At 52.5% G+C, this 230,686-nt stretch carries 241 protein-coding genes (2 of these 241 running past the window's edge); 80 read left to right on the top strand and 161 right to left on the bottom strand.

Going from position 1 to position 230,686, the window contains the following annotated elements; all coding sequences use genetic code 11:
* Both HOJ95_11025 and HOJ95_11020 read left to right on the top strand, forming a co-directional pair.
* Positions 1-1,067, top strand: partial view of an MFS transporter gene (locus HOJ95_11025; protein MBT6395231.1) — the 3' portion only. 223 nt of this gene lie to the left of the window's left edge; only the last 1,067 of its 1,290 coding nucleotides appear in the window; its start codon lies off the left edge, out of view; its stop codon occupies positions 1,065-1,067.
* 331 nt (positions 1,068-1,398) lie between these two features.
* The gene (locus tag HOJ95_11020) at positions 1,399-4,866 is read left to right on the top strand and encodes an HYR domain-containing protein (GenBank protein MBT6395230.1); all 3,468 of its coding nucleotides are present in this window, start codon (positions 1,399-1,401) and stop codon (positions 4,864-4,866) included.
* A 471-nt stretch (positions 4,867-5,337) separates the two neighbouring features.
* Here HOJ95_11020 and HOJ95_11015 read toward each other — a convergent pair whose 3' ends face one another.
* Both HOJ95_11015 and HOJ95_11010 read right to left on the bottom strand, forming a co-directional pair.
* The gene (locus tag HOJ95_11015; protein MBT6395229.1) at positions 5,338-5,721 is read right to left on the bottom strand and encodes a cytochrome c; all 384 of its coding nucleotides are present in this window, start codon (positions 5,719-5,721) and stop codon (positions 5,338-5,340) included.
* Between the two features lie 193 nt (positions 5,722-5,914).
* Positions 5,915-6,748: a hypothetical protein gene (locus tag HOJ95_11010; protein MBT6395228.1), complete on the bottom strand. Its 834-nt coding sequence runs from the start codon at positions 6,746-6,748 to the stop codon at positions 5,915-5,917.
* 274 nt (positions 6,749-7,022) lie between these two features.
* Between HOJ95_11010 and HOJ95_11005 the strand changes: the two genes are divergently transcribed.
* Complete coding sequence (locus HOJ95_11005) at positions 7,023-7,481, top strand: hypothetical protein (GenBank protein MBT6395227.1); 459 nt, start codon at positions 7,023-7,025, stop codon at positions 7,479-7,481.
* A gap of 84 nt (positions 7,482-7,565) precedes the next feature.
* On the opposite strand, the gene HOJ95_11000 is transcribed toward HOJ95_11005, so the two are convergent.
* The 4 genes from HOJ95_11000 to HOJ95_10985 form a co-directional block, all read right to left on the bottom strand.
* Positions 7,566-8,291, bottom strand: a complete 726-nt coding sequence (locus HOJ95_11000; protein MBT6395226.1) for a nitrile hydratase subunit alpha — start codon at positions 8,289-8,291, stop codon at positions 7,566-7,568.
* A 45-nt stretch (positions 8,292-8,336) separates the two neighbouring features.
* A complete protein-coding gene (locus tag HOJ95_10995) occupies positions 8,337-8,621 on the bottom strand; it encodes a nitrile hydratase subunit beta (protein MBT6395225.1) in 285 nt (94 codons plus the stop codon).
* 111 nt (positions 8,622-8,732) lie between these two features.
* Complete coding sequence (locus tag HOJ95_10990; GenBank protein ID MBT6395224.1) at positions 8,733-9,740, bottom strand: amidohydrolase family protein; 1,008 nt, start codon at positions 9,738-9,740, stop codon at positions 8,733-8,735.
* A gap of 37 nt (positions 9,741-9,777) precedes the next feature.
* Positions 9,778-10,791, bottom strand: a complete 1,014-nt coding sequence (locus HOJ95_10985; GenBank protein ID MBT6395223.1) for an amidohydrolase family protein — start codon at positions 10,789-10,791, stop codon at positions 9,778-9,780.
* Positions 10,792-11,044: 253 nt separating this feature from the next.
* Here HOJ95_10985 and HOJ95_10980 point away from each other — a divergent pair, with 253 nt between their 5' ends.
* From HOJ95_10980 to HOJ95_10965, 4 genes are all read left to right on the top strand, one after another.
* Complete coding sequence (locus HOJ95_10980) at positions 11,045-11,923, top strand: DMT family transporter (GenBank protein ID MBT6395222.1); 879 nt, start codon at positions 11,045-11,047, stop codon at positions 11,921-11,923.
* 99 nt (positions 11,924-12,022) lie between these two features.
* On the top strand, positions 12,023-12,901 hold the full coding sequence (locus HOJ95_10975) for a DMT family transporter (GenBank protein MBT6395221.1): 879 nt from the start codon (positions 12,023-12,025) through the stop codon (positions 12,899-12,901).
* A 98-nt stretch (positions 12,902-12,999) separates the two neighbouring features.
* The gene (locus tag HOJ95_10970; GenBank protein MBT6395220.1) at positions 13,000-13,878 is read left to right on the top strand and encodes a DMT family transporter; all 879 of its coding nucleotides are present in this window, start codon (positions 13,000-13,002) and stop codon (positions 13,876-13,878) included.
* A 99-nt stretch (positions 13,879-13,977) separates the two neighbouring features.
* Positions 13,978-14,796 (top strand): alpha/beta hydrolase, encoded by an 819-nt coding sequence (locus tag HOJ95_10965; protein ID MBT6395219.1) that lies wholly within the window; start codon positions 13,978-13,980, stop codon positions 14,794-14,796.
* Positions 14,797-14,958: 162 nt separating this feature from the next.
* Here HOJ95_10965 and HOJ95_10960 read toward each other — a convergent pair whose 3' ends face one another.
* From HOJ95_10960 to HOJ95_10925, 8 genes are all read right to left on the bottom strand, one after another.
* Entirely contained in the window at positions 14,959-15,759 is an 801-nt protein-coding gene (locus HOJ95_10960) for an endonuclease (GenBank protein ID MBT6395218.1), read from the bottom strand.
* On the bottom strand, positions 15,752-16,999 hold the full coding sequence (locus HOJ95_10955; protein MBT6395217.1) for a DNA cytosine methyltransferase: 1,248 nt from the start codon (positions 16,997-16,999) through the stop codon (positions 15,752-15,754). Before HOJ95_10955 ends, HOJ95_10960 begins: the two co-directional genes overlap by 8 nt.
* A 191-nt stretch (positions 17,000-17,190) precedes the next feature.
* Positions 17,191-17,670: a hypothetical protein gene (locus HOJ95_10950; GenBank protein ID MBT6395216.1), complete on the bottom strand. Its 480-nt coding sequence runs from the start codon at positions 17,668-17,670 to the stop codon at positions 17,191-17,193.
* 230 nt (positions 17,671-17,900) lie between these two features.
* Entirely contained in the window at positions 17,901-18,425 is a 525-nt protein-coding gene (locus HOJ95_10945) for a winged helix-turn-helix transcriptional regulator (protein ID MBT6395215.1), read from the bottom strand.
* Between the two features lie 340 nt (positions 18,426-18,765).
* The gene (locus HOJ95_10940) at positions 18,766-19,656 is read right to left on the bottom strand and encodes a hypothetical protein (protein MBT6395214.1); all 891 of its coding nucleotides are present in this window, start codon (positions 19,654-19,656) and stop codon (positions 18,766-18,768) included.
* Positions 19,656-20,588, bottom strand: coding sequence for a ribokinase (locus HOJ95_10935; GenBank protein MBT6395213.1), 933 nt, complete (start codon positions 20,586-20,588; stop codon positions 19,656-19,658). Before HOJ95_10935 ends, HOJ95_10940 begins: the two co-directional genes overlap by 1 nt.
* Before the next feature lie 23 nt (positions 20,589-20,611).
* Complete coding sequence (locus HOJ95_10930) at positions 20,612-20,854, bottom strand: hypothetical protein (protein MBT6395212.1); 243 nt, start codon at positions 20,852-20,854, stop codon at positions 20,612-20,614.
* Between the two features lie 16 nt (positions 20,855-20,870).
* Positions 20,871-21,233: a hypothetical protein gene (locus HOJ95_10925; protein ID MBT6395211.1), complete on the bottom strand. Its 363-nt coding sequence runs from the start codon at positions 21,231-21,233 to the stop codon at positions 20,871-20,873.
* A gap of 244 nt (positions 21,234-21,477) precedes the next feature.
* Between HOJ95_10925 and HOJ95_10920 the strand changes: the two genes are divergently transcribed.
* The 4 genes from HOJ95_10920 to HOJ95_10905 all read left to right on the top strand — a co-directional run bounded on the left by HOJ95_10920 (position 21,478) and on the right by HOJ95_10905 (position 25,089).
* Entirely contained in the window at positions 21,478-22,476 is a 999-nt protein-coding gene (locus HOJ95_10920; GenBank protein ID MBT6395210.1) for a segregation/condensation protein A, read from the top strand.
* Positions 22,469-23,581 (top strand): SMC-Scp complex subunit ScpB, encoded by a 1,113-nt coding sequence (gene scpB, locus HOJ95_10915; GenBank protein MBT6395209.1) that lies wholly within the window; start codon positions 22,469-22,471, stop codon positions 23,579-23,581. The genes HOJ95_10920 and scpB overlap by 8 nt, the downstream gene beginning before the upstream one ends.
* A gap of 75 nt (positions 23,582-23,656) precedes the next feature.
* On the top strand, positions 23,657-24,601 hold the full coding sequence (locus tag HOJ95_10910; protein MBT6395208.1) for a 2-dehydropantoate 2-reductase: 945 nt from the start codon (positions 23,657-23,659) through the stop codon (positions 24,599-24,601).
* An 11-nt stretch (positions 24,602-24,612) separates the two neighbouring features.
* The gene (locus HOJ95_10905) at positions 24,613-25,089 is read left to right on the top strand and encodes an EVE domain-containing protein (protein ID MBT6395207.1); all 477 of its coding nucleotides are present in this window, start codon (positions 24,613-24,615) and stop codon (positions 25,087-25,089) included.
* A 267-nt stretch (positions 25,090-25,356) separates the two neighbouring features.
* Here the strand turns inward: HOJ95_10905 and HOJ95_10900 are convergent, their stop codons facing one another.
* The 4 genes from HOJ95_10900 to HOJ95_10885 all read right to left on the bottom strand — a co-directional run bounded on the left by HOJ95_10900 (position 25,357) and on the right by HOJ95_10885 (position 29,113).
* Positions 25,357-25,893, bottom strand: a complete 537-nt coding sequence (locus HOJ95_10900; GenBank protein ID MBT6395206.1) for a ferrous iron transport protein A — start codon at positions 25,891-25,893, stop codon at positions 25,357-25,359.
* Complete coding sequence (gene feoB / locus HOJ95_10895; GenBank protein MBT6395205.1) at positions 25,890-27,857, bottom strand: ferrous iron transport protein B; 1,968 nt, start codon at positions 27,855-27,857, stop codon at positions 25,890-25,892. Before feoB ends, HOJ95_10900 begins: the two co-directional genes overlap by 4 nt.
* 57 nt (positions 27,858-27,914) lie before the next feature.
* Positions 27,915-28,487: a metal-dependent transcriptional regulator gene (locus tag HOJ95_10890; protein ID MBT6395204.1), complete on the bottom strand. Its 573-nt coding sequence runs from the start codon at positions 28,485-28,487 to the stop codon at positions 27,915-27,917.
* A gap of 203 nt (positions 28,488-28,690) precedes the next feature.
* Positions 28,691-29,113: a cupin domain-containing protein gene (locus tag HOJ95_10885; protein MBT6395203.1), complete on the bottom strand. Its 423-nt coding sequence runs from the start codon at positions 29,111-29,113 to the stop codon at positions 28,691-28,693.
* Positions 29,114-29,393: 280 nt separating this feature from the next.
* Between HOJ95_10885 and HOJ95_10880 the strand changes: the two genes are divergently transcribed.
* Positions 29,394-29,804, top strand: a complete 411-nt coding sequence (locus HOJ95_10880) for a hypothetical protein (protein MBT6395202.1) — start codon at positions 29,394-29,396, stop codon at positions 29,802-29,804.
* Here HOJ95_10880 and HOJ95_10875 read toward each other — a convergent pair.
* From HOJ95_10875 to HOJ95_10850, 6 genes are all read right to left on the bottom strand, one after another.
* The gene (locus HOJ95_10875) at positions 29,801-30,910 is read right to left on the bottom strand and encodes a mandelate racemase/muconate lactonizing enzyme family protein (GenBank protein ID MBT6395201.1); all 1,110 of its coding nucleotides are present in this window, start codon (positions 30,908-30,910) and stop codon (positions 29,801-29,803) included. The two genes, HOJ95_10880 and HOJ95_10875, sit on opposite strands and share 4 nt — an antisense overlap.
* A 139-nt stretch (positions 30,911-31,049) precedes the next feature.
* Positions 31,050-31,808 (bottom strand): SDR family oxidoreductase, encoded by a 759-nt coding sequence (locus HOJ95_10870; protein ID MBT6395200.1) that lies wholly within the window; start codon positions 31,806-31,808, stop codon positions 31,050-31,052.
* A 251-nt stretch (positions 31,809-32,059) separates the two neighbouring features.
* Positions 32,060-32,365 carry a hypothetical protein gene (locus HOJ95_10865; protein ID MBT6395199.1) on the bottom strand — a complete coding sequence of 102 codons (306 nt, stop codon included), beginning with the start codon at positions 32,363-32,365 and terminating at the stop codon, positions 32,060-32,062.
* 176 nt (positions 32,366-32,541) lie between these two features.
* Positions 32,542-33,768, bottom strand: a complete 1,227-nt coding sequence (locus HOJ95_10860; GenBank protein MBT6395198.1) for an MFS transporter — start codon at positions 33,766-33,768, stop codon at positions 32,542-32,544.
* Positions 33,769-33,841: 73 nt separating this feature from the next.
* Positions 33,842-34,327 (bottom strand): VOC family protein, encoded by a 486-nt coding sequence (locus HOJ95_10855; protein ID MBT6395197.1) that lies wholly within the window; start codon positions 34,325-34,327, stop codon positions 33,842-33,844.
* 58 nt (positions 34,328-34,385) lie between these two features.
* Complete coding sequence (locus HOJ95_10850) at positions 34,386-34,991, bottom strand: hypothetical protein (protein ID MBT6395196.1); 606 nt, start codon at positions 34,989-34,991, stop codon at positions 34,386-34,388.
* A gap of 338 nt (positions 34,992-35,329) precedes the next feature.
* On the opposite strand from HOJ95_10850, the gene HOJ95_10845 reads away from it, so the two are divergent.
* From HOJ95_10845 to HOJ95_10830, 4 genes are all read left to right on the top strand, one after another.
* Positions 35,330-36,313 carry an rRNA pseudouridine synthase gene (locus tag HOJ95_10845; protein ID MBT6395195.1) on the top strand — a complete coding sequence of 328 codons (984 nt, stop codon included), beginning with the start codon at positions 35,330-35,332 and terminating at the stop codon, positions 36,311-36,313.
* Positions 36,313-37,266 carry a hypothetical protein gene (locus tag HOJ95_10840; GenBank protein MBT6395194.1) on the top strand — a complete coding sequence of 318 codons (954 nt, stop codon included), beginning with the start codon at positions 36,313-36,315 and terminating at the stop codon, positions 37,264-37,266. The genes HOJ95_10845 and HOJ95_10840 overlap by 1 nt, the downstream gene beginning before the upstream one ends.
* A gap of 62 nt (positions 37,267-37,328) precedes the next feature.
* Entirely contained in the window at positions 37,329-37,934 is a 606-nt protein-coding gene (locus HOJ95_10835) for a CDP-alcohol phosphatidyltransferase family protein (protein MBT6395193.1), read from the top strand.
* 18 nt (positions 37,935-37,952) lie between these two features.
* Positions 37,953-39,017 (top strand): AI-2E family transporter, encoded by a 1,065-nt coding sequence (locus tag HOJ95_10830; GenBank protein ID MBT6395192.1) that lies wholly within the window; start codon positions 37,953-37,955, stop codon positions 39,015-39,017.
* A 6-nt stretch (positions 39,018-39,023) separates the two neighbouring features.
* Here the strand turns inward: HOJ95_10830 and HOJ95_10825 are convergent, their stop codons facing one another.
* The 3 genes from HOJ95_10825 to HOJ95_10815 all read right to left on the bottom strand — a co-directional run bounded on the left by HOJ95_10825 (position 39,024) and on the right by HOJ95_10815 (position 42,266).
* A complete protein-coding gene (locus tag HOJ95_10825; GenBank protein ID MBT6395191.1) occupies positions 39,024-39,548 on the bottom strand; it encodes a cob(I)yrinic acid a,c-diamide adenosyltransferase in 525 nt (174 codons plus the stop codon).
* A 9-nt stretch (positions 39,549-39,557) separates the two neighbouring features.
* Complete coding sequence (locus HOJ95_10820) at positions 39,558-40,619, bottom strand: tartrate dehydrogenase (protein MBT6395190.1); 1,062 nt, start codon at positions 40,617-40,619, stop codon at positions 39,558-39,560.
* Positions 40,620-40,694: 75 nt separating this feature from the next.
* Positions 40,695-42,266, bottom strand: coding sequence for a fused MFS/spermidine synthase (locus HOJ95_10815; GenBank protein MBT6395189.1), 1,572 nt, complete (start codon positions 42,264-42,266; stop codon positions 40,695-40,697).
* A 172-nt stretch (positions 42,267-42,438) separates the two neighbouring features.
* Here HOJ95_10815 and HOJ95_10810 point away from each other — a divergent pair, with 172 nt between their 5' ends.
* From HOJ95_10810 to HOJ95_10800, 3 genes are all read left to right on the top strand, one after another.
* Complete coding sequence (locus tag HOJ95_10810) at positions 42,439-43,125, top strand: 3-oxoacid CoA-transferase subunit A (protein MBT6395188.1); 687 nt, start codon at positions 42,439-42,441, stop codon at positions 43,123-43,125.
* Complete coding sequence (locus HOJ95_10805) at positions 43,073-43,789, top strand: 3-oxoacid CoA-transferase subunit B (protein ID MBT6395187.1); 717 nt, start codon at positions 43,073-43,075, stop codon at positions 43,787-43,789. Before HOJ95_10810 ends, HOJ95_10805 begins: the two co-directional genes overlap by 53 nt.
* Before the next feature lie 96 nt (positions 43,790-43,885).
* Positions 43,886-44,314: a hypothetical protein gene (locus HOJ95_10800; GenBank protein ID MBT6395186.1), complete on the top strand. Its 429-nt coding sequence runs from the start codon at positions 43,886-43,888 to the stop codon at positions 44,312-44,314.
* Positions 44,315-44,579: 265 nt separating this feature from the next.
* Here HOJ95_10800 and HOJ95_10795 read toward each other — a convergent pair whose 3' ends face one another.
* The 4 genes from HOJ95_10795 to HOJ95_10780 all read right to left on the bottom strand — a co-directional run bounded on the left by HOJ95_10795 (position 44,580) and on the right by HOJ95_10780 (position 47,061).
* The gene (locus HOJ95_10795) at positions 44,580-45,188 is read right to left on the bottom strand and encodes a DUF3105 domain-containing protein (protein MBT6395185.1); all 609 of its coding nucleotides are present in this window, start codon (positions 45,186-45,188) and stop codon (positions 44,580-44,582) included.
* Complete coding sequence (locus tag HOJ95_10790) at positions 45,118-45,438, bottom strand: hypothetical protein (protein MBT6395184.1); 321 nt, start codon at positions 45,436-45,438, stop codon at positions 45,118-45,120. Before HOJ95_10790 ends, HOJ95_10795 begins: the two co-directional genes overlap by 71 nt.
* Positions 45,439-45,476: 38 nt before the next feature.
* A complete protein-coding gene (bioF, locus tag HOJ95_10785; GenBank protein MBT6395183.1) occupies positions 45,477-46,688 on the bottom strand; it encodes an 8-amino-7-oxononanoate synthase in 1,212 nt (403 codons plus the stop codon).
* Between the two features lie 109 nt (positions 46,689-46,797).
* Positions 46,798-47,061, bottom strand: coding sequence for a hypothetical protein (locus HOJ95_10780; GenBank protein ID MBT6395182.1), 264 nt, complete (start codon positions 47,059-47,061; stop codon positions 46,798-46,800).
* A 720-nt stretch (positions 47,062-47,781) separates the two neighbouring features.
* Here HOJ95_10780 and crcB point away from each other — a divergent pair.
* On the top strand, positions 47,782-48,156 hold the full coding sequence (gene crcB / locus HOJ95_10775) for a fluoride efflux transporter CrcB (GenBank protein MBT6395181.1): 375 nt from the start codon (positions 47,782-47,784) through the stop codon (positions 48,154-48,156).
* On the opposite strand, the gene HOJ95_10770 is transcribed toward crcB, so the two are convergent.
* Entirely contained in the window at positions 48,136-49,053 is a 918-nt protein-coding gene (locus HOJ95_10770; GenBank protein MBT6395180.1) for a DMT family transporter, read from the bottom strand. The genes crcB and HOJ95_10770 overlap by 21 nt on opposite strands.
* Before the next feature lie 241 nt (positions 49,054-49,294).
* On the opposite strand from HOJ95_10770, the gene HOJ95_10765 reads away from it, so the two are divergent.
* A complete protein-coding gene (locus HOJ95_10765) occupies positions 49,295-49,432 on the top strand; it encodes a hypothetical protein (protein MBT6395179.1) in 138 nt (45 codons plus the stop codon).
* A gap of 22 nt (positions 49,433-49,454) precedes the next feature.
* Here HOJ95_10765 and HOJ95_10760 read toward each other — a convergent pair whose 3' ends face one another.
* The 5 genes from HOJ95_10760 to mqnC all read right to left on the bottom strand — a co-directional run bounded on the left by HOJ95_10760 (position 49,455) and on the right by mqnC (position 53,468).
* Positions 49,455-50,123, bottom strand: a complete 669-nt coding sequence (locus HOJ95_10760) for an MgtC/SapB family protein (GenBank protein MBT6395178.1) — start codon at positions 50,121-50,123, stop codon at positions 49,455-49,457.
* Positions 50,124-50,741 (bottom strand): DNA-binding protein, encoded by a 618-nt coding sequence (locus HOJ95_10755; protein MBT6395177.1) that lies wholly within the window; start codon positions 50,739-50,741, stop codon positions 50,124-50,126.
* Positions 50,742-50,865: 124 nt separating this feature from the next.
* Positions 50,866-52,155, bottom strand: a complete 1,290-nt coding sequence (locus tag HOJ95_10750; protein MBT6395176.1) for an amidohydrolase family protein — start codon at positions 52,153-52,155, stop codon at positions 50,866-50,868.
* Positions 52,142-52,387, bottom strand: a complete 246-nt coding sequence (locus HOJ95_10745) for a hypothetical protein (protein MBT6395175.1) — start codon at positions 52,385-52,387, stop codon at positions 52,142-52,144. The genes HOJ95_10750 and HOJ95_10745 overlap by 14 nt, the downstream gene beginning before the upstream one ends.
* 1 nt (position 52,388) lies before the next feature.
* Positions 52,389-53,468 carry a dehypoxanthine futalosine cyclase gene (mqnC, locus tag HOJ95_10740; GenBank protein ID MBT6395174.1) on the bottom strand — a complete coding sequence of 360 codons (1,080 nt, stop codon included), beginning with the start codon at positions 53,466-53,468 and terminating at the stop codon, positions 52,389-52,391.
* Positions 53,469-53,712: 244 nt separating this feature from the next.
* Here mqnC and HOJ95_10735 point away from each other — a divergent pair, with 244 nt between their 5' ends.
* The gene (locus HOJ95_10735) at positions 53,713-56,124 is read left to right on the top strand and encodes a molybdopterin-dependent oxidoreductase (protein MBT6395173.1); all 2,412 of its coding nucleotides are present in this window, start codon (positions 53,713-53,715) and stop codon (positions 56,122-56,124) included.
* Positions 56,125-56,198: 74 nt separating this feature from the next.
* Here the strand turns inward: HOJ95_10735 and HOJ95_10730 are convergent, their stop codons facing one another.
* The 7 genes from HOJ95_10730 to mqnE form a co-directional block, all read right to left on the bottom strand.
* Positions 56,199-57,581 (bottom strand): pentapeptide repeat-containing protein, encoded by a 1,383-nt coding sequence (locus HOJ95_10730; GenBank protein MBT6395172.1) that lies wholly within the window; start codon positions 57,579-57,581, stop codon positions 56,199-56,201.
* Between the two features lie 154 nt (positions 57,582-57,735).
* The gene (locus tag HOJ95_10725; GenBank protein MBT6395171.1) at positions 57,736-57,996 is read right to left on the bottom strand and encodes a hypothetical protein; all 261 of its coding nucleotides are present in this window, start codon (positions 57,994-57,996) and stop codon (positions 57,736-57,738) included.
* 30 nt (positions 57,997-58,026) lie between these two features.
* Positions 58,027-58,281, bottom strand: coding sequence for a hypothetical protein (locus HOJ95_10720; GenBank protein ID MBT6395170.1), 255 nt, complete (start codon positions 58,279-58,281; stop codon positions 58,027-58,029).
* A 30-nt stretch (positions 58,282-58,311) separates the two neighbouring features.
* Entirely contained in the window at positions 58,312-59,730 is a 1,419-nt protein-coding gene (locus tag HOJ95_10715; GenBank protein MBT6395169.1) for an amidase, read from the bottom strand.
* A gap of 64 nt (positions 59,731-59,794) precedes the next feature.
* Positions 59,795-60,535 (bottom strand): hypothetical protein, encoded by a 741-nt coding sequence (locus tag HOJ95_10710; GenBank protein ID MBT6395168.1) that lies wholly within the window; start codon positions 60,533-60,535, stop codon positions 59,795-59,797.
* 8 nt (positions 60,536-60,543) lie between these two features.
* Complete coding sequence (locus tag HOJ95_10705; protein ID MBT6395167.1) at positions 60,544-61,350, bottom strand: menaquinone biosynthesis protein; 807 nt, start codon at positions 61,348-61,350, stop codon at positions 60,544-60,546.
* On the bottom strand, positions 61,332-62,483 hold the full coding sequence (mqnE, locus tag HOJ95_10700; protein MBT6395166.1) for an aminofutalosine synthase MqnE: 1,152 nt from the start codon (positions 62,481-62,483) through the stop codon (positions 61,332-61,334). Before mqnE ends, HOJ95_10705 begins: the two co-directional genes overlap by 19 nt.
* A 193-nt stretch (positions 62,484-62,676) precedes the next feature.
* Between mqnE and tcmP the strand changes: the two genes are divergently transcribed.
* Both tcmP and HOJ95_10690 read left to right on the top strand, forming a co-directional pair.
* Positions 62,677-63,822 carry a three-Cys-motif partner protein TcmP gene (gene tcmP, locus HOJ95_10695; GenBank protein MBT6395165.1) on the top strand — a complete coding sequence of 382 codons (1,146 nt, stop codon included), beginning with the start codon at positions 62,677-62,679 and terminating at the stop codon, positions 63,820-63,822.
* 1 nt (position 63,823) lies between these two features.
* Positions 63,824-64,564: a phage Gp37/Gp68 family protein gene (locus tag HOJ95_10690; protein ID MBT6395164.1), complete on the top strand. Its 741-nt coding sequence runs from the start codon at positions 63,824-63,826 to the stop codon at positions 64,562-64,564.
* A 5-nt stretch (positions 64,565-64,569) separates the two neighbouring features.
* Here the strand turns inward: HOJ95_10690 and HOJ95_10685 are convergent, their stop codons facing one another.
* From HOJ95_10685 to HOJ95_10650, 8 genes are all read right to left on the bottom strand, one after another.
* Entirely contained in the window at positions 64,570-64,875 is a 306-nt protein-coding gene (locus HOJ95_10685; GenBank protein ID MBT6395163.1) for a hypothetical protein, read from the bottom strand.
* Between the two features lie 3 nt (positions 64,876-64,878).
* Positions 64,879-65,688 (bottom strand): alpha/beta fold hydrolase, encoded by an 810-nt coding sequence (locus HOJ95_10680; GenBank protein MBT6395162.1) that lies wholly within the window; start codon positions 65,686-65,688, stop codon positions 64,879-64,881.
* Between the two features lie 89 nt (positions 65,689-65,777).
* A complete protein-coding gene (locus tag HOJ95_10675) occupies positions 65,778-67,196 on the bottom strand; it encodes a response regulator (protein MBT6395161.1) in 1,419 nt (472 codons plus the stop codon).
* A 194-nt stretch (positions 67,197-67,390) separates the two neighbouring features.
* Positions 67,391-68,497: a hypothetical protein gene (locus HOJ95_10670; protein ID MBT6395160.1), complete on the bottom strand. Its 1,107-nt coding sequence runs from the start codon at positions 68,495-68,497 to the stop codon at positions 67,391-67,393.
* Between the two features lie 32 nt (positions 68,498-68,529).
* Complete coding sequence (locus HOJ95_10665) at positions 68,530-68,808, bottom strand: hypothetical protein (GenBank protein MBT6395159.1); 279 nt, start codon at positions 68,806-68,808, stop codon at positions 68,530-68,532.
* 87 nt (positions 68,809-68,895) lie between these two features.
* Positions 68,896-69,396, bottom strand: a complete 501-nt coding sequence (locus HOJ95_10660; GenBank protein ID MBT6395158.1) for a hypothetical protein — start codon at positions 69,394-69,396, stop codon at positions 68,896-68,898.
* Between the two features lie 156 nt (positions 69,397-69,552).
* Positions 69,553-70,599 (bottom strand): zinc-binding dehydrogenase, encoded by a 1,047-nt coding sequence (locus HOJ95_10655; protein ID MBT6395157.1) that lies wholly within the window; start codon positions 70,597-70,599, stop codon positions 69,553-69,555.
* Positions 70,596-70,898 (bottom strand): hypothetical protein, encoded by a 303-nt coding sequence (locus HOJ95_10650; GenBank protein ID MBT6395156.1) that lies wholly within the window; start codon positions 70,896-70,898, stop codon positions 70,596-70,598. Before HOJ95_10650 ends, HOJ95_10655 begins: the two co-directional genes overlap by 4 nt.
* Before the next feature lie 19 nt (positions 70,899-70,917).
* Between HOJ95_10650 and HOJ95_10645 the strand changes: the two genes are divergently transcribed.
* A complete protein-coding gene (locus HOJ95_10645; protein ID MBT6395155.1) occupies positions 70,918-71,352 on the top strand; it encodes a VOC family protein in 435 nt (144 codons plus the stop codon).
* A gap of 63 nt (positions 71,353-71,415) precedes the next feature.
* Positions 71,416-72,033, top strand: a complete 618-nt coding sequence (locus tag HOJ95_10640) for a DedA family protein (GenBank protein ID MBT6395154.1) — start codon at positions 71,416-71,418, stop codon at positions 72,031-72,033.
* 60 nt (positions 72,034-72,093) lie between these two features.
* On the opposite strand, the gene HOJ95_10635 is transcribed toward HOJ95_10640, so the two are convergent.
* The 4 genes from HOJ95_10635 to HOJ95_10620 are packed head-to-tail and all read right to left on the bottom strand — an operon-like array spanning position 72,094 to position 74,927.
* Positions 72,094-73,029 (bottom strand): homoserine kinase, encoded by a 936-nt coding sequence (locus HOJ95_10635; protein ID MBT6395153.1) that lies wholly within the window; start codon positions 73,027-73,029, stop codon positions 72,094-72,096.
* Positions 73,030-73,041: 12 nt separating this feature from the next.
* On the bottom strand, positions 73,042-73,620 hold the full coding sequence (locus HOJ95_10630) for a nicotinamidase (protein MBT6395152.1): 579 nt from the start codon (positions 73,618-73,620) through the stop codon (positions 73,042-73,044).
* 12 nt (positions 73,621-73,632) lie between these two features.
* Positions 73,633-74,106: a low molecular weight protein arginine phosphatase gene (locus tag HOJ95_10625; GenBank protein ID MBT6395151.1), complete on the bottom strand. Its 474-nt coding sequence runs from the start codon at positions 74,104-74,106 to the stop codon at positions 73,633-73,635.
* A complete protein-coding gene (locus HOJ95_10620) occupies positions 74,103-74,927 on the bottom strand; it encodes a PDZ domain-containing protein (GenBank protein ID MBT6395150.1) in 825 nt (274 codons plus the stop codon). Before HOJ95_10620 ends, HOJ95_10625 begins: the two co-directional genes overlap by 4 nt.
* A gap of 357 nt (positions 74,928-75,284) precedes the next feature.
* Here HOJ95_10620 and HOJ95_10615 point away from each other — a divergent pair, with 357 nt between their 5' ends.
* The 3 genes from HOJ95_10615 (at position 75,285) to HOJ95_10605 (ending at position 77,404) form a co-directional block, all read left to right on the top strand.
* Positions 75,285-75,659 (top strand): hypothetical protein, encoded by a 375-nt coding sequence (locus HOJ95_10615; GenBank protein MBT6395149.1) that lies wholly within the window; start codon positions 75,285-75,287, stop codon positions 75,657-75,659.
* Between the two features lie 35 nt (positions 75,660-75,694).
* On the top strand, positions 75,695-76,543 hold the full coding sequence (locus HOJ95_10610) for an HDOD domain-containing protein (protein MBT6395148.1): 849 nt from the start codon (positions 75,695-75,697) through the stop codon (positions 76,541-76,543).
* Between the two features lie 81 nt (positions 76,544-76,624).
* Positions 76,625-77,404 carry an MBL fold metallo-hydrolase gene (locus HOJ95_10605; protein MBT6395147.1) on the top strand — a complete coding sequence of 260 codons (780 nt, stop codon included), beginning with the start codon at positions 76,625-76,627 and terminating at the stop codon, positions 77,402-77,404.
* Here the strand turns inward: HOJ95_10605 and HOJ95_10600 are convergent.
* A complete protein-coding gene (locus tag HOJ95_10600; GenBank protein MBT6395146.1) occupies positions 77,401-77,712 on the bottom strand; it encodes an antibiotic biosynthesis monooxygenase in 312 nt (103 codons plus the stop codon). The genes HOJ95_10605 and HOJ95_10600 overlap by 4 nt on opposite strands.
* Before the next feature lie 230 nt (positions 77,713-77,942).
* Between HOJ95_10600 and HOJ95_10595 the strand changes: the two genes are divergently transcribed.
* Positions 77,943-78,299, top strand: coding sequence for a cupin domain-containing protein (locus HOJ95_10595; protein ID MBT6395145.1), 357 nt, complete (start codon positions 77,943-77,945; stop codon positions 78,297-78,299).
* Between the two features lie 4 nt (positions 78,300-78,303).
* Here HOJ95_10595 and HOJ95_10590 read toward each other — a convergent pair whose 3' ends face one another.
* Positions 78,304-78,477 carry a hypothetical protein gene (locus HOJ95_10590; GenBank protein ID MBT6395144.1) on the bottom strand — a complete coding sequence of 58 codons (174 nt, stop codon included), beginning with the start codon at positions 78,475-78,477 and terminating at the stop codon, positions 78,304-78,306.
* Between the two features lie 10 nt (positions 78,478-78,487).
* A complete protein-coding gene (locus tag HOJ95_10585; protein MBT6395143.1) occupies positions 78,488-79,381 on the bottom strand; it encodes a c-type cytochrome in 894 nt (297 codons plus the stop codon).
* A 280-nt stretch (positions 79,382-79,661) separates the two neighbouring features.
* Between HOJ95_10585 and HOJ95_10580 the strand changes: the two genes are divergently transcribed.
* The 3 genes from HOJ95_10580 to dinB are packed head-to-tail and all read left to right on the top strand — an operon-like array spanning position 79,662 to position 82,916.
* A complete protein-coding gene (locus HOJ95_10580) occupies positions 79,662-81,029 on the top strand; it encodes a class I SAM-dependent RNA methyltransferase (GenBank protein ID MBT6395142.1) in 1,368 nt (455 codons plus the stop codon).
* A gap of 27 nt (positions 81,030-81,056) precedes the next feature.
* A complete protein-coding gene (gene lexA / locus HOJ95_10575) occupies positions 81,057-81,671 on the top strand; it encodes a transcriptional repressor LexA (protein MBT6395141.1) in 615 nt (204 codons plus the stop codon).
* Positions 81,672-81,698: 27 nt separating this feature from the next.
* A complete protein-coding gene (dinB, locus tag HOJ95_10570; GenBank protein ID MBT6395140.1) occupies positions 81,699-82,916 on the top strand; it encodes a DNA polymerase IV in 1,218 nt (405 codons plus the stop codon).
* Between the two features lie 122 nt (positions 82,917-83,038).
* Here the strand turns inward: dinB and HOJ95_10565 are convergent, their stop codons facing one another.
* The 3 genes from HOJ95_10565 to uvrA form a co-directional block, all read right to left on the bottom strand.
* Entirely contained in the window at positions 83,039-83,911 is an 873-nt protein-coding gene (locus HOJ95_10565) for a DMT family transporter (GenBank protein ID MBT6395139.1), read from the bottom strand.
* A gap of 78 nt (positions 83,912-83,989) precedes the next feature.
* A complete protein-coding gene (locus HOJ95_10560) occupies positions 83,990-84,445 on the bottom strand; it encodes an OsmC family protein (protein MBT6395138.1) in 456 nt (151 codons plus the stop codon).
* Between the two features lie 106 nt (positions 84,446-84,551).
* Positions 84,552-87,455 carry an excinuclease ABC subunit UvrA gene (gene uvrA / locus HOJ95_10555; GenBank protein MBT6395137.1) on the bottom strand — a complete coding sequence of 968 codons (2,904 nt, stop codon included), beginning with the start codon at positions 87,453-87,455 and terminating at the stop codon, positions 84,552-84,554.
* Between the two features lie 137 nt (positions 87,456-87,592).
* On the opposite strand from uvrA, the gene HOJ95_10550 reads away from it, so the two are divergent.
* Positions 87,593-88,144 (top strand): hypothetical protein, encoded by a 552-nt coding sequence (locus HOJ95_10550; GenBank protein MBT6395136.1) that lies wholly within the window; start codon positions 87,593-87,595, stop codon positions 88,142-88,144.
* A 28-nt stretch (positions 88,145-88,172) separates the two neighbouring features.
* Here the strand turns inward: HOJ95_10550 and HOJ95_10545 are convergent, their stop codons facing one another.
* The 6 genes from HOJ95_10545 to HOJ95_10520 form a co-directional block, all read right to left on the bottom strand.
* Complete coding sequence (locus HOJ95_10545; GenBank protein ID MBT6395135.1) at positions 88,173-88,958, bottom strand: SDR family oxidoreductase; 786 nt, start codon at positions 88,956-88,958, stop codon at positions 88,173-88,175.
* A 15-nt stretch (positions 88,959-88,973) separates the two neighbouring features.
* On the bottom strand, positions 88,974-89,402 hold the full coding sequence (locus HOJ95_10540) for a CBS domain-containing protein (GenBank protein MBT6395134.1): 429 nt from the start codon (positions 89,400-89,402) through the stop codon (positions 88,974-88,976).
* 38 nt (positions 89,403-89,440) lie between these two features.
* Positions 89,441-90,304 carry a phosphodiester glycosidase family protein gene (locus tag HOJ95_10535; GenBank protein MBT6395133.1) on the bottom strand — a complete coding sequence of 288 codons (864 nt, stop codon included), beginning with the start codon at positions 90,302-90,304 and terminating at the stop codon, positions 89,441-89,443.
* A 70-nt stretch (positions 90,305-90,374) separates the two neighbouring features.
* Positions 90,375-91,988, bottom strand: coding sequence for a gamma-glutamyltransferase (gene ggt / locus HOJ95_10530; GenBank protein ID MBT6395132.1), 1,614 nt, complete (start codon positions 91,986-91,988; stop codon positions 90,375-90,377).
* Positions 91,989-92,045: 57 nt separating this feature from the next.
* Positions 92,046-93,116, bottom strand: coding sequence for an NDP-sugar synthase (locus HOJ95_10525; protein MBT6395131.1), 1,071 nt, complete (start codon positions 93,114-93,116; stop codon positions 92,046-92,048).
* Between the two features lie 149 nt (positions 93,117-93,265).
* The gene (locus HOJ95_10520; GenBank protein ID MBT6395130.1) at positions 93,266-94,171 is read right to left on the bottom strand and encodes a PAC2 family protein; all 906 of its coding nucleotides are present in this window, start codon (positions 94,169-94,171) and stop codon (positions 93,266-93,268) included.
* A 415-nt stretch (positions 94,172-94,586) separates the two neighbouring features.
* Here HOJ95_10520 and HOJ95_10515 point away from each other — a divergent pair, with 415 nt between their 5' ends.
* Positions 94,587-95,375 (top strand): DsbA family protein, encoded by a 789-nt coding sequence (locus HOJ95_10515; GenBank protein MBT6395129.1) that lies wholly within the window; start codon positions 94,587-94,589, stop codon positions 95,373-95,375.
* Positions 95,376-95,485: 110 nt separating this feature from the next.
* On the opposite strand, the gene HOJ95_10510 is transcribed toward HOJ95_10515, so the two are convergent.
* Together HOJ95_10510 and HOJ95_10505 are read right to left on the bottom strand one after the other, a co-directional pair.
* Positions 95,486-95,761 (bottom strand): hypothetical protein, encoded by a 276-nt coding sequence (locus HOJ95_10510; protein ID MBT6395128.1) that lies wholly within the window; start codon positions 95,759-95,761, stop codon positions 95,486-95,488.
* A gap of 30 nt (positions 95,762-95,791) precedes the next feature.
* Positions 95,792-96,043 (bottom strand): hypothetical protein, encoded by a 252-nt coding sequence (locus HOJ95_10505; protein ID MBT6395127.1) that lies wholly within the window; start codon positions 96,041-96,043, stop codon positions 95,792-95,794.
* 244 nt (positions 96,044-96,287) lie between these two features.
* Here HOJ95_10505 and typA point away from each other — a divergent pair, with 244 nt between their 5' ends.
* Positions 96,288-98,093, top strand: a complete 1,806-nt coding sequence (typA, locus tag HOJ95_10500) for a translational GTPase TypA (protein MBT6395126.1) — start codon at positions 96,288-96,290, stop codon at positions 98,091-98,093.
* On the opposite strand, the gene HOJ95_10495 is transcribed toward typA, so the two are convergent.
* Positions 98,090-99,103, bottom strand: coding sequence for an LLM class flavin-dependent oxidoreductase (locus HOJ95_10495; protein MBT6395125.1), 1,014 nt, complete (start codon positions 99,101-99,103; stop codon positions 98,090-98,092). The two genes, typA and HOJ95_10495, sit on opposite strands and share 4 nt — an antisense overlap.
* 58 nt (positions 99,104-99,161) lie before the next feature.
* Positions 99,162-99,812 carry a BON domain-containing protein gene (locus HOJ95_10490; GenBank protein ID MBT6395124.1) on the bottom strand — a complete coding sequence of 217 codons (651 nt, stop codon included), beginning with the start codon at positions 99,810-99,812 and terminating at the stop codon, positions 99,162-99,164.
* A gap of 215 nt (positions 99,813-100,027) precedes the next feature.
* On the opposite strand from HOJ95_10490, the gene HOJ95_10485 reads away from it, so the two are divergent.
* Both HOJ95_10485 and HOJ95_10480 read left to right on the top strand, forming a co-directional pair.
* On the top strand, positions 100,028-100,171 hold the full coding sequence (locus HOJ95_10485) for a hypothetical protein (GenBank protein ID MBT6395123.1): 144 nt from the start codon (positions 100,028-100,030) through the stop codon (positions 100,169-100,171).
* The gene (locus HOJ95_10480) at positions 100,161-101,579 is read left to right on the top strand and encodes an amidase (GenBank protein ID MBT6395122.1); all 1,419 of its coding nucleotides are present in this window, start codon (positions 100,161-100,163) and stop codon (positions 101,577-101,579) included. The genes HOJ95_10485 and HOJ95_10480 overlap by 11 nt, the downstream gene beginning before the upstream one ends.
* A 100-nt stretch (positions 101,580-101,679) precedes the next feature.
* Here HOJ95_10480 and HOJ95_10475 read toward each other — a convergent pair whose 3' ends face one another.
* A complete protein-coding gene (locus HOJ95_10475) occupies positions 101,680-102,936 on the bottom strand; it encodes a serine hydroxymethyltransferase (protein MBT6395121.1) in 1,257 nt (418 codons plus the stop codon).
* Between the two features lie 344 nt (positions 102,937-103,280).
* Between HOJ95_10475 and HOJ95_10470 the strand changes: the two genes are divergently transcribed.
* On the top strand, positions 103,281-104,117 hold the full coding sequence (locus tag HOJ95_10470) for a hypothetical protein (protein ID MBT6395120.1): 837 nt from the start codon (positions 103,281-103,283) through the stop codon (positions 104,115-104,117).
* 46 nt (positions 104,118-104,163) lie between these two features.
* Positions 104,164-109,284 carry a transporter substrate-binding domain-containing protein gene (locus HOJ95_10465; protein MBT6395119.1) on the top strand — a complete coding sequence of 1,707 codons (5,121 nt, stop codon included), beginning with the start codon at positions 104,164-104,166 and terminating at the stop codon, positions 109,282-109,284.
* A gap of 146 nt (positions 109,285-109,430) precedes the next feature.
* Here HOJ95_10465 and HOJ95_10460 read toward each other — a convergent pair whose 3' ends face one another.
* The 12 genes from HOJ95_10460 to HOJ95_10405 form a co-directional block, all read right to left on the bottom strand.
* Positions 109,431-110,684 carry a Tm-1-like ATP-binding domain-containing protein gene (locus HOJ95_10460; GenBank protein MBT6395118.1) on the bottom strand — a complete coding sequence of 418 codons (1,254 nt, stop codon included), beginning with the start codon at positions 110,682-110,684 and terminating at the stop codon, positions 109,431-109,433.
* A gap of 12 nt (positions 110,685-110,696) precedes the next feature.
* Entirely contained in the window at positions 110,697-111,530 is an 834-nt protein-coding gene (locus tag HOJ95_10455) for a phosphoenolpyruvate hydrolase family protein (GenBank protein ID MBT6395117.1), read from the bottom strand.
* A gap of 64 nt (positions 111,531-111,594) precedes the next feature.
* A complete protein-coding gene (locus HOJ95_10450) occupies positions 111,595-112,584 on the bottom strand; it encodes an alpha/beta fold hydrolase (GenBank protein MBT6395116.1) in 990 nt (329 codons plus the stop codon).
* Between the two features lie 48 nt (positions 112,585-112,632).
* Positions 112,633-113,241, bottom strand: coding sequence for a transmembrane anchor protein (locus HOJ95_10445; protein ID MBT6395115.1), 609 nt, complete (start codon positions 113,239-113,241; stop codon positions 112,633-112,635).
* A 20-nt stretch (positions 113,242-113,261) separates the two neighbouring features.
* Entirely contained in the window at positions 113,262-113,987 is a 726-nt protein-coding gene (locus HOJ95_10440) for a HupE/UreJ family protein (protein MBT6395114.1), read from the bottom strand.
* 197 nt (positions 113,988-114,184) lie between these two features.
* The gene (locus tag HOJ95_10435; protein MBT6395113.1) at positions 114,185-114,454 is read right to left on the bottom strand and encodes a hypothetical protein; all 270 of its coding nucleotides are present in this window, start codon (positions 114,452-114,454) and stop codon (positions 114,185-114,187) included.
* 60 nt (positions 114,455-114,514) lie between these two features.
* Positions 114,515-114,850, bottom strand: coding sequence for a hypothetical protein (locus HOJ95_10430; GenBank protein ID MBT6395112.1), 336 nt, complete (start codon positions 114,848-114,850; stop codon positions 114,515-114,517).
* A 325-nt stretch (positions 114,851-115,175) separates the two neighbouring features.
* On the bottom strand, positions 115,176-115,490 hold the full coding sequence (locus tag HOJ95_10425) for a MoaD/ThiS family protein (GenBank protein MBT6395111.1): 315 nt from the start codon (positions 115,488-115,490) through the stop codon (positions 115,176-115,178).
* A gap of 32 nt (positions 115,491-115,522) precedes the next feature.
* Positions 115,523-117,412 (bottom strand): hypothetical protein, encoded by a 1,890-nt coding sequence (locus tag HOJ95_10420; GenBank protein MBT6395110.1) that lies wholly within the window; start codon positions 117,410-117,412, stop codon positions 115,523-115,525.
* Between the two features lie 45 nt (positions 117,413-117,457).
* Complete coding sequence (locus HOJ95_10415) at positions 117,458-118,759, bottom strand: NAD(P)/FAD-dependent oxidoreductase (protein ID MBT6395109.1); 1,302 nt, start codon at positions 118,757-118,759, stop codon at positions 117,458-117,460.
* Positions 118,759-119,241 carry a 4Fe-4S dicluster domain-containing protein gene (locus HOJ95_10410; GenBank protein ID MBT6395108.1) on the bottom strand — a complete coding sequence of 161 codons (483 nt, stop codon included), beginning with the start codon at positions 119,239-119,241 and terminating at the stop codon, positions 118,759-118,761. Before HOJ95_10410 ends, HOJ95_10415 begins: the two co-directional genes overlap by 1 nt.
* A gap of 164 nt (positions 119,242-119,405) precedes the next feature.
* Entirely contained in the window at positions 119,406-120,287 is an 882-nt protein-coding gene (locus tag HOJ95_10405; protein ID MBT6395107.1) for an EamA family transporter, read from the bottom strand.
* Positions 120,288-120,445: 158 nt separating this feature from the next.
* Between HOJ95_10405 and HOJ95_10400 the strand changes: the two genes are divergently transcribed.
* Together HOJ95_10400 and HOJ95_10395 are read left to right on the top strand one after the other, a co-directional pair.
* Positions 120,446-121,117, top strand: a complete 672-nt coding sequence (locus HOJ95_10400; protein MBT6395106.1) for a hypothetical protein — start codon at positions 120,446-120,448, stop codon at positions 121,115-121,117.
* Positions 121,118-121,188: 71 nt separating this feature from the next.
* Positions 121,189-122,367 carry a CoA transferase gene (locus HOJ95_10395; GenBank protein MBT6395105.1) on the top strand — a complete coding sequence of 393 codons (1,179 nt, stop codon included), beginning with the start codon at positions 121,189-121,191 and terminating at the stop codon, positions 122,365-122,367.
* 7 nt (positions 122,368-122,374) lie between these two features.
* Here HOJ95_10395 and HOJ95_10390 read toward each other — a convergent pair whose 3' ends face one another.
* Positions 122,375-123,217, bottom strand: coding sequence for a DMT family transporter (locus HOJ95_10390; protein ID MBT6395104.1), 843 nt, complete (start codon positions 123,215-123,217; stop codon positions 122,375-122,377).
* Between the two features lie 113 nt (positions 123,218-123,330).
* Between HOJ95_10390 and HOJ95_10385 the strand changes: the two genes are divergently transcribed.
* From HOJ95_10385 to HOJ95_10375, 3 genes are all read left to right on the top strand, one after another.
* Complete coding sequence (locus tag HOJ95_10385) at positions 123,331-123,780, top strand: NUDIX hydrolase (protein MBT6395103.1); 450 nt, start codon at positions 123,331-123,333, stop codon at positions 123,778-123,780.
* Positions 123,781-123,870: 90 nt separating this feature from the next.
* Complete coding sequence (locus HOJ95_10380; GenBank protein MBT6395102.1) at positions 123,871-124,587, top strand: HAMP domain-containing histidine kinase; 717 nt, start codon at positions 123,871-123,873, stop codon at positions 124,585-124,587.
* 14 nt (positions 124,588-124,601) lie between these two features.
* Positions 124,602-125,672: a hypothetical protein gene (locus tag HOJ95_10375; protein ID MBT6395101.1), complete on the top strand. Its 1,071-nt coding sequence runs from the start codon at positions 124,602-124,604 to the stop codon at positions 125,670-125,672.
* Positions 125,673-125,686: 14 nt separating this feature from the next.
* On the opposite strand, the gene HOJ95_10370 is transcribed toward HOJ95_10375, so the two are convergent.
* The 10 genes from HOJ95_10370 to tolQ all read right to left on the bottom strand — a co-directional run bounded on the left by HOJ95_10370 (position 125,687) and on the right by tolQ (position 136,937).
* Positions 125,687-126,985: an HlyC/CorC family transporter gene (locus HOJ95_10370; GenBank protein ID MBT6395100.1), complete on the bottom strand. Its 1,299-nt coding sequence runs from the start codon at positions 126,983-126,985 to the stop codon at positions 125,687-125,689.
* Positions 126,985-128,259: an HlyC/CorC family transporter gene (locus HOJ95_10365; protein ID MBT6395099.1), complete on the bottom strand. Its 1,275-nt coding sequence runs from the start codon at positions 128,257-128,259 to the stop codon at positions 126,985-126,987. The genes HOJ95_10370 and HOJ95_10365 overlap by 1 nt, the downstream gene beginning before the upstream one ends.
* A 119-nt stretch (positions 128,260-128,378) precedes the next feature.
* Positions 128,379-129,254 carry a UTP--glucose-1-phosphate uridylyltransferase GalU gene (galU, locus tag HOJ95_10360; protein ID MBT6395098.1) on the bottom strand — a complete coding sequence of 292 codons (876 nt, stop codon included), beginning with the start codon at positions 129,252-129,254 and terminating at the stop codon, positions 128,379-128,381.
* A gap of 96 nt (positions 129,255-129,350) precedes the next feature.
* On the bottom strand, positions 129,351-131,426 hold the full coding sequence (gene ligA / locus HOJ95_10355) for an NAD-dependent DNA ligase LigA (protein MBT6395097.1): 2,076 nt from the start codon (positions 131,424-131,426) through the stop codon (positions 129,351-129,353).
* 61 nt (positions 131,427-131,487) lie between these two features.
* Entirely contained in the window at positions 131,488-132,498 is a 1,011-nt protein-coding gene (ybgF, locus tag HOJ95_10350; GenBank protein MBT6395096.1) for a tol-pal system protein YbgF, read from the bottom strand.
* Between the two features lie 63 nt (positions 132,499-132,561).
* A complete protein-coding gene (gene pal / locus HOJ95_10345; GenBank protein MBT6395095.1) occupies positions 132,562-133,140 on the bottom strand; it encodes a peptidoglycan-associated lipoprotein Pal in 579 nt (192 codons plus the stop codon).
* 197 nt (positions 133,141-133,337) lie between these two features.
* Positions 133,338-134,741 (bottom strand): Tol-Pal system beta propeller repeat protein TolB, encoded by a 1,404-nt coding sequence (tolB, locus tag HOJ95_10340; protein ID MBT6395094.1) that lies wholly within the window; start codon positions 134,739-134,741, stop codon positions 133,338-133,340.
* A complete protein-coding gene (locus HOJ95_10335; GenBank protein MBT6395093.1) occupies positions 134,717-135,601 on the bottom strand; it encodes a TonB C-terminal domain-containing protein in 885 nt (294 codons plus the stop codon). Before HOJ95_10335 ends, tolB begins: the two co-directional genes overlap by 25 nt.
* A gap of 166 nt (positions 135,602-135,767) precedes the next feature.
* The gene (locus HOJ95_10330) at positions 135,768-136,145 is read right to left on the bottom strand and encodes a protein TolR (protein MBT6395092.1); all 378 of its coding nucleotides are present in this window, start codon (positions 136,143-136,145) and stop codon (positions 135,768-135,770) included.
* A gap of 87 nt (positions 136,146-136,232) precedes the next feature.
* Entirely contained in the window at positions 136,233-136,937 is a 705-nt protein-coding gene (tolQ, locus tag HOJ95_10325) for a protein TolQ (protein ID MBT6395091.1), read from the bottom strand.
* 185 nt (positions 136,938-137,122) lie between these two features.
* Here tolQ and HOJ95_10320 point away from each other — a divergent pair, with 185 nt between their 5' ends.
* The 6 genes from HOJ95_10320 to HOJ95_10295 all read left to right on the top strand — a co-directional run bounded on the left by HOJ95_10320 (position 137,123) and on the right by HOJ95_10295 (position 144,463).
* Complete coding sequence (locus tag HOJ95_10320) at positions 137,123-138,337, top strand: M20 family metallopeptidase (protein MBT6395090.1); 1,215 nt, start codon at positions 137,123-137,125, stop codon at positions 138,335-138,337.
* Entirely contained in the window at positions 138,337-140,604 is a 2,268-nt protein-coding gene (locus tag HOJ95_10315; GenBank protein MBT6395089.1) for a transglycosylase SLT domain-containing protein, read from the top strand. The genes HOJ95_10320 and HOJ95_10315 overlap by 1 nt, the downstream gene beginning before the upstream one ends.
* Positions 140,601-141,803, top strand: coding sequence for an anhydro-N-acetylmuramic acid kinase (locus tag HOJ95_10310; protein ID MBT6395088.1), 1,203 nt, complete (start codon positions 140,601-140,603; stop codon positions 141,801-141,803). The genes HOJ95_10315 and HOJ95_10310 overlap by 4 nt, the downstream gene beginning before the upstream one ends.
* Before the next feature lie 52 nt (positions 141,804-141,855).
* A complete protein-coding gene (locus tag HOJ95_10305; protein MBT6395087.1) occupies positions 141,856-143,034 on the top strand; it encodes a M20 family metallopeptidase in 1,179 nt (392 codons plus the stop codon).
* A gap of 374 nt (positions 143,035-143,408) precedes the next feature.
* Positions 143,409-143,816, top strand: coding sequence for a cyclic nucleotide-binding domain-containing protein (locus tag HOJ95_10300; GenBank protein ID MBT6395086.1), 408 nt, complete (start codon positions 143,409-143,411; stop codon positions 143,814-143,816).
* A gap of 122 nt (positions 143,817-143,938) precedes the next feature.
* Positions 143,939-144,463, top strand: a complete 525-nt coding sequence (locus tag HOJ95_10295; GenBank protein MBT6395085.1) for a cyclic nucleotide-binding domain-containing protein — start codon at positions 143,939-143,941, stop codon at positions 144,461-144,463.
* 19 nt (positions 144,464-144,482) lie between these two features.
* Here the strand turns inward: HOJ95_10295 and HOJ95_10290 are convergent, their stop codons facing one another.
* From HOJ95_10290 to HOJ95_10280, 3 genes are all read right to left on the bottom strand, one after another.
* On the bottom strand, positions 144,483-147,998 hold the full coding sequence (locus HOJ95_10290) for a tetratricopeptide repeat protein (GenBank protein ID MBT6395084.1): 3,516 nt from the start codon (positions 147,996-147,998) through the stop codon (positions 144,483-144,485).
* Positions 147,999-148,002: 4 nt separating this feature from the next.
* Positions 148,003-149,589, bottom strand: coding sequence for a D-aminoacylase (locus HOJ95_10285; protein MBT6395083.1), 1,587 nt, complete (start codon positions 149,587-149,589; stop codon positions 148,003-148,005).
* Between the two features lie 244 nt (positions 149,590-149,833).
* Positions 149,834-150,454, bottom strand: a complete 621-nt coding sequence (locus HOJ95_10280; protein MBT6395082.1) for a hypothetical protein — start codon at positions 150,452-150,454, stop codon at positions 149,834-149,836.
* Positions 150,455-150,676: 222 nt separating this feature from the next.
* Between HOJ95_10280 and HOJ95_10275 the strand changes: the two genes are divergently transcribed.
* Together HOJ95_10275 and HOJ95_10270 are read left to right on the top strand one after the other, a co-directional pair.
* Entirely contained in the window at positions 150,677-151,597 is a 921-nt protein-coding gene (locus HOJ95_10275; protein MBT6395081.1) for a TRAP transporter substrate-binding protein, read from the top strand.
* Between the two features lie 124 nt (positions 151,598-151,721).
* Positions 151,722-152,729 (top strand): potassium channel protein, encoded by a 1,008-nt coding sequence (locus tag HOJ95_10270; GenBank protein MBT6395080.1) that lies wholly within the window; start codon positions 151,722-151,724, stop codon positions 152,727-152,729.
* A 7-nt stretch (positions 152,730-152,736) separates the two neighbouring features.
* On the opposite strand, the gene bioD is transcribed toward HOJ95_10270, so the two are convergent.
* The gene (gene bioD, locus HOJ95_10265) at positions 152,737-153,468 is read right to left on the bottom strand and encodes a dethiobiotin synthase (protein ID MBT6395079.1); all 732 of its coding nucleotides are present in this window, start codon (positions 153,466-153,468) and stop codon (positions 152,737-152,739) included.
* 5 nt (positions 153,469-153,473) lie between these two features.
* Between bioD and HOJ95_10260 the strand changes: the two genes are divergently transcribed.
* The gene (locus tag HOJ95_10260) at positions 153,474-153,740 is read left to right on the top strand and encodes a sulfurtransferase TusA family protein (protein ID MBT6395078.1); all 267 of its coding nucleotides are present in this window, start codon (positions 153,474-153,476) and stop codon (positions 153,738-153,740) included.
* Between the two features lie 11 nt (positions 153,741-153,751).
* On the opposite strand, the gene HOJ95_10255 is transcribed toward HOJ95_10260, so the two are convergent.
* Complete coding sequence (locus HOJ95_10255) at positions 153,752-154,933, bottom strand: MFS transporter (GenBank protein MBT6395077.1); 1,182 nt, start codon at positions 154,931-154,933, stop codon at positions 153,752-153,754.
* A gap of 274 nt (positions 154,934-155,207) precedes the next feature.
* Here HOJ95_10255 and HOJ95_10250 point away from each other — a divergent pair, with 274 nt between their 5' ends.
* The 8 genes from HOJ95_10250 (at position 155,208) to HOJ95_10215 (ending at position 162,838) form a co-directional block, all read left to right on the top strand.
* Positions 155,208-156,236 carry a fructose-bisphosphate aldolase class I gene (locus HOJ95_10250; protein ID MBT6395076.1) on the top strand — a complete coding sequence of 343 codons (1,029 nt, stop codon included), beginning with the start codon at positions 155,208-155,210 and terminating at the stop codon, positions 156,234-156,236.
* On the top strand, positions 156,175-157,329 hold the full coding sequence (fbp, locus tag HOJ95_10245) for a class 1 fructose-bisphosphatase (protein MBT6395075.1): 1,155 nt from the start codon (positions 156,175-156,177) through the stop codon (positions 157,327-157,329). The genes HOJ95_10250 and fbp overlap by 62 nt, the downstream gene beginning before the upstream one ends.
* Complete coding sequence (locus tag HOJ95_10240; GenBank protein ID MBT6395074.1) at positions 157,326-158,240, top strand: OmpA family protein; 915 nt, start codon at positions 157,326-157,328, stop codon at positions 158,238-158,240. The genes fbp and HOJ95_10240 overlap by 4 nt, the downstream gene beginning before the upstream one ends.
* A 42-nt stretch (positions 158,241-158,282) precedes the next feature.
* A complete protein-coding gene (locus tag HOJ95_10235; protein ID MBT6395073.1) occupies positions 158,283-158,942 on the top strand; it encodes an MBL fold metallo-hydrolase in 660 nt (219 codons plus the stop codon).
* Positions 158,939-159,505 (top strand): NUDIX domain-containing protein, encoded by a 567-nt coding sequence (locus HOJ95_10230; GenBank protein ID MBT6395072.1) that lies wholly within the window; start codon positions 158,939-158,941, stop codon positions 159,503-159,505. The genes HOJ95_10235 and HOJ95_10230 overlap by 4 nt, the downstream gene beginning before the upstream one ends.
* Positions 159,506-159,900: 395 nt before the next feature.
* A complete protein-coding gene (locus HOJ95_10225) occupies positions 159,901-161,364 on the top strand; it encodes a GAF domain-containing protein (protein ID MBT6395071.1) in 1,464 nt (487 codons plus the stop codon).
* Positions 161,351-162,382 (top strand): rod shape-determining protein, encoded by a 1,032-nt coding sequence (locus HOJ95_10220; GenBank protein ID MBT6395070.1) that lies wholly within the window; start codon positions 161,351-161,353, stop codon positions 162,380-162,382. The genes HOJ95_10225 and HOJ95_10220 overlap by 14 nt, the downstream gene beginning before the upstream one ends.
* 189 nt (positions 162,383-162,571) lie before the next feature.
* Complete coding sequence (locus tag HOJ95_10215; protein MBT6395069.1) at positions 162,572-162,838, top strand: hypothetical protein; 267 nt, start codon at positions 162,572-162,574, stop codon at positions 162,836-162,838.
* A 15-nt stretch (positions 162,839-162,853) separates the two neighbouring features.
* Here HOJ95_10215 and HOJ95_10210 read toward each other — a convergent pair whose 3' ends face one another.
* The 10 genes from HOJ95_10210 to HOJ95_10165 all read right to left on the bottom strand — a co-directional run bounded on the left by HOJ95_10210 (position 162,854) and on the right by HOJ95_10165 (position 170,922).
* A complete protein-coding gene (locus tag HOJ95_10210) occupies positions 162,854-163,780 on the bottom strand; it encodes a hypothetical protein (protein MBT6395068.1) in 927 nt (308 codons plus the stop codon).
* Between the two features lie 60 nt (positions 163,781-163,840).
* A complete protein-coding gene (locus HOJ95_10205; protein ID MBT6395067.1) occupies positions 163,841-164,503 on the bottom strand; it encodes a CoA transferase subunit B in 663 nt (220 codons plus the stop codon).
* Positions 164,504-164,514: 11 nt separating this feature from the next.
* On the bottom strand, positions 164,515-165,225 hold the full coding sequence (locus HOJ95_10200; GenBank protein ID MBT6395066.1) for a CoA transferase subunit A: 711 nt from the start codon (positions 165,223-165,225) through the stop codon (positions 164,515-164,517).
* Between the two features lie 55 nt (positions 165,226-165,280).
* Positions 165,281-167,002: an APC family permease gene (locus HOJ95_10195; protein MBT6395065.1), complete on the bottom strand. Its 1,722-nt coding sequence runs from the start codon at positions 167,000-167,002 to the stop codon at positions 165,281-165,283.
* A gap of 164 nt (positions 167,003-167,166) precedes the next feature.
* The gene (locus HOJ95_10190; protein ID MBT6395064.1) at positions 167,167-168,030 is read right to left on the bottom strand and encodes an alpha/beta hydrolase; all 864 of its coding nucleotides are present in this window, start codon (positions 168,028-168,030) and stop codon (positions 167,167-167,169) included.
* A gap of 116 nt (positions 168,031-168,146) precedes the next feature.
* Positions 168,147-168,758 carry a cysteine dioxygenase family protein gene (locus tag HOJ95_10185; protein MBT6395063.1) on the bottom strand — a complete coding sequence of 204 codons (612 nt, stop codon included), beginning with the start codon at positions 168,756-168,758 and terminating at the stop codon, positions 168,147-168,149.
* A gap of 342 nt (positions 168,759-169,100) precedes the next feature.
* Positions 169,101-169,286 (bottom strand): hypothetical protein, encoded by a 186-nt coding sequence (locus tag HOJ95_10180; protein MBT6395062.1) that lies wholly within the window; start codon positions 169,284-169,286, stop codon positions 169,101-169,103.
* 99 nt (positions 169,287-169,385) lie between these two features.
* Positions 169,386-169,907 (bottom strand): hypothetical protein, encoded by a 522-nt coding sequence (locus HOJ95_10175; protein MBT6395061.1) that lies wholly within the window; start codon positions 169,905-169,907, stop codon positions 169,386-169,388.
* A gap of 30 nt (positions 169,908-169,937) precedes the next feature.
* Positions 169,938-170,291: a cupin domain-containing protein gene (locus tag HOJ95_10170; protein MBT6395060.1), complete on the bottom strand. Its 354-nt coding sequence runs from the start codon at positions 170,289-170,291 to the stop codon at positions 169,938-169,940.
* Between the two features lie 97 nt (positions 170,292-170,388).
* A complete protein-coding gene (locus HOJ95_10165) occupies positions 170,389-170,922 on the bottom strand; it encodes a L,D-transpeptidase family protein (protein MBT6395059.1) in 534 nt (177 codons plus the stop codon).
* A 105-nt stretch (positions 170,923-171,027) separates the two neighbouring features.
* Between HOJ95_10165 and HOJ95_10160 the strand changes: the two genes are divergently transcribed.
* Positions 171,028-171,537 carry an N-acetyltransferase gene (locus HOJ95_10160; protein ID MBT6395058.1) on the top strand — a complete coding sequence of 170 codons (510 nt, stop codon included), beginning with the start codon at positions 171,028-171,030 and terminating at the stop codon, positions 171,535-171,537.
* A gap of 62 nt (positions 171,538-171,599) precedes the next feature.
* On the opposite strand, the gene HOJ95_10155 is transcribed toward HOJ95_10160, so the two are convergent.
* From HOJ95_10155 to HOJ95_10115, 9 genes are all read right to left on the bottom strand, one after another.
* Positions 171,600-172,043 carry a VOC family protein gene (locus HOJ95_10155; GenBank protein ID MBT6395057.1) on the bottom strand — a complete coding sequence of 148 codons (444 nt, stop codon included), beginning with the start codon at positions 172,041-172,043 and terminating at the stop codon, positions 171,600-171,602.
* Positions 172,044-172,106: 63 nt separating this feature from the next.
* Positions 172,107-172,556 carry a tetratricopeptide repeat protein gene (locus tag HOJ95_10150; GenBank protein MBT6395056.1) on the bottom strand — a complete coding sequence of 150 codons (450 nt, stop codon included), beginning with the start codon at positions 172,554-172,556 and terminating at the stop codon, positions 172,107-172,109.
* Between the two features lie 147 nt (positions 172,557-172,703).
* The gene (locus HOJ95_10145) at positions 172,704-173,126 is read right to left on the bottom strand and encodes a F0F1 ATP synthase subunit epsilon (protein ID MBT6395055.1); all 423 of its coding nucleotides are present in this window, start codon (positions 173,124-173,126) and stop codon (positions 172,704-172,706) included.
* A gap of 2 nt (positions 173,127-173,128) precedes the next feature.
* A complete protein-coding gene (atpD, locus tag HOJ95_10140) occupies positions 173,129-174,550 on the bottom strand; it encodes a F0F1 ATP synthase subunit beta (GenBank protein MBT6395054.1) in 1,422 nt (473 codons plus the stop codon).
* A 10-nt stretch (positions 174,551-174,560) separates the two neighbouring features.
* Positions 174,561-175,445 (bottom strand): ATP synthase F1 subunit gamma, encoded by an 885-nt coding sequence (gene atpG, locus HOJ95_10135; GenBank protein ID MBT6395053.1) that lies wholly within the window; start codon positions 175,443-175,445, stop codon positions 174,561-174,563.
* A 23-nt stretch (positions 175,446-175,468) separates the two neighbouring features.
* Positions 175,469-177,004, bottom strand: a complete 1,536-nt coding sequence (locus tag HOJ95_10130; GenBank protein MBT6395052.1) for a F0F1 ATP synthase subunit alpha — start codon at positions 177,002-177,004, stop codon at positions 175,469-175,471.
* A gap of 33 nt (positions 177,005-177,037) precedes the next feature.
* A complete protein-coding gene (atpH, locus tag HOJ95_10125; GenBank protein ID MBT6395051.1) occupies positions 177,038-177,577 on the bottom strand; it encodes an ATP synthase F1 subunit delta in 540 nt (179 codons plus the stop codon).
* A complete protein-coding gene (gene atpF, locus HOJ95_10120; GenBank protein MBT6395050.1) occupies positions 177,574-178,191 on the bottom strand; it encodes a F0F1 ATP synthase subunit B in 618 nt (205 codons plus the stop codon). Before atpF ends, atpH begins: the two co-directional genes overlap by 4 nt.
* A 10-nt stretch (positions 178,192-178,201) precedes the next feature.
* Positions 178,202-178,801 (bottom strand): ATP synthase F0 subunit B, encoded by a 600-nt coding sequence (locus tag HOJ95_10115; GenBank protein MBT6395049.1) that lies wholly within the window; start codon positions 178,799-178,801, stop codon positions 178,202-178,204.
* Positions 178,802-179,203: 402 nt separating this feature from the next.
* On the opposite strand from HOJ95_10115, the gene HOJ95_10110 reads away from it, so the two are divergent.
* Both HOJ95_10110 and HOJ95_10105 read left to right on the top strand, forming a co-directional pair.
* Positions 179,204-180,193: a fumarylacetoacetate hydrolase family protein gene (locus HOJ95_10110; protein MBT6395048.1), complete on the top strand. Its 990-nt coding sequence runs from the start codon at positions 179,204-179,206 to the stop codon at positions 180,191-180,193.
* 33 nt (positions 180,194-180,226) lie between these two features.
* On the top strand, positions 180,227-180,706 hold the full coding sequence (locus HOJ95_10105; GenBank protein MBT6395047.1) for a hypothetical protein: 480 nt from the start codon (positions 180,227-180,229) through the stop codon (positions 180,704-180,706).
* Here HOJ95_10105 and HOJ95_10100 read toward each other — a convergent pair.
* Positions 180,695-180,874, bottom strand: coding sequence for a hypothetical protein (locus tag HOJ95_10100; GenBank protein ID MBT6395046.1), 180 nt, complete (start codon positions 180,872-180,874; stop codon positions 180,695-180,697). The genes HOJ95_10105 and HOJ95_10100 overlap by 12 nt on opposite strands.
* A gap of 129 nt (positions 180,875-181,003) precedes the next feature.
* Between HOJ95_10100 and HOJ95_10095 the strand changes: the two genes are divergently transcribed.
* From HOJ95_10095 to HOJ95_10085, 3 genes are read left to right on the top strand one after another with little or no spacing between them, the layout of a single operon-like run.
* Positions 181,004-181,729, top strand: a complete 726-nt coding sequence (locus HOJ95_10095; protein ID MBT6395045.1) for a TerC family protein — start codon at positions 181,004-181,006, stop codon at positions 181,727-181,729.
* Positions 181,730-181,758: 29 nt separating this feature from the next.
* Positions 181,759-182,535 (top strand): enoyl-CoA hydratase/isomerase family protein, encoded by a 777-nt coding sequence (locus HOJ95_10090; protein MBT6395044.1) that lies wholly within the window; start codon positions 181,759-181,761, stop codon positions 182,533-182,535.
* 57 nt (positions 182,536-182,592) lie between these two features.
* Positions 182,593-182,895 (top strand): hypothetical protein, encoded by a 303-nt coding sequence (locus tag HOJ95_10085; GenBank protein ID MBT6395043.1) that lies wholly within the window; start codon positions 182,593-182,595, stop codon positions 182,893-182,895.
* On the opposite strand, the gene HOJ95_10080 is transcribed toward HOJ95_10085, so the two are convergent.
* Together HOJ95_10080 and HOJ95_10075 are read right to left on the bottom strand one after the other, a co-directional pair.
* Positions 182,892-183,737, bottom strand: a complete 846-nt coding sequence (locus tag HOJ95_10080; protein ID MBT6395042.1) for an SUMF1/EgtB/PvdO family nonheme iron enzyme — start codon at positions 183,735-183,737, stop codon at positions 182,892-182,894. The genes HOJ95_10085 and HOJ95_10080 overlap by 4 nt on opposite strands.
* Positions 183,734-184,852, bottom strand: a complete 1,119-nt coding sequence (locus HOJ95_10075) for a hypothetical protein (protein MBT6395041.1) — start codon at positions 184,850-184,852, stop codon at positions 183,734-183,736. Before HOJ95_10075 ends, HOJ95_10080 begins: the two co-directional genes overlap by 4 nt.
* Before the next feature lie 171 nt (positions 184,853-185,023).
* Here HOJ95_10075 and HOJ95_10070 point away from each other — a divergent pair, with 171 nt between their 5' ends.
* Positions 185,024-185,467, top strand: a complete 444-nt coding sequence (locus HOJ95_10070; GenBank protein MBT6395040.1) for a hypothetical protein — start codon at positions 185,024-185,026, stop codon at positions 185,465-185,467.
* A gap of 18 nt (positions 185,468-185,485) precedes the next feature.
* Here HOJ95_10070 and HOJ95_10065 read toward each other — a convergent pair whose 3' ends face one another.
* Both HOJ95_10065 and HOJ95_10060 read right to left on the bottom strand, forming a co-directional pair.
* Positions 185,486-188,284, bottom strand: coding sequence for an SUMF1/EgtB/PvdO family nonheme iron enzyme (locus tag HOJ95_10065; protein MBT6395039.1), 2,799 nt, complete (start codon positions 188,282-188,284; stop codon positions 185,486-185,488).
* A gap of 10 nt (positions 188,285-188,294) precedes the next feature.
* The gene (locus HOJ95_10060; protein ID MBT6395038.1) at positions 188,295-188,549 is read right to left on the bottom strand and encodes a hypothetical protein; all 255 of its coding nucleotides are present in this window, start codon (positions 188,547-188,549) and stop codon (positions 188,295-188,297) included.
* Between the two features lie 129 nt (positions 188,550-188,678).
* On the opposite strand from HOJ95_10060, the gene HOJ95_10055 reads away from it, so the two are divergent.
* The gene (locus tag HOJ95_10055) at positions 188,679-189,056 is read left to right on the top strand and encodes a carboxymuconolactone decarboxylase family protein (GenBank protein MBT6395037.1); all 378 of its coding nucleotides are present in this window, start codon (positions 188,679-188,681) and stop codon (positions 189,054-189,056) included.
* On the opposite strand, the gene HOJ95_10050 is transcribed toward HOJ95_10055, so the two are convergent.
* From HOJ95_10050 to HOJ95_09985, 14 genes are all read right to left on the bottom strand, one after another.
* Positions 189,053-190,081, bottom strand: a complete 1,029-nt coding sequence (locus tag HOJ95_10050) for a hypothetical protein (GenBank protein MBT6395036.1) — start codon at positions 190,079-190,081, stop codon at positions 189,053-189,055. The two genes, HOJ95_10055 and HOJ95_10050, sit on opposite strands and share 4 nt — an antisense overlap.
* A complete protein-coding gene (locus tag HOJ95_10045; GenBank protein MBT6395035.1) occupies positions 190,081-191,253 on the bottom strand; it encodes a nicotinate phosphoribosyltransferase in 1,173 nt (390 codons plus the stop codon). Before HOJ95_10045 ends, HOJ95_10050 begins: the two co-directional genes overlap by 1 nt.
* Positions 191,254-191,277: 24 nt before the next feature.
* Positions 191,278-191,832, bottom strand: coding sequence for an NADH-quinone oxidoreductase subunit I (locus HOJ95_10040; GenBank protein ID MBT6395034.1), 555 nt, complete (start codon positions 191,830-191,832; stop codon positions 191,278-191,280).
* 45 nt (positions 191,833-191,877) lie between these two features.
* The gene (trxB, locus tag HOJ95_10035; GenBank protein ID MBT6395033.1) at positions 191,878-192,837 is read right to left on the bottom strand and encodes a thioredoxin-disulfide reductase; all 960 of its coding nucleotides are present in this window, start codon (positions 192,835-192,837) and stop codon (positions 191,878-191,880) included.
* 187 nt (positions 192,838-193,024) lie between these two features.
* A complete protein-coding gene (locus HOJ95_10030; protein MBT6395032.1) occupies positions 193,025-193,309 on the bottom strand; it encodes a hypothetical protein in 285 nt (94 codons plus the stop codon).
* A gap of 18 nt (positions 193,310-193,327) precedes the next feature.
* Complete coding sequence (locus HOJ95_10025) at positions 193,328-193,513, bottom strand: hypothetical protein (GenBank protein ID MBT6395031.1); 186 nt, start codon at positions 193,511-193,513, stop codon at positions 193,328-193,330.
* 125 nt (positions 193,514-193,638) lie between these two features.
* Positions 193,639-193,821, bottom strand: coding sequence for a glutaredoxin family protein (locus HOJ95_10020; GenBank protein MBT6395030.1), 183 nt, complete (start codon positions 193,819-193,821; stop codon positions 193,639-193,641).
* A gap of 820 nt (positions 193,822-194,641) precedes the next feature.
* Positions 194,642-195,766: a TIM barrel protein gene (locus HOJ95_10015; GenBank protein ID MBT6395029.1), complete on the bottom strand. Its 1,125-nt coding sequence runs from the start codon at positions 195,764-195,766 to the stop codon at positions 194,642-194,644.
* An 81-nt stretch (positions 195,767-195,847) separates the two neighbouring features.
* On the bottom strand, positions 195,848-196,852 hold the full coding sequence (locus HOJ95_10010; GenBank protein MBT6395028.1) for a class I SAM-dependent methyltransferase: 1,005 nt from the start codon (positions 196,850-196,852) through the stop codon (positions 195,848-195,850).
* A gap of 21 nt (positions 196,853-196,873) precedes the next feature.
* Positions 196,874-197,902: a hypothetical protein gene (locus tag HOJ95_10005; protein MBT6395027.1), complete on the bottom strand. Its 1,029-nt coding sequence runs from the start codon at positions 197,900-197,902 to the stop codon at positions 196,874-196,876.
* Positions 197,903-197,949: 47 nt separating this feature from the next.
* The gene (locus tag HOJ95_10000; GenBank protein ID MBT6395026.1) at positions 197,950-198,237 is read right to left on the bottom strand and encodes a DUF1330 domain-containing protein; all 288 of its coding nucleotides are present in this window, start codon (positions 198,235-198,237) and stop codon (positions 197,950-197,952) included.
* Positions 198,238-198,303: 66 nt separating this feature from the next.
* Positions 198,304-199,326 (bottom strand): hypothetical protein, encoded by a 1,023-nt coding sequence (locus tag HOJ95_09995; protein MBT6395025.1) that lies wholly within the window; start codon positions 199,324-199,326, stop codon positions 198,304-198,306.
* A complete protein-coding gene (locus HOJ95_09990; GenBank protein MBT6395024.1) occupies positions 199,323-200,351 on the bottom strand; it encodes a hypothetical protein in 1,029 nt (342 codons plus the stop codon). The genes HOJ95_09995 and HOJ95_09990 overlap by 4 nt, the downstream gene beginning before the upstream one ends.
* 44 nt (positions 200,352-200,395) lie before the next feature.
* Complete coding sequence (locus HOJ95_09985; GenBank protein MBT6395023.1) at positions 200,396-200,632, bottom strand: tetratricopeptide repeat protein; 237 nt, start codon at positions 200,630-200,632, stop codon at positions 200,396-200,398.
* 44 nt (positions 200,633-200,676) lie between these two features.
* On the opposite strand from HOJ95_09985, the gene HOJ95_09980 reads away from it, so the two are divergent.
* Both HOJ95_09980 and HOJ95_09975 read left to right on the top strand, forming a co-directional pair.
* Positions 200,677-200,817, top strand: coding sequence for a hypothetical protein (locus HOJ95_09980; protein MBT6395022.1), 141 nt, complete (start codon positions 200,677-200,679; stop codon positions 200,815-200,817).
* A 215-nt stretch (positions 200,818-201,032) separates the two neighbouring features.
* Positions 201,033-201,413, top strand: a complete 381-nt coding sequence (locus tag HOJ95_09975) for a cupin domain-containing protein (GenBank protein ID MBT6395021.1) — start codon at positions 201,033-201,035, stop codon at positions 201,411-201,413.
* A gap of 58 nt (positions 201,414-201,471) precedes the next feature.
* On the opposite strand, the gene HOJ95_09970 is transcribed toward HOJ95_09975, so the two are convergent.
* The 3 genes from HOJ95_09970 to HOJ95_09960 all read right to left on the bottom strand — a co-directional run bounded on the left by HOJ95_09970 (position 201,472) and on the right by HOJ95_09960 (position 206,345).
* Positions 201,472-201,942 carry an OsmC family protein gene (locus HOJ95_09970; protein MBT6395020.1) on the bottom strand — a complete coding sequence of 157 codons (471 nt, stop codon included), beginning with the start codon at positions 201,940-201,942 and terminating at the stop codon, positions 201,472-201,474.
* Between the two features lie 76 nt (positions 201,943-202,018).
* Positions 202,019-205,723: a methionine synthase gene (metH, locus tag HOJ95_09965; protein ID MBT6395019.1), complete on the bottom strand. Its 3,705-nt coding sequence runs from the start codon at positions 205,721-205,723 to the stop codon at positions 202,019-202,021.
* Positions 205,724-205,883: 160 nt separating this feature from the next.
* Positions 205,884-206,345, bottom strand: a complete 462-nt coding sequence (locus HOJ95_09960; GenBank protein ID MBT6395018.1) for a peroxiredoxin — start codon at positions 206,343-206,345, stop codon at positions 205,884-205,886.
* Here HOJ95_09960 and HOJ95_09955 point away from each other — a divergent pair.
* Entirely contained in the window at positions 206,338-206,616 is a 279-nt protein-coding gene (locus HOJ95_09955) for a hypothetical protein (GenBank protein ID MBT6395017.1), read from the top strand. The genes HOJ95_09960 and HOJ95_09955 overlap by 8 nt on opposite strands.
* An 82-nt stretch (positions 206,617-206,698) precedes the next feature.
* Here HOJ95_09955 and HOJ95_09950 read toward each other — a convergent pair whose 3' ends face one another.
* Positions 206,699-207,520: an NAD+ synthase gene (locus HOJ95_09950; GenBank protein MBT6395016.1), complete on the bottom strand. Its 822-nt coding sequence runs from the start codon at positions 207,518-207,520 to the stop codon at positions 206,699-206,701.
* A gap of 210 nt (positions 207,521-207,730) precedes the next feature.
* On the opposite strand from HOJ95_09950, the gene HOJ95_09945 reads away from it, so the two are divergent.
* The 3 genes from HOJ95_09945 to HOJ95_09935 all read left to right on the top strand — a co-directional run bounded on the left by HOJ95_09945 (position 207,731) and on the right by HOJ95_09935 (position 209,325).
* A complete protein-coding gene (locus HOJ95_09945; protein MBT6395015.1) occupies positions 207,731-208,498 on the top strand; it encodes a cupin domain-containing protein in 768 nt (255 codons plus the stop codon).
* A 26-nt stretch (positions 208,499-208,524) separates the two neighbouring features.
* On the top strand, positions 208,525-208,914 hold the full coding sequence (locus tag HOJ95_09940) for a hypothetical protein (GenBank protein ID MBT6395014.1): 390 nt from the start codon (positions 208,525-208,527) through the stop codon (positions 208,912-208,914).
* A gap of 159 nt (positions 208,915-209,073) precedes the next feature.
* Positions 209,074-209,325 carry a hypothetical protein gene (locus HOJ95_09935; GenBank protein MBT6395013.1) on the top strand — a complete coding sequence of 84 codons (252 nt, stop codon included), beginning with the start codon at positions 209,074-209,076 and terminating at the stop codon, positions 209,323-209,325.
* A gap of 201 nt (positions 209,326-209,526) precedes the next feature.
* Here HOJ95_09935 and HOJ95_09930 read toward each other — a convergent pair whose 3' ends face one another.
* A complete protein-coding gene (locus HOJ95_09930; protein MBT6395012.1) occupies positions 209,527-210,999 on the bottom strand; it encodes a hypothetical protein in 1,473 nt (490 codons plus the stop codon).
* Positions 211,000-211,751: 752 nt separating this feature from the next.
* On the opposite strand from HOJ95_09930, the gene HOJ95_09925 reads away from it, so the two are divergent.
* The gene (locus HOJ95_09925) at positions 211,752-212,324 is read left to right on the top strand and encodes a VOC family protein (protein MBT6395011.1); all 573 of its coding nucleotides are present in this window, start codon (positions 211,752-211,754) and stop codon (positions 212,322-212,324) included.
* Between the two features lie 25 nt (positions 212,325-212,349).
* Here the strand turns inward: HOJ95_09925 and HOJ95_09920 are convergent, their stop codons facing one another.
* From HOJ95_09920 to rpmH, 17 genes are all read right to left on the bottom strand, one after another.
* Positions 212,350-213,537, bottom strand: coding sequence for a Fic family protein (locus tag HOJ95_09920; protein ID MBT6395010.1), 1,188 nt, complete (start codon positions 213,535-213,537; stop codon positions 212,350-212,352).
* A 187-nt stretch (positions 213,538-213,724) separates the two neighbouring features.
* Entirely contained in the window at positions 213,725-214,567 is an 843-nt protein-coding gene (locus HOJ95_09915; protein ID MBT6395009.1) for a DNA adenine methylase, read from the bottom strand.
* Positions 214,568-214,799: 232 nt separating this feature from the next.
* Positions 214,800-215,000 (bottom strand): hypothetical protein, encoded by a 201-nt coding sequence (locus tag HOJ95_09910; GenBank protein MBT6395008.1) that lies wholly within the window; start codon positions 214,998-215,000, stop codon positions 214,800-214,802.
* Positions 215,001-215,088: 88 nt separating this feature from the next.
* Positions 215,089-215,946, bottom strand: coding sequence for a carbon-nitrogen hydrolase (locus tag HOJ95_09905; GenBank protein ID MBT6395007.1), 858 nt, complete (start codon positions 215,944-215,946; stop codon positions 215,089-215,091).
* 80 nt (positions 215,947-216,026) lie between these two features.
* A complete protein-coding gene (locus HOJ95_09900) occupies positions 216,027-216,440 on the bottom strand; it encodes a hypothetical protein (protein MBT6395006.1) in 414 nt (137 codons plus the stop codon).
* A 34-nt stretch (positions 216,441-216,474) separates the two neighbouring features.
* A complete protein-coding gene (locus HOJ95_09895) occupies positions 216,475-216,717 on the bottom strand; it encodes a hypothetical protein (protein MBT6395005.1) in 243 nt (80 codons plus the stop codon).
* 618 nt (positions 216,718-217,335) lie between these two features.
* A complete protein-coding gene (locus tag HOJ95_09890) occupies positions 217,336-217,728 on the bottom strand; it encodes a polymer-forming cytoskeletal protein (protein MBT6395004.1) in 393 nt (130 codons plus the stop codon).
* A 30-nt stretch (positions 217,729-217,758) separates the two neighbouring features.
* On the bottom strand, positions 217,759-218,697 hold the full coding sequence (locus tag HOJ95_09885; GenBank protein MBT6395003.1) for a ParB/RepB/Spo0J family partition protein: 939 nt from the start codon (positions 218,695-218,697) through the stop codon (positions 217,759-217,761).
* Positions 218,697-219,536, bottom strand: coding sequence for a ParA family protein (locus HOJ95_09880; protein MBT6395002.1), 840 nt, complete (start codon positions 219,534-219,536; stop codon positions 218,697-218,699). Before HOJ95_09880 ends, HOJ95_09885 begins: the two co-directional genes overlap by 1 nt.
* 226 nt (positions 219,537-219,762) lie before the next feature.
* On the bottom strand, positions 219,763-221,667 hold the full coding sequence (gene mnmG, locus HOJ95_09875; protein ID MBT6395001.1) for a tRNA uridine-5-carboxymethylaminomethyl(34) synthesis enzyme MnmG: 1,905 nt from the start codon (positions 221,665-221,667) through the stop codon (positions 219,763-219,765).
* A gap of 75 nt (positions 221,668-221,742) precedes the next feature.
* Positions 221,743-223,176 carry a tRNA uridine-5-carboxymethylaminomethyl(34) synthesis GTPase MnmE gene (gene mnmE / locus HOJ95_09870; protein ID MBT6395000.1) on the bottom strand — a complete coding sequence of 478 codons (1,434 nt, stop codon included), beginning with the start codon at positions 223,174-223,176 and terminating at the stop codon, positions 221,743-221,745.
* 79 nt (positions 223,177-223,255) lie between these two features.
* Complete coding sequence (locus HOJ95_09865) at positions 223,256-224,017, bottom strand: SDR family oxidoreductase (protein ID MBT6394999.1); 762 nt, start codon at positions 224,015-224,017, stop codon at positions 223,256-223,258.
* Positions 224,014-224,601 carry a methyltransferase domain-containing protein gene (locus tag HOJ95_09860; GenBank protein MBT6394998.1) on the bottom strand — a complete coding sequence of 196 codons (588 nt, stop codon included), beginning with the start codon at positions 224,599-224,601 and terminating at the stop codon, positions 224,014-224,016. Before HOJ95_09860 ends, HOJ95_09865 begins: the two co-directional genes overlap by 4 nt.
* 70 nt (positions 224,602-224,671) lie before the next feature.
* Positions 224,672-226,336: a membrane protein insertase YidC gene (gene yidC, locus HOJ95_09855; GenBank protein MBT6394997.1), complete on the bottom strand. Its 1,665-nt coding sequence runs from the start codon at positions 226,334-226,336 to the stop codon at positions 224,672-224,674.
* A 25-nt stretch (positions 226,337-226,361) separates the two neighbouring features.
* Positions 226,362-226,652 (bottom strand): membrane protein insertion efficiency factor YidD, encoded by a 291-nt coding sequence (gene yidD / locus HOJ95_09850; GenBank protein ID MBT6394996.1) that lies wholly within the window; start codon positions 226,650-226,652, stop codon positions 226,362-226,364.
* Positions 226,609-226,941, bottom strand: coding sequence for a ribonuclease P protein component (gene rnpA / locus HOJ95_09845; GenBank protein MBT6394995.1), 333 nt, complete (start codon positions 226,939-226,941; stop codon positions 226,609-226,611). The genes yidD and rnpA overlap by 44 nt, the downstream gene beginning before the upstream one ends.
* Before the next feature lie 44 nt (positions 226,942-226,985).
* Positions 226,986-227,120 carry a 50S ribosomal protein L34 gene (gene rpmH, locus HOJ95_09840; protein ID MBT6394994.1) on the bottom strand — a complete coding sequence of 45 codons (135 nt, stop codon included), beginning with the start codon at positions 227,118-227,120 and terminating at the stop codon, positions 226,986-226,988.
* Positions 227,121-227,566: 446 nt separating this feature from the next.
* Between rpmH and dnaA the strand changes: the two genes are divergently transcribed.
* From dnaA to gyrB, 3 genes are all read left to right on the top strand, one after another.
* On the top strand, positions 227,567-228,907 hold the full coding sequence (dnaA, locus tag HOJ95_09835) for a chromosomal replication initiator protein DnaA (GenBank protein ID MBT6394993.1): 1,341 nt from the start codon (positions 227,567-227,569) through the stop codon (positions 228,905-228,907).
* Between the two features lie 229 nt (positions 228,908-229,136).
* Positions 229,137-230,276, top strand: a complete 1,140-nt coding sequence (gene recF / locus HOJ95_09830; GenBank protein ID MBT6394992.1) for a DNA replication and repair protein RecF — start codon at positions 229,137-229,139, stop codon at positions 230,274-230,276.
* Positions 230,277-230,318: 42 nt separating this feature from the next.
* Positions 230,319-230,686, top strand: partial view of a DNA topoisomerase (ATP-hydrolyzing) subunit B gene (gene gyrB / locus HOJ95_09825; protein ID MBT6394991.1) — the beginning only. 2,143 nt of this gene lie beyond the right edge of the window; 368 of the gene's 2,511 nt are visible here — the first part of the coding sequence; its start codon is at positions 230,319-230,321; its stop codon lies off the right edge, out of view.

Genomic DNA, 230,686 nt, shown 5'->3' with positions numbered 1-230,686 from the left:
GGCTGAGCGACCGCTGGAGCATGCGCTGGACAATCTCGGCGGGGATTTTCATCGGCGGCTCCTCTTTTCTAATCGGCTTTACCATCCACAGCCTCTGGCAACTCTATGCCATGTACGCCTTGCTTTCGGTGGGCTTTGCGCTGGCCACCTTCATTCCCCAGGTCTACATCCTCTCGAACTGGTTTAATAAGCGGCGCGGCCTGGCGATGGGCATCTCCACCTCCTCACAGGGCCTCGCCCCCATGCTTAACCTGGCGATGCCGCCTCTGATCGCCATGATCGGCTGGCGAATGAGCTACATCGCCCTGGCCATCTTCATCATCCTGTTCGCCTGCCCGCTCGCGGCACTGTTTTTAAGAAACAGCCCCGAGGAAAAAGACACGGTGCCGGACGCGCCTTTTTTAGACTTCGAGGAGCGGATGTCCATCGCCGCTCAGCGAACGATTCCCCTCCCGATGGAAGCTCCCGCACCACCAAGCCTTATGAGCCGAATTTTGACACTTCGCTTTTTGCTGCTCGGCGGGGTCTACGCCTCTTTGGCATATATTTTTACTGGAACGGCGGTCCATCTTGTTCCCCATGCGACGGACCAGGGCTTCACGCTCTCCGGGGCGAGCATCATTTTCCTCATCTGGGGGTTCTGCATCATGGCGGGGAATTTCGCGAGCGCCATTTCTGATCGAATCGGTCGCACGCCCACCCACCTAATCGGCACCGCCTTGGGAATAGCGGCGATGTTCACACTTGCCCTGTTCGGGCCAGGCGCAAATCCCTTGCAGTTCCATTTTGGCGCGGCGCTGTCGGGCCTCTCCATAGGGCTGCTTCGCCCGACTATCTCGACCATGACCGCTGACCATTTCGAGGGGCCAGGTTTTGGCAAACTGAACGGGGCGATCATGGTGGTCTTCAGCGTTTTCGGGGCGCTGGGCGCATGGGCAACCGGTGCGCTCTATGATGCCTCGGGTGGCTACCTGGAAGCGTTTTTTCTGATGGTCGCTATTTTTGTGGCTGGCTACCTTCTCGCCGTAGCGCTCGGGCGAATGAAGAAACCCGAAGCAGAATCCTAAAAAATTTAACCGGCGGGGAAGCTCTCGCCGCCCCGCCGCAGTAGGGCCCTTGGATCGCCAGTTCGAAAATTGTAGTGCCGAACCCCGCCGAAAAACTCCCGCTATCTAAAGTGTGATTTGGGTCACTTTTTTTTGTAACCAAAATCACTTTACTCGATTTTGATCCTAGATAAAGAGGAGAAGAATTCCCATATTAAGAATATCTAATACGGGCCATCGATATCATTAAATAATAACATCCTTCAAGCCCGGCGAATCTCTTAGGCCATTACAATTTGATATGACCCTGAGGTATTTGAAGTCAATTTTTCTCATTGAAAGAGGCTTCCTCATGTCTACACGAACCGCAGGCGTGATTTTCACCATCTATTTTGCCTTTTTGCTGCTGATTCCAGCGGGGGCATACGCCAAAAAAACAAATCATGGGCATTTGATCAAATCATTCAGCAAGACCCCGCTCTCATTTGAAAAAAACCAGGGTCAAACGGACGGGCAGGTTAAGTACCTCGCCAGAAGCCGTGGCTACACCCTTTACCTCACACCCAGCGAAGCAGTGCTCTCCCTCTATAAACCCTCGCCAAAGAAAAGCGCGGCGGACCGCCTAGGCTCTCTTCCGGTTGGCGGTGGCCTCCGCGCGTCCGATGTCCTCCGGATGAGCCTTATCGGCGCGAAGAAAAATCCCGAGATGGCGGGCGAAGCCCAGCTGGCGGGCAAGATCAATTACTTCATCGGCAGGGATTCGGCCAAGTGGCGCACGAGGGTCCCCCTTTATGAAAAAGTACGCTACCAAGACGTCTATCCCGGCATCGATCTCATCTATTACGGAAACCAGAGAAAACTCGAATTCGACTTCATCGTCTCACCCGGCGCCGACCCCGAGCGGATTCGGCTTAAATTTAAAGGCGCAAAGAAGATTTCTTTAAATTCGGCAAGAGATCTAATTCTCTCCACCCCGGGCGGCGAGGTGGTCCAAAAGGCGCCGGTGATTTATCAGCAAATTAATGGCGAGAGAAAATCTATCTCCGGAAAGTTTATCCTAGGCGCCCAAAACGAAGTGAGCTTCCAGGTAGCCTCCTACGATAAGTCCAAACCCCTCGTAATCGATCCTGTCTTGATATATTCGACCTACTTAGGGGGCGCCAGCGATGATATAGGCGTAGACATGGCAGTTGATTCTTTGGGGAACGTATTAATTGTCGGATACACAAATTCAACGGATTTCCCCATTTCGACGGGAACTTATCAACCTTCGATTTCAGGTAGTGGATCGAGCAGTGACATTTTTGTGGCCAAGCTAAACGATTCGGGAACTGCTCTAATCTATTCGACCTATCTTGGTGGAAGTGGAATTGACAATGCCAACTCAATCGCTGTCGACTCGACTGGGAATGCATATTTGACGGGCAGTACCCGGTCAGTTGATTTTCCCGTGACATCAGGAGCTTTCAGCGAAGTAAATGCTGGCGAATACGACGTTTTTGTAAGTAAATTGAATTCGGATGGATCGAATTTAATATATTCGACTTTGGTGGGAGGGGGAGGGGCAGATGCTGGAACTGCGATTGCCCTTGACTTATCAGGTAACGCTTATGTGGCTGGGAGTACATGGGGGCGGGACTATTCGGGAGATCCCGTATCTCTATTTCCTACAACCTCAGGGGCGGTCCAGACAGTTTTTGGTGGATATCAAACCGATGCTTTCGTTTTTAAGATAAATTCAACGGGGGAGACACTTCTATATTCAACACTTTTGGGTGGAAGCGAGAACGATGCCGCATATGGTTTGGCTGTTGATATTTCAGGCAACGCATTCGTCACGGGGGGAACGTATTCTGCGGAGTTCCCAATTACTCCTGGTGTTTTTCAGGCATCACTCCTTGGCAGTGGCTCAAATTACGACGTATTTGTAAGTAAGCTGAATTCATCAGGAACTGCACTTGTTTACTCAACATTTTTGGGAGGAAGTGGAACAGAGCTTGGCAGAGGTATAGTTGTCGATCTGTCGGGTAATGCAACCGTGGCGGGGCAAACAGACTCAACAGATTTTCCGACAACGGAAGCGGCTTACCAGAGGTCATTGGGTGGCGATTGGGACGCATTCGTAACGAAACTAAATGCCTCTGGCACAGGTCTTCTTTTTTCGACTTATTTGGGAGGGTCGTATTTAGATGATGGATCGGCGATTGCAATTAACTCTTCCGGATTAACATACTTGGCAGGACGTACAAAATCTTTAGATTTCCCAACAACTCCGGATGCTTTTCAGTCAGATTTTATTGATACCGATCTTTGTTTTGTTTTGGAATTAAACGCCACTGGGACAGATGTTACCTACTCTACTTTCTTGGGAGGTGGCCGAAATTATTGCAGAGCTATTGCAATTGACCCCCAGGAAAATATTTATGTATCTGGAATAGCTTTTTCTTCATCTTACCCAACCACAGATGGTGCATTCCAGACCACGTTCGGTGGCGGCACATATGATGCCTTTATAGCGAAGATCGAATTGGCTCCGCCCGCACCCCCGAATAACCCGCCGCTGGCTTCGTGCCAGGTAGTAATCGCAGAGTGCGGGGCAGGCGGTGTGGCCGCGGCAGATATCGACGCGGGCTCCTCGGACCCGGACGGCGATCCGATAACGCTGTCCCAGGTTCCCCCGGGTCCCTACAGCTTGGGGAATACCTCGGTGACGCTGACGGTCACGGACGATCTGGGAGATTCTGACTCCTGCTCTGCGACGGTGACCGTCCAGGATACGACGGCGCCAGCCCTCGCCCAGCCTGCCGACGTCGTGGCCGAGGCGACGGGCCCGAGCGGCGCGGTTGTCAGCTTTAGTCTTCCGGGCACTACCGATGCCTGCGACGCGAGCGTTTCTGTCGCGTCCAGCCCGGTCTCTGGCTCGACGTTCCCTCTCGGGGCGACAGCGGTGACGGTTACGGCGATGGACGCCAACAACAACAGTTCCGAAAAAACCTTCACGGTCACCGTGCAGGACACGGCGCCTCCTGTCATAAACAGCGTTTCGGTGAATTCTAATGTACTCTTTCCTCCGGACCATAAAATGAAGCCGGTGAGTGTAACGGTTGATGCAGAAGACAATGTCTCTCTTTTCCCAAGCTCGAAGATCATATCGGTGACAAGCAACGAGCCGGTCAACGGTACGGGTGACGGAGATACCGCCCCTGATTGGGAGATTACGGGAGATCTGACGCTGAACCTTCGGGCTGAGCGCTCGGGCGGGGGAAACGGAAGGATCTATACGATCACGGTTCAGAGCACTGATGAGAGCGGAAATAACAGCTTGAAAACCGTTACTGTGTCGGTGCCTATCAGTCAGGGGAACGGCCAAGCAACAGTCGACTGGACAGCTGTGAGCGAGGCAGTTTCCTACAATGTTTACAGAAAATCCTGCCCGACGTGCGAGAAGGTGCTCGTCGCCTCGGACCAAACGGGAACGCAGTTCGTGGACACTGCGGTGCTGGTGGGAATGAGCTACATCTATTCCGTCCAGGCGGTGGACGCATCGGGCGGCCTTAGCAATCTGGGAAATGAGAGGTCGGTCTGTGTGGCCCCCCCCAAAAACCTCGCTCTCTCAAACCGCGCCTTCACAGCACCCTCTTCTATCACCGCGACGGACACCATCGTCGCGGGAAAAGGGGTCAACGTGGGCCGAGGCAGCCGGGTGACCTTCCACATGAAAAGCGCGACAGGCGGCATCCGGCTCGAGCCGGGCTTCAAAGTGGATAGCGGCGCCAGCTTCCGCGCGCTGGTTTCCACCACTTCGGGTAGTTGTTCATGAAATAGGTAGCGGGTTTGGCGGGACAAGTCCAAAGATTACAGAACTCTCTTTGGGAATGATGATATTCCCAGTGGCATGTCATCCCCATTCAAACAGTACATATATAGAATTTGGGGGAGAGAAAATTTCAGCCAGTTTCGTTGGGCGCGCATTTGTCGACAATGGCGAATTTTTTGGATATGACGATGAATCTGGATACTTACGTCGGACCTTTTTCTATTCTCGGAGTCTTTTTAATCGTGTTTTGGACACAAATGATTGCGAGCAGACTGAAATGTTAAGGAATTGGTATAGGCCATGGAATTGTTACCTGATTTCAAAAAATGGATTTTATTCGAGACCCAGATATTACGGAGCACACCTCTCATTTGACTTGGGGCCGGTTTGAGTAGAGGCAGGTCGCTTGCACGGGCTCCAAGTGGTGTTCCCGGGGCACACCCGGCATTTTGATTCTCGTAACATCCCGTGGCCTTACTTGGAGAGTGTTCGGATAAAGGCAACTATATTTTCAATATCTTTATCACTCAATTGGCCGCCCCACGAAGGCATGGAAAATGATTTACCAACCCCTGCGCCGCCCATTTTTATGGCCTTGAAGATATGCTCATCAGAAAGGTTTTTCATGTACTTGGCATTGGTATGATCCCGAGGCTTGGGATTCAACATTTGAGATGAAGGCCCGTCTCCCTTGCCATTTATGCCATGGCAACCCGCACAGAATCTTTGATAATTCGCCTTACCGGCATCGGCATTTGCCCCAGAAGCATCCATCCTACTGGCCGCCAGAACAATGGCGACCGCCGCACAAACAAAAACAGGAATTAACTTTCTCACGAAGAAATCTCCTTTCTTCAATCCATTGCGCCGAGATTAACAACGGTACCCATCAAAGTTTAATATTCACCTAGATTTACTATTACGCCACAAACACGAACCAAGGCGGATGAGATGACAAATTCCAAATAGCGCAAACCCCTACTCAGCCAGCGCAGTGGAGGCCTCGTACTCGGCAGGCAGAGGGCGTCGTCGACGGCGCCCTCTGATAAACCTAGAGAGAAAAATCTGCCTCGATCGGGGCATGATCGCTCAAGCTGGCGAGCCTGGCCTCATCGAGGTAGCGACACCTGGCGACATTCAGGGAACGCGAGGCAAAGATATGATCGAACCGCCTTCCCTGGACCTTTATCTTTTTGCGAATCGGATACCAGCTAAATCCCTGCGCCTCCCACCCACAAAGCGTCCGGTAGACATCCAGAAGATCGAATTTTCCTAACCCCGTCATGATATTGCGCTCGGCCGCATCCCAGCGCGCGCCATCTCCATGCCGAAATTGTTTTCGCAGCACGACCTCGCCGCTCGCCCGAATCCATTGGGCCCAGGTGACGACCTCTCCCGTCGGGTATTCAACCTGCGGGGCGTTGAAATCCCCGCATAAAATACGGGGCCGCCTCGTTTTCTTAGCGAGCCCCCGATAGATTCCTTCTAGCGTCTCCACCTTCTTCCAGCCGTGAGATGCGCCCGAGGGGATATAGGTGTTATGCAAATCGAATGAAATTTCGGGGGCCTTAATCGAAACGGATATTAATTTTTCTTTCCACGGGATTTGAAAAATCTTGCGGCGTATCAACCTGGCGGGATACTTCGATGCGATCAGTGTGCCGAGCCGCCTCGCCCCTTTTAATTGTGACGGATTGCGAAACAATTCAAAACTGTCATGAACAAACTTGAATCCGATTTCTTTTAAACTGGAGCGAAGCTCGGGGGCGCCGCTAGGGGTTACTTCCTGAAGAGCGATGACGTCGGGAACTCTACTTTTAAGATATTCAACCTGCCTGGCGACTTGCCGGGATCTGGCGTTTGTATTCCAGGATATCACCCGCATAAATCACTCCTTGAAAAATTGGCAAGCGACATCGTAAAGGCCCGTTGAAAATACCCAGGTTGTTTAATCTAACATTAGACGATCTCTAAGGATGCCTTTCCATAAAAAGACCCTCTTAAAATTCGATCCTCATTCAAGACCTTATTTGCAAAAATCCAAGCCCCTTCGAGCACCATCGCTCCAGCCCCCGGTACCCGCCGGGTGGAGCCATTGAAACTGCGGCCCGCCTGCTGGATAATACGAACCGCCGCAGCGTGAACAGGGAGCAACCCCCATGGAATGGACACAGGAATTAGAAAGAATCGACCTTCGAATTTCGGGATGGATGGAAAAGTACGGAAGGATGCTGCTCAGGATTTCCCTTGCCGTCATTTTCATCTGGTTCGGCGCACTCAAGCTCCTCGGCATAAGTCCGGCCGAAGAGCTGGTCAGCCGGACAGTCTACTGGTTCTCCCCCGCGCTATTTGTCCCGATCCTGGGATGGTGGGAGGTGGCGATAGGGGCCGGACTCCTGTTCCGCCCACTCATCCGCCTTGCCCTCTTTCTGCTGTTTCTTCAGATGCCGGGAACGGTATTGCCCTTGATCCTTCTCCCCGAGGTCTGCTTCACCCAGTTCCCTTTCGGCCTGACGCTGGAAGGGCAGTACATCATCAAAAATCTCATCCTGATCAGCGCCGCCATCGTGGTGGGCGGCACCGTGCGCGCGAGGGCGGACGCCGGGGAGTTCGTTTAAAAAAAATCCCGCGTAAAACAAAAACGACGGGGAAGCTCTCGCCTCCCCGCCGATGGTGATGTCTATTAAATCTAACTCAAATCCCTACTCGGCCAGCGCGGCGGAGGCCTCGTACTCGGCGGGAGAGAGCGCATCGCCAACTCCGATCATCGAATCGCGCACGACGAGGGCAACAAGTTTCTCCTCGCTCCAGCCCTCGGTGCCTGCCGGGCGGCGCGGAATGATCAGATAGCGGCAGTCGGCTGTCGAATCCACGACGCGCAGTTCAATATCCTCGGGCGCGGTGTAGCCGAGATCCGCCAGCGCCCCTCTGGGGTCGGAAACGGCTTTGGAGCGGTAGGGAAAGCTCTTGTACCAGGTGGGCGGCTGGCCCAGCAGCGGGCGCGGGTAGCATGAGCACAGGGTGCACACCACCATGTAATGCACTTTATCGGTGTTCTCGAGCGCGACGAGGTGGTTAATCGTCCCGGTGCTGATGCCGATCTCGTGGCAGGCCGAGGCAGCGTCTTCTAAGAGGCGCTCTTTAAAGGCCGGGTCCACCCAGGCTTTTGCGACGACGCGCGAGCCGATGGCAGGCGTCTTGCTGTAGATGTCCTCGACAGCGCGGCGCATTTCGTCGGTGGTGAGCAGCCCTTTTTCTTTCAAAATATCGGCCAGCGCGAGGATGCGCACCTGAAAATAGTCGAGATCGTGCTCGACGCGCTCAACCGGCGTGTCATCGTGGGTGTGACCGTGATCATGGCCGTTGCCGTGATCGTGGCCACCACCTTTGTGCGAATTGTAATAATTAGGATCGTTCGTCGTTACCATGGCTCACCTCGAATCGGTTTCGGTTTTCGCCAAGGCCCTAACCCGCTAGGCCGGGTCGAGCCAGTGTTCGTAAATTTCAATCACTATCTTGTCCTGCTGCTTACCTGGCTTATTGGCCCACACATCGTTAACCATGAACTCGACCCAATAGAGCGGGCAGAGCGGCAGACCATCTTTGCCATAGGCCAGCTTTTCGGGATTACGAAATTTGCCAAAATAACGAGCGATGCGGCCCGCCTTGCCCCGGACAAACTCAGGGGTGCGGATATGGCCGGGCGGAAAGCGGTTCTGCACAACTACCTCATCGCCTACCTTGTACCTGGGCTCCATGCGACTTCCCCCCAAAAAGAGAAAATGGCAGTTCAAAAAATTCCGTTGATTCTCCGATCTTGCATAGCCCCGGCCCGGCTGTCCACCGGGGCTATTTCGCCAAATTGCGAGCTAGAGCTTATAGAGCTTCTTCGCGTTGCCGATGAGGATTTTCTCCTGATCCTCGGCTGACAACCGCGAGAGGCCAGGAATATCCTTGGCCGGCTGGTGGTAGCCCATATCGGCCGGATAGTCCGTCCCGTAGAGAATGCGGTCGGCTCCCAGCGTTTCAACGGCATACACGAAGGCATCGGCATTATGAATAATCGTGTCGTAGTAAAATTTGCCGAAATACTGTTCGGGATCTTTGGCGCCGTTTACCTTGGGCTCATCGCGCTCGCCGTAGCCGTGCTGCCAGCGGCCTCTGATCCAGGGAACGAAGCCACCCACGTGGGAGAGATAGAATTTAATGTCCGGGAAACGGTCGAGCACCCCGCCGAAGATTAGGCACGAGACAGCAATGGTCGTGTCGAGCGGGTTGCCGATGAAGTTTCTCATGTAGTAATCGCCGAGCCGCTCAGGGGCCGCCGCCTGGCCTTGGGGATGGATGAAAATCGGAATATCGAGCGCGACCGCTTTGGCCCAGAAAACATCGAGCTCTGGCGCGTCGAGATTCTCCCCCGCGACGTTGGCTGCGATCTGCACGCCGATGTGGCCATTTTTCACAGCCCGGTCGAGCTCGGCCACCGCGGCATCGGGATCCTGGAGCGGCACCTGCGCCATGCAGGAGAGCTGATCGGGGTACTTGTTTGCCAACTCGGTCAAACCGTCGTTGATCGAGGCCGAAAGCTCTTTATTCAACCCGGCGTCGAGGGCATAGAGCGTCATGAAGGGCGAGACCGAGAGCACCTGGCGCTCGACCCCCATGTTCTTCATCGCCCCGAGGCGGATGTCCACATCGTAATAAGGCGGCTTGAGATTGTTATGCCAGCGGCGCTCCTTGCCGAAGATGGTGCCCTCGAACGCCATGAACTCATTATCGCCATCCTTCTCGATGCTTACAGCCTTGCCGAGGCGGCCCTTGCGCAGGTCGTCCAGAAACCCCATCGGCAGAATATGTGTATGTGGATCAATGGCCATCTAATTCTCCTTTTAATGTTCGTTTTGGTCTTAAAATTCACACTTTTAGTTTATAGAGCTTCTTCACGTTGCCCACGAGCATTTTCTGCTGATCTTTTTTCGAAAAACGCGAGAGGCCCGGAATCTTCTCGGCCCGGCTCAGGTTGCCCATGTCGAACGGGTAATCCGTCCCGTAGAGGATGCGGTTCACGCCCAGCGACTTAACGGCAAACTCAAATGAATCGGCATTGTGAATGATCGTGTCGTAGTAGAACTTTTTGAAGTAGTTCTCGGGTGCCTTGGCCTTGTTGACCTTGGGCTCCTGGCGCTCGCCGTAGCCGTGCTGCCAGCGGCCTCTGATCCAGGGGGTGAAGCCACCCACGTGGGAGAGCAGAAATTTAACCTTCGGGAAGCGGTCAAACACCCCGCCGAAGATGAGACAGGCCGCCGCGATGGTGGTGTCGAGCGGGTTGCCGATGAAGTTGCGCAAGTAATAGTCCTTGAGGCGATCATTCACGCCCATCACGTCTGTGGGATGGATGAAAATGGGCACATCGAGTTTTTGCGCCATACGCCATACGGGGTCGAGCTTTTTGTCATCAAGGTTGGTTCCCGCGACGTTCGAGCCAATCTGGCAGCCGAGGTGGCCCTTTTTGACCGCGCGCTCTAGCTCCTTGGCCGCCGCCTTGGGATCCTGGAGAGGAATCTGCGCCATGCAGCGGAATTTATCCGGATTCTCGTCCACGATTTTAAGCAAGGATTCGTTGAGCGAGGCCGAGAGCTCTTTGTTCAGCCCCTTGTCGAGCGCGTAGTAGGTCATCGGCGGCACGACCGAGAGAATCTGCATATCGACGTTCTGCTTCTTCATGCCCTTCAGGCGAAGACTCACATCGTAGGTTTCTTTGGGCAGCGGGTTTACGTGGACCCGCTCCTTGCCGAGGATCTTCGTGCGCGTGACGAGAAACTCCCAGGGCTTGCCCTTTCTGATCGTTACTGACTTGCCGAAGCGTTTTTTGCGAACGTCATCAATAAAACTTTCGGGCGAAATGTGTGCGTGGGGATCGATAATCACTATGACTCTCCTTGTTAAAAATAAGACGTGAATCAGACAAAAGGAAATTGCACCGGGCCCAAACCCTGCCCGGAGGTCCGATTGTGTACAGAGGCGGGAATTATCCAACATATCCGGGGTAAAGAAAACCGGGTGGAGGCAACTGTAGAGCCCTTTTAAAGAGCTGGAAGTGCGGCGCGCCCATCGCCCTATAGTGCATTCCGTGCGATAATAGACGTCGCGTTCTTTTCTTGCCTTATTCCCTGGTGGCAATTTGCTCGATTCATTTCATCCCACAGCGTTGGCACTGTTAGCCGCGCTCAACATCGCGATAGCGCGAACGTTCTATCGAAGCGTCCTGCTTCGCCTCGGTGCCGGCACGACGGCACTGGCCTCAGGGATAATTTCGCTGGGCCTTATCTGGAGCTATTATTTTTATACCGGCACGGTGGACAGCTGGCCCCTTCAAGGGATTGCCTGGTTCGTCATCGTCGGAATGCTGGGAGGCGTGGGCGGGCGCTACCTTAATTTTTTCTCGATGAAAGAGCTCGGCCTCGCCCGAACCTCGGTTCTGATGCAAACGAGCATTATCTGGTCCACGGGGCTGGCCATCGTCCTCCTGGGCGAGCAGGTGAACCTGACTATCGGCGCGGGAACAGCCGCAATCATGATTGGCTCCATTCTCCTGGTCTACAAAGGGGGCTCAGAGCTTAAAGAAGTACCTTTCTCCTACTACTTCATTCCCGTGGTGGCGGCTTTTTTGCTGGGCCTATCTCACCTGCTCCGCAAATACGGCTACAACTGGATTGATTCGGCCACCTTCGGCCTGAGCATCTCCAACACCGTTTCGGTCATGACGATGATCGCCATCTTGCCTTTCACGAATGAGGGCATCCCCAAAACTTGGGGGTGGCGCCCTATTTTCTTCATTGTGGCGGGGGCGGTGTTCAACGCCTTGTCCGCCCTGTTCTTTTGGACAGCCGTACAACGAGGAGAAATCGTGCAGGTCGTTCCCATCACCCGGATCTCGGTCCTCATGATGATTTTCACTTCCTGGCTGTTTTTTCGAAAACAAGAAAGAGTCACCGCCCGCGTCGTTTACGGGGGGGTACTCTCCGTTGCCGGGGTGTTTCTCGTCGTTTGGGGAAAATAAAACCGCCCGCCATTTCTAGAAACCCTGACAGTCTTCATCGATCTGTTTTTCGTTACATGCAATAATAGATCTTTAGTTTCTCTCCTCTCTGGTGGCGATTTGCTCGATACCATTCATCCCAACATGTTGGCGCTGATCTCCGCGTTCAACATCTCTATGGCGCGGACCCTCTACCGGGGCGCGATGCTCCGCCTAGGTGCCGGCACGACGGCTCTGGCCTCGGGCTCGATTACGCTTGTCTGCGTATGGAGCTTTTATTTGTACACGGGAACGGTGGACAACTACCCCCTTCAGGGGATTGCCTTGTTCATGGTTGTCGGGATATTGGGTGGTCTGGGCGGTCGCTATCTCAGCTTTTATTCGATAAAAGAAATCGGCCTTGCCCGGACATCGATCCTGATGCAGACAAGCATCATCTGGTCCACGGGGCTGGCCATCATTCTTTTGGGCGAGCGCTTGAGCCTGGCTATCGGCGCGGGAACAGCCGCAATCATGATCGGCTCCATTCTCCTGGTCAAAAAGGGAGGCTCGGAGCCTAAGAAGATTCCCCTCACCTACTATCTTATCCCGCTGGCGGCGGCGTTTTTTCTCGGGCTATCTCACCTGCTACGTAAATACGGTTACGCATGGATTGATTCGGCCACCTTCGGCCTGAGTATCTCCAACACCGTTTCGGTCATGACGATGCTCGCCATCATGCCGTTCACGAACGAGCGCATCCCAAAAACCTTGGAGCGGCGGCCCATACTCTGCATCGTGGGAGGGGCGCTGTTCAACTTTATGTCCGCGATAGTTTTCTGGACGGCTGTCAGGCGGGGAGAACTCGTGCAGGTCGTCCCCATCACCAGAATCTCGGTCCTCTTGATGATTTTCACTTCATGGCTTTTTTTCCGAAAACAAGAAAGCGTCACGGCCCGCGTCGTTTACGGGGGGGTGCTCTCCGTTGCCGGGGTGTTCCTCATCGTTTGGGGAAAATAAAGCCGCCCGCCAATTAAGAAATTCAGACTCCCCTCATCGCTCTATTTTTCGTTCCATGCAATAATAGTTTTTTAGTTTCTATCCTCTCTGGTGGCGATTTGCTCGATTCAATACACCCCAGCCTGTTGGCACTTTTATCCGCGGTCAACATCTCGATAGCGCGAACACTCTACCGAAGCGTACTGCTCCATTTCGGCGCAAACACAACAGCTCTGATCTCGGGCTCAATCTCGCTGGTCCTCATCTGGGGTTATTATTTCTATTCAGGCCAGGTGGAGCATTGGCCCCTTCAGGGGGTTGCCTGGTTCGTGGGCATCGGAATCATAAACGGTGTGGGCGGGCGCTACCTTCAATTTTTATCAATGAAAGAGCTTGGCCTCGCCCGGACGGCGATCATTCTTCAAACAAGCCTCATCTGGTCAACGGGGCTGGCCATCGCCCTTCTGGGGGAGAATCTGAACATGGCCATCGGCGCGGGAACGGCGGCGATCATGATTGGCTCAATTCTCCTGGTCAACAAAGGAGAAATTGAGCTCAAGAAAATCCCCATGTCTTACTACCTCATCCCGGTGGTGGCGGCATTTCTACAAGGGCTCTCCCACCTGCTGCGCAAATACGGATATGGCTGGATCGATTCGGCCACGCTCGGCATGAGCATTTCCAACACTTTTTCGGTCGTGACGATGATCGCCATCATGCCCTTTACCGGCGAGGGAATACCCAAATCCTTTGGGCGGCAGGCCGTTCTCTTTATTGTGGTGGGGGCGGTGTTCAACGCCCTGGCCGCCCTGTTCTTCTGGACTGCCGTCCAGCACGGGGATCTCGTGCAGGTGGTGCCCGTCACCCGCATCTCGGTCCTCTTGATGATTTTCACCTCCTGGCTTTTCTACCGACAACTCGAACAGATCACCTCCCGCGTCGTCTGGGGCGGGCTGCTATCTGTTGCCGGGGTGTTTCTCGTCGTATGGGGGAAGTAATTGGGGCCGATATCTTCCTCATTGCAAGCGCCTGCTCGGCCCATTAGCCTGTAATTGATTACCCATGAAAACAACCAAATGCCATGAAAAGGAAATAACGTGACAAACCCGGTCGTCGAGGACATTCCCTACCGGACTATCGAGGGCACCGAGTTGAAAGCCCGGCTGTATCGGCCTCATCCCGAGGGACCAGCCCCATTCGTGATAGATGCGCATGGCGGGGCCTGGGGCAGAGGCAGCCGTCTTAGCAACGAGGTCATCCATCAGGATTTCGCAAAAAACGGCATCGGCGTGTTCGCGCTGGATTTTCGCTTATCGGGCGAGACGCAATTCCCGGCACCGGTGATTGACATCAATTACGGCGTGCGCTGGTTCAAAGCGAACGCCAGCGCACTCGGGGTGGCGCCAAGCATCATCGGCGCGATGGGCGCATCAAGCGGCGGGAATCAGATGGGGCTGGTGGCGCTCACGCCTGATGATGCGCGCTACATGGCACCAGACCCCTCCCTGGCTGATGTGGATGCCAGCATTGCTTTTTTTATCGCGTGCTGGTCGATACTCGATCCGCTGGCGCGCTACCAGATGGCACAAAAAGTGGGCAATGAGCGGCTGATAGCCGCCACCAAGGCCTATTTTCCCACGGATGAGGACATGGAAACCGGCAACCCTTTTATGGTCCTTGATCGCGGCGAGGCGACCCACATGCCGCCAATGATAATCATCCAGGGCACCGAGGACGCCAATGTCGAGCATACCCGCGCCGATATCTTCGCCGAGCGCTATCGCGCAGCCGGCGGCTCGATCGACCTCCACAAATACGAGGGCCAGCCCCACATGTTCATCCTCACCGAGCCGGACACAGAGGCCTCAAAAGACGCCATCGAGAAACTGCGCCATTTCGTTCTGGCCCAAGCCTGAAGACGGGGCGGGCTTTTAAATGAGTCCTGCGCTCTTTCAAAATTATTGATTCTTCATGAATTCTTAGTCGCCCCGCGTTGTCTGGGGGGAGATGATTTCGGTTGTTAGGGTGTTCTTGGTCATATGGGGGAAGTGAGATGGGGGTCTTGGTTGAAAAAATATTTACCCTGAAGTGTGTGACCTGTATGCTTTCATATCTTCTGAAGATATTTGCTCCGAAGGGACTAATCGATAATGTTTTTCATCAACAATTCTTATCTGATCATCCTGCACAGTCAATTCGAAAATAGCAATAAGATTTTCTGTCATAAATTGACTTGATAGTGCTCGGCAAATTAAATTTGGAAACTTATCGGTACAACAAGATATATCCTGTTTTGTTTGAACCACTGAAAGTTGATCTTTTCCTCCCTTCGCTTGAATAGGTATTATGTAGTGGCATCCTTCTCGATCTATGCCGACATAAATTTCGTCTATCTCGATTTGAACTCTTTTAACAGTAGTTCTCAGATGATTCTGCAAAGAATATGTTGTTAGCCCCAAAAATATATCTACTAATCTATTGTATCTGACCTTTGCCAACAGGGCTTGCTCATCTGACAGCGCATAAGATGAAATTATTTCTGGAGTTGCATCTGGAATTTTTATAGCAATTAAATTTTGGTTGGGTACAATTCGATTAATTTTCACCAATTTAAATGTATATTTGGCTCTATCTGCTCCTTCGATGACCCATTCATTATCATTCGATGCAGTATCTTGAATAGATTTAGGAAGTGCCCTACGGTAACGAAAGGAATAAACCACATCGCCTACATTTTTTGGAAGGTTTGCTTCAATTTTCTCTGCAACTTTTTCAATTTCGTCCCTATCAAAATCGAATGAAGAAATACCCGCCGTGAAATGATTCTTGAAAATTTGCTCTATTATCACATCATAAAGACCAGTTCGCTTTTTAGGCACAAATCACCTTTGGACGGGCCGATCTGGTACGTTTTGGAATCACATTTGGAGACACGCCATAATAATAAGCCGCTTGCGACATTGACAAATTAAGCAACAATGAATCGCCTAACCTTAAAATTTTTTTGGGCTTTGAAGGTTTTTTTTCAAGAGCCCTCAAAATTTCCATAGCGACCGCTTGGGCCAAAAGAGGTGGGACCGAATTTCCAATCTGCCTAAACCCATGCCACTTGGTGACATGAAATCGAAACCAATCAGGGTAGCTGTGTATTCGGGCTGCCTCGCGAACTGTAATACATCGAGGAGTAAAGGGATGGATAGGTCTTGGAGAAGTGAAAGCTCCCCGATCACTTGCCGTCCCAGCCCGCAAGGTATTACAAACACCCTGCGGATCTAATTTGAAAAATCTACTAACTGGTTCTGTTTTTCCGTGTGGCGTTTCGGCAAATCGTTTTCGAGAAAGTGGCGTATGAGTTGTTCTTGCGCTTGATGTTAGTAGATTGGGATTATATTTTCGACTGTATCCATAATTACAAGAAGCAAATTCAGCTTCTCGTAATTTTTCAGCATATTTTGATGGACTTCCAAGAATTGTCTCCACCCAATCCCTATCAAGCAGTTCTGTAAATTTTTCAACTTCTGGCAAATCTGCCAACGCATCGGAGATTGAAATTTCGCTCAATTTTTTTGGATATATAGGAATTTTAAGATTTTTTCTACACCCGAATAGAAATAACCGTTCTCTCTTCTGCGGCACTCCGTAATTAGATGCATTTAACACACGATAATTACCCTCAACCGAATAACCATTTTTTTCGAACGTTGAAATTATTTCTTCGAGAAATTGGCGATGCTTGCCGATTGTTAATCCTTTGACATTCTCAAATAGAAAATAAGAAGGGGCTAGCTCAAGTACCAATCGAACAAAATGATTAACGAGACGATTACGCGGGTCGTTTAATGCTCTTTTACCAATCAGCGAAAAACCCTGACAAGGCGCTCCTCCGAAAACTACATCTATTTTTTTTTCTTTGACACCAGAAATTTTTCGAATTTCTTCTCCCGTCAATTCAGCGACATCTTTGCAAATAGTTTTACAATTGGGGAAATTGTACTCATGTGCTGCACAATGAATTGGGTCAATATCGACAGCAGCGGCAATTTTAAACCCCGCCTGCTCGAAACCTAGGCTTAAGCCTCCTGCCCCAGCAAAAAGATCAATTCCGATTGGACGCCCCACGAATTTACTCTCCTGACACTACTCGACATTAAAGGAAATACTGATAGACGAAATTATAGCGAAAATCCATCTTCAGCGCAAATCACTCTTTTGATGTCATATCGGCCATATCGGGCGGAAAATTTAGTGAGTGAATACATAGAAAGTATTCACGATTTGCACGAAATTATCCAGTCCATTAGTCGACCATATCACCCCTCCCCCCTCACCAACCTGACAAAAATCATTCCATGCGTGATGAGCAGCAAGGGCACGACAAAAGTGGGGATGTACCATGTGGCGCCCATGGCGGGGGCGGCGTTGTTGAGGGTGCCAATGGTGACGGCATAGAGCAGGTCCATTGTCCCGACGATGTTGAAAAGCCAGGCGAGGGGGCGCGCGAAGGATTTGCCGCTGCGGAGGGCGGCAAAGGCGGCGAGCGCGAGGAGGCCCGCCAGGAGATCGCCATAGGCGGCGGGATTGGCAAATGCTTCGGGGAGCGGCCGCGCCACGACGCCGGGGACGAGGAAGACTAATCCTAAGTGCCGGAAAGTGTGCGGCAGAATGAGCCACGAGAGCGCCTCATGAGCGGATAATTTTTCAAGATGAGAGACTGCGAGCCACCGGGCCGCCGCGCCCCAGGCGAGGAGGCTTAAAGCGAATTGCAGGCCGAAAATTGTCATGGTGTCCATCTTTTAAAATCTCCTTTTGTCTTGAATTGCCTGTGAAAACCGCGCCACCGTAAAAATTAGGCGGCGGGGAAGAGTTTTCGCTTCAGTGTATATACACTTAACAGGTTAAAAAAATACTGATTAGGGTCAACCCTCCTGCGCTGGGATGAGAATTTGAAAGTTATTCATGTTCATCTCCTTTTATTTATATGTATACACACCTTATGGATTAAAAAAAATGCGGCTTATGTTCAGCCCGCACGGGCAGCGGCGAGTGTTTTCGACAGATCTGCGCGAATACGGCCAGCGGTTTCAAACCCGAGGGCGGCGGCTAGTTTTAATTGGGCCCCCTCCCAGAGGGGAAGCGCCTGGGCGAGGGCTTGGGCGCCCTCTGGGGTGAGCCTGACAATGCGGGTGCGCCGGTCGGGGCCGGGTGCGGAGGCGATGAGGCCCCGGCGCTCAAGGGGAGCGAGGTTTCGCGTGAGGGTGGTGCGGTCGAGGGCGAGGGCTTCGCCGAGCGGCCCCATTGGGGTACCACTAGCGGTGCCACCGCCCATGGGGGTATCACCCAGGATGGGCTCACCCAAGGTGGGCTCACCCATTTTCGAGAGCGCGGCGAGGAGGGTAAACTGGGTGCCGCGGAGCCCGGCGGGGCGCAGGGCATCGTCGTACATACTTCCAGCGGCGCGGGCGGCGCGGCGAAGGGCATTGGAATAGCAACCTGCTGCGGCGGCATCACGGAGCCTGATTTCGCGGGCGTTGAGCGTGTCTGCCATCGGGGGATCCTTTTTTTTTAAAAGGGGGCGTGCCTATCGGCCTGTGCACTCTTTCATGAACAAATGGGCCCGTAACAATGCACACTCCGACCTATTAAACTCCCGGTAAAATTTCTGGGCGGCTCCTCTTGCGTCCCTTTGAGGGGCCCCTTTGGGCTTCCCCGGCGACACGCCCCGAGGCGATTCGCATTAGCGGGCCTTGTGGAATTCCCATCTACTGGGTACTGGGTAAAATAAACTGGGTTTTAGCAAGAGCCATATATGTATATACACATATATTAGGGCCGTCAAGCTCACACCTAGGCTATGAGCGGCATGTTGCTGTGATCGAGATATTCGCCTAGTAGGCCTTGTCCACCGTGATGACAACCTTGCTGTCGCCCACCGTGACCAAGGAGGGAGTCTTCCCTTCCATGTCGCCTGGCTTGGGCGCACCGGCGTTGCCATCGGCATCTAAGCGGGCCGTGATGCGTACCCTGCCCTCAAAGCGTAGACCCTGCATCATGACGTTGCGCCCGGAGATGGTGAAGGGGAACGGAAAGCGCGGACGTGCCACCTTCACCACCGCAAGCGGCGGGCCGGGTCGCTCCGTGCGGGCAATGATGAACAGAACGGGAATTCCCTCGGCCTTTTGAACTAGGGAAGGCGCAATTTTGATGGTCCCACTTATCGTGGGACCATCGCCCAAACTAGAAGCGGAAGATTGTTTGCCAGCGGACGACATCGGAGCAATCGGTCGCATGGGCACCGTCTTTTTTGACACCTTGCGAGGAGGGGGTGCAGTTCCAGCCTTATTGATAACAACGTCAACTCCTCTAGCACCAATCGAAACAGGTGTTTCATTTCTTCCTTCGTAGTCACCCCTTACTAGCCGCCCGACAACTCCATCCGAATCGAGCCGGGCGCGTACTTTGACCTGTCCAGTGAAGGGCCCGCCCTTAAACATCAGATCGTCTTTCGTGAGGATGTATTTATAAGGAAACTTCACTCGGACCAGTCGCTGAACAGCAAGCGGAGGACCGCCGCCAACCGGAGCAAGCACAATAAAAAGCGTCCCCGTTCTAGCGGCCTTAGCAGGAAGCCCAGGAGACAATAGAATGGCACCAGAAACTGAATTTTCTGGCAAACCCGAATTACAGGCACCTGCTCCGGCACCCAGCAATGTAAGTAAAAATACGAAAAAAATCTTGCGAAGCCAGACCATCTCTATATCATTAAGAAACCTACTCATTAAGCCTCCAAATCAGGAAATTTCGCAATAAAGCTATCCACTTCCTCAAGACAACAAAGACCAGCACGACCACCTAGTTCTCTGCAACTCAGAGCCGCAAGAGCATTAGCAAACCGCAGAGTTCGAGACAGTTCAAATCCTTGTAAAACCCCATAGATAAACCCAGCATGAAACACATCACCAGCCCCAGTGGTATCAACCACATTAATTGGAAATCCAGGTGAATTGTAAAATCGCTCTCCATCAAAAGCGACGACACCCCGGGGACCTTTTGTCATGGCAGCTACACGTGGCCCCAGAGAACAAATTTTCTTCAGCCCCTCTTTCACATTTGCACTCCCAGAGAATTCCGACGGAAAACCCTCGGACGCAACCAGATAATCCGTTAGCGAAATCAATTTTTCAACTCCCGGCACAACACGCTCTGCGTCAAATGAAACAAGAATCCCCTCTTCCTGGGCCCACTTAGCAACTTTTATTTCTGCCTCAAGAGAGTGGCCGTCAACGTGAATCATCCGAGCTGACTTCACGATATCCTCTCTGACATCCTCAGGCCGAAGAATAACCTCACGATGCCATAGAATCGTTCGTCCTCCTCTTTCTTCATCGTCACCGTCGGATTGAACAATGATGATTGCAAATTGAGTTGCGAAATCAGGCCGCACAACCACGCCCTCGACATTAACACCATCCGCTTTAAGAGAGGATATCGAAAAAACACCATTCTCATCATCACCTACAACACCAATAAATGCTGTTTTCATTTCAAGACGAGACAAAGCGGCCAAAGCCGTCGCCACCTGTCCGCCACCCTGACGGCTTATATCATCCAGAGAACCTTTTGTGTTAAATACTGGAAAATGCTTAACTTGGCACAAGAGATCTACCGAGTTGAGACCGACTCCAACTACATCAAACTGAAATTCTACCATTCACTAATCCAGAGGGAATAAGACTAAAAAAATTCACCGAAATGGACTCCGCAATGATCTACCGATTCCAAAGCCAAAGGCTCTTCATATGATAGATCAACCGTTTCGAGCATTACATTTAAAACTTCAACATGAAATCCCGTAGCATTCTGAACCATTTTAGATGTCACATCTGCGTGCAGCAACTCTGGACAGAGGTGCTCATCATTACCATTTTTGAAGATGTAAATTGGAATGACCACCCTATCCACACGACCAGAAGTCATTATATATTCACTACATTCAGGAAAAATTCTTTAATCGTGAACAGGCCGACAGAGAACCACCCGCTTCGCTGTCGGTAAAATAGCGGCAACCACCTGCCCCGCCAAGAAAACGAACTTCGAGATTCGCTGGATCACCGATAAACAACCGATTGACATCACTATGGGTGTCAATCTGAGCGCCACTTAAAAACACAAAATCAAGCCCTCCTCGAGAGGAAAGGTCAAATAACTCTGTCTGGCTCCGAACGGCCTGGGCTTTTTCATGGAGATAAGGCAAACACCACCTCATGTAAACCCTATCACCATCCTTAATCTGATGCGCCAAAACACGACCATACAGTCGGCCTTTTTTCTTATGCCTTTCAATAATTTTCGCCACATTCACCCCCCCCCAATCAACCCCTCCTTTACAATCAAATTTATCACTCCCTATAACCACACATCCAACATTTTAAACGAATCTACTTTTGCCCCTCTTGCAATCCTTTCTATTGACAAGCGTTGTGGTATTTTTTACGGTACCAAGTTGTATTGGGGGAAATGAAGGGTACCTACACCCTGATAGTTAAATGAATTAAGAATCACTGTTCCGCCCACCATTCGCCTTACAGGGGACCTTCCCCATGGCGTCAGCTAAGCCAGAGCACTCAAACATGTCAGAATCTGAGAAGAGTTTATCTGCCTCAGAACCTAACAACGACCTTATCGAAACAATGAATCTTAAAGATTTGAATCTAGGGAGCGACCGCTCTGCGGGTTCACCCTATTCTTGGGAGATCGTCTCACCTCCCCAAGTCACCGCTTTGGAACCTCAGAATCTTGATAAATTAAAAGAAGAATTTCAGCCCCCTCACACACAAAAAAACGTCAACGATCAATTCAGCATCAAACTAGACGTATTTGAAGGGCCACTAGAACTTCTGTTACATCTCATCCGCGAACATAAATTAGATATATACGACATTCCTATCGCATTCATCACCGAGCAGTACCTAAGACACATCGAAATGATGAAGCTCCTGAACATTAACATCGCCTCAGATTATCTCGTAATGGCCTCCTGGCTCGTTTATATCAAAAGTCGTACATTACTCCCCCAGCAAGGAGGTGCGGAGGAAAGCGAAGAGGACCCTGAAGCTCTTCGACTAGAACTCCAACGTCAATTGCTTGAGTATCAAAAATTCAAGGGTATAAGCCAAATTTTCCGTGACGCAGAGGAAGTACAGTCAGCCATCTTCCCGAGAGGAGGCAACGGCGACGGAATCATTCTAAATCCAGAAGACTTCGAAAACCCTCCCCCTTTGGAAGTGACCGTTTTTGATCTTATCAGCGCCATCCAAAAGATGATTGAAGAGGCTGGAGAGGAAGGCATTCACCTCGTTGAAGTCGATGAACTCGAAGTGGCTGACCGCCAGACTCATGTACTAGACATGCTTGAAAATTCCGGGCCTGAAGGAGTTGAATTTGAAAATCTATTCAAAGGTAACGGCCCAAAGAGACTCATTATTGTTGTTACATTACTGGCAATTCTCGAGTTAATACGGCTAAGCCTAATTATTGCAACCCAATCAGAAATTTATGGAGAAATTAGAGTCCACAAGGCGATAAAAGACGATGAATAATTTAAGATACGAAAAAGGCAAAGAACTACAGGAATCCGTTTTCCAGCTAGAAGGTGACAACACTTCTTCTTCAGAAACAGCCGCCCGCACACTTGAAGAACACCAGATTTCCGGCGAATCAGAAAATACCATCTTTGGACTCGACAAAGAAGAAGATGAAAATCAAGAAATGATGGTCCCACTCGAATTAAAAGAAGAACAAATAGACAGAAGCATCGAATCTCCAACGTTTAAAATCAACGCAACCACAACAAAAAGAAAAAAACACAGCAACGAAATCGTTGAATCCTCTTCGTTCAGAATTGATATCTCAGAAAGTAAAGTCGAAAAATTTGGCGGTACCGGCAGTGCCCCAAATACACCCCTACTCGTAAATCTCGATGAGGCGAAGAGGATTATCGAAACCTTACTCTTCGCCACACATGAAACATTACGCCCCCGTGACATATCAATGGTTTTCAGAGGTGTTGAAAATATAAATGCTAAAGTCGTACGCAAACTCCTCGCAGAGCTAAAGGAAGAATACAAGAATCGCACCCTCCAAATCACCGAAGTGGCAGAAGGCTTCCGCATGTGTACCAGAATGGAGTTCTCCCATTGGTTACGCCGCTTTTTTAAGCAAGAGAAAAAATGGCGCGTATCAAATGCCGGGCTAGAAACACTAGCGATAATTGCATACAAGCAACCCATAACGAAGTTAGAAGTTGAAGAGATTCGAAGGGTGGATTGTGGCGGCACAATCAATACCCTTTTGGAACGTAAAATGATCCGAATTCTCGGGCGCCGAGATGTAGTCGGCAAACCAATCGTTTATGGCACCACACTACAATTCCTTGAACACTTTGGGTTCAAGAGCCTAACAGACTTGCCTAAACCTGAAGAGTTTAATCTGAACCTCGACTTTGAAAATCAAGGTCCAGACTCCGATGTGATTCCTATCAAAGGGGAAACAAATTTGAAGATGGGTGATAATGTCTCCGAAGAGCCAGTTATGCATCAGACTAACGGATTAACTAACACCCATGCTAACGTGAATAGTAACGGGGAAGAGAGAGTGAGAGAGGCCACGACATCCCATCTAATTGAGAAAAACGACACCAACTAATTAGATAGCGCCATCCAGCAAAAAAATAAACCCAAGACATTCTTTACTTCATAAACAACTAATGGAGATTAGCCCTTGCGATTCGGAATTATGGCAACCGGCGGTGTAGGGGGATATTTTGGGGGCTTGCTATCCCGTGCCGGAGAAGATATTCGATTCATCGCTCGAGGAAAACACCTCGAAGCCATTCGAAGCTATGGACTTCGTATTGAGTCTGTGGATTCAGAATTCTTCAAGCTCGAAAAAGTTTTCGCCACAGACAATCCCAACGAGGCTGGGCCTTGTGATATCATACTTTACTGTGTGAAAACCGTCGCAAACGAAAAGACCATCCCAGCTATCGCACCCATGGTCGGCGACACCACAGTCATCATCAATCTCCAAAATGGCGTGGACAACGAAGAACATCTTGCCAAGACCTACGGGCAAAATCGTGTCATGGGCGGAGCTGCTTATATTTTCACCGCACTTGGGGCCCCGGGCCTGATCCAACAGATAGGAGGGCCTAAACGCATCGTCTTTGGAGAGATGGGAGGCGGGCCCAGCAAAAGAGGCGAGGAAATTCTTTCTACCATGAGATCCGCTGGAATCAACGCAGAGTTATCTGATGACATTCAAGTCGAACTCTGGACAAAATTCATCTTCATCTGTGCTGTCAGCGGCATGACAGCCCTCACCCGTTCTCCACTCGGGGTAATAGTAGCCTCTCCAGAAACCCATGAGATGATGCACGAGATCATGTGTGAGGTATATGAAGTTGGGAGGGCGCAGGGAGTAGATTTGCCGGAAGATGTCGTTGAAAACCGATTTCGTTTTCTCGACGAGCAAAATCCGGCCAGCAAAGGTAGCCTCTGTCACGATCTTGAAGCGGGCCGCCGCCTCGAAATTGACGCGCTATGCGGAACTGTCTCTAGAATGGGCAAAGAAATAGGCATCCCTACACCACTCAACGATTTCATCTACCGAACACTCAAGCTCGCAGACATGCAAATTTCTGGAGAAATAAAACCCATTTTATAGGAGCCTTCCTCATGGCGCGCCGCTATTGGCTGATGAAAAGCGAACCATCCGCTTTCTCATTCAACGATCTTCTCGATTCACCCAGGAATACCGACCACTGGGACGGTGTCCGCAATTACCAAGCACGTAACTCGATGCAGGAGATGACAAAAGGGGATCGCGTACTCTTTTACCACTCGAGCACTGCGCCACCCCACGTTGTAGGAATCGCCGAAATCGCCCGCGAGGCATATCCGGACCACACCGCCTTCGACGAGAAATCGAAATATTACGACTCCAAATCCTCGCCCGACAACCCCCGCTGGTTTATGGTCGATGTGCGCGCCATCAAAAAGCTCCCCACAATAGTTCCACTCGCCGATCTCAAGGCCAACCCCAAGCTCGCTAAAATGCTCGTCGTCCAAAAGGGCCAGCGCCTCAGCGTCCAGCCCGTCACGGCCGCTGAGTACACCGAAGTCCTCCGGATGGCGGGTGCGAGCGCCAGATAGGCCCCCCAAGGCGAATATCTCGATCATCACAGCCACATGCCGCTCCTATCCCCCGCCAGGGGACACTCGGCCCCGCAACAATTTTACGCCCTCCCAGCCAATCCGCACCTACAGGAAATGCGTACATCCGCTAACTTCATCCGGCCCCTGATTTTCCGGCTACAGGAAATCCGCGGTTAACTAGCCGCCGTACTTTTGGGATTCTCGAAATTTGAGGAAATTCGCGCCCCCCCCTTCGCGGTTGCCGGGAGAGGCATTGGCTCGCGCCTAGGGCTGGGAGGGGGCCGCCCACATCTTCTCGGTGCTCTCCCGCCCCTCGAGCGGCTCCACCCAAATCCGCTCGGCCAGGGCGCGGTCGATGGCCAGCATCGTCTCGTCCACGCGCACCACGGCGGCCGGCCGCTGCTGGCGGACCTGAAACACCACCCCCGGGAGGATGCACATCCCGGCCAGGCGGGCCTCGGTGTCGGGAGATTTCGCGTTTACCTCCAGAACACGGGCCCACGACATGCGCTTCAGGTCCCGCAAGCGGACCCGCTTCGGGTCCCCGGCCGCCGCCGCCGGGCGAAAGAGCGCCCGCACCCACCCGGCCAGGCGGCGGAGAGCCGCCTCCGTCCGCGTCGTCTGTGGCTGGCAGTAGCCGCAGTTCGGGCATATCAGCGCGTCGCAGCTCCGCTTCATCGGGCAGATCCGGCAGCCCCGCTCGGGCATTTCGCTCATATCGAACCGGTAGCCGCACAAGGGGCACCGCTCTGCGGCCCCCGACCGCCCGTTTTCCGAATACAGATTCACTCTCTCCATCATTCCACCCCGAAGAGGTAAAGTGACCATCGCAGCGCCCCCCCGACCAAAAAGGCGAATGGAAAAATAAACGCCGCCATCCCCAGCGCCATCCGAAGACCCCGCTCCTTGACGATGATGAGAAAATTCGCCACGCAGGGGATGAAAAGCGTGATCGTCACCAGACTTACCAATACCTGCACGGGGTTGAGGGCGCCAGCCTTGGCCAGGGCGAATAGCCCCGCCGCCCCGTAGTCGCGCCGGAAGAATCCGATCAGAAACGACTCGGTCGCCTCCCGGGGGAGCCCCAGGAAATTTTCCACCACCGGCGCGGCGAGAACCTGCACGCCTGCCAGGAGCCCCGACCTGTCCAGAAGAAACAGGCAGAAGGTGCCGAGAAGAAAAAGAGGAACCGCCTCCTTCAGGTACCACTCAATCCGCGCCAGCGTTTTGATCGCCACGTTCGAGGCGCGAGGCAGCCGAATCGGAGGCAACTCCACCAAAAAGTCAGAAGTCTCGCCGGGAAGGAGCCGCGCCGCCACGAAGCCGACCAGAAAAAGCACCCCCGCGATAACACCGACCCAGATCAAGACAAAGGCGGCCGAGCTTGCGCCCAGCATTCCCAGAATCACCCCAAGCTGGGCCGAGCACGGAACCCCGAGCGCGAGAAGCAGCGTCACCAGAATGCGCTCCTTTTTTGTCTCCATGATGCGCGCCGTCAGCGTGGCCATGGTGTCGCAACCCAGCCCGAGCACCATCGGAAGAACCGCCTTGCCGTTCATCCCCATCGCCCGGAAAAACCGGTTGGCGAGGAGCGAGAGGCGCGGAAGGTAGCCCGAGTCCTCCAGAATCGAGAACGCCACGAAGAACGTACCCACCAGGGGCAGGATGATGGCCAGGGCATAGGTCACGCCCATGGTGAACAGACCGTATTGCCCCACCAGCATATCGCGCAAGAAGGGAGAGGGAATCAGAAAATCCACCCAGCGGGCAAGGGCGGGGTTCAGCATCTCCTCGAAAAGGCGGACTTCCACCAGGTCCACCAAAAAACCGGCACCGAATTCGCCGACGAATTTATAAAGGACATAAAGAACGCCGAAAAAAATGAAGCCCCCCCACAGCGGGTGGGTGGCCCACTCGCCAAGGCGCTCCGCCCAAACGGCCCCGCCCGCCCCGGTGCCCCGAGTCATCACCTCCCGAAGCAGGCCCTCGGCCCTGGAGAGGCGGTGGCGCATGAACGCGGCCCGCAGGGGCATGCCCAGTTGATTCGACACGCGCTCGCGGAGGTCCGCGATATCGGCCCGATCGGCCTCGGAAAGCGTCACCCGGAAAATCTCCGGCGCGCCCTCGTCGCCGCACAGAAGGCAGATGGCCAGATATCTTTTTTCCCTGAGACTTTCGGGCAGCCGCCCTTCGACGGCCTCGAGAGCGGCGGCCAGAGGCTCGGGATAGTTCGCGATTCCGCCCGGGCGCCCCGCTCCGTCAATCGCCCGGATGAGGTCTTCCACCCCCTCCCCGCGGACGGCGACCGTCGGCACCACCGGAACGCCCAGCATGCCGGATAGCGCTTCGTGATCGATTTGAAGCCCCATCCTCCGGGCCTCGTCCTCCATGTTCAGCGCGATGGCGAACGAGCGGCCAGTCTCGGCCACCTCAAGGGCGATGGTCAGGCCGCGCAGCAAATTCTTCGCGTCGAGCACGAGGACAAGACGCGCGTCTTCCGAGGCGGCCAGGGCGTCCCGTGTGATGAACTCATCCTCGGTAATCGGCAGCAGGCCGTAGACGCCGGGCGTGTCAAAAAGCGTAACCCCGTGCCCGTTCATGCGCCCGCTGCTGAGGGAGATGGTCGTACCCGGGTAGTTCGAAATCGTAACCCGCGAATTCGTGAGCGCCTGAAACAGGGCGCTCTTTCCCACGTTGGGATTTCCGATCAGGAGTATCGATTCGGAATCGAGTACCGCTTGATCAGCTTCTTCGCAACAACTCATTTGCGCCCTCTTGGGAAGCCCCCGCCCGGTGTATCGCCGGGCGGAGACGGTAGATCCTCAGCCCGCCGGAATATTGATCGGAATTGTTTTTTCTTGTGATTCAATGGAAGACTGGGTACTCAACTCACAGAAAAATTCGCATTCGGGACAACTCTCGTCGCTCTCGCATTCCCGCCGGTATTCCCGGAACGCCTCAAGCGCTTTTTTCTGATCCGCGCCCTCGAAAAACCGGATGAGATCGACCAGCCGGTCCATCGTAACGCCGCTGGCATGGTGCTCCATCAGGGCGGCGTCGGCAGCGGCCCGCTCCTCGTCCACCCCGAGCACCTCGGTGATGAACCGGGAAAGGATAGCGAACTTGCCGGAAATCCCCCGGGCCATTTGAGCGCCCGGCTCGGTGAGACGCACTCCCTCGTAAGCGCGGTGGTGAATCAGCCCGAGCTGCGCGAGATTCTTGAGGGCCGCCGATACCGCCGGCTTGGCCACCTGGAGGGCCCCGGCGATGTCCGTCACCCGGGCATAGCCCTTTTCCGCCTGAAAGTCGTGGACCGCCTTCAGGTAATTCCCGAGGCTGGGCGAGAGCTTTATCCGGGACTGGTCAACCGCCGTATCTGATTGTTTATCAATCATCTTCAACCAATGTAAGCGAGTTTAAACTCTGTTAATCTCCTTTAACACTTTTAATGTGGGCTCATCCTTCGGGAAATGCCACTGGTTTTAGGAGGTTGGGGGAGGATTTCGCTCTGGTTAGCCCGGCGGCTTTCGGGCCGCTCGTTTTCTTAATAGAATCAATACCCGAAATTTCTTTCCAAAGAGGCGCATTTTTTCCGGTGCTAGGTTAACTCTTTCGCCTTCGCGTCCATGTGGTCGATGATTTCCTGCATATCGTCCGGGTAGTGATGGTCCGCCCCGAGATCCTTGTTCTCGGCGGGTGACTTCACGACAAACATCACCGCCGTCTCGGTCAGGGTTCTCCCAACGTGAAGCGTGCTCCTGGGTATATGAATGATATCGCCGGGGCCAATCACTTTTTCCTCATCCCCCAGCCGCATGTACCGTCTGCCCTCCAAAAGGTAAATGTATTGCTCCTCCCTCTCGTGCCAGTGAGGCTTCGACCCGGTGGCTTTCGGGTAAGTGACCACCCCGGCCTTCATCAACTCCCCCGCCAACGGCTGATATTCTCCCGGATTCCCTTCCGGATTCCGGGGGTCTTGAAGCCTGGCTTTTTTAATCTCCCGCGCGTTGTAAAAAGGCATTGAAATCCCCCTTTCTTAAAAAATTTCCTAAAATAAACCGTCCATACACGTTGCCACACCATGCGGCGCCACACCATGCGGGGTGCCGCTCCCATCAAACGCCACACCGGCTCGGTGCCACACCGCCCTGTGACCAGGTTCACACGATTCCCGTGGCCAGATGCACCCACAAAATTGCGCGGCCCCGGCCAGCCTGATGTAAATTAATTTTGAGGACGCCGCCCGAATTTTGTTCCGCTCCGCCCGGAAACCTTTTGACTAAAGGTAGCGAGCAAACGACATGAACAAACCCTGGAAGGGGCTTTTCCCCCTAAAGTTCAGCCTGGATGAAGAGGCTGAAAATACATCGACAGAGAAAAAAAAGCTTTTTGAGAGAATTCACCGCTCTCGGGAAAACAATCCAAAGCTGAGGAGCGAGAAGAAAAAAATGTTTCAAAAGAAAAACGGATATTTATGCTGTGAGATTTGCCGCTTTAACTTCGAGGAAGCCTATGGCGAACTAGGGCGCGGTTTCATCGAATTCCACCACACAAAACCGGCCGCCTGTCTTACGGCCGATGAAAAAACCCGTCTTTTAGACCTTGCCCTCGTGTGCCCCAACTGCCACGCCATGCTCCACATGAAAGAGCCGGGCCTGTCGATTGAGGAGCTAAAATCACTTGTGGGGGATAAAGGCCTCGCGCGGGTTTAATCCCCGCCCGGGGTGGGCGCAAATTTCCGGCATGCCTCCTCGTCCCATTCGGCGCCGATGCCGGGTTTGTCGGTGAGATGGATGCAGCCATCTTTAAAAGGGGCGGGCTCTTTTAGAATCGGCTCCCACCAGGGCATGTGCTCGCACCAAACAGAGCCTGAAACAGCGCTCATCAAATGCGCCGAGGTTTCGTGAAATAGATGTGAGGTGATCGGCGTGCCGTGCTCCCCGGCGGCCCCGGCGGCTTTTAGCCATCCGGTGGGGCCCGAGCAGCGCTGGAGGTCGGCCATCAGAACGTCGCAGGCCCCGGTGACGAGCAGGTGGCGCATTCCCCGCTCGTTCCAGCTCGTCTCCCCCTGGCAGATGGGAATGTCGGTCTCGGCAGCAACCAGGGCGCAGCCGCGAACGTCTTCGTGATCAACCGGCTCCTCAACCCATTCGAGATCAAACGCGGCAAGCTCGCGGCAGGCCTCCTTGGCCTGCTCGACACTCCAGCCCTGATTGGCGTCCACCATGAGGGTGGCGTCTCCTATCACCTCGCGCACGGCAGCAACGCGGGCAATGTCCTCGGCAAGATCGGGTTTTCCAACCCGAAGCTTCATGGCGGTGTGGCCCCGCTCGATAAAAGAGGCGGCCTCCTCCTTCAGAGATTCAATATCGGCGTTGATCCACAATCCCTCGCTGGCGTAGCAGGGTATCTTGGAGCGCGCGCCGCCAATCAGCTTCCAGAGCGGGAGCCCGGCGGCCTTGGCCTTGATGTCCCAGCTCGCTGTGTCGAGGGCGGCAATCGCCATCGCGCTGATGCCGTCGCGGCCAACAAAACTGGCCGCCTGCCGCATGGCCGCCCAGTTTCCCTCTGTGTCATTTGCGTCCTTGTTGATGAGCGTCCCGAACAGATCGCGCACCATCGCCATCAGGGCACGGCATTTTTCCGCGCCAAAGGCGGCGCACCAACCCACCCCGCTCAAGCCCTCGCGGGTCCTCAACGTTACCGCGCAGGTATCAACGGCAGGTATTTTAAAAGTCGAGACCGCCGCTGGCCTGGGTAGCGGCACACGAATGTGCGAGACGGTGATGGTCTGAATGGTGAGCTTTTCGTTCGCCATCGGAGAGCGCTCCTCATAGGAAAAGGAAACAAACCGAATCCGAAAAATAAATTCTAAATTTTAAAAAAATATTCGTCTAATAGCGTTTCTCATTATCACTTAGCCCAACCCATTGAGCTCAAGATTCCAAACATTATTTTTACAGGGCAATGGCCGTTCCCCCGTTCACGGGCAAGTCTACCCCGGTGATATGACGAGCCGCATCCGAGCAAAGAAATACCACCGCCTCGGCCACCTCCTCGGGGGAGGCGACGCGGCGCAGGGCAGCGCGCTCGCGGATTTGATCGAGAATGGCCCCCGAGCGCCGACTTGGATATTCTTTTGAAACCGTGTGACCCGGAGAGACGGAGTTCACCCGAATGCCGAGCGGGCCCTGCTCGGCCGCCAAATTCATGGTGAAGTTGCGCAGCGCCGCCTTGGCCGGCCCGTAGGCGTGCTGGTCAGTGAGTGCCGTCCGGTAGGCGGTGCTCAGCATGTTGACGATAGCGCCGCCGCCCCGCTTCAACATGTGGGGAATGGCCTCCTGACAACAGTGAAAGGCCCCGCCGAGGTGCACTTCCATTTGGGCGCACATCTCCTCTTCCCAATCCACCTCAAGAAAAGGCTTTCTGTGGTGAATCTGGCGCGCATTGTTAACGAGAATGTCGAGCCCCCCGAAAGTCTCGACAGCCCGCGACACCATCTCTCGCACGTCGCCTCGGTCCCGGACATCGGCCCCATGGGCAAAGGCCCGGCCTCCCGCAGCCTCCACCTGCGCCACGACCTCCTCGGCCCGCTCTTTTCCCGAAAAATAATTAACCACGACGGCGGCGCCCCGCTCGCCCAGCGCCACAGCCATGGCGGTGCCAATTCGCCGACTTGAGCCCGTCACCAGAGCTACCTTTCCCTCTAAATCCATCGCCTAATTATCCTCCAAGCTGGAAATGGCCTTGATGCGCCATCTGCCAACATCGACAGCAAAAAAATCGCGCTCGCCACCTGTTTGGGTAGCGGCACACAGATGCGCGAGACAGAGATTGCCAGGTCGTTATTTTTTTGTCCGCCATGGAGAACGCTCCTCTGATGGCAGGTGAACGAGACGGAACCGAATAAAAGGATTAGAGAAGGATACAGGGATCGCCGAGGAAAATCACGAACCGCGGGGCCGCGCTATTCCCAGGGGGTGGTGAGTATGCTGTTCTTGAATCGCTCTTGCGCCTCCTCAAGCTCCTGTTTATGGCGCTCGGCAATCTTAATGAACCGGAGCGAAATCAGGGTAGATATTCCTATCGCTATCCCGGCAAAAAACACGGCAGAGGCAATGTACTCCCAGCGCTCCCAGAGGGGCTCAGGCTCATGATGCCCCCCGAGCATGGGGAGGAAAATATCCTCAAGATAAAACTCCCAAAGCGCCGATAGCAGTAAAACGCCAAGAAGCGTGATGGCTCCAGAAATATAAACAAATCGCTTTTCCATTCGGCCCCCTCCTGAGCCACCCGAATTTTTTCTTCGAATTTCTATGTTTATATTGTAAGGAAAAAGCGTGCGGTAATTCAAACCTGCACACGAGGAGGTCCAATTATCCTTTGAAATAGATAATTTCCACGATGAAGACCGGAGGCACGAACCAAGCACATGGGTAAAAAAGGCGATTAGGCCCCAGCGGATTCAGACACGAGGGCTTGGGGCGCCCGCGCAAGCACATAGGCGAGAACAACCATTCCCGCCGCAAAAACCCCTGAGCCCGTGTAGATCGCCGAAAAGGAAATGCCGCCTGCCTCCTGTATCCACCCCACGCCCCAGGAGCCAGCGCCGATGCCAAGCATAACGGAGGAGACCATACATCCCGAGACGAGCCCCGATGTTCCCGGACACTCCCCCTCAGCGAAGCTGACCGCAAAGGGCAGGCAGGCCGAGCAGGCAAGCCCTCCTAGGCCGAACACCGCAATGCTCGCAATATGCCCCTCAACACCCGGGAGCGCGAAAAGCGTCACCAGAATAAGTGCGGGCATACCAACAAGAAGCCAGCGAACCGGAAACCAGTAGGAAATGGCCGCAGCTAGAAAACGGCCCGCCGTCATCATGGCCCAGAAAACGGAGAGGGCAAGACCGGCCAATTGCGGGGAGAGCCCTTTTTCCTCGTGAAGAAAAATCACCGCCCAATTACCGAAAAGCGTCTCGCAGATTCCGTAAAGAAAAATAAAACCCGCGTATCCCCAGACCCGTGGCGGCAGGCCCCGAAGCAACGACCACACGCCGCCCTCCTCGGTGTCTGGCGGAGGCGGAGCCACCCACAACGGAAGGACGAGGACCGCCACCGAGAGAAAGAGGAAAAACACGCTGAGTACAATGGGCGCGGCCCACCAAGTTTCCGACTCGATAAATACGCCAACCATCAAGGGCGTAAGGGCCATTCCCACGCCCATAATTCCGTAGAGGCCAGAGAGGGCGGCCTCGGATTTTTCACTGAATAGGCCCGCCGCATATGCATTCAGCGCCGTCAGGGTGGTTCCGACTCCAACCCCGACGCCGGAAATGGCCAGGAGCGTTATCCGGTAGGTGAGAACATTCTCCCTCAGAATTAATTGTGTTGAGGCCAGAGCCCCCATCGAGAGCACATAGGAAATGAGCCCGGCCAATAAAACCACCTTGAGGCCCCAGCGCCTCGCTGCCGGCCCGGCGAAGATCGAGGTCAGGATTGCCAGGGCGATCATCGGCGCAAACAGGGAGCCAAAATCGGCGTTGGAAAAATTATGAAACGCTTGGTTTTTGAAGACATTTCCCAGCGCGGGGAATGTGACGAAACACGCACCCTGACCAAACCCTGTCAGGTAGACAACAAAAATGGCGATAGAGCGTCGCGAGCCTATTTCGGACATAATAATCCCCTTTATGGGAACTTGGCACGAAACCCCGCTCGCGTCACTAGGGCCAACCATTTTCGCCGATATCTTATTTATCGGATTCTCCGACCGCCTCATCCGCCAGTTCAATCAGAACGCCGCCCGGCGCTTTGATGAATGCCGTCCTAATCCCCACGGCGCCCGGGCCGGGCTTTTTAGTGAATTCCACACCAGCTCGCTCCAGGCCTTCGGAGAAAGCATCCAGGTCATCGACCCGAATGCCAATGTGATGCAAGTTGCTCCCCGGCCCCTTGGGATCGGTCGGTCGATGGCCTCGGATACGGATTTCCACGCCGTTCAGTTCCACACTTATACCGGGCACATCGCCGTGAGGCCCCAACGGCGTGTGGAGCGTCGCGCCAAAGTGCGTTTGGTAAAAACTCGCAGCGGCCTCGAGATCCTCTGAGAGCAGGTGAATATGGTCAACAAAACAGGCCATGATCAATTTCTCCTCTTTTTCTTTGCCCCACAGGTTAATGGTGTGAATAGCAAATTCTTCAACCGCCAAAGCGGGGCTGATCGGATGAATGTTCAAAAAAAGGTACGTCCGCCCATGCCTAAGAAGGGCCCACCCCTACCGGGGGCCACTACGGCTATTTATCCATAAAGGCAGAATCGGGCTCCCAGGCCGGGGGCGGATCGGAAGCATTCCGATCAATCCCGTCGCGCTCAAGCCTATCGCGGAACCAGCCTTCATCGACGCGATTCGTCTCGGGGTCGATTTCCGCCATGTCGCACAGAATCTGGATATGGTTTCCCGAGGGGTCGGAAATGAAAAACCCCCGGTGCTCGCCGAAAAATCCGTCCCCCTCGGGATGGGTGACACTGTGAACTGCTGGCTCCCAGAACATCTCGATGTCCTCGGCCCGACAATAATCCGCCCAAGTATCGAGCTCGGCCTTTGAGCCCACGCGCAAAGAAAAATGGTGCATCCCCCTGTTCGAAACCAGTGCGCTCGGGGCCGTCTGGCTGGGGCTATCCTCCGGGGTGAACATTAACAAAACGTCGTGATGAAGGTTCTTGCAGCGGATAAAGCAGCCGCCGAAGATTTTCGTCGCACCTGACATCATCCCCGGCTCCACGACACGGGTAATCTTAAAACCCAGTTTTTCGACGTAGAAATTCACCGCAGCCCGGATGTTGTGAACCTTGATGGCGACATGATTGATACCTGAGAACCCAGGTGGGGAGTTTGCCATGACCGTTCTCCATGAAAATGAATTACAGGAAAATGAGCGACGCGAGCCCTCGCCCGCTGCCGCAGGCTATTGTCTCAACTCATTATACTGCGGTGAACTCAGGATACCGAGTAGCCGAGGAGATGAATATCGACGCTCCGGCAAGCCCTCAGGGAGATTCAACCCGCTGGCGCCGGTGGCTGTGCGCCCCTCAAACCCGCCCATAGTGACACTCTCTCCTTCGGGTGGTTGCGAAATAATTTCTTTAGCTGTAGGTCAAGATTATAGTGTTCCGGGAGAAAAGGCTATAATTCCCCCGACTTTTGATAGCAGCCGTTTTCATTGGAGATATACTCGAAATGTCTGAGTCCGAAATCAGGCTCCAGAAAATCATCGCCCAGGCCGGGGTCGCCTCTCGCCGCGAGGCAGAGCGCCTTATCCGCTGGGGGCGCGTATCGGTTAACGGTGAGACTGTCAAAGAAATGGGAGCGAAAGCCGACCCGGCGCGGGACTCGATCAAGGTCGAGGGAAAGCTCATCTCAGAGCGCGAGGGCCCGGTTTATCTGGCCATGAACAAGCCGATCAACGTACTCACCACCATGCGCGATGAGGAAGGAAAGGACCGCCCCACGGTGGCTGGCCTTCTTCCTCCTAAGCGCAAGCGTGTGTTTCCTGTCGGAAGGCTCGATTTTGATGCCGAGGGGCTACTTCTGCTGACCAACGATGGCGATCTCGCACATCGATTGACTCATCCACGATACGAAATCCCTCGCGTCTATGAAGTAAAGGTGAAACACGCTCCCGATGAGCGGGCAATTCGCCGCCTCGACCGCATGGCCGGAGGTGATGGCGGCGAGGGCAGCGAGGGAAGGCGCGTTAAGCTCATGGGCCGCAAAACCGAGCGAAACGCTTGGCTTCAAATTGAACTCAGGGAAGGCAAGAACCACCAGGTCAAGGAAATGTGCGAGGCCGTCGGCCATCCTGTTCTGAAACTCGTCAGGCGCTCCTACGGCGGCATCACCACCCGAGGCATCTCCCGGGCCAGCATCCGAACCCTCACGGATAGAGAAGTTGCCCGCCTCAAGTCATCCACGGGTCTCACGCCCGGCCATGAAAAATCCATATCCACCGCGCCAAGAAAAAAAAGTCCTTCTGCCCGGCCCAGCGAAAAAAAAGCTGTCTCCAAGAAAAAAAAACCAGTCGCCAGGCCTGCGCGTAAATCATCTGACACCCGGCCAAAAAGCAAATCGTCTGCATCTCGGCCTAAAAGCAGATCATCCGCGTCTCGACCTAAAAGTAAAATGTACGCAGCCCGACCTAAAAAAAGCGGGACAAAACGCTGATGCACAGCCTGCTTGGGGCTATCGTAGCCGCTCTTATGCTCGCTGTGACAAATGGTCCGGCTCTTGCCGCGGCGGATTCAGACAAACGACACCAACAGGTGGACGGCACCTCGGTCATTCTTCGTCAGAACAGGGCCCAGGCCCAGAAAAAGGCCATCGCCGCCGGCCTTCGAAAGGCCGTCTACAGAACAATCCTTAAGAACATGGGCGAGGCGGCGATGATTCAATACCAATCGCGTATTGACGGCGCAATCCTCAAAGAGGCGGATCAATACGTACAGAGCTACCGGATGATGAGCCGGAAGGTGAACAGTAAAGACCGGCTTCTCAAAGTTAAGCTCGATGTTGTCGTGGATCTCACTGCCGTAAACGAGGCGATTCGCTCTCTTCATCTTACCGACACAAAAAAAGGAAAATCGCGCCTCCTTTTTCTCGTTCAGGAACAAGTCCTCAGAGCCGGGGCGCAGGGCCGCAAAAGCGCGATTCGTATTGAATCGGACAAACTCGGCGTCGCCGAGAGGCGGCTGATGTATAAATTCGCCCGCGCCGGATACACCCCAGTGAGCCCGCGCGGTCAGCGCGAGCCCGCACGCCCCGGGCAAATTCACGCCGCCGTCAGCGGCGATGTGGACGCCTCCCGAGCACTAGGCAATCTCTATGGCTGCCCGTTTGTCATCACAGCGAGCGCCACTGTCGAGCGTGAACGGGGGGGGGCGGTCGTCGGCCTTGCCAACGCCCGGGTTATTCGGGTGGACGACGGGGCCGTCATCGCCATTCGGTCAAAGCAAATCCGTATTCGGCGCGCTCGCGGCGCTCGCGGATACCGCTCTGCACTGGCCAGAGCAAGTACTCGGCTGGCCGATTCGCTACTTCCCGAAGTGAAACGGGCGTTTCCGCCGCCTGTCAGAGCTGCGGTACCCGTCAAAACCGCCAGTCCACAAGTCCGCCGATAGAAGCTGTGTTATAATTTGCGGCACCTAAGAGATTTTTCATTTGTGCGGAGATTTCAGGATAGATGGCTGTAAATACTTCACGGGGTTTCACCCTCGCCACTAAAATCACTGTATTGCGGCTCCTGATGGTGCCGGGGTTCGCTGTCTGCATGGTTTACCGGCGCCCCGGCCTGGGATTCATCGTCTTCGGTCTCGCTTGTCTGGGTGATGCACTCGACGGCTACATCGCCCGCTCGCGCGAAGAGTATTCCTCGCTGGGCGCAACGCTCGACCCAATGGCCGACAAGCTGCTGATGTTCTCCGCCTATGTCCTCATGGGGATGAACGGGCAAATTCCCGCCTGGCTCGCCATTCTTATTATCTGCCGGGACGTGCTGATCAGCGGAGGCTATCTTTCGTTCTATTTGACACACGGCTTCATCACCCCCGAGCCCTCGCGCCTCGGAAAGTACACGACGGCGGCACAAATGATAACAATCGTTTTCGCATTGCTGGCATGGACATTGGGCTCGGAGGCCTCCATGGCAATGGATGCTCTTTACTACCTGACCGGCACGCTGACTGCCATTTCGGGGATTCACTATTCGTTTTTCGTGGGTGCTAGAATGCTCGCCAAGAACTCGGACAGCGATCAGACCGGCGGCAGGCCGCCCGTGGCCGAAGGCTAGGAAAGGACCATTTCGCGAATGAAAGAACAGGACGCACAACACCTGCTCACCTGGAAGCGCATCTGGCTCATCCTCATCCTGATAGGGACGATATGGCTGACCATTAGCGCGCGCGGGGCCCTATTTCCGATTGTCGTCTCTTTTATCCTCGCCTATCTTCTGAACCCGGTAGTCAAAATCATGGAGGAGAAAAAAATTCCCCGGACGGCGGGGATCCTCATCCTCCTGCTCACTCTCGGGATTTCCATTTTCCTCCTCTGGGTGGCCCTTGCGCCGCTTGTCGAAAAACAGATTGTCACCTTCAGCAATCGGCTGCCCGGATACATAGAAGTTTTAGAAGGTTGGCTTGAGGCTGCCCTGATTCGTCTTCAGGTAGCGCGACCCGAGGCGACAAAAAAGTTTTTGTCTGAAAACCTCGCGGCCCTGGGCCAGCTTCCCCTTGACGCCATACGATCGGGCGGAAGCTTTTTGCTCAAAACCGGGCGGGGCCTTTTCTCTCTCGTTATCGGCATGGCATTTTTGGCCCTGATACCGATCCTCACCTTCTACATCCTCCGCGACTTTGGAGAGTTCACTAAGGGATTTTACAAAAACATTCCCCCTCGCTACCGGAATGAAGTCCACAAACGCCTCAATCAGCTCGACGAAATGCTCGGCTCTTTCATCCGTGGCCAGCTCATCGTCGGCCTTACTCTATCGGTGCTCTATACGCTGGGTTTATATCTCGCCGACGCACCTTTTTGGCTTCTACTGGGAATCCTCACCGGCATGGCGAGCATCTTCCCCTATGTCGAATGGATAGTCGGTCTTCCGATCACCCTCGCCTTCACCGCGATTCAACACCAGGACTGGACACATCCAATCTCTGTTCTCATCGTATTCGCGATCATCTCACCGGCGGCAGGTATGTTTCTTGTCCCGCGTGTCATCGGCGGACGGGTGGGACTTCACCCCGTCGTGGTGATATCGGCGATTCTGATCGGAAGCGAATTGATGGGTTTTGTCGGCATCCTGCTGGCAGTGCCGCTCGCCGCGGCAATCAAGGTGGGCATCGAACTCGTGCGCGAGCAGTATCTCGGGTAGGCCTCCCTACTCTGGCACTTCAATCCCTCGGTCTGCGGCGCGGGCCATCAAGAATACCAAATCGGATAAGCGATTCACAAATACAAGTAGGTCCCGGTTGTCGATAAAACCCTCTTCTTGAAGATGCGAGCACCTGCGCTCGGCGCGACGAATGAATGTCGTGGCCAGATCGAGCGCGGCACCGGATTGTGTATCCCCCGATATAACCCAATCGGTTATCTGGATAACTTTTTCATAGCGCGCGATCTGCCCCATCGCCCAATCGACCAGCTCCGGGCCGGGGCGCTCTTTGAGACGATGGACCTTTCCCCTGAGGGTGGCCACCTCACTGCTCACCAAGAATAAATCTTTTTGGATTTTGAGAATTTCAGGTGCCAACCACGCCGGGACCTGCGAGCGCGCAAGACCAAGCGCCGCCTTGGCTTCATCTAGCGCACCCAATGCCTCGACCTGAGGCGAGCTTTTTGCGGCCCGGTCGCCGAACCAGAGATCGGTCCCCCCGTCGTCCCCGCGCCCCGTCGTAATGGACATGCCGCGCTCCTAAAGCCGTTTGATGATGTCGTTGGCGGCCTGGCGCGTATTGGCATCGCCGCCCAGATCGCGGGTACGGTGGCCGCCCGCCAGATGCGCGCGCACGGCGGCGTCCACCCTTTTGGCAGAGCGGCTCTCGCCCAGATGATCGAGCATCATCGCCGAGGCGAACATCGTCGCCACCGGATTGGCGATTCCCTTGCCCATGATGTCGGGGGCAGAGCCGTGCACGGGCTCGAAAAAACCAGGAAATCCTGCGGCGCCGATATTGGCGCTGGGCGCGACGCCGAGGCCGCCAACAATGCCTGCACCCAGATCCGTCAGGATATCGGCAAAAAGATTACTTGCCACCACCACATCGAAAATCTCAGGCCTGCGCACGAACTCAAGGGCTGCGGCATCGACAAGGAACTTGGCGGTTTTAATTTTTTTATAGCGCGGGCGCGCAGCAACTTCTTCAAATACTTCATCCCAAAGTACAAGTGTGTAGCCCTGGGCATTCGATTTGGTGACGTTGGTAACGTGCTTTCTTTTTCGTTTTAGCGCCGCCTCGAAAGCCGCTTTGATAATTCGCTCGCAGCCCTGCCGGGTGAAGATGCAATTCTGAATCGCTATCTCAGTCGGAAAACCCTCGTAGTGCCGCCCACCGGCGGGGCTATATTCGCCCTCGACGTTTTCCCTGAAAAACAGCATATCGATATCGCCGGGGCCATATCCCTTGAGCGGCGCCTCTAACCCCTCGAAAAGAATAATCGGCCTTACATTGATGTAGAGGTCAAACGCCCGTCGGATGGGGAGCAAAAGCTGCTGCAGGGTAATGTGATCCGGTATATCAGGCCGCCCAACCGCCCCGAGAAGAATCGTATCGTGTTTCGCCAGCTTATCGAGATAGTTCTCAGGGGCCATGCGGCCTGTCTTGTGATAAAAATCGCTCCCCCAGGGATAGCGGGTGAATTCGAACTTGAGCCCGCGTTCAATCTTCGAGAGCGCCTTGAGCATGCGAACGGATTCGTTAACGACCTCGGTTCCGATGCCGTCTCCGGGAAGCAGAGCAATGCGGTGCTTAGCCATGGGGGTGCCCTTTATCAAAAGGCCTCAGGGCTGAGAGCCTGCGAGGCTATAGCAGCCCGAGAGACGCAGATTTTTCTAAAGTCCCAGGTTAATCAGATACTCCACCGGGGCGTACTCATCAGTCATTACGGGTCCATAGACGCGAGGCGAGGGCGCCTCGACACGGGCCTTTCTGGCGAACTCAAGCTCAGGATTGGTCTCAATTTGCGCTAAAAACTTACGACGAAGATCTGGGTCGCGATCCCGGAAGGCCAGCAGGAGAACATTCTGCGCATAGGCGGGCAGATGCGGGTCCACGCTGTAGACAAGTATCTCAGGGAAAACAGCGGCCATCGTCCGATAAACGGAGGCAAATATCGTCCCGCCGGGGCCAGTGCGTGCGGCGATGAGATTCAAGAGCATCGCTCCTCCGGGAGCAAGGCGGTCTCGCGCCTCGGCAAAAAACTCGCGCGTCACCAGGTGTGAGGGAATGTTCCTCAAGCCCCGATAAGCGTCACCCACGATAAAATCCCACTTGCCTTTCGAGCGCTTTAACGTACTCCGCCCATCACCGTTTTCGATTTTGATTTTTGGATACTTATCCAACCGGAAGTATTTTCGGCCAATCGCACTCACATCCGGGTCAAGCTCTGCGACGAGCACTTCGGCCTCGGGCCGGAGCAGGTGAAGCGCCTTGGGCATCGTGAACGCGCCGCCGCCAATGAAAAACATCCGCCGGATATTAGGCACCGCCACCGGGCCAAGCTTCAAAAACTGGGTGTACCGAAAAAACGTGGCGGTATCGTCACCAATCACCATTGCCCCTTCTGGCTGATAGTCGAGATAAAGCTGGCGCACGTCTTTGCCATCTTCTTTTTTCTCAACAACGCGGAGGGTGTGGTACATGTTCTCCTGAAAATGGACCGTCTGCTTGGTCAAGCCAGGGGGGCTACCCGACCAGGCCGCACCGGCGAGAATCGAGCTACAACCAAAAACAAGAACGCTCTGAAGATTTCGCGAATTCAAATTCTTCACATCGCCAAACAGATAGATACCGATGCCGCCGACCGCCGCCAGCGCGATGGCCGTCGCTACGAAAATGGCATTCAGACCAAAGGCAGGAATCAGCAAAAAACCGGTGATGAATGTGCCAAAGATGCTCCCGGCAGTGGACCATGTGAAAAGGTTTCCAGCCACTGTGCCAAGCGTCTCATCTCCGCGGGCCGAGAGTTTTACCGCGTAGGGGGTAAGCGCCGCGAGGACACAAGCTGGCGCCGAGAATAGGAGCAGCCCGCCAAAGATGGGCCCCGAGCGCAGGTTCAGCCCCTTTTCTAGTGTGGGTAAAAGCGCCGCCCGCAAAAATGGCACCAACGCCACCAGACCCGCGCCGACCACCATAATCATGAAAAAAACTTTGAAAGAGGGGTTCCTGTCCGCCATACGGCCACCAATGGCGTACCCCACCGCAAGGGCGGCGAGAATGATCCCGATCATGGAAGTCCAGGTGTAGAGCGTGTTTCCAAAATGGGGGGCCAGCACACGTCCAGCCGCTATTTCGATGACTAGTATTGAGCCGCCCGATAGAAAAACCGAAAGATAAAGGTAGAGCCCCTTGAGCCCGCTTGCCTCCCCGCCAGATGCCGCATCGTTCGCATTACTTTTTGCCATGTCTTCCTCGCATGAATGGATTGAGCGGCCACACTTTATGGCAGGGCGGGCGTGCAGGCAACCGGCGGCATAAAACACCTCGGTCTCTGGATTTTTCAGCGCCAATCCCGCATAAATAGCGAACCACTATTTTTAAAGAGGAATTTATCCGTTGTCCGATGAACACCCCGCAGTGCAAGACAAAGTGTGGTCCGGGTCGGCCGCCGCCATTGCCAATATCTCCGACGGGGCGACCATTCTCCTCGGCGGCTTCGGCGGGGTGGGCGTCCCCGAAAATATCCTGGTCGCCATGGCGGACCACCCGGCCAAAGAGCTGACCATCGTCACCAACCACGCAGGTTTTGGCGAGCGCGGCCTCGCCGTTCTTTTCCGGCAGGGAAAAATTCAAAAGCTCATATGCACCTACGCCTTCCACCGGAGCGCCTTCGTGTTCCGCGAGATCTATATGGAAGGAAAGATCGAGCTCGAACAAATCCCCCAGGGCACCATGGCCGAGCGAATCCGGGCGGCGGGGGCGGGCATCCCCGCCTTCTACACCCCTACCGGCCCCGGCACCCAAGCCGCCGAGGGAAAAGAAAGCCGCACCTTCGGAGGCCGAGAGGCGCTTCTTGAATACGCCCTGCCCGGCGATGTGGCGATCATCAAAGCCCACACAGGGGATCGGTTGGGCAACCTCACCTACCGCGGCACGGCGGCAAACTTTAATCCTGTCATGGCAACGGCAGCCAAAATCACCATCGCCGAGGTGGAAGTCATCGTCGAGCCGGGAGATATCGCACCCGAGAGTGTCCACACGCCTAGTGTTTATGTTGATCGCGTCGTTTTGGGAGAAGACCTTGAGCTCCGATCAGAAACTTAAACAATCCGCGCTGACGCCAGCCGACATAGCCCGCCGCGTCGCTCGGGAGATTCTTGCCGGAGCTGTGGTCAACCTCGGCATCGGCATTCCGACCCTGGTGGCCAATTACGTCGAGGCCGCCCGCGGGGTGATGTTCATGGCTGAGAACGGCATCCTCGGGGCAGGGCCACTCCCAGAGCCCGGCACGGAGGACAAGGATTTAATCAACGCCTCGCGCGAGCCTGTCACGGCGATACCCGGCGCAGCAATTTTCGGGCACGCCGATGCTTTTGCCATGATACGAGGCGGGCATGTGGACATCGCCGTGCTTGGTGCGCTTCAGGTATCGGCACAAGGGGATCTTGCGAACTGGACGGTGCCCGGCGCCGGAAAGGGCGGCATCGGCGGGGCCATGGACCTTGCGGCAGGCGCGGGCGGCGTATTCGCCATCATGACCCACCTGATGAAAGACGGCGGGCTCAAACTGCTAGAGGAGTGCTCCTACCCCCTGACGGCCTCTCGTGTTGTGAAAAAACTTTTCACCGACATTGCTTTCATCGAATTCACCCCAGAGGGCCCGTTGCTACGAGAGGTGGCGGCGGGACTCACCGCCGAGGAGGTCCAAAGCGTGAGCGAGCCCCGGCTTCTCATCGCAGAGCCCCTCGGCACGATGCGGCCCGAATAATCCGGGCGTACACTCAAAATACCACTTGCTCTGAAATACGAGAAAAACAATGATACTTGGGCTAACCGTCACCACCCCAAGAACCAAGGAGAAAACATGAACTACAGCATTGGAAATGTCATCGTCACATCGATCCACGTCATCAGCGCCATCCTCGCCGTCGGCGGGGTAGCTTTTTTAAAATTCGTGGCACTCCCCTACATGGAAAGCCTGCCTGAGGACGAGAAACAAAAATGCATGGCCGCCCTTCGCGCCAAATTCGTTCCTATTCTGCACGGCTCATTCGCCATGCTTGTTCTCACGGGCATTCACCACATCACCCGGCTCATTCGCACCGGGGTGGGCATTCCGCACGCCCTCATCACTAAAATCGTCCTCGCCCTGATCATCATCTTCATCGGGGTCGCACTCACGTCGAAAACGGGCTTTGAGGGCTTTAAAGCCAAGCGCGGCACGATGCTCACGATCAACCTCGTACTCGCGGCAATCGTCGTATTTCTTGGGATATTAGTGACACACGGCTAGAATTCTTTGGACAAGCAATCCACCGGGAATGGTATTTTTCCAGAAATTCGCGGAGGTTTTTTGGTGCTCTTCGATTATTTTGAGAGCGTCCATTTGAGGTGAAAGATCACACCCTAATTCAAATGGCACTCGAATATAGTTATCCAATCAAGGGTATCCATATTTCTCTCTAGTTTGTGGTAAGGATTGTTAATTACGCAACAAACGAGAACAGAATATTTTATATATTTATGTTTATGAAAATTAGTATTAGCGACAACCTCTTTTAGCGAACCCGGTTTTCAGGCCCGCGGCCCCGGAAAAGATCGATGAACGTTGCCGCCTCGGCTTGGTTAAATTTTTCGAGGCGCAGTTTCTTGACCCAGGCCGTCAACACAATTGTCTGACCGATGCCTGCCGACGGAGCGACGATGACACCGTCCCAAGGGCCCGAATAGAGCGACACCCAGGAGCGAAGCGTTTCAAGAACCTTCTCGCCGGGCTTGTCGTAGTAGATGACAACGTTGCCGTGCTCAAGCGCGTGAACGAGCTTTGTGGGTTTCTGGCGCTCCGTATAAAATCCCGTTTGGGTAGGTCTTGGGTCGTGCGATCCCGAGGTGGGATAGGCGTCTTGGTAATTTTGATTCTGGCCGGCCCGCAAATGGGTCCTTCCCTTTGAAGCAACAGTCTTGATCTTTTCGGTAACCGATTTCCCAGAGGCCGCTTCTTTTAGAAAAGTATTTTCCACAGACTGTGAATTCCAATAATAATATCCGATGCCCGCCACTATCAAAACAATAGCGGCAATGGCAATTACATTTCCGTTATCTTTTTTTTGTGCTGTCTGGTTCTTTCGTTGCTTTCCCGATTTTGAGCTGGATTTCGATTTCGACATGAAGAGATTTCCTTAAAGTATTTAAAAAAAGCGGCAACCATTTTCCTACATCGTTAACAATTACAACCCCAATGCCTCGGCAATATTCCCGCTCAGGATAGCGGAAATATCCTCTAGTGGAAAATCGAGGGCGAGAATACTCTCTACATGCACCTTGATATCGGCGCCATTGTGCATCTCCTGGGGGAAATCGGTTCCCAGGCATAGCCGCCTCGGACATAAAATGATGATGGGCGGTGATGACCGGCATCTTGAGCTCTCCTGTCATTGAAATAAAATTCCGATGCCTCAGACCTTTTGCGGCCCGATACCCAGCTTCTTTATCCCGCTTTCAAGCGCATCGAGAACATGGCCAATCTGCGCCGCAGTGTGGGTGGCGGTAAGCGTCGCCCGGAGGCGGCAGGTTCCCTCGGGCACAGTCGGCGGACGAATCGCCAGCAGAAACACACCGGCATCAAGCATATGATCAGCAAGCGCAAGTGCATCCTTGGCCTCCCCGACAATGATCGGAAAAATCGGCACCTCTGCATCCCCAGACCGCCCCGGCATCTCGAACCCCATTTCCTCAAGCCCGGCACGAAACACCCCGCAAAGATCGGCCAGCCGCCCGCGCCGCCGCGCCCCCTCCTCGCCCGAGGCAAGCTCAATAGCAGCCCCCGCCGCCGCCAGCACGCCTGGAGGCAGCGCAGTGGAATAGATAAACGTCCGGGCGCGATTAACGAGATAATCGATCACCTCAAAATCCGAGCAGGCAAAAGCGCCATAGGAGGCCAGCGCCTTACCAAGCGTTCCCATCGATACACCGACGCCCGACTGAACGCCAAAATGCGCCGCAGCGCCTTTCCCCTCAGGCCCAATAACACCCGTCGCGTGGGCCTCATCCACGAGCAGTATTGCGTCATGGCACTCGGCAAGAGCCGCCAAATCATCGAGGGGGGCGAGATCACCATCCATGCTGAACACGCCATCCACAACGATAAGCCGCCGACGCGCGCCAGTGGCCTTATCTAATTTATCTTCGAGATCGTTCATGTCGCTGTGCGCAAAAACATGCACTTTGGCCCGACTGAGGCGGCAACCATCAGTAATACTCGCGTGGTTGAGTTTATCGCTGAAAATGGCATCGCCCTCGCCAGCGAGACTGGAGATAAGACCCAGGTTCGCAAGAAAACCCGAGCCAAACAGGATGGCCGCTTCTTTGTCCTTGAATTGGGCAAGCTGCCGGGAAAGCGCTTCGTGCGGCTCCATGTAACCGGAGATAAGCGGGCTCGCGGCGGCGCTTGAGCCCCACTCACTAGCAGCTTTGGCGGCGGCATCGGCAAGCGCAGGATGATCTGCCAGGCCAAGATAGTTGTTACCAGCAAGATGAATGACTTCGCGGCCCTCAAAATGAATCAAGGGCCCCTGAGCGCCAGAGAGGAGCCGGAGCTTGCGGCGCAGGTTACTGTCGGACAATGCACCGAGATCCTCGAGGATCGAATCGCGCCAGTTGGTTGCCATTTTCTGAAAGTTATCTGAACCGGACATGGTTCAATTCTAGTCACTGCCCGGACAAAGAGAAAGGGCCCGGACCAACAGGCCCGAGCCCTTCTATCGGAAGAAAATCTCGCTACTTATACAGATCGCTTTTTTCCTCAAGACGCTTTTTTTTTCGCTCCTCGGCTTCATCCAAAGAACGAATCAGATACCGCATCCACTCGGGTACCATTTCTTTTTTATCTACAGATTCGGCATGCGCCTCAACATGGCTTTTCTCTTTCAACACGCTAGCTGGCATATTCAATTCCTCTTTTTTCTTATTATTAGGCGCGGATATTTTTTTCTCTTCGTGCTGGCTATCTTTCTCACTGCGGAAGAGAGAAGCCTGGCTCATACTCCAACCCTCCTTAACAAATGCGACTAACACAAATCCTAGCCGCTTCCAAACGATGACAACCATTGCCACCGCCTTTATTTAAATATGTATTTAGGAAGAATAAAATGATGTATCTTGCGTTACTCACGCAAAGTGACGCGACACACTTTTATGCTTTGGACTATGAAGGAGATTACTTTTCGGCGAGGGGTTTTTAGGCCGAGCTCCGTTTGGAGCCCGACTAAAAAGTGCGCTACGAGAATATAGGAACAGAATTCATTTGATCTAATTAGGAGATGTCCCGTTAAGGATTAACGGTTCCGCCTCTTTATTACATCGCTCTTCGAATGCCTCAGAAAAATTACCCATTCAGGCAATTTCTGAAACCCGAGGCTACCAGTAATGTAATTATCTGCCTGCGCCTCCTCGCGCTTGGCCCATCTGTTCTGCTTGTTTGACCTGTCTCTTCCTTGAGTCGGTGTCCTCAAATACATTTTCCTACTCCTTCCCTGGAGTTAAGTGGCTCTGCCTCGCTTCTTAAAAATCCCTTAGGCATCGCGCCTATGACATTCATATCGACGGGATACGGGATAGATTGAGTGACGCGGCTCACTAACTTGCCGGATATCGAAAAAAGTGCGATTTTTAGGCGAATTTACCTGAATGCAAAGGTTTTCGAGGCTGTGGCCGGGGATAAAATCCGGGCGTGAGCCACCTGGTTTATTGATGAGGAAGCTAATGCTCGACTGGCTATGGGTGGCTATCGGAGGAGCGGCAGGAAGCATGATGCGCTACGGCACGGTCATCGCCGTCCAGCGCATGACGAAGGGCGAGTTTCCCCTCGCCACCCTGGCGGTGAATATTGTGGGCTCTTTCATTATTGGATGGCTCGCTTTCCTGGTGCTTGAGCGCGATTTCATGTCGGTAGAGGCTCGGCTTGTCGTCATGGTCGGCGTACTCGGCGGGTTCACTACTTTTTCGACTTTCAGCCTCGAAACGCTCCGGCTTCTTCAAGGGGGTGGATGGTCGGCAGCGGCAGCGAACATCGCGCTATCGGTTGCGGGCAGCCTGCTTGCCGCCTGGGCCGGTTTCTCAATCGCCTCGGCCACCTGACACCAGCTTCTTCTTACCGCCGCCTCCCCACCGGGCTGCAACTAAACCACCTGCCACGATAGATACCATTCCGGCGGCGGTGAACTCGCCGATTGGTTTTCCAAGAATCAGCCAAAGGAAAAAAGCCGCGAGGAACGGCGCGAGATATGACAAGGTCCCGAGCAAGGCCACCTCGTCCCCGGATACAGCTCTCTCCCAGGCGAGTATTGCGACACCAACCGCAATGGCGCCCAAATAGAAAATACCTCCCCATGCGGCGGGCCCGGGCACCTCGGGCCAAGCGACACCAGGCGGGGCCGCAACGAGCAGCCAGACAATAGAGAGCCCGACGCTTAAAATCGATGCGGGAAGGAGAAACTCGCGACCCCCGCCCCATTTACTCAAAAGAACTGTATAGCTTGACCATGCCGTGGCACTTGCGAGCGCAAATCCGTATCCCAGCGCATGACGGCTCTCAAACACAGCCGCCTGCCCACCTACCACCAGCACAGCACCACCGGCGCCGAGCAGCGCGCCCACTGCAATCGCCGGCCGAAAAGGCTCCCTGAGCACTACCCAGGCCAGGAGCACAATAAAAAGCGGCCACAGATAATTAATTAAAATCGCCTCGACAATCGGTGCGCGCTGAATTGCCTCAAAATAAAAAGCATGGAAAAAGAAAAGACCCCAGAGACCAAGTAGCCGTCCGCGCCAACGGGCGCGGGACGCCTCGGGCTCGGAAACGGACGGCAACCCCATAAAAGGAGGCAGATAGGCGAATACCAGCGAGGAGGCGACAAAAGCCCCGGTGAGCACCCAGGCCGGATGTGTCTGGCTCAGCGAGCCTCCCGCAACTGTGGGAAGCAAGCCCCAGCATAAAATTGCGAGAAAACCCCAGCCCAACGTTCGTGTTTGCATGATTACCCCGACCGCTTTTAGATGCCGACCCGACTGCCTATAATCATTCCACCGAAATCATATGGAAGTTTAACGCTTTTCATTGGGCCAAAGGCCCCGGCCCGCAAAGGAGATTGATATGAGTGAGAGAGCAGATTTTCGAAAATATTACCGCGACGCCCACGCAACAGATCTACTCACCGACCGCGAAAAGTCCCTCATCGGTATCGCCGTCGCCATCGTGCGCAACTGCCAGCCTTGAGTGGACCACCGCCTGGCGGCCGCCGGGAAAGCAGGAATCGCAGAAGATGTGCTCGACGCCACGTTCGATATCACCACCGCCGTCATGGCCGGAATCGGCCAGAGCATGAACCAGCGCTACAAAGATTCTCTGAAATAAAAAAGAGTTCAAAAAGATCGGGCTAGCGCACCTCGGCGCGGAGCACGCCGTCTCTGCGGGTGATGGCCTCCACCAGGCGGGGCGGCTCAAAATCCCGGGGGGCGGCGATTTGCATCCGTATTCTCATCTCGCCGCTTTCGAGATTTTTTTTCACATCAATTTCACGCACATCACATCGCTCTTTGGAGAGAATGTCCTCGAACTCGGGAATGATCGATTCCTCATCCTCGCCGCTCACATAAATTTCCACTACTTTAAAGCTTCGCCGGGCAGAAATTCGCCGACCTACTTTTTTAAGAACGCCAAGCGAAATGAGCATGATCACCACCGCCGCAACCGCCTCGACATGGAAACCAGCACCGACGGCAAGGCCAATTCCCGCCGTCGTCCAAATGCTCGCCGCCGTCGTCAGCCCCCGGACAGAGGCGCCCATTCTCATAATCGCGCCTGCACCCAGAAAACCGATGCCGCTAACAACCTGGGCCGCAATGCGACCGGGATCGCTCGTCGGGCTTCCATCGCCAATGCGCATGGAAACTTCCATTATCAGAGCGGAACCGAGGCAAAGGATTATATGGGTGCGCAGCCCGGCGGGCTGGTTGTTACGCTCGCGCTCCAGGCCAATGAGGCCGCCCAGAACGGCGGCTTCAATCAGCCGGAGAACAAAACTAACCTGCTCGGGTGTGAGCATTTATTTTTTCCCGTGAGGGCTTGGTCGCGCCTTGCGCCGAGCAACCTCTTTGCTGATATCGGCCTTTGACATGCCATCAGTCGGGATGCCGTAGATCTCGCCCACTTTCGTCTGCTTATCCATCAGGCGCATGAAAGCAAGATTATCGATCTCGGCAATCACCATCTCGCAGGTGCTGAAAATGGTGCACCCCTCGACGAGATGTCCGCCAAAACAGGTCCCCTCGGGGCGGCCCATCGATATCGTTGCATGGGCGTGCAGGTAGGTCTCGCCCTTTTCGGTCTGAGTAATGTTGCCACTCATCTGGAGCAATTCGAGCGGGCCCTCAATTGGTGTGAAGATCCGGCACTCATCGTTGATGGGCCAAGGATTGGGAAACTGCCAAACGTTCCGAAGCGTTGCCCTTTGAAGGCTCGCCGCCACACTGACGATTACCCCGGCCTTCACGCCTTTTTCCTTGCAGATTTTCACCGTAGTGCCATAGAGATCGTCTCCCGGCGCCATCCGCACAGCGAGAACGCGCCCGAAATTCGCCTCGGCCACATCGTAGCGCGGCGTACGGGTTTTCCAGTTGCTATCATCAAAAATCACTTCCTTTGCAGATTTTTTCTTTGCCATCAAAATATCCTTTCATGTAAAAATTTAGTCCCGACGGGACATAAAGATCAAAAAATCCCAATCCATCCTTTGAATTGAGAAAACCCTATTCTAGTCCCGAAGGGAGAACTTGAAAACAGCGGCGCTAATCGCCACGCTCAAATCGTATAACACCGTCCGATACTGTCGTGCGAACTCTTGCCGCCGGGTGGAAGATATCAGCAAGCTCAGGCTCATCTTTTCCGGGCGGCGGCTCAACGACAGCGAAATCCGCCACCCCGCCGGGGACAATTCGCCCCACTCCTTCTTGCCTGAATCCGAGCACTTCAGCGCCCGCCACTGTGCACATCTCAAGAAGCACCTCGGGGCTCAGTTCAGGGTCCGCCTCCCAAAGCGCAGCCGCCTCCTCAAGCACCGAAAGCGAAGGGCTACTCGCTCGGCTATCCGTACCCAGACATAAATTCAGCCCCGCCAGCCGCATGCCAGCGGCGTCGGCAAAAGGGTGTCCCAAGTGCACGGCCGAGCGCGGACAAAGACAGACGCAAACACCAGCCTCGGCCAGAAGAGCCCAATCCGCCTCATCCGTCTGGTTGCAGTGGACCGCCAAATCAATTCCTGCTAGCGCACCACCATCCGATAGATATCGGACAGGTGAGGAATTAGCAGACTCAAAATCCACCGTGGGGCTACCCAGCGCCTCATGCATTTCGGCAAGCGGACCATCTCCCCCATTGATAAATCGAGCCTCCTCAGGGCTCTCGGCAAGATGCGTGACAGTGGGCCATCCGTTTTCTCGGGCAGCTTTGAGCGCAGAGCGATAGAGACAAAGCGACGTGGTGTAGGGCGCATGTGGGCTTACCCCGAACCGCAGGGCACTCGTGTCGGGCACCGCATCGCCTAGCACTCTACTCTCGACAATCTTATCCGCCTCGGCAGATAAAAGCCCTAACACTTCTTTAAAGACAATCCCCTTCATCCCCAGATCTGACATTATCCGCCGGCTATGTCCCGAGGCCGATATATCGCCCACACAGGTGACACCCACCTCGAAGGAGGCGGCCACGCCCAGACTTGATGAGGAAAGAAAAAGATGAGGCGGCCAGCCCCGCGTCTCCCGTACAAGGCCTACGATCCACTCACCCATCGGGGCGGGCTCAATTCGTGCGCCACTCAACTCTAAATGGGTATGGGCATTCACAAGGCCTGGGATAAGTATTGCCCGGCCAAAACCTCTCTCTTGGACCACTTGCCCCGGCGACAGAATCTCCTCTGGCAAACCCAGAGCCTCAACGCGCCCGCCACGAGTGAGGACAGCGCCACCCCTTATCGGCGGAGAGCCGACAGGACAGACCAAATCCGCCTGCCAAAGATATCTAGTTTCAAAAGAAGGCTGAGCTTGACGGGTGCCGTTCGCCTTGCCGCTAGCGTGGGTCATAAAATCTGCGGGGCCTTAGAAAAACCGATTTTTTGCCCGCTTTGTAGGCATACGCCGCCCGCCTGAGGCCGGCCAAATCAACCTCCCAGCGCCAGTCATCGAGTTGGCTCAAATTTCGGAGGCGGTGGGACTCGCGCGCGCACAATAGCGCGCACACCATCAGCAAGAAAATTCCTCCTGTCGGGAGCATTAACACACCGAAGATCCCCAGAGCAGCAGCAAGAAAAGTCATTTTAAATTAACTCATAGAAAAAGTTGCGGCGCCGGGGCTCAAAACCCGCCGCCTGGGCCATGCGGTGAAGGTCGGGCTCGTTTAAACAATGAACCGTTCCCGCCGAGCTGACAACGTTTTCCTCAAGCATGGTTGAACCCATGTCATTCGCCCCGAAACGAAGCGATAGCTCGCCAACCTTCATTCCTTGCGTCACCCAGGAAGACTGCACGTTGTCGATGTTATCGAGATAGAGTCGGCTAATGGCGAGGGTGCGCAGATACTCGCTACTCCCCACCGTCTGCGCCTTGAGCGCCGCGGCACCGTCATTTTGAAACGTCCAACAGATAAAAGCCGTGAAGCCGCCAGTTTCGTCCTGAAGAGCGCGCAGTCGATCAAGATGCTCGATACGCTCTTCGGGTGTTTCAACATGCCCGAACATCATCGTCGCCGAGGAGCGCACACCAAGCCGGTGCGCCTGGCGCATAACGTCGAGCCAGCCACCTGAGTCCACTTTCAGGCGGGCGATCTTTTGGCGCACACGGTCCACCAGAATCTCGCCGCCGCCGCCCGGTATCGAATCAAGTCCGGCCTCCCTAAGACGCGAAATAACTCTCTCGTAGGGCATGTCCTCAAGCTTTGAGATGTGATGAATCTCGGGCGGGCTCAACGCATGGAGATGAAGATCCGGATACTCGGTCTTCATCCACCGGAAAAGATCTTCATACCACTCGATACGAAGATCGGGATGATGCCCACCCTGGAGAAGAATCTGCTTGCCGCCTGCTGCATAAAGACCATCTAGTTTTTCCCGTATTTCATCTTTTGTGCGGATATAGCTTTCGGGATGATCTCCCGGTGGGCGATAGAATGCGCAGAACGTGCAATACACATCACACACATTCGTGTAGTTGATGTTGCGGTCGATACAGTAGGTGATGATGCCCTCGGGATGTTTTCGGGCGCGAACCTCGTCCGCCGCCGCGCCAAGGGCAGCCAAATCATCACCCTCTAAAAGAGCAAGACCTTCCTCGAATGAAAGCCGCTCGCCACTCGCCCCTTTTTCCAGCGCCTCATAAAACGCCGTCGTTGCCGTTGTCATTCCACCTCTCTCAAAGGAAATTTCTCTAAACAAAACAGATAGATAATCAGCCGCCACCTCGATGAACAGCTAGCCACCAACAAAGCGTGTGTCCTAATTATAGAGCCATTTCATCGCCCCGGCGACTGGAGCTATTCAACCACAAATGTCCTGTAGATGTTGACAGAATCCACATTAAAGACTATTTTATCTTAATTGATAAGGAAACGTTGACCCTCTTTCCTTCTCCTTCTGGGGACAATCGATGAGCCAGGACAATTTCACTGGTGTTGTGCGGTCAGGCTGTTTTTTCTGCCAAGGGGGCTGCGGCATCGAGGTCCATGTCGAGGACGGTCGCGCCGTGCGTGTCGAGGGCGACTCGGATCATCCTAACAACAAGGGAAACCTCTGCGTAAAAGGCCGGGCCGGGATCGAGGTCCTCTACCATCCAGACCGCCTGCTCCATCCGATGAAGCGCGCTGGCGCCCGGGGAGAGAACAAATGGGAGCGCATCGGCTGGGACGAGGCCATTGAAACCTGCGCGACAAAGCTGGGCAATATCATTGACCGCCACGGCCCCCTCGCCATCACCGGCGGCGACGGCACCAAGGCCGACGAGGTCGCCTGGATAGTCGATCTTTTCCTGCTCAACCTGGGCACAACCAACCGAACAGGGCCCGGACGCGCCCAGTGCATGATGCCCCGCCGCTCGGCCTCAAACGCCACCCTTGGCAACTACTACTCGCCAGACTACGAGGGCAGCCCCGACTGCCTCCTTCTCTGGGGCGATCAACCCGAGATCACCCACCACAACTCCATCCTCGGCTGGAAGGCCCTCGCCCACTCCCAAAAGGGCGGCAAGACTATCGTCATCGACCCCCGGCGAACCGCGCTGGCTCGAAAGGCAAATGTCTGGCTCCCCGTCAGGCCGGGCACAGACGCCGCCCTCGCCATGAGCATGATCCACGTCATCATCGAGGAGGAGCTCTATGACCGTAATTTCGTCGAGCGCTGGTCAAACGCCTCCTACCTCATTGACACCCAAACGAGTAAACCGCTCAAAAACGCATCGGGCGATTATCTCATCTGGGATCTGCACGCCAATGCCGAGGCCCCGGCGGGCACACCGGGCGCCAGCGTAGCCATTTCGGGCGAATACATCGCTGGCGATGTACATTGCAAACCGGTCTGGCAGCTTTTAAAAGAGCGATGCGCGAAATACGAACCCAGACTGGCCGAGGCAATCACCTGGGTCCCCGCGGCAGACATCGCCCGCGCGGCCCGCCTTTACTCCACCTCTAATCCCGCCGCCCTCGCCTGGGGCGTGGGTATCGACATGTGCGTCTCGGCCCACCAGACGGCCCGCGCCTGCATGATCCTCGAAGTCATCACCGGCAACATCGACATTCCCGGCGGAAACATGCACCCCGCGCCCTCCTATGAGGGTTGCCGAACCTTCACCGACAAATTTGGGGAAACGCTGCCCGATGAGGCCTACGAAAAACAACTCGGTGCCGATCGCTTCCGTCTCTGCGCAGGCCTCCTAACCAAGCGCTACGCCAACAACCCGGCTGTCCTCAAGGCCATCCTCACCGGCAAACCCTACCCCGTCCGGGCCTGGGTGAGCATCGGCGGCAACCCGATTATGACCTGGAGCAATTCAAGAGAAGTCTTCGACGCCCTCATGGCGCTTGATTTCCACATGGCCGTCGATCTGTTCATGACCCCCTCGGCCCAGATCGCCGACATCGTCCTCCCCGCGCCAACACACTTTGAAAAAGAGCGCCTCATGGAAACCCATGGCTATGGCCCCTACGGCAACGTGCGCTGCGTGCGCGCGGTCGAGCCCTTGGGCGAGGTGCGCGATGAATTTGAAGTATGCGGCGACATCTTGAGAAAGATGGGAAAAGATCAGAACTGGCCCTGGCACAATATCGTCGAGTTCTTCGAGGAGCGCCTGCAGGAAAGCGACATGACCTGGGAGCAGACCGTCGAGGCGGGCGGCGCGTTCGACGGCATCGTCTACCGCAAGCACGAGAGCGAATTTTACCGCGAAAAGGGCGGCTTCCCAACGAATACCGGCAAGGCCGAAATATTCTCAACCGTCTGGCAGGACAAAGGCTACGATCCGCTGCCCACCTATATCGCCCCGCCCGAGGAGAAAATAACCGTCTCGGCCCAAGGCAACGGCACCCGGCCTCACGCAGAAGAAGAATTTCCCTTCACCATCATCACCGGCGGGCGGCTCCCTAACTTTTTTCACTCCCAACACCGCCAGGTCAAAACCCTGCGCAAGATTCACCCCGAGCCCCGCTGCCAGATACACCCCAAGGCCGCAGAAAAGCTCGGCGTCAAAACCGGCGATTGGATTTGCATCGAAACACCGCGCGGCCGCTGCGCCCAGCGGGCCAAGCTTTTTGACGGCATGGACCCGCGCATCCTCCACGTCGAGCATGGCTGGTGGTTCCCCGAAGAGGAGCCCACCCTGCCCCATCTCTACGGCGCCTTTCGCTCGAACGCCAACACCCTCACACCGAACGCCGACCCCTATCTCGATGAGGGCTTCGGGGGCTACATGCTCCGGGGTTTTCAGGGAAAGGCTTGCAAAATCACCGAAGAAGAGGCCATGGCCATCGGCCTTGAGACACAGACCCCTCTCAAATCGCCGGTCGCCTAGAACCGGCTCCGCCCCGGTGGGGATAATCATATTTTATCCCATTCATTCCACCCTACCGGGACGTTGAGAGGGGTTTAGTCCATCTTGAAGCGGCGACGCAACGCGAGAAGGAACAGGGCGAATAAAGAGAGCGTCGCGAGAGATTGCACCGTACCGATCAATTTAATCCCTAACCCACAAGAAACGCCATTAGTTGCCAACTTCCATATTTCAAATGGTCTAAAAATTTGCTGGACAGCGAAGCCCACGTTACCCATCTTTTGCAAACATTCCGTACCCACCGCTCCCGCCAAGTCTCCATAGAATTGCGAAAACACAAAACTCACGAACAGCAACCAGAATATTGGTAATATAAAATCTCGCCCATAATCAGACATAATTTCGTATAGATACGAAACTATTTTAGCCGATTGTCTTGTATCGCTTCGATGACGGAGGCTTTTCTGTTCTAGCGCATAAAACATCGCCTCTTCGTTTCGGGAGCGAACACTTTCCATCGCGAGTTTGAGAGTGCGGTAGGCCCGATCAGATCCGTCGGATTTAGTGTCAGGGAATTCTGCACCGGAAAATTCGGTGTCCGGGTGAAGCTCACAGCCGTGAAACCGGGGAGCCGAGGCAAAAAAACAATCCTCAAAACTGGCTTGTTGTAAAAATCGCCGATTTTCAAAAGTGACACCATAATTGTTATTTCCCTTGGATTTCCCCTCGAACCGTGCCCCCCCAAAATGCACTTCTCGGAAAATTCTTTTATCTGAATCTTCCTTATTTTCTCCTCCCGGCGCGGAAAAATCAGCAAAGCCACTGAATTTTGCTTTCTCAAATCCTGAATACCCGCAGCTGAATTGCGCTCCATGGAAATAGGCATCTCCGCCGGTGAACTGCGTTTCACTGAAAATTACAGACCCCCCAATGAACTCCGCCCGAATGAACCGCGCAGGCCCGCCACTGAATCCCGCTTCAAGAAAAGTTGTAACATTGCCGCCAAACCTCGCTTCAACGAAGCTCGCACCCCCTCCGCTGAATTTTGCTTTATAAAAATTCGTAGTCCCGCCGCTGAACCTCGCCCCATCGAAGTTTACATCTCCACCGCTGAATCGCGCCCCAAAGAAATTTGCAATCCCATCGAACTTCGCCACGAAAAAACAGACCGTCGGAAATTCTTTTTCTGAAAAATCGGCAACGCCTGGAAACACGACTCCGGTCAGGTCGCAGGTGTCATCATTATCTTTTGCGGTATCGATCCTGACATGAACCCGTTCATAAAATTCCCGAAGTTGCCTGGCATCCCAAAACCCTTTTTTAGTTTTATTCCCATCACTATTTTCAATAGGCGCATGAAAGGGGCACAATTTCACACCATCGACATTAATGAGATCATGCTCATGACCACCGAACTGACAGCCGGGTCCAAGCTCTTGAAACGGAGACGGCCGTTCGGCATAAAACGCGCAGGGCATAACATTCCCCCGAAAAGAAAAATTCTGAATGGTTACGGGAACAGTTAAACAGATTTCGGGGATTTGATCACGCGGGGGAAATTCCGCCCCCGGCCCGCCACCAGAGCCGGGGGATTCTCGGAAGATGTGAACCGTGTGCGGGAAACCTTACGGCCTAGAGGCTAATCTCCTTGCCGTTGAGCTTGATTTCGCTCTTGAGCGGCACGGCGGCGGTGATCATGGACTCGGCAAAACAGCCCTGCTTGGCGTTTTTAATGAGCGCGAGAACGCGATCCTCGGGCGCATCGGATTCCACTTCAAAAAATGTGCGGGTTTCGGTGCACTCTGATTTCACGGTGCCCCGGAGGACGGAGCCGGACAATAGGTAGTCCATCTCGACCCGGACTTTTGAGCTGGTGTATTCGATTTTCATCATGCTCGCGTACCGCGAGAGTTGGGTAAGCAGTCAGAAGCCAACCCCCATGCAGATGTAGGTCAGCGGCTGGGGGTGCTCATCGTGGCCGCCGAGGCCGGCGGGCTCATCGCACATGACCTCGAAATGGCGGTGGCGGCCGATCTTAAGCTGCTCGCCCGGGGGCGCCTCGGTGTCGGCAAATTGCTTGACGATAAAACCCTGTTTGGGAAGCTCGGGCTGGTCGATGGGGCGCTCGCCGGGCTTGGTCGAAACATCCCGGCTAAGCAGCGGCTTGTCATCACTCATGGGGCTTTGTCTCCTGATATGCGCTAGGGGCTAGTTTACAGGCGGGCGTTTGGCCCGTATCTCCGGGGTGGCTGTCTCGTAGGCGTGGGCGGCTCTTAACACATTGGCCTCCCGCCATGGGGCGGCGGCAATGTTCAGCGACAGGGGAAGGCCGAGTTTATTCAACCCCATCGGAACAACCAGCGAGGGGTTGCCCGTCATGTTGTGGCTCGACAAAAACGGGCGGTGAAGATTTTTAAAGGGTACATCGCGCCCGTTGATCTCGGCCATCAAAGTTTCTATCGGCGGGGCGGCGCAGGGCACGGCAGGGGTTATCAGCACATCGGCCGCGCGCAGGAATTTTGTGGCCTCGCGGCGGAGCAGAACGCGCTCTCTTAGCGCACGAACATAATCATCGAGCGAAATCGCTAGCGACCACTCGACCCGCTCGCGCACATCCTGGCCATAGCCATCCGGATTTTTTTCATAAAACGGGCGGTGGAATTCTGCGAACTCAGGGCCCGCGACACTCGGGAACAAATCCGTGAAGCGGTGCGCACCCGGGAAAGACACCTCCTCGACATTCGCACCCAGATCGCGAAAAACCTGGGCAGCGTTATCAAAAGCGGCCTGAACTTCCGAGTCCACCTCGGTATTTGAATAATAATCAGGGCAAAGAATTATACGGCTTCCCTTCACGCCCTTGTCCAGCCCTGCCGTGTAGTCGGGGACGGGAACGTTTCGCGTTTTTGAATCCAGCGGATCATGGCCCGCCATCACGTTCAGGAACATCGCGGCATCGCGCGCACATCGGGTCATCGGCCCGGCATGGTCGAGGCTCAGAACATTCGGGCAGATACCCCGGATGCTTACCCGCCCGTGGGTGGGTTTAAAGCCCACGTCACCACAAAAAGCCGAGGGCGTTCGAATCGAGCCGCCCGTGTCGGTGCCAATCGCCATCGGGACCATCCCCGCCGCAACAGCCGCCGCCGAGCCCCCGCTTGAGCCGCCAACGATTCGCTCTGGGTTCCATGGGTTCCGGCAGGTCCCCCAGTGGGGATTGATGGTGGTCGATGCGGCGGCAAACTCGTGGGTGTGTGTCTTGCCGAGCATAATCGCGCCAGCCTCTTTCAGGCGGCAGATACATTCGGCGTCCTCGTTGGGCACGTTTTCGCGGTGAAAACTTGAGCCCATTGTGGTGCGCACGCCTGCGGTGTCGATAATGTCTTTCGCGCCGTAGGGCACGCCATGGAGGGGCCCGAGGCTGCGGCCCTGGGCAATTTCGGCCTCGGCTTTTTTCGCGGCCTCGATTGCCTGATCGCCAGCGACGGTCAAAAAGGCAAGATATTTTTCGTTCAAGGACTCGATGCGGCGCAAAAGCGCCTCGGTTATTTCCACCGGAGAGAGTTGTTTTGCGTGGATTTTCTCTGAGAGCTCATATGCGCTCAGATAACAAATATCGCCTGACACAGCGGCTCCTTTTTCGAATCAAAGAGAAACAATTTAGTGCAGAGAGATTTCTTTATGCCAGCAGCTACCTTCCCGCCTCGTGCAGCAGGCGCGTTTTCTTTTTCAATTGCCTGAGCCCCAGATAAATTATCAGCCCGGCAAGGAAGAGCGCCCGCCAGGCCGGGCTCAAACTGGCCCCACCTTCGGTGACATAGACGCCGATAAGCTTGAAGGAAGTCATCACGGCGATGACGGCGAAAAACCCTGAATACTCCCGCCGGAGAACCGCTCGCCATGAAAAAGAAATCGCGGGGGGCACCCAGTGTGATAAGCGCGGGATGACCGCCGGGGTTCGAGCCGCCCAGCTAACGTAGTCTTCGCCAAACTCACCGTGCAGGAAATCCTCCTCGCGCAGGATGATGCGCTCATAATAAAGCCAGAAGAACATGGTGAATATCACGAGCGTAACGATCGAGTGCAGGAAACCAAGCACCCCTGCCATCATAAAATAATTGCCGAGATAAAGCGGATTACGGCAGAACGAGTAAATACCGGTCGTATTGAGCTCGCTGGCTTTTTGGCTCTTGGTAATTCGTCCCGAGGTGCCGGCCGGAGCATGGCCAACGACGTGGGCCCGGATGCCAAGCCCGAAATAAGCCACCACAAAGCAGACGATTTCAAGAACAGCGCTCCACCACGCCGAATTTAGAAAAGGGGTGTAGCGAATGAACTCATAAATAACGAGCGGGGCCATTAACAGCGGCACATAGCTCCGCCAGCGGAACAGCCAGTCACCCTGTTTGACCAGATCATCTTTGAGCATCATGGCTCTACTTAGGCTCCAATCCTGGCCTGCTCCGCCACCCAACCGGGGGGCGCGAGGCCATCCTCGGCGAGGTATTCATAATAGCGGCTAAGACCCGCTTCCTCGTTTGTACCTACATCATAGCGGATACAGTTCGTGAGGTAATCCCGCGCTGCGGCCTCGTCCATATAGGAAAGCTCGCGAGCGGCGCAGGCGACGATCTCCTCGCGCCGGGCAAGGCCCTCTCTCAGCGCCTTTTGAAGCAGTCGAGCGGCCTCCGGGCCTCCCGCACCCGCGCGGAAAACCCAGAGCGCATACACAAAGGGGAGCCCCGTGAATGAATCCCACGCCTCGCCAAGATCAATGACATTAAAATCACCAGGCGCCTCGCGAAGCGCATTATCACCAATAAGCAAAAACGCATCGAGGGATTCGTCATCACGCGGCGGGTGCTCCGGGTCAACCGGCAAAAACTCGGGCGCAGCATTCCATTTTCTCTTAAGAATAACGCGGGTCATGTTTGCCGCCGAAAGCGACCAGTTGTCGAGGCCAACACGTTTCAAATCCTCTGGCGGCTTTCGGCAGAATAGGCGAATGCTTCGAACCCGGCCCCGACTGACGATTCCTGCGCCGGGCACAAAACGTGCGCCAGGCAGATGGAACATCGCGAATGTCGAAATCAGCGCACCGTCGATCTCCCCGCTCTCAAGCAGGGGCAAAAGCTGCGCCGGGGGCTCGGCGCGCAAATCAACTTTCTCGTGGCCCTCAAGCGCCAGGGTGAGAGGTCTTGCATTTAAGTAGGGAACTGTTCCGAGTTTCAGGCCTTGACCGCCCATGTATCTCCCAGGCGCTCCACCTCACGGTAGAGGGTGTCGCGCTCTACGGGCCGGCGGCCCATCTCTTCGATGATGCGGCGGATGTCGGCGACGCCAAGCTCCTGCGGCGTTTGTGCGCCAGCCATATGGTAGATCTTCTCCTGCACCACGGTGCCGTCGAGATCGGCCACGCCAAAACGCTGGCTTATCTGTGCGACCGCCACCCCGACCATGATCCAGTAAGCCTTGATATGATCGATGTTGTCGAGCATCAGCCGCGCTACCGCATAGTTTTTAATGTCGAGAGTTCCGCCCGGCCCGGGGATATGGGCCATCTGCGAATTGTCCGGGTGAAAGGCCAGCGGAATAAACGCAGTGAACCCGCCCGTTTCGTCCTGAAGATCGCGAAGCCGGAGCATGTGGTCTACCCGATCGGCATCGGTCTCAACATGGCCGTAGAGCATGGTGCAGGTGCTCCGCAGTCCCATCCCGTGAGCGACGCGGTGCACCTCAAGCCAATCATCGGCAGATTGCTTACCCTTGCAAATCTCAGATCGCGTCGGCTCGGCAAAAATCTCCGCGCCGCCACCGGTGAGCGAGCCTAAGCCCGCGCGAACCAGCGCATCCAGCGTTTCCGGGATGCTCATCTTTGCCACATGATCTGCCAGCCACCGGATCTCGGTTGAGGTGAAACATTTTAGATGTAGATGCGGGTGAATTTCCTTGATGCCGTGGATCATTTCCAGGTAATAGTCGAAGGGAAGGTCCGGGTGCAGCCCGCCCACCATGTGGAACTCGGTGCGCCCTTGGCCAAGGCCTTCGGCCATCTTGAAAATTTCTTCAAGCGAGTAGGCGTAGGCATCTTTGTCGCCCTCTTTTTTGCCGAACGCGCAGAACTTGCACGCCTTCCAGAGAACGCAAACGTTCGAGTAATTGATGTGACTGTTGACGTTGTAGTAGGTGACGTCCCCGTGCAATCGTTCGCGGGTCAGATTTGCCATGTAGCCTACGCCATTAATGTCGGGAGTCTCATAAAGGCGAACGCCTTCCTCAAACGAGAGCCGCTCGCCCGCCTCGACCTTTTCAAATATATCCACCAGCGGCCCGCGCCTAAGCCGCCGGGCCATATAGCTATCGCTCATTGTCAGACTCATCAAAAGCCCCCGTCCACAAGGCCCGGAAGCGGGTTTTCACCGAAATTCCACACCAGCCCGGCAAGTGTCGGATGAGGGGGTGTGGGGTGTCAATGGGAGGGGGGTGACGAAAATAAAACAAAAGTGATATGATGAAAACAAATACGCCTTTGTATTTTCTATTTTTCGCTTATTATTGAGTGGGAGTTATCTCTTGGCACTCGATCCTTTTTTTGACCAACCAACTGAGCATTCAAAAGTTAAAACCAGGATTGTGTCAAAATATTTTTCTGCTTGGTCTAACGTAATGCTGACGGCAACAAACAACAGAGAAAATATCGCATATATCGACCTTTTTTCTGGCCCTGGAGAATACGAAGATGGAACACCATCAACTCCACTTCAAATTTTAGGACAAGCTATCAAAAAAAATGCCTTACAAAATTTATTGATCACATATTTCAATGACGCAAACCCTGAAAACACTAATGTTCTCCAGCATAAAATAAAAAGCCTTCCGGGTATCGGATCATTAAAAAACGCTCCAATAATAGACACCATGGAAGTAGATCAATCAACAGTCCAATATTTTGAAAAAATTCATGTAATTCCAGCTCTTATTTTTCTTGACCCATTTGGCTACAAAAGTTTATCGCTTAGATTAGTGGCTTCATTCCTTAAGGATTGGGGTTGCGATTGTATTTTTTTCTTCAACTACAACCGAATAAGGCCTGCTCTCAGCAATCCCCTCGTCACCCCACACATGGATTCAATATTTGGATCACAAAGATCTCTTAAACTCCAAAATATCTTAAAAGAGCTCTCCCCTGACGAGGCAAACGATTTAATAGTCCAAGAGCTTTACGCGGCTCTAACAGAAGACACAAATGCAAATTATGCTTTGCGCTATTCCTTCAAAAATGAAAGCGGCGCCAGAAACACACACGACATTATTTTTGCGACAAAAAGCATAAAAGGCTACGACATTATGAAAAGTATAATGGCGACCGAAAGCACAAGCAGACCTCAAGGAGTACCATCATTCGAGTACAACCCATCTCTACTTCCTCGAAATATTCATCAACTCGATCTTATTCCTTATTTTCGCCCCTTAGATGAACTTGAGATTAAGCTTCCAATATTTTTCGCAGGCCAAACTATTTCCATGATAGAAATTTTCAAGCAACATAATATCGGAACAAAATACATGTCCGCCAACTATAAAGACGCTTTAAATTTACTCGAACAAAAGGGTAAGATAATTGCGAAGCCTTCTGCTGACAAAAGGCGCAAGGTGCTAGGAAAAGTAACTTTCGCCGATAGAACAATGGTCAACTTTCCTCCTTTTGAAGGAGAATAAAATGGGTGGCAAATCAAGTATTGAATGGACGGAGTCCACATGGAATCCGGTAACCGGGTGCACAAAAATAAGTCCGGGGTGTAAAAATTGCTACGCAGAAAGAATGTCCATTCGCCTCAAAGCGATGGGCCAACGGAATTATGCCAACGGATTCGAACTGACCCCCCACGAATCAGCGCTAGAACTGCCCCTGAAATGGAAGAAACCACAGATCATTTTCGTGAATTCGATGAGTGATCTCTTTCAGGAGGGTATTTCTGTTGAATTTATCCAACGCGCGTTTAAGGTAATGCGCGAGGCGAATTGGCATCAATATCAAATTTTGACTAAAAGATCTGAAAGGCTTTTGGAATTAGACCCTGAAATAGAATGGGCACCACATATCTGGATGGGAGTTAGTGTAGAAAGCAAGGATTATAAATATCGCATTGATCACCTAAGAAAAACCAAAGCAAAAATAAAATTTTTGTCTATAGAACCACTACTGGGGCCTCTCGGGAAATTAAATTTAAGGAAAATCAATTGGGCCATTGTAGGTGGAGAATCAGGACCGTACGCAAGGCCGATGGACCCTAAGTGGGTTTTAAATATTCGCGACCAATGCAGAAAAACCAAAGTCCCATTTTTCTTTAAACAATGGGGCGGAAAAAACAGGAAGAAAACTGGCCGTGTTCTTGAAGGGCGCACTTGGGATCAAATGCCCTTAAAATCCACTCAACTAAATAAATACGCTGTCGGATAACTACCTCACGGCGAAAAATAAAAATCCTCAGGGGGTCTTTCCTTGGGTTTTTTCTCGTTTTTCTCTTTGCGCAGGCGATCGCGCTCGGCGGCGCGCTTCATGGCCGAGATGCGGATTTCCTCACGCTCTTTTTCCTCTAAGGGGTCGAGGGGCTCTTTGGTGAGATTCTGATCTTTTTTATCACCCGGGTAGGCAGGGGCTCTCTCATGGCCCAGCTTGGCGAAAGCGCGACCGAGGAGGCGATGGGCACCAGTTTCCTCGCTGTGGCCCGGCATGGGCGGGGTGGGTCGTTTGCGAATGCGTCTGGCCATGGCTCAAGATCCTTTTTCGTTCTCAGTGAGAAAAGAATCGACGGCAGCGTTCCAGCCCTCTCGGTTGCGGCGATAGGAATTATGGCCGCCAAACTCAAGAAGATGAAGCGCCGAGCCCTTGATCATCGTGTTGAGGTCCTCGGCGTAATAGGGCGGCGTGAGCGGGTCATCCTTGGCGGCGATGATCAGCGCTTTTTTATCGATGTTAGGAATTTCGGCGAGGCGATCATGCTCTAAGGTCATGTCGATTCGCGCGGTTAAAATATCGCTGTCGGCGATGGTGGCTTTTTGTTTTTTCTCAAGCTCCAGCATGATTTCGAGATCGTTGCGGAACATGGTGGGCCCGCCGGTCCAGATGGAGCTAACCTCGATGTAGGCCTCCTGACCGTAGGATTCGAGGATGCGCCGCCGCGCCATTTGAAGGCGGGTCATGTATTCGTCCGCCGCCGTCCAGGTATTGGTGAAAATAGCGAGGCGCACGCGCTCTTTGTGGTCGAGCGATAGGTTTTGGAGGATGCAGCCCCCGGTCGAGGCACCCACGACATGCGCCCGCTCTATGCCCAGATGGTCGAGCACACCCAGAGCCTCGGCGGCGATCTGGGCAGTCGTGTAGCCCTCTTTGGGCTTGTCGCTCTCGCCCGAGCCACGATGGTCGAAGCTGATGCAGCGATAGCGGGGCGAGAAATGGGGAAACTGGAATTCCCACATTTTTGAGAGCCCGATGAGGCCGGGAATAAAAAGTATGGCATCAGCAGCAGGATCGCCCGCCTCGATGTAGTTAATTTGGATGTCACCAATTTCGATGCGCGGCATAGAGGCCTCCTCGCGGATAAATATGAATCAATTATGAAAGCGTTTGATAAAAAGATCACCAAAGAGACAGGCCGCCCGATGCGGGAGCTTTAATTCGTGTCTGAGGACCTCCGTCCACGGTCGTCTACCCTTCTTCCCCGGGCCAACCGACGACTTTCCCGGCGACGGTCAACGGGGTAGGCAGTCCGCATCAACCAGCCGCGCACCCGAGAGCGCAATCCGGTCGTGGCAAATTCCTTGGTCATATAGTCTGTTGCGCCCGCCCCGAAGCATTCGAGTACATCCTCTTCCTCAAAACGCTTTCCTGTGACAACGATGATGGCCACATCGTTGATGCGGGGGTTCTTGTGAGTGCGAAGCGTGCGGCAGACATCAAGGCCATGAAGCCCTGGCAGCTCGAGATCGAGCAATATGAGATCAGGATGCTCCTTGCGGGCCACCTTCACCGCTTCATTGCCGTCATACGCATGCAGAAAAGTGATGCCCTCCTCGGCCTCAAGGGTCGTTTCAAGTAAACGAACCATTTGGCGATCATCGTCCACAATAAGAACCTTCTTTTTCTGGTACTTGTCATTGGATGTAATTTCAGCCGGGTGGTTATTGACCGAAGAGCGCTTCCGAACTTTGGCTTTTTCGGGAAGATCGATAGTCATGTCATCACTGGCGGCGAAAATCTCCGGAACATGCTCTGCGCCCTTGGCATACTTGATGGCTTTTTTCACCAGCCTATCCATCGCACGGTCATCGCGCATGGGGTCATGGTGGAAAAACGCAAGACGCTTGACCCGGCCGGCTATGGCGTAGTCCACCACTTTCTCGAACGGGCTATGGCCCCACCCTATTTTTGAGGGGTATTCATCCATCGTATACATCGCGTCATGAATGAGCAGATCGGCCCCTTCGAGAAATTTCAAGTGGCTACGATCCTCATGGTGTATTGGCTTGGCACCTGGCGGCGCGTTCATGGGGTGCAACGAATGTGGCTCGTGATCGGGTATGTAGACGAATGTCTGTCCACCAGACTCCAGGCGATAGGCAAGCGTCAGGGAAGGATGATTTGTGTAGCGAACAAACATTCTGGCGCGGCCAAGATCGAAAAAGCCCTCACCCAAATTAGAAAATCGTACCGTCGCTCCAAGCGCCTCTAAATGAATCGGAAAATAGCTGTATGACATCTGACCCGAAAGAGTCGTGTTCAACTGATTGCCCATCCCGCCTGGGCCGTAGATATTCCACTCGTTTCCAGGAACAAAAAGCGGGACAAAGAACGGGAAACCTTGAATATGGTCCCAGTGGGTGTGAGTTATGATGAGGTTGCCCTTGTGGGAAGAGACACCCGAGGCCATCATTTGTTGACCGAGGCCGTGAATCCCGGTGCCGCAATCGAAAACATTCTCGGTTCCATCGTCCATCGTAACCTGGACACAGGGAGTATTGCCGCCGTAGCGAACCGTGGTCGGACCTGGCTTGGCCAGCGACCCGCGAACTCCCCAAAATCGAACTTTCATTACTCACTTGCTCCTTTCCTCCGGCATCGAAGAGGAGAGGAGGATGACCACGCGAATGAGACAATAAAGAGACTAATTGTACCCCAGCGCGGCACCCCTCGTATGTAGATTCAGCGAAACCCCAAGTAAGTCAAACACTACCGGGTAATTGAAAACTGTGCAATCAATAAATTTATTTAGGCCGATAGTACATTTTAACCCAAATGCCACCTCTCACCCACCGCCATAAGTCGGATTTGGTCCATGTTTCCACCCAATTTGGCCACCTCCCGCCTAAGATCGTCGGGAGGCCGGTCCACGGGCTCATCCGTCAAATCAAACGTTCCCCAGTGCATCGGGAGCATCCACTTCGCGCCAAGCTCACGAAATGCGCGGTAGGACTCCTCCGGGTTCATGTGCGCATAGCGCATGAACCAGCGAGGCTCATAGGCTCCAATAGGGAGCATGGCCACGTCTATGGGTCCAAATTTTTTCCCAAACTCTTTAAACCCATGAAAATATCCCGAATCGCCACCGAAAAAATACTTGCGCTCATCAGACTCGACCAGCCATCCGCACCACAATGATCCGTTGCGCGCCATCCAAATTCGATTCGACCAGTGTTGCATTGGAAGGCATGTAATCTTCCAGCGTCCTCTTTTGGTGCTCTGCCACCAGTCCATCTCCTCAACTTGGCGCCCCCGCTCGCGAAACCATCCGCCGAGCCCCTTTGGAACAAACCATTGGACGCTTTTAGGCAGGGCTTTTACCGTCCACTCGTTCATGTGGTCGTAGTGATTATGCGAAAGAACGCAAAAAGCGTCTTCGGGTATTTTTTCCACCGGAAGGCCGGGAGGCTGCATCCGATTATAAATCAGCGCACGCTGGCCAAAATGTGGGTCCGTCACAAATGTATCAGCACCGTCTTTCACGACAAACGTGCAGTGTCCAGCCCAGGTAATCGAGGCCGTGCGTTCAGGTCGCGATAGATATGCACCGTCATTAGCGACACGGGCCACTTTTGGTGCACTGGATTTTTTCGGGAGATAAGGATTTCGGTAGTAAAACTTCCAGCGGAGAAAGGCGCCAAATCGATTAGGACTCGGCCACCAGGGATTAAACCACAATCCCTCTTTACGATGAGGCAGGTATAACGATTCGGATACGCGGGAAATAAGCCCCTGTGCCTCGGGCAACGGAATTTCAGCACTCCCAGGGGGTTCAAAACCAACACGTCCGCAACCCGCGAGCGAGCCCGCCGCCCCAATGCCCCAGGCGGCGGCCTTTTTGATGAAACCCCGTCGTCCGATCTCTTTTTCCATTTTTAGAAGACAACCCTTGCGCCAAGCTGGCTCTACTTGGAGGCGGTCTTTTTTTTCTCTTCCGCCTCCTCCTGCATGCGCCTAATTCCACCGGGCGCAGGAATGTCCGGGCGCCACTTGGTCTTCTCGGGCGGCTCGGGCCACTCGAAGGGAAGATGCACAAAGGAATTCGGGCCTGTCGCCGTCTCCAATAAACCCGCCATGGCATCGCAAATCTTCTTTTGCCCCTCGCGATCGCCCACATCCCCTAGCTGGCGCCCGAAGGGATACTGGATAAATGCGGCCCGCGACACAGCAACCTTCTCTGTCATTTCAGGCACATTGCTAAGAGACACCGTGGCGATACCCGCCCGTTCGATTTCACGCTGAAGCAGTCCACCGGACCGGATGCAAAGCGGTCAGACGGGGACGATAAAGGCCACATCCACACCCTGAGCCTTCATACTCTCAATCATCAGCGGGGCGGTACGTTTGATAAGCGGGTTGAAATTCGGGATGTAGCCCATGATGGAATACAACGTATCGGCGAGGGCACCGATTTTCTCTTCCTTTTCATAATCGTTAAAAATATCCACCGGCCAGGCCACGTTGCGGTCCTTCGTTAAAAAACTCGTATCAATGTGAAGATGACTGTAAATCACGTCATCCTGCCCCGCCGTGCGGGGAATCTCTCGGTGAGAGGGATCGCCCCAGGAGGGCTCGTTCCACTCGCGCCCGTAGTCGAAGGGTTGATCGCCCTTGGCGAAGATTCCGGCGGTCGATACCAGCGTCACCTTGCACTCGGAAAGCGGCTTGGGCATCGGCGTCCAGGGCGTTTCCGCCGGATCGTTGGGCCGCTGCTGGGCCAGACGCTCACTTTGGTCGTGATAGTAATTGCTGTCTACTTTTGTGACAGGCATGGGGCTCTCCTTTAAATATGAAAATTCGGCAAAGCCAAACTAAATAAAACACCGGATTGAAACCCAGTCTATCTCCGACAACCCCTCTTTGATGATTTTATTCTAGCACCGAATTGCTTTGTCGACCTCTCCACACACGCCCACGAAGCACGCCGCCTAGCCGCTGGCGGTGAGAACGAGTTTGCCCCGGGTGTGACCCGCCTCAAGGCGGCGGTGGGCCTCAGCGATATTTTCAGCGCTCAGGGGGCCGATGTCTTCTATCATGGGCGGTTTGATGACGCCGGTTTCGAGCCAGCCTTGGATAACTTCGATCGACTCCTGGAAGGTGCCCCAGTAGGGCTTGCCGCCGCCCCGGACCGGCGAGCGCAAGAACACGCTGTGAAACGAGGCGGATTTTGTGAACATGGGCCCGTTTTGGGAATGGAAGAATTCATCGATGGGCGCGCCGGGCTCGGGGGCACAGGAAACAAAATGCCCCCAGTAGTCAACAACACGCACGCAGAGTTTTTTCATCTCCTTGCCAACAAGATCAAACGTCGCGCGGGGAAACCGCCCGCCGTTTAGCGCGACAATGCGCTCTTCAAGCTCATCAAGCGAGAGGCCTGAATAGCGGACAATATTTTTCTCGGGCACCCCCAACTGCTCGTGGATATAGGCGGCGCTTTCATCGCTTCCCGCTGTGGTGATGATGGGGTCGGCCCCGAGGTGGCGGAGAAACTGAATCGCCATTGTCCCAACCCCGCCAGAGCCACCCGCGACAAAAGCGCACTCGCCCGGCTGGATGCGTGACTTCATAACCACACATTCATAGGCCGTTAGCGAAACGAGGGGCACCGCCGCCGCCTGGGCGAACGAAAGACTGACTGGTTTTTTCGCGACAAATTCTCTGGGCACTTTCACGAATTCGGCATAACCCTCGCCCCCGCTTTCCCCGAAACGGGGAAGATAGGCCATCACCTCATCACCCGGCGAAAAATCATCAACACCCTCGCCCACCGAATCGACAACGCCTGCGGCATCTCGCCCAAGAAGCATCGGCAATGCCCCGCCGCTTCCCCCCTGCCGCGCTTTGTAATCGGTCGGGTTCACCGAGACCGTTCGGCACTTTATCTTGACCTCGCCAGCCCCGACCTCGGGCTCTGGCCATTCTCTGTCTTCAAGGTTTTCAACGCCACCGAACGATTTGAGCAATACTGCTTTCATTTCACAACCACCCTTTCATTCAAAAAATTCAGTTTTCCCTTAGTCCATCCAAGCCCGCCGCCTCCCGTCACGATGGCAGCCTTCCCTTCCAGACGCATAGTCTTCTCCTTTTCAAGACATATTATTAAAAATGCCTGAAATGAAATTATTTTTGGTTCCCCAAATGTACATAATTTCACTTCGGGGAACCAGAGGGGCCCCATGGGGAGATGTTTCCTCTTGGCCGGGTGCGCAAGGAGATGATATCCTCTTGTTATTGGACAAATGATGGACGAGTAAATTCGTTCAGAAATCATCATGCTCTCAGGAGAGAATTTCATGGCTTTGATAAAAATGACCAAAGATTCCATCGACCTCGGAATCGTCGTGAAGGATTTGGACGTGGCGGCGAAATTTTACGGTGAAACACTCGGCCTGCCCGAGGTTCGCGACGTTAAAATTACAGCCGAGGTGGCCAAGCAGTCGGGTTGCGCCTCGGGGGCCTTTCGCTTTAAGGCGTTCCAGGCCGGTGAAGTTCAACTTAAAATTGCCCAAGCCGAGGCCGGCCCGCCCAGCGGCACCGGTAAGGTTGACGCTTGCACAGGGGTCCGCTACTTCACTTTCTCAGTGGAGAGCGTCGAGGAGGCCTACAAGTCGCTCAAAGCCGCTGGCGCTCCCATGCAGGGCGAGGTGACAGAAGTTGTACCCGGTCGATTCATCTGTTTTTTCTCTGACCCGGACGGAAACATGCTGGAATGCGTCGGACCTAAATAATTCGATGAAATGCCGATCTGATCAGCATTTTACAAATTCCCGCGCCCTGGATAACAAGGTTTGATGTTCGAGATCATCCAAGCATACCTAGCAGAATTCACCTACGGTGGGATTTTTCTCGTTCTTTTGCTCTGCGGATTAGGGTTGCCTTTGCCGGAAGATGTTCCGATCATCGTCTCGGGGTATCTCACTCACCTTGGAACAATCAAGGCCGAGTACGCCCTGGCCGTTAATTTCGCCGGGGTGCTGTCTGGCGACATGATTATATATTCCCTCGGATACTGGTGGGGGCCGCGCGCCACGCAACATCGCACGGTAAGGGCAATACTTAACCCGAGGCGTTTAAAAAAAGTAGAGCGTTTTTTTGGCAAGCATGGTCGAAAGGCGGTATTTTTCGGTCGTTTTTTAGCCGGGCTCAGGGCCCCATTGTTTCTCGCAGCGGGGATGATGCGTGTGCCGGTCTGGCGGTTTTTCGGGATGGACTTTCTTGCTGCCGCGCTGAGTATCCCGGTTTTGTTTTTCGCCGCTTTTTATTTCGGCGACGAGTTGGACACTCTGCGGAAAATGCTGGGAACCACTAAAAATATTGTTGCGTTTATTGTGGCCGCAGGCGCTATCTGGTTCGCGGTACACTATTACATTCGGCGACGAGGAAACAACACCGAAGAGAGCGCCACATAATCCCCACAGACAGAGCACCTGCGGTAGTCCTATTCAAAGAAGATCAACCTGGACGAAAAATCAGACTGCAGTTGCAAGGTCATCTCCTAACTCATCAACTGCGTGGGCACCCAGCGAGGCAATTCTAAGTACGTGCATTTTCGTGCCGATTCCGTGATTGCGGTAAACTTCACGCATGGCGAGTCCAACCTTTCCCGCATTTTCATCGCATATGGCCAAAACGCAGGGCCCGGCCCCGCTGATGCAGGCCCCCATCGCGCCCACCTCGTAGGCCGCGGCAAACACCTCGTCGAGAGGCCCCATTAGCTCTTTCCGATAAGGCTGATGAAATTTATCCTGCATGGATTCTCGAAACTTTTCATTTTGCCCATATGCAAACGCCGCCATCAGCATACCTACGCGTTGAACATTATAGATGCCGTCGGCAAGGGAAATCTGCTCGGGAAGTTTCTTGCGAGCTTCTTTGGTGCTGACCTCAAAATCTGGAACCACAATCACCCACCGGTATCGGTCAACAACCGGCGCACGCGTGTAGAGCGTATTGCCGTCTTCGTTGATTGCTGAAATGCAGAATCCGCCAACGAGCGCTGGCACCACATTATCCGGATGCCCTTCCATCTCCACACCCAACTGCACCAGCTCATCCATCGAAAGTGGATTGCCCAACAACAAATTCGCCCCGACAAGCCCACCGACCAGAGCAGCCGAACTGCTGCCCAACCCTCTCGCCAATGGAATATGGTTGCGCTGCTTCATCCATAAGCCCGGCAAGGTGCGACCCGCTTTTTTATAGACCCGCTTCACAGCTTCGACGGATATATTTGTTTCATCGAGAGGGATGACATCCGCACCCTCTCCTTCAACATGAATCGAAAGCCCCCAGGGAAGCTCGTCTAATTCAACACGGTTGTAAAGGTTGAGCGCAACTCCGAGCGCATCAAAACCCGGGCCAAGATTGGTCGTACTTGAGGGAACCTGAACGCGCACAAAAGGCACAGCAATGCTCCTTTAACCGGAGATTTCCAATGAGTTTATAAATTCACAGCCTGCGCCGCGCATTTCATCAATCGCCCGCTCGCCGTCACCAGGCTTAACATCCACCGCCCGGATTGTATCCTGAAGAACCACAACTTCAAGACCTTGCGCCCGGCCATCGAGCGCCGTGGCTTTGACACAATAATCAGTTGCCAGGCCGCATACGAATATCCGTCGGACATCTTTCGTTTTCAAGTCGGCAGCAAGCAATGTACCGTCAAATCCCGAATAGGCATCAACTTCCCTTCGATTACCTTTCGACACCACAAAATCGACAAGCGCTTCATCCATCTGGGGTTGAAACTGTGCCCCTTGAGTATCCACCACACAATGCGGCGGCCAGATTCCGCCCTGCTCTTTAAAAGAAACATGATCCGCAGGATGCCAGTCGCGCGTAGCCACCTTAACGAGCCCCGGCAAAGCAAGTATTCGATTCACCAGCGGCACAATGAGATCGCCTTCGGGCACGGCGAGAGAGCCACCGGGGCAAAAGTCATTTTGAAGATCGACCACCACCAGCGCATCATTCGGCCCCACCTGGGTTCCGCTCATGAAAATTCTCTTTTATCTGAACTTAGAATGGGCGTCTTTGAGTTGCACATAATAACCCTGAAGCGCTTCCATCAGTTCGCCAAAATACTGCCTGTAGTGAAAAAGCTTCATCCCGTAAGGATCCTTGATGGTATCTCCGGGCTTTCCTCCGGGTCGGTACTTCACCAGCTCAACGACCTTATCGATTCCTTCAGGATAATTCATCTCAATGAAGTCCGCATGCTCGGGTGACATTACGGCTATCTGATCCGCCCATTCGACAAGTTCGCTAGCAAGGGGCTGTGCCACATGGGTTACTAGATCAAGGCCGACCAAACTCGCCACCTCCTGCGCCTCGGCGGGCGATTTACTTCCCGCAAAAGCGTGTGTTCCCGCCGACTTGGCATGCAATTCACGCAGGCCATCGCGCGAAGCAAATTTTTTCAGCAATGCCTCTGCCATCGGTGAGCGACAAAGGTTTCCTGTACACAAAAAAAGAATATTCATTTTTTTATCGCCACACTTTCATTATTGGCCGTAATCAGGCGCATTCGAATGCCTTGGCTCTCTGGGTTTCTCTTAACAAAAATATTCAGCCCGTCTGATTTTTTAATAAATTCTTTTTCAAAAGATTCCACAGAGGAAATCTTTTTGCCCTCTACAAGAGAAATAACATCGCCCCGGCGCAGGCCCGATTTTTCCGCAAGCTTGCCTGGCGCTACCTGAGAAACAAGAAGACCATCCGAGATGCCACCGCCAAAATAACGGGCAAGAGACGGTGTCATCAATTGAAGAACGACCCCCAGACGACTTCGATGTGTCAGTTTCATCGGCTGAAAATTAACAACACCATCGCGCAACACCTGGGCCTTGGCAAAAATAGGCGCCTTGACCCTCAACGCCAGGGCAATGGCGTCAGAGGGGCGGCTGTCTATCGAAAACTTGCGCCCATCCGATTGCATCTCGATATGGGCGTAAAATGTTCCGCCCTTTAGCTCTGTGATGATGATTCGAACAACTTTGGCTTTGAAACCACCAATGACATTTCGCAGCAAGTCATGCGTCATCGGTCTTGGCGGTGTGATGCCTCGCAACTGGATGATAATGGCCTGCGCCTCGGCCGGACCAATCCATATGGGAAGAAGTTTGCCATTGTCCTTTTCCTTGAGAACGACAACCGGTTGATTGCTCTGAGAGTCCAGAACAACATTCCTCACTTGAACCTGGCGCATTTCACTATCGTTCGGGACAGAGGCTGCCGAGACAAATCCCTGCGCCACCAAGGAAAATGAAATTACCACAACCATGGCAAGGAAAAATCGGCTCATCTAAAAAAACCTCAAAACAACCTTGCAGAGCAAGTGAAAAATAAACAAAAACACGGCAATCAAAGGCTAAATCACCCACAGACATAACAAACACAGTCAGACTATCACTCAGAAATTGTCACAAGCAAGATACTTAATCAGATATCGGCCCGGAAAACGATCTCCTTTAAATCAGAATATCTTCTTTCTAAGGCCCCCTTGTATCGAAAGTGACCTTGACACCCCATAGGACTCTGTTACACCCTTAAAAAGCTTCGAAATTCGTCGAGTATTGGCTCATAAACCTGTATATTGAAAAGGATTCCAGCCAACTTTGCCGGCGTGGGCCTATATTTTTTTAGCAGGAGTTTTTTCCGGATGCAGCGAATCAAAGTCGAGCAGGCCACTCTGGACATGGTGATCGCCCAGCCCGTCGAGAATTCCTCGGGCCAGGTTTTATGCGCCAAAGGAACCGCACTGACAGATGCCTTGATCATGCGACTCGAAAGACTCGACATCACGCATGTCACCGTGGAAGGCCACCCCGTTGACGACGGAAAACCGGTTAAAACATTAGAGGAAGATCTGGCCGATCTCGACCACAGATATCGTTCGGTCATGGACAACAAACTTATGGCCGCGCTAAAAATGGTGGTCCAGAAACATATCAAGAAAAAACACGAAGAATTAGCCGACGAAAAAGCCCGGATGGAGGCGTTAAATGCCTCCGAGGAAGAACCATCAGAGGCTTAGGGTTAATTTTTTTCAGATAAATGTGAGGTCCACCCGTGGCAATTGATTCTTCCATTTTCAAGCACAAAGTCGAGGCGCTGGAAAATTTACCCACGCTTCCCGGCGTTGTATCCAAGCTTTCCTCGATGGTGGAGAGCCCCACTATCAGCACCGCCCAGGTGGGGGAAATGATACAGGCGGACCAGGTACTCTCCGCCAAGGTGCTTCGGCTTATTAACTCAGCGTTTTTTGGATTTCCCGGAAAAATTTCTACCGTTACGCATGCCCTTGTCCTTCTAGGCTTTAACGCCGTAAAGGGGCTGGTCCTCACGGCATCGGTCTTCGACATCATGGCAACAGAAATGCTGAACCTGTGGAAACACTCTCTCGGCGTTTCGCTGGCGTCCGGTATCATATCCCGCAGAATCAATCTCGCAGACGCCGAGGAAATAATCGTCGCCGGTCTTTTACATGACATCGGCAAGGTGGCGCTCAAGGTAGAGGGACCCGAGCACTTCGATGATGTGATGGAAAAGGTCAACGCCGATCAGACTCTCTTCATCGATGCCGAAAATGAAGTTCTCGGCTTCAATCATACAAAGGTGGGCGAGTGGCTTTGTGAGAAATGGAACCTTCCGCCGAACCTCAGAGATCCGATTACCATGCACCACCAACCAAACCTGGCCAGAAACGCCCCCGAGGCGACCGCCGTTGTTCACATGGCGGATATTCTTGTGCGATCACTCGACTTCGGAAATGGCGGCGACACGGGAATACCTGTTCTCAACCGGGATATTGTGAAATTGCTGAATCTGTCTTTATCCGATATTGGTGAAATCCTCGAAGAGATGGAAGGTGAGCTTCTCAAGGGCGAGGACCTTATCCCCAGCGAAGAAGACGCCTAGCATTTCCTTAGTACGAGCACACCCCACCAAAAAAGATCGCGACATTCCACCGTCGCTTTACTGTGTCCTCTCGGTAAAATTATGACGACCGCCCCGGCACTTGCCCTCACAGTCCTCGGAACCGGCGACGCATTCTCCTCGGGCGGCCACCCGAATAGTTGCTATCTCATCGAGCCACTTGAGAAAAACTTCGGCGAATGTCGCGCCGCGCTAATCGACTGCGGACCCACCGCCGTCCCGATGCTTCACGGCATGGCCTTTGACTTGAGTAAAATCGATCTGGTGTTATTAACACATCACCACGGCGACCACATCGCGGGCATAGCGTTTCTTTACCTGAACTATCAGTTCAACGTCAGACGAGAGCGGCCGCTTACGGTCGCCGGGCCGCCGGGCACAGAAGAAAAATGCGAAGAAATATTTCGGGCCAGCTATGGTGAGACCGCCGAGCTCATGAAGAGGCGATTCGAGATGGAATATATTGAGCTTGCAGAGGGAATCGAAACACAGATATGCGGCATCTCCATTCTACCGAAACGGGTCATTCACATGAAAAAAGGGATCCCTTACGGATACCGAGTTAGTTGGAAAAACAGAACAATTGGCTTTAGCGGCGACACCGAATGGAACGACAACCTACCCGAGCTGGCCGAAGAAACAGATTTGTTTTTTATGGAATGCTATTCCGGAGAGAAAAAAATTCCGTTCCACACATCAATAAGTGAGTTAAAGCTAAAATCGGATCGTCTCAACACCAAGCGCCTTTTGCTAACCCATATGGGCGATGAGGTGCGTCAGCTCGCCGCCGCAGGCAAATCGCCCTTCGAGATTGCCCACGACGGCCAGCGAATCGAAATTTAGCGCTTAACGATTTTCTCCATCAACACATCATACATGCCCAGTTTAGACGGGCCGCTGAAAATTTCAGGCGGTGTCTCGGCCGAGCGCGCATGGGCCTTGTGGAACGACTCGCTGCCAACCCAGGCCTCAAAAGCCTCTTTACTATCCCAAATGGTGTGGCTGATATAATCGCCGCCATCGCCACGAAGAAGATGAAACTCGCGAAAACCATCAACTTCATCGAGATAAGAATCTCTCGTCCGCCATATTTCCTCGAAGTCATCTCCTTTGCCTTCGGCCACCTGGAAACAGTTCATTACGATATACATGCCTTGCTCTCCATATTTTCTGGGTAATTTCACATCAAGGAAGGCCACTTCCATAAAAACGACTCCGGCACTATAGCAATTTAACGGGTAAGAGAGCCAAGTATTTTTCATGGCAGAGAGCAAAATTCCATTCACGCCTTTTGACAATCATTCCCGATATGACTCATCCTGCAATTGTTAATTCCGACAAAATTCACTTAATTAGCGAAAACTTTTCCAGGAGGAATCCCATGAATGATCCAACAAAGAGAAAAGCCTGTGTCATCCACACGGATGAGGTGCCCGACGATGAAATCGACGGAGGGGCCACCCATAAAACCATCATCACCCGGGCCGCAAACGAAACAAACATCACGGTTTTCCGATCGCAAATCACTCCGGGAAAATCCCACGACTGGCATCATCACGAGGTCGATGAAGTAATTTTTTGTGTCGCTGGCGAGGGCCGCTACGAACTTCGAGACGAGGAACTACGCTTCAAGGCGGGCGAGTTCATCTTCATGCCCAAGGGAACCGAGCACAGAAGCTCAACCACAACGGACGGCCCGGTGGAGCTTGTCGCCATTTTTCAGCCCGGCCTGCAATAAATTTCTATTTGCCCGCAATGAGAGAAATCGCGGCGGCCGTTTCCTCGGACACACCCATCTCGTCAACAAGGATAGCCGTGCGCCCGGCCAGGTCCGCACCCGGTGGAGCGGAGAGCCCCAATTTTTCCAGCACACGCTCGGCAAGTTCGGGCGGAATCTCGGGGGCCTGAGCGCTCATTAAAATACCTTTATTTTTTATTTGGAATCAAACGCATCTTCCTTAATTTCTTAACAGGCTTTAGAGAGCGAAGATACGCCACGATGGCATCCAGATCGTCCGGTTTAATGTTTGCATAATAATGATACGCCATCGGCGGATACATTTTCTCGCCGCTCGCGCGGTAGCCAGTCGTGATCGCGACTTTGATCTGACGATCCGACCATTTACCAATTCCCGTTTCCGGGTCGGGTGTGATATTGGCCGAAACAGGAGCGCCCATCGGGCCATTAAGAACAAAACCGCCCGCGCCAAGCTGATTTTTAAAATCGCGGCGGCCCTTCACCATCGGCGTGTGGCACTCGACACAATGGCCAAGCGGCCCGGCGAGATATTCGCCATATTTCACCTTATCCGTACGAGATACCTCGGGAACGCTTTTATTCGGACCCCACGCGGGGGGAAGTGGTATCCGATATTTTCCTCTCGGCACATTGTTCTTCACGGGTTTGACCTGCCGGAGATAGGCGATAATGGCGCGAAGATCTCTGTCAGAAATTTTGGCGTAAAGACCACCTGGCATTGGGGGTCCGATTAAGCTGCCATCCGGGCGCTTTCCCTCCCGAATAGCGGCGAAAAGTTGCTTATCCGTCCAGGCGCCGATTCCCGTCTCTTTATCGGGAGTGATGTTAGCCGCATACACGGTAAATGGCGGCTCATCCCACTTGTGGCCGCCAGACAGCTCTTTACCCGGGACAGGCTTTCCCCAGGGACCATTATTCGTGTGGCAATTTCCGCAAGCGACAACACCGCTCATCAGATACTTTCCACGCTCAAGAAGCGTTTCCGCCGAGGCAACCCCTCTAGTCACGACAACAGAAATACAAATAATTAAACCAAATACAGGCAAAGAAAGTTTTCTCATTCGAAAGGTCCCCTTTCCCTATAGTACGGAACTCAAAGATAGAACAAAAAAACGAGTAGACGCACATAATCTCTAGCGCATTCACCCGAAAAAAGATTCCAATTTAAAAATTTAAAAAAAGACAATAACAGTCAAATAAATTTAAAGACAATCAACATCCATATTAAAACAGTATTAATACAGCATTGTCTTAATACTAAACAGCACTTGACAAGCATGTTCGGTATTTGTTTGTATTAAGGCTGTATTCTATTCGATGTTTATTTGGGGCCATGTCGCCATGAGTAGCGTTGCCACATTGCAGCCCGGCACAGGAGCCGTGCATCGGGCCGAAATCGATTCTATCGCCACAGGCGGGGCAGGCGTGGCTCGTCTTGAGGGACGGGTGGTCTTCATTCCGCGCACCGTACCTGGCGATTCGGTTCGTTTCCGCATTTCCGAGGACAAGGGTCGTTTTCTCCGAGGCGAAATCGAGGAAATTGAATCCCCCGGCGCCTCCAGACGAGAGCCCCCCTGCCCACACTGGGCCTCGTGCGGCGGATGCCCGCTTCAGCAAATGACCCCCGAGGCCCAGGCCGAATCCAAGAAACAGATTTTTCTTGATGCCGTGGCCCGCATCGGAAAGATAGATATCGACATCGAGCCAGAAATAATCGCGGCGAGTGCGCCAGAGTTTGCCTACCGCATGCGAGCGCGCTTTCAGATCAAGCACGGGAGAATTGGTTTTTTTGCGCCAGGCACCAGGAAGCTAATACCCATCGAGGGTTGCCTGCTGGTCGAGGAATCAATTCGAGCCGCCTTCGCGGAGATTCGAGAGTTTCTCAAGCTTGAGCGAGCCGCAAGAGTGCTTGAGGCTGTGGAGATATCATCGCTGGGCGATAAACCCGATAAAGGGGCCGGGCTTTTTCTCTATCCAATCGGTTGGCACGACAATGGCCATGGCACAATTTCAAAAAAGACCCGGCGCGCCTGGGAGGTGTTCAGCGAAAAAAATGGCTGGCCTCTTGCCGCCGCCGGGGGCAGAAAACCTGCCGAGCCACCTTCATGGAAATCTTCTTACGAATTGAAAACATCCACTAATGAAACGGCTATCCTTCAGGTCTCGCCCGAAGCATTTCTTCAACCCAACCGGCGGGTTAACGAATCGATCGTGCGGGCTGTTTTAGAAATGGCGGCGCTGCCCGAGGGCGGGCGAGCGGTAGATCTATTCTGCGGGGCGGGAAACTTCGCGGTACCCCTTGCTGAGAAGGCGGCGCGAATCGTCGGGGTCGAATCCAATCAGTTCGCCGTCAAAGACGCAGAGGTAAATGCAAAACAAGCCGGTCTGAAAAATACTCACTTCATCAAGAGCGAGGCAGGACGAGTCGAGGCAAACACCATCGAGGACGCTCTCGGCGGCAAGCCCGACCTCGTGCTACTCGATCCACCGCGCCCAGGCGCCCTTGAGACGATACCGCTCGCAGTCGCTTTAAAGCCCAACCGAATCGTTTATGTCTCGTGCAACCCGGCGACTTTTGCCCGCGATGCCCGGGAATTATCCGATGCAGGCTACCGCATGGAGGCTGCATTCATCGCCCCCATGTTCCCGAATACCGCTCACGTTGAATCCGTCACTTCGTGGGCGTTTGATAGCAGCACCGCTCCCTGATAACGGGCAGCACAAGGAGGCTTTGCCATGTTTTTAACTCGTAGACAGCGTCAGATTTTTGAGTTTATCCAGGAGTTCATCAAGGACAAGGGGTATGCACCGAGCATCGCCGAGATTGGGGCGCACTTCAAACTCACCTCGCCTGCCACCGTGCACAAACACCTTCAAAACATCGCCTCGAAGGGACTTATCAAAAGAAGTTGGAACCGCAGCCGGGCGATTGAACTCGTGCCGAACGCAGATACCGTGGGCAAGGAAAAGAGCGGCCCCATTGAACTTCCCCTCCGGGGCATGATCGCCGCTGGTGTTCCTCTTGAGGCGGTGCAGGACAACGAAACCATTCCGCTTCCCTGGTCCTCGGACGACAGTAGCCTGTATGTGCTCAAGGTCAAGGGAAAATCGATGATTGAGGATCACATCGACGACGGCGACTACGTCATCATCGAGCAGCGCGATACAGCGAGCAACGGCGAGACCGTCGTCGCTCTGCTCGAGGGCGAGAGTGCCACCTTGAAGAGATTTTACCGCGAAGGCGATCACATTCGCCTCCAGCCGGCGAATTCCTCGATGGAGCCAATCATGGTGCGAGATGGCGAATTCAGGATTCAGGGCGTTGTCGTGGGTGTGCTCAGAAAGTATTAAACACGAAATTCATCACAGGGCCTCGCCATGACAGATGAATGCGCCTCTCCGGTCACCTCGAAGAATCCCGATGAGGCGCAGCGCGTCATCGCCCATGTGGATATGGACGCCTTCTTCGTGGCGGTCGAGCGCCGGGACGACCCCTCCCTTGTGGGCAGGCAGGTCATCGTCGGCGGCACAGGCAACCGTGGCGTTGTAGCGGCTGCCTCCTACGAGGCGCGCCGCCTGGGCGTTCATTCTGCCATGCCGATGACACGAGCGCGGCGTCTGTGCCCAAACGCTGTTTACATTCCCGCCAGCCATACAAAATATTCTGCCGCCTCCGGTCAGGTAATGGCCCTTCTTAGAACTTTCACACCCACGCTCCAAGCCGTATCGGTTGACGAGGCCTACCTCGACCTGACCGGGACCGAGCGTCTGCACGGCCCACCCTTCGTCGCCGCCACAAAAATGAGAAATGCCGTTATGAATGAGCTCGGCTTTTCCGCCTCGGTGGGCGTCGCCTCAAACCGGCTCATGGCCAAGGTCTCCTCGGTACTTTCAAAACCAGCCGGAATACTCCACATCCTGCCAGGGATGGAGGCGGCCATCCTCGCACCGCTTTCTATCGATACCCTGCCCGGCGTAGGGAAAGTCACCGCCGCCCGGCTCCGGGGGATGGGTATGCGCACGATTGGTGACATCGCCCACCTGCCACTCTCGGTCCTGGAGGCAAACTTCAAAAACTGGGGCACGGAGCTTTACCGAAAAGCACGAGGGCAGGGAAGCATTGAGATAGAAATTGAAACCAAACAAAAGAGCGTGGGCAAGGAAACCACCTTTTCAGAGGACCAAGGCGACCCCAATCATCTGGAGGCTACGCTATCCCGCCTCACAGCACAGGCGGCGAGCCGTCTGCGCCGGAAAAATATGACGGCCAAGGGCGTCACCCTCAAAATTCGCTTCGAGGATTTTGACACCAACACCCTCGCCGCACGAATGGAGCCGCCAACGGCCATCGACAGGCCCCTATTCGAGGCGGCCCGGAGGCTTCTCACCCGAGCGCTACAGGAAAAATCTAAGGGAAGAAAAGTACGCCTCATTGGTGTCTACCTCGGAGGATTGGCCTCCGCCAACCAGCAGCCTGAGTTGTTTGTGGAGGAGAGTGAGCGCGACACCCGCCTGACCGAAACTGTGGATCGACTACGCGACCGCTTTGGCGAGGGTTCGCTAGTTTCGGGAAAATCCATGGAAGGAAAAATCTGAGATCGGGCCACGAAACTCAACCCCAAAAAATCTAAAATTACTTTCGCATCATACTGCCAACGTCTGACCACAATTGTGAAATCGAAAACCCTTAAGGCCTTATTCGCGCCGCCACTCTCCACTCAAGCCAAGAGCAACACCACCAATGTTCCGCACACCGTCATGACAGCACCGACAACGAGTCCCCAGGTAATATTCTCGGCCTCTTTGATGAAAAAATGCGCCACAAGCAGGGCGAGCAGCGGCTGAACAGCGGTGATGGACGAGGCGTTCACCGCGAAAGTGTAGTGCATCGCGCTGACAAAAGAGGGCACCGCCACCGTCTGACAAACAGCCGAGGCGGTAATCCATGGCCAGCTGGCTTTTGGCACTTTTAATCCGGCCTCTGATTTAGAACCCAAAAATGCGATCATCCAGGTAAAAAATACCCCAGACCATATAATCATCGCAGCGGCGGCCAGCGGCGGAACATCTGAGGCGATGACCTTCATCGTCACACCCGAGATGCTCCAGATGCATACCGTTACCCCCGCCGCAATCCACCCCAAGGTGCGATCGCGCGAGGTGGTCGGCAGATTGGAATCCTGCGCAGGCTCGGCACGCATGGCGAAATTGATGCCTCCCGCCAGCAGGATCAAACCAAAGACCAATCGAAGCGTTACCGGCTCCCCCACCCAGGCGGCTGCGATGAAGGCGGTGATGATCGGCGTACTCGTCGCCACCGGAAGCGCCCGGCTGGGACCAATTCGGCGTATCGCGAAATAATAAGTCAGTCGAGAGGCGGCAATCATGCACAACCCGAGCGCCACGATGTAGTAAATCGTCTCGCTCCGCTCGGGCCGAAACGCCGAAAGCGGCATGATGGAAAAGGCGACAGGGATCATGAACAACGCGTTTGTGGTGGTTATCGTGGCGGTTGTACGGAGCAGTGGCGCATCACGCATGGCGCTACGAACACAGAATGAAAGTGCGGCCCAGGCAAAGAGCGCGAGCATCGCGAAAAACATTCCTAATAGATGCGTGTTTTCGAGTCCGATGAGACAAATTCCTTTATTGAAACAAAGGATAATCTTTTATCCCTGTTGCACGAGCGTCCACCTATCCTCGACAGGAACGGCACTTTTCATGAACAGGTACATGATGCACCCGGCGCGAAAGAGGGCTTTCACACGCTCAAGCTCATCCTCGGTTCCGGATGAAATAACTGTAATGTCGAGTTCAAGGCCCAATATACCACCTTTTGGACCCGCCGTGTCACCAGGCGCAAGACGCGCCATCGTGATGCCAGCCACTACATGACAGTCATCAAAGGGCATGCCAATTTCTCGCGTGAACATTTCGACATGTGCAACACTGCAACCCGAAAGACTCGAAAGAAGATACTCAGACGGCGTCGGGTGCTCAAACAAACCGCCGCGTCCCACCGGCTCATCAGAGAAAAATGGCGGGCATTCCCTGGCATGAATTTCTGCACGTAAAGAGCCTTTCCAATCCGCCCGCACGGTTCGCGTAATGGTTTCATTCGCCATGTCGTCTCAACCTCCTTGCGTCGTGAATCAAAATCCACGAAAAATATAGGCACAATATCCATAAGAAAAATACGGCGACGGTGCCTCATCGTAATTCTTTAAAAAATTATGGGGCCTGTTGCTGTTCCATGTAGTCTTTGAGGTATTCCCCGGTATGCGATTTTTTCGACCGGGCCACCTCCTCGGGCCTTCCCTCAATGACGATCCGCCCGCCTTTATCTCCCCCTTCGGGGCCCAAATCGATCACCCAATCCGCCGCTAGAATCATGTCCAAATGATGTTCGATGACGAGTACAGTGTTCCCCAAGGCCACAAGCCGATGCAGAACCTCCAGGAGGCGTTCAACATCCTGAAAATGAAGACCAGTCGTCGGCTCGTCCATCAGGTAGAGAACATTCCGAGGCGGCTTGGCAACCAGTTGCCCCGCGATTTTGAGACGCTGCGCCTCGCCCCCCGAAAGGGTGTTCACCGGTTGGCCAATCCGCAAATAGGACAGACCCACATCACGAAGCACCATCAACTTGTTCATGATGGATGGCACATGATCAAAAAACAGAATTCCCTCGTCTACCGTCAGATTCAACACCTCATGAATGTTCAATCCTTTAAAACGCACCTCTAGCGTTTTTGGCTTGAATCGTTTGCCATCGCACTCAGGGCAGCGAATAAAAATATCTGCCATAAAATGCATTTCAATTTTTTGATGTCCGCTACCGCTACAGGCATCACAGCGCCCACCCGGAGAATTGAATGAAAAATGGCCGGGCCCGTAGCCAAAGCTTTTAGCTGTTTTCGTCTCGGCGAATTGACGGCGAACCGGATCGTAGACTTTGACGTATGTAAGCGGATTGCTCCGCGGGCTTTTCCCGATGGGACTCTGATCGAGCAGAACCACGGACGAGAGATTCTCAAACCCGAGAATCTTCTCGAAGCGGCCAATTGGCTCTTGCGATTCGTGAAGGATTCGCGCAAGCGCAGGATAGAGGGTGTCGTGTATCAAAGTGCTTTTCCCGGAGCCAGAAACACCGGTGATGGCGACCAGCTTGCCCAGTGGAATATGGAGATCTATTTTTTTTAGATTATTCTCGCTTGCCCCGAAGAGAGAAACCCTCTGGCCAAATTGATCCACTCGGTCTCTCGGACGACGAGGCAAAACTTTTCGGGCGTTCGTAATAAATTTCGCGGTGACAGATTCTTCACTTTTCGAAAGCTCTTCAATAGGGCCTGAGAATATGACCTCTCCGCCACGCTCCCCGGCCCCGGGCCCTAAATCTACGATGTAGTCCGCCTCGGCGATAACGTCCCGGTCATGCTCAACAACCAACAGGGTGTTGCCACGGTCCACCAGGTCCTTCAAGATTTCTATGAGCTTGGCATTGTCTCTTGGATGCAAGCCAATAGTCGGCTCATCAAGGATATAAAGGGTGCCCGTCAGGTGAGCACCAAGCTGGTTCGCCAGATTTATTCTCTGGTGCTCGCCGCCACTAAGGGTCCGCGTTTCACGATTAAGCGTAAGGTAGTCCAGCCCTACGTGAAGTAAAAACTCCAGCCGCTCATCTACCTGGTTTAGAACATCCTGGGCGCGGGCTCGCTGCTCAGGCTCCATCTCAACTTCTTTTATAAAAGCGCGTAGCTTGCCAATCGGCATGGCGCAGAGATCTGCGATATTCTTTCCCGCCACCCGCACCCACAGGGCATCCGGTCGAATACGCGTTCCATCGCAAGTGGCGCAGTTCTGCAGCATCTGATAACGGCGAATCAGCACGCGCACCCATACTTTGTATTTCTTCTTTCGAAGCCGCTCGAAAAATGGATAAATCCCAAGCAGATGTTTTGAGCCGTTTAGAACCATTTTTTTGTGTTTTGAAGTAAGTGCGCTCCAGGAGCGATGGATGTCGAGACCTTCCTTCTCAGCAGCTTGCTGGAGTTGTCCCCCGAAATAGCGGCGATAGCGGGGCCGGGTCCAAGGCTCCACGGCCCCTTGTGCCAGCGTGAGCTTTGGGTTCGGAATAATGAGGGAAAGATCTAAATCAAGGGTATTCCCAAAACCGCCGCACTCCACACACGCGCCGTGGGGATTGTTGAAACTGAAAGTCGAAGGAAGCGGGGCTTCAAAAATTCTACCGCAACACTCTAGGCGCTGGCTTAACGAGAGCATCGGGCCATCGACCACCTGGACAAAAGCCCGCTCATCGCCCTCCCGAAAAGCCCCTTCAAGCGACTCGCCGAGCCTTGCTTCGGATTTTTTATTAAATGAGAGGCGGTCAACAACGATGTAGATCGGAACAGGAAACTTAAAAGGCGCCTCCTCGGAAGGCGCCAATTTTTTCGATTTACTTGAAGCGGCTTTTTTCCCCTTCGCGGTTTTCTTTCTCCCGGTCGCCGCTTTCGGGGAGAGCGTAGTTTTTTTGCCGCCCATTTCATTAATCTGATCAGCCAGTTTCGGGCTGATTTTAACCACCTCACCGTCAACCATCGCCCGGATATAACCCTGCGCGAGAAGACCAGAGAACCTGTCCGCGAGCTCATCGGCCGGAACCGGAGACAAGGCGAACATGACAAAACCTCTTTCCTTATCATGTTCTTTAAGAATACGGGCAACAGAGCTATCAACGGTGTCGGGATGAACCGGTTTTCCGCAGTCAGGACAATGAATATCCCCTGCCTTGGCAAACACGAGGCGGATGTAGTCGTAGATTTCAGACGCCGTTCCCACTGTGGAGCGAGAATGTTTAACCGGGTTGTACTGCTCGATGGCGATGGCCGGACTGATTCCGTCGATCAAATCAACATCGGGTTTATCCACTCGCTCTAGGAACTGCCTCGCATAAGTAGACAGAGACTCAACATACCGGCGGTGGCCCTCGGCGTAGATGGTATCAAAAGCCAGAGAGGATTTACCCGATCCACTGGGACCAGTCACAACAATAAACTGCTCCCGGGGAAGACGGAGGTTAATATTTTTGAGGTTATGCTCGCGGGCACCCTCGACAACGATGTCTTCCATCATGTGGATTTTCTCTATTCTTACTTAACAAAATTCAAAGGTGGGCTGCCCAACCCTACTAGTATGGGCGGGCAGATTCTCCAATGTCAACGGCTGGGCTATGCTATATTGAAGTTGCCCGAAGAGAGGAAAATGCCAAAATGCGCGGCCGAATTTACATAATTATATGCTCTCTGATCGTTGTCGCCGGGATATCCGGGTGTGGCTCAAGATTTGATCGCGTCGAATCGGCCCGGGCGGGCGGCGGTATTGTCCGGGTCATTAACAAGCCCTCGCACATTGTTTTTCACGCCGCCGTACGTGTGATGCACGAAAATGGCCATGAATTATGGGAGGCAAAAGCCAGCGAGGGAAGAATCGTCGCTCTGAGCACTTTTGGCCGGCACGCGGTTTTTCTCACCCCCCTTTCAAGCGAAAGAACGCGCATAGAGATTTCCTCAGACATTTCTGCCTCCCTTGCCGGATTATTGTCCGGAAAAGATGGCAACTTTTTTACCCTGTTGAGAGAACAACTCGTTGTTTATGAAAAAAAAGAGGCCATCCAGGAATCTCGTTTAAGAAAGAGAAAAGTGGACGCCGATCTGCGAAATGTTTATCAGAAAAAGAAAGAAGACGAAGAAAAACCGTCCGAACCAACCCCAACCGCAACCCCGGAGCCCGCAGGGCGATTCAATCGTTTCAAACGGCGTTAGCAGGCCAGACAAGATTTTTTTCGGGCGTTTAGATTCCTTTCAAGCGTGCGCCGTCCACCGGATAGTATCCTCCAGAGACATAACTCGCCTCGGGGGAGGCCAAAAAGCCCACCATCGCACCAAACTCACTCGGCTCGCCCAGCCTTCCCAGCGGAATTCGCTCGGCAGCTTCCTCCAGAGCCTCATCAAGGGAAATATCTTTTTTGTCCGCCGTAATCTGCTGGCGCCCACGTACGCGGTCGGTGAGAATCGTGCCAGGGGCGACAACGTTAACAAGAATTCCGTCCTTGGCGAGATCACGCGCCAGCGATTTTGACAGGCCAGCCACCGCCGGGCGCATCACGTTCGACAACAAAAGATTGTCAATGGGCTCGCGCACCGAAGTGGACAGGATAAAAAGTATCCGCCCGTAGCCGCGGCCTCTCATGTGGGGCAGCACATTATCTACAAGGCGAATCGCGCTCATCACACTCAAGTCAAAAGCGCGATACCAATCATCATCCTCTAAATCATCGAACTCGCCTGGAGGCGGGCCGCCCGCGTTTGATACGAGCACATCGACGCCACCAAAATGAGCCACCGCACCATCGACGAATTTTTTGACATCCTCAAGCTTGCTAAGATCAGCCGCACAGTGCCATGTCTCGACATCCGCCTCTTTCGCAATTTCCGCAGCCGTGGCGGCTACTTCATCTTCATTTCGCGAGCATAGGGCAATGTTCGCCCCGCGTTTGGCAATCGCCATCGCAGAGGCACGGCCCAGCCCTTTACTCCCCGCAGAGACAAGCGCGACTTTCCCTTCCATATTCCGCATCAGATTTCTCCGCTCCTAGGATTCGTTGTTTTCAATAAATTCCACAAAATAGCGCATGACATCCGTTTCCGTGATGAGGCCCAATAGTTCCTTCCCCTCTCCGACAACGGGGAGGCACCCAATTTTCATCTCAAGCATCCGCTTGGCCGCGTGTGTAATCGGCTCTTTCGGATCGGCGAACTTCACATCTTTCGTCATGACATTTTCAACATCGGTCGCCTCAAGGAGATCTTTCCTATCTTCTTCGGAAAATTCGATCACCGTCGAGAGCTTCGCCCGAAGGAGATCGCGCTGACTCAAAAGACCTACGACAGCGCCCCCTTGCGTAACCGGCATATGGCGGATATCGCCACTCGTCATAATCTCATCCACCAAATCAAGCTTCTCATCGAGACTGATGCTGACCACCTTGGTGGTCATGATGTCACTCACTTGTTGATTCAAAATTAATCCTCCTGTGCCAGCCTAATATATATATTCGCCTATCGGGCTATGGCGAGAAGCAGGGCCGGGACAATCCTACCCGACAGATAAAAAGTCTGATCATCGCCTTTTACATATAACTGGGAACTTGAACCGCCGTCGAGATTCATCGACTCAACCACTTCCATTCCACCATCCACCCTTGAACGGGGGAGAAAACTCTGTAACTCGCACCAGGATATACCCCGTCCGATTTCCTTGCTCACCAAAAAAATCAGACGCCCCCGCTTATCAAGGGCCAGAACGGTGCGCCGATCCGCTCGGCGAAATTCACGGTAAGCGTCCAGGCCGGGATCGGGTCGCCCATCTCGAACCAGATAGGGACCTGCCTGAAATGCCTCGCGGACACCACGTGAGTCAAAATCCTCACGAGTGGCCATGCCGACCTTCCCTGAATTTTTCATTACATAAAACACGACGCCTAGATGCAAAGCCCGCTTTCGTCCTCGAAAGAGCAGACGGCTGTTAAATAATTTTTTTTCCGAACGGAAATATCCGAGCGGGCGGCCATTTTCATCGAAATAACCCGCATTTACCACCACCGCAGCTTTTGTGAGCCTGGCGATCTGACGCGCCGTGGCGGTAGGGAATCGGCCATGCGTCTGCCATCTGAGCCGAATATTGAACAATTGGGGATCGATGCGAACTGCCGTCATACCGGCCGATTGATCATCATCGAGAAGAATCCGAATTTTTCTGACTTCCATACCCTTGGAAACAAGTTGCCAGCCGGATTCGCTTTTTGCTATCCGCGCGACACAGCTTTTCTCGGCAGCAAAAGCGTTGCCAACCATCGCGAGGGCAAGGGCCGCGAAAAAAAACAAACCAAATATAGAGCGCCTGACTTTCGAGCGCCTAAACAAGGGGCATTCTCCTGTTGAATCTCTTCTACAAACACCTGGACCGATTAAATGCCGTGAAGCTTCATGTCGCCTAAAATCCCACGGCACAACCGTCGCGCCGCTGATCCGAGCCTGCCATGTACACGCCCTCGGGCAGACGAACAATTCCCTGCCCGCCACCAAAACCCTCGTAACCACCGCCCCGCGCAACATCATGGCCTCTTGATCGCAGCTCATCGAAAACTTCATCCGGCACGCCATACTCGATGGCGACGTCAAGGCCACCAAGAACACGGAACCTGGGCGCCTCGATGGCCTCTTGAATATTCATGCCGAAATCGACCATGTTCGATAGCACCTGGACATGGCCCTGGGGCTGCATGTCGCCACCCATGATGCCATAGCTCATCCACGGCTCGCCGTCTCGCATCACAAAGCCTGGGATAATCGTGTGGAAGGGGCGCTTGCCTGGCGCAATACAATTGCGATGATCCGCTTCAAGAGAAAAACCCACCCCCCGGCTCTGGAGCATAATGCCAGTATCGCCTGCCGTTACACCCGATCCGAAATGATGAAAAAGACTGTTGATAAACGAGCACATGTTGCCATCTTTATCAGCCGTGGTGAGGTAGATCGTGTCGCTTGCACCGAGGGGGACCCCCGCCGCGTGGTCCAGCGCTTTGATCGGGTCAATCTCGCCCTGCCTGCCCCGAGCGTATTCTTTAGAGAGCAATCCATCGAGCGGCACTTCGACATGATCCATGTCGGCAATGTATTTAGCCCTGTCGGCAAATGAGAGTTTCATCGCCTCGATCAAAATATGGTAGTGGTCCGCCGAGCCGTAACTCATCTCTGAGAGCGAATAGCCCTCAAGTATATTCAGGCAAATCAGCGCCGTGAGCCCTTGCCCGCTTGGCGGAATCTCACAAAGCTCATAGCCCCGATACTCGGTTTTTATCGGCTCGACCCAGTTGCACCTTGTGTCTGCAAAATCCTCCATCTCAAACACACCGCCCAGCTCGCGCGAGGCCTCAACTATCGCTTTTGCCACCGGGCCATCGTAAAAAACCTCCCTGCCGCCGTCGCCCAGCAAGCGAAACGTCGCCGCCAAATTCGGATTGCGAAACACCTCGCCCACCCTCGGTGCCCTGCCGCCCGGAAGATAGGTCCGCGCCGAGGCCTCAAAAGACGCAAGCTTCTCCTCCTGCAATCGCCAGGCATTCCCGATTACGGGCGTTACAGGATAGCCCCGCTCGGCATAATGGATCGCCGGGGCCAGCAATTGCGCCATGGATTTACCACCGCTGCCATACCGCTCAAGCGCCGAGCACCAACCATCGAATGCACCTGGTACGGTCGCGGCGAAAATTCCCGTCGGAGGAACCTCGTCAAATCCCTCGCTCCGGTAGCGCTCCAGCGTAGCGGCACGGGGCGCTCGGCCACTGCCGTTCAGACCAACAAGCCGCTTTTCGCTGTTATCCCAGTAAATCATGAACATATCGCCGCCGATTCCGGTGGATTGCGGCTCGACCACATTGAGCGCCGCCGCAGACGCTATGGCGGCGTCCACCGCATTTCCGCCCTCGCGGAGCACCTGCAACCCGGCCATGGCGGCAAGAGGCTGGCTCGTGGCCACCATTCCCTCTTGTGCGAAAACCGGGGAGCGCCCGCCCGACAAAGCGGTTTTCGTCGTCGCCTCCGGCATTATCTTTTGGTCCGAATTCGAGGAATTGCTCATTAATTTAAGAGCTCCAAAATTAATTTAAAAAGGATGCGAGCCACTGTTCCCACTTACAAATACAGATTCATGGCATTTCTCGCCTTCAGGAAGCACAACGTAGGCACCTGGCCCGACAATGCACCGCTCAAGAGATATCCCTTTCCCAATCTTCCCGCCGGGAAAAACAACCGTATGAGATACGGTAGCATCTTCTTCGAGAGTAGCACCGCTCCCCAAAACCGCGAAAGGCCCTGCAGTCGCGCCTCGTTCAAGACGAACTCCCTTTCCAATCAAAACAGGCGGGTGGATCATCCCCCCTCCCCATTCCAGAGGGGCTCCCTCAATTAGGGTGTTATCGCCCTCGGGCCATTCAAGCGCGGGCATGAACCGACCGGCCAGCAAATCGAAAACAGCCTCAAGATATCTAGCCGGCGTTCCAACATCCGCCCAATAGGCCGTCGTCAAACAACCGCCGATGAGAGCGCCGCTTTCCATTAGCGGAGGATAAACCTCCTCTGATATTCCGCACGAGCGCCCCGCCGGTATGTTGTCGAGAAATTCAGGAGACAGAACACTCTGCCCGGTAAACATCGCCTCGGTCAGATTCCCGGCGGCCTCGCCGGGTGCACTTGCGCCGAGAAACTTGCGGAGCCTCCCGGCGGCATCCACCGCCAACGCTCCGAATTTCTCCACTTCTTTAGTCTCTCTGAGTATCAACGTCGCCAGAAATCGACCAGATTGATGGTGCCGCATTGCGGCCTCAAGATCAGCATTACTCACGATATCGGCGTTTAAGACGAAAAACGGCCCGCCGCCCTCGCGCAAAAATTCCTCGGCCTTTTTAAGGCCCCCCGCCGTACCCAGAATTTCGACTTCATGAGAATAATGCAGGGCAATACCTTGAAACGAATCGCCCAGGTGCTCTCGTATCGCATCTGCCCGGTGATGAATATTCACCACTGCCTCGCTCACCCCCACACCGGCTAGCCGACTCAAGGCAAACTTCACCATGGAAACGCCGCCAAGCGGCAAAAGCGCCTTGGGAATCTCCTCGCCAAGTGGACCCATCCGGATACCCAGGCCCGCCGCCAACACGAACGCGCGCATGTTCAACTCAGAAAATTCCTAATTCGCATAGAAGGAAATTGCGGGAAGAGGCACAAAAATCACCTGAACAAAAAAGGCTGGCAATATGCTTTTTATCATCAAGCCTTAGTATCGCTAGATTTATATTCGATTCGCTCAGGACAGATCGCAAAAAATCAGTCGGATTTGTCGCCGTTGCGGCGACGAAAGAAAGATTCGATCTCATCGGCGAGTTCTTCTCCAGAAGGCAAATCCTCGCCTGAAATATCTTCTTCTTGGAACTCTTCCTCATCCTCCTCATCCTCGCCCATACCGCCGGCTGTCCCCATCTGGGAGAGAAAGCGCGAAATGCCTGGTTCTTTTTTAATCGCTTCCTCCACCTCCGAATCGAATCGCACCGCCGAATCTTCCAGTTCGGTAAGGTCCATCTTTATCTCGCTGACAGCACCGAGACGATCTAGCAGGGAAAGAGCTCCCTTCGGGTTGGGGAGCGATGCAATGTTCTGGGGAATATTTACCCAAAGGCTCACAGCCGGGACATGCTCATTTTGCATCTGGGTATGAATCACACCGACGATGCCTGTGGGACCTTCATATTTAGTCACAGGAAGCTCCGCCAGCTCTGACAATCTGGATTCGGTCGCAAGACACACTAACTCCAACGGATCTTCGTGAGAATTTCCCGCCAGAAGACCACCCATTGTCACCACCAATTCAACGCCGCATCGTTTTGCCAACTCTGCGACATCTCGGCCAAAGGATTTCCATTTCAGTTGAGGCTCAACGCCAGTGCAGACAACCAAATCTCTCGATAGATCCGGATGCTGACAATAATAAAATTCATTTTCGGGCCACGTAATCTGCCGATCGCCATCGATGTCGAGACGCACCTGTGGTCGCTGCTCTGAGAACTGAAAAAAATCATCGGACTCAAACCATGCGAATCGTTTGCCCTCGTATCGGCTTACGAGAAACTTGGCGGCGATGGTGGCCGATTGCGCCGCATCGTTCCAACCCTCAAAGGCAAGAACAAAAAGCGGATTCCGAAGTTCCGGAAATTCATCGATATGAATATTTTCCATTGCGGAAATCACTCCGAATAAGGCGACAAAAAAAAACTTCCCCCCTGCTTTGAGCAATCTTACCTCCGGCCCTCGGCCCACCTCAAGGCGCAACAGGACTAAAAGTCTCCAAGTGTTCATTCGCTACTAAAACCAAGGGATTAAGGAGAAGCGGTAGAATTCAAAATCTGCCTCTACGTCCGCCTGAATGTGCTTTGTGTTTATAATAAATAATACTGCTGCCTCTTTTTATAGTTCTCCTGGTACGCCGCCTCCCCTCGATGCCGACGCCATAAGCGATTTTCCGCTAAATTTTCGGGCTGAGGAAATATCATAAGCCCGCCTCCACCCGAGAATCGATATAGGATATGCTAAATTAATGTTATTCAGTCGCCTATTGGCGCCTTCAATCCATCTATTTCGAGCGGAGAAAATTTTGATAACTTTGACCCGGGCCTTATCAATACTGCTTGCCGCTGCCATGTCCGCAGCCATCCTCATCACCCCCGCCGGGGCAGCCGAGCTGAAAAAAACAGCGCCCGATCTCGACAAGGAGCGGATCGAAAAATTGATCGAGAGCTACATTCTCCGCCACCCTGAAGTCATCCTTAAATCTGTTAAGGATCACCAGGCTCGCCAGAAAGCAGCACAGGCCGCGCAGGCGAAAAAGAACCTTAAGATTTTCAGCAAACAACTCACCCGAAACCCCGGCTCCCCTGTCGGGGGAAACCCCAAGGGTGATGTTACCGTTGTCGAATTCTTCGATTACCATTGCTCCTACTGCCGCAAGTCGTTCCCGGCGCTGATGGAGATAGAAAAAACCGATCCGAAGGTGCGGATCGTATTCAAAGAATTTCCCATCCTTGGGCCGGGCTCGGTTTTTGCGGCACGCGTAGCACTGGCCGCAAAGGCGCAAGGAAAATACCTCGAAATTCACAAGGCTATGATGAGCGGCAAGGCCAAAACAGACGAGGCAGGCCTCATGTCACTCGCCAAATCTCTGGGAATGGACCTAATAAAACTCCGGCAGGATATGAATTCTCCCGACATCAGGAAAGAACTTATTAACAACCAGGAGCTGGGCCAGGTGCTGGGCATCACCGGAACGCCCGCCTTTATTATCGGAGACGAGCTCATCACTGGTGGAATGAACACACAGGGGCTGCGCGAGCTAATCCAAAGGGCCCGCAAGGGCCACCCGGGGCTCCGGCTCCAAGGCGGCTAGGGCCGCCCCTTGGCACAGAAAAATCATGGGGCGGAGAGTTCCACAAAACAAGCGTACATTGCGCGTGGGTTGAAATTTTTCTGATCGGCTAACCAAAGAAATAAACTTCCCTATTCGGTGATTCCATCGAGCGCGAGCGATGCGCCGTTGAGCTCGACTTCGCTTTTGAGCGGGACTGCGGTCTCGATCATCTGCTCGGCATAGCACCCCTGTTTCGCGTTCCGAATGAGTAAGGCAATTTTCTCAGGCGGCGCATCACTCTCGACCCGAAACAAAGTGCGCGACTCTGTGCACCCGGATTCCACAGTTCCCTTAAGAACCGAGCCCTTCATAAAATAATCCATCTCCACACGACAACTGGCCGACTTGATTTCGATTTTCATCATATGCGCGAACCGCGCAAGCTGGGTGAGCAGTCAGAACCCCACGCCCATGCAAATATAGGTCAGCGGCTGGGGATAGCGATCTTTGCCGCCGATGCGGGGCGGCTCATCGCAAAAGACCTCGAATTTATCCTTGCGACCCACTTTAATCTGGCCATCTCCCGACCATTCGGTCTCTGCCCACTGGCGGGTGAGTGTGCCTCCGGGGCGAAGCTCGGGCTTATCGATGGGCCGCTCGCCGGGCGCGAATTTTTGATCGGTCGTCAAGATAGGTTCATCCGTCATAATGCCTCCCTGGGAAACACACCATTTACGTTGAATGGAATTGATTGGTTCATGCTCTCAAAATACCTGTTCGATAGCTAGCCGCTACACCGAATTTCCGTCGAATCTCCTTATACTGCAAGGGATTGAGGCCCCCGGGGCCTGGCTCTTGTACCATATCCCCATTTGAGCCATTATCCCCCCCGCTCAAGCTTCCAAGAGCTTGGAGCGAGCCTTTTTTTCACGCTAAAACCAGGAGCAGGACATGGCCACCGCCATTCGCAATGACATTCGCAACTTCGCCATTATCGCCCACGTCGACCATGGCAAAACGACACTCGTAGACTCGCTGCTCTGGCAGAGCGGTATCTTCCGCGAAGGTCAGGCCGTGGCCGAGCGGGTAATGGATTCGATGGACCTTGAGCGTGAAAAAGGCATCACCATCATGGCGAAAAACTGTGCGGTCAAATATCAGGACACGCTTTTCAACATCGTGGACACCCCGGGCCATGCCGATTTTGGCGGCGAGGTAGAACGTGTGCTCTCGATGGTGGACGGTGCGATGCTCCTGGTGGACGCCTCCGAGGGCCCGCTCCCACAGACGCGTTTCGTCGTCGCCAAGGCGCTCGAGCGCAACCTGCCCTTCGTCGTTGTCATCAACAAAATAGATCGCTCCGATGCGCGCGCCGAGGAAGTACTTAGCGAGGTTTACGACCTGTTCATCGATCTTGACGCAGACGAGGATCAGTTAGATTTTCCCGTCCTCTACGCCATCGCCAAAGACGGGCGCGCGGGCCTCTCGCCCGAAAAAATTGAAGACAACCTTGAGCCCATCTTCGCGGCGCTGCTCAAGACCATCCCGCCCCCGAGCTTTGAGGTAGACGCGCCGCTTCAGTTTCTCGTCGCCCAATTAGAGTACGACAACTATGTCGGCCGCCTCGCCATCGGTCGCGTTTGGAACGGCAAGATCAGCCCCCGGGACAAATGCACTGTCATGAGCCGAACCACCGAAAACTCCACGGGTGAAGTTACCGTCCTCTACGGCTACGAGGGCCTTCAGCGAAAAGAAATCACCGAGGCCAGCGCAGGAGATATCATCGCGATTGCGGGCTTTGATCCGATCAGCATCGGCGACACCATCGCCGACCTGGAAAATCCTGTGACGCTTCCCCCCATCGTGCTCGATGAGCCGACAATCGCCATGATCTTTCGCATCAACGACTCGCCCTTCTCCGGGCGGAGCGGCAATTTGCTCACCTCGCGCCAGATCAGAGATCGCATCTTCCGCGAATCGCTCAACAACCCGGCCATTATCGCCGAGGAGACCGAAGCCACCGACGCCTTTCGCCTCTCGGGCCGTGGCTCGCTTCAACTCGCCATTTTAATTGAACAGCTTCGCCGCGAGAGATTCGAAATCACAGTCGGGCCCCCGGAGGTCATCATCCGCAAAGAGGGGGGCAAAACCCTTGAGCCTCTGGAGAACGTCGTCATTGATGTGCCCGAGGAATATATCGGCGCAATCACACAAAAACTCGGCGGCCGCCGGGGCAAGATGACCCAGATGGTCAACCACGGCACGGGCCGCGCTCGCCTTGAATTCAGCATCCCGAGCCGAGGCCTGTTCGGCTACCGCAATGAATTTATGACGGACACGCGGGGCACCGGCATCTTCACCACCATCTTTGGCGGCTGGGCCCCCTGGGCAGGAGATATTCCCGGACGAATCACCGGCGCACTTGTCGCGGACCGGACGGGTAAAGTCACCGGCTACGCCATCGAGCACTTACAAGGCAGGGGTGTTCTTTTCGTCGGGCCAACGGATGAGGTTTACGAGGGAATGATCATCGGCGAGAACAGCCGCGAGCAGAACATGGACATCAACATCACAAAAGAGAAAAAGCTCACCAACATGCGCGCCTCGGGCTCGGACAACAGCGACCAGCTCGTTCCGCCGCGCCTGTTCAATCTAGAGCAAGCCATCGATTTCTTAAAAGAGGGCGAATGCCTCGAAGTCACCCCTGACGCCTTCCGCTTCCGCAAGTCCGATCTAAAAACCAGGAAACGCGCCTAACCCCGCGGCTCCAGCCCAAACGCCTCGGCCAGAAGCGCGTAGGTCTTCATCCGGAAATCAAAATCGTAGCATTGGTTGACGACGACAAATTCATCCACCCCGGTTTGCTCTCCCAACTCAAGCAGCTTGGCTTTAACCTCATCAGGGGTTCCGGCAATGGTCCGGGCCAGGGTGTCGTCCACGAAATGCCGCTCCATCTCGGTGTAGGGATAGGCAAGCGCTTCCTCGGGAGAGGGGATACCGCCACCCTCACCTTTTCTGATGCGCAAAAAAAACAGGCCCCGGCTCGCCGCGTGGCGCCGCGCCTCCTCGCCGTCCTCCGAGCAAAAAACGAACACCCCAAGATTAGCCTGGGGCTCCGGACACCTATCCGAGGGCTCGAAACGCTCGCGGTAGATGTCCAGCACCGGCCCGGCCGCCTTGGCGTTGATGAAGTGGGCGAACGAGAAGGGGCAGCCAAAATAGGCGGCGAGAATCGCGCTCTGGTCGCTTGAGCCGAGCAGCCAGGTTACCGGCGTGGTTGGCCCGTCGGGCATGGCTTTGAGTTTTTCAAAAGGATGCCCCGGCGCGAGCCCCCCATCCAGATAGCCGAGCAAATCCGAGACTTTTTGAGGAAAATCCTCCACTGAAAGTGGATTTCCGCCATTCGCGAGCGCCGAGGAGGTGAGTTGATCAGACCCCGGTGCACGGCCGATGCCGATGTCTATGCGCCCGGGGAAGAAAGTCTCGAGAACACGAAAGTTTTCTGCCACCTTGAGTGCACTGTAATGGCTCAACATAACGCCGCCCGCGCCAACACGAATATTTTTTGTGTTCGCCGCAATCTGGCCGATCATAATTTCGGGAGATGGCCCGGCAAGACCACTGTGGCTGTGGTGCTCGGCCACCCAGTAGCGATGATAGCCAAGCCGGTCAGCTGCCTGGGCGAGACGCACCGACTCGCGAATCGCTTCGGCAGCCGTGCTTCCGTCCCGAATAGGAGATTGATCCAGTACGCTAAGACGAGGCATGAGAAAATTCCATTGAAAAGCCAGCGGCCATATTTCGTTTTAGCCGCCGGTGGCAAATTTAAGGTTTAGCGCTTTGTTTCTTCCCGGCGTAATACTTCCCCGCCGGCGCAATTGAAATAAAATCCTTCACTTCATTGACGCCGTTTACTTCCCGGATGAGACGCAACACCCGGCGGCGCTCTATAGCGCTCCGAGAATATCCTATTATATAAATACGATTGCGCACCGACCGCAAATGATAATTAACGGACTTAACGTCATCGTCTGAAAAAAGTCTTACCTTTACATCCATCTCAACAAGATAATCCTTCAACTGCTGGGACGGCGGAAGCACTGTTTCCAGGTTTCCCTTTTCTTTATTGGGAACGATGAGGATCTCGTTGTAAATCCTCCTCGCCTGCCCATCCTCTTTGATTACCCGAACAAGCCTCTCCCAGAGCACAGGATCGTCCATCAATCCGGTCAGCATGACGCGCCCCCGCCAGACATCTACATTGAGGTCAAACAAGAGATCGGGATTAATCTTTTCGATTTTTCTCGTAAACCGCGAGAAAATACCGGCATCATAGATCTGCTCTTCTCCGGTCCGGTCCTGCAATCCCCGGCTGAATACTTCCTTGACGACAAATGCACAGCCCCCCGGAGCGAGGGCCAGCATTCCCGCAAGCACCAGCACACCTGCACGCCTGACAAGCTGACCTTGAGACATTTAGGCCTTCCAGGGGCGGATCAGATTGCACAAGTCCATTGTCCTCTATTTACGCACTGGGAGACAACAAGCGCCCGGCGGATTTGCATCGGCAGGATTCGAAGCGTTAGCATCCTCTTTTAGCCCTGAATGATTCTCTTCCCAAGAAAGGATTTTTCGTGAATTTTTCCGAAGAAGAAATATCACGCCAATGCGAAGCGTTGCTTGGAAACCAGATGGACCCAGCGAAAACATCCGGATTCGCCGCCATGTTAAAAACGCTCGACCAGGCTAACCGCCGCGTTGTAGACGCGCTAGAAGACGCTTCCGAGCCGATGGGCCATAACGCCTTACTCAAGGGGATTCGCCATGGGGGATGACATCACACGCCTCGGGGCGGCTCAGATTGCCGAGCAAATTCGGTCAAAAAAAATATCGGCCACCGAGGCGGCACAAGCCTTTCTCGCGCGCGCCGAAAAAATCGGCCCGGCTCTCAACACCTGGATCACCCTCGACCGCGAGGGCGCGCTTCTAGGGGCGGGCAAGATCGATGAGGCCATCGCTGCCGGAGACAACCTCGGCCCACTGGGGGGCGTTCCGGTCGGCCTAAAGGATCTCATCGATGTCGACGGGCTCAAAACAACCGCAGGAAGCCTGATATACAAAGACAATGTTGCTGTTAGGGACGCACCTATTACCCGAATGATTAGAGACTCTGGCGCAGTTATTCTCGGAAAACTCAATCTGCACGAATTTGCCTTTGGACCCTCTGGCCACAACCCCCACTACGGCGACCAGAAAAATCCCTGGGACCCAGAGCGAGTCACCGGCGGCTCAAGCGGAGGCTCTGGGAACGCCGTACTGACCGCTCAGGCGGCGATCACCATCGGCTCGGACACCGGGGGCTCCATCCGGATACCGACCTCGCTCTGCGGCGCTATCGGGCACAAACCCACATTCGGACTGGTGACGAAGGCGGCGTGTTTCCCGCTTTCATGGTCGCTCGACAGTTTTGGCCCGCTGGCGACATCCGCCGAGGATTGCGCCTTGATGATGGCCGCCATTGCGGGGCCCGACCCGGAGGACCCGAGTTCCCTCCAGGTGGAGGCGCCCGATTTCATGGGTGCGCTGGGCACCTCGCTCAAGGGTGTTCGCATCGGACACGCCCGGAATTACTATGTCGATCAATCCGAGCCCGAAACTGTTGCGGGCGTGGAAGCGGCGGCACGCGCTTTTGAGGAGGCGGGCGCGAGTGTTGTCGAGGTGGAAATTCCCGATCTCGAAAATGCGTACCCCATGGCCACGAACTTCATGATGTCCGAGGCGGCCGCCATACACGAAAAAAATGTGCGCGAGCGAGCAGGCGACTACGACCCGAAGGTTCTTGAGCGCCTGCAAATTGGTTTTTTCATTCCCGCGACTACTTATATTCAGGCGCAGCGCTACCGCTCGCAATGGACAGCACGGGTTTTGAAAGAGGTCTTTGGGAAGGTCGATTTTGTTCTGGCCGCCTCGACACCCATGCCCGCGCCGCTTCGCTCGGCCAGCACAGTCACCATCGGCGGAAAAGATTACGACGCGCGGGCCCACCTGATCTCGCTAACGCGGCACATTAATTTTCTGGGCTTTCCTTCCACCGGATTTCCAACAGGCTTCAGCCAGGGGGGGCTGCCCCTCGGGGCCCAGCTCATCGGCCCCCCGCTCCATGACCACAAAACCATCGGGGCAATTCACCAGCTCGAAAAAACCGGGGGCACCAGCTTCAAGTACGCACCATTTGAGGGATAGGGGCATAAAACAAGAGCAAGCAAAAAACCCCGAGGCTTCGGCCCCGGGGTTTTAATGTGTAAATCACAAATCAGAAAACTACTCGACTTCAAACACCCTTTTACTCGGGTCTTGCGCCACCGGGGCCCATCGGGAATTTTGCGCACAACGATTTAACGTCGTCCCTGATCGAGGCGATGCGCCCCTCGTTATCGGGATCGCCCAGGACATCGGCAATCCAGCCACCGAGTGTCGCCATTTCGGCTTCTTTCATTTTTCGGGAAGTTAGCGCCGGGGTGCCCAGGCGGACACCGCTGGTGAGGGTGGGCTTGCGCGTGTCGAAGGGAATGGCATTTTTGTTGACCGTGATGCCGGCCTCCCCAAGAACGCGCTCAGCTTTTTTGCCGCTGAAGCCAGCCTCGCGCAGATCGAGCAAAATAAGGTGGTTGTCGGTGCCGCCCGATACCATCTGGATATTTCTGGCATGCAGCGCCTCGGCAAGGGCCTTGGCGTTTTTCACGATCTGGGCGCCGTATTCCTTGAAACCATCCGTGGCCGCCTCTTTGAACGCCACCGCCTTGGCAGCAATGATGTGCATGAGTGGGCCGCCCTGCATGCCGGGGAAAACGGCTTTGCTCATCGCCGGGGCATGTTCCTCACCCGAGAGAATCATGCCGCCCCGGGGGCCGCGGAGGGTCTTGTGGGTGGTCGTGGTGACGATGTGTGCGTGTCCCGCCGGGGTGGGGTGCTGGCCGGTGACGATGAGCCCGGCGATGTGGGCGATATCGGCCATGACCACGGCGCCGATTTCATCTGCAATCTGGCGAAAGCGCTGGTAATCGATGGTGCGCGGATAGGCGCTCGCGCCGACAACAATTATTTTGGGCCGGTGCTCTTTGGCCTGCTTTTCCACCTCGTCAAAATCGATGACATGGTTCTCAGGGTCCACCCCGTAGGCAAAAACATTGAACCAGCGGCCAGAGAAAGTTACCGGGTGGCCGTGGGTAAGGTGCCCGCCATGAGAAAGATTCATGCCGAGAATGGTGTCACCCGGCTCAAGCAGGCCGAAATAGACGGCGGCGTTGGCCTGGGCCCCGCTGTGGGGCTGCACCGAGGCGTGGTCCATTCCGAAAAGGGCCTTGGCGCGCTCGATGGCCAGTGTCTCGGCGACGTCCACGAATTGGCAGCCGCCGTAGTAGCGCTTGCCGGGAAGGCCCTCTGCGTATTTGTTGGTCATCACCCCGCCAGCCGCCTCCATAACCGCCGCGCTGACGTAGTTTTCGGACGCGATAAGCTCTAGCTCGTCCCCCTGCCGGACGGTTTCTTTTTCAATTGCACCAAAAATTTCGGGGTCCATCTGTTCAAGAGCAGAAGCCATGAAAAACACCTCCGGCAAGGTATGAGGGCGACCAGTATCTAGAGACCAAATAAGATGAGGCGGGAAGTGAATCCCTGGAATTGGCGACGCTAACAAAGTGCCCTCCCGGCGTCAATTCTCCCCGGGATAAGGTGGCGCAGACACAGTTAATGGACGGTAGAAGGGTATTTTCAGGCCCTGACTTATAACCTGGTCAATGCCGCAGAAGCATTCAAATAATAAAAATTTGCTTGAATTTTTAATGCAAGGCTGGAATAGTGCCACCAATCTGAAAAGATCTCATTAACGCCTAGTCTTATCCGGGGAATTCACGCGAAAATTCCTCTCGGAAGGAGCTAGCCGCCATGAAAAGAACTATTCTGACGATTTTTGCCGTGTTGATGTCTGTCTCGCTATTTCTCGCGGCGGGGGCCCAGGCAGCAAAAGAAAACTTCGATCGATCAAAGCCGCACATTATTGTCGGAGGGCTCAACATCTCCACCGGCCAGGTGGTGAATCAGATAGCTGTGGCGGCGAATCTCTCCAAGGCGGACGCCAAGCGCGCACTCGAGGCCTTCATCAGCAACGTCTCAAAGATGCTCATCGCCGATGGCCGCGTTGTCATCGGGGGCTTTGGCACCTTCTTTGTCTTTAACGACAAAAAAACGCGGGAGGTCCGCTTCAAGTCGGATTCAGAAATAATGGGCGACATCGAGGACTTCTGGCGGGAGACAAACGAGGTCGTCGCGTTCGACATTGACTCCGACGATGACGGGCTAGATCTGACGAGCTCGGACCCAAGAGTCGTTGAGCGAAACTTCAAGGTGATCCGTTCCATGTTGAATGGTCGCGTCAAAGAGTACCTGGGCCACGTAACCCTTCTCTACTCTTGGTTCGACAACGGGGCAGCCGGTGCACATGCCAAGCGCATGAACAAGGCGGAGCTGATCGAGGGGATCGCCTCGAATGCCAATCTTTCCAAGGCGGACGCCAAGCGCGCGCTCGACGGCTTCGTCAACGCCACCTCGGGTGCTCTCAAGAAGGGTGACCGCATCTCGCTCGTAGGCTTTGGCTCCTTCAGCATCTCCAAGCGCGCCGCGCGCACCGGACGCAATCCACAAACGGGCAAGGAGATTCAGATTGCCGCTAAAAATGTCGTGAGGTTCAAGGCCGGGTCCGAGCTTTCCGGCAAGGTGAACTAGACGACCGAGCCGCGATAAAACCGGATAACGCAGGGGAAGCTGTAAAATGAAGGCCTCGAATTCGATTAGACGATCCGCTTCGAAAACCCTGAGCGGATGGTATGTGGTTTGGGTCATCTTTTTATGCCTCGCATGGCTTGGGGGCTCCGGGCAAGTCTTAGCGCAGGAAAAGGACGCTACACCAGCGAAGTCTGGCAAAAAGGGTTTGATCCTAACGAAAGCAGAGCAAAATTGGCTGGCCGGGCATCCGGTGGTGCGGATAGGCGTCGATGCCAGTTACGCGCCTTATAGTTTCCGCGACGACAGCGGCCGCTATCATGGCGTTGTCATGGAATTCATCAAAGCCCTCGAGCAGCGGCTTGGAATCCGCATGGAGGTCGTGCCCAGGTTAACCTGGCCCGAAATACTCCAGGGCGCACGTGAGCGAACGCTGGATATGATCGCCACGGCGGTGAAACGCCCAAAGCGGGAAGCCTATCTAAATTTTACTAAGATTTATCTACCCACCCCTCTCGCCATCATGACCCGCAAGGAAGATTCCCGGATATTGAAGCCAGGGGACTTGGCCGGTAAAACCGTTGCCTTGGTGGAGGGCTACTCATCCTCCAAGCGGGTGATCGAGGAACAACCGGGCGCGCGAATTCTCTCCGTGAAGACGGCCCTTGATGGGCTGAGGGCGGTCAGCACCCGTCAAGCAGACGCATATGTCGGCATCATTGGAATCAACACCTACCTCAGCCAGAAAAATGGAATCCTGAACCTCAAGGTAGCGGCCTTCTATGACTCCGGGACCACCGGCCAGCGGATTGCGGTGCGAAAAGATTGGCCCGAGTTCAAAGGAATTCTCGACAAAGCGCTCGCCAGCATCCCCGAGAACGAGCGTTTGGAACTCATGGGCAAGTGGATATCGCTAACCTCGCTCCCTTCTCAAAAGCGCGTCCAGCTCACCACAGAAGAGCAGGCATGGCTGAGAGACCATAAGACCATACGTGTGGGCATGGACTCCGCCTTCGCACCCGTCGAATTTAAAGACGAGGACGGCAACTCACGGGGGCTCGCGCGCGATTTCCTGGATATTTTATCGAAGCGCCTTGGCGTCGAGTTTCAACCTGCAGGGGGAAAGATTTGGGCCCAGATCGTCGAAAAGGTAAAAAATCGTGAGATTGATATGTTTTCCGCCGTGGTCCGCACCCCGTCACGGGAGAAATACGTCAACTTCACAAAACCATACATGAAGCTGCCAATAATGATATTTGCACGAAACGAACATCCCTACATAGCTGGCTTGGATGAACTGGCAGGAAAGACCATCGCGGTTGTAAAGGGGTTTGCCATCGTAGAGTTTCTCAAACGGGATCACCCTGGCTTTAAACTAATCGAAATCGCGACCGTGGAGGAGGCGCTGCGTGCCTTGGCCACGGGCAAGGTAGACACATATATTGATTTTCTTTTCACCACCTCGTACAAAATTCAAAAACTAGGTTATGCCAACATCAAAGTGGCTGGCGAGACACATTACAACTTTCAGTTGTCCATGGCTCCGAGAAGCGACTGGCCCATTTTGGTGACAATTCTCGACAAGGGGCTGAAATCCATAAGCGAGGAAGAGCGCAATGCCGTATTCCGAAAATGGCGATCATTTTCCTACAACCTCGGCTTTGACTACTCGCTGATCTGGAAAATATTTATTCCGTTAGCCTTTCTTCTCGTGCTGGTCGTCTTCTGGAACCGGCGTTTGCGGCGAGATCTCGACGGGCGGCTCCACGCCGAGCGGGATCTGCGGGAGCGCACCGCACATCTCGAATTTTCCGGCGAAATTTCAAAAGCCATCACCCAAAACATAGAGCCCGACAAACTATTTCGCGCCATCGCCGACCGGATCAAAGAAGAGATTCCCTGCGACCGGTTCATCATTTCGAGAGTGGACGCCGAATCGGGCGCCTCGAAATATTTCTACGAAGACTCAAAAGAAGCTTTCGGCCCTCCCTCCCCGGAAGAGCGGAAGCTCGCCAACTTCGCGGCAGAGATGTTCGAAAAAAAAGCCCCAGTCAGTATCCCGGACCTTCTGGAAACCCAGTGGCGCATTCACCGCATCGCCAGAGCCGGTTACCGCAGCCTCCTCCTCGTCCCCGTTTATCTTGAAGACACCTACATCGCCCACTTCAATTTAGGCAGCAAATTACCGGAGGCCTTTTCGGGCGAGAAGGTGAATCTGCTCAATGCCATTGCCGGACACCTCGGCCCTGCCATTCAAAACAGCGAGTTATACAAAGAGTCTGAGTCTCGAAGGGAAAACCTGGAGGTCGTCGGAAAAATCGCACAGGCCATTAGCGCCTCTTTGGAACCGGAAAAAGTGTTCCGGAGAATTGCCGATGAAGTGGGGAAGTTGATACCCAGCGATCGGTTCTCCATCTCCAGCATTGACGAATCTCTTGTACGGCACAGTTGGTATGAAGTCGATAATTTGAATTTACGGGAATACTCGGCCTCCCAAAATACCCATGTAGCAGAACAAATTCGCGGTGAAGTTTATTTAAAACAAAAATCGATCCTAAATGAAAATACCGAAAATATCCCGGCGCGGTTGATTGAGGCGGGAATTAAAAGCCGCCTGATTTCTCCTGTCATCCAGGACGGAAAAGTGATTGCGCATATCTCGCTTTCCAGGAGACATGAAAATTTCTTTTCCGTGGAGGATCAAGAATTACTTCTGGAAATCGCCCCCCATTTGGGACCGGCGATAACCAATGCACGGCTTTTTGAAGAGGCGCAGAAGAACAGAGATTTTTTTCAAAGCGTCATGGACGACAACGCCGACGCCATGATCGTGACGGATTCAAATCAGAAAATCATTCAGTGGAACGATGCCGCCGAGGCGATGTACGGATATACGAAGCAAGAAATCCTGGGCCAAACCTTTACAGTCATGTTGACCGAAGAGGCGGAAAATGACCGTCGGTTTGGAATGGAGATGCGTAACACTGGCCGCCCCGTTCATTTTGACTCATTTCGCCGCCGGAAAAACGGCTCGAAATTTCCTGTGAATCTCGCATTATCTCCTATCAAAGACAGGAACGGCGAAATTGTGGCGACTTGCAGCATTCACAAAGATCTCACCGAGAGCAGGCGGGCCGAGGCGGAACTGCGCAAGGCCCAGAAGGCCGCGATGGAATCGGCGCGCCTGAAGAGCGAGTTTCTCGCCAACATGAGCCATGAGATCCGAACGCCGATGAACGGCGTTTTGGGAATGACGGGACTCCTTCTCGACACCGACCTCACCGAACAGCAGCGCCGCTACGGAAATACCATTCTCTATTCCAGTGAAAGCCTGCTCACGCTTCTCAATGATATTCTCGACTTCTCGAAGATTGAGGCGGGCCAGCTGATGATAGAGCCCGTGAATTTCGATCTCCTCCAAACCGTTGAAAGTGTGATGGACGTCTTCTCCTCCCGGGCGTATGAGAAAAATATCGAGTTGATTACGCGGTTCCCGCCCGGCATCCCCCACCGTTTTGTCGGCGACCAGGGGCGTGTCCGCCAGATACTCAACAATTTGATCGGAAATGCCGTCAAGTTCACCGAAAAAGGGCACGTACTCCTGGAAATCGAAAAAATCGAGCCGCTCACCGAACATTTCAGTTTGAGGATCTCGGTTCAAGACACCGGCGTCGGAATCGAGGCAAGTAAACTCGATCATATTTTCGATAAGTTCACACAGGCCGACACATCCACCACGCGCGAGTACGGCGGCACCGGCCTGGGTCTCTCCATCAGCAAGCAGCTTTCCGAGATGATGGGCGGTGGCATTGGCGTGAGCAGCCGTCTGGGAGAGGGCTCGAAATTCTGGGTGGACCTCTCGTTTCCCATCGACACCCAGGCACCCGCCGAAGCGGGACAAAGATCCAACCTCTCGGATGTGCGCGTTTTGATCGTGGATGACAACGAAATCGGAAGGCAGGTGATTCACGAACAGATCATGAGCATCAAAATGCGCAACGGAAATTACGCCTCGGGCGAGAGCGCCCTTCGCGCCCTCCGCGAGGCGCAGGAAAGCGGCGATCCATTTCAGATTGCCATCCTGGATCAGCGCATGCCCGGCATGGACGGGCTGACCCTGGCGCGGCATATCAAATCGGACCCGGGCATACGTGAAACCGTGCTCGTTATCCTCAGCTCCGAGGACATTCCTCTCCATGAAATGGCTGATATGGAGGTTGCCGCCTACCTGAAGAAACCCGTTCGCCCGTCGGAACTACACGACACACTGGTAAAGGCCTGGGGTGCGCCCTCCCCGAAGAATGAGACGGATTCGATAACTTCCGGGGGGAAAATTGAAACCCGTTTCGGGCGGGACACCTTGTCCCGGCAAAGAGCACCCTCGATAATTTCAGCCCGGCTCCTGGTGGTGGAAGACAATCAGGTGAATCAAATGGTGGCCAAGGAAATTTTGGAGAAATACGGCTGCCGCGTCGATATCGCCGGCGACGGAAAAGAAGCCCTTGAGCAGATGAAGATTCTCCCCTACGACGCCGTGCTGATGGATTGCTTGATGCCCGTGATGGATGGCTACGAAGCCACCCGTCAAATTCGCCGAAAAGAACAATCCAAAGGGGACCACATCCCGATCATCGCCATGACGGCCAACGCCATGAAAGGTGATCGCGAGAAGTGTCTCGAAGCGGGCATGGACGATTACGTTTCCAAACCTGTGAACCCCGATAAACTGTTAAAGGCGCTCTTGCGATGGGTGGAGAAAAAATCCGTCCCCCCGGCGGACCCCGGCCCCCCTTCCGCGCTATCGGCGCCTTCGGACGAGATACTGGACCTCGAACATTTGAGCGCTATGGCGAAATTGGGAGAGGCGTCGGGCGAGGATATTTTAAAGAAATTGATCGATAAGTTTTTCTCCGACACACCGCAACGTTTATCCTCCCTGAAAGAGGTATTGGCCGGGGGGGACGCCCAGGCCCTTGAGCAACAAGCCCACAGCTTGAAAGGAAGCAGCGCGAACCTCGGGGCCCGGCGCATGGCTGAAGTTTGTGAGCGATTGGAGCAGAGCGCACATGAAAACCGGATCGAGGGGGCCGAGGAGTTGCTGGCTGAGGTGACACAGGAATATCAGCATGCAAAAGAGGCCCTGGCGTCAAAACCATGGATGGAATCCTAGGGCGCTGGCCTATGGATTGCCTCCCCGGATGGGGGCTTCCTCACCCATCCCGGAGGGCTGGCTTTGAGTGAGAAGCGAAAAGCCTGCGCTTTTTACAAACGCCACCTGCAATATGGGGCAATCCTGCCAAACCGCAGGAAAGTTCGTTAAACGGCCGCGATACCCGCCAAACAGAGAAAAACCTCGGCCACTTTTTTTGAAAAAGCCTCATCGTTAATGTGAAGATCCAGCTCCAGAAGCCGTACCCGCTCTTGATCGAGTGTGGACTGCACGCCCTCTAGAAACGCCTTGTCGGCCTCGGGGTCGTGGAATGTCCCCGCCGGATTTCCCGCAAAATCCATCGCCTCGGGCCCATTTTCTTGGTCATAGTGGGAAAACCCCCGAAGAGGAACCAATAGAGCGACCGGCCCGCTGGCGCCGTTTAATTTTTCCGCCATTTTAACGCCAAGCGCCCGCATCTCCTCGCCAGTTGCTCGCATGAGAGTGGTCGTAGCCGTATGCGGCATAAAAATACGATCTCGAAATTTTTCTGGGATCGTCTCCGGCGGCCCGAAGTTCACGCATTCGCACGCACCTGGCACCACGAGGAGTGGAACCCCCCGCGAGCAAGCGGCCTCAAGCCGACCCGGCCCCGCGCCTCGGATGCCGCCGACAATCTCATCAATCATCGTGGTTGTGGTGATATCCAACACACCGTCGATGTGCGCCTCGGCCGTTAGCTCCTCCAGCGCCCTTGCGCCGTTTCCGCCAGCGCTGAATACGACTACTTCATAACCCCGAGACTCTAGAATCTCTTTCATACCAAAAACACAAGGCTGGGTGATGCCGTACATGGAAGCGGCGACCAAGGGCTTATCGGTATCCCCCGCCACTGGCAGGGCCTTCGCCATTCCGCAAACCGCGCCCGCAGCGGCGGCGAATATGGGCCGGGTAATCCGGTTCAGGGTTATGTCCACGACCGAGTGCACCATCGTCACGTCGCGGGTTCCCACATAAAGAGAAACATCTCCCGAGGCAATGGTCGAAACCATGACTTTGGGAAATCCCAATGGAAGACCTCGAAAAATGGCACACGCCATGGCGGCGCCGCTTCCTCCCCCCAAGGCAATGGCGCCATTCAGCTCTCCCGCATCAAGCAGGCCCCGGAGCAATTTCAGCGCACCCTCGACAACAACATCCGCCGCCTCTGCCTTCGGAAGAGCCGCGAGTTCCGTAAAACTTCTCCCCATCATCTCGGCCAGATGGGAAGGCGAGTAATCGGGCGAGTACGCTTTTTCTTCTCGCAGGGTGGCCAGATCCAGCATACGGACTCTCGCCCCTGCTTCGATGAGTTTTTCGCGCACGAATTGAAGCTCAAGCCCTTTGGTGTCATGCGTTCCCAGCAAAGCGATCGTCACCATGGTGAATCCTTTTTATGACTTGATGGATTTAAAATCGCTGATCGCCTTGCGAATCGGGCCCTCCACCGGTAGCCGCTCGGCGCTTGAGCCCCCCAGGAAACCATCCAACACGGGGACATGCTTCCGCAACTCTCTTACGTCATCAGGAAAAGCGATGGGGCCGCCATGGATGGCAACGAAGACATCCTCGTTTAACTTCTTGACGGCCTCTAAAATAGGCGTGCAACTCTCTGCCGCCTCGATGATCTGCTTTTTCTTCTCTTCGGGATCGTCCACAGGTACGGTCCCGCCCATGTGCGCAATCACCATGTGGGCGCCCGCCTCAACCATCTGCTCGGCCTCCTCCGGGGTGGCGGCAAAGGGTTGTGTGAAAAGATCTCTTTCCACGGCCAGGCGGGTAAGCTCCACCTCTTTTTGGTAACCCATGCCCATATCCTCAAGGCTTTCGCGATACCATCCGTCGAGCAAGGCGACGGTAGGACAATTCATCACCCCCGAGAAACCAAGACGGACATACTCATCGAGAAGATAGGGGAGATCGAGAGTCGGATTAGGCGCAAAAACACCAGCGATAACGGGCGCATCCTGCACAATGGGAAGAATTTCGTTTTTCCCCAAATCCTCGGTGATGGCATTCGCGTCACAGATGGGCAGATAGCTCACCCGGCTGAAACCCATCATCCTGTATTTCGCAATGCTGTAGGTGGCAATGATGTCGGCGCCGCCCTTTTCAGAAGATTTTGCGGACAAACCCGAGCCTACGGCAGCAATGATAATCAAACCACCTGCCTTACGAACATCCCTCAACCGAGATACCACCTCTTGCGCTCCGTATTTTACGGCCATGGCACTTCCTCCGATTCTTACTTCATAAAAAGGAGCAAATAAAAATGTCTCAAAGGATTAAGTCCTAGGTTTCCAAAAAATCCTGAATTTGGGCAAGGAATTCTTCACGCCGATGCTCAAATTCCATGAAATGCGTTCCCTCCCCCATGACTACGTAACGCTTCCCATGGCTGGATGTAAGTTTTTGAAACAGGCCCCATGCCTCGGCGGGATTCGCCGCGCCGTCTTGCTCACCAAATATTAACAATACCGGACAACGAATTTTTGAGGCGTCGTATGGAGGCTTATTGCGAACCCGATCATACAAATCAGCCAGCGACCCATTGGGCGTTTGGACGGCTGGCGGTTTCCGCCTCGCCCCATCGGGGTCAGTAGCGAGATATTCTTTCCAGTAAGCACGAACCAGCTTCATGTCCCGCCAACGGTGGTGCGCACTACCGCTAATATGGCCCCACCATCTGGCATGAAGATCTTTTTCCGTCGTCCATATCCACGATCCGTTATTAGGGTTCCACCTTCCGGGCTTTTGGGGATCCTGAAAACGGGCAGCACGCTCAGGATGGTCGTAGGCATAGTAGGGTGCATAGAGAACAAGCCGGTTAACACGCGCCGGATTGGCCGCGGCAAAGGCGGCGGTAGTGGTTGTGCTCCAGGAGCGCCCCAAAAGTTTGACCTGACCGATGCCATTTCGTTTACAGATAAAATTGACGACTGCCTCGATATCGCGCATGGCAGTCTTGCCTCTTACGAGCGGGCGCTTGCCGATAGGGTCTTTAGCCATTCCGGCGGGCCGGGAGGAGCGTCCAAATCCCCTAACCGACATAGTGAATACGTTAAAACCACGAGAGGCAATATGATCCATCCAAGAGTAGCCAGGCACAGACAAATCAAAAGCGACTGGCCCGGGTGCGAGTCGGCCATGGCAAAGCAAAACGGTTGTTTCTTCGGTAAATTTGCGTTTTCCCTTAAGCCGTTTTTCGCGAACTTCGATTTGCACACCAGCATCGAGAGAATCGATCAGGTAGTCTTTTTGTATGATTTCAGATTTTTTCATTTGAGTTCCGCATAGATAGCTCGTCCGATATATGAAATAGAAAAAAAATTAGAAAAGTCGTTTCATCTTGATGTAACCACCCTTCGCCTTTAAGGTGATTTCCAGAAGCTTCTTCGAGGTATTTTTCCAATACCAGCCATGATGTCCGTCAAAGGCAGCCTCAAGAACCCCTTTGCCTTCCAGCGCGCGGCCCTTTTCATACCTGTGGAAAAAGTTTTTCGGGCCTTTATAGGGCTCGCCGTGGGTGTCGTAAAACAGCTCGCCTCCGTTCGTGCTCCAATGATAATCAACCCGGCTTCCTTTAAGCATCTCCAATTTCACTTCCGTATCTTGGCCCGGCATGAGAATTAGCTTTATCTCGCCTGAATTTTCAAGAGGCGGATTCTTTATCATCGCAGGAACCAGTTTGGCTGGCTCTTTCGTCATTGCGGCCTGATTTTTTTCTTTAGATGATTCGTTTGCAAGTCGAAATTTGATTTGGCCCATTTGGGTGAGACCGAAAACACGCCCGATGCCCGTGGGGTCTATCCCATACTCTGCTGGCAGGATTGCGGTGATGAGAATAACGGTAGCAGCCACCAAGGCAATAGCGGTGGAGCGGATAAGTTGCCGGGTAGTTGGCAACTCATCGGCAGAGGGTTTATTTGCACTATACATGGCTCAGAGAATCCTTCAGATCAAAAGAGAAAATATCCAGTAAGTTGATAGCCCATCAGAACAAACCCCCCAGCCATGAGGGCAACGTTCGCACTGTAGGCATGACGCCAGAAGCTTGGGGTGCGCCGCCAAAAACCCATCGCAATCAAAATACCGCCAAGGGCGAGAAGCTGACCAAGCTCCACACCGACGTTAAATGCAACAAGGTTGGCAAACAATCCATCCGGAGACAGCTCGAATTCAATGAGTTTCGTAGCGAGGCCGAACCCGTGGAATAGACCGAAAACTAGCGTTGCGCCCTTTGTATCCGGTTGAAAACCAAACCAACGACGATAGGCCCCCAAATTGTCCAGTGCTTTGTAGACTACAGAAAGGCCGATAATTGCGTCGATCAAGTATGCATTAATGCTGATGTGGAAGAATACACCGGAGAGAAGTGTCACGGTATGGCCGATGGCAAACAAAGAGACATAAAGGCCGACATCTTTCATCCGGTAGAGAAAAAAAATCACCCCCAACAAAAAGAGAAGGTGATCATAGCCAGTAACCATATGCTTGGCACCGAGATAAATAAACGGAAATGGAATTGCCCCGGTGGTTTCCTGGATAAATCCTTTATCGCCCTGGGCCACCCCGTGCGCAGACGCCTCGGACAACCAAAGCAGGATAGCTCCGGCAACGAAGGAAAATAATACGGCGCGCTTTTGGGCCAGCAGGGGCCAGACGCTACGCTGCAGAGAAAACATCAGCTACCCCTTCAAGTATCTTTCCTGGTCCCATAATTACATCATCCTCAATAAGAATTTTGGAACGATATCTAATGTAGCCTGCTGTTAATAATTCGAAGTCCTATCAATTTCTCAACACAAAACTTCCGCGAGTTAGCGTAGAAACTTTTGATTAATCATTCAACCGCATTTACTTCTAATTTTTAGAACTGCCTTTACTCGCCGCCGCCCGCCTGGAAGGCGATGCGCCCGCCGGGAGGCTCCACGACAAGATGAAGCGCCTCGGCAACGCGGCCCGTAAGGTTCCACAACCCGCAAAGGATGGTGAGGGAAACGAGCTGCTCGGTGCTGAAGTGGCGCTCCATGTCTTCAAAGGCGTTGTCGTTATCTTTTGCTGTCATATTTGTCACCTCCTCGGCCCAGCAGATGGCGGCCTTTTCTTTGGCGCTGAAAAGATCGCTATCTTTCCAACCGTCGCCATCCATCAGGTTGACTTGATCCTGGGAGATGCCGTGAGCCCGACCGAGCTCGACGTTGTGCCCGAGTCAGTTGTTGCATTGTGTTAAAAGCGCTGTTTTGATGATGACGAATTGGGCCATGCGTACATATTCGGGGTCGCTCTCGTGGTGATTTACCCGCAGCTTGCCGTCCATTATCTGCCAGCCCTCAACAAAACCGGGCGCCCAGCCGAGGAGGCGCACAAAGCGCGAGACCGTTCCCCATCGTTTTTTGCCGCGCTCGAACAGGGGGGCAAGTTCAGCCTGTAGATGCGCCGGGATGTTGTCTGGATCGATTAAGGGCACCCGGGGCGCCGGGCAGGCCATCATCTCATCGGTTACACCCATTCCTTCGGTAAGACCTGTGTTTTTGTTTATCGACATTTCGATTTCCCCTCTATAAGTGCCTGTCTATGAAATTGACCATCCCTATGTATCTACAACTTAAGATAGCAGGCAATGAATTGCGGCTCCATCTCCGGGCGCACTGCTCAGCCAAACGTATCGCGGCATAGAGCACGCCGCCGAGCGTAAAACTGGAAATACGCCGAGAAAATTTCGCAGGAATATCTGTCAAACTGGAAATGCGTAGTTGAAAAACCCCGGGATGGGGGCCTCGGATCGAGATATTCGCCATTAGGGCGGTGCGCCCCAGGCGGTGCGCCCCAGGCGGTGCGCCAACTATCCTATGTGCGACATGTGGCACTCATTAGCCACCCATGTACTGGCCCATAAGGATGATCCGGTCGCCGCCCTGTATCTCGCTGTCGAGCGTGTGCTTGATGCCCAGCAGGGCGTCGTTCACCGCTATTTCGATGTGCTCGCTCAGGGCGTCCGAGCCGCGGTCCCACAAGGCATCATTGAGCTCCCTGTGCTTGCGGCTATGGCGCTTGAGTACATCCCGGAGCGTATCGCCGGGTTCAATTTCCTCGGTGAACTCGCGGCTCTCGCTCCCATCACCGCCGACAAAGATAGTCGCCCAGGCGAGGAATTCGAGCACGACGCTTTGCTTGTCCGCACTCACGGTTTTCTCCAAGCGGCGCGTGATATCAACCGTTATTTGGCCTTGGCAGCCGCTTCTTTGCCCCATAACGGCTCAATTAACTCTTCAAGATCAAGCTCGATAAGCGTATCCGGATTGGGACGCCCTGATTTACGGTCATAACCAACTGTCTCGTACCAAATATCGAGCATTTTCTCCCATTGTTCCATGACAGAAACACCCTTCACTGGTCCGTCCACCGGGGTGGAGCCGTAGCGCTTCGAGGGGCGTTCGAGTTCGGGCCCGATGCCACAGCGCAGGTTAAAGGCTCGCATCAGTGTGGCTGACCTCCGGCCAATGTTCATTGCCTCCTCGCGCCGGATGTCCCAGCCCGTCGCGGCCTCGACCGAACGGCAAAGAATTTCCAACCTTGTACGTGAGGTGAAAGCGCAAATGCCCAGAGAATCCTCAAAATGCCGTCTCCCCCGCATGGTACCCACCATTTTGGGCACTGCATCAGGGTCCTGGGGCTCCACCCTGGCCGGCATACCCATTTCGGTCGGAAATACGGGCGGAGCGGTGTCCAGCGTCCCGCCGCTACCAGTACAGGTGTCCAGCATCTCCTCCCATCTGGCTCGGTGGTCGTGCCCTCTTGGAGAGTCGCCCTTCATGGTATAAATAGCGCAATCTGCCGCCTCGCCTCCTAGTTTTTCGGACGCTCGCTTAACCCCCTCGGCCAAAAGATCTCCCATGCCCTCACGACGGCTAATCATTTGAAGCAACCGATTAGCACCTTCAATATCTCCCCATTCAAGCCGAAAACCAAGATCACTATCAGTGATGTACCCCTTTTCCTGGCATTCCATCACCCATCCACAGAGCCAGCCCCACTCGTTCACGTCCACACAGGCCCGGTCGAGCTGTGTATTCATCCAGGTGACTTCCTGGGGCTCCGTGGCCCCGGTAGCCCATCCTGCTCCAGCCCAACCCTCGTACTCGGGCTCGTCGACGATTTCTCCCTTATGGGCCCCAGAAGCGATCACCTGCATATGGCAGTGATGCATCCCGCATGAGTTGCACTGATGGCCCCGGTGATCAAATCCTTCACGGAGGCTACGTCCCTCCCATTTCTTGGTATCCACCCCCTCAGGCCATTCGTTCGTCGTGTAATTGCGAATCGGCAGTGATCCCCCTGCTATCTGATTCCGGACTCCGCCCAGCGTTCCGTAAGCGTAAAGACCCTTTGTACTTGGGTCGGTCTGTAGGCTATGGGCAATCTCGTCAGCCGCAGCGTAGAGCGCCTTTAGATGTGCAACAGAGAGAGCCTTGCCACCCCGCTCAATGACCACAGCCTTAACATTCTTGGAGCCCATAACTGCACCGCAGCCGTTCTTGCTCGCCACGTGGCCGTAATCGCCCTGAATGGCGGCAAAGCGAACCAGATTCTCACCCGCCGGGCCAATAGAATAAACACTGAGCTGGTGCCCGCTGAGGCCAAGTTCTTTTTCGAGGGCCTGCTGCGTTTCCCAGGTATCTTTCCCCAGGAGGTGGGATGCATCCTTGAGCTCCACCCGATCACCCTGGATATGGACATAGACCCAGCCCTCAGAACGCCCTTGGAGGACGATAGCGTCATAGCCACAATGCTTTAGATTGGCACCGAAAAAACCGTTAGCATTCGTGTTAGTAGCCCCACCAGTCAGCGCACCACGCGTAACAACGGTGAGCCCGCCGGTGCCCCACACTGGAAGACCCGCAAGTGGCCCAGTGGCCAAGACAAGACGATTAGCCGGGTGGTCCCATTCCACCTCGGGGGGCACTTCCTCCCAAAGAATTTTCGCCCCCAGACATGCGCCGCCCAAATATTTCCGCTGGTCCTCGGGGGTAAATGGATCGCCCCATGTATTTCCGGCCGTCAGGTCCACTCGGAGGATTTTCCCCGCAAACGCGTGTGATTCGCTCAATGTCACTTTCTCCCGATATAATTAAATGACCGCAACATGCCGCTCCTATACGGAGGGACGCCCCAGAAGCGTCTGTGGAATCAAATTGCCCGCAGCTCCCGCAGCCAGATATGCACGTTTAATATCAAATGGATTTTTCTTGAGATGCGCCTTCCATTCAGATAAATCACATTTGCTCTGTACAAGCCCCTTGATCATTCCCACATCGTTAGTCGCCCAGATGTCTCTTGTCCGGCCCAACAAAATTGCACCCACAAGACGACCTTCCTCAAAAAGCAGTTTTCGATAGGCAGGACGATCCGCCTTAACCACTCGAACAACCTCCAGCTCCTCGTCATCCCAGCGGCCAAAACTGGCTATCTCAAGATCCAGAACATCAACGATGTTCATAAGCAGGCTGCCCTCAAAGGCCGTGTCCACGCCAGCCATATTGGCGCCGACCACGCGACCATGCTGCATAGCGGTAGGCTCTATGGCATGCACCACCTTGCCATCCGACAACAGATCTGGCCCCTCGGCCACATCACCCGCCGCATAGACATTCGATTCGCTTGAGCGAAGATGGTCGTTTACTAGAACGCCCTGGTTCACTTCAATTCCAGAGCCCTCGAGCCATTCAAGATTTGTTTTAATTCCCGTCGCCATAATCACAAGATCAGCATCGACATCAGCGCCCGACTTTAGCTTCACAGTTTTGCCGCCACCAGAGACATCCTCAATCGAAGTCACCTCCACACCTGCCATGATTTTAATGCCGCGCTCTTCAAGCCACCCCTGAACAATCGCCGCCCCTTCGTCATCCACCATACGCGGAAGAATTCTTGGAGCGATTTCTATGATCGTGAGTTCAACGCCACGCTTGATCAACGCATTTAAGATGGTAAATGAAATAAAACCGGCACCTATCATGGCAACCTGTGAACCAGGTTTTAACCCAGCTGTCACCTCACGCGCCTGCCCAAGCGTCCAAAAGCTGTGAACATCGCCTCCATCAGCTCCCGGCACCGGAGCCCGAACCGGAGAAGATCCGGTGGCAATCAACAAATTATCGTAGTCAATCTCATCACCATTATCGAGAACAAGCCTGTTGTTGTCAGGGTTTAACGTAGTCGCCCGTCGGCCAAGACGTGTTTCGACATTGAGCTTGCCTAGTTGCGTTTCAGATGCCGTATACACATGTGATTCGCCAATTTCTTGCGAAAGATAATACGGAAGAACCATTCGAGAATAAGGATTTTCGTCAGACACTAGAACAATCTCCGACTCTCCTTTGTCGATCTCTCGTATCGTTGAAATTGCGTTCCAACCGGCAGTCCCGCCGCCGACGATGACGTGACGTTTAGCCATTAGTTTGCCCTCACCGTAAGTAAACCACCCGGGCCTTTCGAGCGCTCGGTGGCAAACGGGCCAACCCAGTCCGTCACTTCGGCCTCTTCATATAAAATAGCGTCACGTGGACAAACCTCAACGCAAGCCGGTGAACCGCTGCAGAGGTCACACTTGAACGCCTTATGTAAATCAGGATCGTAGAATATAGTTCCATAAGGGCAAGAAATCGTGCACAACTTGCATCCAACGCAAATGTCAGACACAACATTCTTGGCTCCCACCCCACTAATATTAATCGCCTCGACGGGACATGCCGTCATACACCAACCCTCGTCGCATTGAGGACAGGTGTAAGGCGAATAACTCGTATGTGTTTCAAAAGCCGAAACCCGGATAACCGATTTCGACGGCTGAAATGTCCCGGTCTGCATATAGGAGCAAGCGAGTTCACATCGCATGCAACCTGTGCAATTTTCGGGAACAATCTTAAGTGCTTTCATCCTCTCTCCTTAATAAGCGAAACGTGCCGGATAAAACTAACCTGGAATCTCCCGGATTCACTATTTATCTCTTTGTGATAATGAAATTGTCGCAAAAAATTGAGGTTTCGGTCAATAAGCAATACCAGCAAGCCCTCTCAGACCCTAATCTATACTCCATAACATCACGGATTTGCCGTAATCAAAGCGGCACCGATAACAACGACTCCTGTTGCCAGAATCAGCCGCATCGTGATGATTTCCTTGCCTCTTAAGAAAATAGCCGAGAGTATTATCACAAAAATCGGGGTCATCCGCACGAGCGGTGATATCACCGTCAATGGACCATCTCTCAAAGCAGTCCAAAAATTAAGCGCCGCCGCCATGGCAAAAATACCCGCCGGAATACTGGCCAAAGCAAGGGAGCGACTAAATTCAAATTTCTGCGGGCCAGCCATAAAACGAGAGGTCGTCATTAGCGTAGCATTCGCAATGATTGTTGAAACGATTACCCCGAACGCTGGCGCGCTTAGAGCCGTCATCGCGCCTTTTCGCAAGTAAGGCGTAATAGAGAAAGCCAGCATCGCAATAAAAGCATAGGTATACATTCTCAAGGGGTAGCTTCCACCCCCCCTTTCGCTTGTTAACACAATCAGACCTACAACAATAAAAACCATGCCGATCCATATTTCAATGGATGGACGCTCGCCTAGAATTACCACACCCATTATGGCCGCCCCAATCGGAGAGCCAGCTACAACCGTATTCGTTCGACTCACGCCGATAAGAGTATTCGACCAGTACGCCAAAAATCGAGCTGTCGCCTGCCCTAAAAAACCCACTCCGAGAAAAAAAAGAAGCGCCAGATAAATATCGCCATCAAATGAATCAAAGATTGGAACCAAGAATATCGCCGTGACGGCCATCCAAAAATTGACCATCATCGTTATTGTCAACGGTGAGGCTCGCTCCGTCAGGCGGCGAACAATCATTTGATTACACGAGAAGAAAAAACTTCCTAAAAGCGCACGATACTCAGGAGGAATTGCCGAAAAGAAATCAAACAAAATATATAACCGCCTTTGCCAGATGAAATTAATAAACACAATTATCGCACGCCCTGGAGAGATGCCATAGCGCGGCATGTCCAATTCGGTTATTAATACTCATATCAACGCAAATCTTTCGTGAAAGAATTCGACTTTTATTAAAGGACCATCCAACAATGAGCGATGACCTTACCACCTCCGGGCAACAAGTATTTCCCGAGTATCCAGAGATTCCCGGTATGATCAAAAGAGAGATTCAAGACATTAACGATGAACAGATGGACGCTACCCACCTGGAAAAAAGCTGGGGTGCCTGGTCAATCAGGCAACAGGTCAGCCACATCGCATACGCGCATTACCGTTGGTTTCTGGATATTTGGGGTGTAGCGCTTTTCGGTGACAACCCCCCAAGAGAGAAAACTCTCCTCGACACAGGCGGTGCCGATCGTTTGCTGGATCCCAAACGATTTCACGAAAAACAGGATTTGCTTGCTGCCGTTCAAGATGCCTCGGACCTCGCATGGGAGATTCTGGGCAACGAGAATCTCAGAAGTCTTCGTGAAAAAGTGCAATCAAGACACATTCCAGAAGATCATCAATGGTCCACGGGAGACGGATTGAAGGAATGGACGGAGAATATCGTAATGAAATCCCATCCCCGAGGATTTTGGAGAGACGAAAACAACTCCGATCTTTATCATTACGACCTCGAACAAACTTTCCGCCATGTTCTCTGGGAAGCCTATGCGCATTTGAAAACCATACAGGCGCACAAACAGGCATTGGGACTTTCTGTTCAAGTAGATATACCGGTCGTAGGTTATTTGAATTATCTTAATTGGGAATAAATTAACGGGTAGTTTCCTGACAGAGAATTCTTCGCAACCGACCAGATATGGGCTAAAAGAGGTAAACAACGATGCCTGGGCCGATAGAAGGGGTAAGAGTCCTCGATTTAACCCGCCTAATTGTCGGAGGCTTCTACGGCATGCTTCTCGCCGATGCAGGCGCGGAGGTAGTAAAGATTGAAGTTCCCAAGCGCGGAGACACACTACGCGCATGGAATCCCTCCTGGTGGAAAGTATACGGTCGGGGGAAAAAATCATTAACGCTGGATTTATCCCAATCCGCTGGCCAGGAAATTCTAAAAAAACTTGTCGCCGAAGCCGATGTGCTGGCGGAGAATTTTTTTCCCGGCAAGCTTGAAGCCTGGGGGCTCTCCCCCGAGACACTTCATAAAATAAATCCAGGCCTCATTGTGGTTAGAATTTCCGGTTGGGGGCAGGATGGGCCTTACCGGGATCGACCGGGATTCGGAACACTGGTCGAGGCCGCCTCTGGTTTCAGCGCGATAAACGGTTTTCCGGATTCCCCGCCACTGCTGCCCCCTGTTCCGATTGCCGATATGACGGCTGGACTCTATGGCGTATCTTCCACCATGTTTGCCCTGTATCAGCGTGATGCACTGGGGGGCGGAAAAGGTCAAACTATCGACCTGGCGCTCTATGAGCCACTTTTTTCTATCCTTGGCCCACATGCCGCAGAGTTCGTTTTAAACGGGAAAAAATATCGCCGAACAGGCAACCTTTCTGAAAACTCATCTCCCAGAAACTGTTATTCAACTAAGGACGGCAAATGGATCGCCATTTCGGCCTCGACTCAACACATGTTCGAGCGTCTGGCGAAAAGTATAGGGTGCGCCGATCTTATTGAAGATGCCCGCTTTAAGAACAATGTCGCCCGTGTCTCCAATGATCCAAGTTTAGACAACATCATCGCCAACGAAATCAGCGCTAAATCCTGCAATGAAAACATGAATATTTTTAATGCCGCCGGCGTTACCGCAATGCCTGTTTATGACATCGAAGATATTTTTGCAGACCCCCATTTCCAGCAAAGAGAACTCATCAAGGCAGTCCCGGATACCGACTTCGGAGAAGTTCCCATGCAAAACGTAACACCGCGCATGTCGGAAACACCGCTTACAATTCGGTGGACTGGCCCGCCGCTCGGGGCGCACTCCGATGAAATATTAAACTCGTGGTTGGGAATGAACTCCGAGGAGATTAATCAACTCCGAAAAGTAGATGTGGTTTAAAAAAAATTTATGCCATCGCGAAAATAAGGATAGACACCACAGCGCAAGCCGCCCCGATACTTTTTTGAATAGAGAGGCGCTCTCCGAGAAAAATAATCGCCAGGATACCTGTAAGAACAAAACTAAGCTGGGCAATGGGCGCTATAACCACGGCATCTCCATGTGTGAAGCCAACCGAGAGAGAAACATAGCTGGACGAGGTCAACACGCCACACATAAGGGGCACCCAAAGGGCGCCTCCCCGCTTGGGCAGTGGATCTCCTGAATAGATGGCAAACGGCAAGGCCATGCAAAAAACACCTACGCTTTGAGCAAGGGTCATCGCCGCAGGCGTAGCCCCCATGCCAAGGCCTAGCTTGATAAACAAACCGATAAAGCCAAAAAGGCACATCGCCCCGAGCGCCAGGGCTAGAGAGCGTTTGTCACCCTGCCCCGAAAAGATACGGCCTCCTCCGACAAGAACGGCCGAGCCCGCCAGCAAGAGCGCTAAACCTTTAAGTAAATTCACTTCCTCGTTTATGAGCGTAATCGTTAGAAGAGCTGTAATGGCAAAATTCAGACGCACTATAGGGATCAGAGAAACCGCCTCGCCCCGGCGCATGGCTAAAAGAATAAAAAGAAACGCGGTGAAGGCCAGAGCGCCATTGAGCAACCCAAACCACAGGCCAGGGCTCCAAATCAAATCCGAGCGGAGATATGCCAAAGTAAAAGCTGTGGGCATATAGGCAAAATTTTGCACCAGCATGAACGGCCCGCCGCGCAAATCCCACTTCTGGCCCCATTTATAGAGAAAATCGCTCATTCCGAGAAAACACATGGAGAGAAGAGCAAAGATTATTTCAGGGGGCACGGCACTTTCCTCGACAAGAGTTATGCGTCAACATTTACGCTTACCCTACAATGAATATGATGCTACTTTTGGCCTTTAATAACTGTCAACACAAACACTTTTCAGGAGAAACGATGAGCCGCATATATCCCCTTCGGCCCATTCCTGGTGTCGGCGCAATAATTTTTAGCGAGAAAAATGTCTTGATGGCACAACGAGGCAAGGCGCCGGGCGCAGGAAACTGGAGCGTACCCGGTGGCGCTTTAAAACTGGGAGAAACGCTTGAGGAGGCCTGCAAGAGAGAGACGCTAGAGGAAACCGGCTTAATCGTGGATATCGTTTCGCGTTGCGCGGTATTAGACCGAATAACACGGGACAACTGGAATCGGGTACAGTATCACTATGTCCTGGTAGATTTCGTTTGTCGCCCCGTGGGTGGAAGCCTTAAGCCGGGAAGCGACATAGATAATGCCAAGTGGGTTCCTCTAAAAGATTTGGGAAATCTCGAACCCATGACAAGGGGAACGGCACAGGTCATCCTCGACGCCGCAAATCAGATGCAACGCCAGGATATTATTTTTTAATTCGACCAAGTTGTCGCTTTTTTTAAAAGGTTTTTTCAAGACCACCAAATCACTAATTTTTCCAGACGCTATATTCTTTAAGGAAAAAAATTGGGCACGCAACCGGATGGCGCACAAAAAAAATACGAGACCACCCCGCCAAATACTTCACTCATTCTGCGCCTGGCAAGCCGCGATCTGGAAAAACCTTTCGCTGAGTTTCGCAATCGCTTCGAGGACTTAACGGAAGAAACTGATCTATATCGTCTCCGCGAAAGCCTCACCGAACTATCAGAGTCCGTCTTTCGTCTCGATCAATTGGTACGCGACTTTGTCGATACAACAACGATTGAATCAGGCAACATGGAGCCCAACCAAGAGTATTTTGATTTGGCGGGACTTTTCAGCGAGCAAATAAGCAAACGCCTTCGGAGGCTACGCGGCTATCGCATTCAACCAGAAATACCATCTTCCCCACTTAACATTAATGGGGACAAAAATCGTTTCGCTACCCTTATCAACGACCTTCTCGATGCCGTTATTCTTCTTTCGCCACAAGGCGGAATGATTTTAGTAAGCTTGGCGAACAAGGATAATGAAATTTGCATGTCCGCTGAAAACCGCATGGCTAATCTACCCGCAAACCAGACCGGCTCTACCCTTGATTGGCTAGACACCTGCCTGCAGGAAAAAGAAGGCTTCGAGGGTGTGGGCATCGGCCTGTACCGCGCCCTTTTAACCGCCCGGCTATGGGGCGGCCATTTCAATGTAGATACGCCGCAAAACGGTGGCGTGTCGTTCACACTCTGCATCCCCGACAACAAATAGGATTTTTACTGCATATGAAAAACGCTGGCCGGATATTAGCAAACGCCCTCATTGGCTTTGCAACAGATGTAATCAAATCCCTCGGAGCGGCACCCGATAGAGCCCACACCACTGCTTCAGTTCTGGCTGCTGCCGATCTCAGAGGAATTTCCAGCCACGGCGTGGCTGGCGGAACCGGGCTGAGAGAGTTGGTTGATAGATCGAAACTCGATGCCATAGATATGACCTCCCTGCCCGAAATAAGCCGCAAAGAGGGCTGGGCCATTGCCGCAATGAACGCCAACGGCGGAATCGGTCCCGCTGCTGCGATGGACGCCGCCCAACTCGCAGGGGATCTTGCCGAGCAACATGGAACAGGGCGGGTCCATGTTCGCGATGCAAACCACTTCGGCGCCGCCTGCGTTTATGTTGAAGCTCTCATCGAGCGAGGCTTCGCCGCTCGAGCAACCTGCACATCAGGCGCCTGGATGATGCCCTTCGGGGGAAACCGGGTCCGCCTGGGGACCAACCCCATCGCATGGGGCCTTCCCTGCGGAAACGAAGCCATTGTAATCGATATCGCAACCACTCAGCGTGCCGTAAGCCCCGCTTTCCGTGCCGCCAAATCAGGCGCCCCAATTCCCTCCGACTACTTCAGAGACAAGGACAACAATATGCTTGAAGGTGTTGTTCCCTACGAGAAACTTATCGGCGGCTCGGTTCTTCCTCTGGGGGGTGAGGCTTTCGGCTACAAGGGCTCGGGCCTGAACATACTTGTTGAATTGGACAACGTAATTGGAGGCGGGCCAATTGAACGCGTTAAAAATATGCGCGAAACACCCAAAAGCAGAGTCGCCCAAACCTTCGAGGCCTGGCGTATTGATTTTCTATTTCCTGAAGACGAAGCCCGCGAGCGACTTACTCAGGCAATAAAAGACATCAGGGAACACGGAGACCCGAATATGCTCTTGCCCGGAGAGCGCGAAGCACACCGAATGGCAGACGCTCTTAAAAGCGGAATACCCTACGAAGAGACCCAGTGGGAAGTTTTACGTCAGATATCCAACGACACTGGTGTTTCAGTTCCCGATCCAGTCTCTACTTAAAAAAATCAGACAACTCACACCCCAGGTTCATCAACCGGGGATCCATCCTCCGGGGCCTGTATCTCTGTGATTTGCTCGCATTTAATATTTTCAATTTGACGCTCAGTGGCTTCCGCTATCGTAAAAATCCAGCTATCGATAGATATTTGCTCGCCTTCTTTGGGTATGCGCTCAAAAATTTCTAGCAAATAACCGCCCAGCGTCTCATAATCGCCATCTGGAACGGGAATCGAAAGTTCATCACGTACCGCCTCAACTTCCATGCGGGCGTCCACTAAAATTACGCCATCCATCAATCTTTGATAATAGCGAGCCTCATCAACATTATATTCATCACTAATTTCTCCAACTATTTCTTCAACCAAATCCTCCATGGTCACAACACCCACACAGCCACCATATTCATCTACAGCAACAGCGAGTTTTAATTTTTCCTTTTGCATTTCTTCAAGCAAATCATCCGCCGGCTTTGATTCCGGTACAAAATAAGGCGCCCGAATCAACTCCGACTTATCTTTAAGGAGACCATGGGCAGCGTCTCCAATAGCGATGATATCCCTCGCATTCACCACCCCGACTATATGGTGAATTTCTTCTTTATAAACAAGAATACTTGAGTGCCCGTCTGTTTTTATACGCTCAATAACATCCTCGATAGTTGCGTCTTCATCAACAGCAGTTACTTCCACCTGGGGAACCATGACATTTGCAACATCCAGATTGCCAAATGTAAGAATCCGGCCAATCATTTTTCGCTCGCCTGCTTGCATGTCTCCCTGAATGGGTTTTTCAACGAGTATTTCGAGTTCCTGACGAGTAACAAACGGACTACCTTGGCCATTACCGACCCTTCGGTTCAGAACCGATTGAATGAGATGATTTAAAAACCATACGACAGGATAAACAATCTTCCTGGCACCCCAGACAATACGTGCCAGCTTAGGGGCAAGCGTATCGGCACGATCTTGACAATAACTTTTCGGAACCACTTCACCAAAAATTACTAAAAACGGAATCACCACCAAGGTAGAGACAATTTCGCCGTATTTAGGCCCGAGGAGGTTAATGCCCGTATATGTTGCTAAAACCACATTAGAAACAAAAAAAGAATTATGGCAGGTTAAAATTGTTCCCATCAGCCATTCAGGTGCATCAAGGAGATTCAACGCAATTTTGGCATCCTGATCTCCATCGTTCGCCAATGCACGAAGTTTTGCCCGATTAGCCGAAACGATAGCTATTTCAGCTCCAGAAAAAATTGCCTCGCCCATCAGGAACAAAATTCCTAAAATGAATGCTATCGAAAGTGGCATTATTCATCACTCCCAATATTATTCGCACGAAGTTTCAACACACGTGTATTGTCTACTTCAAGTACGGTAAATTCGATTTCTTCAAATCGAACGCTTTCTCCCACCACCGGCACATGACCAAGCAGCGTGAATACAAATCCACCTATCGAATTTGAATCAAAATCCTCGGGAACAGCCCAGCCCGTGTGTTCAGAAAATTCCCAGAGCGGAAGTCGGGCCACGCATATGAACGAATCATCTGTTTGTTTCTCAATTTCAATTTCTTCTTTTTCATCAAATTCATCACGGATTTCCCCAAATATTTCATCGAGCAAATCCGTCATAGTCACCAGGCCGTTAACACCGCCGAACTCATCGGCAACGACAGCCATATGAGTTCTTTCCTGTCGTAGAAGGCGAAATAAGGAATCCAGCGTAGAGCCTTCTGGAACAAACAGTGGATCCCGAAGCATCTTTTTCGTCAAAACCCGATCAGGATCGATAGATTCTTGCTGAAATACTTCGAGGAAATCCTTCAGATAGAGAATCCCGATGATATGATCGCGATCTCCCTCATAGACGGGCACCCGAGAAAAAGCCGATTGTTGAACAAGACCAGCTACTTCCCGCAGAGGCAAACCTATCTCCCAACATTCCATATCCGTGCGGGGTACGATAATTTCACCTACGGTCCTGTCATGAAATTCAAATATATTTCGGATATAGGTCTGCTCAGTTGCATCAAGCTCACCTTCCTCCAATCCCGCCTCAACCAGAGTGAGAAATTCATCCTCCATCAAAATGTTGCCTTGAACCATGTTTCGTGTTCCGAAAAATGAAAGCACCCAATTAGCGATATGAAGGAAAACCCAGCGCAGCGGAAATATTATTCTCATAAACAATGAGAGTGGAATAACCAGTGTCTTGGCAAATTTTTCGGGAAAACGTGCGGCAAGAGATTTTGGTGTTATCTCACCAAATACCATCAATAGCGGGGTCATCAACAACGGGGCTATCCAGCCACGACTTTCACCCATTAAAAAAATTAACCCGCCCGTGAAAATAGCAGCGGAAATAATATTGACTATTTCATTTCCCATCAGAATGGAAATAATTAATCGGCGAGGCTGATCGAGCAGAACTGAAATACGTTCTCCAAACTTACCTTCTTTGCGAAGCGCTTGAACGCGGACCCGGCCTAAAGAGAAGAAGGCTGTTTCGCTCGCCGAAAAACACGCAGAGAGGAACATTAAGAAAACAAAAGCGGCCAGCCTGAAAATTAATCCAATTTCCAAGGCTCAACCCTCACGGCGGGTGTCTGACTTAGGGCACCCGTTGTCGAGTTTTCTTAATAACAAAAATTCGGCGTAACTATCCGGAGGTTGGGGTTCGTCCGGTGTTTCAGTAGCACTCATTACAGATCCAGACTCCTCAAATAATCCCTGAAAGATGGGCCAACATCATCACGATCCAATGCAAATTCCACGGTCGCTTGCAAAAAACCAAGCTTGTCGCCAGTGTCATATCGTTTGCCTTCAAATTCATAGGCAAAAACAGGCATCTGCTTCATAAGAAGGCGAATGCCATCTGTAAGCTGGATTTCTCCATTTGCATCGGGAGCAACATTTTCAAGACATTCAAAAATTTCAGGCGGTAAAATATAGCGGCCAATAATCGCTAAGTTCGAAGGCGCCTCGCTAGCGAGGGGCTTCTCAATCATTCCCTGCAGAGGGGTAAGGCGAGGCCCCGGCGACAAGTCGCCTGACGGAATTACGGACCCATATTTTGAAATTTCCTTATTCTCCACTTCCATGACAGAAACCATGGCCCCGCCATGCTCTTCATACGCATCAGCAAGCTGACCAATTGCCGGTTTTTCGCTTCGGATGATGTCATCACTCAAAATCACGGCAAAGGGCTCGTTGCCCACCACGCTTTTCGCACAGAGAACAGCATGGCCTAAGCCAAGCGGATTTTTCTGGCGGATAGAGGCGACATGTGCCTTGTCGGCAATCTCTCTTGCCTGCGAGTGCAACTGATCTTTTCCTCTGCTTCGAAGGTGTTCTTCAAGCTCATAGGAAATGTCGAAGTGGTCAACTACTGATACTTTTCCCCGGCCCGTGATAAATACAATATCCTCGATTCCGGCATCGAGCGCCTCCTGCACACCGATCTGAATCTGGGGGGTATCCACTATCGGAAGCATCTCTTTCGGAATGACCTTCGTCGCTGGCAAAAATCTGGTTCCTAGCCCTGCAGCGGGAAATACAGCCTTACGTATTTTTTTCACGTTGCAATTCCAATGAAAGAAGGGGCTAATAAGAATCTTGATGGGGGATTTGTGTCGGTCATTTCTTTATAAGTCTAATAAAAACAAGCTCCCTCGTCAAGGAATTAATTTATCCGAAAGTACGCGCATGAAAGCATCTTCATCCCATACCGGAATATCAAGCGCCTCTGCTTTAGTGCGCTTTGAACCGGGATTTTCACCGGCGACAACAAAGTCCGTCTTTTTACTTACCGAGGCGGCCACACGCCCTCCGAGCGACTCAATTGCCGCTTTAGCTTCACCACGAGAACTGCTGGAGAGCGTACCAGTCAAAACAAACGTTTTCCCTGCAAAGAGTCCATCTGCACCCTCCCCAATCGACACATCTGTCACCGCCGGTGCCAGTCCGGTGGCCTGAAGGTTCTCAAGCATCTGGCGGGATCGGTCATTTTCAAAAAAGGAAATGATGCTTTCCGCTACCTGGGGGCCCACTTCGTGGATATCCAGCAAAGTGTCCCTATCAACCTGGCCCAAGGCATCAATGCTCCCAAATCGACTAGCCAGCACTTCTGCCAGATGCTCCCCTACGTGCCTAATACCGAGGCCGAATATTAACCGATACAATGGCTGCTCCTTGGCCGCCTCAAGCGCTGCGAGAAGATTGTCAATTTTTTTCTCTTTCCAGCCCTTAATCCTCAATATTTTATCGCGATGCTCTTTAAGGGTGAACAAATCGGCAGGCTCTTTTACAAATCCCTCATCAACCAGCTGATTCACCACTTTCTCACCAAGACCCTCGATATCCATCGCACCACGAGAGGCAAAATGTCGAAGACCCTCCCGAAGGACAGCATCGCAACCTGGATTCGGGCAACGTATCGCCGCTTCATCTCCATCTCGCACAACCAACGTTTTACATACCGGGCAATTTTTCGGAATCTTAAATTTACCCGCCCCTGCCGGGCGCTTATCATCTACAACCATCACCACTTCGGGGATCACATCTCCCGCCCGTTGAATAACGACCGTATCGCCCACACGGACATCCTTTTTATTCACTTCATCTTGGTTGTGAAGAGTTGCGCGGGAGACTTCGACACCTCCAACCCGTACTGGCCTTAGCACAGCAACAGGCGTAAGAACGCCCGTTCGCCCGACCTGAACGATAATATCCTCTACCACCGTATATTCCTGTTTCGGGGGAAATTTGTAGGCTATCGCCCATCGCGGCGCCCGGGACGTACTGCCAAGGTCCTGTTGAAGCTCAAACGAATTTATCTTGATGACCATACCATCCATTTCAAACGGAAAATTTTCTCTCTCAGCAAGATAATCTTCGTAGCTTTTAAATACTTCATCCAAATTTTTACATTTGCGCCACTCCGGGCTTACGGGTATCCCCCACTTTGGTAGTGTTTCAAGAAGCTCCGACTGGCTTTCACACTCAAACCCTTCCGTCCTTCCCAGCGAGTACAGGGAAATCCTCAAGGGCCTTGAAGCCGTAATTTTAGGATTCAACTGCCTCAGCGTACCCGCAGCCGCATTTCTTGGATTTGCAAATATCGCTTCGCTCGCATCTTCCCGAGCCCGGTTTAAACTCTCAAATCCATCCCGATCGATATAAACCTCGCCCCTAAGCGTCAGATGCCGGGGTGGCTGTGGCGCATTCTTCGACGACACAAGGCTATGCGGAATATCTTTAATGGTTCGAAGGTTTTCGGTGATATCCTCACCTCGCCTCCCATCTCCCCTGGTTCCACCGGAATGAAAAAAAATTTCTTGATAAACAATATCTACGGCAGACCCATCAAGTTTCGGTTCAACTACGTATTCAAAATTTTCAATTTCACGGTCATATGTTTGCTTTATATATCTTCGTGCACGAGTTTCAAAAGATCTGACTTCCTCTTCGTTCACGGCGTTTTCAAGGCTGCGCATAGGAGGATCGTGGACAAATTCACCGAAGCCCTCAAGCGGCTCGGCGCCCACCCGCTGCGTCGGAGAATTTGGCGTCATAAGAGAAGGATAGTCAGATTCGAGCAACTGAAGCTCACGCATCAGACTGTCATACTCAGCGTCCGATACAATCGGATTATCTAAAGCATAATATCGATAATTATGGAGGTGCAGCTGATCGCTCAGCTCCCCGGCTTTTGATCGAATTTCGTGAGGTATTTTTTTTTGACTACTCATGACTTGTCTATGCGAAAAGCCTACCTATTTAATTTTATCTATCGGAGTCTGATTACTTCACCTACAAAGATTTCAAACGTTCCAATGCAGCTTCAGCTGCCGAGGAATTCGGATATTTTTGGATCACTCGGGCTAGAAGCTCCCGCGCGCTCGCTTTATCTCCAAGATTCAAGAACGCCAACGCTTCTTTCAAAAGCGCATCAGGTGCCTTATCTCCATTTGCATAATCTACCTGCACTTTGTTAAACGCGAGAATCGCTCGTTCAAAATTCTTTTCCCTAAAATATGATTCACCTATCCAAAATTGAGCGTCATCAGCCCGTTCATGCGTTGGATTTTTTGTAATAAACCGATTAAATACTGATCTTGCCCGAGGAAAATTTCCCTCCTCATTAAGAATTCGGAGAGCCTCATTATATTCGTCTTCCGAGTTTGGCGTAATTGGTTTTGGTGGTTGTGGAACTTCCGCCGGCATTCCTACAGGTGGAACAACAACAACCACATCTCGAGACCCACCCTGCGGAACCCCAGCCGCGATTAAGGTTTCCTTTGAAACACCCACAGATGCTTGAGGCTGTGCAGCGCCTTCTGCCGAAGAGCCGGCAGGAGAACTTCCTGCGGGAACTCCTGCAGGACGGATTTGGACATCTAATTCTTCTTTCTCAGGTATGGCACCCGAATTCCTGCCTGATGACCTTAAAAAAGTCAGATCGTTATCCATTGTATCCAACTTTGCGCGAAGTTCTTTTATTTGTTGTTCCAGTTTCATAGAAACAGAAGATATTTTTTCTCTGTCTTTTTCAAGCTCGTCTTTTAGGGTTTGCAGTCCTTTTCGAACCTCTTCAATCCGAGATTCCTGATTCGACAGTCCCCGCCTGAGCCCACTGAGATTTCTACCTAATGAGGTAATATCCGAATTAGCACGTTCGACTTCCCGCGAAGTATTCTTAACAGGGCCCGGAGCGCTAAACGTCTGATCTCCGCCCTGGATAACATCTTGACAGCCGAACAAGGCAAACAAAAAGAGCGGAAGGAAAAATCGAGGGAAGGAATGGCGAGTTAAAGAAGACATAAAGAAAAAGCTCCCCGGCAGAATCTGCCGGGGAGCCTCCTTAGACCGGAGCAAATTGATACCTTAGTTCAATCCCGAAGGAATGCCGCCAATCGCATTAAACATGGCTCGGCGATTTTTTGCCCACGCCAATTCATGGCTCCTCGGATCGGCAGGTCGCTCTTCACCGTAACTGACCGTATCGACACGAGATGCCGAAACCCCAAGGGACACAAGATAGTCTTTCGTCTGCTGAGCCCTGCGATGACCCAGCGCTACGTTATACTCTGCTGTACCACGCTCATCGCAATGACCTTCGACTTGAATCCGAACAGACGGAAAATCAAGAAGAAACTGTGCCTTGCGATCAAGGACGGGGCGCATATCGGGCCTAATTCCCGACTTATCGAAATCAAAATAGACTGGCGCATTCTGGAATTCTCGGAGCGACCGTTTAAAAGCATCTCTCTTACGCCTACGCTCAGCCTCAGTCATGCTTCCTTCTTTCATACTGGACCCTGAGCGGGAGCCAGAAGAGGGGGAGGAAGCCGAAGCAACAGATTCATCAGATTTCACCGTCTGCTGGGCGCAACCAACAGTAAGAAGCAATGCGCCACCAACCACTACAAATTTAAAGTGCTTAATAATTCCAATCTCAAACATTCTAACGTCCTCCTAGCAGCCCTCTGCACAGTACATAATCGAAGTAGGAAGCAAAATAAACCACGGGCAGATACCTAAACATCATGCCCTATGCCCAGAGCAATTCCGTGCTCCCATCACCCAAGAAATCACGACTTTTAAGTATAAGGCATTGATGGATAAGGGGCAAGCCTTATCACATAAAATTGTGACCTTGGTCACGGAAGCGCAGGAGACCAAGCTGGCTCCTGACCAAGTTCAAGGCGTTTCAGTTGGGTTCCGGCCGATGTCATGACATAAACGTATTTTCGACCCGATCGATCTGATGAAAATGCAATGTTTCGGCCATCTGGCGACCAGGAAGGCGACTCATTTCTTCGCTGTCCACCTGTCAAACGCCTTAAATCGCTTCCATCTGGGTTTATTGTAACTATATCTATGGAAGAGCCGTCCGTTACCCGACCTGTAAATACGATCCTATCTCCTCGTGGGCTCCAATCTGGCTCAGTGTTGTATGTCCCTTTTTGAGTAATGCGCCTTGGGTTGGAACCATCGGAGTTCATTACATAAATCTGAGGAGTCCCTGTGCGTCCTGTAGAAAAAGCAATTTTCCTGCCATCTGGAGAAAACGCAGGGGAAACATCGATTCCAAAATTCCTGGTAAGACGCTTTCGCACGCGGCTAAACATATCGTAGCGATAAATCTCGTAATTTCTGCCCGCCAATTGCGAAAAAGCAAAATAGCGGCTGTCGGGCGAGAAACCCCCGCCAATGGCCTGAAAACGCCCTGAACTTACACGAAACTCACGACCGCCATTTGTTGGGAGAATAAAAACACCGGGCGTTCTCGACTTAAAAGAAGAGTAAGCCAGCCACTTACCATCGGGAGACCAGGCCGGGGCATTATTACCTTGCCCGTTCCGCGTAACGCGACGAAGTTGGGCCCCATCCCAATCCATAATATAGATTTCACCACGATGCTTTATTGTGCGCCTGGCGACGAATGCGATCTGGGTATCGAAAACACCCTTTTCACCAGTAAAACGCTCCAAAACAGTATTGGCAAATCGATGAGCCAGCAATCTCCAGTTCGATTTGGGATAACGATATCTTTTGCCAAGTTCCTGCACACCTCGAACCACGTCATACATATACATTTCCGCTTCAAGGGAATTGCCTAGAATCTTATAGCCACCCTTGATTAATCCTTCGACCTTGACGACATTCGCCCACTGTTTAAATCGCTGGCTTTTCTTTTGAATACCAGCCTTAAGAGGATTTTCTAGAAACCCTTTTCTGTTGCGGATAAAAAATATGCCGCTTCTCTGAAGGTCAGCCTCGATGACCTGGGCAATTTTAAGCCCAATCGGATTTCGGCCGCCCTCTAAGGGGCGAAGCTCAGGAATGGCAAGACGTATTTTCCTCGAGCTAGGCGAGTAAATGTCGATAAAAACACGTCCCGACTTCGCAGCCTCTGCGCGACCATCAAACAAGAATAACCCAGGCATTACCAGCAATAGCGCAAAGACCACCTTTGCCACCCAAAAAATTTCAATCCATATTTTCAATTCAATTTTTTTCATTTCAATCACCACAACTAACGGCAGAAATTCCGTCCACAAAAACGAAATCCAAGAGGCAACCACGTTTCCTTCACGCTATTCGGCGGCGCAGGCAATGCCGGATCTGCAGAGCGCTTAACCGCCCTTAGCGCCGCCGTATCATAAATTCGATTTCCACTCGTTGTCTCGATGCGCAGATTACGCATTTCTCCATCTCGGGCCACATCGAAAATAACAACCACTTTCAAGCTCTCCAAATTAGGTAGATTCGGGGGCACCGTCCAAAAATTCCTCACGCGCTCGGCCAGAAGCCCATAGTAGCGTTCAATATCATTCCGTGCGACACCCCCACTGCCACCACCTAGGCTGCCACCGCCTTGACCATCCCCGCCTCCCTCACCCGGATATCCTGTCTTGGGTTTTGGGGGCTCGCCAGCCGTATTCTTCGCCAAAACCTGCTTGCGATTACCTCCGGAACTTTTGCCTGGTTTTTTAGCAGGCGCCGGCTTAACTTCCTTAACAACTTTTTTTTGCTTCGCTTGTTTCCTGCGCCATTTTTTTAACCTCTCCCGGCGGACTTTGATTCTCTTGAGCCTCGCCTGCCGACTTTTGCTTATCTTCTTCTTTTTTTTCTTGATCGCCAACTTCCGAGATTTTTTCTTGCTCGATGGTTTTTTCTTTGTTCGTTTAATTTTTCTTTTTGCTTTTTTCTTTGTCGGGGTTGTGACTTTTTTTATATTCCTGCCGCCTCTGGCCGGTGAAGTCTGAACATCCTCGGGCCTATCTCCAGACTTTCCTCGGGCTGAGCCACCCGGTATTTCATCCGCACCAACCAGGCTTACCGCTGTTCCGCTACCATAGAATCGGTAATCCGCTGACGAAGGGGACCACGCCGCAGCACCAAAAATCACCACATGCAAAAAAAACGAAATACCCCACGCCCACCTAAATCTTTTGTCTCGGAAAAGAGAGCGTTCGACTTTCCTCGAAGGAGATTCCCCAGATAAGTGCTGCGAATTACCCTGATCGGGCATATCGCTCGAAAAATGTAAGGGGGGATTCTCGCTCATAGCTAGAAGACCAGACTCAACGCCGGGATGAGGTTTTTTTGCTTTTCGATTTAAGCGATTCCGTCACCATGTTAAGACGGGTAATGCCCGCTTTACGAATAACAGCCATCGTTTTGACTACTTCGCCATAAGGTACATTTTGATCGGCCCTCAAGAAAATCTCTTTTTTTGAACGGCTTTTGAATAAAACAGATAGTTTTTCGCCAAGGTCCGCTGGCTGCACCTGACTGTCATTTATAAAAACACGGCTATTGAGATCGACCGTAATAATGACGGCATCCTCAGCCGCTGTAGCCGGAGAGGCTAACACGTTGGGCAAATCGACATTTACCTGGCTCTGGCTCTGCTGAAGCATCGGAGCGGTCACCATGAAAATAATCAGCAGGACGAGCATCACGTCCACAAGTGGCGTAACGTTGATGTCCGACAGGCGAGAACCTCCGCCACGGCTGATGTGAGCGGCCAAAATTTTCTCCGTTTTTTACATACTCATAAAATGGCGGCCAACAAGATTGAGGAAATCTGCAGTGAAATTTTCAATATCGTCCGAAAGAACTTTAATCTGATTCTGGAAATGGTTATAGGCAATAACGGCAGGGATAGCCGCGGCAAGGCCAAGCGCCGTCGCAATGAGGGCCTCGCTGATGCCAGGGGCCACGACAGCCAAACCCGCAGCGCCCTGGCTACCAATATTCCGAAATGAATTCATGATCCCCCAGACCGTTCCAAAAAGTCCGATAAACGGAGTGGCGCTGGCAGTCGTAGCGAGAAACGTAATAAGACGCTCTAGATTTGATATTTCATGATTAGCCGCCCGGCGAAGCGCACGCTCCACGCTTTCGACACCCGAGAGCTCCGCCGATAGGACGGAGGATTCGACCGAGGTATTTTTCGACCTCACCTGCAAAACATGCTCCGCTTCACGGTAGCCCGCCGCAAATACCTCTACTACCGGATTTCCTTCAACAGAAGCAGCTTCTTCGTAGAGCTGATCCAGGCGCTTGGCCTGCCAGAATGCCGTTAAAAATTCATCACAAGCATTCTTGGCCCTTTTGAGCTCGATAAACTTCCAAATAATAACCGCCCACGAGGCAAGAGAGAAGAAAATCAAAATGAGCAAAACAAAGAAAACGATACCCTTGGAGCCAAAGGCAAGGCTCCAGACATCCAACTCTTGAGATGCCATCGCGGCACTCTCGCCAATCGCTAAAGCAGGGGTGAGGATAAACTGCAAGACCTATCTCCAGGGCGGATAGAGGAAGTATTGCTTTTTTAAAAAACATCGTCAATACAGATGTTTTCAACGAATCGTTGACATCAATTCTAAGCTCCGGTGATAATTGGACTCTCTATCCGCCTGCAGGCTCATCTATGATGAATCTTGATCGTGCAAAAGCAGCCGCCAAAGAATATATCGACAACATTGCTCCCCTTCTCTGGAAGCTTTCGCTCGACCTCCACAAACATCCTGAAATCGCCTTTGAGGAAAAACGCTCATCGGCTCAAATTACACAATTCCTCGAAGAGCAGGGTTTTCAGCTTGAACGAGGCGTTGCCGGCCTGCCTACAGCATTTAGAGCAATTCGCCCGGCCAAGGGTAAAAATAAACCTGCTGTCTCGTATATGTCTGAATACGATGCCTTACCGGGCCTGGGCCACGCATGCGGCCACAACCTGATCGCCATGGCCAGCGCCGGGGCCGGGGCCGCCCTCGCCAACATTCTCAAGCCAGAGACAGGCGAGGTGCAGGTTCTCGGGACACCGGCCGAAGAGGGCGGCGGCGGGAAAGTCATCATGGCGGACAAAGGGCTATTCCAAGGAATTGACGCCAATATGATGATGCACCCCTCCTCGGAAACCCGCTCCGAAGTGAATTTCTTAGCGCTGGCTGAACTCAGGTTCAATTTCTACGGCAAAACCTCCCATGCCTCGGCGGCGCCAGAAAAGGGCATTAACGCGCTTGATGGTGTAATCGCCACATTCAACGCCATTTCCGCCCTGAGACAGCAGATACTCCAGAGCGACAGAATCCACGGGGTTATCACCGAAGGCGGGCAAGCACCCAATATCATTCCGGAGAAAGCATCCGCTTGGTTTTATGTCAGAAGCGAAACACAAGAGGGCCTTAAAGCCATCCTCAAACGAGTCACGGAATGCGCCCGGGGCGCTGCGCGCTCCACCGGCACAAAACTGCGTGTAAAAAAAATACCAATTGAATACGCACCCATGCGAACGAACTCCGCGCTGGCTTCTCTTTTCAAAAACAATCTCGAAAACCTGGGCATCTTCGAGCCAGTTCCACTTCCCCCCCTTCAAATGGGCTCATCCGACGTAGGAAACGCGAGCCAAAAAACACCTACCATTCATCCCGAAATAAAGATGGTCGCGCCGGATGTATCCGCCCACACACATGCTTTCGCCAAAGCGGCTGGCGGACAGGCAGGCAGGAAAACACTCATACTCGGAGCCAAATCTCTTGCAATGACCGGCATTGATATTCTTCTTAATAAAAAAGCAAGAGAGCAGGTACGTACTGAATTTAGATCCGAGACGAACCACGCCAACCGCCCAAAAGCTAATCGTTGATGTCGAAACGAATTTCCATCCTCGTCCTGAGCCTTGGGCTTGTCTTCTTTCATTCTATTTCGTCCCTCGGCGCTACAAAAAATTCGCCCACTCGACCTCCTCTGACGAAAACACCCGCGAGAAAAAAAACTGCCACAAAAATTAAACCACCTACATACTCTTCGCTGCCAAAAAAAATCCATCTTCTTCTCAAAGCTAAAAACTACAAAAAACTCGAAGCGGAATTAAAGGCAGAATCCTCGACATGGAACGGACGCCGGGCATTTTTACTCGGATACGCCAGCCTTAAAATGAAGCGTCCTCACGATGCCGTTTCTTACTTCAAGCAAGCCCTGCATCTGGCACCCGCTCTCAAAGTTCACATTCTGCATTTCTCGGCAAGGGCATCCATGTCGGCGAATGATAACGAGGCTGCTCGGAAATCGCTGGAAAAAATGGTCCGATTAGACCCGAGAAGTATCCACACACCAGATGCCTTAGAAACACTGGCCTCGATTGAAACCCAGCGAGGCCAACACCAACGCGCAGCCGCCCGATTGGGAGAATTTCTTCGCTATAATCCAAAACACGAAAGGGCCGCCGAGATTATGGTCCGCCGGGCAAAAGCATTTAATTCGGCCGGGCAAAAAAGAAACGCCGCCGCTGCTTGGAGGCGAATCTGGACAAACCATCCGGAACACTCCCAGGCAGATCGCGCATTGAAGTTATCCGAACAATTGGCCGAAGGATTAATGCCTCGCCTCAGGCCTTTTGGCCCGCGAGATCATTTTCTTCGCGCAAGGAAATTACAAAAACGCTATCACTATGAAAAAGCCCTGAAGAGCTATCAGAACTTAAAACGAATTTTTCCCAATTCAATACACCAACGTGAAATTAAACTTTATGAATCGCTCACGCTTTACTCTCTTCGTAAAACGAAAAATGCCCAAAGGGCACTTGAGCGGGCGATACCCCTTTTTCCATCAAATTCACCTGCCCGTGCCCAGGTTCGCTATTACCTTTCAAGAAACAATTTGCGCCGTCGCGATCAGGGCGCTTTCGAAATGGAGGCGAAACAGCTTCTAGATGAAGCCCCGCGCGGCAAATGGGCAGGCAAGACGCGCTTTCTGCTCGCCCGTGTTAGCGAGGACGATCTTGATTACGAAACCGCATCGAACTACTACCGGGAAGTTTTGAAATACCATCCCTATTCGTCAAATGCACCCAAGGCCCAATGGCAACTCGCCTGGATAAATTACCGCACAGGAAATTATCTCGAAGCCTATAATAATTTCAACGAAATGGGACTCAAGTATCCAAATCATAAGCTCATATCCTCGGCCCTTTACTGGGGTGCCGTTGCCGCAGAAAGACAAGGCGAAAGAGAAAAAGCTGAGGATTTATATCGCAAATGTATTCAGATATATCGCCACCGCTACTACGGACAACTCTCGGCGGGCGCTCTTCGCCGCATTGGACGGCGAACCGGATTTCCGCCCAAACAAATCTCTCTCCCGACAACAGGCTATAAAAATTGGCTCCGCCCCCCTAAAAATATTGCCGGAGGCGCATTTTTAAACAGGTGGCGTGCTGCCGAGCTTTTGTCTTCCATGGGCTTTCACAAGTTGGCAGCCGAGGAATTTAAGCACCTTAGGGGCTCGCCTTACTTCAGACTAAAGGCCGCTCGCTCATACCTTGAAGCCGAGCGGCACGATATGGCGATCAGGATCATGCACGAATCTTTTTGGGATGCCGTCAGGGGCGGCGGCAAAGATCTCCCGATGGACTTTTGGAAAATTGCGTTTCCGATTCACAGGAAAACACGAAAAAAAGGAGAGGCCAACCCGCTGTTGGTCAGCGCTATCATTCGGGCAGAAAGTCTATTTCACCGAAATGCTTTTTCTCGCGCTGGCGCCATTGGACTAATGCAATTGATGCCCGCCACTGGCAAGCGGCTATCTAAAAAATTGAATATCCGCCTAACGTCAAATAAAAAGCTTTTCGATCCGGATCTAAATGTCCGCCTGGGAGCTCGCTATCTGGGTGACCTGGTAAAAGAATTTAAGGGAGCTTTGGTGCCAGCTATTGCCAGCTACAACGCTGGCAAACGACCGGTAAAGCGATGGTGGAAAAATCGCCGCGATGAACCTATCGAGGTATTCATCGAGAAAATTCCGTATCAAGAGACACGCTATTATGTAAAAAAAGTACTCGGTTATCTTCGCGAATATCGCCGCATATACAAAAAACCAAAAAAAGCATCAACAATAAAAAAGAGAACAAAATGAATGTTTCGTCCAAGCACAGCCATACCGCTATCGGCTTAATGTCAGGAACCTCAGCAGATGGTGTAGATGCGGCATTAATATCAATCCCCGCCTCCCCCACATCCTCGAATGTCGAGGTTCTTGAATTTAAATCCTATCCGTATTCTGATGAAATTCGTCGCCGTGTACTTGAAGCATGTGGAGATCCGGGAGTTAACACCGAGGAAATATGCTCCCTTCACCGCGAGGTTGGCGAAGTATTCGCCGAGGCGGCACTCGCCATTATCAAAAAACACCACATGACGCCAAACCAGGTGGACTTCATGGGAAGTCACGGCCAGACCGTGCGGCACCTGCCGAAGGGAGGCAAAAACTCTCAAGGGGCATTGCTGCCATCTACCCTTCAAATCGGCGATCCGTCCATCATTGCCGAAAAAACAGGCAGCACAATCATTTCGGATTTTCGATCTAGAGATGTTGCTGCCGGCGGAATGGGTGCTCCGCTTACGCCGTGGGCCCACCGCACCCTTTTCGAGAATTCCAACTATCCCTGCGCTTTTTTGAATCTCGGGGGCATCTCGAATATCACCTACATCCCCCCCAGCAGCGAAGATGGGATTATGGGGTTCGACGCCGGGCCAGCCAATATGGCCCTCGATACCCTCGCCAACAAAATTTCCGGCGGCAAAGCGCAGTTTGACCTCGGGGGTGAGATTGCCGCTCGGGGGCAAATTAACGAAAAAGCTCTCGCCTCGTTGATGGAGCATCCTTATCTGAAACTTCGTCCCCCGAAAAGCACCGGTCGCGAAACTTTTGGAGAAACTTTCCTTAGCGATACTATCGATATACTCGCCTCGCTCGGCGAGAGCGATGAGAACCAAATGGCTACACTGACAGCCTTCTCTGCCAGATGTATCATCAAAGCCGTCAATAATTACTTTCCCACAGATGCGCCTCCCAAAGAGATCATCGCCGGAGGTGGCGGCGTACACAACAAATCCATGATGCGCTATTTACAAGAAGGGCTGGACCCGATTCCTGTCGTATCTAGCGCCGTCCACGAAATAGACCCCAACGCGGTGGAAGCCGTATCCTTCGCTCTTCTAGCCTGGGCGACACTACGGGGCGAGCCGGCCAATATACCCGCCGCCACCGGAGCTAGCCACGCCGTGGTCCTCGGGAATATTACCCCCGGCAAAAATTATCTTTCCGTGCTTTAATTTGTAAGGGTGTCATCAATAACAACGTAGCCGCTAAAAACGAAGGGGCATAATGGATAATGCACTTGTTGACGAAACTGTCACCCTTACACAAGAACTAATCCGAATCCGGAGCGAGAACCCCGGCGGCACAGAAGCGGGCATGGCTGACCGCACTGAGGACTACTTAAAAAATCTTGGTCTTGATGTCGAGCGTGACGATGTTGTCGATGGACGCCAAAACATTATTGCCAAATTGAGTGCCAACCCCGATGCGCCAACGCTCGTTTACCTAAACCATATGGATACTGTCCCCGCTGGCGATGGCTGGACAAAAGACCCCTTTTCCGCAGAAATATCAGAAGGAAAACTCTGGGGCCGAGGCTCATGCGATATGAAAGGCGGCTTGGCGGCAAGCTTGATCGCCATAAAAAATTTAAAAATGAAACTCGATGGCGGCGCTCGCCTCAATCGTTCCATCAGGGCATGTCTTGTCGTAGACGAGGAGTGCTCCTGGATGCAAGGAGTGTCAAAAGCCGTTGAGCTAGGTCGAATCAAGAAAGAAGATATTGTCATCGCGTGTGAGCCCACAAGCCTTGAGCTAAAAACCGCTCAAAAAGGCGCTCTTTGGTATGAAATCGTTTTTTCAGGCAAAAGCGCTCACGCCGCCGCGCCGCAAATGGGCGCCAATGCCATACAGGCAGCTGCTCAAACTTTGATTCGTCTTGAAGAGGCTGCCGCCTCAATGAGCAATACTAATGAGTTGCTCGGCAAAACCACCATCGTGACAAGCGTCATCGATGGCGGCAGTAAAACCAACATTGTTCCTGATGCTTGCCGGATTGAGGTGGATGTTCGTTTTGTTCCCCCTTTGTCCGTTACCGGAGTACGGGAACTGCTCGAAGGAATTGCAACTGAGGCATGTCAATCTGTTCCCGGCACCTCAGCACAGATCAATTCGCTCTCGGTAGACCGCCCCCCCATACTCTCCAGCCTGCAAACGGATAACGCAAAAATCTTCTGCAGGGCCATCTCTGAATCTACGGGAGTAAATCCCGTTCCGGCGGGTGTCAGCTATTACTCTGATGCAGGGCTCGCCGCTGCACGAACGGGGAATCAACAATGTTACCTGCTTGGGCCTGGCAGCATCGAGCAGGCACATCGGCCAGATGAATTTATTGATCTCGAAGAACTGAAAAAGTCTGCTTTAATTATTAGCTCTCTTACCGAACAATTCGCACTTGGCAAATAAAAACGGGCAATTCATTTCTTTTGTGTCGTTCAATATTCAAATACTACAACTTGGGCTATTACTTCCCTTAGAATATTTCTTCAGGTTAAGGTAAATTACTGACTGGTTGATTTTGCTGGGGTAATAAAAGATTTATATCTACCTCCCGGAGCGAGGATGAATTTCAATTTGCACCGGGGCTTTAGTGCTTTTCCCATCGGGAGAATTGGAAATTGAATATGCCAGCTGGTCAACAAAATACCGAGGCGCCAAATCCCCTCATTCCCAATCCGATGGCCCAGAAAATCAAGTTTGAAAAATCGGTCCCAAAACCTCTCCTCAATCTAATCCACAAGCTCCAGCGGAATTATCCATTTTTTACGGATATGGAGGACATGGAGGTAGGGCAATTTTTAAAATTATGCAAAAGAGAAAACTACGAACCCGGCAAAGGGATATTCAGGGAAGGCGACAATGGCAACGAATTTTTTCTCGTGGTATCCGGTGAAGTCATTATCACAGTAGGCGAAAAGGAAGTGGCGAGAATGGGCCCAGGGACCGTTTTCGGTGAAATGGCTTTACTCGACAACACCCGGCGAACAGCATCTGCCATGGTTGCTTCTCCCACTTTACTATTTTCTATTTCGCGAGGTGTTCTTCATTCGAGCATGCCAAGTTTTGCCAACAAGGTGATGGAAGGCATCGCACGCCAACTCTCAGAAAAACTTCGAGATGCGAACGAAACCATAAAAAAACTTCAACGACAAGTAAATCAATTAGAAGTCAAAAAATCAAAAATTTAAACCTAACTCCATAAATTGTGATGCCGGTTACACCATTCGGAATGCATACCTCAATCCATAGACACATATTAATCATAGTCAATTAGATTTTTCCCAGTAAATTTACACAAAAGAGAATCCAAATGAGCATGGTGAGAGAAAAGACCAAATCAGAAGAAATATCCCAAGGCGATATCCCTCAAAAATTTATGGGATTTCAGTTAACCAAAGAGGGCAAGCCTTGTTTGAGTACCTTGATCAAAAAACTTCGAGGAAATTATGCATTTTTCTCGGAAATGGATGATCGGGAGATTGTATCAATTCTGAAGTTATGTGGCCGTCGCTCCTACGAACCCGGCCAAACAATTTTTGAACAGGGCGATACAGGAAATTGTTTTTACATGATTATTTTCGGAAATGTTTCTATTGTAAGAAAAGAAACAGAACTCTCAAGACTCAAACAAGGTCAGTGTTTCGGAGAAATGGCCGTACTGGAAGAGCAACCCCGAAATGCCACCGCCAGGGCGATCAGGCCAACCCTTCTGTTTTCTCTAGAGCGCGACACGCTTGTAGACACTTTTCCTTCTTTGGGTTTTAAGGTTGCATCGCATCTGGCTAAAGAGCTTTCCAAAAAACTTAGGGACATGGACGAGCAAGCCGACAATTGATTTTCAGTTGAAGTGAATTTTATTCTTGTTCAGCTCCCAACTCTTCGATTAATTCTTGAATGCTTTTCATCTGGGTTTGCGCTCCGACCGACCTGAACATTTCAAGCGACTCCCGCAGCCTTTCAGTGGCATCCGGAAACATCTTCATTTCGATATAAATACGCGCCAGGTTTCCCAATATTGTCGCCTGCCCGATGATGTGCTCTTGTTCTCGGTTAATCTCAAGCGCTTCCTCATAAGCACTCAAAGCCTCTTCAAGATCGCCACGGAAATAATGAATATTCCCAATATTGCTGAGATTCGCACCTTCCCCTTTTCGATTTCCCAGCGAGCGATTCAAGATTATCGCCTTTTCGTAACATTCCAGGGCGCGCGTATATTGATCTTGATCGGAATAAGCTACACCCATTTGCCCTACGACGAGCGCTTCTCCTGCCTTGTCTCCTGAATTTCGGCACAACAACACGGCCTCATCCAGATTTTTTAAAGCGCCATCATATTCACCCATTTCCGTCTGCGTCGAGGAAAGTGCGACCAACGAGCGAGTCCGTGCCTCATCGTCTCCAGCACGAAGATACAAATGAGTGGATTCTGATAGATGATGGTGGGCATTTTCAATTTCACCAAGTTTTCTGAACAATTGTCCGGCCCTAAAATATAGGCCCGCGAGGGTTCCTGGATCTTCATCCTCTGCCATGCACTTCAGTGCAGAAACAACAGACACCGCAGCATTTTCGAGATCGCCCTTCGACTGATAAAGAATCGCCAAATTTCTATTAGACGCCGCCAATAGAGCAACATCCGTACCCGCCTCCCGGATAGCCTCCTTGAAATAGGATATGCCCGGATCAATTTTCTCCCGGCTAAAACTAGTCACACCAAGGGCATTCAAAACAGGACCCATTTTCTCCGCACGGCGGAGCGCCTCTTTAAAATGAACAAGGGCGATGTCATAATGACCTAACATGTGTTCCATTATCCCAATCCGAAGATACTCTTCCGCCTCAATTTCTTTACGCATCTCCAAGCGCGCACAAATATCGTCCCAGCCAGCTTTGGCTATTTCTTCGATTTCTTTCGGATATGATTCGCTTTGCTCCTCGAGCAAAAGGAGATTATTCGAACAATAAAGGGAAACAAATTTTTTCACTATCTCATACATCGATTTCCCTGAAAGAGGCTCGATAGTTAGCTTCTCTTCCACAGGAGAAAGAGGCTCAAAAACACTTTCATCGGCAAATGTATCTCCGCCAATATCATGAGCGGCATCTTCTTCTTCATCGCCAACGACAGAATCCATTCCTTGAAGAATTTTCCCCGATTCAACCTCAGGGCTAATCCCTTTCAATAATTCCGATTCATCTTCTTCATCGTCGAATAGCCCCGCATTTCCAATAGGCCCTTGCGGCATATCGACCAAAGACTCTGCCCGCTCACTCTCAAGCACAGAAAAAACATCCATGGACTCCTCGGACACCGGCCCTTCTAACGAGTCATCTTTCGGCGGCTCCATCGCCTCGTCTTGCGCTGTCTCTACCTTGGGGAGTTCTTCTTCCATCTCCACCGCATCGAAAATTTCTTCAGACTCTTCCTCTATTTCATTCGGTTCCAGAGTAATATCAGGGGGCTCGTCCACCATCTCCGACGAATCGAGAATTAAATCGTCAGTTCCATCTAATCTCTGCTCAAGCTTCTCGTCAATTTCTGGCTCAATCGATTCTTCCCCAAGAATCAAGTCAGGCACTTCATGATTTTCATCCGCGTCTTGAATCGATTCTGATGTTTCTAATCCAGCCGGTATCTCCTGTGCCTTTTCTTCAGTATCAATAAACTCTTGCCCATCGGAGGGCATATCAAAAGCCATGGGAGCCTCTTCGACAGAATCCAAGTCTCCTCTTTCGAATTCCGAGGCTTCCACATTTTCCGATGTTAGCGATACATCGGTGTCGCCCGGCAGCTCCCCTGCAGGGAGCTGATCATCAATTGTTTGAACTTTTTCTTCATCCAGACCATCGGGCTCTTTCTCAGAAAGGAGGGAAGATTCGTCTACTGAAGCCGCCTCCTGTGATTCTTCATATTCCTCCGGAGAGGAAGTAGTTTCAGGCTCATACCTTACAGGAGGCTCGCTCTCCTCATCCCCCTCAAATGACAGAGACTCAAGCGTAAAAGACGCCTCCTCACCTCGATGCTGCTCTTCATTCTCTATCCCGGAGACATATTCATCCAGCACGGACTCATCACTATCATCGTCCGACAAAGACACGGGCTCTGATGAATCATCTTCCCCTTCGGAAAGTAGTGATGTTTCAGGTTTGTACATCACAGGAGGCGCAGCTTGTTCGTCGTTGTTAAAAGTCAGAGACTCCATCGTGAAAGATGGCTCCTCATCCTGAACGCTTTCCTCCCGCCCTGGCTCGGTAGCCGGAGAGACAGATGATTCCGTTTCATGAGGAATTTCATCACTGAGCAAAATCGGCTCGGTATCAGACCTCGAGAACGTCGGCTCCGTTGAAGAATCGCGATTCAACTCTTCTTCGGGTGTCGGCCAGGATTCTTCATTAGACTCCGTAGTTTCAGCCTCAGAAGATTCCGACTCCGCCCCGCCGTAAACGCTACTTTCTTCGTTCGAACTCATCGAAGGCGAGGGGTCAGATAAAGAATCGCCTCGCTCTTCTTCATTCGCCACAGCCAAATCGGCCTCGGTGTTCGGTGAAAAATTAATTACACCCACACCCATCAACTCTGCCACCGTATGGCGATAAGGCACATCCTTGGGGGCAACGAGAGCATCGAATGGCGATTCACCCGAAGAGGTTTCAACAGGAGCCTTGGTAGGTACCTCATCGAGAGGCGGCAGTGAATCGAACAACGATTCACCCGAAGAGGTTTCAACAGGAGCCTTGGTAGGTACCTCATCGAGAGGCGGCAGTGAATCGAACAACGATTCACCCGAAGTAGATTCAGCAAGAGCTTTAGTAGGTGCCTCATCAAGAGGCGGCAGTGAATCGAACAACGATTCACCCGAAGTAGATTCAGTAGGAGCTTTAGTAGGTGCCTCATCAAGAGGCGGCAGTGAATCGAACAACGACTCGCTTGAAGAGGAGCCTTCTTGAGCCGGCGAAACTTCAGACATTAAGTTCGGCTCCGCCCCGTAGTCGTCTTGCTCATTATCCGTTAGAGGTTGTGGCTCTCCCGCAAGCAACTCAACCTGCTCACCCATTTCAGACTCGCCCTGGTTTTCTTTCGATGCAGGCTCTTCTTGGAATTTATCTTCTGTAGTTTTTTGACCAGGGTTCTCTCCGAACGCCATCAGACGGTGCGATACGGTGGTTGGGCCCGCGCTCTGTGGAACTCCAGAAATATCCTCCACATCAAGATAAGCGTCTCCATCTTCCCTGTTTTTTTGCGCGATATAGGGGTCCCAGGTCTCCTCGGGAAATTCATCCCTGCGCGAGCGTTTATACAAAAGCCACACAGCCACAAGGGCGCTTAAAGCCATCGCGGCGACCAGACCCAAACTAGAATATAGATCCATTATTTCAACCCTGCCTTCGTAGCGCACACCCTGAGCGAGCGTCCGTATGTTCCCCACTATCTATAACAACAACTCCGTTCACAAGAACCATTTCAATACCGGACGGATAAGACACTGGCGACTCATAGGTGGTCGTGTCTCGAATTTTCTCGGGGTCGAACAAAACAACATCTGCTTTCATTCCGGCAGCAAGTCTTCCCCGATTTTTTATACCTAACCGATCACAGGGCGCAGAAGTCATCTTCCGAATCGCCTCGGACAGAGAAAACAACCCTTCGTCCCTCGAAAAATTTCCCAGCACCGCAGGAAATGTGCCGAAATTTCTGGGATGGGGCTTTCCAGCCCCCAGCGGAGGCTCGTGGGTCAAAGCGGCAGAATCGGAGCCGACCATGACATAAGGCTTCTCTAGAACGCGGCGCATATTCTTCTCGCTCATCATGAAAATCAGGATCTCGACAGTCAACTTCTCATCGACGAGAAGATCCATCATAGCCTCGACTGGTTCAACCCTTCTTTTCTCTGCGAGTTTCCCAACAGTCATGCCTTCACAAAAACGATTTTCATCCGTTAGAACGCGACTGATTAAAACCCGATTCCAATAAATCGGATCCGGATACTTTTCCTTGAGTTCCGAGCAAATTCGAATTCGGGTCTCAGAATCTTGAAGCCGGGCAATCTTCTCATCCGTCTGGCCATTATGTACCCAATCAGGGAGCAGCGCACTTAGATGAGTATTCGACGCAATATAGGGATAGCGATCACAGGTAACGTCCTGCCCCAACGAGCGCGCCCCCTCAATCAGCTCAAATGCAGCATCCAGCTTGTCCCAGTTTTTCTCACCCGCAGTTTTCAGGTGGCTAATCTGAAGAGGAAGTTCCGCATCACGGGCAATACCGATAACTTCATTTATCGCCTCAAGAAGTTGGACCCCCTCGCTTCGCATATGCGTAGCAAACAGGCCACCATACCGCGCCGAGGTCCGGCATAGCGCCGTCAATTCTTCCCTATCGGCAAAACAGGCCGGGGCATACACCAATCCGGTTGAAATACCGAACGCGCCATCACGCATCCCTTCATCCACCATTCGATCCATCTGGGCGAGATCGTCCGGGCTGGCAACACGATCGCTTCCGCCCATAACACTGGCTCGAATCGTGTTATGGCCGATCAAAGGAGCATAGTTTACCGACACACCCACGCTTTCGACGTGGTTCAAATACTCGTCCAACCGTAGAAAAGGAATTTCGAGGCCAAACTGCTCTCTATAAAACTCGCGCCGCTCCTCGACCTCAAGCCCGCCGATGGGCGCTGCCGCGTAGCCACAATTGCCACCAACATCGGTAGTTACGCCCTGGCGAACTTTCGCTTCGGCGGTGGGGTTCATTAAAAGGTAATAATCGGAATGGCCATGTATATCGATAAAACCGGGCGAAAGAGCCATACCAGCGGCATCAATATCCCGGCGAGCCCCCGATAGTGAAGTGGGCCCTACGGCCGCAATCGAATCCCCCTCTATCGCCAGATTACCGATAAAAGGAGAATCACCGCTTCCATCAAAAATAGTTGCTTCATGAAATATTATATCGTACACAGTTTGGCCACTCGGAGAGAACATTTAGGCAGGCGGACGCTAAAACCTTAATCCAATAAAATTTACATGAAACCGATTGCGAGGTCACGCAGGGATTTAGAGTAAATTATTAGTTGCAAAATCCAAGGAAATGACAGCCAGCGCCAGAAAAAAAAGCGCCCCAACTCAAAAAGAGCGGGGCGCTCAAAATATTGGCCTAGAGCTACTTTTGCGAACCTATAATCTCAGCCTAAAAGTTGAAATGTTACGCTTTTTTAAGCTTCTTTAACTCGGAACGAACGATTTCGTTTGCTTTGATTAAGTCTTCGATATTTTTTTCGGCAGAACCAAGTATGCTACCCTCAAGTTTACTGAGAATCAGGCGAGCAGCCAGCGTGTTAGCGCCCGAGACCGCAGGCGGCAATTCTTTGTCGGGATTTTTCGCATAATCCTCGACTTCTTTTACAATCTCGCCTTCATCGTAAAGCTCGTTTTTCGAATACTGATAAGCCAGCTTCACATAATCGCGCTCCTTGCGTTCCTGGTCACGCGTTTCGCGAATAATATTTTCCATGTCAGAGGAAGAAGGCTTTTTCTCGGAATTGCGGCAAACCTTTTCGATTTCCTCAAAATATTGGGCTTGATTGTAATCAGTGGGAAATTCATCGCCCGGAATCTTGCTACTTATCTCGAATCGAATTCCGTCTTCCACGTATTTTGGAGGACCAATTTCGTAAGTAATTCCCTTAGTGCTGAACCTATCTCCTTTTTTAGGCTCATATTTTTTCTGAAGATTTTTGGCCAGGTTATTCAAAGATCGGGTGGCGACTTGTACGAAGAGTTGCTCTTGAAGAGTTGCCATATATTTAAACTCCTTCACAAACACGAAACAGACCCCTAAAAATCAGGTCCGAAACATGCCTAATAGATGAGAGAGCGTCAAGGGACATGGGGCTCCCAAGAGCACGAACATACAGCAAACAAATTCGCAACTATCTAAAAACAATACAGTTCCACACATACGCCTCTAGGTGAAGACACCCTTATTTTCAATATGATAGCCTTCCGTTTTGCCATATTCGGCTTTAATTATTGAAAGGATTTTCTTATGTCTGAAAATATCATTATTCGCCTCGGCGGCTATTCGCCCCCCGATTCTACCCATAGCCTGGCTTCCGTTCATTTCAAAGAATCTCTCGAAAAACAACTCGGAGACGAAGTCACCGTCGATCTATTCTGGAACGTTCTCGATTTCGGATACCGTGCTGACGATCTTCTCTCAATGGTCGAGTGCGGCCTTCTTACGATGTGTTATTTTTCCACCAGTTATGTGACTAGCCGCGTACCCGAACTTGAGATCATCGATCTGCCATTCGTGTTCGAAAACGAAGCTGCTGCCCACGCCGCTCTCGATGGTGCACTCGGAGATTACCTGACCGAAAAAACTGAAAATCGGACGGGGTACCGGGTGCTCGGCTACTGGGACAACGGCTTCCGCCATTTATCAAATCGCCTTCGTCCGGTCCGCTCCCCCGCCGACTGCAAAGATATGCGCGTTCGTCTTCAGCCCAACGAAGTTCACATCAAAACATTCGAGATGCTTGGAGCAGTGCCGGTTGCTGTCGACTTGAAAGAGGGCATAGAAAAAATTGTTTCTCACGATGTAGATGCCCAAGAAAATCCACTGGCAAACACCGTCACCTACGGCGTAGACAAACATCACAACCACGTCACCATGAGCGGACATTTTTTCGGTGCCAGAGGCCTTTATACACACAAAGACAGCTTTGACTCCTGGCCCGAGAGCGTACAACTCGCAGTCCGAAAATCGGCCTGTGAGGCGATCCAGGTGCAACGCCAGTCGGCTTTTGCCAAAGAAGAGGAACTGCGTGTCCAGATGCTTGAAGAGGGCATCGAGGTCATTAGCCTTACCTCAGAGGAGCGCGAGGCATTCAAGAAAGCTGTCCTCCCGGTTTTGGATGAAGCCCGCTCTCGGCTGGGAAATGAGATATTCTCATTGTTGGGCTAAAAATTGCTCGGTTTCCAAATTCTTTAGGGCCCTCCACTTTTAACTTAAAGGCACTCGCCATAGCAGATTCTGGTCGTATAATGCCCGTTCCAAAAACCTTTGGTTCGGGAAGGAAACTGGGCCCATGAAATTCTTATATTTCACCGCAATTCTTCTTGGAATCACCGTATTTGGTACAACCGGCTACGCCCTAATTGAAGGGTGGTCGCTGAATGAAGCCTTTTATATGACCATCATCTCCATCACGACTGTCGGCTATCAGGAAGTTCATCCACTAAGCTCCAACGGAAGATTATTCACTGCCGTTCTTTTGTTGCTAGGTGTCGGAGCGGTTTTCTATGTCATGGCTGGCATCGCCGAGATCATGATCGAGGGGCGCGTCCGTCAAATATTGGGGAGGCGAAAAAGAGTGCGCGAAATTCATAAACTAAAAGGACATCATATCGTTTGCGGTTACGGGCGCATCGGATTCGTTATCTGCCGCGAATTCAGGCGCGAAAACCGCCCCTATGCGGTCATTGAAAACAACCCGGATAAAGCGGCGGAACTTATCGATGATGGCATCCCGGTCGTCGTCGGTGACGCCACGAGCGATGCCACCCTCATCGAAGCCGGGGTGGAGCGCGCCGTGGGGCTCATAAGCTCCATGCCCTCAGACGCGGAGAACGTATTCGTCGCCTTGTCGGCCAAACGCCTCAATTCAGATCTCTTCGTGGTGGCCCGTGCCGTCAGAGACAGCGCAATTCCGAAACTCCAAGCTGCGGGGGCCAACCGCGTTATTTCTCCATATACAATGGGTGGGCTACGCATGGCCGAATCCGTCCTGCGACCCAAGCTGGCGAATTTTTTCGACACGATTGCAGGATACACATCCAAGGATTGGGATTTCGAGGAAACCGTCATATCTGACACATCTTCATGGGGCGACCAGAACCTAAGGTGCTCGAACATCGGACAGGAAACCGGGGTATATATATTGGCATCCAAAAGAGATGGGGAGATGACCTTTAATCCCGGAGCCGACCACATTATTCAGATAGGAGACACTCTGTACGCAATGGGGCGGCCTGAGCAGATTGCCTCCCTCAGGGAATATCTTCAAAGTGGCCCGGAATCAGCGCAGAAAGAATAGGATAAACTCACCCCAGCGACGAGAAATCTATCTTACCCACAGCTTCCCGGAGGCGCTTTGCCGCCCGGGATCCTACACCAACACCTTCTCTAATCTCTGACTCAATTTCGGGCAAGCGTGGAAACACCCCCAGCAACCGGACGCCTGTAAGCTCTTCAATCGCACAAGGATTCCGTCTCGCGGCAGGCGAATCCTCTCCAGTCAGATCGTTCAGAACAACACCCGCGATAGAGAGCCCCTCGGCTCGGGCCGCCCTCACAGTAAGCTGCGTGTCGTTCAGCGTTCCGAGCCCCAAAGGCGCAACAATTAAAAGCTTCAAGTCACATCGCCTCGCCAGATCGCTCATCAACACGCCTCTGGCCAGCGGAACAAGAAGCCCCCCCGCTCCCTCCACAAGAAGTGGTCCGGGTTGCTTTTTCAAACCTGAAACGATTTCTTCGATTTGGGCGATGTCCGGTGTGCTCCCTTCCTCCTCGGCAGCATGGGCGGGCGCCATCGGAAGTGCATAGCGGTACGGGCATATTTCATCAATCGGACGCTCATCCCCGGCCGCCTGTTTCAGGGCCACCGCATCCAGTGGATAAAGGGAGCCATCAATTTTTTCACAGCCCGACTCGGCTGGCTTGAGCACCCGGGGCATACGGCCAATAGAGGCCCACAAAGACACCAGGGCGCACCCGACCACCGTTTTTCCCACACCGGTTCCCGTTCCAGTTAAAAAAATGGCAGGATCAGCCACGAGTCATGCCTTTCATCAATTCAAGGGAGCGAAGACCTACTTTGAAACCTGATAAAACTTTGAACCTTTTGGGCGAGATTTGTCCGATGACCTGGGTACGTACAAAACTCGCCATCGAGGAAATGGGTTCCGGCGAACTATTAGAAGTATGGCTCGACGAGGGAGAGCCCTCAACGAGTGTGCCCCAAAGCGCCGAAGCTGAAGGCGTTAAACACGTTTCATCCACCTCGGGCCCCGAAGGCGGTGTAGCCGTCCAGCTAAAACTGCCATAAAACAGAGTTGTCTACCGCGTATCCGGACTCACCTCTGTATCCTCGGACGGAATCTTCGTTAACAAAACAAACCAGACCCCGGAAATTGTTGCCAGCGCCGCTCCCCAGTGCATTAAAGTAACAAATCCAAATTGAGGAAGAAGCCAGCCCGCCAACAAAGCACCGAAAGTTGAGCCAACGCCAAACGTCGCAGCGGTATAAAGAGCCTGCCCCGTATTCTTGATAGCATCCCCGCTCATCTTGTCCACAAACTGCACAGCCCCGACATGATAGATACCAAACGTAACTCCGTGGAGCATCTGAATCGCAAGCAGGGCCACAATATTAGTAGTCCAGGTCGTGAACTCCCACCTCAGGGCCAAGGCGAAAATTCCCGCGGCGATCATGGCTTTTAGGCCAATTCGTTTCTGAATATCATGCGCATACCAGAGGAAAAATATTTCGCTAACAACACCTATCGTCCAAGCTAGGCCAATAAGCATCGCCGACATGCCAAGTTCTCGAAGATATATGCTGAAATAAAGGCCAAAAGGGCCTGCGCTTATCGCCGCAAGAATGGCACTTCCGAAAAAATGGAGCAGGGGCTTGGATTTAAGAAGTCCCTTCAAATCTCGCCTGAAATGAGAAGTTCCACTTTCCAACTTTTGGGGAAATGTCCTCACTACGAGCAAGAGAATCATTCCACTTCCAAAAAGAACCGGAAACATCCAACCGATTGAGTACGCCTCAATAATACGGCCAACACCCATGGCAGCGACGATAAAACCCAGCGAACCCCACCATCTGAGCCGACCGTACTGGCCTCCACTTTTTTCGACCTGCCTAAGTGAAGTGTTCTCGGCAATTGGACCAACTGCACCCCGGCTCGCAGAATAAAGGGTGACGAGGAACAATAGCGCCCAAAATCCCTGACTCCACCAAAGTCCAAGGGCGAGAAAACTACCTAAGGCCACGCAAAAGAGCATTATCTCACGGCCTCGCCCCAGCCTGTCGGCAAGAACACCCACCAGCGGGGGCGCCAGAGAAGTCGAAAATCGGGCAGCGGCGTTCAGATACCCCAACTGCACTGCGGTGATACCCACTGAATAGTAATAAACGTTCAAGAAAGGCAGGGTGACGCCAACCCCGAAAAAGTGGAGAAAATAAAAAGCAGGCATTCGCCAGGAAGGCGGAATCGACAAACCTTTAATCATACCCGCCCGTTTCGTCTGAGTAACCAATATATAGGTGTCATTTCCCTAGAATATAGACCATATTGGCGATATATGGTCCCCCTGCCCGGAGCACTTGGAAGATTACACTGAAAAGGGGGAATCACCATACATTTGGGCACATTCTACACTTTCAAAAGTTTCTATCCTGAGAAAGATTTGCTAATATTTCTCCTCTATCGGAGGCTACGTTATTTAGAATTTTGAGCTTCCAAGCCCGAATACTTTTTATTAATTTAAGCAGGGGAGTAAAGCGATGTGCGCTAATGAGATCGAAACCAACGCAAAGAAGATGGTGGCTGCAGGCAAGGGAATTCTCGCCGCCGACGAAAGCGATGGCACCATCAAAAAGCGATTCGATTTGATCAACGTTCCTTCTACCGAAGAAAACCGGCGCTCATACAGGGAGATGCTTTTCACTGCCAAAAACATTGAAGAGCATATCAGCGGCGTCATACTTTTCGATGAAACTATTCGTCAAAAAACAAAGGACGGAATACCGTTCGCGGAACTTCTTACCAGCCTTGGCATCGTTCCGGGCATCAAGGTTGACAAAGGCGCAAAACCCCTCGCAGGCGCACCAGGAGAAACGGTTACCGAGGGTCTCGATGGTCTTCGTGATCGCCTCGCCGAATATTATGAACTGGGTGCTCGCTTCACCAAATGGCGCTCGGTCATCAATATCGGTAACGGCCTTCCTACAAAGTACGCCATCGACACCAACGCCCACGCATTGGCACGTTTCGCAGCCCTCTCGCAGGAAGCGAACCTGGTTCCCATCGTCGAGCCTGAGGTGCTTATGGACGGCGACCATACGATTGAGCGTTGCTACGAAGCGTCGGAGGCTACCTTCAAACGTGTTTTCGAGGAACTGAATGATCAGCGCGTCTCGCTCGAAGGAATGGTTCTTAAACCGAACATGATTCTTTCTGGGAATAATTGCCCGACACAGGCAGGAATTCAGGAAGTTGCCGAGCAAACTGTTCGCTGCCTGAAGGCTTGCGTACCAGAAACCGTTCCGGGGATGGCCTTCCTCTCAGGTGGACAGTCCGATGAGGTCGCCACTGCCCACCTCAACGCCATGAATGCAATTGGCCCCCATCCGTGGGAGCTGAGCTTCTCTTACGGTCGAGCACTTCAAGCACCAGCCCTCAAAGCCTGGGGCGGCGACCCGGCTAATATGCCTCTTGCCCAGAAGGTTTTATTCCATCGCGCAAAATGCAATGGCGCTGCCCGCTCCGGCTCCTACACAGCAGAAATGGAAAAAGAGGTCGCTGTCGCTTAAGGGTGTCAATCAACGTACACACACATACCTCTCCCGGGAGAAGGACGAAAAAATGAATTCACAGGCGGTGACCGCCGAGGCCGAAATCGAAAAAGGCATCACACTAGAGCGCCACGTAAAAGAAGAGGAAAGAAAATTTCCCGAAGCGCGCGGCGTTTTCACTACCCTTATCAGTCAAATTTCTCTTGCCGCCAAAATCATCAATGCTGAAGTCAACAAAGCAGGGCTCGTGGATATTCTGGGCCTCGCAGGCCATACGAATGTTCAAGGAGAGGAAGTCCAAAAACTCGACGATTATGCCGACGAGGTTCTTCGCCGGGCCCTTGACCACCACGGCTCAGTTGCCGCACTCGCAAGCGAGGAGATGGACGATCCCTACATCGTATCTGGTGATTATCTTGATGATGGTGAGTATGTCGTCGTTTACGACCCACTTGATGGCTCTTCCAACATTGACGTGAACGTAAGCATCGGTTCCATTTTCTCAATTCTCAAAAGAAAAACCACGGGCCCCGAGGCGCAGATGTCAGATTTTCTGCAGCCTGGCTCAGGGCAAGTTTGCGCTGGCTATATCATTTACGGTTCATCGACCATGCTCGTATACACAACAGGAAACGGCGTCAATGGATTCACTCTCAATCCATCAGTCGGTGAATTTTTTCTATCCCACCCTAATATCCAGATACCATCGAGAGGGAAGATTTACAGCATCAACGAAGGAAACGCCTCTAAATGGCACGACCCGGTTAAACACTATATCAATCACCTCAAAGAAGACGATAAGTCGACGGGGCGTCCCTACACGGCGAGATATATCGGCTCTCTCGTGGCCGACTTTCACCGCAACCTGCTCAAAGGCGGCATTTTTCTTTATCCCGACGACAAGAAGAATCCAAACGGCAAGCTTCGACTTTTGTATGAATGCAACCCAATGTCTTTCATCGTCGAGCAGGCAGGAGGCGCAGCCAGCAATGGGCAACACCGCATTCTTGACATCCTCCCCGACGACCTCCATCAACGCGTGCCTTTCTTTATCGGCAGCCAGGAAGACGTTTCAGATATAGAGCGATTCCTCTCCGGGGGCTCAGCATGAACAAAGTTTTTACCAACCTACCAATAATTATTGCCACAGTGGCAAGTGTCCTTTTTCTTAACGGATGTGTCGGAATAGATGAGTTCGAAGCGAAAGTCTCCGAGGCGGCTGGACTTAGAAAGGAAATTGAAAGCGCCCGCTCCCGCATCACTTCTCTCCGAAGAACTATTGACGATCTTGAGAAAAAAAATACAGATCGACGTCTTGAGGGCGAGGAGCTGACCCAATCTCTCAGCATGGCCCGCCGCTATGGGCAACAGCTTGAAACAAAATTGGCTGATCTGCGCGCACGTGTCTCTTCTCAGGATCTTGAAAATAAAATTTCCGAGAAAAATTCTTCCATGCTTAAATCTTCCGTCGAGGAAGCCGAAAAGAATTTTCGCGCACTTGAGGAAGCTAACGTATCGCTTAAGAAAAAAATTGACCGCTTCGAAGACAAATTACGTCTTCAAGAACAAGTCAAAAGAGACCTAACCGCTCAACTTTCGCCTGAAATTAAATCTGGCTCCATTACAATTAGTCGCAGCAACGATCGGGTCGTCATCGGCCTCGAAAGCTCAACGCTCTTTTCTTCAGGTAGGGCTGCGATTCGGCGGATCGGAAAAAAACATTTAAGAAAAATTTCCCGAATACTACTTCGCTACACGAATCGAGAAATTCAAGTCCAGGGCCACACCGACAACGACCCTATTAGCGAAAGGCTGATTGAAAGATGGGAGTCCAATTGGGAATTGTCTACAGCCCGCGCAACTCGGGTCCTCCGATTTTTGGTTGAGATCGGAAATATTGACCCTAAAACAATATCGGCTGCCGGCCTCGGCGAATTCCGCCCCATTGCAGATAACTCGACCAAGGCGGGGAAAAAACAAAACCGCCGTATTGATATTGTTCTTTACCCTCCAGCGTCCTAATTACATCTTTCCAGTTTTTTCTTTCGCCCTCGGAGTACAAGCGTGATCATAGAACGCATCCCCGTCGGCTCATTTCAAATGAACAGCTATATTGTGGGCTGCGAAAAAACGGGCGAGGGGATCTATATTGATCCCGGAGCAGAGGTTGACCGCGTCATCGCCTTCGCGAAAGAGAAAAACCTTCGGCTTTCTAGACTAATCGGCACGCATGCGCATATTGATCACGCCGAAGGCGTTGCTGAGGCTAAGCAAAAACTAGACATCCCCTTCCTTCTCCATGAAGCCGAATTATTTAATCTCCAGAGCATGCCGGACGTCGCAAAAGGGTACGGGTTTCCAGTCCCCGACGTGCCTGACATCGATGACTTTCTCATTCCCGGCGAATTCTTGGAGGTCGGGGATATTAGTTTTGAAATAAGACTTACTGATGGCCACGCCCCCGGCAACATTTCCCTTTACTGGCCCGGGACCGGAGAGGGAGGACATGTAATTGTTGGAGACTCCTTGTTCGCCGGCTCTATCGGTCGTACCGATCTTTATATGGGAAGCGTTAAAACACTACTCAGCGCCATCCATACCCAACTTTTGACACTTCCACCCGACACAGTCGTTTATCCGGGCCACGGCCCCGAAACGACTATAGGACACGAGAAAGCGACTAATCCTTTTTGCCAGCCCGGCGCCGAAAGTAATCTCCAATGATCGAGCATCCCCCTTCTCATCCAGCGCATCCACACCTTGGCGGAAACATTCATTTTTGTGTCTCCTGCGGCTCAAACCTTGATTACCGTATCTGGAGCAAAGGCGATGGCACTATGCAGCTTTGCTGCTCAAGTTCTAAGTGCAACCACGTTCATTTCCTTGATCCCAAAGTGGCGGCCGGCGTAATACCAACAATCGACGGAAAAGCCATTATCCTTCAAAGAGCTTACAACCCCGGTAAGGGACTCTGGACTTTTCCCGGTGGCTTTGTAAACCGCGGTGAAATAGTCAGCGAAGCTGCTATCCGCGAGGCGAAAGAAGAGGCGGGAGTAGACGTAAGAGCGGGGAAACTGTTGGGCGTCTACTCTTTTCAGGACAACCCGACAATTCTTATCGTTTATACAGGGGAAGTAATCGGCGGAGTACCCCGCGCACTCGATGAAAGCACGGACATCCATTTTGTAGGTCCCGATGAAATCCTTTTTGAGGAACTCGCCTTCGACACCACACGTGCTGCGTTTCGAGATTGGCAAGCCTGGATAAGTTCTGGCCAGAGCCTTTAACGTTTCATCCTGAATAACTCCTACTTTCTTTGACTTCCAGGGACCCAAAAACTCAAAGCTAAAGCAAGAATAATGACCTATTAAAGGAGTCCACCCTCAAAGAAAAAATTTATGGGTAAGGCGCTATATATAGATTCCTTGAAATTTTCATACCCCATATCTTGAAATTTACCACCAACACAAAATAAATCTTATATACCTTTATTTATCAACTACTTATCTTTATTTATACATAACATACATGAACAAAATATTGGTCGATAATATTTTTTTAATTTGGCAAACCTTTTTGCATCAATAACTTACAATCATTACCTGAAATTTTACTTGAGTTAATCCTTCCTTCTATGTAATATTCAAGGTGTTCCCAGCTTCGCCCCGTGGCAGGGTTGTTGATGACAAATCTTGAAAGGGATCTTTTTTCCCTGGTAACTCTGGTTAGCAACGTCATGGAAGCCTATTCGGCCTGCCTGTTTCTCGAAAACAAGCGCCGAAAAACATTCCAGCTAACCGCCGTCCACAGCCTAAGCCCCCACATTATTTCAAATGCATCCATAAAAACCGGACAAGGCTTCATGGGTTGGGTGCTAGAAAACAACGCCCCTCTTAGCATCGATCAATTTAACAAAGATACAGTCGTCCTCGGCTACTACAGTCGTGATGAAGACATCAAATCCTTCATGGCGGCACCGCTCCCTACCACAATGACAAAAGGAGCACTGGCCGTTGACGGAAAAAAACAATGGTCATTCAACAGCAAATCTCAAAAAATTCTAGCAGGGTTCGCCCAGCAATTCGCATACTTGGTGGACGGCGCTCTCAATGCAGCACAAGTTGAGCGCCAGAGCATCAACATCGGCTCGTTCGGCAGCTACCTCTCTTCGCTGAAATCCTGCGATAGCGAAGATCAATTGCTGAACGCCATTTGCCTAGTACCTCGCGAATTGGTCCCCTTTACCGCCTGCTTCCTCGTTTTAAAAGATGAGGAAGCAGGCGTTTCGCGTCTTGTTCGAACCTCTGGGTTCGGTGAACTCTTTATGGATGATGTTTTTATCAATGATCGTTCGAGCGTAGCAGGCTATGTAATTGGAAAAGAAGAATCCCTCCGCCTCCCCGATATTAAAAGACGCCCTCTTTTTCATGAAGGCGAGCCAGATTTTGGAGCTCGGTCAGTAGCCGCAGTTCCTTTAAAGATAGACGGTAAGACAGTAGGCGTACTAGGATTCACAAACCATCAACGAAATCAGTTCGATACTTTTACCTTGAAGCGCGCCGAAGTTATTGCGACCCCGGTGGCCGATGCATTATCTCGACTGCGCTATGAAATTAAATGGCAACAACGAGCAGAGTTCGACACCCTCACCAGCGGACGAAATATTACCTACATTCGCTCCCGTCTTGATAAAATACTCCAAGAAGCCAACCGAAAGGGAAGGCAAGTCGCGCTACTAGAAATCAGGCTCGACGACGTACATACCATTCAAAATGAATTCGGCGTCCCGGGAAATGAAAAGTTAACTAGACATTTATTCGAACTCCTTGAACCCTTCTCACGAGACGGCGACATACTTGTTCGTCATGAAGGCGCTAATTTCTTCCTTCTTCTTCAAGGGACATCGACAGAACATGCCGAAGCTGTGGCCAATCATATCATCCTAACAATTAACGAAAATCCTTTGGAAATCAAAAATAGTGAAATTTCTCTTACCGCATGTGTCGGGGCAGCTTGTTTCCCGGAAGACGCGCGGGATTCGGACGGCCTATTTATGGCCTCCTCCAGGGCACTGCAATCTGCGCAGTCCCTGGGCATTAACCAGGTATGCCTGAAGGGGGGAGTTTCGAACAATGCTTTCGTTTAATAATTTCAGATCATTCTTCGGTGCAAAAATCGCTATGGATCTCGGAACAGCAAATACACTAATTTACACCAAGGACAACGGAATCGTTCTAGACGAACCCTCTGTTGTTGCTCTCAACACACGAAACGGTGGAGCCGTCCTTGCCGTAGGAAAACGAGCAAAAGAAATGTACGGGAGAACCCCCGAGAGCATACAGACCATACGCCCCATGAAAGATGGGGTTATCGCTGATTTCGACGTTACAAAAACTATGATTCGCCACTTCATCTCTTCGGTCGTACCTAAAAAACGTATCAGCCGCCCCACCATGATGGTCTGTGTCCCTTCTGGAATTACAAGCGTTGAAATGAAAGCCGTTATTGACTCTTCAATTCAATGTGGCGCAGGAAAGGTACATCTGATCGAAGAACCAATGGCTGCGGCAATCGGAAGCAAATTACCAATACAGGAAATTTCAGGGTCAATGATTATTGACATCGGTGGCGGAACCACCGAGGTCGCGATGATATCCCAGTTCACCATCGCATACTCAGAGTCTCTCCGCGTTGCCGGAGATGAGATGGACAATTGCATTCAGCGCTACATCCGCCGCCAACACGGTATTTCAATAGGCTCATTCGAGGCCGAACGCATCAAGATAGAAATCGGTTCAGCTTCCCCCCTTTCAGAGCCAATTGAAGGCGAAGTCACGGGCATTGACGCATCAACTGGAATGCCCAGAACAATTCAACTAACAGATGCCATGATCCGAGAGGCACTGAATAACCCTGTCAAGGCTATCGTTGAGTCGATTCGAAACGCACTTTACAAATCGAGCCCAGAGCTCGCTTCTGACATCCGTCGCAGGGGCATTGTTCTGGCCGGAGGTGGCTCGCTCCTCAAAGGCCTTGGTGCTCGATTACACGCTGAAACGGATTTACCTATTTTTAGGGCCAAAGACCCACTAACCGCCATAGTTCGCGGAACGGGTTATGTACTAGATAATCTGGCGGACCTCAAAAAGGTCTGCCTGAATTAAAGGAAATTAAGTCCCCCCCCAAGCCGAGGGCCCTTCCCCCTGTAGCATTTGGGCCCTCGGCCCTTCCTTTTCTGGAAATCAGATTTAAAAATATGTTTTTACTCGCACAACTTTAAGATAGAATTCACCTGCCTCAATCTGTTCGTTTTTTTTCAGAATAAAAATTCTATTTAACTGGAAGGAATGGCTATGTCTTTCACTTCAATTGGAAACACTGTCCAGATCGATGCCTCGATCAAGGACATGAAACTTGTCTACAGAACGCTTCATCGACATTTGAGCGAAAATCTGGATTTAATGGACTGCACTTTGCTTGACGATCTCCAAAGCGCTCTTCAAAAGAAAGCCCAGGAAGAGGGCGTGGATATCGGCCATCACAGTGCATGGGATTTTTGGTTGGGAAACAAAGACATCGTTCCTTGCGAGGAACGCGTTAAGAAAAGAAGAGTTCTCTAAAACATAAAGGGCGGTTTAGCCCGACAGGGAAGATTCGGTATCATCGGTCTCGATCTTTCTAAGGATATGGCCGTCTAGAAACCATTTAAGAGCTCTTACTTCACGATCACTACACAAAATAAGGCCAAGTGCCACCCTAAGCCATTCTGAGCGAAGCTCTTGCCAATCTTCAATTAGAACACCCCGATATCCATTCAACCAAACAGGGCTAAACCTAATCTTGTCGCCCATTCCTTTTGCAAAAGAAGCAAGCTCCGTCGCTACAAAATCCTCCCCGGTCGTTCGCTCAGGGCCTAGAATCATTTCAGTATTTTTCCACATAACTTGTTGAAGCAAAACTTTGTCTTTCATCTGGAAAATCTCGAGAAATCGTTTAAACACTTTTTCCGATTTTTCATTATTATCTAGCGAAACGAAAGGCACCGTCGAGCCCCACCTCTTGCGAACTGAAGATCGTATTTTTTCTGCTTCCTCGGCGATTTCAAAAACTTCCGGGATGGTGACATGAAGCGCCTCTGCTGCCATTCGGTCCCCGTCTTCAAACCCGTCCCTGAGAACAACCACAGACCGTTGTTCGGGTTCCATGTATTGAAGCGGAAAAAGAAAGTGGAGCGGCACTTCAGGCCAATAGTCCTCGCCCTCAAGCGATCGGAAATTCGGATCGGTACACGCACCATTTGTCTGAATTAGGTCCGGAAGGTCGAACTCTTCGAGCGAAACAGGTTTGTGGCTCTTAAGAAGTTCAAACGCTGCTTCCGTGGCAGCCGTATGAAGCCACTCGTTGTGATCGTCGATATTTTCTAGCGAAGGCCCCATCTCCACTACCCGGAGCATGGTTTCTTGAGAAATATCCTCTGCGTCAAGGATACTGCCCGTAAGGCGGTAGGCATGACGGCGAAGCAATCCCCAATATTCTTGTGTAAATTTCTCCAGATCAATCACTGTATTTTCATAGCTCCAACAACATCAAAAATCTGGAATGGACATTAGAATTATTTCTACTCATGCCGCCGTGAACATTTCCTTCAAATCTGAGCCAGCGGTAAGAGGCGCTTCGGTTTTTTCACGAACTTCTTCTTCACTAACACCTGGCGCTAATTCACGAAGCACCAACTCATTGTCCTCGATGGAAATCAGAGCCAGCTCGGTAACGATAATGTCCACCACTCCTTTTCCAGTCAAAGGAAAAGAGCATTCATTCAAAATTTTAGGTTCGCCAGTTCGAGAGCAATGGGCCATAGTGATGATAACTTTTTTAGCCCCGACGACGAGATCCATGGCGCCACCCATGCCGGATATCATTTTTCCGGGAATCGCCCAATTGGCCAAATCTCCATTAGCGGCCACCTGCATAGCTCCTAGGATTGTCACGTCAATATGGCCACCCCGAACCATTGAAAAAGATGTGGCGCTGTCAAAGAAGGAGGCACCTGGCATTACCGTCACCGTCTCCTTGCTTGCATTGACAAGGTCTGGGTCCTCATCGCCCTCGTAAGGAAATGGCCCGACACCTAAAATACCATTTTCCGAGTGAATGGTGACTCCGTATTCCTCGGGTATAAAGTTACTAACGAGGGTCGGAATGCCCAGTCCTAGATTAACAAATCCCCCTCGGGGGACTTCCTGCGCCGCTCGCCGCGCTATTTCATCTCTGCTAAGAGGCATGGTATCTCCAACTATTTCCCAGTTCGGGGCCTATTAGTTTTTATTTCAATCGGTTTATCTTTTTCTTCAGCAACAACTAAACGTTGCACAAAAATGCCTGGCGTGTGAATTGCTTCGGGATCAAGTTCACCAACGGGAACAATTTGCTCGACTTCAACAATAGTGACATCTGCTGCCGACGCCATAACGGGATTAAAGTTTCCCGCGCTCTTCCGATAAATTAAATTTCCTGCCTCATCCGCCTTCCAGGCACGAATAATGGCAAAATCTCCCCTGATGGGCTTCTCGAAAATGTGCTCGCGCCCATCGATAATCCGTGATTCCTTACCTTCGGCGACGACCGTACCCGCGCCCGTTGGGGTGAAGAATCCTCCTATACCGGCACCTCCGGCGCGAATACGCTCTGCAAATGTTCCCTGAGGGATCAGCTCAAGTTCTATTTCATTGTTGAGCGCCTGATCTTCGTAAGCCTTACATGCCGATCCTACCCTTGTGGCAATGACACTTTTTATCTTCTTCGCCTCAAACAGAAGTCCGGCACCCCAGCCATCCATCCCACCAGCATTACCCACAAAGTGAAATTGCCCTACGCCAACCCGCTCGCTCAGCGCCCGACATAGACTAGCCGCCATGCCACAAATTCCAAATCCACCGACAAGAATTGTCGCCCCACTCTGGATATCTTCCACCGCCTCAGTTGAACTACCGTATACCTTTGGCAATTTTTATCTCTCATTTTAAATGCTGATCAAAAAACAGAAATTTTCAAGACTAAAACTAAATCACCAAACGAACTCCGCCCAGTTCAGCTTGACTGTAAACAAGCTTTCCCCCAGGCGATCCTATGAACATGAGGTTGCCCGGAATATTCCATTTTTCAGACAATTCCTGGATCAGGGCCGGGCTGAAAGCTCCTTCAACTATTACAAAATCAATATCAATATGTGGATACGTTTCCGAGAGAAACTTCAAATCGCTCTTGAGCTTTTCAGGAACTTCTTTTTTGTCATTCACCACAGTGACAATCTTTATCCGGTTTGTGTGTTCATTATCCCAGACGTAAAGAATGGCATTGTTGAGATTTGCAACGTTGTCGCCTCGGGTGAAAAACACCACTTGTTGCGAATTGATTTCCTCTATTTTATGGCGAATCGAATCAGTCACTCCGCCCATCAGATTGTATAGCGAGGCGCTGATAACCCGGACCACAAACAAACATCCCTTTAAAAGCGTAATGCGGGACAGCATGATCATGATAAACAACATCGAGGGGACAAAGTAATTGAGAAATACACGCAGATAAGGTGGATTCATTACCGCATTACTGACCAATGCAACCAGGACAGCAACGATACCAATAATCACCGTCACCCAGCCCGCACGAGAAGGTCTTGGCAGGCGCGTACGCTTTACTTTGAGTAAAATATTTCCTAATCCGAACAGAGCCATAACCGAGAGGAATGAAAGAGTATACACACCAGCCAGGGCTTTTAATTCACCACCCGTGATGATGAGAACAGACACGGCCAGAAGGAAAAAAGCAATAATTATTCGATGGAACGTGCCCCGCCGATTTGTCTTCAAAAGCATCTGGGGCAGACAACGATCAAGGGTCATTCTTAATATCAAGCCATTCACGCCAACAAAGCTGGTTAGTACGGCACCACTTAACACCAGCGCTGCGTCGATACTAATTACCCAAGAGAGCCACGGCCCGGCAGAAATATTCCCCATATACGAGAGTAGCGCTTCTTGATGTTGGCCAACCTGGGCGATAGGCAGGAGCGCAAGCGCCAATAGCGCCATGAGGGGATTAAAGATCGTGACGGCGATCCACATATTCCGCAAGGTTTTAGGAAATACGCCTTCGGCCTGCTCCTCGACGAAATTGGCAGAGCTCTCAAATCCTGAAACTCCAAGCATGGCGGCCGCAAATCCGAAAACAAGAGCAGTTCCAAGGCCTCCCGGAGGAGACGACTGGAGGTTCTCCATAAGTATGGTCAGACCATTCATCAAAACAAAACTCACACCCAAAACCAACAACAGAGTCAAAGCTACGAGATGGGTGATGAATATAACCACAGCAACAATTGCCGACTCTGAGATACCGACAATTGTCAGCACCATGAATACCGCAAGAAGCGCCGCAGTGGCCGGAATGATAGGAAGTCCACTCCAAAGAGAGTGGGCGTAATGCATTGCCTCGCTCGCCGAAATCACAGCTGTTGCCATATAAGAAAGAATTGTAAGACACGCTGCAATTGAGGCTCGGGATTTACTTGTCGTATTCAGCAGGGCGTTATAAGCCCCTCCGTTCAAGGGAAGCGCCCCTACAACCTCAGCATAAATTGACCGATAAAGGTACAGAACCCCTGCTACCATTAGTAGCGAAACAGGGGCCCATTTACCTGCATAGATTATGGCCAGTGCCGATACGTACAGACACGAAGACGTAATGTCGTTACCGCATATAGCTGTCGCGGAGAGCTGGCCCAGCATATGGGCCTTAAGTTTTATTCCAGACTTTTCCCCACCACCGGAATCACTTTCAAGCTCCAGCGGATGTTCAACCTCCTGAATCCCTGCCACCAACTTCCCTCCAGCTAGATCTTCTTTTATACCCATCAGCCAGCATCAATTACCGGCAGGCAGAGTATTTCTTTTTACTTCAATCCCAACACAAAATTTTTAAAGGGCAAGTCAAATGCAGAAGGTTCCTGAGCCGGCGGAAAATGCCCTGCCTTGGAACAAAGAACTACTTTTGGTTTCTTCGGAAAAGCGCCAGCTAGAATCTTTTGGCCCTCTCCGGAGAAACGACGGCTTTTCCCACCTCTGAATATCAGAACCGATGATTTTATTTTCTGGGCAATCTTGTCGGGAAAATAATCACCCGATGCAGAGGCCTGAAATTCGCGGAGTCGGACTAATCTCTCATTTACAAATGGCATTTCACACATCGCCTTTCCGGGAGCAGAAATCATAATATCCCGAAGGAAGCGATCTAAGTTTTTAGCTGGCCACTGACCCTCTTCTGTTTTTTTCCAGAACTTTTTAACTTCACTGTAATTTTTAAAACGATTCGGACGCTGGCGAGCCACTTCAAGATTACCCCTGTTTCCCTTGGCTGATCGAACTGTCGGATCGACTAACACGACCCCTCCTACGCGGCCTGCTGCCATCTCCGCAACCTTAAGCGCAATGGAGCTTGCAAAAGAGTGGCCCATCACAACAAACCTGTCGACCAAAAGTCCATCCGCCAATCGAATCGCATCCTGGGCGAAATCCGCCGCCGCGTCTCCTCTGCCGGGATCTGCGCTTTTGCCATATCCACGCTGATCCGGACAGATCATTCTGACCGCCCCCACCCGTTCAGCCGTTGAAAACCACATCCCGCCCTGAGACAAAGAACCGTGCAATGCAATAACGGGAAGACCCTCACCACCAGTCATCGGCCGCCATTCGCGGTAGTACATCCTGTAGTTGGACACTTCTTCGAATCCACTTCGCCAGCTTCCTTTAGCGCCCATTAAATTCTCCAGCTTTTTAAATTACTAATAAAAAAATCCATTCGTTTCGAATAATTAAAAATACCTACCGAGATTCGGCAGGATAAATTTGAATTTGTATTTTTAGAATTGAATTCCTAAGAAGAAGAATCGCTCGTGTAGGCCAGCTTTTTTTCGCTGGCTATGAATCTATTTTTGGCACCAGCAAGCGGCTCAAATACGTGGCATTTTTCCAGTTCACGGGCGTATATATGTACAGATATAGCCTTTTCATCAAAACGATTATTTACCCTGTGAATATCGGCACAACCACAGACGCACTCCTCGGACCCGGCACTGGACACATGGGGTGCCTCGCTTCTTAGGTCCATTTCACCTGTGGTTATTTCAGCCTCGTCAGCAAAAAAATTCACCACTTCAAGTTTGCCTCGGACCATACCTATCATGCCCCAGGAGCCGTCATGATCATGGATAGGCGTTCCCTGACCAGGCGCCCAGACCATAGCCGCGATGCAAAACCGGTTCTTTGGGTCAACATGCAGAAGATGGCGTGCATAGCTTTTGTCTGAGGTTCGTTTCGCCTCATCGGGCAAAAAGTCCTTCTCGTCCAAAAGCCTTCGCAAAGCCGGTTCGGCGGCCTGGATAAACTTCCTATCGTTTAGACCCTCGCCGGCAAATTCTTCTATTTCCTGGGCTAGCCGGGTGATTGGATCAGATGAAACAACTGTCTTCGCGGAAATATTACTCAAAGAAAAACCCTCAATATTCTCGGCCTCTCTCCCGACCGAACGGCATTAATTGGAGCATATGTAGTGGAGTATGTCGAGATGAATAATCCCTGACATGCGATCTACGGCGGCAGTCAAAACAAATTACTAAGCCATATAACCAATTGATATACAACCTATTATATGGAATACAACCAATTTCGACGCTTTGAATTCACTCTCAGACAAAGAATATGTCTTTTCACTACTCAGCAAAACATCAATTCGATAAAAATACGTAACCAATTGTTTTATTGTTGATTAAAATTACTATTCGACCATGCACACCTGTTTCACGCCCCAAGCCAGAATTATTAGAAACGCCTATAGCTCCCCCGGGGGGCTCGCGCCCCATTCATAGGCAGGCTCAATCAGTGTGCCAGGCGTACTAAGCGTCTCCAACAGTCCCAGGGCGCTCCTGAGTGCCCAACGCTGCTGGGCATGGTTCTCCGGCTCGCCCAGTGGATGGCCAAGCGGCCAGGGAAGAAACATCGCTCGCGGTGGTTTCACCTGAACTGTGATCTCCCTGACAATGCTAATCGATACCGTAGGAAGCCCCGCCGCCTCAATAACTTTCTGAATCAGCCCGACCGAGCGATTACAGAATCCTCAAGCCGGAGTTAGCAGCACACAATCCGCCCCTGCCTCCATTAGTCGCCTCGCAGCCTCGGGCGCCTCTTCATCGATAAGCTTCTCAATAAGCGGCCCATCGATGTGGCCCATAAAACTCAAATGAAACGGCACAACCCCGGCAATTAGCCCCTCGGCGGCGAGATCGGCAAGGCGATCGAGTGGGAACACTACATTAATGTCCCTATCCGCGCTCCGGTGATCGTAGTAGTTGTGGGTAATTGTTATCTCCCCGCGAGGGACACTGCTAGGTATCTCACGGAAAGTTGGGTCTCCGTCCGGGTTCTTCATGTCGAAAGGTAGCTGGCTCTTGAGGTGCAAACCCCCGGTCGTCACCAACGCCACCCGACATTCGTCTAGTGGTTTAGTAAGCGGGGTCCAAGGATTCTCCTCCCCAGCCCTAGAGACAAACTCGCGCCCGCCTGCCCATCGGCGCACAAGTGCCGGATACCGCGTCAGCAGGCGGGCGATAAGCTTGTCCTTTACTTCACGAAGTGACATGCGGAATCAGCCTCAACTGGAAAACAGCTGCTAATCTTCGTGGCCCCGCCAGTGCCTGCGCGTAGAGTTTTTCATTCCCCCATAGCGCACCCGAAATAGCAGCGTGCGCTCCGGACCATTTTCGTACTCGTGGAATTCTCCCTGCGGATGGACGACAAACGAGCCTGGGACAATGTCGATCTTCCCATCGTCCGTGGTCATCACGCCTCCGCCTTGATAGCAAAAGTAAATTTCCGTCGCCTCAAGGTGGGCATGATAAGGGCTAATCTGCCCTGGCTCCCAGCAAGCCACTGTTACGTCACCTTCGGCAAACTGGCCCAGAATTTTCTCTACGTGCTTTTCAGACTTGAATTCTTTTTCCACATTCAAATCGAACGGATGCATATTCTCCCCCTAGAACGAAATTAAGATAAAAAAGTTGTACCCAGTGGGCTTTATTATACCCCACTCACCTCGGCAAGGCATTTCACTTCAGGCGGGTTTATCGCGAAAAAGACTCATCCGAAGGCAAAACACGAAGGGTCCCACCTAGTGGAATTTCCCTCACCAGAGTGATTAAATTGGCCTCCGATATAGCGACACACCCCTCGGTCGGCGCATAGTCCCCACTCGCCGCGTGAAGAAAAATCCCGCTTCCCTTGCCCGGAACTGGGGGATCATCATTGTATCCAAGAACGACTACAATGTCGTAAAGATTATCCTCTCGCCACATTCGTTCATGTCGCGCCGGATGGGGAAGCCCGATCAGGCGATTGTATGCCGGATCGTCCGGATCGTCGCACCAGCCATCATTCTCCCCAATGGGCCTGGCAGGTAGGGCGCATTCAAATTCACCCACCCTGTCCGCCCGGTAGAATACCTCCCGGATCGGAAATACTCCCACAGGAGTCGTCCCGTCTCCCTCTTTTCTATCTCTGGAAACTCCATTTCTCCCAAGTGCGCATCTCATCTTGTTGCCGCGCCACACAAACTCACCTGAAGGGAATACTAGAATTTCATTAAATTTCCCTTTCATCGAATCCCCCCCTGCCGATTGTCCACCTCAATTCAATCGTCTTATTATGGCCCGCATATAAGTAAAAGCGCCCGCAGCAAAATCAACTTTTTTCAGGAAACACTTATGATCGCCATCCGACAAGAAGAAAACCGAGACATCCCCTCGATTCGCCAAGTAGAGGAAATCGCCTTCGGTGAGCAAAACGAGGCAAATTTAGTGGATGCCCTCCGCTCATCGGAGGCGCTTTTAATTTCACTGGTTGCTGAAGTAGAGGACAAGATCGTAGGCCATGTCGCATTCAGCGAAGTCTCGATTGAGTCCGAATCTGATCACTGGACAGCACTCGGCTTGGGTCCAATGGCGGTACTCCCCGCCCATCAAGGAAAAGGCATAGGCTCTAAACTGGTGGAGGCTGGGCTCAGAGCGTGTGAAAAGTTAGGTTATCCGCTCGTCGTCGTACTCGGCCATTCAGAATACTACCCCCGATTTGGTTTCTCACCCGCCCGGCCATACGGAATCTCTTGGGAAAGCAAAGTCCCCGATGAGGTCTTTATGGTCAAGGAACTCGGGCTCGACGCACTCTCTCGAATCAGCGGCACCGTCAGATACCGGCCAGAATTTAACGAGGTATAAAAAACCCCACCCGATTGAAAACCGAATGGGGTTATTAAATAATTTAAAATTTATAAAAAATACTACTTCGGTGTTTGCATGAATTTGAGTACGTTGCCGTCCAGGTCTTGGCAGAAGAAGATAAAACCACCTTTCATAGGACCATTCGGTACCTCAGCGGGACCAGGGGACCACATTTTAATACCATTGGCTTTCCATTCCTCATAAAGCGCCGGACCATTGTCGGTCAGAAAACCCACCTGGGCACTACCGATGTTGTTGGGGCTGGTCTCAACCTGTGCGCCAGAACCAGTAACGTATTGCATCAACTCAAAGTGGAGACCGTGGCCGTTTAAGTGAACGACGCGGAGAGTAGCCCCTTTAACACCCGTGACAGCCTCGGAGAATTCAGGCGTACGCTCAGAGTCTGACTGGACCTCAAATCCCAGCTTGTCTCCATACCACTTCGCGGCCTCACCTGCGTCTGAAACGGTGAGGCTGATGTTATGAAATCCAGTGATGGCCATGTCATATCTCCTTGTGTGACAGCTTTCTTAAATTATCGAGGCCCCGCACGGCCCCGCCGCCAGCTAGTTTTTTGCCGCTGAGTCTATGGCCGCCTTGAGATCTTCGGCCAGAGGAGAACCTATCCCCTTCAACACCTCATAATCGGCCATCGCAGCCTTGGTGTTTTTCGCCTTCAGATGCGCCATCCCACGGTATTCAAGTGCAGGTGCGTAATCAGGTCTTATCGAAAGCGCCCGGTTATAAGCCAGTATGGCAACCTTGTAGCGACCCAAATTGCGGAGGGAGTAGCCGAGCATGTTGAACGATTTATAATCTTTGTCATCTTTCCCTACTGCACTTTGGAACAAGGAAACTGCCCGGCTCCAGTCTCCAGCTTTTACCGCTGCACGACCCATTTCATAGGCCGAGGGCTGAGAAGCCGACTTTTCTGGCTCGGGGTCACCTGCTGAAAAGGCGACCACGGGTATCATGGCAACCAAAATCGTAGCCAGAATTATTCGCCTAAGTTTCATCGAATTTCTCCCATGAAATTTACATCAAAAGCGGCTGATATAGCGGCTCAGGTACCAATATTTGATGAATTATATACTAGTCGGGGATTTTTCGACCCTGTTCCGCATACATTGGGAATTCCGGTCGGAAACTACTTGTCGTAGTCTTTAGCCTAGGCCGCTACGGTTTGCGACAGATATCCGGCTTATGGCCCGCTTCAGAGCAGTCTCGGCCCGATCAAAGGAGAAATCTTCGGTCTCCTCTTTTCCCGAGATGAGATTTTGAGCCCTCTCGCGGGCAGCCTTGGCTCTATCCACGTCGATATCCTCAGCCAGTTCAGCCGTCTCGGCGAGTACCGTCACTGCATCGGGTCCAACCTCGGCGTAGCCACCACTCACCGAAATAAAATAGCGACCGCTACCCTTGCGATACGAAAGAGAACCTACGTCGAGCTCGACGAGATAAGGCGTATGTTGTGGAAGAATTCCAAACTCGCCCCACAAGCCGGGTCCGGTAATTTCATCCACTTCGTCGGTTACAAGACGTTTTTCTGGAGTAACTATTTCAAGTGCAATCTTGCCGTTAGCCATAGCTAGACAGTAACTCCCAGTGTCTTGGCCTTCTCCTTGGCGGAATCGAGGTTACCCACCATATAGAACGCCTGCTCGGGAAGATGATCCACGTTTCCGTCAATTAGCTCTTTAAAACCGCTAATGGATTCTTCGAGCGAAACATAAACGCCCGGGGTACCAGTGAATTGCTCGGCAACGTGGAACGGCTGACTCAAGAAGCGTTGAATTTTTCGGGCGCGGGCAACAGCCACTTTGTCTTCCTCGGAGAGCTCGTCCATACCGAGAATGGCGATGATGTCCTGAAGCTCCTTGTAACGCTGAAGAACCAGCTGAACGCCGCGGGCAACCCCGTAGTGATTTTCACCAATAATGCGCGGATCGAGAATCCGGCTGGTTGAGTCAAGCGGGTCAACAGCAGGATAAATACCGAGTTCCGCAATCTGTCTTGAAAGCACCGTCGTAGCGTCAAGATGCGCGAAAGCCGTCGCCGGGGCCGGGTCAGTAAGATCGTCAGCCGGAACGTAGATGGCCTGGACCGATGTAATCGAGCCTTTGTTGGTCGAGGTGATGCGCTCCTGAAGATCGCCCATCTCAGTTGCTAGGTTGGGTTGATATCCAACAGCACTGGGCATACGACCAAGGAGAGCCGACACTTCCGAGCCCGCCTGGGTGAAACGGAAAATATTGTCGATGAAGAGGAGCACATCCTGGCCCTCAACATCCCGGAAATATTCGGCAACAGTCAGGCCGGTCAGGCCCACGCGAAGACGCGCTCCGGGAGGTTCAGTCATCTGACCGTATATCAGTCCAACGCTGTCTAAAACTCCAGACTCTTCCATCTCAGCATAGAGGTCGTTGCCCTCGCGGGTACGCTCTCCGACGCCCGCAAACACGCTGGTTCCGGAATGCTCTTTTGAGATGTTATGGATGAGCTCCATGATAAGCACGGTTTTACCCACACCGGCGCCGCCAAACAGGCCGGTCTTACCACCTTTCGTATATGGCTCCAGCAGATCAACAACCTTAAGACCCGTTTCGAGCATATCAGTTGAGGTGCTCTGCTCCTCAAGGGTCGGGGCCGACCTGTGAATCGGGCTACGAAGCTCTGTCGGCACAGGTCCCTTACCGTCAACGGGCTCACCAATGACGTTGAGAATACGACCCAAAACTTCTTTGCCCACAGGAACCGATATCGGCGCACCGGTGTCCTCAACCTTGAGACCTCGAACCAAACCTTCGGTCGGCTCCATCGCAACGGTGCGGACGGTGGATTCGCCTAAATGAAGCGCCACCTCTACGACAATTTCGCCACGCTCACCTTCTTGCACCTGCTCGGCCTCTTTCTTGACGACCAGGGCATTCTTGAGCTCGGGCAGGCTTCCAACCTCGAACTCCACATCGATAACGGGTCCAATAATCTGGGTAATTACACCTTCGTTCATCTTCGACTCCCTAACCGGTCAGCGCGTCCGCTCCGGCTACGACCTCAAGCAGCTCCTTGGTGATGGTAGCTTGCCGGGCCCGGTTCATTTGTAAAGTAAGCGATCCAATCATGTCTTCTGCGTTTCGTGATGCACTGTCCATCGCAGTCATCCGCGACCCGAACTCGCTCGCCTCAGCATCTAGCAGAGCGCGGAAAACCTGTACCGTAATATATCGTGGCAAAATACTTGTCAGTACGCCTTCCATGGACGGCTCATATATAAAGTCCACAGAAACAGGCTCACCCTCGGGATCCACGCCGTCCGGCGCAGCAGGCGCCAGCGGCAGAAGACGGTTTAAACCCGCGTTCTGAGTAAGAACGGACACGAATTCGGTTGTCAGTATATGAATTTCATCAAACTCTTCTTCGAGAAAAGCATTAATCAAAATATCGGAGATAGTTTGCGCCAACGAAAAATTAATTTTTCCGTAAACTTCCTGAAATTCTTCCTTGAAGGAATATCCCCGAATGGTGAGAAAAGTACAGGCTTTTCGTCCAACAGCAACAATCTCAGTTTCCTTGCCCTCATTCTCACGCTCTTTTAAAAACTGAAGCGCTCGACGATTAACGTTCGTGTTGTAGCTGCCGCAAAGACCCTTGTCCGAGGAAATCACCAAAAGCAGTGCCCGATCAGATTTCATCGTGTCGCGAAGGAGCGGATGTGGCTCGCCCTCAACCCGTTGCGAAAGGGAGGTGACGAGCTCTTCCATCTTCTCACTGTAAGGCCGCGCACTCTCGATGCGCTCCTGGGCGCGGCGTACCTTAGAGGCCGCCACGAGCTTCATCGCGCGCGTGATCTGCTGCGTGTTTTTAACGCTACGGATTCGGTTTTTATAATCTCTGGTAGAAGGCATTTTTCTCTATCCGTCGTCCGCGATTACGAAGCGGTGGCCGGGGCCGCTTCGGCAGCGACCAATGTCTTTTTAAATTCCTCGATTGCGGCATCGAGGCGTTGAACGATATCGTCGGTCAATTCTTTTTTCTCGGCGAGGTCAACGCCAATCTGCGGATGGCGCGTTTCCATGAACGTCTGGAAAGCCGCCTCCGTTGCCTGAACATCGGCAATTTCAATATTATCGAGCCCACCGCTGGTTCCAAGGTAGATCGACATGATCTGTTTCTGCACAGGAAATGGCTGGTACTGGGACTGCTTGAGCAATTCTGTCAGCCTTGCGCCCCGGTTGAGCTGGGCCTGTGTGGCGGCATCGAGCTCTGAGCCAAACTGAGCAAAGGCCGCCATCTCACGATACTGCGCCAAGTCGAGACGAAGCGTACCAGCGACTTTTTTCATCCCGCGAGTTTGTGCAGCACCACCCACTCGGGACACCGAAAGACCAACGTTAACCGCTGGACGAATACCGGAGTAGAAAAGGGCTGATTCGAGATAAATCTGGCCGTCGGTAATCGAAATAACGTTTGTCGGAATATAAGCCGCAACGTCACCGGCTTGGGTTTCAATAATTGGAAGAGCCGTCAAGGAGCCGCCACCGAGCGCATCACTCAGCTTTGAGGCACGCTCTAAGAGCCTGGAGTGGAGATAAAAAACGTCACCTGGATACGCCTCGCGCCCTGGCGGGCGGCGGAGCATGAGCGAAAGCTGGCGATAGGCCACGGCCTGCTTTGAAAGATCATCGTACACAATAAGAGAGTGCATTCCATTGTCCCGGAAATACTCGCCCATCGCACAGCCCGAGAATGGCGCAATATACTGAAGCGGGGCCGGGTCTGAAGCCGTCGCGGCAACGACGATGGTCTTGTCCATCGCACCGTACTCTTCAAGAGCAGCCACCACCTGCGCCAGAGTGGAGCGTTTCTGTCCGATGCAGACATAGATGCTGTAAACGTCGGTATCTTTTTGGTTGATGATGGTGTCGAGCGCGATGGCCGTCTTTCCGGTCTGCCGGTCACCGATGATTAGTTCGCGCTGGCCCCGACCAATCGGAATCATGCCGTCGATTGCCTTGATGCCCGTTTGAAGCGGCTCGGTAACCGACTTACGCTCAATAACGCCTGGTGCGACGACATCGATGTTGGCAGTGCTATCAGAGGCAATTGGGCCCTTGCCATCAATCGGCTGACCAAGCGGATTTACCACCCGGCCCAGAAGCCCCTTACCAGTAGGCACCTGAACGATACGACCAGTACGGCGAACCTCGTCGCCTTCCTTGATGTTTCGATCGTCACCCAGAAGCACGGCACCGACGTTGTCCGTCTCAAGATTCAACGCCATGCCAAAGAGCCCGCCCGGAAACTCAATCAACTCACCGGCCATGCACTTCTCAAGGCCATAGATGCGCGCGATACCATCACCTACGGATATCACTGATCCAGTTTCGGCCAACTCAACCGACGAGTCGAAGCCTTCGATCTGCTTTTGAATAATCTGACTAATTTCTTCGGCACGAATTTGCATCTCGTCCCCTCAACTGTTCCGTGGAAGCGAAAGTTAGCTTGTAGTTAAACTCTCTCGCAAGTTTTTGAGCTGGTTCTGGATACTACCGTCCATAACAATACCGCCCATCCGGCAAACAAGGCCGCCGATGAGCGAAGAATCTTTTTCTACCTCAAGCAAAACTTGTTTTCCGCTAACCTCGGAAAGCATTTTACGAAGCTCCTCCATAGCGGAATCAGAAAGATCAAACGCGGTTCGAACCTGCGCACGAATACGGCCCCTCATTTCGTCGGCCAGCGCCTGATAGCGCTCCGAGATGGCAGGCAACTCAGCGATGCGATCTTTTTCTGTAATGAGCCGCGCAAACTTCTGCATCAACTCGCTCGCACCTGAGGATTTCAAAATTTCGTCGATAACCCCAGTCCGTACCGGACGGGAAAAACGCGGATTCATTAACACCTTGCGAAGCTCGGGGTTATCCAGCGCCTTGTCCAACTGGGCAAGCTCTACCCCGGTTTCGTCAAGAGAGCCATCTTTTTCCGCGATATTGACTAGCGCCTTGGCGTAGCGGCTCGCCGCCTGACCACCGATCATGAATTGCCTCCAGCCTGATCCCCAAGCTTGACCAAGTACTCTGAAACGAAACGTTCCTGATCCTCAGGGCCAATATTTTTCTTGAGCATTTCCTCGGCAAGACCCATCGCCAGTTCCGCCGCACGAGCCTGAAGCTCCGCTCTCGCCTTAGAAGTTTCAAGTTCAATTGCACCGCGAGTCTGTTCTAAAAGACGGTCGGCCTGGGCCTTTTGCTCCACCTCGATCCGCTCGCCAATTTCTCCACGCTCTCTCTCGCCGGTTTCGCGGACCCGACCCAACTCGGCTTCAAGGTCAGCAACCTTCGAGCGCTGCGCCTCAAGCTCACCTTCGGCCTCCAAGCGTGCCGCCTTAGCTTCTGCCAACGCGGCAGTAATGCCCTCGCGGCGATCCTTAAAGAAATTCGCCAGCGGCTTCGCGAGGAGCTTGTATAAAATTAAAACCACTATCAACGTGTTAACAAATTTAAAACCTTCTTCAACGATACTGAATTCCTTGTGGTGGACCTCCCCACCTTCCGCGCCCAAGGCCCATTCAGGAAACACCCCAAGAGCCAGCGCGACTGCAACAAAACATAAACCCGAAAAGCTAATAAATCTTAGGGTCGAGGGCTTCATCGTCATATCCTTAAGCAATCTGCCGACCGGCAAGGCGGTTAGCAATTTGGCCGGAAAACTCCTCGGCATTTCCTTTGAGCTCATCCGATGCAGCAACAGCCTGGGTTGATATCGAAGCGCGCGCCTCTTCCATTTCCTTGGAAGTCTTCTCACGAACTTCATCGATTAATTTTCGGCCAGATTCGGCTAGCTGCTGCTGGAGGGCAATCATCGCTTCAGTGTTTTCTCGCTGAATTTCCGCCAGCGAATCTTCATATTGGGTGATATAGCCCTGGGTTTCGCTTCGATCGCGCTCCGAGGCGGCCAGGTCGCCATCTACCTGACCTTTGCGCTCATCAATAACGCGCCAGAGTGGCTTATAAATAATTTTATTCAGGACAACGAGGATTACGACGAAATTGATCCACTGAATAACCATGATGGCGGGGTTGATGATGAGTGCCCCACTACCAAGATTAAAACCAGCCAGCCAATCTTTAAGCCCACCAGCCGAACCTTGCGCAGCTTCCGATGCCCAAGAAGCATGCGGCAAGGCTACCAGAACCAGAAACGCGACCAACGTAAAAAAAGCGGCCTTAAGCGCCCGCCGAATGCTCACTTCAACCATCATGGAAATGTTTAATCCTTCCGCTCAAGCGCCGCAGAGAGGGCAAATTTCACTCCCCAGGCACAAAGCATCCTCGTCTATTTGGAAACACCTAATACGCGAAGATATACCAATAACTACAAAAAAACAGGGCCCGGCCCCAGAATCAATTTAATAAAAAAACGCCTAAAAATAACCGCACACTCTTGGGAAGTCAAGCCTAGATCGCACCTTTATAGTGGGAATCTGACCAAACCAACGAAGGGTTTAAATTCAGCCCCTTAGAGAGGAAACGCGCACCTGCTCTCGCGAGCCTGGAGCACTTCGGCGCACAAAATGGTAAGCTTTGGCGTCATTCCAATAACAATTTTTCGATCCGGCTGGCCCAAGGGTCGGTCGGGGACATCATTAATTCGGAGGAAAACCATGAAATTCATTACTTTTGAAGTAGCGTCCCCAGCAGGGCCGATTCAGCGGCTCGGAGCCATCTGGGGCCCCGAGGGCGATATGCGCGCCGTGGACCTTGCTCATGCTTACGCAGCCAGGGCCCGAGCCGAGGGTAATGAGCCCCGGTGGCGAGAATACGCCGATTTCAGGATTCCTCAGGATATTTGCGATTTTGCCGCAGGAGGAGAGCCCTCGCTGGAGGCCGCCCGGGAGGCAATCGTCTATTTAAACGCCGAGGGTGAGGAGACCATCGGCCCCGGTGGGGAGCGACTGGCCTATGGGCTAGGAGATGTGCGCCTATTGGCCCCTGTTCCCCGGCCAGTGAGCTTCAGGGACTGCCTCTGTTTTGAGGGCCACAAGCAGGCAGGGGCCCGCAGGCGGAACACCACCGTAGATCCGCTCTGGTACGAGATGCCCACCTCTTATAAAGGAAACCGGCTCACCATTATTGGCCCCGATGATGAACTCAAATGGCCTCATTACACCGAAAAACTTGATTATGAGCTTGAAATCGCCATCCTCATCGGAAAAAGCGGGGAAAACATCACCGAGGCTGACGGAATGGACCATATCTTTGGGTTCACCGTCATGAACGACTTCAGCGCTCGTGACATCCAGATGAAAGAAATGTCTCTCTGGCTCGGACCACACAAGGGCAAAGATTTTGGCACCGCCATCGGACCCTGCATCGTAACAAAGGATGAATTCGACCACACAGACGCCGTCATGACCGCTCGCATCAACGGCAACGAGTGGAGCCGGGGAAACGTCGGCGACATGCACTTCAGCTGGGGCCGGGTGCTTGAGCATCTCTCGATGGAAGAGGAACTCGCCCCCGGAGACCTCATCGGCTCGGGAACCGTGGGCACCGGCTGCGGCGCCGACCTCGACAAATGGATTCAACCGGGCGATGTTTTGGAACTCGAAATCGAAGGCATCGGTGTGTTAAGAAACCGAATCGTGCATTAACTTAAAATATATGGTCTTTAATTGAGGATTGTCGTGGAGGAAAAATCTAGCGAATCATATCATGAGAAATTTTACCAAATAGTTCAAAACAGAATTCTACAGCAATCAAAAGACATTTCAGATATAGATTCGAAATTAAGTATTTTGATTGGTTTCAATGGTATCTTTATGTCACTAGCATTAGGACTACAGAAAGTACCTAAAGAATGGTGTGCATTTGGCACATGGTTCTATTGGCTGGGATGCGGAAGCATAATAATTGCAATAGGGCTATTAATCAGAGCTTACATGCCTCAAGAGTGGCAATTTCCGCCAAACCCAGAGGCGGTCCTTAAAGAAGCTGATGACGAGAAAAATATAGAAGAAACATACCAGCAACTTATAGCGAATATCGTTGACGCCTACAAAGACAATAGGGCACCTTTTGTGCGAAAGGGCCAACTACTCAAAATTTCACTTTTTTTTACCTTTTTCGGTTTGCTGGCACTGGGCCTAAGCCGATTACTCGTCTGAGTCTGGTCTAAGTTTATTCACAGGCTCTTTGTGATCGTTGCTGGGTTGCGGTATTTTATCTCCCGCTGATTCATCTATAAAAATATCTTTACTCGTATCAATATTCGAGCCAGCAGGGGGAATTCGAACTACATGCTCTGTAGGTTTTTGTTTTTTACCGCCTGTCATTTTGCCACCTCTCTACGGGCGAAGTTATTCTACAATAGTAATAAAATTTAACATTCAGATCAAGCTAACTAGTTAGGGGGCATTAAAAACGTCTAACGATTGCATGATCAATTTGTTGTGGAGAAATTAATGTTCGAATGGCTTTTCGATCCCGCGATTTGGATTAGCCTGCTCACGTTGACCGCACTCGAAATTGTACTGGGCATCGACAACGTAGTGTTTATATCAATTGTGGCGGCCAAGCTTCCCGAGGCCGAGGCCGCGCGGGCGAGGCACCTGGGCCTCATGGCCGCTCTCGTCATGCGGATCATTATGCTGGCGGGTATTGCCTGGATTGTCGGACTCACGGCGCCAGTCGCCGAAATATTCGGCTTTGCGCTTTCCTGGCGCGACATTATCATGCTCGCGGGTGGGCTCTTTCTCCTCACCAAGGGAACCTACGAGATTCACCACACCGTCGAGGGCGAGGCGGAAAGCGGCGGCGATGGCGAGATAAAAAGTTTCACCGCCATCATCGTGCAAATCATGGTTCTCGACATGGTGTTCTCGCTCGACTCTGTGATAACGGCGGTGGGCATGGCCGAGCATCTACCGGTGATGATCGCGGCGGTCGTCATCGCGATGCTAATCATGCTCCTCGCCTCGGGGCCGGTAAGCGCGTTCATTGAAAATCATCCGACAGCCAAAATGTTGGCGCTCAGTTTCCTGCTTCTCGTAGGCTTGGCGCTAGTGGCCGACGGGATGCACTTCCACATTCCGAGAGGCTATCTCTATTTTGCCATCGCATTCTCGATACTCGTCGAGGCGCTTAATCTCATTGCCAAGCGGAGACGAGCCGATCGGGCAGCGGGATAAGAAACGAATTTTTCCAACGAGGTTTCATCATGTCTTACGAAAACCTACTTTACGAAATAGAGGGTCCATTGGCACTCATCACCATCAACCGTGCCGATAGACACAACGCTATTTCGCTTAGCACGCTGAACGATCTTCACGCCGCCATCGGAGCAGCAGCAGACGATGAATCTGTCCGCGTCATCGCCATCACCGGTGCCGGAGATAAGTCCTTCGCCTCTGGCTCTGATCTTGAGGAGGTCGAGCAGCGCGATCTTAAAAAGGCGCTTGAGCCACTCGTGCAAGGCATAGCCGAGCGCCTTGAAAAAACACCCAAGCCCACCATCGCCGCAATCAACGGCTACTGCATGGGCGGGGGGCTTGAGGTAGCGCTAGGCTGCGATCTGAGGGTGGGCTCGACAAATGCAAAATTCGCCACCCCCGAGGGCAAGCTCGGCATCATACCCGGCGGCGGGGCAACCCAGCGCCTGCCCCGCATCGTGGGACGCGGCTGGGGAATGGAAATGCTCCTGATGGGAGAGACCATCGACGCCGAGCGCGCGCTCAACATCGGGCTAATCACACGGCTTACCGCGCCGGACGAACTCCTCCCCGAGGTGCGCCGCATGGCGAGTCACCTGGCCGCCTTCGCACCTTTTGTGCCACGCTTTATGAAGGCGATGGTCCACTCCGGCATGGAAGGAAGCCTCGCAGCCGGTCTTGCGATGGAGAAATTCGCGCAGGGTGCCCTTTGCGAGACCGACGATAAGGCCGAGGGAATCAGGGCATTTTTAGAAAAACGGCGGCCCGAATGGACGGGGCGCTGAGCCCGTCGATACAACCTCTCCCTTTGCCCTCCCGGGGAAAATGAAAAGGAGAGCGTCATGGAAACTGAAAAATCCGTTGCACCACGAAATGGGTTGAGCGCACGCGAAAAAGGTTTTCTCTCAAGCCTCGCCCGAAAATACGAAACCAGCGATGACGCCGGACAGGTCAGAAGCTATATCATCGCGGCGGCGGGGACACTCGCCCTGTTCGCCATCGCCCGCTGGCTTCCCTGGTGGTGGGCCGCGCTAATCGCTTTCGAGGCGGCGGCGCTTTTTCTCTTTTACAAATACAAACGCTTCAGCGTTTTCAAGACACGGGTGCTCGTCAAGCTGTGGCGGGAGCGGAACGAAGAATCTTAAGGACGGTGCGCCCACATCGCTCGGCTTGGATGGGGCATACCAACGAATCCCCTAGAGAGCGTTTTAACACAGCGAAAACCAATTCCGTGGTTGGCACTTTCGGGCGCAAACCCGGTTCTGAATGCAGCGCGAAGAAGTTGACTGCTATTAAACCATGCCCCTCCCTTTAACACGCGCAGGCCACCCGCCTCAGGTCCCTTTGGGTTTTTGAGAGGTGCCCTCCGATAATATTTTTCATCGTATCTATCCGCCACCCATTCGGTCACGTTGCCAGCCATGTCCATTGCACCCCAGGGGCTCGCGCCCTTGGGTCGACTTCCCACTTCCCAGGTGGCATAGCCCTTATTACACGAAGGAACGGTTCCCCCCATCACCGCCAACGAACAATCGGCTGGCCGCCCGCCCCACGGATAGATGCGCCCATCGGTGCCTCGCGCAGCCTTTTCCCACTCCGCCTCGGTCGGCAAACGTTTTTTGACGCTGGCACAATATGATTTCGCCTGAAACCACGAGACGCCGACAACCGGCTGGCGATCTCCTGAAAAACTTCCCCGGTAACCCGATCTCAAGGCAAAGCGTTTATTGAAAAATACATTCGTCACTTCATATTTATCGATGTAGAAAGCGGCAAGAAATACGCGTCGCTGTGGAGTTTCGTTGTCACCGAAAATAAAGGTGCCGGGTGTAGAGCCCATGATGAACTCACCCTTTGGAACAAGAACCATTGGGGCGTCGTCTGCCCCTTTGATTTCTCGGGGCGGGCCGGTGGCTGGATGCACATTAAAGGCGGCAAGCGAGACCGTCAAAAATAGAGCAATCGAAAAAAAGCGGAGGCTTTTCATTTCGCAGGAAGAATTTCAAGCATAGATTCAAGGGGTTTATGGTCGGAAATGTCTACATCGATGACCCGAGCCGTTCGCGCAGCAAGCCCCTTTGTGAAAAATATATGATCAATCCGCTGTCCAATAAAACCGAGCGAATAAGTGAATCCAAATCCAAGGCCGCGCTCGGCAAATGCGCTTTTGAGGATTCCGCCAAACTGCGAGAGATCGATACTGCTCGGGGTGGTGCTTAAATCTCCTCCAAGTATCAAAGGCTCCACCCCACCTTCGGCCAGGATGCGAAGCGTATGTAGCTGGTAGCGCCGCGCATATTCGTACGTGCTATTGTTCCTCAACCAACCCGAAAACGAACTAATGGTGAATCCTGTTTCCCGGCCCCATCCGTCCATCCAGGGAAGCGCCGGAGGGCATAGGTGCGCCGTCACCAGCCTAAGACGCCGTCCGTGGATATTCACCTTGGCACCAAGGGCAGCCGCCTGGGCGCATTTGCCAGTGGCAGACTCCCCGGTCGGGAGCACAATCGGGGTGACACCCTCCAAGGGATAGCGGCTCATTATCCCGAGGCCCAGGGTGAAATTCGCGCCTGGCGGATTCGGAAACCAAGCCATATACGGAAGACGAGAGCGCAACGCGTCTTCGAATTTTCGGGCATCGTCAAAGCCCGGTGCGCGATGCACCTCCTGGAGCAGAAAAATATCCACGTTTCGTCGTTGGCGAAAATACGACAGTGCCCGGCCACGAGTCGCGGGCGAATCACCCAGGTTCAGCGTCATGACACGGATGGCTGGTCCCGCCAGGGGAGGTGGGGCCGCCTTCGGAACAATCTGATTTCCGTGAAGCATTGCCAGCGATGCCAGCAACCAGATTGTTGGAAGCGATCGCAGGATGTTCGGCATCCCCCGGGCCAATAACCCGGCCAATGCTCCCCCAAACGAAATATAGGGCCACACGTGGCTGAGTAAATTTGCCTTCGAGGAAAAACCTCCGTTAAGTTGAACCAGCCAAAGAACAACATCTATAAGAACCGCCAGCCACAACATCCCCAGCGCAATGGCAGCAAATAACCAACTGGCCCCCGAGAGGCTTAACAGGGTCTTTTCTATCGACTTGCTCATATAAAATACACCTTTCCTTGGGAGTAGATGCAAAACAAAATACACCCGGCTCCTTGCGAACCGCCTGCACCTCTGGCAGGATTTCCTAGTTCTAAATTTTATCTACGGGAAGCAATGTTGTGGAATCTCAGCTTCCTGAAAAAAATTTAAACCTCACATTCGGATACCGTTATGCCTGATGCCACATTCATCTGCCCCGCCTGCGGAGAAGCCGAACTTTCTCTACCCGAAGGCCGCGAGCCCGGAGATATCCCCTATATCGAGCTTGCCGAAATTCATGACTGCGATCAGTCTAAATCCGCCAGATTCATCTACGGCAATGGCCACACCCGAGGATTCGGGGGCGTTATCCGCGAAACGCTCGAAGATGGCAGTTCCCGAGAGCGTTGGGCTCCCCCAAGGGCTATCATAGCCTTTCATTTCTACAGGAACCAAGAATATTTCGCCCACGAAGAAGCGCTACCGACTTGCTATCCACAACCCCTGTTTCGAAACCGACTTATTATCGACGGCGAGGAAAATGTTTTTGTGGCGATGACCTTTCTTCCCAACGGAGAAACCTTGACCGGAGAAATGCGCGCCCGAGGCGAGCAATTGGCCAAAACACTAAGATAACCCCTGCCGAAATCCGGGCTACCTTTTTTTCAAAAATGCCGCCGCCTCCCTCACGCACCGAAATCCGATTCTTGAATCGCTAAACCCGGCCTCGGCAAGCCCCCGTGCACTTAGAGTCGGGCGCCTCCCGCCGCGGGACACCCAACCACCACGATATATATGAAACTGCGAAGCCCGCTTTTTATTCTTTTTTTCACGCCCGCCTGGTTTCTTTGATTTGCCTTTTTTCGGCTCAACCCACTCCGAGGCAGGGCCCCAAAACTCTCTAGCGCCATAAGGTCCGGCCAGTTGAGAAATAATGGTGTTCTCGCTCTGTTCTGCTGGCATGCCATAGAACAAATCAAACTTCGGCGACTTTAGATCCCGAGGCTCCTGCCCCCAGGGATAGGGACGCCCATCCACCCCTCTCGCCGCCTTTTCCCATTGATCCTCGGTAGGCAGCCTTGCTCCTGCCCACTTGCAGTAGGCGGCGGCATCCTCAAGAGCAATCTGGACCACAGGAAGGCGGGCGGGCGCTTGTACTTTCTCGCCATTCTGTATTCCTCCCCCCTGGTTGGTATTTTTCCATGTCGCATTGCGCCTAAGGGTCCACCCCCCCGCTTTAGTTAGTGTACCCCCTTCTTTCTTTTTTCGAGCTGCCGTGATGTGTCCAGTCTCTTTCACGAACTGAGCGAATTCATCTTTTCGCACAAGACGCTTGTCGATGAAGAACGAAGCGAGCGACACCCGGCGAATAGGTGTCACCTTCCTCAAGTCGCGTCGCGCACCCACGATGAACTCCCCACCCGGCACTAGCGCCATCTCCTTGACTCTAGGCGGCAGGGAGACGGACGGCGTGCCTCCTTGAAACGAAAAATCCTTTCCGCCTTTAGGGGCGAGCGGCAAACTTACTTCTACTGTTTTATTCGTAAGAATTTCGACGTTCAATTCGCGCGTGTAATGGCCTGTCATGGTCGCACGAATCCTCGCTCTCCCAGGGCGGACAAGAAACACACCAGATTTTGATTGAGCTGATGCACCTGAGAAAATCACCTTGACCAATGCACCGGGCGGCGAAGTGGCCACTATCAACCGACCCGCCGAAGGGCGAGGCTTGAGTAAATATTTTAACTGCACTCCCGATTCGACAAATAACCGGCGAGAGGCACCCTGCCCACCCTTACCCACCACTCGAACAGGCAGGCGCCCCACCGGCAGATTCTTGAGAAGTAAAGGCGTTCGGCCCACCAATCGGCCTTTAAGGAAAACCTCGGCGCCAGCCTCAGTTGTTGTGATAAAAACATCACCCCGGCCCTGGCGATTTTTCAACTCATCCGCTCTAAACGTTTGTCCGGTTAGCAGTTCACCAACAATCACAGGCTTTAAGCCTGGAAGCCGCCCTTCGAGTCTTCGTAGTGCAACAGCCACGGGAAGAGCTCCATCATAGGAGTGATGCAACAGGGCTTCAATAAAAAAACTTCTCCCTGTCGCCTGATCCAGTACTGGGCGGCTAGCGGCAATCATCACCCGACCCGGGCCCGGCGGCAGCAGGCGATGGCTGGAAAGATCAGAAATAATTGCATGCCGCCCCTGGCGAGCCGCCCATTGCCGACCAGAAACTCCATCACCCGAAAAATCGGTATCGAGCAACAAGACAATTCGGCGTGCCCTAATTTTCGAGGTGGCCTCAAGAATAGCCTTCTCTGATAGCGCTGTTTCTGCCATTCGTCCCGTGGCTGTGTCTTTAGGAAGTAAATACATCTCCGGGTCCGTCTTATTCGACGCAATTGCCGCCCCATAACCCGAAAAATAAATTACTACCGAATCCTCCGCTCGGGCACGGCGAGCGATGCCAGCAATGCCGCCTAATATCGCGTCTCTAGTTGCGGCTTTATCTTGAAGAAAATTTATTTTGTCGTGAGACAGTCCTTCTCGATCAAATTCATCAAATGCCATAGCAGCACGAGAAACTAATTTTTTTTCAATCTCTTTCGCCTCGACGCCTTTAAGCACGCGCACAAAATCAGCCGCATCCTCAACAGGGCCAAGAAGTGGAGGGATTTGAGGATCGTCGTATCTCGAAATCCCCACAACAAGCGCATACCGCCGGGCCGGACCCAAATTATTGTCGCTACGGGAAATGGCTTGCACACCCAAAGATGCAAATTTTAATTTCTTTTTTACTGCTCCGGTAAATAAAGAATCATTTTTAGCCTTGAGGCCGTCTGAATTTTTTTTTATTAATGGCGCTATGTCAAAATCAAAAAACAACCCCGCATCCCGAACAGTTACGCGATAAGCGTCTCCGTCTGATCGCTTCATGCGCACACCGATCCGCGATGGCCCACTTATCAAAAAATCGCTAGCCATGGGTATGTACCCTTTTTTTAAAAATGAAAAAAAGTGTCTGCCCGCAGAAACAGGCATTTCCATGGGGGTCTTGCCAATAATCTGACCATCCATTCGAACCTGAGCGCCCCCCGGTTCGGTCTCAATCTGAATTCTCGACGGGCCGAACCAGATCGAGGTCTTTTCGGTAAGTAAAACCATTCTCTGGGATTTGCCTGCGCCCGGCGCTTTTTCTTCAACCAGATGAACCCCGCGCGGGAGATTGAGCGAAACGGGTGCCTTTTGCCATCCGCCTATGCCCACCACTCGAACATTCGCCCCCTCCCGCGAGGAGCGAATCTCAAGTTGATGTATAGGCGCTGGAATCAATGTCGGGGCCAATACTTGGGGAGCGCCAATGGCAGCCCCGACAAAGGCCGCCAAAAATACCAGCACCATTACCATCCCTAGAAAAATATATTTACCGCTCGATGAAAAGTTGTATTTCATGAAAACCCTTTTATTCGCCATCACTAAGCATGCAATTATAAATCATTGCCCCCAGCGAGAAAAAAATAAATCCGATTCCAAATCCCCAAAGAGCTCCGATGATTGCGCCACCAATGGTTGGCCCGAATCCAGCATAAAATTCACCCACCATTTCGGCAAATCCTACTCCCCAGCCAAATAATGCTGATACCAGCCCATATACAGTAAAAACCACCGCATAGACGATTCCAAATGCTGCGCCGAACTTTAACGGATTAAGTTTCATGGCAGTCCTCCCTTCGGCGGGCCCACTTATTATAATTATCTCCCCGGCAAATGCCACGGGACCCATTATTCTATGAGAGTATTGGGAAATGATCCGTATCCATTTACTCATTCAAATTGGGAGATATTCATGTCCGGCGATGAACGGTATCAAAAAGGTTTGGCTAACAGGGCTAAGGTTTTTGGAGACGAGGGCGAGGTGCGACGCAAGGAGTTCGAGGAGGCAAGCCCGGATTTTGCACGCTATGTCACCGAGAGTTTTTACGGCGAGCTCTACGAAAGAAAAGGAATCAGCGACCAATCACGTGAAACGATTATTCTCTCGATCCTCTGCACCCTCGGTCGGGCAGAGGAGTTCGAATACCACACCCACGCAGCCCTCAACGTAGGAATGAGCAAAGAAGACATTCAGGAAATTATCATGGTGTGCGCCTACTACGCGGGGGGACCCAACGCCGTCGCCGCCTCAAAAGCCTCGCTCAACGTTTTTAAGGAGAGGGGAATTTAGTCCGGGCCCATTTCGACACGTATTTTCTCGGTCAAGGCCTCAGCGACCATTTTCGAGGCGTTTTCAAGGGTATCGGGTATCCGCGCTCCAGCGGCAAAGGCATGCCCGCCGCCACCGAAGCGCAACGCTACCTCGTGAATGCTGATGCGCCCCTTCGAGCGAAGGCTCACACGTATGAGGTTTTTGTTAATCTCTGAGAACTGCGCGATTACCTCAAGCGAGGCGATGCTCCGAGGCACCGATATATATTCTTCGGTTTCCTCGCGCTTGACCCCGAACTTTTCAAGATCCTCGCCGCTCATCGCGAACCACCCGAGCCGACCGCCGCATTCGATGTGAAGATCATTCATAAGATGGCCAAGTAACTTGAGCGAGGCGACGCTGTTCGATTCCCAGAAAATAGCGAACGCCTCGCTCGGCTTAGCTCCTAGCTCGACTAATCGCGAGGCCCATCTAAAGGTTTGCTCGGTTGTATTTGTAAACCTGAAATGTCCGGTGTCGTATGAAAGGGTAGCAAAAAGTGCACGGACAACAAGCAAATCTTCAAATGAATAGCCCTCGCTGTCGAAATACTCAGCGATAATCTGGCCCACTGAGGCGGCGCTGATGTCGATGACGCTTGGGCCATCGAAATCACCTTCCTCCCTAATGTGATGATCGATCACGGCAACGGGTAGCTTGCTCTCCACAACAGCATGACGAATTTTTCCGATGCGCTCCGGCTTGCCTGTGTCGACAACAAGGATGGCATCGAAGTGCTTCGCCCAGTCCTCGTGAGCGAGCAACTCCTCTCTCGTACGAACCAGACCCTCAGGATCATAGGGCGCCAGAAAAACCGGAGTAGCGCCTTCGATCACGACCGTGGCGTGCTTGTCTATCGTGCGGAGATAACGGCTCATCGCAACACACGCGAGGAGGCCATCTCCGTCTGGGCCTATATGGGTGAGAAGTAAAAAGCGCTCGTGCTCGGAGAGAAAACCCCGGATGGGCTCAAAATCAATTTTGTCAGCGTCTTCTTGAGACATTATTCCGAACCAGCAAGGGAGCAATCCGGAAGCTGGCGAAGAACATAATCACGAATTTTAGCTGGCTCAGGAAGCGGGTTCACGATTTTTCCCTCCTCCATTACCGTCGCCAGCATCTGCTCCATTACGCCGCCGCATTCCTCACAATCACCATAGGGCCTGTCGATGGGAATGACTCGCTCCCGGTTGCAATCGCGGCAGCGCAGCAGGTGTTTGGCGCCTGAGGCTTTTCCGCGTTTGGCGATGGCCTCGCCCTCGATTTCAACGATGTCCATAGAATAGTCGATTGTGGCGGCGCCGCTGATAGCTGTGCCGACGCCGAAGCCGCCGTCCACAATACCGTTCAGGGCGAGTATCTTATCTTCGTCGAGGCCGCCGCTGACGAACAATTTAACGTGGCGATAGCCTGCCCGGTCGAGCTCCCATCTGACCTCTTCAAGTATCTGGGCAAAATCGCCACGCCTGGAGCCAGGGGTGTCGAGGCGAACAGCGTAAAGTCTATCCGTGATGGTTCGGGCGGCCTCAAGGGCCTCGAATTTCTCATCACCCAGGGTATCCACAAGCGCCACGCGACGCACACCTTCATCAATTACCTCATCGAACGCCTTGATCGCCGGAACCAAGCCACCCATCAGAAGAACAAGCGCATGGGGCATCGTGCCCACGGCGGGCAGGCCCAGCATCTCGGCATTGCTCGTCATCGCCACACCATCGCAGCCGCCGATGTAGGCCGACCGATCGATCATCGGTGCGATGGTCGGGTGCATGCGGCGGGCCCCAAAACTCACCAGCTGAAGACCTCCCACCGCAATACGGCAGCGAGCAGCTTTTGTGGCAATGCCGCTGGACTGACACATCAATCCCAGGATAGCCGTCTCAAGCGCTCCGTAGTCGTTGAAGAGGCCTTCGATTTCCATAACAGGCTGGAAAGGGCGAAACACCGTCCCCTCGGGGACCGAGCGGACTTTGACGGGCAAACCTTCCAATAATGAGAGAATTTCGGCGAGACCCGTGAAAACACCCCACCCCGAGGGAAGATGCTTGGCCATTAACTCCGAGCGGGTGTTCTTGCGGATATTTTTCGCATCAAGGATGCGATTGGTCCGCTCAAAATAGACATCCGTCGTTTTGCCGGATCGGATGTCATCGAAATTTGATGTGAAAAAGCTCAATGGATGCCGCCGAGGGGTATGGGTTTATTCTGCTGACGCGGCCGCTTCGGGCTCTGGCTCTGCGGGTCGTCTCTCGTTTTCCTGGGCACGAAGGCCAAAGAGCTTGCCCCAGGGACGCGGGCCAGCATAGTTCACTTCCTTCTCCCAGATATCGTAAAGACGCTCCTTTTCATAAACCAGATCTTCCCGGAAATAGCCGGTCGTCTCGTACTGATTCGTATGCACGATGGATTTAGGCGTCGTCGGGCACGCCTCAGTGCACAGCCCACAATACATGCAACGCATGTAATCGATATAAAACTCTTTGGCGTACATACCCCGGCCCTTTTCGGCCGTGAGGATGGTGATGCAGTCCACCGGGCAGGCTTTCTCGCAATTGAGGCAGCCAATGCAGTTTTCCTCGCCGGTTTGAAAATCCCGCGTCAGACCCAGAAAACCACGAAATCGCTCGGCCGTCTCCCAACGCTCGTCGGGATACTGAAGCGTAACGGGTTTTTTGACCATATGACGAAGCGTGATGGCCATGCCCTTGACGATATCGAATAGAAAAAATCGTCTTATCGCGGTCGAAAACTGCATGTGCTATCTCCTGTCCGGAAAATGTCTTGTCCGGGAAAAATCATATCACGAAGAGGCGGCGGCGGACACTTTCTTTGCGTCTTCCTGGGCCTCAAGGTATTTTTCAGCCGCCACGGCCGCCGTCGTCGCATCGCCTGAGGCGTTTGTAATCTGGCGAATAAGCTGGCTACGAACATCGCCCGCGACAAAAAGACCGGGAACGCATGTTTCCATTTTCTGATCCGTGTAGATGAAGCCGCTCTCGTCTTTTTCTATCTCGTCCTTAATGACGTCAGTATTGGGAAGAAAGCCGACAAAAACAAAAAGGCCGTTGGCCTCAACATCTTTAATCTCGCCCGTCTTGACGTTGCGAACGCGGAGCGCCTTCATTTCCTTATCGTCGCCGACAACCTCCTCGGCCACATGGTCTAACATAAGTTCTATCTTGGGATTTTCCTGGAGCTTTTCCACTGCCACCTGGTGGGCCCGAAAGCCCTGCCGCCGGTGCACAAGATAAACCTTTGAGCCGTATTTCGTCAAAAACTGGGCCTCGTCAACGGCACTGTTTCCGCCGCCGACAACGGTAATGACCTCATCTTGGAAAAAAGCGCCATCACAGAGCGCGCAGTAGCTCACTCCCTTGCCAGCGTAAGTCTCCTCGCCGGGGATTTCCAGTTTTCTTGGATGGCCACCCGCCGTGTATATCACCGCACCGCAGCGATGCTCGCCCATGTCGGTTTTGACGAGAAAATCATCCCCATCCTTGCGGATTTCGGTGACTTCTTCCATCTCAATTTTAAGGCCGAACTTCACTGCATGGTCGGTGAACTTCTGGGCAAGCTCGGGGCCGCCAATCATCTCGAAACCGGGATAGTCCTCAACATGCTCGGTGTTGAGTATTTCACCGCCCGGCGCGAGCTTCTCGTAGCACATGACATTGAGCTTCGAGCGCGATGTATACAGGCCAGCCGTCAGGCCCGCAGGGCCCGCGCCAACAATAATAATGTCAAAATCTCTTTCAGCCACAGCAAAACTCCTAAAGATAATTCGGCGACAACCACTAAAAAACCCGGCGCCACTGGCGCTCAAGCGGAGGCGATTCTAACACCGGCCCATATTGATGCCAAGCCTAGCGGGTATTTCGGACCAGGGCCCGAGAAGACTGCACTTAAAGCCGACAGGATACCAGTTCAGGCAATTGCGAAGGGGGGGGTTATCCAGCTTGCCCGGGTTTGATCTTTCGCATCCCCGCGAAGAGCGAGAGGGCGAACACGGCAGAGAGCGCGGCGGCGACAAGGAGGGTGTTCTCGGTTAAATATCCGCCCAGGGCGGTGCCCCCGAGCAGGGCGATATAGATGGGGAGGTGGCAGGGGCAGGCGAAAAATGCCGCCGCGAGAAGGGCCTTGCCAGCAAGACCGCTTTTTTTCGGGGAAATTCCGCTCGGGAGGCCCCCGTTCGGGGCAATCTCGCCTGAGATGTTTCCGCCTGCCTCGCCCATGATTACAGCGCCTCTTTTTTACTCGGACACGAGCGCAAAGGCGCCAAATTTTTTGGTTAGCGTGTAATCAACCCCGTCGTGGCGCACAACGGTGCCCGGCGAGGTGTCGTCATCGATGGGCAGCCTCTCGCCGCAACCGGGGCACGAGATCATCTGCACCATGCGCAGGGCCTCGCCCTCTTCCGCCTCGCCGAGGCGGAGCATGATACCCGCTCAGTTGGGGCAATCGATAAGCCCGCCCTCCGCCGTGTCACCCGGCACGGGTATCTTCTGCTCTCAGGTTGGGCAGAGAAGATGACGCTCGTCATTCGACATCGTTTTACCTCGGGCTAGTTAAGGTCCAGAAGCTGTTCAAGCCGCCCGCGATCAAAACCGATAATCATTTCCTCGCCAACCATAATCGTGGGGGTGCCGCGCGAACCAGTTTGCTTGAAGGCCTCAAGGGCCGCAGCATCCTGGTCTACCATTTTCTCATCGAACGCAACGTTATGATGTGAGAGAAACTCTCTCACCGCTTTGCAGGGGGGTCAGGTGCTCGACGAATAGACGATTACTTCTTTATCACTCATTTTTTTGTCTCCTGTAGCACTTCTTGGTAAGTAGAAAAACAACAACTAAAACCCGTTTCCTGGGAACCTGCTATAGCCTGGAGCCCGCCACCGGGTCAACTAAGTCTTTTGGATTTATGGGCGCGAAAACGCACCCAAGTTGCAGTTAGAACAAAAACAGGGGGATTTCATTCAAAAATTATTTCGCGCAGGGATTTTGAGCCGCTGAGACTGAATGAGAAATAGGCCGATGAGACCCCGCAGCAGGGGCCACCTTTGGTCGTTGGATCCTGACCGCGCAGGGGTTAGCGGGCTCAAAATACTGGAATACACTCCAGGGAGGAGCGATAATTATTGCGAGAACGAAAACCGAGGCGATGATGAGCCCGGCGTCTTTTTCGCTCGATGGCCTAAGGCAGGCAAATACGGCCCCAATACCCTCTTCCCACGAATTCGACACGCACCAACCGTAATGGCGCAAATATGTCCAAACAAGCGCAACAATCGTAAAAACAACAAAATACGGCCTGTACGGCGTAAGGCTACCCAGCGCGCCGAGCATTGCGGCCCCGAGACCCGGGACCAATGAAGGCGCGCATCACGGGCTCACCCCGGCACGAATAAGCAGGTTCTTGAGTATATTAGAGGGTCTAAACGAGTCTTTTCCCACCATCGTACCTCTCCCCTTGCAACGCGAAATGCCGGTGGTCTGAAAAATGGTAATGTGAATTCTATACTCGTACAACTGTGGGTGGTCAAGCACTTTTTCAGATGGATTGGTCTACTATTTAGTACCAGCTAGTCGCCGGTAGGCCTTCTGCATAATCAGGGCGTCATACTCAAGGGCCGGGCTCTCGCAGACCACCCGTCCCGAGGCCCCAAAATCAATCAGCGCCCGAAAAAGATCCTCATAGTTCATGTCCGAGTCGTCGAGCTCAAGGTGGTGCGCCTCCCCCTTTTCGGTGTAGGCGATACCCGAAAGATGGATATGCATCGACGAAAGGGCCTCTTTTCCCAATTTATTTTTCATCAGCTCAAGCTGGCCCGCGAACTCGTCATACGTGTTCATCGCCCCGGCTGTCCGGGCATGGATATGGGCAAAATCAATCGTGATACTCATATTCTTGCCCTGGAGCGCATCGCCCATCTCGCAAAGCTCGGCCAACGAGCCGAACTGGCTCCCCTTACCCGTCGTCTCAGGGTCGAGCCGCACCGGGCAGCCTTCCTTTTCTAAAATATCGACCAGCTCTCCAATTTGTTTTGTCATGAAGGCATGCACCTCTGCCGGGTCACGTTTTTGATAAAACCCGGCATGAAAACATGCGCCATCTCCACCGCAGGCCGCGAGCGCCCGCGCCGTGTCGAGCACGCGCTTGCGGCTCGCCTCAACCTTCTCTTCCTCAAGCGAGTACAGATTGACGTAGTAGGGCCCATGCGCCGTGACGTGCACACCCGTTTCGGCCTGCGCCGCTTTTACCAGCTCGCAGGTCTCTGGCCGAATACGCACCCCGTGGACAAACTCCATCTCGTAGACGCCAAGACCAAGCTCATGAAGCCGGCGCACTGCCTCCGGGTGGCCCTGGGGCTTGGCCGAATGCGGCACCCCACCCACACCAAAAAAAATCGTGTCGGCCTTTTTCGGCTTCGCATTCACATTAAGCGGCCCCTCGTAGATTCGACCTTTTGGCTTTTCTTTTGGCACGCCCGGCTTAAACCCCATTGCGTTCGCCGGCGATTTTTTCGAGACGGCTTTTTTCTTGGCTACAGGTTTCTTTTCGGCCGTAGATTTCTTTTCAGCCGCAGGCGCTTTCTTAGTCTCTTTCTTTTTTACGGTAGTTTTTTTCTTGGCCGCAGGTTTCTTCTTGACCACAGATTCCGTCTTAGCTGCTGGCGCTTTTTTCGCAGGCACGATTATCTCTCTAATTAGGCGGCAAAAGTTCATCCCCGAGGCAGACAACATATCAAAACAGCTGGGTTCGGCACACCAGGCTTAACGTTTGTCGAACTCGCCCCCCGCCATCTGGCCATTGCCCACGACGATGGGGCCGCCCCGGACCTCGATGTTCTTCATGCCCGCCTCCTCAAACCACGAGCGGACTGTGTCCACCGTCTGCGGGTGGTCATGGGCGGCGGAAAGCGCATCGAAGGTGTCGAGCACCGCCCACTCCACCGCCTGCTTTTCGTCCAGCCCGAAACCATCATGCACAAAACAGGGAACAACACAGCGCAAATAACGCCTCAGATAGGGAATCTTCGCGATAAAACGGTCCACCGGCATCCATTTGGGAACGTACCACTTTACAACTTTGTGAAGTGTGTCCACCGGCATCCGGGTGGCGAGCCAGCGCCAGAGATATTTCGATTTCCAGGGCGCGATGACCCCGTCCTTGTGATAGCAATCGACCGAGAGCACGCCCCCCGGCTTTAAATATGAAAGCAAACCCACGAAAGCCGCTTTCGGGTCCGGGGTGTGCTGTAAAACACCGAAGCAGAAAATCCGGTCGAACATTTTTTCGGGAAACGGCAGGGCGCGCATGTCCGCCTGGATAACGGTGTGGTTCGGATGATGGCCGTTGTTTTCAAGGCAGACATCCACCGCCGAGGACATGTCCGTCGAATACAGAACCGCTCCCGTCCCCAGAACAACATCGGCGTAGCGCCCGGCCCCGCAGCCAACTTCTAAAATTGTCTCGCCCGCCATTTTTTCAGGCCACGATGAGTGGCCGAAAAACCGGTCGCGGCAGACGGTAAGCCCAGTAACGCTGTCGATCTGGGTCCGCTGAAAAGCCTCCCATTGATACCCGAAAGTGGCGGCGTAGTTTTTATCCCCGGCGAAGCGGGGAATGAAATTCCGGACGGGAAAAACGGCACCGGCGGAAGCGTCCGCCAGCTCGCCCGATTTTAATTTGTCGTTTTCAATTTCCGCCCCGGGCTTGAGTTCCAGTTCATGTCCCGTCGCGGGAGAAAGCAAATTTCCAAGACAATCCAAACGCATAAATTCTCACCTTTTCCCTTTCTATGCCTCAAAAGTCCGCGTCACGGGGCGGCTTGCGCCGTTCCAGCCGTGCATGACGGCGCTGATGGGCCCGGGGATGCCGCCCGCTACGATGATCATCAGATCTTTGGGGTCTTTGATTGTGGGCACAAAAAACGAATCATCGCCAAGATCGACATTGATGGGCAGATCTTTTATGCGCTCCTCGGTAAAGCCGCCTCCTGTTTTAAGCTCGCCGAGGGTCTTGCCCGCTTTTTCGCATAGGTATTGATGGACATCGGCCTTACTCCAGCCCGCGCTGTCGCAAATTTTTGCGTGGTCGGGGCTAATCGCCACCACCAGATCGGATCGCCTAAGCGCGTTCATACTCCCCAAGTAACTCATGGCGTCCGCCGGGGCAGCAAGCAGGTGTTCTGGATCGCTGCTCATATCATCGAACACGAGCTTGGGATTCTCGCAGGCAACAACGGTGACGGCATTATCGCCCGCAGCGCAGCCCCGCGTTTCCGCCAGTGTCTCCCAGGGACTATCTTCCTCGTTCTCGCGGATACAGTAGGTGTAGCGCGAAGGCTGGCCGAAGGTGCTCATCGAAACAACACCGGGAATGCCCGCGCCCTGATTCATGAGCATGAGCCTTAGCGCGCGGCCGATTGTTGCGTTTGCTCTGAAACCGGGACCAAAGCAACCCGATGCGCCATGGAGGCCAATTTCTTTTCCATGGGGGCCATTGAAGATCATCAGCGGCGCGGCACTGTGCATGGTGGCCTGAACCCCGCCCATATTAAACGATTCGGCAAGCACGGCCTCCAGCCCGGCGATGACGGCAGGGAGGTAATCTGATTTACAACCCGCCATTACGGCATGGATCGCCACACTGCGAACATTGGCAGGCTCATTGGCGGGCGGCACGTTGCCGATAAATTCTTCCGGGTCGCGGGAGGCACCAGCCAGCATGTCTGCAATTCGCTCCTCGGTCGGGATAACAACCGGCAGGCCATCGGACCATGGTTTGTCAAAGAAATACTCGAATTCATCATCAGGCAGGGCCACGGTGTTTTCCTTTCCCGGCAGAGGGGCCAGAGAATCTGCCGCTGTTATTATACGCCATCAACAATCATCAGATTAGTATCCGCCGTCGCCTGGCGTAATGATTTAGGCCCTGCGTATTCCGGCGAGTTGTACCACTTGTAGGCCGCCTCGACGTTAGGGAACTCAAGCACAATGGTCCTCGGGAGAGGAAACTCACCCTCCATCACTTCCGGATCCCCGCCCCGCACTAAAAATTTCCCGCCAAATTTTTCAACCAACTCTGTGTTCTGATTTACATAATCTTTGTATGGTTCGGGGTCGTTCACTTTGATTTGCGCGATGATATATCCAGCCATTACTGTCTCCTTATATGTGGGGTTGCGCTGCGTTTCCTTTTTCAGCAAAACCATTTAATCCGCCGGTTAAACTGTATAGGCTTTTGACACCGCCCGGCTCCCGCCATTCCAGCCGTGCATGACCGCGCTGTGCGGGCCAGGGGCGCCACCGGCCACGATGATGTGCAGATCGGCAGGATCTTTTATCAAAGGCACAAAATAATCGTCATTTTCAAGATCAACAGCAAACGGAAGATCTTTCATCCACTCCTCGCGCCATTGGCCCGCCCGTTTGAGATCACCGAGCCTTCGGCCTGAAAGCTCGCACAGGCGGCGGTGCACCTGCTCCTTGGGGAGATCAGCGCAGATGGCCGCTTGCTGGGGCGAGAGGGCGAGGACCAGATCCGAGCGAACCCACTGGTTCCAGCAGCCAACATGCGACATCGCATCGGCGATGCTGAAAAAAAGCTGTTCGGGATCTCGGGCATAGTTGTCCACGACGAGCTGGGGATTTTCACAGGCAACCGCCGTCACAACATTCTCGCCGGGCGCAAATCCCCGGCTTTGTGATAACGGCTCCCAGGGGCTCTCCGCCTCGTTCTCGGCAATGCAAAATGTATATTTCGAGGGCTGGCCGAAGGTGCTCATCGAAACCACACCAGGGATTCCGCCGCCCAGATTCAGAAGCATAAGCCGGATTGCGCGGCCTATCGTCGCGTTCGCCCGAAAGCCGGGACCAAAACACCCCCGCCCGCCATAGAGGCCAATTTCATGGGCATAAGGTCCGTTCACGATGAGTAGCGGGGCGGAACTGTTCATCGAGCCCTGGAGGCCGTTAAGGCCAAAACGCTCATCGAGGACAGCCTCGACACCCGCAAGAACGACGGGAAGATATTCGGGCCTGCAACCGGCCATGACCGCATGCATAGCAGCAGCCCGAACCGTCGCCTCACCGAACGCCGGAGGGATAGCACCAATTATCTCTTCGGGATCGCGAGAAGAGCCCTTAAGCATTTGCTCCGTTCGCTCCTCGGTGGGGATGACAACCGGGAGGCCGTCAGACCATTCTTTATCGAAAAAAAATTCGAGTGCATCCATATCATCAATCATGACGTATAGGCCACCGAGATCGATCGGCTCCCCCCGCTCCAGCCGTGCATAACAGCCGACTCCGGGCCGGGGACGCCTCCCGCGACGATAATTTTGAGGTCGGCAGGATCTTTCACCGTGGGCACAAAGAAATCATCATCGTCCAGATCGACCGGGATGGGTAGCGAGCGCATCCGCTCGGCCCTGAAATTACCGCCTCGCCTTAGCTCGCCCACCCGGCGACCCGCCATCTCCAGGAGACGGGCATGAACGTCTTTTTTTGAAAGACCATCCCCGGCGCAAATTTCTGCGTGTTGCGGGGCAAGGGCTACGATTAGATCCGAGCGCGTCCAGTTGTTCCAGCTTCCCATGTGGGCCATCGCATCGGCAGTGGCTATGAAATAGCGCTCCGCGTCACGGCTCGTATCATCAAAAATAAGCTGAGGGTTTTCAACGGCGGCGAGGGTAACGACATCTTGACCCGGCCCAAAGCCGAGCGTTTGGGAAAGCGGCTCCCAGGGGCTCTCGTCCTCGTTCTCTCTGATGCAGAACGTGAACCGCGAGGGCTGGGAAAAGGTGCTCATCGAGGTTATTTGCGGAATCCCGCCACCCAGGTTCAGGAGAACAAGGCGGATTGCGCGGCCAATCGTCGCGTTTGCCCGAAAGCCGGGGCCGAAGCAGCCGAGGCCGCCGTTGAGCTCAATTTTTTTGGCGTAGGGGCCGTTTACAATCATGAGCGGGGCAACAGCATGCATGGTGGCCTGAATGCCGTTGATGTTAAAAGGCTCTTGGAGCATTGCCTCAACACCAGCGAGAACAACAGGAAGATACTCGGGTTTGCATCCGGCCATGACAGCGTGCACCGCGATATCGCGGACACTCGCCGCCTCAAAAGCGGGAGGAATTTCACCCACGGGCTCGTCGGCCCCGCGCGAGGTGCCCCCAAGCAGTCGCTCGATGCGCTCCTCAGTCGGCGGAATAACCGGCAGACCGTCCGACCAGGACTTTTCAAAGAAAAACTCGAATTCGTCCGCTGGCTCGCTCAAGGCAAACCTCCAGCCGGGGGCCGGGGAAAGATTTATCGTAGCTTTTAATTAGCCGAGGAAGCGCCCCGGTCAATCGCCACCTTGAGGGCCTCGGCAAGCGGCGAGCCCATGGCTACGAGGGTGCGGTAGTCGCTCATCGCGGCTGGCATGTTCCCGGCCAAAACATATGCTTTTCCCCGATATTCTCTCAACTCGGCGTAGCCTGGATTAATCTCAACCGCGCGGTTATAGGCGGCGATGGCCTCGCTGATGCGGCCAGCGTGGCGAAGGCTGTAGCCCAAAAGGGTGTAGGCCTTGTAGTTTTCCGATCCTCAGAAATCGCCTGATGGAAAAGATCGATCGCGCCCTGCCAGTTGCCCTTGTGGATCTGAATCCTGCCTCGATCAAAAGTAGAGCCAGTGGGATCGGCCTTGGGGTGTTTCGAGGCCTCGTAGCCAAAAACGGGAGCGGAAATAGTCAGGGATAGGGCAATGGCGATAGCTGCGAAACGCATGGGTTCTTCATCCAAATAAAAAAGCAAAAAGTCGTTTGAAATTTCACGTGTAGTGTAATTCTCCGAGTCGATAATGTACCGCCCGCCGCAAAAAAACTCCAGTCCAAATTGCTGACCATGTGTCATTTTTGGTGCTAAAATCATATTCGTGCATTAAAAAATTTCATTCCCTAAAAGGAGCTTGATACATGTCTGTTTACAAAGATTTTGGGCGAGAGGGCGGCGATAGCCCCTCTTATGTCTCGGCCCAGATAGCCTGGCGCCACGGCCAGAACCTGAGCATGGGGTTTTTTCGGATGGAGGCGGGCCAGGGCTCAGAGCCCCATTATCATAACGATGAGCAATTTATCTACATTTTAAAGGGCGGCCTCCGGGTGGCCATCGATGGCAAGATTTTAGAGGTGCCGGTTGGGAGCCTGGTGCATTTTGCCCCCGGCACGGTCCACGAGCTTGCCACACCCGCCACAGAGGCCGCAGAGTTTCTCTTAAGCCGTGGCCCGGCACGAGAGAACCCAGAGGAGGATGTGATCAAGCCCGAGGGCGATGCCGGAAAAAGCATTCTTCGCTAAATTAAAAAAAAGGGCGGCCCCTTTGAGGAAGCCGCCCTTTTACAATCCGAGTAAAGCGCTATTCGTTCACGTGCCAGTTGTCAATCATTTTGCAGCCACTTGCACTGAAAAGATTATAGACCGGGCAGCGCTTCATGTAGTCGGCCTTTACCGCCTCAATCTGCTCTGGCGTTGCATCAATTTTAATCCAGACGTCGGTGATGGCCTCCGAGGGATTAGACTTATAGCCCGCCACCCCACCAATGCCCCGCGGGCTGTAGACGATAGTCGATTTCACTTTCATCGATTCAATATCGAGTTTGGCGTCTTTCACGCAACGCTCGACGATAACCGCCGTGCACCCCGCCAACGAGGTCGCAAGGTAGCCCAAAGGCGAGGGCCCCTGGTCCGAGCCGCCAAGGCGCTTTGGCTCATCAACTATCAACGTATGCCCGCCCTTGACGGAAACCTCGCTAAAAGCGTGCCCCTTAAAATCCGCCTCGGCCCAGTTTTCTGTCGTTTCGGGCAGCTCTTTCAGTTTTACAGCCATGCGTTGCGTCTCCTTTGAAAGAATCAAACAATCTGCTCATTCATAGTAGTAAACGAAAACTTGCGGGGAAATTTCCCTACGCCACAACCCGGCCCGGCTCGTAGTTGAGGTTGGCGACGAGCCAGCGCTCGACCTCCTCAAGGGGAACGCCCTTGCGGCGGGCATAGTCCTCGGCCTGGTCGCGCTCTACCCGTCCGACGGCAAAGTAGCGGGTATCGGGGTGGGCAAGGTAGAAGCCCGATACCGAGGCGGCGGGAAACATGGCACAACTCTCGGTGAGGGATATGCCAGTGTTCGCCTCAGCATCTAAAATATCAAACAGGATTCGTTTTTCGCTGTGGTCGGGGCAGGCAGGATAGCCCGGTGCCGGGCGTATACCCTGGAAGCGCTCTTTTATAAAGTCCTCATCCGAGAGTTTTTCATCTGCCGCGTAGCCCCAGTAATCTTTTCTCACCCGCTCGTGGAGACATTCGGCAAAGGCCTCGGCCAGCCGATCGGCAAGCGCCTTGACCATGATGGCCTGGTAGTCGTCACTATCTTTTTCAAACTGCTCGGCAAGCGCCCCAGCACCCAGACCAGCTGTGACCGCAAACAGGCCCATGTAGTCTTCGGCCCCCGATCCTTTGGGCGCGATGAAATCGGCGAGCGAGAGGTTGGGCTGCCCTTCTCTTTTTTCGGCCTGCTGGCGAAGCATGTGAAAATGAGGAGCGGGCTCGTGACCATTATCATCAATGCGCAATTCGATATCGTCCGCCCCCACCCGGCCAGCCGGAAAAAGACCGAACACGCCGCTGGCGCTGATGAGCTTTTCGCGCACGATCTTATCGAGCAAAATATTCGCATCCTCGAAAAGGCTCTTGGCCTCTTTTCCCGCCGTGGGTGAATTGAGGATGTCCGGGTATTTTCCTTTGAGCTCCCAAGCCTGAAAAAACGGCGACCAATCAATGTAGCGGCAAAGCTCTTCAAGCGGAAAATCACGGAGTACGGTTATCCCCATATTGCGCGGCTTCGTCGGTCTATAGGCACTCCAGTCGAGCCCAAGGGTATTCGCCCGCGCCGCCTCAAGCGAAAGATAGTTCGCCCGGGCAGTGCTGTTCTCGAATTCTTCCCTTATTTCCTGATACTCCTCACGCACAGAGGAGAGAAAATCCCCCCGATTCTCGGTATTGAGGAGCGAGCTTACGACGGGCACGCTCTTTGAAGCATCAACAACATGAATTGTACCAGCGCCATAGTGGGGCGCAATTTTTACGGCAGTATGCTTGCGCGAGGTGGTTGCGCCGCCAATCAGAATCGGAATATCAAGCCCCTGGCGCTCCATCTCCTGTGCAACATGGGCCATCTCGGCGAGCGAGGGCGTGATTAATCCGCTCAGGCCGACAACATCGGCCTCCTCTTTGATGGCGGCATCGATTATTTTTTGTGCGGGAACCATCACCCCCAAATCAACGACATCAAAATTATTGCAGCCGAGCACCACCCCGACGATATTTTTACCGATGTCGTGCACGTCTCCCTTGACGGTGGCCATGACCACCTTGCCGGGCTTGCGATTACTCTTGGCCTTTGCTTTTTCCTCTTCAAGAAAAGGCACAAGATAGGCAACGGATTTCTTCATCACACGAGCGCTCTTAACCACCTGGGGCAAGAACATTTTGCCCTCGCCGAAAAGATCGCCAACAACGTTCATCCCGTCCATGAGCGGGCCCTCGATCACCTTAATTGAGCTATCAAGTTTTTGGCGAGCCTCCTCGGTGTCCTCGTCGATGAATTCGACGACCCCGCGCATGAGTGCATATTTTAAACGCTCCTCGACCGGGGCATCGCGCCAGGCAAGTTGTTCTTTTTCGGTTTTCTTGCCGTCCCCCTTAAAGCCCTCGGCGGCATCAACCAACCGCTCGGTGGCATCAGGTCGGCGATTGAGTAACACGTCCTCAACAAGCTCAAGAAAATCGGCGGGAATTTGCTCGTAGACTTCAAGCTGGCCCGCATTAACAATGCCCATGTCGAGCCCGGCACGAATAGCATGATAGAGAAACGCCGAGTGCATCGCCTCGCGCACAGGATTGTTTCCCCTAAAAGAAAACGACACATTACTCACTCCGCCGCTCACTTTTGCGTGGGGCAAATTCTCCTTAATCCATGCCGTTGCGCGGATAAAAGCCACGGCGTAGTCGTTGTGCTCCTCGATGCCGGTACCAACGGTTAGGATATTGGGGTCAAAAATAATATCCTCGGGCGGAAAACCCACCTCTTCAGTGAGTATCCGATAGGCGCGCGCGCAAATCTCTGTCTTGCGCTCAAAGGTGTCGGCCTGGCCTTGTTCATCGAACGCCATGACAACCACCGCCGCGCCATAGCGAAGAACTTCCCGCGCGTGTCCCCGAAAAACTTCCTCGCCCTCTTTGAGGCTGATTGAATTGACGATGCCCTTACCTTGAAGACAACGGAGCCCGGCTTCTATGACCGGCCAGTTCGACGAATCGATCATGAAGGGCAGCCGTGCAATGTCCGGCTCGGCAGCCATGAGGTTGATGAACTTCGTCATCATTGCCTCGGAGTCGAGCATTCCCTCGTCAAGATTTATGTCGAGCACCTGGGCGCCGCCCTCAACCTGGTGGAGCGCAACCTCAAGCGCCTTTTCAAGATCCCCGGCGAGGACAAGCTTGGCAAACCGCCGCGAGCCAGCGACGTTCGTTCGCTCGCCAATGTTCATAAAATTCGACTCGGGCGTATACTCAACCGACTCAAGGCCACTAAGCTGGAACGCACGATTTCGCGCCGGGAGCTTTCTGGGCGTTCGGCTCTCGACCGCCTCGGCCACCAGCTTTATATGCTCGGGCGTTGTTCCGCAGCAGCCCCCTACGATGTTTAAAAATCCGCTCTCGGCAAACTCATCAATCAGCCGAAGAAATTCCGTCGGCGTCTCGTCGTATTCACCAAACTCGTTAGGGAGACCTGCATTCGGATGGGCGCTCACAGGAACATGGGCCACTCCCGCAAGCTCCTCGATGAACGGGCGCATTTCTTTGGCCCCGAGCGCACAGTTGAGCCCGACACTCAACAGGTTCTGGGTGTGCGCCACCGATACCCAAAATGCGTGGGGTGTTTGGCCCGATAGGGTTCGCCCGCTCTGATCGGGAAGTGTTCCCGAGATCATCACGGGGAGCCTGCGGCCGGTTTCTTCGACAAAAACTTCGATTGCATAAATGGCCGCACGGCAGTTTAGCGTGTCAAAAACCGTTTCAATGAGGAGGATATCGACACCGCCATCGACAAGCCCTTTAATTTGCTCGACATAAACGGCAACAACCTCCTCGAACGTCACCGCACGGAAACCGGGATTGCCCACGTCTGGCGATATCGATAGCGCTCGGTTCGTCGGCCCAATGGAGCCTGCCGAGAATCGAGGCTTGTCCGGTGTTTTAAGCGTGTACTCCTCACAGAGCCGCTTTGCCATTTGAGCCGCCTCAAGGTTCAGCTCATAGACCAGGTTTTCGAGCGAATAGTCGGCTTGGGAGATAGCGTTTGAGTTAAACGTGTTTGTTTCGAGAATATCGCATCCTGCGTCGAGGAATGACCGGTGGATGTCTTCAATGATTTTAGGCTGCGTGATTGTTAAAAGATCATTGTTGCCCTTTAGGTCGCAAGAATGATCTGTAAAACGAGGCCCCCTAAAATCCGCCTCCTCGAGATCGTAGCCCTGGATCATGGTGCCCATGGCGCCATCGAGCACGAGGATTCTTTTTTCGAGTATCGACCGCAAGTCCTCAAACACCATCGATTCGCTTCCATGCCCGGCAGAGGGGCCTATATGATTGATTCAACACGGATTAATTTATCCCACACGAGACCTGCACGCACAACAGTTTTTTCGAGGAAGCGTATCCTGGAAATGCAGATAAATTATTTGCAATGTGGCGCGGAATGGCGGAGATGCGCTAAAGGGCCTTCGAGACTTCCTTTGCGTGGCCTTTTACCGAAACATCCCGAAATACCTTTGAAACTTTTCCTTCTTCATCAATGATAAAGGTTGTCCTGTATACGCTGTTGAATTTGGTCCCGAACAAAACTTTTTCGCCGTATGCCCCAAACTTGGTGGCCACCAACCCATCGGGATCCGCAAGAAGCGGAAAGACCAGCTCAAGCTCTTCGCTGAATTTCTTGTGGCTCACCTCGTTATCAGGACTCACCCCTAACAGAATGGCGCCTTTGGCCTGAATTTTCTTACATTCCTTATTAAATTCGATGGCCTCTAGTGTGCAGCCCGGAGTGTCGTCTTTTGGATAAAAATAAATGACAACTTTACGACCTTCATAGTTCAACAGGCGGTGCATTTTTCCGTTTCCGTCTCGCAGACGAAAATCTGGCGCTTTCGCGCCGGGCCTTAGTCCCTTGGCCATGGCTTTCGATTTCCCTTTCGGTGCAAACTTCGTTTTGGGCGCGGCTTTTGATTTAGGTGCAGCTTTTTTCGTCTTCGATGCAGCTTTTGACTTAGGTGCAGATTTCTTGGGCTTGGCCTTAGAAGCTACTTTCGCCTTTAATTTGCTCTTCGCCTTAGCCTTGGCTTTTGTCGCTACTTTCGACTTCGCTTTGGCTTTAGTCTTTGTTTTTGCTTTACTTGCAGCTTTAGCCATTATCCCGCTCCTGTCAGAAATCAAAAAAAGCGGCTAGAGATGCCGCTTCTCATACTCTCTGAATTCAATAGGATAATGACACAAGACAGGAAAACCTTCAAGGCAACCCTTTGTTGGATTTACACCCCCCAATCGCGGGCATAGCGGAAATCCCTATCAATGGTCCTCTGGCTAACCTTGGCGATAAGCGGAAGGCGACGCTTGTATTGGCTTCTCTGAATCAGCCGCAGGATGCCGTCCACAATCTCGGCCCCAAAACCCACCTCCAGTATTTCCTGGCGGTCGTATCGATGATCGATTAGGTAGTGCAACACGGCGTCCACCTCTTCATAGGTTAGGCCAAGCTCCTCCTCGTCCGTCTGCCCCACCCACAGGTCCGCGCTAGGGGGCTTATCGATCACCCCGCTCGGGACGCCAACATGTCTCGAAATCTGTCTCACCTGTGTCTTGAATAAATCACCGATTGGATTTATCGCGCTAGCCATATCCCCAAAAAGTGTCCCATAGCCCAGCAAAAGCTCAGTCTTGTTGCTTGTTCCCAACACCAGCGCCCCCTCGGCAGCGGACTGATCATAGAGAATCGTCATCCGCTCGCGGGCCATCTTATTGCCGCGTCTTAAGTTGGGCGCATCAGGATGCTGATCGAAGTAAGCATCTACCTGGGGGGTAATCTCCATCCGCTCAAAGGTGATTCCGCATCCCTTGGCAACTTCTCGGGCATCCGCTTCGCTCTGAGGGTTTGATAGCTTATAGGGCATGCAGATGCCCTTGACGTTCTCGGGTCCCATCGCCAGCGCCGCGATATAAGCGGCAATGGCGCTGTCTATCCCACCCGAGAGACCGAGGACAATTTTGCCCACCCCAACCTTGCGCACCTCGTCGCGGACAAATCCAACCAACAGCTCTGTGACCAGGCGGGCGTCCAGCTCAAGCTCAGCCAAGCTTTTTTTCACCAGATCCTGCATCTCTATCGGCACAAAACGCCTCCTAAAAATGCGCTAGAAAAAATTCTGGCGTATCATGCCGTCAGGAGCGCTCCACCGCAACACACCTGGCCAACTACCAGCGATTGACCCGGCGCATGGGCAGGCATTAGTTTAGGGAAAATAAATTTCATCTGGCGTCATTCGACAATTTTTATTGGAACGGCCATGCCTCTCGTCGGAAATATCAACGATCTTAAATGGACCTACGATCCAGTGGCCGCTGCAAAAACCAGCTCGCCAATTCTAATCAACACGCCGCACCTAGAAGTGCGCACCCTTGTCCTAAAGCCCGGGCAGCGCCCGCCCTACCACCGGCACCACCCGGAAATGGACGAGGGCTACCTCATCCAGCAGGGCCTCGGGATGATGAAAATAGACGGCGAGGCGTTCGAGGTCCGGGCCGGAGACATTCTCTTAGGCAAACGTGGCGGCTATCACGACATGGAAAACATCGGGGATGAGGACCTCATCGAATTCAACTTCCGGGGCGGTAATATGCCCTCGGGCATGATCTTGCCGGAGGCTGACGACGCGCGCCCGGCAGAGGATATTTCCGGTACGCCGGGGAGTCGCTATATTCTCAGAAATATTTTCGACGAGGCACCCGCAGGGGTTTCCTCCAACGAGGCCAAACAAGGCACACCTGAGGTTTTCAAAACACCCTATCTAGAGCTATTCGCCTTTACTCGCAAGAGCGGAGACAATAACGGAGCCCACACCCACCAGACAGAGATGGACGAGGCGGCCTATCTAGTTCGGGGGAGCGGGAAAATGCGTTTTCACATCGATGGCGAGTCCATCGAGGCGGGCGAGGGCGATCTTATTCACATACCGGGCGGCTCGCGCCACCATGTCGAGCGGATGTCAGATGGGGCGCTGATCGTCTTAAATATGCGGGGCGGCAAACTCCCCTCTATCACTAACTGGGAATAATTGCCCTGCGGGGCCGGAGGAATTTCATGGGAGTTGTCGGAGGCTATCATCACGTTCACGTTATCAGCCCGGACCCGGAGGCGGCAGCCGAGTGGCTTAGGGTTTATCTGGGCGGCGAGGTTATCGGACGCGAGGAGGCCCGAGGCGCCAAAAACGTGATCCTACGCATCGGCGAGGCCCATCTAAGCTTTCGCACCCCGCGTCCCTCGGACAAACTTATTGAGACAGACGGACACCGGCCCTTCGGGCTCGACCACGTTTGTTTTCTCGTCGACAATCTTGAAGCCATGGTCGCGCAAATGCGCGCAGGCGGCGTTGAGATTGCCGAAGAAATTTTCTCCCCCTCGGGCGGCAGTGAAGCTGCCTTTGTTGTGGGCCCCGAAAACGTTCTGTTTGAACTCATTCAGACAAAATAGAAAGGAACAAGATTGTGGCAATTATCGGAAACTATCATCACGTGCATCTCACGAGCCCGGACCCCCGGGCAGCGGCCGAATGGTACGAGGAATTTCTGGGCGGAAAAATTGTCGACGACGCGGAGCTCAGAGGAGCTCGCAACGTTCGGGTGACGCTTGGTGAGTCATTTCTCTTCATCCGGGGCGAGCGAGCGGACGAATCCATTAGCCCCCCCCGAAGTCGGAAAGCAACGCTTTGGGGTCGATCATATTTGCTTCCATGTAAACGACATCGACGGAATGCTCAAGGATTTTACAGCCAAAGGGGGCGAAATACCCCTGCCTTTATTTGAGTTGCCCAACGGCAACCGCGCCGCCTACGTGGCCGGCCCGGACGGGGTCGTGATGGAGCTCATCGAGCCTGCGGCCTGATCAAACACGCAATTAGACGAATAAAACCCTTAATGCCTCGAAAGTCTATTCATTTTCTTTCGCAAGGCTAACCGGGATTCGTGTCATCGCCATCGCAAAATCATTTTCATAAAAATCCCCCGGGAGAGCCAAGGCACTCTCGGGGGATTTTGCCATTTTTAGGCTACGGCCTGGAGCGCAAGCGCCTAGGCCATAAAATCCTTAGAACGTGTAGCGAAACTCATAGTACAACGCCCAGCTGTCATCGTTATCAAGCGCCGCCGCGGTGTTCAGCTTGCCGTAGTCGCCGGCAAACAGATACGCGTAGGTCACACGTGCAAAAAGACCCTTGTAGATGTCCCATCTCGCCGAAATGTCGACCTCGGTGCCGATGTCCTTGGAGCTGTTGTACGTATTGCCGTCGGCAATGCCATCGCCGGTCGTGTCCTGATCGGCGCGCTTGGCAGCCGTACGAATAAGCGACACGTTCCCATCAAACCTCAGGGCCTTTGAAAGCTTATAGCTCGCCAGAATCTCGTAGATCGCCGAGCCGTTGCCTTTCGCGGCCCCGTCGCCGCTTCCGCAACGGTTCTCACGCGAGAAACCAGTGGTGTGCGTCGTGTAGCGGCGGCGTGTATAGATCTGAGGACCATTAATGCTGCAGTTGCCGTTGTCGCCACCGCCGCCGGTTGGCACGAAGCGCGTCAGCTTACCGTCGAACTGCGTTCCCAGATCGTCTGCGACGTCTGTCGCGTCATCGTCGCCCGGCATAAATGTGCCGTAGAAGCCAACCTTCAGTTTGCCAAAGTTCAGCCAGAGGCGAATCAGTACAGCATAGCCCTCAATGTCAATATCCGAGCGGGCAGCCGCCTTCGTAGCGTTAACGTTCGTGTCGTTGTTCGCGTTGCCTGAGTTGACCGCCCGGCCAAAGTCGAGTTTGCCGTCCTGAATAACAACGGTTGTATTCAGGCTGGCGATACCGAACTTGGCTTTCGCGTTCAATCCGTACATCCAGATGTCACGCTCGGTCGAATCCGTCGTGACCGTGCTTAAAGCAACGGAGCCGTCGGACGCCGGATCGGCGCCGGTGGTAACGGCGTTGAATTTCTCCCAGGCTACCCACGGGGTAATCGTGATATTAGGAGCGGCCTTCCAGGCCAACTGCAGAAAGTAGTCGTTGTCGTCACTGGCCGCAGTTTGACCGTCTGTAAATTGGTTATTGAAAGCATAAAGGCTCAGAGATTTGTTGATTTTACCATAGACACCCCACCCAAAACGGCGGGTCACGCCGTTTGAGCCAAAAATCTCTTTGCTTGGATCAAACCAGTCAGAGCGGCCAAACTTGAAGCGGAACGAAGTGCCCGGAATGGCTGTATCGAAAAGGAACCTATTGAACTCAGCATCGGCCCGGCCCGTGGCATTACCGCTCGTCGCATCGCCTCTCGCATCCAACTCGAGCGTGACTTTTGCTTTGCCGCCAAATGCGCTCACGTTCCAGCGGGGACGCCACAGGGTGTCAATCTTTTGCAGGCTATCGTGCGAGGTGGCTGAATCATCCTGGTCCATGTTGTCCGTGGAGCTGCCACGTTGGCGAATTACGCCAGTCATTTTAACGTCAGCAGCGCTTGCATATTCTGTCGCAGATACAGCAAACACAAGAGCGACCACAATCAAAGCTAGGGAATATTTCCGCATTGCCTTGTCTCTCCTTGAGAATGAAATTTCCGAGTTGTTCGTTTGAACTTCAGCTTATTGCGAGTCATCCAATTTTTTTATATTTGCGCGACCCCGCATAAGCACCTCCTTTCGGTCGGCGGACCCCCTCCGGCAAAAAAAGGCAAACTTCCTCTAACAAAAACTAAAATTACCCATAAACACCCCCTATCGACTGGCGGGCTCTTTTCGATCAACCAGCAAACTCCTTCTAATAAAACCAAATTTAAAAAATCTTTTTTGCAATCTTGGCCAAACGCGCAACTAACCCCGAAGCCCTAGCGGCCTTAAACTGCTAGCGGCCTTCATTCTTCAAATTCGAGCGCAAATACCCCTCAAAGGCGCGCTGCCTTTTAAAACTCACGCATTCATTTCTATTGAACCCTGCGGACCCTCGTTTGCATTTCTTAAAACTAAATAGAAATCTGTTTATTCCTTCTTGATTTAAATATTTTTATTGGGGCATTTATGTTTATACAAATAACAACATGTTTAGATGATCCCATCCTCACTAGCGTCGATTCGCCGGTCTACAAATCCTATGTTTGGATAATTTACGCAGAACGACAGCGCACCTTTTTTAAATAGGTGGTTGTTTGCGCCATGAATTTCAGACGCCATCTCGCAGGGATTAAAGAAATGGCAACTTGAATTACAATTCGTATTTAGTTTATTTTGTTGGATATCAACGAGCTTATCTAAAATATACAGAATGCAAATTTAAGGAGAGCGCTATGCCACCTGAGTTAAAAGGACTTCAACACATCGGCCTCAAAGTGCGCGACATTGAGGCCTCGCTTAAGTTCTACACCGAGGTGATGGGTTTTCACGTTAACGAGCACCTGCGCTATGACCCGCCGCGGAACATTTATGCGGCACAAAATTTTATCTCTTGCACGGGCTATCATCACGTCATCAATCTCTCGATGCTCACCCCCGAGAACCAGCCAGATTCCGCTGCGCCGGTCGAAAATTCGCGCAACTCCCCGACCTTAGGGCTTCATCACATGGCCTTCGAGATTGAAAACAAAGAAGTGTTCGAGGAGTGGGAGGCCCACATCCTCGCCAACGGAATCGAATTCACGGGGGGCCCGGTCGTTCACAGCCCGACCCACCCGGACGGCGACGGCCTTTGGGGCGAGAATCGAGCGATGTATTTTAGCGATCCGGACGGCAACAGCATCGAGCTGTTCTGTGACATGGGCATCGTTGAGAATGGAATTTTTGACGCCGAACAACACGCCGCCCGGATTAAAAGCGATGGCTACGACCCAAAAGACGTGGATTTGCCGACGGTGACTTTGTAGGGGGGCTGGAACAGAAGTTTTTTAATTAGCGAGGAAGCGGGTGGGATTTGCTTTTAGGCAACGTCTTTAAGCTCTCAAAAAATTGAGTCTCCGTGATTTCAGTCGGCCACTCCAGCCTTACAAAAACCTTTGCCCCGCCATCCGATTTGTCATCAAAACCAATTGCTTTTAGGTGAATCAGCTCAATGAGGTCTCTGATTAATGCGCTACGCGGATTCTTTAAATGCCCATACCTTCCTCTTGTTCTAGAAAATATTTCCCCAAGGGTCATGTCGTCTACTTCCAATAGCAGGGTGAGTATTTCCAGTTGACGTTCGGCAATAACCCTCTTGCGTGGAGTTTTCAATCTTGTAAAAAGATCGTACATGAGGTTTCGGTATAATTCTTTAGATATGTGGCGCTGAATCTCCACAAGCAGCCTTTGGCTTTGGCGGTAGATTCCCCTTAGCCCTAACTTTAAAAAGGCCGTTAAATCATAACCATTTTCCCAGACCTCATTCAGAGCGTTCAAATACAGGTTTTTTTCGTCGTAATAATAATTCGACATCGCAATAAATGACGTGTCACGAAGGCCCGCACGTTGAAGCATAAGCGCCTCTAGCGCTCTGGCTGTGCGACCGTTCCCGTCAAGGAAAGGGTGCAGCGCCGCCACGTGGTAGTGTGCAGCAAGGGCTTGGATGAGCGGATCGTGGTCCTGAAAATCTCTTTGGATTGCCTCTCCGAGCCGGTTGAGCGCTCCAGCACACTCATCGCCGCCTTCAGCCCCCCGGTGTTGCGGTCTTCCAAATAAAACATTCTGATCGCGCCCTCTGATTTCACCAGGAGGGCAGTGATCGTCATCCGCACCCGTAACAATAAGTCGATGAATTTCAAGAATCAGATCGGTGTCAATGGGGCGGTCATCGGGAATTTTGGCTATCCAGCGGTAAGCACTTAACGCAGCACTCGCCTGCTTTTGCGAGCGGGTAAAAAGTTCTTTTTCTGATTCTTCCTTTAGGGCTTCGTTAAGCTCGCCTTCAGTAAAATCCGCGCCCTCAATTCGAGAGGTTCCGGCGACTTCGCGCTTAAGCTCCATCTCTTGGAGAGATTCAACCCAACTCCGCTGATAGGGAACCGTCCCAACCGAAGAAACTGCGGCCTTGGCATCCACCAATTCATTGGCGATAGCCTTGAAATCGTATTTTATCCAGTCAGCGGGCGGTTGATATTTCATCACATTTACTACTATATCCCATTTCATTCCTTTGTCAATGACTATCAATACAAATAAAAACAGATAATTATAAAACTTACTACACTTTCTATTTCAAGTTTATTTTTATTTCATTTACACTTTATTTCTACTTCATTTTAGGGCTGATATCAAAGAAATTTACAGAAGAAAAGAACTCGGAAAACCGCTAAGTGTAGTTGCGCACGACCACTTCTGAGACCTTGCCGCGTTTTGAGGCTGTGGCGTTGATAGCGCGAGCGGCGAGGACTTTTTGGATGTCAAAACCTTTATAAATTTCGCGGATAAGCGGGGTGTCTGAGTTCGAGAGCATGAACCGGGCGCCCAGTTTATCTAGCCCGCGGCAAATTTCGGCGAGGTGGCGCTGCTCATTCTCGCCGAATCCGCCTGCGGTGTAGGCGGTGAAGCTCGCTGTTTTTGATAGGGGCTGATAGGGCGGATCGAGGTAGACGAAATCGCCGGGCTCTACCCAATCTGGAAGCTCGGCGAAACCTCGCCGGGCAAGGTCGGCGCCAGCCAGCGCGGCGGAAGCGGCACGAAGACCAGGGGCATTGCAAATGGTCGGGTTGGTATAGCGGCCAAAGGGAACGTTGAAGCGCCCGCTCTTGTTTACCCGGTAGAGGCCGTTGAAGCCGGTGCGGTTTAGGTAGATGAAGCGCGCGGCGAGACTGGCGGGCGAGAGGCGGGCCGGGTTCTGGGCACGGACGCGGTAGTAATGCTCGCTCTCGTAGACATGGCGGCCGAGGTGGCGGATAAGGCCTTCAACATTATCGCGGACAGTCCCGAAGGTGGAGACAAGATCTTCAATCCTGTCCGAAAGATAGGCCCGGCCTGAGATCCGCTCCCGGAGGTGAAAAAACACGGCGCCGCTTCCGAGAAAGGGTTCATGATAGTCTTCGATTTTATCTGGGAGGAGGGGCTCAAACTGCGCGAGAAGCCTGCCTTTGCCGCCAGCCCACTTGAGAAACGGGCGCACACGGGCTTTTGGTGTAACACGGGCGGTGTCTGACATAACGGGCGGTCTGTCCTTTCGCTAGGATTCTTATTAATGACATGAAAATTAAGATCACCATAAGATCTTGAGATCATTATACTTAAAAAATATCAAAATTGACAAGTGGTAGCGCCATTAAGGGGTGGGTCGAGATGCAAAGGGCAATTTCCTGGCAATGTGAACGACGTATTGCAGAGATAGGTCTAGAGGGTATTTCGGGATTCTTGTGCCTTGAGGAGAAAAGACCGAGCTAGAGGAGCGCAGCAACAGAGGCAGCAGCTTTGGCCCCTGCCTGTCGGAGACGATTTGCCCCAACGCCAATCTCCTCAAGCGTCCGTTTGAGCTTATCTATCAAGAGAGTCCGCTCCCCGCAGGCATCAAAGGAATGACGATTCCGCCGCTCTAACTCTTCAAGATAATCGTAGTGCTGACCTGGATAGTAATTACACATATTCCATATCCTTTTTCTACGAGACAACTTAATCTTATTCTTTCAAACGGAGTAAAACAAGCCTCTTTTTGCACCCCCAAATCTACTCTTAGCGGGCAGCCTGGATACGCCTGAGCTCCTTGATGGTGAGGTCAAGATCCTCATCGCGCAGAGTGGGTGTTGCAATTCTAGCTCGGCGGATATCCGCTGTATTGATTTCAGCTGTGAGCAGCTTTGGCTTCCACCTAGGCGCAGCCACCAGCAATTCTCCCGTGGGGGAGATAATCTCTGAGCCTCCCCAGAAACTTATTCCGTCCTCATAACCCACACGGTTGCAAAAGAAAACAAATTGGTTAAACGCCGCCGCATGAGAGCGGTTCAGCGAATTCCACACCCGCTCTATGGCCAGACTTGATTTACCACCATTTTGTTTTTTTACTCCCCGAGCCGGGCTCGACGAGGGAACGATAAGAAAATCAGCGCCGTCCTGTGATGCGATATAAGCCAGGCTCGGATGCCATACGTCCTCACAAATCAACATTGCCGCCCTACCAAAACGAGTGTCGAAGGCACGTACCTGTTTTCCCGCGCCAACATATCTTGCCTCATCAAAAAGACCATAAGTAGGCAGATAAAGCTTTCTATGCATATGGAGAAGTTTCCCGTCCTCGAAATATCCGGCGACATTGTAAAATCCATGTCTTGATGACTCTTCCACGAAACCAACAACGATTGAAATATCCTTGCTCATCGCGGCAATTTCTTTAAATAACGGAGAGTTTTTTTGAAGCGCCACCTCCGGAACAATATCTTTAAGAAAATAACCTGTCACAGACAGCTCAGGGAAAACCAACAGATCTACCCCACGCTTTATTGCCTTTTTAACTTCTGCATTTATGATTTTTTGATTAGCTTCAAGATTACCGAGCGTTGGGCCCACTTGAGCCAAACCGACATTGAACTTCATCAAAGATCTCCGTTTAAAATTTTAGATAAAACCCTCTATCACAACACCCGGCTCAACGAAACCCGGAAGAAAAAAATACATCAAATAAATAGTTTCGTATGGGCATCTTTCGTCTGTCTAAGAAAATTGGGGAGGCTAATAACCTCGTCGACAACTCCGTCCATATCGGCTGCAGAAAAACCCATAAAAGTCAGCTGCGCCGCACAGGCGAACAACTTCAATCTGCCGGTTTGGCGGGCGGTATCGATCAAATCACTCACCGAATGCGCCCGGGCTTTTTCCATTTTAGCCTCAATCTCTAAGCCCCGCTCGCCATAAGTTGCCGGGAACCGGGTGTCATCCAAATTGTCGTTCACAAACCGCCCAAGAGCCTCAAAAAACAAAATCACGTTTACTTCATCGCCGTTTGCGGCAGCGCTGGCCGACAGGGTCGCCACCTGATAAAGGCGATCATAGTCTCCGCTATGAGCAAATATGACAAATTGTCCGCTCACTGCGTAGCTCCTTTGTCGGTACACAACAAACGGTTCATTTAAAATCTTCTGGTTTTACATCTTTAAAGTCGTAGTCAGGTAGATCTGACGGGGCAGGCGGATCTGGTCGTTCGGCTTCTCTTTCCTGTAATCTTCGAATTCCGGCCCATATCAACCCCGCACTTACCACAATCCCCCCAAGAATCATCGCCCATTCGTAATTTCGGTAATACATGAAGCCCGCCATCAAGAACCAGAAGGCAAACCCCATGAATGTCGCAACCATAGATTCTCGCAACTCGCCTTCCTCTTATGGTTTTGCTCGCGGGAGGGAAGAAAAATTTTCTTTCAGCATCCGCCTGGTCGCATCCTCATACATATCTCTTCCCTTATAAAATGATCCGATCGTTCATGTTTTCTTTTTTGTCTTTAAATCAACCCAATAAAGTTCAATGAAAATATCCGCTGCCTTTTTCCCTACTTCTATCTATCTCAAGATTGCTGCATCGTCATCAAATAAACTGGCCGCTTTTCGAATTGTCTCTGGAGAATCCGTAACCTGCCGCACCAAGTTTGATTTAACAATAGCACGGATCGTTTTTCCCACATCATTGACGCCTAATCCTTTTTCAAAAGCGCCCCCTGAACTATTTCCATATTTCGCAGAAGGTCACCACCCTCGATTTCGAGAATTACGATTGATTTAGTTTTTTTCAGCTGTAATTTTTTAAAAGAAGAGCTCTCGGGTTGCGGTTGGTGTTCAGCTTAAATGCGGCCTACTCTCACGGCACAGAAATTAGAAGAGCTCCCGCATCCCAACACAACAAGGAGAGCAAACGCGCAAAGAGCACCAGACAAAGCGCTATTTAGATAAATCCGCAGCGGGTAACTGTAAAACGACAAGTGGGGCACTTTTTCAGGAGGGTTCTGTGGCAGACGCCAATCGGCCTTCTACCTGACTTTCTTCTCCAGTCATATGGCATTCGCCCTCAAAAACCGCGCCCTCTTCGATATAAATGCTCGGGGTAAAAACTTCTCCTTTGACGTGGCTGCCAATTCTAATTTCGCACTTTTCCTTGGCTTCGATTCTTCCTTCCACTTCTCCCATAACGATGACAACCCCCGCCTGTATGTTTGCGGAAATTTTAGCCGCCGCACCGATTATGAAAGTATCCTCGGTGATTACCTCGCCCTCCAGGACGCCATCAACCCGTACGGTCCCCTCAAACGAGATCACGCCCTTAAATTCAGTGCCTTCTCCCAAAAACGCTCGGATACTCTTCTCGTAATTTTTATCGTTCCGGGCCATTCGTTATCTCCCGTATAGCAGTGCAGATAATTATTCTCGTCCTGAAAGCCTATCTAATATTCCCTCGAGTATCTCGACCGAGTAATACTCTATTACAACTTGCCCTTTTTTCTCATCACCCTGAATCGAGACTTTTGTGCCAAGAGCGGCTCGCATGCGCTCAGCCATTTCCCGAAGAAATAATGCCTGCGGTCCTGAAGGCTCTTCCTCTTTAGAGGATACATCATATCTTCCACCTTTGCGTGTCGACCCTGCAAGCGCCTTTCGTATACGTCCTTCAAGCTGGCGCACCGAAAGACGAGATTTTTCTGCGATGCGGGCAAATTTTACCATTTCGCCTTGGCCGCGCAGGGCCAAAATAGCACGGGCGTGGCCCATGGAAAGAGTGCCGGAAGCCACGCTCTCTTGAACTTTATTTGGTAATTTCAACAGCCGGACGTAATTAGCAACCGTGGACCGCTCTTTACCCACACGCGTGGCGACCTCTTCCTGAGTAAGGGCAAGGCGAGTCATCATGCTTTCGTAGGCCGCCGCCTCCTCCATAGGATTCAGATCCGAGCGCTGAATATTTTCTATCACCGCAATTTCGAGAGAAGCTTCCTCGGCGGCGTCCACCACAATGGCTGGTACTTCTGAAAGGCCAGCCAGCTGAGCTGCCCGCCAGCGACGCTCACCCGCTACAATTTCAAATCCACCGCCGGAAGAATTCACCAAAATCGGCTGAAGCACGCCATGACGGCGAACAGAATCGGCCAACTCCCCCAATTCCTCGTCATCAAATTCTGATCGCGGTTGATGAATTCCCGGTCGAAGACTTTCAACAGAAATGCTCAGCACCTGTTTTCCTTCAGGCGCATCGGATTCTCGAGGTTCGGGTGGGCCCGTCTCCTGTACAGAAGGGGTAATTGGCTCGGCCGACAACAGGGCATCGAGCCCGCGCCCCAATCCTCTTTTTTTTGCAGTCGCCATTACGTTTGCCCCCTCATTGCGGCTCGAGACAAAAACTCGCTCGCCATGGCGAGATAAGCCTGGGCGCCCGAAGAAGAAATATCATAAGCGATAATTGGTCGGCCATGACTAGGCGCCTCGGCCAATCTAATGCTTCTGGGTATAGCCACACGGTAAACAAGATCTTTCATGTGAGTCCTTAAATCCTCGCCTACCTGGCGCGAAAGATTTGTCCGCGCGTCATACATCGTTAGAACGATCCCCCCCATCTCAAGATTGGGATGTATGGAGCCCCGAACTCGCTCGACCGTTTTTATCAATCGAGCAAGACCCTCAAGAGCAAAATATTCGGCCTGGATAGGAATAAGTATTTCATCTGCAGCCCTGAGCGCATTAAGGGTGAGCAAACTTAATGAAGGAGGACAGTCAACGAAAATAAAACGAAAATCTTTTTTATGCGGCTCCAGCGCCACCTTCAACCTGTTGGTTCTCTCGGGTACATCCGCGAGCTCAAGCTCGGCGCCAACCAGATCGACAGTTGACGGTATAACTTTAAGTCTTTTTATTTCAGTGTCTTGTAGTTGTTCTGTGGTTATTGTCTCACCAAGAACCAGGGCTCTATAGAGTATGGAATCATCAGTTGAAATACCAAAAGCGCTAGTTGCATTTGACTGGGGATCAAGATCGACCAACAATGTTTGCTTGTCTGCCACAGCCAGGCATGCAGAAAGATTAACCGAAGTAGTAGTCTTCCCCACGCCCCCCTTTTGATTAACAACCGCAATTACACGACACCCCGAATCGTTTTCGACGGGGACTCTGGAAGTAGAAGGGTGGGTAGGTGCCGCCTCTTCAGACATAATCTCTCTGACAAAAATCATCACACAGAATGGTAGTTTTCGAGGAAATCTTCGCACATGAGGCAATAAAAAACAAGAGAATGTTTCACGTGGAACGTTAAACACAAAATGTTGTGTGATTTTGTTTCACGTGGAACAATCAGACCAAACAGGGCAAAAGCGGGATTTAGGATACCAACACAAGACAGCAAAAAGAATGCCGGGGGGTTTGGTGGGACGGGGCCTTTTAGTCGGCGCTGTCGCCAGCCTTGACCGTCCCCCTTAAATACACCTCCAAAACCGCTACTGCGGCAGGGGTGACTCCAGAGATTCGAGCCGCCTGTCCAAGGGTCCCTGGGCGAATCTCCTCAAGGCGCTGGCGTACTTCGGCCGTTAAGTTATGGACTTCAGCGTAAGGAAAATTTTCGGGGATCTTGACCCTGTCTGCCAACTGGAGAAGCTCTACCTGCTTTGCCTCGCGTGCAAAATAATCCTTATATTTCACTTCCGCTAAAATAAAACTATGGGCCTCCGAATTAAGGGATTCCCATATGCCGCGAAATCTGCCGCCCGCCAGATCGTCCACACTGGCGGCAAGTTCAGGAGTCATCTCGGGACGCCGCAGCAACTCACCTAAAGACATAGGCTTACGCGGGGGAGCAGTGTCATGGGCCTCCATGAGAGCAACAAGCCGCTCATGAGGAGAAACTACTGTAACATCAATATATTCAATAAGTTGAATGCATGATCGAGATTTTCGCCTATGGCGCTCCCGGCTCTCATCGTCCAAAGAACCAAGCTCATGGCCCAGCCGCATCAGACGCTCATCGGCATTGTCATGCCTGAGCTGGAGGCGATGCTCCGCTCGGCTCGTGAACATCCGATAGGGCTCTTGCACCCCTTTTGTCACCAGATCGTCTATCAACACACCCACATAGGCCTGCTCTCTCCCTAAAACAACCGGCTCCTCGTCACGAGCATAGCGAGCAGCATTTATGCCGGCCATAATTCCCTGGGCCGCAGCCTCCTCGTATCCGGTGGTTCCGTTGACCTGTCCCGCGTGAAACAACCCCTTCACCCGCTTGGCCATCAGGCTCGGGTAAAGTTCCGTCGGATCCACGTAGTCATATTCTACGGCGTATCCCGCGCGCATCATCTCCGCCCGCTCAAGGCCCTTGATGGAACGAATCACTCCCAGCTGCACATCAGCCGGCAAGCTAGTCGAGAGGCCGTTAACATAAACCTCCTGCGTATCCCTGCCTTCAATCTCAAGAAAAATCTGATGCGCCTCCTTTTCCGGAAAGCGCATGACCTTATCCTCTATGCTGGGGCAATACCTAACACCCGTGCCTTCAATTTGGCCGTTGAACATCGGGGCGCGTTCAATATTTTCTCTAATCAGATTGTGCGAGTCTTTATTTGTGAACGTAACAAAGCAGGGTATTTGTTCCTGCTCTATGCGCTCGGTCGAAAAAGAAAACGGTCGGGGCAGCTCATCGCCGGGCTGTATCTTCAACTCATCGTAGTTAATCGATTTATTATCCAGCCGGGGAGGAGTCCCTGTTTTCATCCTGTCGATACGAAAACCCAATCCCGAAAGCTGCTCGGTAAGCCCCCTGGCGGCGGCCTCCCCGGCTCGTCCACCCTCCACCTTCCGGTCCCCGTAATGCAAAATTCCGCTCGTAAACGTGCCCGGCGTCAATATCACCGCGCGCGCTCTAAGCTTTTCCCGAAACCCGGTTTCTATTCCAATAATCTGATTGGCTTCAACCAAAAGAGAACCCAACATTCCCTGCTTTAAAAAAAGCCCGTACTGGCTTTCCACCTTCCGCTTCATGTGCATGCGGTACATCTGCTTATCTGCCTGGGCGCGTAGCGCCTGTACCGCCGCCCCTTTTTTTGTGTTGAGCATACGAAACTGAATGCCCGTTGCGTCAATTGCCCTGGCCATTTCTCCGCCAAGCGCATCAATCTCGCGAACCATAACGCCCTTGGCCAATCCGCCAATCGCCGGATTGCAAGACATAAGGCCCACCGTGTCGAGGTTCATCGTGAACAGCAAAGTACGCATGCCCATCCGGGCCGAGGCCAGCGCCGCCTCGCACCCAGCATGCCCCGCCCCCACAACAATCACGTCGTAATCAAGAGTCACGTCTTCGGATTCCCTTAGTTTAATCTGTCGATACCGCAGAATCTTTTCGATAAAAAAATTCAGGCTGTCAGCCAATTACTTCCCGATACAAAAAGTGGAGAAAATCTTATCCAGAAGCGCCGGGCCCCAATCTCGCCCGAGCAGCTCAGATAGCGCCCGCTGCGCTTCGTTCAAATCAACCGCCACAAGCTCCGGAGAGGTGCCCGATCCAAGGGCGTCCCGCCCACGCTCTAGCGCTTTTCTGCATCGGACAACCAAATCTCGATGCCGCTCCCTGGAGAGAATTGCCTGGTCCGGGTCAAGATTGTCTTTCTCTGAGCCCGACAACAAAATCGCGACAGCCTCTTTAAGCCGCTCCAGCCCACTCCCCTCCAAGGCCGAAATTACATACAGAGGAGAGACAACCGCGCTTTCCGGCGGGAAAACCGCCGAATCAAGATCGATTTTATTTACGACCAACATGGATGGCGGCCCAAGTTTTCTAATTTCACCCTCCGCCCACTGAATTTCCTCTGAACCACAAGAGGCATCCACCACAACCAGACAAAGATCTGAGCCCGAGGCCGCCTGCCGAGCCCGGGCTGCGCCCTCCCGCTCAATTTCATCGCTTGTATCTCTAAGTCCTGCAGTATCAATTAGTTTCACGGGCAGCCCGCCAATATCGCAAATCTCCTCAACGGTGTCCCGGGTGGTCCCCGGCGCGGGACTGACAATCGCCCTTTCTGTTCCGAGCAGGCGATTAAGGAGAGTTGACTTTCCCGCGTTCGGGCGGCCAAGAATAGCCACTCGCGCACCCTCGCGAAGTATGCGGCCCTTGCTATAGGTATTTTCCAAATCTTTAAGCTTTTTGACTACGGCCGCAAATTTTTTCTCCAGCGCCTCTTCGCTCATCGGCCCCCCGATTGGCACAGGGCCGGAGCCGGGCTCAAACTCATCCGGAAAATCAATTGCTGCCTCAATGTGGGCTCCCGCCTCCACAATGTCTTCCCAGACAGACTCAAGCGCTTTCGATAAAGCGCCGGAGAGATGAGACAAGGCTGCCCGAGCAGCGCGCTCGGTTTCAGCCGAAATCAGATCGGCCACCGATTCACACTGAACCAGATCCATCTTGCCCTCAAGAAACGCCCGGCGGGTAAATTCGCCTGGCGCCGCCGGTCTCGCCCCCGCTTCCCTGGCGGAAGAGAGCAGAGCCTGAATCACGGCTGGCCCACCATGGCAATTGAATTCGGCCATATCCTCACCCGTAAAAGAATGCGGGGCCTTCATGACAACAGCGACCCCTTCATCAAAAGGCTCGCCATCAGGACTGACAAAACAACCCACCCGGAGCTTTCTATCCTCAATTGGGGTGTTGGGATTTTGGGGCCTAAAAATTTTTTTCGTAATCTGCCGGGACAACGAGCCACTCAAACGAACAATCGCAATCGCGCCCCGGCCCAGGGCCGTGGACACCGCGACAATCGTATCGCGTTGTTCGGTAATTTTTTTTGTGTCTGTGTGCGACGTCATTATCGTCTCCGAACATTTTCGGCGAAGGCCAGAAATTGAGAACGAAGAACTACGCCAACAAATGGAAGAGGGTGCCCACCTAAGCCATCCAGCGACCGCCGTTTATGTCGAGCGTCACGCCGGTGATGTAGCTTGAGCCAGGTGTTGAAAAATACCAAATGCCATCTGCGATTTCCTCGGCCTCGCCCGCACGAGCCATCGGAACGGTTTTGTAGATTTCGGGCAGCCGATCTTTATGCATCTCCGCAACACGAGGAGAGAGAACCACTCCCGGCGCAACCGCGTTCACGGTAATTCCATTCGGAGCAAGCTCTACGGCCAGCCGTCTAGTGAAGCCTAAAATGCCCGCCTTAGCAGAGCCGTAATGAAGGGCAGTTTCGATAATGCCCGTGCGTCCAGTTAGCGAGGAGATACTTACAATTCTGCCGTAGCTTCTTTTTTTCATAACGACGGCCGCCTCCTTCGCGCAAAGGAACACACTTTTTAAATTCCACGCCAAAATGGCGTCCCAATCGTCCTCGTCCTGCTCTTCAATAGAATGCGTCTCAAAAAACCCACCGGCGCAATTCACGAGAATATCAAGTTGCCCCCAGCGATCCATCGTCTGCGCAAACGCTGACCTAACATCTGCCGAGGAAGTAACGTCTGCCTGGACAAAAATTACCTCCGCGCCGCCAGCGCTAATTTTTTCGGCTACCGCCGCACCCTTTTCGTTGTCCTTGTCTACAATGACGACCTTTGCTCCCTCGCTCGCAAAGCGCAAAACAACCGCCTCGCCGATTCCGGCGGCCCCGCCTGTGACTATCGCCACATGGTCTTTTATCGACGATCTTTCGCTCATCTAATCTTCGCTCCTTGGCGTCTCGTTACTTTTTCAGGGGGCTGGAACAACAACCCCACTCCCTTTGCCCTTGATTTGCGGTGAGCCATCACGAAATATGTGTCATCATCAAAACTCCACGACGCGACAATCGACATTCCGGAGCCGCGCAACAGGCGCTTGGTCTCACCAATATCCAGACGGGCCCAAAGAGGCGGGCCATATTCGGTCTCTCTCGGATGCCACTCGGACACCACAAGTCTGCCGCCAGGCCGGAGCGCTCGCTCCACCCCAGACAGAAACACCTCAACCTCTGCCGACTCGTGCAACACAAATCCCAACATTACCATGTCCGCACTTTTGTCCGGAAATGGAATGTTCGGATCGTTCGATTTTTTTACCAATAAATTTTTTATGCCGCTCTGTTTCGATCTGAAACGAAGCTCGCGGACCATAGCCGGCGAAATATCGCTGGCCAATACCTGGCCGCTCGCACCAACAATCCGGCACGCCGGAAGAGTAAAAAATCCAGGGCCGCAACCGGCATCCATGAAAGCCATTCCCCGCCGAAGCCCGAGGGCGCGCAGTGTTTTAGTGGGGGGCATTATTTTGTGCCGCGCCGTGCTCACAAGCCGCGGCATCAGCTTTGGCGGCATTATCCAGTGCTTGCGAGCGTTAATTTTCTTCGGCCAATTTTGGGGGCTTAACAGACCTGTTGACATAATATTGCTGAAGTATTGAAAGGGCGTTGTTCATAAACCAATAGATAACCAGCCCCACAGGAACCGGGTAATAAACAAACATTCCAGTGAAAACAACCGGCATCAACATCATCATTTTGGCCTGGGCCGGATCCGCCGTGGATGGTGTCATTTTTTGCTGAAGGAACATGGATGCGCCCATGAGAATTGTAAACACATGGAACGGGTCCTGCTGAGAAAGGTCTGTTATCCACCAAAAGAACGGCGCCTGGCGCAATTCGATCGAAACCAACAATGAATTATAAAGACCAAAGAAAACCGGGATCTGAATAACCATCGGAAGACAGCCCATCATCGGATTAACCTTGTGTTCCTTGTAGAGGGCCATGACTTCTTGGTTTAGTTTGGTTTTGTCGTCTTTGTAGATTTCCTTGAGCTGGGTCATTTTAGGCTGAAGTTTTTGCATGTTGCGCATGTTGCTCATGCTGATCTGGGTCAGCGGGAAAAAAACAAGCTTAATGAGGATAGTCAGAAGAATAATCGCCACGCCCCAGTTGCCCGTAAGGCCATGGAACAGCCGAAGGGCATACATGAGGGGCTTGGCGATGATGGCGAACATGCCGTAATCGAGAGACTCCTCAAGGCTAACGTTCAACTTCGAGAGAAGCCCCGTTTCCTTGGGTCCCACATAGATATCAAACGTCGCCTGAGACCTGCTCTTCTTGGGGAGCAGGGCGGCGGCGGCATATTCTTGTTTTTCGCCTTCGCCGCCAAGAAGCCTGACTTCCGAGCCTCCCTCGCCACCACGCGGCACCAGCGCGGCAATAAAATACTTCGACTGAAGCGACACCCACTTGGTCCCCGCAGGATGAGCCGCGGGTTTTCCTTTTTCGGGGGCGTCGTAAATTAAATCCTCGTCCACAAAACTCATCGGCCCCTCAACAACACCGCCGTAAGTATTGCCCCCTGCTCCACCTAAACGCGGACCCCACATGATGCCCATCGGCTTGGGGGTGCCAGGGCGGCCCGTCTCAATAGATGCGCCTATGACATAGCTATCGTAGTAAAATGTGAAAGTTTTTGTGGCGGCAAGACCGGTGGTGTCGCGATAAACGAAACGCAACTTACCCTCAGGCTTCGAGGGCGTGAGTTGAATGTCGCCGCCCTCTACTTGATAGGGGGCAGCGTTAAGTCTGCCGGCCGCCTCGTCTCCGACAAAAAATAACGGCCGAACCAATTTGCTCGAACCCACAATCAACTCAATCGGTTTTTTCCTGTCGTCAGTCAGGTATTTAGTGAGGGTCGCCGATGTCATCCCGGCACCGATGTTGGTAAATTCATAAATAGCCGAGCCGACATCCACGCGCACCCTCTTTTCTTTTGCGGCAACGGCGGGTTTAGCGGCCGGGGCAGGTGCGAGGCTAGGTGCTGGCGCGAGAGCTTGCGTGCTAAGTGTTTTCGGCGGCGGGGCAAGCGGCGAGCCTTGCACAACAGGGGCAGGCGCTTTTGCAGCTTCCCTTTGGGCTAGCTCTTGTTTTTTCTTAAGCGCTTCTTCTTGTTGTGGTCGTACGTAAAAAAATTCCCACCCCACCAGAACAGCTAAAGAGAGCACGGCAGCAAGTATTGCGTTTTTTTCCATGTTAGATATTTCTCCGTCCGGAGCCTCAGGGAACCGGATCTTCTCCGCCCGGATGGAGAGGGTGACATCGGGCAATTCTTCGAATAGCCAACCAGGTCGCTTTAAGAGGCGAGTGGCGACGATATGCTTCGATCGCGTACTGGGAGCATGTGGGGTTGAATCTGCAACTTCCAGGCAACACTGGGGAGATCAGAAGTTGGTAGGCGCGAATCAACGCCGTAGCAAAAAATGTTAAAATTTTTCGGGCCACGAGGACAAGACCCTCAACCCGTCTATAATCGAAGGGCGCCAAGGAGTGCCTTTTCAATATCCCCATGCTCCGCGCCGACAATCGAGCGGCTTGCAATCACAACACAATCCAACCCCGCCGGCATGCTGTCTCGATTGCGTCTAAATATTTCCCGTACGATTCTTCTGGCGCGATTTCTTTCTACGGCATTCCCCACCTTTCGAGAAGTGATGACCCCAATACGAGTCACCCCGCCCGTGTCCGGCAGAGAGTAGAGGACAAAATAACGGGTGCGCCGCTTTTCACCTCGTCGCAACGTTGCCTTAAAATCTGGGCCCCGCCGTATTCGCATCTCCGGGCGAAACTTCTGGCTCATTTCCCCACCTCTCGGGGGATAGGAAGCCGCTTCAAATTAATTGCCTAAACCGAAAGCTTCTTCCTGCCCTTGGTACGCCGACGCTTTATAATAGCCCGACCCCCGGTGGTCTTCATCCGGCTTCTAAAGCCGTGGGTTTTGATCCGCTTGTTTCGGTTGGGCTGGTACGTTCTTTTCATGATAATGCCTCTCATTTATTGTTCTGGGCAAATTTAAAAGCCCAGGTGTGTTCCCTAAAAAAGCAGAGCAAACAATAGCCACGTGCGTATTCATTGTCAAGAAATTACAGGCTCCTAACCATACTCTAGATCTGCGCCTCCGGGTTCATCCCGAACTACAAACACAAAGCCTCCTCTCTGCTACCCGGAAACGGTGGTGCTCCAAAAAAAAACGAAAATTAAGCAAAAATATTACCAAGCCAGAATTATCAACAACATGCGGCCTTATATGCCTTATTTCCTGTTGGTTTGGTGGAAAACTGCAATTACCCACAAAAAAATGTGGAAATCCCATCTAAATGGGGTTATTATTCCACCATCAACTCAGCTTTGTTGTTAGATATCCCCAGCATACCTGCCTAATCTGAGTTAAGTCCGCCTTTTTTGAGGCTTTTTGAGGTTTGTGGATGAACGATCTATGGAGTGCGTGTTTGGGGAAAATTCAGGAAGAGGTATCACCACAAACCTTTGAGCGCTGGTTTTCTTCCTCACTTCAAACCTCCCAAACGGACACAACTCTTGTCGTTAGGGTGTCCGATCGATTTTCGGAGGACACAATTCGATCAAGGTATTGGGGAATTATCACAGATGTGCTGCGCCAGGAGGCCGGCGAGGGGATGTCTTTGCAGCTAGAATCACTCAATGGCGCGCCGGGGCACGCCGCCGGGCCCCGTGCTCCGGAACCCAGTGCCCCTATGCCACCTATGCCCTCTCCCGAAAAACCAGAATTCCTTAACCCAAAATACACGTTCGACTCTTTCGTCATCGGCGGCTCAAATCAACTTGCTCACGCGTGCAGCCTCAGAGTGTCCGAGGAGCCCGGGGAAAAACTAAACCCTCTTTTTATTTATGGTGGGGTGGGTCTAGGTAAAACCCACCTTCTCCATGCTATGGCGCACCGCATTTTAGATCGTCAACCAACAGCCCGCATTTATTACACGTCGGCTGAAAATTTCATTAACGAGCTTATCGGCTCTCTCCAGCGCAACCATATGAACGAGTTTAGAAGTAAGTACCGAAAAATTGACGCTCTTATGGTTGACGATATCCAGTTTATTGCCGGAAAAGAGCGCACACAGGAAGAGTTTTTCTTTACATTTAATGCTCTTTATGAGGCTGGCAAACAAATCGTAGTTACGAGCGACCGGGTGCCGAAAGACACGCCTGGCTTGGAAGAAAGGCTTCGGGCCCGATTTGTCTGGGGCATGATGGTTGATGTGGGGGCCCCTGATTTCGAAACAAAAGTGGCTATTCTTCAAAAAAAGGCCGCCGAGCAAAACTTTAATCTCCCCCAGGAGGTTGCCCATTTTGTCGCCGAAAAAGTTCGCTCAAATATTCGCGAGCTTGAGGGGTGTCTTATTAAGCTCATGTTTCACGCATCCCTTCACGGCACAGACATTGACCTCCCTATCGCGGAGGAGCTTCTCAAACAAATTATTCGAGACCCGTCGCGGGTTATGACCATAGATAATATTCAGCGCGTGGTGTCTGACCATTATCAAGTTCGCATATCAGATCTTAAATCTAAAAATCGCTCTCAGGCTTTCGCCCTTCCAAGACAGGTGGCCATGTTTCTTAGTCGCGATCTCACCCCTGCCTCAACTACAGAGATCGGTCGCCGCTTTGGCGGAAAAGACCACTCAACCGTCATCCATTCAACCAGAAAAATTCAAGATTTAATCAACAAAGATCCCGCCTTTACCGCCACCATTCAACGCCTCAGGGAGCAGGTGGAACTTCTGCAATAGCTGTGGGGTTTTTGTGGATTTTTATCCCCTTTATACACAAGGCGTTATAAGTGATGAACTTTTTGGTTAAAGATCTTATTTTTTCCCCAACTCTTCCCACAACCACAAATCAACATAACAGGTTGAGTTTGCTTTACTTGAATAATATTTCTACTTTTTCACAACCCCTACTACTACTACTAATTAAGTTATTAATAAGTAAAGATAAAAGAAGAGGCGTATATAAACCTTGTTTTTAGAAAAAATCACCTTACATAATTTTCGAAACTACCCCTCCATTCAAATCGAACCCGATCGTCACTTTAATTACATTTACGGCTCAAATGGGGCCGGGAAAACAAATTTTCTGGAGGCTATTTTTTTTCTCGTTAATCTCCAATCTTTTCGTAGGGTGGCTCGCGTTAAATTGAGAAGTTTTGGGGAGCAGGATATGTATATCAAGGGAGAATTCAGGAAAGGCGAGGGGAATAATAAGGTTATTTTAGAGGCAGCGATTAGTGGGTCAGAGAGAAGCTATAAGTTTAATGGGAAAAAAGAGTTGGATTTACTCCCCTATCTTGATCAAGTACACGCTGTAGTTTTTTACCCCGAGAGCGTTCAGTTGATAAAGGGAAGCCCTACGCTAAGGCGAATGGTGTTCGATAGGGCTATAGCTTCAGAGGAGAGGGCGCATTTATCCGACTTAAGGGAGTATGGAAGGTTGTTGATAGAGAGAAATGGAATTTTGAAACAGAGGGGCGACTCTGATATGATTAAGGTCTGGGGTAAGAGACTTTTGAGGATCGCTCCCAGAATCATAATCCGCCGACATTTATATCTAAGAAACCTCCGCCAGCTTTTATTAGATCTGGAAATAAAACTAGAGACCAAAAAAGAGTTTGAAGTTACTTATAGATCCGGACACAACCGAAGCGCAGGAGAGGATTGGAGTGATCGGTTGGGGGACGGAGACCAAGGAGAGTTAGAGATGCGGGCTCTAGGATTCCTTGAGGAAAACTTAAAGGCGGTAGAGGGAAATGAAATTCTAAGGGGCAGGACATTATGGGGCCCTCATTTAGATGATTTTGAATTTAAGATGAAAAGCAGGAATGCCAAAGAAACAGCCTCACAGGGCGAACAACGTTTATTGACTATATTGTTGGCAGTTGGAGCATCCGAAAGCTACAAACAACAAAAAGGTGAGGCGCCAATAATTCTTCTTGATGATCTAAGTTCTGAGTTGGACGAGGAAAGAAGAAGGAAAATTATTGATTATTTAAAATATATTAAGGCGCAGGTTTTTATTACATCCACCGAAAAGCCCGGCCCGGAGGAAATAAAACACCAAGGCCAACATTTTTTTATTAAGAACGGGGTGGTTGTAAAATAAAAAGAAAAGAGAAAAGCAGGTAACTCGAAAACTAGGAAAAAAATGGCAACCAAGGAAAAAAACACCAAACCAAATTTAACAAAGAATAATAATAGTTACTCAGCAAAAGACATAAAAGTCCTTGAGGGTCTTGAAGCGGTTAGGAAAAGACCTGCAATGTATATTGGGAGCACCGGCCCGTCCGGACTCCACCATCTTGTTTTTGAGGCGGTGGATAATTGTGTGGACGAGGCCATGGCTGGGTTTGGGGATAGGGTAGATGTAATAATAAACGAAGACGGCTCAGTAACAGTTAAAGATCAGGGCCGCGGCATTCCCGTAGACAAACACCCCGTTGAAAAAATTTCCGCAGCAGAGGTTGTCTTAACAAAACTTCACGCTGGCGGAAAATTTGAAAATAGCGCTTATAA

It is taken from the genome of Nitrospinaceae bacterium, from assembly GCA_018669005.1.
GTDB lineage: Bacteria > UBA8248 > UBA8248 > UBA8248 > UBA8248 > UBA8248.
The sequence above is the reverse complement of the archived record's forward strand: the minus strand, read 5'-3'. Positions and strand labels throughout refer to the sequence as shown.

Bases quoted from the DNA above. Each gene is read 5' to 3' on its own strand.
- HOJ95_11020 (MBT6395230.1), top strand. From the start codon at position 1,399: ATGTCTACACGAACCGCAGGCGTGATTTTCACCATCTATTTTGCCTTT.
- HOJ95_11010 (MBT6395228.1), bottom strand. From the start codon at position 6,748: ATGCGGGTGATATCCTGGAATACAAACGCCAGATCCCGGCAAGTCGCC.
- HOJ95_11005 (MBT6395227.1), top strand. From the start codon at position 7,023: ATGGAATGGACACAGGAATTAGAAAGAATCGACCTTCGAATTTCGGGA.
- HOJ95_11000 (MBT6395226.1), bottom strand. From the start codon at position 8,291: ATGGTAACGACGAACGATCCTAATTATTACAATTCGCACAAAGGTGGT.
- HOJ95_10995 (MBT6395225.1), bottom strand. From the start codon at position 8,621: ATGGAGCCCAGGTACAAGGTAGGCGATGAGGTAGTTGTGCAGAACCGC.
- HOJ95_10990 (MBT6395224.1), bottom strand. From the start codon at position 9,740: ATGGCCATTGATCCACATACACATATTCTGCCGATGGGGTTTCTGGAC.
- HOJ95_10950 (MBT6395216.1), bottom strand. From the start codon at position 17,670: ATGGACACCATGACAATTTTCGGCCTGCAATTCGCTTTAAGCCTCCTC.
- HOJ95_10945 (MBT6395215.1), bottom strand. From the start codon at position 18,425: ATGGCAGACACGCTCAACGCCCGCGAAATCAGGCTCCGTGATGCCGCC.
- HOJ95_10940 (MBT6395214.1), bottom strand. From the start codon at position 19,656: ATGAGTAGGTTTCTTAATGATATAGAGATGGTCTGGCTTCGCAAGATT.
- HOJ95_10935 (MBT6395213.1), bottom strand. From the start codon at position 20,588: ATGGTAGAATTTCAGTTTGATGTAGTTGGAGTCGGTCTCAACTCGGTA.
- HOJ95_10930 (MBT6395212.1), bottom strand. From the start codon at position 20,854: ATGACTTCTGGTCGTGTGGATAGGGTGGTCATTCCAATTTACATCTTC.
- HOJ95_10920 (MBT6395210.1), top strand. From the start codon at position 21,478: ATGGCGTCAGCTAAGCCAGAGCACTCAAACATGTCAGAATCTGAGAAG.
- scpB (MBT6395209.1), top strand. From the start codon at position 22,469: ATGAATAATTTAAGATACGAAAAAGGCAAAGAACTACAGGAATCCGTT.
- HOJ95_10905 (MBT6395207.1), top strand. From the start codon at position 24,613: ATGGCGCGCCGCTATTGGCTGATGAAAAGCGAACCATCCGCTTTCTCA.
- HOJ95_10900 (MBT6395206.1), bottom strand. From the start codon at position 25,893: ATGATGGAGAGAGTGAATCTGTATTCGGAAAACGGGCGGTCGGGGGCC.
- feoB (MBT6395205.1), bottom strand. From the start codon at position 27,857: ATGAGTTGTTGCGAAGAAGCTGATCAAGCGGTACTCGATTCCGAATCG.
- HOJ95_10890 (MBT6395204.1), bottom strand. From the start codon at position 28,487: ATGATTGATAAACAATCAGATACGGCGGTTGACCAGTCCCGGATAAAG.
- HOJ95_10885 (MBT6395203.1), bottom strand. From the start codon at position 29,113: ATGCCTTTTTACAACGCGCGGGAGATTAAAAAAGCCAGGCTTCAAGAC.
- HOJ95_10880 (MBT6395202.1), top strand. From the start codon at position 29,394: ATGAACAAACCCTGGAAGGGGCTTTTCCCCCTAAAGTTCAGCCTGGAT.
- HOJ95_10875 (MBT6395201.1), bottom strand. From the start codon at position 30,910: ATGGCGAACGAAAAGCTCACCATTCAGACCATCACCGTCTCGCACATT.
- HOJ95_10870 (MBT6395200.1), bottom strand. From the start codon at position 31,808: ATGGATTTAGAGGGAAAGGTAGCTCTGGTGACGGGCTCAAGTCGGCGA.
- HOJ95_10865 (MBT6395199.1), bottom strand. From the start codon at position 32,365: ATGGAAAAGCGATTTGTTTATATTTCTGGAGCCATCACGCTTCTTGGC.
- HOJ95_10860 (MBT6395198.1), bottom strand. From the start codon at position 33,768: ATGTCCGAAATAGGCTCGCGACGCTCTATCGCCATTTTTGTTGTCTAC.
- HOJ95_10850 (MBT6395196.1), bottom strand. From the start codon at position 34,991: ATGGCAAACTCCCCACCTGGGTTCTCAGGTATCAATCATGTCGCCATC.
- HOJ95_10845 (MBT6395195.1), top strand. From the start codon at position 35,330: ATGTCTGAGTCCGAAATCAGGCTCCAGAAAATCATCGCCCAGGCCGGG.
- HOJ95_10840 (MBT6395194.1), top strand. From the start codon at position 36,313: ATGCACAGCCTGCTTGGGGCTATCGTAGCCGCTCTTATGCTCGCTGTG.
- HOJ95_10835 (MBT6395193.1), top strand. From the start codon at position 37,329: ATGGCTGTAAATACTTCACGGGGTTTCACCCTCGCCACTAAAATCACT.
- HOJ95_10830 (MBT6395192.1), top strand. From the start codon at position 37,953: ATGAAAGAACAGGACGCACAACACCTGCTCACCTGGAAGCGCATCTGG.
- HOJ95_10825 (MBT6395191.1), bottom strand. From the start codon at position 39,548: ATGTCCATTACGACGGGGCGCGGGGACGACGGGGGGACCGATCTCTGG.
- HOJ95_10820 (MBT6395190.1), bottom strand. From the start codon at position 40,619: ATGGCTAAGCACCGCATTGCTCTGCTTCCCGGAGACGGCATCGGAACC.
- HOJ95_10815 (MBT6395189.1), bottom strand. From the start codon at position 42,266: ATGGCAAAAAGTAATGCGAACGATGCGGCATCTGGCGGGGAGGCAAGC.
- HOJ95_10805 (MBT6395187.1), top strand. From the start codon at position 43,073: ATGTTGATCGCGTCGTTTTGGGAGAAGACCTTGAGCTCCGATCAGAAA.
- HOJ95_10800 (MBT6395186.1), top strand. From the start codon at position 43,886: ATGAACTACAGCATTGGAAATGTCATCGTCACATCGATCCACGTCATC.
- HOJ95_10795 (MBT6395185.1), bottom strand. From the start codon at position 45,188: ATGTCGAAATCGAAATCCAGCTCAAAATCGGGAAAGCAACGAAAGAAC.
- HOJ95_10790 (MBT6395184.1), bottom strand. From the start codon at position 45,438: ATGCCGGTCATCACCGCCCATCATCATTTTATGTCCGAGGCGGCTATG.
- bioF (MBT6395183.1), bottom strand. From the start codon at position 46,688: ATGGCAACCAACTGGCGCGATTCGATCCTCGAGGATCTCGGTGCATTG.
- HOJ95_10780 (MBT6395182.1), bottom strand. From the start codon at position 47,061: ATGAGCCAGGCTTCTCTCTTCCGCAGTGAGAAAGATAGCCAGCACGAA.
- crcB (MBT6395181.1), top strand. From the start codon at position 47,782: ATGCTCGACTGGCTATGGGTGGCTATCGGAGGAGCGGCAGGAAGCATG.
- HOJ95_10770 (MBT6395180.1), bottom strand. From the start codon at position 49,053: ATGCAAACACGAACGTTGGGCTGGGGTTTTCTCGCAATTTTATGCTGG.
- HOJ95_10760 (MBT6395178.1), bottom strand. From the start codon at position 50,123: ATGCTCACACCCGAGCAGGTTAGTTTTGTTCTCCGGCTGATTGAAGCC.
- HOJ95_10755 (MBT6395177.1), bottom strand. From the start codon at position 50,741: ATGGCAAAGAAAAAATCTGCAAAGGAAGTGATTTTTGATGATAGCAAC.
- HOJ95_10750 (MBT6395176.1), bottom strand. From the start codon at position 52,155: ATGACCCACGCTAGCGGCAAGGCGAACGGCACCCGTCAAGCTCAGCCT.
- HOJ95_10745 (MBT6395175.1), bottom strand. From the start codon at position 52,387: ATGACTTTTCTTGCTGCTGCTCTGGGGATCTTCGGTGTGTTAATGCTC.
- mqnC (MBT6395174.1), bottom strand. From the start codon at position 53,468: ATGACAACGGCAACGACGGCGTTTTATGAGGCGCTGGAAAAAGGGGCG.
- HOJ95_10735 (MBT6395173.1), top strand. From the start codon at position 53,713: ATGAGCCAGGACAATTTCACTGGTGTTGTGCGGTCAGGCTGTTTTTTC.
- HOJ95_10730 (MBT6395172.1), bottom strand. From the start codon at position 57,581: ATGCCCTGCGCGTTTTATGCCGAACGGCCGTCTCCGTTTCAAGAGCTT.
- HOJ95_10725 (MBT6395171.1), bottom strand. From the start codon at position 57,996: ATGATGAAAATCGAATACACCAGCTCAAAAGTCCGGGTCGAGATGGAC.
- HOJ95_10720 (MBT6395170.1), bottom strand. From the start codon at position 58,281: ATGAGTGATGACAAGCCGCTGCTTAGCCGGGATGTTTCGACCAAGCCC.
- HOJ95_10710 (MBT6395168.1), bottom strand. From the start codon at position 60,535: ATGATGCTCAAAGATGATCTGGTCAAACAGGGTGACTGGCTGTTCCGC.
- HOJ95_10705 (MBT6395167.1), bottom strand. From the start codon at position 61,350: ATGGGCGGTCAAGGCCTGAAACTCGGAACAGTTCCCTACTTAAATGCA.
- mqnE (MBT6395166.1), bottom strand. From the start codon at position 62,483: ATGAGTCTGACAATGAGCGATAGCTATATGGCCCGGCGGCTTAGGCGC.
- HOJ95_10690 (MBT6395164.1), top strand. From the start codon at position 63,824: ATGGGTGGCAAATCAAGTATTGAATGGACGGAGTCCACATGGAATCCG.
- HOJ95_10685 (MBT6395163.1), bottom strand. From the start codon at position 64,875: ATGGCCAGACGCATTCGCAAACGACCCACCCCGCCCATGCCGGGCCAC.
- HOJ95_10680 (MBT6395162.1), bottom strand. From the start codon at position 65,688: ATGCCGCGCATCGAAATTGGTGACATCCAAATTAACTACATCGAGGCG.
- HOJ95_10675 (MBT6395161.1), bottom strand. From the start codon at position 67,196: ATGAAAGTTCGATTTTGGGGAGTTCGCGGGTCGCTGGCCAAGCCAGGT.
- HOJ95_10670 (MBT6395160.1), bottom strand. From the start codon at position 68,497: ATGGAAAAAGAGATCGGACGACGGGGTTTCATCAAAAAGGCCGCCGCC.
- HOJ95_10665 (MBT6395159.1), bottom strand. From the start codon at position 68,808: ATGACAGAGAAGGTTGCTGTGTCGCGGGCCGCATTTATCCAGTATCCC.
- HOJ95_10660 (MBT6395158.1), bottom strand. From the start codon at position 69,396: ATGCCTGTCACAAAAGTAGACAGCAATTACTATCACGACCAAAGTGAG.
- HOJ95_10655 (MBT6395157.1), bottom strand. From the start codon at position 70,599: ATGAAAGCAGTATTGCTCAAATCGTTCGGTGGCGTTGAAAACCTTGAA.
- HOJ95_10650 (MBT6395156.1), bottom strand. From the start codon at position 70,898: ATGATGATTTCTGAACGAATTTACTCGTCCATCATTTGTCCAATAACA.
- HOJ95_10645 (MBT6395155.1), top strand. From the start codon at position 70,918: ATGGCTTTGATAAAAATGACCAAAGATTCCATCGACCTCGGAATCGTC.
- HOJ95_10640 (MBT6395154.1), top strand. From the start codon at position 71,416: ATGTTCGAGATCATCCAAGCATACCTAGCAGAATTCACCTACGGTGGG.
- HOJ95_10630 (MBT6395152.1), bottom strand. From the start codon at position 73,620: ATGAGCGGAACCCAGGTGGGGCCGAATGATGCGCTGGTGGTGGTCGAT.
- HOJ95_10625 (MBT6395151.1), bottom strand. From the start codon at position 74,106: ATGAATATTCTTTTTTTGTGTACAGGAAACCTTTGTCGCTCACCGATG.
- HOJ95_10620 (MBT6395150.1), bottom strand. From the start codon at position 74,927: ATGAGCCGATTTTTCCTTGCCATGGTTGTGGTAATTTCATTTTCCTTG.
- HOJ95_10615 (MBT6395149.1), top strand. From the start codon at position 75,285: ATGCAGCGAATCAAAGTCGAGCAGGCCACTCTGGACATGGTGATCGCC.
- HOJ95_10605 (MBT6395147.1), top strand. From the start codon at position 76,625: ATGACGACCGCCCCGGCACTTGCCCTCACAGTCCTCGGAACCGGCGAC.
- HOJ95_10600 (MBT6395146.1), bottom strand. From the start codon at position 77,712: ATGTATATCGTAATGAACTGTTTCCAGGTGGCCGAAGGCAAAGGAGAT.
- HOJ95_10595 (MBT6395145.1), top strand. From the start codon at position 77,943: ATGAATGATCCAACAAAGAGAAAAGCCTGTGTCATCCACACGGATGAG.
- HOJ95_10590 (MBT6395144.1), bottom strand. From the start codon at position 78,477: ATGAGCGCTCAGGCCCCCGAGATTCCGCCCGAACTTGCCGAGCGTGTG.
- HOJ95_10585 (MBT6395143.1), bottom strand. From the start codon at position 79,381: ATGAGAAAACTTTCTTTGCCTGTATTTGGTTTAATTATTTGTATTTCT.
- HOJ95_10580 (MBT6395142.1), top strand. From the start codon at position 79,662: ATGAGTAGCGTTGCCACATTGCAGCCCGGCACAGGAGCCGTGCATCGG.
- lexA (MBT6395141.1), top strand. From the start codon at position 81,057: ATGTTTTTAACTCGTAGACAGCGTCAGATTTTTGAGTTTATCCAGGAG.
- dinB (MBT6395140.1), top strand. From the start codon at position 81,699: ATGACAGATGAATGCGCCTCTCCGGTCACCTCGAAGAATCCCGATGAG.
- HOJ95_10565 (MBT6395139.1), bottom strand. From the start codon at position 83,911: ATGCTCGCGCTCTTTGCCTGGGCCGCACTTTCATTCTGTGTTCGTAGC.
- HOJ95_10560 (MBT6395138.1), bottom strand. From the start codon at position 84,445: ATGGCGAATGAAACCATTACGCGAACCGTGCGGGCGGATTGGAAAGGC.
- uvrA (MBT6395137.1), bottom strand. From the start codon at position 87,455: ATGATGGAAGACATCGTTGTCGAGGGTGCCCGCGAGCATAACCTCAAA.
- HOJ95_10550 (MBT6395136.1), top strand. From the start codon at position 87,593: ATGCGCGGCCGAATTTACATAATTATATGCTCTCTGATCGTTGTCGCC.
- HOJ95_10545 (MBT6395135.1), bottom strand. From the start codon at position 88,958: ATGCGGAATATGGAAGGGAAAGTCGCGCTTGTCTCTGCGGGGAGTAAA.
- ggt (MBT6395132.1), bottom strand. From the start codon at position 91,988: ATGCCGGAGGCGACGACGAAAACCGCTTTGTCGGGCGGGCGCTCCCCG.
- HOJ95_10520 (MBT6395130.1), bottom strand. From the start codon at position 94,171: ATGGAAAATATTCATATCGATGAATTTCCGGAACTTCGGAATCCGCTT.
- HOJ95_10510 (MBT6395128.1), bottom strand. From the start codon at position 95,761: ATGATGAAAATCGAAATCAAGTCGGCCAGTTGTCGTGTGGAGATGGAT.
- HOJ95_10505 (MBT6395127.1), bottom strand. From the start codon at position 96,043: ATGACGGATGAACCTATCTTGACGACCGATCAAAAATTCGCGCCCGGC.
- typA (MBT6395126.1), top strand. From the start codon at position 96,288: ATGGCCACCGCCATTCGCAATGACATTCGCAACTTCGCCATTATCGCC.
- HOJ95_10495 (MBT6395125.1), bottom strand. From the start codon at position 99,103: ATGCCTCGTCTTAGCGTACTGGATCAATCTCCTATTCGGGACGGAAGC.
- HOJ95_10490 (MBT6395124.1), bottom strand. From the start codon at position 99,812: ATGTCTCAAGGTCAGCTTGTCAGGCGTGCAGGTGTGCTGGTGCTTGCG.
- HOJ95_10485 (MBT6395123.1), top strand. From the start codon at position 100,028: ATGGACCCAGCGAAAACATCCGGATTCGCCGCCATGTTAAAAACGCTC.
- HOJ95_10480 (MBT6395122.1), top strand. From the start codon at position 100,161: ATGGGGGATGACATCACACGCCTCGGGGCGGCTCAGATTGCCGAGCAA.
- HOJ95_10475 (MBT6395121.1), bottom strand. From the start codon at position 102,936: ATGGCTTCTGCTCTTGAACAGATGGACCCCGAAATTTTTGGTGCAATT.
- HOJ95_10470 (MBT6395120.1), top strand. From the start codon at position 103,281: ATGAAAAGAACTATTCTGACGATTTTTGCCGTGTTGATGTCTGTCTCG.
- HOJ95_10465 (MBT6395119.1), top strand. From the start codon at position 104,164: ATGAAGGCCTCGAATTCGATTAGACGATCCGCTTCGAAAACCCTGAGC.
- HOJ95_10460 (MBT6395118.1), bottom strand. From the start codon at position 110,684: ATGGTGACGATCGCTTTGCTGGGAACGCATGACACCAAAGGGCTTGAG.
- HOJ95_10455 (MBT6395117.1), bottom strand. From the start codon at position 111,530: ATGGCCGTAAAATACGGAGCGCAAGAGGTGGTATCTCGGTTGAGGGAT.
- HOJ95_10450 (MBT6395116.1), bottom strand. From the start codon at position 112,584: ATGAAAAAATCTGAAATCATACAAAAAGACTACCTGATCGATTCTCTC.
- HOJ95_10445 (MBT6395115.1), bottom strand. From the start codon at position 113,241: ATGTATAGTGCAAATAAACCCTCTGCCGATGAGTTGCCAACTACCCGG.
- HOJ95_10440 (MBT6395114.1), bottom strand. From the start codon at position 113,987: ATGTTTTCTCTGCAGCGTAGCGTCTGGCCCCTGCTGGCCCAAAAGCGC.
- HOJ95_10435 (MBT6395113.1), bottom strand. From the start codon at position 114,454: ATGGATGGCGACGGTTGGAAAGATAGCGATCTTTTCAGCGCCAAAGAA.
- HOJ95_10430 (MBT6395112.1), bottom strand. From the start codon at position 114,850: ATGTCGATAAACAAAAACACAGGTCTTACCGAAGGAATGGGTGTAACC.
- HOJ95_10415 (MBT6395109.1), bottom strand. From the start codon at position 118,759: ATGGCTAAACGTCACGTCATCGTCGGCGGCGGGACTGCCGGTTGGAAC.
- HOJ95_10410 (MBT6395108.1), bottom strand. From the start codon at position 119,241: ATGAAAGCACTTAAGATTGTTCCCGAAAATTGCACAGGTTGCATGCGA.
- HOJ95_10400 (MBT6395106.1), top strand. From the start codon at position 120,446: ATGAGCGATGACCTTACCACCTCCGGGCAACAAGTATTTCCCGAGTAT.
- HOJ95_10395 (MBT6395105.1), top strand. From the start codon at position 121,189: ATGCCTGGGCCGATAGAAGGGGTAAGAGTCCTCGATTTAACCCGCCTA.
- HOJ95_10385 (MBT6395103.1), top strand. From the start codon at position 123,331: ATGAGCCGCATATATCCCCTTCGGCCCATTCCTGGTGTCGGCGCAATA.
- HOJ95_10375 (MBT6395101.1), top strand. From the start codon at position 124,602: ATGAAAAACGCTGGCCGGATATTAGCAAACGCCCTCATTGGCTTTGCA.
- HOJ95_10370 (MBT6395100.1), bottom strand. From the start codon at position 126,985: ATGCCACTTTCGATAGCATTCATTTTAGGAATTTTGTTCCTGATGGGC.
- ligA (MBT6395097.1), bottom strand. From the start codon at position 131,426: ATGAGTAGTCAAAAAAAAATACCTCACGAAATTCGATCAAAAGCCGGG.
- ybgF (MBT6395096.1), bottom strand. From the start codon at position 132,498: ATGTCTTCTTTAACTCGCCATTCCTTCCCTCGATTTTTCCTTCCGCTC.
- pal (MBT6395095.1), bottom strand. From the start codon at position 133,140: ATGTTTGAGATTGGAATTATTAAGCACTTTAAATTTGTAGTGGTTGGT.
- HOJ95_10330 (MBT6395092.1), bottom strand. From the start codon at position 136,145: ATGCTCGTCCTGCTGATTATTTTCATGGTGACCGCTCCGATGCTTCAG.
- tolQ (MBT6395091.1), bottom strand. From the start codon at position 136,937: ATGGCATCTCAAGAGTTGGATGTCTGGAGCCTTGCCTTTGGCTCCAAG.
- HOJ95_10320 (MBT6395090.1), top strand. From the start codon at position 137,123: ATGATGAATCTTGATCGTGCAAAAGCAGCCGCCAAAGAATATATCGAC.
- HOJ95_10315 (MBT6395089.1), top strand. From the start codon at position 138,337: ATGTCGAAACGAATTTCCATCCTCGTCCTGAGCCTTGGGCTTGTCTTC.
- HOJ95_10310 (MBT6395088.1), top strand. From the start codon at position 140,601: ATGAATGTTTCGTCCAAGCACAGCCATACCGCTATCGGCTTAATGTCA.
- HOJ95_10305 (MBT6395087.1), top strand. From the start codon at position 141,856: ATGGATAATGCACTTGTTGACGAAACTGTCACCCTTACACAAGAACTA.
- HOJ95_10300 (MBT6395086.1), top strand. From the start codon at position 143,409: ATGGAGGTAGGGCAATTTTTAAAATTATGCAAAAGAGAAAACTACGAA.
- HOJ95_10295 (MBT6395085.1), top strand. From the start codon at position 143,939: ATGAGCATGGTGAGAGAAAAGACCAAATCAGAAGAAATATCCCAAGGC.
- HOJ95_10290 (MBT6395084.1), bottom strand. From the start codon at position 147,998: ATGGATCTATATTCTAGTTTGGGTCTGGTCGCCGCGATGGCTTTAAGC.
- HOJ95_10275 (MBT6395081.1), top strand. From the start codon at position 150,677: ATGTCTGAAAATATCATTATTCGCCTCGGCGGCTATTCGCCCCCCGAT.
- HOJ95_10270 (MBT6395080.1), top strand. From the start codon at position 151,722: ATGAAATTCTTATATTTCACCGCAATTCTTCTTGGAATCACCGTATTT.
- HOJ95_10260 (MBT6395078.1), top strand. From the start codon at position 153,474: ATGCCTTTCATCAATTCAAGGGAGCGAAGACCTACTTTGAAACCTGAT.
- HOJ95_10255 (MBT6395077.1), bottom strand. From the start codon at position 154,933: ATGATTAAAGGTTTGTCGATTCCGCCTTCCTGGCGAATGCCTGCTTTT.
- HOJ95_10250 (MBT6395076.1), top strand. From the start codon at position 155,208: ATGTGCGCTAATGAGATCGAAACCAACGCAAAGAAGATGGTGGCTGCA.
- fbp (MBT6395075.1), top strand. From the start codon at position 156,175: ATGGCGCTGCCCGCTCCGGCTCCTACACAGCAGAAATGGAAAAAGAGG.
- HOJ95_10240 (MBT6395074.1), top strand. From the start codon at position 157,326: ATGAACAAAGTTTTTACCAACCTACCAATAATTATTGCCACAGTGGCA.
- HOJ95_10230 (MBT6395072.1), top strand. From the start codon at position 158,939: ATGATCGAGCATCCCCCTTCTCATCCAGCGCATCCACACCTTGGCGGA.
- HOJ95_10225 (MBT6395071.1), top strand. From the start codon at position 159,901: ATGACAAATCTTGAAAGGGATCTTTTTTCCCTGGTAACTCTGGTTAGC.
- HOJ95_10220 (MBT6395070.1), top strand. From the start codon at position 161,351: ATGCTTTCGTTTAATAATTTCAGATCATTCTTCGGTGCAAAAATCGCT.
- HOJ95_10215 (MBT6395069.1), top strand. From the start codon at position 162,572: ATGTCTTTCACTTCAATTGGAAACACTGTCCAGATCGATGCCTCGATC.
- HOJ95_10205 (MBT6395067.1), bottom strand. From the start codon at position 164,503: ATGCCTCTTAGCAGAGATGAAATAGCGCGGCGAGCGGCGCAGGAAGTC.
- HOJ95_10195 (MBT6395065.1), bottom strand. From the start codon at position 167,002: ATGCTGGGCCAGCTCTCCGCGACAGCTATATGCGGTAACGACATTACG.
- HOJ95_10190 (MBT6395064.1), bottom strand. From the start codon at position 168,030: ATGGGCGCTAAAGGAAGCTGGCGAAGTGGATTCGAAGAAGTGTCCAAC.
- HOJ95_10175 (MBT6395061.1), bottom strand. From the start codon at position 169,907: ATGTCACTTCGTGAAGTAAAGGACAAGCTTATCGCCCGCCTGCTGACG.
- HOJ95_10170 (MBT6395060.1), bottom strand. From the start codon at position 170,291: ATGCATCCGTTCGATTTGAATGTGGAAAAAGAATTCAAGTCTGAAAAG.
- HOJ95_10165 (MBT6395059.1), bottom strand. From the start codon at position 170,922: ATGAAAGGGAAATTTAATGAAATTCTAGTATTCCCTTCAGGTGAGTTT.
- HOJ95_10160 (MBT6395058.1), top strand. From the start codon at position 171,028: ATGATCGCCATCCGACAAGAAGAAAACCGAGACATCCCCTCGATTCGC.
- HOJ95_10155 (MBT6395057.1), bottom strand. From the start codon at position 172,043: ATGGCCATCACTGGATTTCATAACATCAGCCTCACCGTTTCAGACGCA.
- HOJ95_10150 (MBT6395056.1), bottom strand. From the start codon at position 172,556: ATGAAACTTAGGCGAATAATTCTGGCTACGATTTTGGTTGCCATGATA.
- HOJ95_10145 (MBT6395055.1), bottom strand. From the start codon at position 173,126: ATGGCTAACGGCAAGATTGCACTTGAAATAGTTACTCCAGAAAAACGT.
- atpD (MBT6395054.1), bottom strand. From the start codon at position 174,550: ATGAACGAAGGTGTAATTACCCAGATTATTGGACCCGTTATCGATGTG.
- atpG (MBT6395053.1), bottom strand. From the start codon at position 175,445: ATGCCTTCTACCAGAGATTATAAAAACCGAATCCGTAGCGTTAAAAAC.
- HOJ95_10130 (MBT6395052.1), bottom strand. From the start codon at position 177,004: ATGCAAATTCGTGCCGAAGAAATTAGTCAGATTATTCAAAAGCAGATC.
- atpH (MBT6395051.1), bottom strand. From the start codon at position 177,577: ATGATCGGTGGTCAGGCGGCGAGCCGCTACGCCAAGGCGCTAGTCAAT.
- atpF (MBT6395050.1), bottom strand. From the start codon at position 178,191: ATGAAGCCCTCGACCCTAAGATTTATTAGCTTTTCGGGTTTATGTTTT.
- HOJ95_10115 (MBT6395049.1), bottom strand. From the start codon at position 178,801: ATGATGGTTGAAGTGAGCATTCGGCGGGCGCTTAAGGCCGCTTTTTTT.
- HOJ95_10110 (MBT6395048.1), top strand. From the start codon at position 179,204: ATGAAATTCATTACTTTTGAAGTAGCGTCCCCAGCAGGGCCGATTCAG.
- HOJ95_10100 (MBT6395046.1), bottom strand. From the start codon at position 180,874: ATGACAGGCGGTAAAAAACAAAAACCTACAGAGCATGTAGTTCGAATT.
- HOJ95_10095 (MBT6395045.1), top strand. From the start codon at position 181,004: ATGTTCGAATGGCTTTTCGATCCCGCGATTTGGATTAGCCTGCTCACG.
- HOJ95_10090 (MBT6395044.1), top strand. From the start codon at position 181,759: ATGTCTTACGAAAACCTACTTTACGAAATAGAGGGTCCATTGGCACTC.
- HOJ95_10085 (MBT6395043.1), top strand. From the start codon at position 182,593: ATGGAAACTGAAAAATCCGTTGCACCACGAAATGGGTTGAGCGCACGC.
- HOJ95_10080 (MBT6395042.1), bottom strand. From the start codon at position 183,737: ATGAAAAGCCTCCGCTTTTTTTCGATTGCTCTATTTTTGACGGTCTCG.
- HOJ95_10075 (MBT6395041.1), bottom strand. From the start codon at position 184,852: ATGAGCAAGTCGATAGAAAAGACCCTGTTAAGCCTCTCGGGGGCCAGT.
- HOJ95_10070 (MBT6395040.1), top strand. From the start codon at position 185,024: ATGCCTGATGCCACATTCATCTGCCCCGCCTGCGGAGAAGCCGAACTT.
- HOJ95_10065 (MBT6395039.1), bottom strand. From the start codon at position 188,284: ATGAAATACAACTTTTCATCGAGCGGTAAATATATTTTTCTAGGGATG.
- HOJ95_10060 (MBT6395038.1), bottom strand. From the start codon at position 188,549: ATGAAACTTAATCCGTTAAAGTTCGGCGCAGCATTTGGAATCGTCTAT.
- HOJ95_10055 (MBT6395037.1), top strand. From the start codon at position 188,679: ATGTCCGGCGATGAACGGTATCAAAAAGGTTTGGCTAACAGGGCTAAG.
- HOJ95_10050 (MBT6395036.1), bottom strand. From the start codon at position 190,081: ATGTCTCAAGAAGACGCTGACAAAATTGATTTTGAGCCCATCCGGGGT.
- HOJ95_10040 (MBT6395034.1), bottom strand. From the start codon at position 191,832: ATGCAGTTTTCGACCGCGATAAGACGATTTTTTCTATTCGATATCGTC.
- HOJ95_10030 (MBT6395032.1), bottom strand. From the start codon at position 193,309: ATGGGCGAGGCAGGCGGAAACATCTCAGGCGAGATTGCCCCGAACGGG.
- HOJ95_10025 (MBT6395031.1), bottom strand. From the start codon at position 193,513: ATGCTCCGCCTCGGCGAGGCGGAAGAGGGCGAGGCCCTGCGCATGGTG.
- HOJ95_10010 (MBT6395028.1), bottom strand. From the start codon at position 196,852: ATGCGTTTGGATTGTCTTGGAAATTTGCTTTCTCCCGCGACGGGACAT.
- HOJ95_10000 (MBT6395026.1), bottom strand. From the start codon at position 198,237: ATGGCTGGATATATCATCGCGCAAATCAAAGTGAACGACCCCGAACCA.
- HOJ95_09995 (MBT6395025.1), bottom strand. From the start codon at position 199,326: ATGATTGATGATATGGATGCACTCGAATTTTTTTTCGATAAAGAATGG.
- HOJ95_09980 (MBT6395022.1), top strand. From the start codon at position 200,677: ATGGAAAAGATCGATCGCGCCCTGCCAGTTGCCCTTGTGGATCTGAAT.
- HOJ95_09975 (MBT6395021.1), top strand. From the start codon at position 201,033: ATGTCTGTTTACAAAGATTTTGGGCGAGAGGGCGGCGATAGCCCCTCT.
- HOJ95_09970 (MBT6395020.1), bottom strand. From the start codon at position 201,942: ATGGCTGTAAAACTGAAAGAGCTGCCCGAAACGACAGAAAACTGGGCC.
- metH (MBT6395019.1), bottom strand. From the start codon at position 205,723: ATGGTGTTTGAGGACTTGCGGTCGATACTCGAAAAAAGAATCCTCGTG.
- HOJ95_09960 (MBT6395018.1), bottom strand. From the start codon at position 206,345: ATGGCCAAGGGACTAAGGCCCGGCGCGAAAGCGCCAGATTTTCGTCTG.
- HOJ95_09945 (MBT6395015.1), top strand. From the start codon at position 207,731: ATGCCTCTCGTCGGAAATATCAACGATCTTAAATGGACCTACGATCCA.
- HOJ95_09940 (MBT6395014.1), top strand. From the start codon at position 208,525: ATGGGAGTTGTCGGAGGCTATCATCACGTTCACGTTATCAGCCCGGAC.
- HOJ95_09930 (MBT6395012.1), bottom strand. From the start codon at position 210,999: ATGCGGAAATATTCCCTAGCTTTGATTGTGGTCGCTCTTGTGTTTGCT.
- HOJ95_09925 (MBT6395011.1), top strand. From the start codon at position 211,752: ATGCCACCTGAGTTAAAAGGACTTCAACACATCGGCCTCAAAGTGCGC.
- HOJ95_09920 (MBT6395010.1), bottom strand. From the start codon at position 213,537: ATGAAATATCAACCGCCCGCTGACTGGATAAAATACGATTTCAAGGCT.
- HOJ95_09915 (MBT6395009.1), bottom strand. From the start codon at position 214,567: ATGTCAGACACCGCCCGTGTTACACCAAAAGCCCGTGTGCGCCCGTTT.
- HOJ95_09910 (MBT6395008.1), bottom strand. From the start codon at position 215,000: ATGTGTAATTACTATCCAGGTCAGCACTACGATTATCTTGAAGAGTTA.
- HOJ95_09905 (MBT6395007.1), bottom strand. From the start codon at position 215,946: ATGAAGTTCAATGTCGGTTTGGCTCAAGTGGGCCCAACGCTCGGTAAT.
- HOJ95_09890 (MBT6395004.1), bottom strand. From the start codon at position 217,728: ATGGCCCGGAACGATAAAAATTACGAGAAGAGTATCCGAGCGTTTTTG.
- HOJ95_09885 (MBT6395003.1), bottom strand. From the start codon at position 218,697: ATGGCGACTGCAAAAAAAAGAGGATTGGGGCGCGGGCTCGATGCCCTG.
- HOJ95_09880 (MBT6395002.1), bottom strand. From the start codon at position 219,536: ATGTCTGAAGAGGCGGCACCTACCCACCCTTCTACTTCCAGAGTCCCC.
- mnmE (MBT6395000.1), bottom strand. From the start codon at position 223,176: ATGACGTCGCACACAGACACAAAAAAAATTACCGAACAACGCGATACG.
- HOJ95_09865 (MBT6394999.1), bottom strand. From the start codon at position 224,017: ATGAGCGAAAGATCGTCGATAAAAGACCATGTGGCGATAGTCACAGGC.
- HOJ95_09860 (MBT6394998.1), bottom strand. From the start codon at position 224,601: ATGCCCCCCACTAAAACACTGCGCGCCCTCGGGCTTCGGCGGGGAATG.
- yidC (MBT6394997.1), bottom strand. From the start codon at position 226,336: ATGGAAAAAAACGCAATACTTGCTGCCGTGCTCTCTTTAGCTGTTCTG.
- yidD (MBT6394996.1), bottom strand. From the start codon at position 226,652: ATGGGGATATTGAAAAGGCACTCCTTGGCGCCCTTCGATTATAGACGG.
- rnpA (MBT6394995.1), bottom strand. From the start codon at position 226,941: ATGAGCCAGAAGTTTCGCCCGGAGATGCGAATACGGCGGGGCCCAGAT.
- rpmH (MBT6394994.1), bottom strand. From the start codon at position 227,120: ATGAAAAGAACGTACCAGCCCAACCGAAACAAGCGGATCAAAACCCAC.
- dnaA (MBT6394993.1), top strand. From the start codon at position 227,567: ATGAACGATCTATGGAGTGCGTGTTTGGGGAAAATTCAGGAAGAGGTA.